Below are 226,148 nucleotides of genomic sequence, written 5' to 3' on the forward strand. Positions count from 1 at the left end.
GCGTCCGCGTGCCGGTCGCGACGATATGGCCGGCGTCGATGAAAACGGTAAGGCGATCGGGGTCGGTCGCCAGCGATGGAATAGCGGCGACGAGCGCCGCGCGCAAGCTGGCCGGTTTAATCATGGTCGGCCGCCGGCGCCGTATGGTTCGTGCTTTGGGCCTGGCAATCGAAAATCATATCGACCTTGGCCGCGCAAGCCGCCCACGCGGCTTTAACCATGTGTAGCGCGTCATCGAGCGCGCCGTTAGTCGTCGGTGCCATCGCCGGCAGCGTGCAGCGCGTCACCGCCTGACACTCTTGCAAGGTAATCGGCGGCGCCGGTGAGAGCGGGGCTTGTGTGCATGCGGACAACGTCAGCAGGCAAAGCACCAGCAGCCCACGCGCGGAATTCTGCGTTTTCATTGTTGTAGTTCCTGATTTCGTCACGAATGCCGGCGAGCTTGACCTCGATGCTGTTGCGATCGGCATCGAGCTTGCGCTGTTGTTTTGCCTTGTCGGTCGCATCGTCTTGCAGGCGTCTGATAGTTTCGTCACGGCCGGTCAGATCGTCCTTGGCGCGTTTGGCGGTGTCCTGTGCGCCGGCCAGCTCGGCGCGCAGCTCGCGCACGTACAGCACGCCGGCGACGATCACCAGTAACGCGACGACCCAGGCGATGCACTTCGCGGCGATCGCCTTCATGCGGCCGCCTTGTCGGCGCCCGCGTACTTGAGCCAGGCCTGTGCGAGCTTCGCGTCGTACAGGTTGCGGGCGTAATCCGGGCCGTTGTAACCCTTGGCGAACGCCGCCCACTTCCTACCCTTCAGAGCTGAAAGCAGGCCCGTATCGGCCGCCACATAGCGCACGAACGCGTCGAGCTGGTCGCCTTCGCTGTTTTCCATGCGGGCGACGAAATCGTCGATGCTCGAATAGCCGAGTCGTTTCCAGTGATAGCCCATCACCTGAAACGCGCCCCAGCTCGCCGACTCATACGCGGCGCCGGCGTCGATCAGCTCGGCGGACGCAAGGCGCGTGTACTCGGCCGCTTTGCCGAGGTAGCCGCCGGCGGTCTGCGAAAGGATGTTCGGATACTTCGCCGCGATCGGCGCCGGATCAATGCCGCGCGCCTGTAGCTGCTTCCAGAATTTGTGGCGCTCGAACAGGATCGCCGGCCGGCCGTCGAGCAGAAATCCAGATCCACTTGATTCCACCTCATTGACGGCGCGCACGCATGCGAGTGGAACGCCGAGCTTGTCGGCCGCTGCGACGAGGTCAGCCAGCGACAGGTGTTTAGGGTCCCGCCGGCCGGTCGCGAGCGCGGCCAGCGTTTTCGGGCCGGCGACGCCATCATCGACAAGGCCGGTTTTCTTCTGTAGCGCGATCACCGCGGATTCGGTGGCGGCGTCGTACAGGTGCGTGACGTCGAGCGGATAGCCCGCGCGGATAAGGCGGCGTTGCAACAGGCCTACATCGTCGCCGTGGTCGCCAAAACGGTACGTCATCATGGTTCATTGCTCCAGAGCAGGCGCGCGACGTTGCCGCGCACGCCAAACACAAACAGAGCCAGCAGTACCGCCGAGCCAGCTTCGAAAATGCCGACAGATTTCGCGTGGAGCGCCAGCTCGATCGCCGAGCCGCCCATGACGACGACAAGCGCCCAGGCGATCCAAGAGACATGGCGCCGGTGCCGCGCGCCCTGCCTGCGATACGTCAGCACGCGCATGATTGCGGCGATGTAGGCCGCCAGAGCGATCAAGGCGATAGGGGCGAATTGGGATAACACGACGGCTTACCCTCCCTTCTTAAACATCGCGAACAGGTCTAGCGTCTTGACCCGGTCGATGAGTTGTAGCGTCACGGTGATAACCAGCGCGGCCGCGAAAAACGCCGCCACGCCGGTTGACTTGATCGGTGTCGCGTTGACGATCTCGGACGCGGCCAGATAGCCCATCACCAGCGAAATCAGCATGTAGGCGACGCGCTTCAAGGTGCCGATATCTTTCGACGTAACGACGACGAGCGCGGCGCCCGTGAAGGCGCCAATCAGCGCGTTGCCATCGATACCCGGCGCAAGGCTCGCGAGGCCGATCGCGGCCGACAGTGCGAGAGTGGTGGTGCTCGGTTCGGCCATGTCGGCTCCTGAGTCCGTGTGGATCAATCAGTCAAATAGTTGCAGGAGGGGCGTCGATGTATCGACGCTCGCCAGCTCGGGAAGAAAAACAGGGGTGCCGATCGGCAGAAAGACGCCGTAGTCAGCGAGGCCGGCATTGGCTTCCAGAACCGCCTCAACGGTGCTATCGGTGCGGCCGTAGTGGCGCCAGCAAAGGGAATCGACCGTGTCGCCCTGTTGTGCAATCACGATCATCAGATCAGCTCAATCGTTGAGCGCGACAGGCCGCGCATGTCGCTCAGTGCCCAGCGAACGTTACGGCGCGCATCGCATATCGTCGTTTCGAGGTCTTCGGCCTTCTGCCCGCCTGATTTCGTCGAATCGAAATCGCGGTACCGCTCGGTTAGGTCCGCGTGTGCGTAGTTGAAAACGGCGCGGCGATAGCGCGCGAGCTGCACACTTTCACCACCGATGTTCGGCGCCGGTACGGTGGCCAGATCGGCATAGCCGGCCGCGACATGGCCGGCTTGCCATGTGCCCAGCTCCGCATTAACGCTGGCGATCGCATCGATCGTCGCGTCGCGCAAGCGCTCATGCGTCGCGGTGCCGTCGAGCCGCATCGAGGCGCGCAAGGCGTTCATGTCGATGTCGGGAAACCAGCCATCATTTGGGACGATCGCGGCATTGGCCGGCGAGCCAGGTGTCTGGGGCGTGGTCGGTTCGGCGGTCGCGAGGAAGCTACTCATGGGACATGGCTCAGAGAATGATGGCGGTGGGCCGGCGTCGGAAACGCGTTTCCGTCAGGTGTTGCGTTTCGTCAGCCGGCGCCGCCATGCCGGTGGGGGCTCTTTACTTGCGGCCAGCTTTGGTGCCGGCCGCATCGCTCAGCTCGGTTTCGAGCCGGGCAATGTCCTGTTTCACGCCGGCGCGTTCGTCGAGCTGCAACGCGCGGCGTAGGTGGTCGAGGGCAGCAGCCCTATCAGAATCCTGTAGAGCTTTACCAAGCGCCTTATGCAGCTTGGCGCGTACCTGGTCGTGCATGTCGGCCGACTCGGTCAGCTTCATTACTTCGGCGAGCTGGTCCGCGTCGAACGTTTCGCCGAGCTTGAACGCCGTCAGTGCCGTCTGCGCGAATTCTTCGGCGATCGCGGTCGCGAGCGGCCGGTCGTACTGGTCGGGCAGCGTCATGCGGTGCGCGAGTGCATACCGGGCGATATCGAGCGCGCCAGCGAAGTCTCCCGCGTCGACGCGCCAGATCATCACGGTCGTAAGAACATCGTCCTGAGCGCCCCGCCCGCCGCTCAATGCGCCCGCGACATAGTCGACGTACTCGGGCAGCAGCTCGGCGCGCTTCACGTCGATCTTGCGTTCGATCGAATGGATCGCTTTCAGGCGCCGGCGATCGGTCGCCAGCTTCGCAAGCATCAGCTCGTATGCGCTCGCGCCGGCGAGGGATTCGCCAGGCGCGGCCGAGGCCGCCGCCAGTTCGGCCGAGACGCGCTCGTAATGGCGTTGGGCGGGGCTTCTCATCATGCGGCCTTCGGCAAGAGTTCGATGTTTTCGGCCATAGCGCCGCAGCCGAAATCTTCGACGACATACGCATCGTTGCTCGATTCGTAGTTCTCGATTCGGTCGCGCTTCGAGTTATCGACGATGTTGCGCCGGCGGCCGCCGTCCTGCGTGTAGATCGACAGATTGTCGAAACGCGTAATCAGCAGCGCATGAGGCGGGAAGGACGGCACGCTAACCGCCGGCAGGCCGCCGATGCGCTTCTGGCTCACGATCACGTCAGCCGCGAGGGTTTCAGTCGGTGCCTGCGTCGTATTGATGATCGGGAAATACTTGTCATGCATGAGGCCACGCCCGCAGATAACAAAGAGCCCGGTGTCGTCCTGATGCCACGGATCGACCATGCTCGCGAGAATGTCGAAAACCAGCGCATCGAGGTTTTCGTAATCGCCGCCCTTGCCTACCTGCACCTTGCCAGCCGCTTTCGTACCTTCGTGCAACACGCGCGCCGCGGCTTCGTCACGATACTTCTGCAACCAGCCCTTATTGACGTCCTGCAGCAGCGGGTTCTTCGTGCGATCGGACGTTGCCGCGCGCGAGGTGCCATTGAAGCCGATCGCGATGCGGTCGAGCGCCTGACGCTTCACGATCGCGTCACGCAATTTCGCCTGAAAGTCGGGGAACTTGGCCCACGCGTCGAGCTTCGCATACGTGATATGCGAATCGAAATTCGTTTGCGTGCAGATGTACCCTTTCGCATCGAGGTCGCTAACGTCAGTCGTTTCGCGATCCTGTTTCGTGGTGTCGGTCGTGCCGGCGATCGGCGAGCCGATGCCGAGGCCGAGCTTTTCGCCTTGCTGTTCCGTCACGCCAATCATGTTGACGCGTTTCAGAAAGTCGCTCGACTCCTGAATGCGGGTCTCGAGCTTTTGCTGCACGCTGGGCGAGACTGCAAATTTCAGTGTGGCGTCTTGTACGCCGTTCAATTGTGCGATCGCTTCTACATACTTATTGAAAGCAATCCGTGTTTCATTGCGCATTTAAAGGTTCTCCGGGATCAGTGAGGGGGACGATTGCGGGTCAGCAGTCGGTGACAACAGCAGCGGGGGCGCCGGTTGCTGGCGGCCGTGTTGGCGTGTTGCGAGTTGTCGAAAGCTGCGTGTGCAGTTCGTCGAATGCCTTGCGGTCGGCTTCGCGCAGATCGGTCAGATCCGCGACTGTCTTCGTGAGCGTGGCGACGGCTTGAGCCTGTTCCTTGCTGTGCGTTGCGAGCGCTTCGACGGCCTGCCCTACGTCAGCGAATCGCGTTTCGTCGTTCGCGTCTTTCTTTTTCGACATGCCGAGCAGTTCGGCGACGCGGGAGAACAGCGCGCCGATGCCCGGCGTCGGGGCGGTTTCATCCAGCTCGATCGTTGCCAACTCGGCCGCCGTGAAAACGTTCGTCGGCGAAAGCTTGCGACTTGCGAACGGTGAGGCCGCCGGGTTTTGAGCTGCGAAAGAAAGAATCTGCGTGCCGAGGCTCGCGGGGCTATCGGTCACGGCGAGGCCGACCAGATACGCCTGATTCGTGTCTGCGAAAGACGGGTCGATTTCGCACGACGTGTAAATTTTCTGCTTTGCTTTCGTCAGTGCGACAAGGTCGGTCGTCGGGGCGATTTGTGCATACAGGCCGAGCTTTCCGGCGAGCGGGCCGGTTTCGTCGCGGGTTTCCAGTGCGATCACGTCGCCGTATGCCTTGAATGGGCTGTCAGGAATGATGCCGCGGTAGTGTTCGAGGTTCAGCCGTGCGCCGTACACATCGGGGTTGTAGTTCTTCGCCATCTGCACGATCGACGCGCGATCGATACTCCGGCCGTCACTCGTTGCACCTTCCACGGCAATGCGAAAAAACTTGGTTGCCGCATGCTTGACCGACTCAGCGGCGCCAGTTGCTGCGAGCGAGCCGATTGCAAGCGCGCTGGCGCCGAGGTGGCCGCCGATGAAATCGGAATGGTTCAGAACGCTACTCACGGCGAGCGTTGCCGCGTGTGCGTCCATCGTGAAAGCGAACGCGATCGCCGCAACGGCGAACGACATTAGCGACAACTTGCGAGATTGCATTTGTTAGGTCTCCAACAGGGTCGAAAAGGTTGGTTAAGCGTGAGTCCATATCTTGCGTTTGCGAACGACGCGACTCAACGTTTTGCGTTTGTTTTCGGTTTGGATACAAACACTTAAGCGTGCTTGCGCGCGCGCGTCGCGAGAAACTTGGGGCCATGCTAGAAACTGCCGAAATAGCCCCTGTCCTTGAATCGAATGCCGACCCCCGCCGTATAGCCCGCGCGCTTTACTGGCAGGGTTGGCGCGTCACGTCGATCGCACGCCACCTGGAAATCAAGCGCGCGACGGTCGAAGCGTGGAAACAGCGCGACGAATGGGATAAGGCGACGCCGATCGCGCGCATCGAGTCATCGTTAGAAACGCGGCTTGCGGTGTTGATTGCCAAGCCGGAGAAAGACGGCCGCGACTTCAAGGAAGTCGATTTGCTCATGCGTCAGGTCGAACGCATGGCACGTGTCTACAAGTACGGCGAGACAGGCAGGGAGAGCGATCTAAACCCAGCCATTGAGGTGCGCAACACGGCGCCGCGCAAGGCCAAGGCAGTACGTAACGAATTCAGCGACCAGCAGCGCGACAGGATTGTCGAGGCGTTCCGCGATTCGCTGTTCGATTATCAGAAGGTCTGGTATCGCCAGCGCGATCAGCGCACGCGAAACATCCTGAAATCGCGGCAGATTGGGGCGACGTGGTACTTCGCCCGCGAGGCGCTGATTGATGCGTTAGAGACCGGCCGGAATCAGATTTTTCTATCAGCCAGCAAAGCACAGGCGCACGTGTTCCGGCAGTACATGTGTCAATTTGCACGCGAGGCCGCGGACGTTGACCTGTCCGGTGAGCCGATCCTGTTGCCGAACGAGGCAATGCTCTACTTTCTCGGCACGAACGCCCGCACCGCGCAGAGCTATCACGGCAATTTCTATTTCGATGAGTATTTTTGGGTCGGCGGCTTTCGCAAGCTGAACAAGGTTGCATCGGGCATGGCGATGCATAGCAAGTGGAGAAAAACCTATTTCTCCACGCCGTCGAGCATGCAGCATGAAGCCTATTCCTTCTGGACCGGCGACCATTTCAACCGGGGCCGCGCCAAGGTCGACCATCTGCACCTTGACGTAACGCACAAGGCGCTCGCACGCGGCCGGCTTTGCGAGGACCGGCAGTGGCGCCAGATCGTGACGGTCGAAGACGCCGTGGCCGGCGGTTGCAATCTGTTCGACCTCGCCGAGCTGGGGCTTGAATACAGCCCCGAGGAGTATCTAAACCTGTTGATGTGTCACTTCATTGATGACACGGCATCGATTTTCCCGCTCGCTGACTTGCAACGCTGCATGGTGGATTCGTGGGAGCTATGGGAAGACTTCAAGCCACTGGCGCCCCGCCCTTTCGGTCACAGGCCCGTATGGGTCGGCTACGACCCTGCGTTATCCGGCGACTCAGCCGGCCTGGTCGTGGTGGCGCCGCCGGTCGTGCCGGGGGGCAAATTTCGCGTGTTGCACAAAGAGCAATGGCGCGGCATGGACTTCGAAGCCCAGGCGGATGCAATCAGGCGCATCACAAAGGATTTCAACGTTGAATACATGGCGATCGATACGACCGGCATCGGCCAGGGCGTGTACCAGCTCGTTCGCCAGTTCTACCCGAACGCCGTCGCGCTCAACTACTCGCCAGAGGTTAAGGGCCGGCTCGTTCTCAAAGGATTGTCGGTGATTGGTAAGGGCAGACTCGAATTTGATGCCGGGTGGACCGATCTCGCGCAATCGTTCATGGCTATCCGCAAGACCATGACCGCGAGCGGAAGACAAGTCACCTATGAGGCGAGCCGCAGCGAGGAAACCGGGCACGCCGATCTTGCATGGGCATGCCTGCATGCGCTCGGCAATGAGCCGCTAGAGGGCGTTACCGCCAACAACACTGGTTTTATGGAGTTTTCAAATTGAGCAAGCGCAAACACAATCGATACACCGCAGCGACGCCGGCGCCAGCCGCAACGCCACCACGCGCCGAGGCCTTCACGTTTGGCGACGCCATGCCCGTTATGGATCGTGCCGAGATTCTTGATTACGTCGAGAGCTGGTCGGCCGGTGACTGGTTCGAGCCGCCGGTGTCGTTTGCCGGTTTGGCGAAGTCGTTCCGCGCCGGCGTGCATCACAGCTCCGCGATTTACTTCAAGCGTAATGTGCTGTCGTCCACGTTCGTCCCGCACAAATTGCTCACGCGCGAGGAATTCGACAAGTGGGCGCTTGATTTCATGGTGTTCGGCAATGCCTACCTTGAAAAGCAAAAGAGCCGCCTCGGTGGGACGCTCGCGCTGAAACGCGCACCATCGAAATACATGCGCCGCGCGTCCGATTTGCAGCGTTTCTTTCAGGTCAACGGCATACAGGAAAAGCACGAATTTGCGGCCGATACCGTTCATCACCTGATGGAACCGGATATCAATCAGGAAGTGTATGGCCTGCCCGAATATCTCGGCGCTCTGCATGCGGCATGGTTGAACGAGTCGGCGACGCTGTTTCGCCGGCGCTACTATGAAAACGGATCGCATGCCGGGTTCATTCTGTACATGACAGACGCAGCTCAGAAACAGGAAGACGTCGACGCGTTGCGCGAAGCATTGAAAAACAGCAAAGGGCCGGGGAATTTCCGCAACCTGTTCATGTACGCGCCGGCCGGAAAAAAGGAAGGGATTCAGCTAATTCCGGTGTCCGAGGTCACGGCCAAAGACGAGTTTTTTAACATCAAGAATGTGACGCGCGACGACTTGCTCGCCGCGCATCGCGTACCGCCGCAGCTTATCGGCGTCGTGCCGAGCAATACGGGCGGGTTTGGGGCCGCAGACACGGCGGCCGAGGTATTCGGTGCGAACGAAATCGAACCACTACAGCGCCGCTTTACGCAGCTCAACGAGTGGATCGGAGATGAGGTCGTGCGCTTCAATCCCTACACCATCAAGCGCCCACTCTCCACGGCTTGATTAGCCCTTGTCCATACGCCCACTTGCTCTGCGTTTGGACATGTTACACGCCGACGAGCAGCTTATCGCGGCGTAGACTAATCCGAGTCACCCGCCTGCTCTGACGCGGTATTTTGTGTCTTGACTTTCACCCCAGCGGCCATCGCCCCGTACACGTTGCGCTCAGCGTAGATGCTGGCCAACTTTGGCTGGTCGAGCCCCGCAAGTTCCTGAATGTCAGAAGCGTTCGACAAGATCTCAATTAGCCGTTCCTTCGGGATATTTCGGTAACTCTCAAGGAAGAAGTCATAGAGTTCCAGGGGCGTTTCTGCCTTGGTGTGCCGCTGACCAACTTCGCCAAAGAAGGTGTCAGGATGCTGTCGCCACGCCGACATCTCATGATCCGAAAGTGGCAAAGTGCACAAAACGCTTTTGCCTGAATCCAGTTGGAGGCCGCACCAAGCCCATTTCTTCGCTTCTACTACGACCGCACAGGTCAGCTCTCCTGAGGCATCATTGCCTTCCTCGTCTTTGACGAGGTAGCGTCGGCCAATCATGAGGCGAGGCGCTGTCTCGCCGTATGCGAACTCAGGAATCTCCCCATCGAACGTGCTCGGTATTTTGCTGTGATCCTGGATCGACTTCATCAGCTCATGAAGCTCAATGTGCCGCTCTCTGGCATCTATTGCGTCGCGTAGACTTGGCGCCGGCACGTTGGCCTTGAAATCAGGAATCTGAAACCCGTCAACATCCAAGCAACAACGAAAGGATGTCGAGTCTAGGTGATGGTGCCAAGGTGTATTCGTAACGATCACATAGGCTGCTGGTAGCGGCTTACCATTGATCAAGTTTCCCTCAAGCCCCCTTAGTTTTCGAATCGCGACATTCATCATTGGCGGCCCGTTTTGCGTGCCGCCATCGTCTGGCATGTTTGCGTCAATGAAGACGATCCGGGGATGGTCAGCTTTCTTTTGCATAGCATTGATGAATAGCCGCCCCAACCGCGGCCTAGCGCCCGCGCGATGTTTTGCTTCCACCGAGAATTTCTTACCGCTCCTTTTGAACCTCGCCGTGAATTCGCAATGGGTGGTGGTCCGATCATCCTCATTCTCAAATTCAATCTCAAAACCAGCACGAATTAACGTGGCAGCAACGAAAACTTCATAACGTGCACCTTCGAAGTTATCGATATTTTTGAGGCGAGCGATCAGTTTCGCCTGAAGTTCTGCGTTGTGAGCCAAGGCGTAAAGATCGTAGGCGAGAAATAGATACGCAGCATCTGCCCCAGTCATCGGGCCAGAGCCCACCTTTCCGGGTTCCTTAACATAGCGCCTCTGATTTGCGCAGGCGAGCTGATACCAGTTGCTGACTGGATGGCGAATCATCGGGGACTTCGCCAACTCTGCTGCTCCCCAATCCGCGCCTAACACACTCGCAATGTACGCAACCAGAAAGTCATGAAATGTCTTCCATTTGTCCGAATACATTAGCTTGTCTTTTACGGCGACAAAGCGATACCCATTTTCAGTCTGCGCCGAGATGATTGGACGTCCCAGACCCTGCTGGCGCGCACGCTGTACTTCGACTGCTTGGGCCTGTTTGACGATTTTTTGTATCTGCGTTCGCTGACTTTCTTGATATGCCGGAGAACCGTGACAGTGCTTAAACTTCCTGCCGCCTCCACAGGGGCATGGATCATTCCGACCAATCTTGGCCATGGCGTTCGGTCACCCTTCTTTTCGATCGTCTTCAATCGGATCCGCCAGCCGTTTCAACGGGTGGCCGACTGTGTAATAGTCGTAGTAAAAGTCGCTTCCATTGCTTATTGCGAGCAACATCCGGTTCATCATGACCCGCAGGACTTTGTTCTCTCGGATCAAACGAATTCCTTGGTCGGCGTGCGTGCTACCGCCATGTGCAGCACGGTTCCGGTTCGCCCAAACAGATCGTTCAAGGGCGTCGAGCTTCAGCCCTAGCGTGTCAAAAAGTCGATCGGCAACAACTCCTTGAGGGGCAAAGTTCATATTTTGTGCCCGCTTGATAAGAAGCTCTTTCTGCATCGCAGTCGTATCAGACTTTGTGATGCAAGCGGCGACTTCTTTGTAAAGACGTTTCCACGCAATCTCATCCGCTACGATCCTGCGCTGCGCCTCAGAGCCTGTGGCATCAAAAACTGCCTTCTGTAAGGACTCGATAGCCGCGCCGAAATGTGCAGCTGCCATGTGCACCGGAGCAGCGAGAGCGTGCCAGTAGCTCCAAAACACGCTCTGCAGTCTATAGGCGTCGTAATGCCGATATAGCGACGAGACCATTCTCCCTAGCATGTCTGGCGATATCTCATGCAGATATCTCTGACCGAGTGGCGCCGGTTGAACGCCCGTCAGGCTCGCCGCCTCCTCAACCAGCGCGTGCCCGCTTCGCGCGGTGAACGTTACAGGCGTCCACTCGTCGTCAAAGGAAGTCTCGCCAAGGTAGACCAGGAAATTTCCGAGCGAAAACGACAAACAGTCTCTTATCTTTCTTCGTAGATCCTCGTCAGGTGCCCCTTTGTACAAAATAAAACCGGGCTTCGAAATGTGTTCCAGCTTTGCCTTTGAGACGCCGATGAATATCTCAAGCCCCTCAACAAATAGATGCACGCAGCTGCGGCTAAATTCATCCGAGTTGACGGGAACCGAAAAGACGACTTCGCCCATTGGGCTATGAAGTGTTCTGCGCTTCTCCCCCGATCGCGAAAGGCCATCAGAGTGCGGCCATACGAAAGGCCCAGACATGTTCTCGACCCATTCTATGGTGTAACGAACCTCGCCCAAATCTTTTCGCTGCCATTGCAACGACTGAATCGAAGATGTTTCGGTTGTGGCGCTCGCTTCGGAGGCCCTCCCTGTAAATTTGGTGTAGCTGAGTGGGATAACTCCGGTTGCGGTCGCTTGTGCCCCAAAACGGCCTGCTAGTTTCACCTCTTCCGTCGCGATATATACAACGCCAGCTTTCGTAGGCTTTGCACTGGACGTGCTGTCAGCGGCGGAGGTCGTTGCCAGCATCAAGTCAAGCGCCTTGTTCCGCGTCAAGGCGAATCCCGTCACGGGTCCGCGTAGAGGTCCATGATCAGTCACGGCGTAATGATCGGCCATGACCTCTGTAGCAAAAAACTCCCAATCCCAAGAATCCATATCGCCCCGCACCTCGTTTTATTGACTGTTGGTTCCGAGATTAATCGACGAAGATTGTATGCCCAACTATTCACTGTGGCATGTTTTGCGGCGCCATAGCGGGCCGGAGGGACGCGGCGAGGAGGCAGCCGCAACTCGGCTGTAAGGACCATGGGTGGCCTTGGGCATTTCGATATCGCAGTCCCCCTCCCCGCCTGCCCTCCGCTACAGTGGCTGGTTCTGATGCAGTAGGCCGCCGGTTGGTGCAGCACCTGTCTGTGCGGGGTTTAGGACGATTTCGGGGCCGGCCGAGTGATGCATTTTGATGCGTGCAGAGGGCGATTCTGTCGGTTGCAGGGCCGGCTTCGAATGCTTCTCACCGCCTCCAAAGGTTCTAGCGGCAAGTGCCGGTTCGGAGGCGCCCGGCCCCGCAACTCCTCTGCGACGGCTGCTGCCAAGGTTTTCTGTCAGTTCCTTGGATTCATAGACAACCGACGAACCATATACTCCGCAGCCTTGCGCGAAAGTTCGCCGAGCATTTCCTCCGTTATGATCTCTCCTGTATGCGGCAAAAGCACATCGTCAACTATCTTTGACAGATTCTGTTCATCTGCACGCCTGTAGTACCGTGCAAGAATGCGAGAAAATCTGGCGCTATAGCCTGGCCACACCGATTCGTCCGGGAGCTTACTGCCGGAATCAAATGCTGGAATGCTTTCTATTTCGAAATCTGGATTTCTAATCTCCGCCGGGTCGCCCTCCCGAAACGGGTCGACTACGTATCCATAGCAAAATTCAGGTCCAGTGTAATTTTCAGCCAAGCGAATCAGATATCCAATTTCTCCATAAAAATGAATATAACCATCAACGAAGCCATTTTTTGAATAAACCCCGACAAATTGATCAAAATCACCAATGCGAGGCAAGGCCACTTCGTCAGAAGTTTTCAGCCAGCGAATAAAATTGGTGCATTCACCTGTTCCGTTGAGGATGAACTCTCTCGCCCGATCAAAGATAGAGAGGAGCGCAGTATCAGCATCGCAAGCGCCGAGAAGGTTAAAGGTGGCTTTCATTGCCCCTCTAAAAAATTCATCCCCGCCCAGGCCGCTTCTTAGATTCAAGTGTTCATCTACATAACCGGTTTGGGCAACGGCGTGCTGCCTTAGCTGCTCGACGTCAATGCTTGCATCCGGGAACATTTCCTTGAGCTTGGCAACCGCCCACCCAAGCTGCTTCATATTACCGAGAACCACCTGGGCTTGATGAGTTCCGTCCGGAAGCGGAGTAGTTTTGATAACCGGCTCAGCAATACTTGGGGCGCCACCGGGGGCTACTGTGAATTTTGTCCCTGAGCTGCCCGAGACATTCTTCAGCGGTGGTCCCGCTTCTCCCCGTCCCCCGCGGGTTCCCAAGAGATTTCGAATCTCCTTCAAGCCATCCGCTAAAGCAACATCGATACTAGAGCCAAATTGATGTTGAGCCGCGTTGGATGAGATTTGCGAAGACGTCCATCGAGCGCTGAGGAAGTTCTGAAGAATATGTTCGCCGTCTGCTACTTCGAATTGTTGTTTTGTGTAAATGCATCGATTCATATTTTAATCTCAAGGCGTGGGTCGTCTATATGTCCCGTTTGTCTTAAAAACGAGCTCTGCAAAGCTGTCGAGCAATACAGCCACGGAGCCGGTCATCCGGGATTTACCCCGGGCGTTGTTCCCCGTGGAGGCCTAGACTTGATTCTCCTTGGCCTCCCTACCAATGGCAGATATAAAGCTGCTAGGCATCTCACATACCCGCAGCTTTGTCGTAACCACGTGAGAAGCGGCGCACGGCGTCAAGCCGCCCGGCTCTCGCGGCCGGCCTCTAGCAATTTATTCATCAATTTTTTCGAGCGTCGCGGCATCAAATACGTCTTCGACCTTTTTCTTGCCATCGAACCAAATGCACAGCACACCGTCTTGTGGTCCAGTTCCCATTCCCGAATAGTCGCCGACATTTGAAACGGTCATCGCCGGACCGCCACTCTTGACTTGCACCACGTCGCCTTTCGAAAAGCCTGCCATCTTGAATCCCCTTGGTCAAAAAGTAAGAATGGTTGCAAAAATTAAGTACGCAGTGTTTGAATTTATTACGGTCATTTCGCGTCGCTCTCTTCCTGCTTTTCCGAGTTGAATTGGTAAGCGATGCGTGGGGTAAGTTCAGTCATTGCATAATGGACAAACTGCGTTCCAAGTTCAGTGAGTTCATACAACTCATCCTCGTCAAATGCAGATTTGAGCACATTCGACGTGCTGCCGGACGTCCTTTTGCCTGTTTGTTTTGCGATAAAGTTTCCGTTGTAGTCAGTCTCTCGATGTTGACGTACCACGCTACCCATACTAAGGTCACGGAACAGAAGCTTATACAAGTCGGCATCCGCGGAATCTTCGCGGACTTTTCCTTTTCCAATCTTCCGCCATACAGCGCCGCGGCTGATTCCATTCGAATTGTAGATCGCGCCGATCACACGAAAATGGAGCTCAGAATATTGTCCAATCCAGTCAATAAACATGCGGACAACATCGTCGCTAGAAATCGCGGATGCGGCTGCGTTCGTTAGTACGTTCCGAATCAGAACGCGCTTATCTTCACTCTCCGCACCAGACCATTCCCGAAACGTCTTTTTCAGTAGTGATTGGTACTCGCGACTCTCTACCCGAGCGGCCACTTTCTCGTCTTGAAGATCAAGACGGGCCATTATTTCGATGACGGTCGCTTCTTTTTCGTGGATTTCCTCTTCGAGCATCTTCACCCATTGCTCGAAGAAACGATTGACTTTGGCCTGCTCATGTTCGGACCAAGCGCCAGCGATGGCTGAAAGGATGCCTCCCACAAAGGGAACAGCTCCGCTAGCGACTTGGAGAGCACCACGCACCGTTTTCCGCCCTGCTCCTTCACTCGGCACGCCGTTATCGCTAGGAGTCGATTCGTCTGTCATTGCTTGCTCTATGGACGAAATGCAAGGTCAATGCTATCGGCCGACGACGGCTATTTGACATCCGTCCGTTTGGGTAGCGTTTAGACAGCCACTACGTCGCCTTCGACTGACAGCGCTTACGTTCTTTAACGCGTATTGAAAGTCCAATAGCGAGTGGTGAATCTGTATCGCAGTTCTCGGAATCGCGCTCTTTTACGCGAAATCAGTCTATTGCTGAGCGTCGGTTGAGAATAACGCACTACGGCGCAAACGGCTAGCGAGATCAGCCATCAATGATCTTCGACAAATTGCGCTGCTCGGCCATTTCAACGACGCTTCACAATTGGGCGTTGGAAAATGCCAACCCGGCGGCCCCTAGGTATGAAGCCTATGCGTTAGCAGCGGCCTTCTGATTGCCTCCATGAATCGCGACATTACCGGTGCTGTCGCGACCGCGAGGCGACCGTCCCCTCTATTGCTAAAAGGCGAACTGGAGCGCAAGCGTTTCGGGTCGAGCCCGCTTCGGTATAGGAAACTGCGGCGGATACATTTCGAGACGCGTGCGATACGTGTGACCGCAAGTAACGTCGTCGCACTGAAAATCGATTGTCCAGAGCGTGTCCGACGTTTTTTCCATCGCGCGGGCTATGCCGCGCGCACCGCAATGCGGACAAGCGATGCTGAATCTCATGCTGCTGTCGTCCGCAGCACTGTCGTGCGCGCGTTGACTGCACCGCGCAGCATTGGCGACGGCCTAACTTCGAGGTATACGCCTTCTCGCGGGCGTGCCGACGCCGATAGCGAAAACAAAATCTCGAAGCCGGCCGGCGTCCTATATCCACAGTCGCCGCAGACGAAATACATGCGCCGCATCGTCTGCGACATGCTTTCCGTGTGCCGTGCGTCAATCTCGCCACTGCAGCACGGACAATCTATCTTCATTCGCATCATTTCGGCCTCCAATCGTGGCTCAAGGTGCCCCAGTCCAAACCCTTCGTACCCACACGCTCACTGCACGGCCGACGGTGGTCGCTCTTTCGCCCGCTTCATGGCGCCGCTGAGCATCGCTTTGATCGAACCGCCTGGTGGAAGCGATCGCGCAGATTCCGCGACCTGCGCGGAAAACGCCGCATCACGACGCACCATTTCTGCAAGCTGCTTCTTTCTGGCTTCACGTCCCGCGCACACGCGCCCTGCGTGTTCGGGCATGAAAACCCCGTTTTTTGCGTCACTGACCACGCTGGCGAAGAATTTTGCGGGATAGCGGATACCACCTGCCTGTATAGCGCCCTGCCATTCGTCTAGAACCTGCTGCTTAAGGGCGGGCGCTAGGCTAGCCATCAGGGTAACCATAGCGGCCCGTTTGGTGGCTTCGAGGTTTTCAGGCCAGATCAATTCATCGCCACCGCCACCGCCCTCCGTCGCTCCGTCTGCCCTACTAACGTGTGTAGTGGCGGAGGAGGTATTAGTAAGAGCTTCTCCGGATACCGGGTGTGTGTCGGCTTGTGCCGACTGCACCCTGTCGGCTTCGCGGCGTTGAGCTTTTACTGGCGCGGGTTTCCTGGTGTCGGCTTGACCTGTCGGCTTCCTGTCGGCTTTTTTCTGGACGCATGAATCCGTTTCAGCGAGAAGCGTTCGGAAAACAAGATTTTTTTCAGTCGATTCGCAGCGCAGTAACCCTGCTTTTTCAAGTTGGCGTGCAATGCGCCGTATCGCTTCAATTGACGGAACCGTTGCTTTGACGCCCTGCCGCGGTTCGACGTAGATCCACTCGCGCAGGGCTTGCCACGAGATGCGTGGCGCGATGCCGACCATGCCTGTCGCGAAATCCATGCGTGGTCGGATCGCCATTACATAGAGCGCGATCGCCTCGTATCCGAGGCCATAAAGTGCCTGCATTTCAGCTTCACAAAGCTTGATTGAGGCCATGTGTGGCGCCCTCCGTCAGGTCGCACAGCGTCACATGTTCAAAAGAAACGTATTCAGAATTTTCGGGAGTCATCGCGTCACCGTTCCGTCGTTGGTGATCTTGACGAGCGCGAGCGCCGTGACCATGAAGAAGCCCGCAGCAACAAAGCCGGATAGCATTCCGGCCCCGAACATGATCCAGTCAGAAGTCATCTGCCCCACTCTGTCAATTGACGAACAAGAAGCGCCAGCGCAATCGATACGACGATGAGAGCGGCCGCCAACAGGACCGCAGTCACCGCGATGGCGGTCATCCGCGGCGCCGGTTAGAAAACAGATCGAGCGCGAATGCGCCGACCGCGATACCCGCAAGAAACGCGATGAACAGGATCGTTCCCATTACGCGCCGAGCCAGTAAAAGAAAGAGTTGATTGCCAGAATCCGGCGCGCACGACGCTCTAATGGACTGACAACGGAAAATCCGCCATGTGAAGATCTGCGAATTTGTAACGAAATGCGTCCCATTCCACTCCTCAATAGCTCCATCCCGACCACTAGAAAAAGCCACCCCGGCCTTGTCAGATGGGGCTCACGCGTCGATTGGGAGGGTAGATTACCGACGGCTTACGGGGTGACTTTCCGCAAGGATAGTGTCATTTGGTGACACATGTCAATCGATGACATGTTGTCATTTGATGCCTACTGTCATACGCTGCCAGTAGGGTAGATTTCCACAAAGGGGTACGGGAATGAAAACGACTGTTGAATATCTGGACGCGCTGCGCGAAAAGCTTCACTTGCCGTCCGACTACGCCGCAGCAAAAGTGCTGGGCGTCACGCCATCGACGGTTAGCAAGTACCGGCTTGGACGTTCGGTTTTTGACGAGAAAGTTGCCATTCAGGCAGCGGAGTTGATCGGTATCGATCCGCTTGAAGTGATTTCCGCATGTAAGGCGGAAAGCGCATCGGACGACCACATTCGTGCGGTGTGGACCGGGGCTTGGGAAAAATTCTCCGTGGGTTTTCGGTCGCTGGTGCTACGCGCTAATGCTTGCGGGACTCTGGTTCCGCAGGTGTAACACCAGCTTTAATTAGTCACTTTACTGTCGATAAATTATCAACATATTGGCTGTTACGGCAAAGCTGTAATGTCGTACCTGGGCAAAGTTGAAACGTCGCATGTCATGCTGGCTGACCATTTGAATGGGAGGCTCGCATGACGACATCCGGGACAATCACCATGACGATGCGTGGGCTGGACAGATTCAAGGTCATCCAGGCGATGGCGGACGATCTGCTTAAACCGTGGCGCGCTGCGCAGCGGCTCGGCCTGACGGCGCGGCAGATACGGCGACTGCCAGAAAATTGAGGTGCGCAGCTTCACCAGCTTGCATCCGTTAGACATCAACCCACTTCGCCCGGCTCGCGTCACAATTGGAACCCGACGCTGTCGTCGCCCCCGAACAACGATGGATGACTAAGATCTTCATGCTAGCGTGCTGATCTTCTCGATCTGGAAACCTGGCAATTATGGAAACTGGTATCACCTCCGCGCATTCGACCAGGGTGGGCTCCCCCTTGGAGGTTCTCCAGGTTTTCCTCAAATTGGGGCTGACCTGCTTCGGCGGACCCATTGCCCATCTGGGATACTTTCGTCGGGAATTCGTCGAGCGGCGCCGCTGGCTTGATGACGAAACCTTCTCAGACCTGGTCGGGCTCTGTCAGTTTCTTCCGGGACCGGCCAGCAGCCAGGTGGGATTCTCGATCGGTCTTTTGCGAGCCGGCTGGCTCGGGGGACTTGCGGCCTGGTTCGCATTCACACTGCCTTCAGTCCTGCTGCTGCTCGGCTTTGCTGCCATCGCCCCGAGCCTCGGCGGGCAGATCGGTGGCGGCTTGATCCATGGCCTGAAGCTTGTCGCTGTGGCAGTCGTCGCTCAAGCAGTCTGGGATATGGCACGGCGCTTGTGTCCGGATCAACGCCGTGCAGCCATCGCGCTCATCGCCATCGCAGTGCTCAGCATTCTGACGACCGTCTATGCGCAGCTCATCGTTATCGCCATCGGCGCTGTGCTCGGACTCGCGTTGTGCCAGACGACGGGATCGTCAGACATCAGTCGCGTATCACAGAGCACTCACGAAACCCGCGTTTCCCGCACGGTAGGTGCCGCCGCGTTGATTCTCTTCTGTGTCTTGCTGTTCGGGCTCCCTGCATTGGTCGGACTCCACGCGGGTCAGGCGGTCAAGGTTTTCGAAGCGTTTTATCGCTCGGGTGCGCTGGTGTTTGGCGGCGGGCACGTCGTGCTCCCGCTTCTGCAACAGCAAACCGTCGCGACCGGCTGGATATCGTCGAACGATTTTCTCGCGGGTTACGGCGCCGCGCAGGCTGTCCCGGGCCCCTTGTTCACGTTCGCTGCATTTCTCGGATGGATGATGGTCGGAGCGCCGAATCACTGGATTGGCGCGTTGCTCGCCACAGTGGGCATTTTCTTGCCGGGCCTTTTACTCGTGCTTGCGGCGCTGCCTTACTGGCAAGCGCTGCGCGCTCGCCCGTCAATGGCTGCGCTGCTTGCAGGTGTGAATGCTGCAGTCGTTGGATTGCTGGCCACCGCACTGTACTCGCCTGTTTGGACCAGCGCGGTTCTCTCGGAGCTTGACTTTGCCATCGCAGCCATCGGCTTTTTTCTGCTGGTGCGCTGGAAGATTCCTCCGCTCGCTGTCGTTGTGCTTTGTGCTCTGGCCGGTATTGTCGAGGCGACCCTGCACTGACAGTCGGCACGGGCCTGTAACGATGACCGTTTTCTATGCTCTGCTGACGACTGAAAAATAACCTTGGCCGAAAGCTGGTCAATGACGGCGATCTCCGCAGCAGATGACGGACGAGCTCGCTCAATCGAATATCCGCATTGCCACGGACGGAGAGGTGAGCCTGATTCGAAAATGCTTCGATGTGAATCCGCGAGCTGGTTCTCAAATGACAGCATCCTCGGTGGTTTGTCGGACCCATAATTGGCCAGAGCGCTTGCCGATATGCATGCTGATATCAGTCGCAGTTGGACGGTCGCCGAATTAGCTGAACGCGAATTAGCTGAACAAGCGGGAATGTCGCGTTCGGTCTTCGCGCGCCGCTTTTGGTACCGGACCGGTCGAGTATCTCCTTCGCTGGCGAATGGCGTTCGCAAAGCAAGACCGGCGCGGGCGTCACCGTTTCGGACGATGGGCCGGGCATTGCGCCTGCCGAACAGCAAGCGGTGCTGCGGCGCTTTTATCGCGGTGAGGCGAGCCGGCACACACCCGGCAGCGGGCTTGGCCTGAGCCTTGTGCTGGCGGTGGCCGGCATGCACCGCATGTCCATCCGTTTCAAGGATGCGACACCCGGCTGCGAGGTCATGCTGGTCAAGCCGAACGAATAGCGCCGCGTGCATGGTGCGTGCGCGCGGCAACTGCTCACAAGGCCTTTTACTACACCGCCGCCCCCGAATACGCAGCCTTCAGCGTGGCGAAGTCGAACTTCGTCATTTTCATCATGGCATCGGCAACGCGCCCGGCCTTTACTGGATCGGGGTCAGCCATCATTGGGATGAGATCGTTTGGAACAATCTGCCACGAAACACCGAAGCGGTCCTTTACCCAGCCGCACTCCTCGGTCGAACCGCCGCCCTTGAGAAGAGCGTCCCAATAGCGGTCAAGTTCTGCCTGATCGCTACAGTTGACCATAAGGGATATCGCGTGATTGAACGGGTCGAGCCGGCCGGCGCTCATGGCGATGAAGGGCTGCCCAAAGAGAACAAACTCGACGACTTTCGTGGAACCGGCGCTCGGCACCGCCGTGACCCGAACGACGCGCGAGTCCGGGAAGATGCCCGCATAGAAAGCCGCGGCCTCCTCCGCTTCGTTCGAGTACCAGAGAAAAGGCGTGATCTTTTGAATCGTCATGATAGATCTCCTGTCAGTTTTGGCTGAATGCGCAGGCAAGCCGCATGCATGCCGACATTGATACGACGAAGGAAGACTATCAAAATCGACACGCCGGGAAGAAAAATCTCGCTTTACCGCCCTCACCGCTGTCCTGACGCGTCTGGCGACGGGTTGTCGAGAAGCTTGTGAATCGCCCCTATCAGTCGGCCTATCGGGGCCGGCTTCAACAAAAGTACGTCCCATAGCGGCTCGTCCGGATGAGGCGGCAGCGCGGCTGACAGCATGATTACCGGAATGCCCGCTGTCGCGCTGTCATCCTTCAATCGTCGACACAACTCAATGCCATCGACGTGCGGCATCATCCAATCCGTCACAATGAGACTGGGACTCTCGATGGCCGCGACGGCCTGCGCTGTCTCGCCGTTCTGCGCCGTCAGCACGCGGTATCCCTCGCGCTCTACAAGCAATTGAAGTGGGCGCAAAATATTCGGGTCGTCATCAACGAGAAGTACGGTTGCCAATTCGGGTGCCAGGCTTGGTTGGAAGGCAACACAATTAACGGCGCAATCTATGTACCTGGCGGGCATTCCGGACGTCCCGGACGACGCCTGGACAACCGTCAGGTGAAACGGGCACGGTGCTCACAGACGAAGCTCGTGGCATCGACGCATTACGCCCGGCAGGGCCGGATAACCGTGGCCGTCAACATATGTTGAAATTTCTACGAGCGGTTTGAAAACCGTTCACCCAGTCGAACAGTTCGCGTCATTCTTCAGGGCACGCGGCGCATGCGATTCCTGGTGCCACGTCGCGCGCGGGAATGGCTTATGTGCTCTTCCCTCCTCCGTCGATGCCGGCGCCTTTGCGCCACACTTCCTTTCCTTTTTCGGAAAGCTCGCCGCTGCTATGCGTGGCATCGGGCTCCGTTCCTTCGACGGCCATCGAACCGCCCGATTGTTCCTGCGCTTTCTGTTTCTGCTGCTTTCGTGCAGCACTCCGTTCATCGTGAGACCGCCCTGCGTAGTGATTCATTTCGCTCTCCGTGAGTTTCAACAGGTCACTTCAGCTCGCATGTTGTGCGCGCATAAGCTGTGCCTAAGTCCAATCGCGGGAACGCTCGATTCCGCAGCCTGTTCGAATGGGCATTTTCTTTGCTTCCATCGAAAGTTGGAATCACCGTTGAGTCGCCGAAGGTCTATAACAGTAGCGGTAGTCCGCGATAGCCGTCTGCGCAACCGCCGATGGCGCGGAAGCCCGCGAACTTTTGACTGGAGAAGGAGGTTTAGCGATTACGACCGGACGAATCCATGCTTTGTCTTTTCGAATCCCGAATAGTCTGAGTATCGGAGGCAATCATGCAATGCGGGTACCGTGGTTGGATCATCGACGCGACGCCGGATTTCTCCCTTGGGAAATTCTTCGCTCACGCGCGACTGGTCCGTGTTTCGCCTGACGATGACCTTGATGGTGAGATGCATATCGAGCGGGATCTTTCGTATTTCGACACGGAAGATGAAGCGATCGAAGTTGCCCAGGATTGGGCGTTTGCATGGATCTGCAAGCGCGACAGCATCGTCGATAGTACGCAGGACCAGACGCTAACATTCCGGCACAGCATTCCGGCCGATACGTCAGCCAGATGAACCGGGATGCGCCGCACCCCTGGCCGTGGCCGGACGTGACCTGGCAGCGCCCTCGCATCTCGCAGGTTGGATCATTCTGATAGGCGGCGTGGCGTGGGGACCGATGGCGCTGCATGTCACACAACATACGATCGCGATCGAGGCGGTCATCATGTTCGGCCTCGCGGTAATCACGGGCGCCACCCGGGCCCGTAACCGCGACCGGTCATAGCGCCTGGCTCGTTATCATTTTCATCTTACATTTTGACATGTTATTATGATAATAATTCTCATTTACAATGGCGTCGGATCCACCGATCTGGCGCACACGGTAGGCCATGGCGGCAAACGAATCGGCCCTGCATCGCGAAATGCACGTGCTCTACAGCAATCATCACGGTTGGCTCCAGGCATGGCTGCGTAAGAAGCTCGGCTGCGCGCATCGCGCTGCCGACCTCGCGCACGACACGTTCGTGCGTCTGCTCGCCCGCGATGAGCCGCTCGGGCTGGAGGAGCCACGTGCTTTCCTGACCACGGTCGCGCAACGCGTGATCGCCAACTACTGGCGGCGCGAGCAGATCGAGCGCGCTTACGTGGAAGCCTTGGCGCTCGTGCCCGAAAGTTTCGCGCCCTCGCCTGAAGAACGTGCGCTGCTACTGGAAGCGCTGTGTGAAATCGACAGTCTGCTGGAGCGGCTGCCGGTCGCCGTCAAACGTGCCTTTCTGCTGGCCCAGCTCGACGGCCTGAGCCATGCCGAGATTGCCGCCCAACTGAAGCTTTCCATCTCGACCGTAAAACGCCATCTGGTGCGTGCCGGCGCGCAGTGTTTCTTCGCGCTGAGCGCGGCCTGACGGATGACCGGATGACCGGATGAACGCGAGCGCGAGACCCGATATTCCGCAACACATCGCCCTGCGCGCCGTGGAGTGGTGGATGGAGCTGCAATCCGGCGAAAACACGCGCGCGCTGCAACTCGCGTTGACGCGCTGGCGCGCCGAGCATCCCGATCACGAACGCGCATGGCAACACATCTGCAGCGTCAGCAGCCGCTTCAGGGGCCTTGCTGTAGCAGGCACGGGAAGCGCAGGCGCAAGTAGCGCGTCGGCCGCACGCGCTGCGCTGACGCGCACAGGTACAACGAGGCGCCGCGCGAGCGCCAAAGTGCGCGCAACCCTGCTGTTCGCCGGCGGCGCGACATGGATCGCCAGTGAACACGTGCCGTGGCGCGCATGGAGCGCGGATGCGCGCACCGCGCTCGGCGAGCGCCGCACCCTGACGCTTGCCGACGGCACCCGCATGACGCTGAACACCGACAGCGCCGTCGATATCCGCTTCAGCGGCGCCGAGCGGCGCGTGCGTCTGATCAAAGGCGAAATCATGATCGCGACCGGTCGCAGCCGCGGCGAGCGGCGGCCCTTCATCGTCGAGACCGCGCAAGGCAGTTTGCAGCCGCTAGGCACACGCTTCGCCGTCAGACAGCAGAGCGCGCTCTGCCGTCTCGATGTGTTCGAGGGCGCCGTGCGGATCAGCCCCCTCGATGCGCCCGGCCTTGCGCCAGTCGTCCGAGCCGGCCAACGCGCCCGTTTTACGCGCGACGAGGTCAGCGCGATCGAGCCGATCAGCGAGAACGATGCGGCATGGACGGATGGCTTGATCGTCGCGAGTGGCATGCGGCTCGGCGATTTTGTGAGCGAGCTTGACCGCTATCGCGCGGGACATCTGAGCTGCGATCCCTCAGTGGCCGGCTTGCGGCTCTCGGGGACTTACCCACTCGCCGATACCGACCGCGTGCTGGACGCCGTGGTGACAACCTTGCCGGTCGAGGTCGTATTCATTACGCGCTACTGGGGCACCGTGCGCGCGGCACGCTCCTAAAACCAGACGCGCGCCACCGGCGCTGAAATTTTTTCGTTGTTTGTTGTGAGCTGTTTTCGAGTCTCGCGGGACAAGGGAGATGAGAGCAACACATCGTCTACCTTCCAGCGAGCCTTGAACATGGGACAGTATCGAAAGACCGGGGCCGGTAACGGCGATAGCGGCAGCCGTGGCAACCGTCGCACGCCAGGCGCTTTGCGCGCACGGCAGCCGGCACATTTCGCGCGGCATCTCGCAACGGCCGCGCTGATCTCGGCGGGATTGCCGTTCAACGTCGCGCTGGCAACCGATGCCCCTCCAACCGCAGAGGCGCCGGCGCGCAAGAGCTACGACATTCCGGCTGGCCCGCTCGAAGCGGCGCTCAATCGCTTCGGACGCGAGAGCGGGTTGCTGCTGTCGTTCCCGGCGGCACTGACGGCCGGACACATGAGCGAAGGCCTGCACGGCGACTACGACGTACGGCAAGGCTTCGAGCGAATCCTGCGCGGTACGGGGCTCGGCGCGGTGCAACAGTCCAATGGCAGCTATACGCTCGTGCAGCACGCTGAATCGGCAGCGGACAGCAGCAACACGCACGACGCCACCCTCCCCGCCGTGACCGTCAACTCGACAATGGTGAAAGCAGGCAGTTACCGGCCACCCGTCGACGCGGTGGTGACGCGTTCGGACACACCGCTGCTCGACACGGCCCAGGCGGTCAACGTGGTGCCGGCCCAGGTATTGCGCGACCAGCATCCGCGCAATCTGGACGATGCGCTCGCGAACGTGAGCGGCATCGTGCAAGGCAATACGCTGGCCGGCACGCAAGATACGCTGCTCAAGCGCGGCTTTGGCGGCAATCGCGACGGTTCGATCATGCACAACGGCATGCCGCTCGTGCAGGGGCGCGCGCTGAACGCGGCCGCCGACAGCGTCGAAGTGCTCAAGGGCCCGACTTCGCTGTTGTACGGGATCATGGACCCGGGTGGCGTCGTCAACGTGGTGAGCAAGCAGCCCTTGCTCAAACCCTACCACGCGATTTCCGTGCTCGGCTCGACCTACGGACACGGCCGCAACGGAGCCGGTGCGACGCTCGATACGACCGGGCCGATCGGTGACGCCGGCCTCGCCTACCGGCTGGTTGTCGATCAGACCGACGAACAATACTGGCGCAACTTCGGCGAACATCGCGAGACGCTCGTGGCGCCGTCGCTCGCATGGTATGGACGTGATACCCAGGTGGTGGTGTCGTACGAATATCGCAAGTTTCTCTATCCGTTCGACCGCGGCACGGCGCTCGACCCGAAGACCAACAAACCGCTCGCCATCTCGAGCCGCGAACGTCTCGACGAACCGTTCAACGAGATGGACGGCGAATCGAACCTGGCGCAGATCAGCGTCGATCATCAGATCAACGCCAACTGGAAGGCTCACTTCGGCTATAGCTACAACCGCGAGACGTACGACGCGGGCCAGTTGCGTGTGCAAGGCATCAACAGCACGACCGGCGCCGTGTCGCGCAGTAACGATGCAACGCATGGCGCGCTCAGTACGGACAGCTACGCGATTGCCTATGTGGATGGCCATTTCGATATCGCCGGCTTGCGTAACGATCTGCAGATCGGTGTCGACGACGAATATCGTCGCATCTATCGCAAAGACCTGCTGCGTCAGGCCACGAAATATTCGTTCAACTATTTCAACCCGGTCTACGGCCTGGAGAGTCCGGCGACTACGGTATCGGCAAGCGACAGCGATCAGACCGACACACTGCACGACCGCTCGCTCTTCTTTCAGGACAGTTTGCATCTCACTGACAAGTGGATTCTGATCGGCGGCGCGCGTTTTCTGAGCTACAACCAGATCGCCGGAAAGGGCCGGCCGTTCGTCGTCAACACGGACATCAACGGCACGAAATGGCTGCCGCGCGCCGGCGTAATTTATAAATGGACCGACACGGTGTCGCTGTACGGCAGCTATACGCAGTCGCTCAAACCGACTTCGACGATTGCGCCGCTTGCCTCTGGCGTGGTGATCGACTCGTCGGTACAGCCTGAGGAAGCGACCTCGTGGGAACTCGGCGCCAAGGTGGCGATGCCCAGCGGCCTGACCGGCACCCTGGCGCTGTTCAATATCGACAAGAAGAACGTGCTGGTGCAGCAGTACAACGACACAACCAAACAGACCGACTGGCGCACGGCCGGCAAGGCGCGTTCGCGCGGCGTCGAGCTTGACATCGCCGGTCAGATTGGCCAGCACTGGAGCGTGATCGCGAGCTACGCGTACATCGACGCGAAGACCACCGAGGATCCGCTCTACGCCGGCAAGCGCCTGTGGAACGCCCCGCAGAACACGGCATCGCTCGCCGCGGTGTACGACTTCGGCACGATTTTCGGCGGCGACCAGTTGCGCGTCGGCGCCGGCGCGCATTACGTCGGTGTACGTCCGGGCGATTCGGCCAATAGCTTCACGCTCCCGGCCTACACCGTCGCCGACGCCTTCGCCACTTACGACACCAAACTCGGCAGCCGACGTCTGTCGTTCCAGCTCAACGTGAAGAATCTGTTCAACAAGACCTATTACCCGTCGAGCGCGAACAGGTATTTCGTCGCGGTCGGCGACGCGCGTCAGGTCTCCTTGCTGTCGACACTCGAGTTCTAGGACATGCCGGCATTGAACGAGCTACACGCATTCAACTAATCAACACAGGACGGGAATCGTTATGAAGCGTCAAAATCACGGCCCAGAAAAGGGCTCAGCGCCTGCGCCCAAGCGCCGGACATTCCTGACTGCGGCGGCGGGCCTTGGTGCTTTGCTGGCTGTCACGACACCTGGCGCACGTGCGGCATCGAACGGACCACGCGCGGGCAAAAAAGTCGTCATGGTTGTGCAACTGAACGGGCCAAATCTGGCTGTCGACCAGAAGATCGCGGCACACCTGGACGCACGCGGTTACAGCGTGCGCATGCTGGATCAGGCGCAACCACCTGAGGCAAGCGGCGATGCGGATCTTGTCATCATTTCGTCGACGGTCTCATCCAAACAGGTGGCAGGCGGCTGGCGCTATCTGGCCAAACCGTTGCTGACATGGGAGAACGATTTACTCGACGACTTCGCGATGACGGGCAAGCGCCACGACGTCGATTTTGGCGAAGCGGAGAAAGAGCGTTACCTGTGGTTAGTGAACGCCCCCCACCCGATCGCGGCCGGCTTGCCGGCAGGCGTAACGAACGTATACGGCAAACAGGCCGCGATGAGCTGGGGCAAACCGGGCCTTGGCGCGACGACGATTGCGACGCTGTATGGCCAACCGGAAAAGGCCACGATCTTTGCGTACGAGAAAGGCGCGACGATGGACTACGAATCGCTGGCCCCGGCCCGGCGCGTGATGTTTTTCCTGAACAACGACACGTTCGGAAATCTCTCGCCGGCGGGAAACAACTTGTTCGACGCAGCCGTGGATTGGGCGGCAGGGATGAGTTGAGAGGCACAACCCAACGACCGAGACTGAGCACGGCAAAATACCCTTCGGCGCGCGCAGCGCCGCCGGAAGAATGACGCCCTTGTCACTCACGCGGAATGTGCGAGAACACAGATTCCAGATGCACCACTACCGCGACTGTGCGGGGGACCCGCTTAAGAATTAGCGGTGTGAGCCGCTTTCTTTGCTTATCTTTCTTTGCGGCGGCGTAACTATTCAGCGGCAGTCAGAGGCGAAACGACGAATCCGGCAAAGCTCAACGCCAGCGCATTGATCAGCGAACGGTTCTGTTTGCGCAGAGTGGCCAGGTAGGAGCGGATCGTACAGAACGCCTGCATGCCCGATTCCGAGCGGAAACAGCCGGAGATTTTCTGTTTGAGCTTGGGCATGCGGATATCGCGTTCGGCCTGGTTATTGTCGAACGGCACCCGGTGATCGGCAATGAAGCGCCACACCTCGGTCGCCTGCAGATGCAGCCGCCGGACCAGATTGCAGGTAAAGCTTTGTCTGATCCTGCCGCGCAACTCCACGCGTTCAGGCGCGCGAGCCTGTGTCGGATTAAGCTTGCGCGCCTGGGCGATCAGGGCCCGAGCGCGTCGCCTGTAATAGCGTTGCCGCGATGGATCCAGCGCCGTGTTGCCGCAGGCCGCGCTGCGGTCGACCTCGCGTTTGGCCTGGCAAAGCAGATTGATCATCTGCTGGGCCCAGGGTTGTTGCGTCGACTCCGCGACGAACACCAGTTCGCGCAGATGATGAGCGTTGCACAGCGCATGTTCGCACTCATAGGCAGCGTATGGCCTCCAGCCGTCGTGTACCGCGACGCCCTTAAAACCGGGAAGGATGCCGAAGCTGTCGAGCGCCTCGCGACCGCGCTTGCGATGGGCGCCATACCAACTCAACGTACGGGTCGAGGCAAGATGCAGCCAGTAGGGCATACGACTGACGCGCATGCAGCTCTCATCGAAATGCACCACGGGCTGCTCGCGTAACGCCTCGTTGATCTGCCTGACTGCCGGCGCCAGCAGGCGGGCAGCCTCATCGATGCTCTGCTGCACCGTGCCCGTACTCACGCGCAGACCGAACAGATCTCCCAGTGCCTGAACCGTACGCGCCACCGGCAACTGCTGGTACTGCGTCAGATAGACGGCCGCCGCCCGGATCTGGGGACCGTACTGCACCGCCTGGCTCACGCCCTCGGGAAACATCCCCGAATGGCGCTTGCCGCAGGCGCACTGCGCGACCTGGACGCGATGCTCGGTCACCTCGAAACGCGTGGGCGGCAGATCGATCACCTGACGGCCTTCGGGTAAGACGGTGATGCGGGCGGATTCGATCTGCTGGCCGCATGCATCGCACACCGGCGCCACCGGATGAATCTTGATGTGATCAGGCTGAGCCACGCGTTTGAGCGTCTTGCCCTTGTGCCCGGGTTGCGCGCCGGGCCTGGCGCCGCTCGTGCCACGCAATGACTTCGGTTTGCGCCGCGGCCCATCGCCTGACGGCGGCTTGCTGGAGTTATGGCTGTCCTTCTCAAGCTTTGCCTCAAGCTCGTTCAGACGCCTCACCAGATCAACGATGAGTGCGTCCTTCTGCTCCGGTGTCAGGTCCTTGATGTCAGGCATCTTCGTCATGTCCTTCACTATGCACAGCCTGGTAGCAGTTTACAAGCGCTGAATAGTTACGCGGCGGCAAAGAAAGTAAGTGCCGCCCCGCACAGGGGCAACACTAATAGACCACGAAGAAAGCAAGGAAAGGCCAACGCCGCAGGCGAAGAACACCACTAGCATCAATTAGACGAAGCCCCAGCATCAGCACCCGGCACCCCTGCCGTCTTCACAGCGCCAGCGCCATCCTTCCCATGCTGAATAGCATAGATCTCCCGATTCCGAGCAATCTCCCTGGCCGTGGGCGGATAGTCATTATTAGGCGTCGGCACAAGTCCTTCTTCCTGAGCCTGCTGCAACTGCGCCATAACATCGGCGCGCGTCAACCCTGACGGATTAGATTGAGCAAAGGCATTCGCCCCGAACGGCAGGCTAAGGGCAGCAACAGCAATAGCGGTAAGCAGTTTCATGATGTCTCTCCGATGAAGTGCAAGAAATGAGTGGCCTGAACCACGCTTCCCATTCTTGTCATTTCAGCTGTCGGAGCACTGACCTTCAGATTACCGTTTTGTTATCCAGGCACCACGCTTGAACCCAAACGCAAGATAACAGAACGGTAATCTACCGGACCACCCCCGGTAAGCGCCCGCCCTCCACACTCCTGACTTACAAAGAAGCCCGCGTCCCGCGCCGCCAGGCGCGTCAAAACCCGCGCGCCTCCCTCTGCCTCTTTTCAGGAAACCGTCATGTGGATCGTCAAGCTCGCGCTGCGCCGCCCATATACATTCGTGGTCCTCGCGGTGTTGATCTTTATCGTCGGCCCCCTCGCGATACTGCGCACGCCGACCGATATCTTTCCGAACATCGACATCCCGGTGGTCAGTATCGTCTGGACGTATAACGGCTTTTCCGCCCAGGACATGGCCAACCGCATCACCTCGAATTACGAGCGCGCCCTGACCTCGGACGTCGACGATATCGAACACATTGAGTCGCAATCGCTGAATGGCGTCTCGGTAGTGAAGATCTTTTTTCATCCGGGCGCGGATATCAATCGCGCGATTGCCGAGGCGGCCTCCAATTCCGCGTCCATTCTGCGTGTGCTGCCGCCTGGCACGCTGCCGCCGAACATCATTACGTATAACGCGTCGACGGTGCCGATCCTGCAACTCGGGCTCTCCAGCGACACGCTATCCGAACAGCAGCTCTACGACCTCGGCAACAGCCAGATCCGCACGCAACTGGCGACGGTGCAAGGCGCGTCGGTACCGTTGCCGTTCGGCGGCAAAGTCCGCCAGATCATGGTCGATATCGATCCGCGCGCGCTCCAGGCCAAAGGTCTTGCCCCGCTCGACGTAGTCAATGCCGTCAATGCGCAGAACCTGATTCTGCCGGGCGGCACCGCGAAAATCGGCACGAAGGAATACAACGTGCAGATGAACGGCAGTACCGACACGGTGGCCGCGCTGAACGATCTACCGATCAAGACAGTGGCCGGCGGCGTGGTGTATGTGCGGGACGTGGCCCATGTGCGCGACGGCTACGCGCCGCAAACCAATATCGTGCGCAGCGACGGCAAACGCGCCGCCTTGCTCACCATCGAGAAATCCGGCAGCACGTCCACGTTGACCATCATCCAGCAGGTCAAGGCGATGCTGCCGCATATCGCGGCCGGCTTGCCGAGCGCTTTACACATCACCGCGCTGTCCGACCAATCGGTGTTCGTCAAGTCGGCGGTCGTGGGTGTGGCGCGCGAGGCTGTGATCGCCGCGGCCCTGACGGCCGTGATGATCCTGCTGTTTCTCGGCAGCTGGCGCGCCACGCTGATCATTGCGGTGTCGATTCCGCTCGCGGTGCTGACTTCACTGATCGCGCTTTCCGCGCTGGGCCAGACCATCAACATCATGACGCTCGGCGGACTCGCGCTCGCAGTGGGTATTCTCGTGGACGATGCCACGGTCGCGATCGAAAACATCACGCATCATCTGGAAAACGGCGAACCGCTGCACGACGCAATTCTGAACGGTTCAGGTGAAATCGCCGTGCCGACCTTCGTCTCGACACTATCGATCTGCATCGTGTTCGTGCCGATGTTTCTGCTCTCCGGCGTCGCGCGCTATCTGTTCGTGCCGCTCGCCGAAGCGGTGGTATTCGCGATGATCGCGTCGTATTTCTTCTCGCGTACGCTGGTGCCGACGCTCGCGATGTATCTGATGCGCGCACGCAGCAATACGCCGGTGACGGGTAATGGGCCGATTGCGCGGTTGATCCGCTTCCAGGCCGGTTTCGAACATCGCTTCGAACGCCTGCGCGAAGGCTATCGTGGCGTGCTTGCGAGGGCAATTGCGCGCCCGCGCCGCTTCATTGTCGTCTTCCTCGTGCTGTGTATGGGCTCGCTCGCACTGGTGCCGTTTGCCGGCCGGGACTTCTTCCCGGCGGTCGATACCGGCGAAATCCGCCTGCATCTGCGTGCGCCGACCGGCACGCGTATTGAAGACACCGCGCGCATTACCGATGAAGTTGAAGCCCGGGTGCGCAGTGTGATTCCGAAGCAGGAACTGGCCGCCGTGCTCGACAATATCGGCGTGCCGGTGAGCGGCATCAATCTGACCTACGATTCGTCGGACCCGATCGGCCCGGAAGACGCCGACGTGATGATCACTCTCGCGGCCAAACACAAGCCCACCGCGGCTTATGTAGCGACGCTGCGCACAACCTTGTCCAGTGATTTTCCCGGCGTCACGTTTGCATTCCTGCCCGCCGACATCGTTAGCCAGATTCTCAATTTCGGCTTGCCGGCGCCCATCGATATCCAGATCGTCGGCAACAAGCTCGACGCTAACCGCGTGGTCGCGAACCGCTTGCTCGCGGAACTGCGCAGCGTGCGTGGTCTCGTCGACGCGCGGATCCAGCAGCCGGGCGATGCCCCCGCAATCAACGTGAATGTCGACCGCACACGGGCGATTCAGGCCGGCCTGCTGCAACGTGACGTGTCGCAGAACCTGCTGATCGCGCTCTCCGGCAGTTCGCAGACCTCGCCGAATTTCTGGCTCGATCCGCGCAACGGCGTCAGCTATCCGCTCATGGCGATGATGCCTCAGTACGACATCAATTCGCTGCAATCGCTCGCCAATATTCCGGTCGCGCAAATGGGTGGCACGGGTGCCGCCGTCATGAACGCGTCCGTTGCGGCAAACGGTAACGGCCCCGAGCCGCAAAACTTGCTCGGCGCGCTGAGCACGCTGACACGCGGCACCCAGCAGGCTGTCGTCTCGCACTACAACGTGCAGCCGGTGCTCGATATTTTTGCATCGACCCAAGGGCGTGATCTCGGTGGTGTGGCGGCCGATGTGACCCGGCTCGTCGATCAGATCCGGCCGCAATTGCCGCCGGGCGCGTCGATCGTGGTGCGCGGCCAGGTGCAGGCGATGCACGACTCGTTCAGCGGCCTCGCAAGCGGGCTCGTGTTCGCGATCGCCCTTGTCTATCTGCTGATGGTCGTCAATTTCCAGTCGTGGCTCGATCCGTTCATCATCATCAGCGGCCTGCCGGGTTCGCTCGCGGGCATCGCGTGGATGCTGTTCAGCACCGGCACACGTCTGAGCGTGCCGGCACTGACCGGCACGATTCTGTGCATCGGCATTGCCACGGCCAACAGCATTCTCGTAATCAACACCGCGCGTGAATTCCATCACGCTGGCAAGCCACCGTTGCAGGCTGCGCTCGAAGCCGGCTTCAGCCGCTTCCGTCCGGTGCTGATGACCGCGCTCGCCATGCTGATCGGCATGCTGCCGATGGCGCTCGGCCTTGGCGACGGCGGCGAACAGAACGCGCCGCTCGGTCGCGCGGTGATCGGCGGCCTCGCGCTTGGCACGGTGTCCACATTGCTGTTCGTCCCCGTCGTCTACGGGATGGTGCATGCATGGCTCGACAAACGCCGCGCGGCCCGCACCGACACACAAGAATCCGGCGTTTCCGCCCGCACACTTTGACTCCGACGAGAGCTCGCTCATGAACAATCCATCACTTCCGCCCGACCTCGGCGACAGGTCTCAACCGGACGTCGAGGCTGATCGAGCCGCTGAGGCCGTGAAAGCCGACGAAGCGGCCCGCTCCGCCAACGTGAGCGCAAGCCCGAAGCCGCGCCGCCGTCTCTGGCCGCTCGCATTGACCGGCCTCGCCGCGGCGCTGCTGATCGTCGGCATCGTGCCTCGTCTGCACGCAAGCGCTGCGTTGACGCAACAGACACAAGCGCAAAGCATCCTCAGCGTTTCCGTGGTCACACCACGCGCCGCGCCGGCCGTCCACGAGTTGCTCTTGCCCGGCGCGGTGACACCGTTCGCCGAAGCGTCGATCTATGCGCGTACGAGCGGCTATCTGGCGCACTGGAACACCGACATCGGTGCCCAGGTAAAAAACGGCCAGACGCTCGCCACGATCAGCGCGCCCGATCTGGATGCACAACTGCGCCAGGCCCGTGCCGACGAAGCCACCGCGCAAGCCAATTTCGACTTCGCGAAGACCACCGCGCAGCGCTGGCAGGAAATGCTGAAAACCCAATCGGTCGCGCAACAGGATGCGGATACGAAAGTCAGCGACATGGAAGCGCGCCGCGCGATGCTGGCGTCGGCGCAAGCCAATGTCGCGCATCTGGCCGAACTGGTGTCGTACGAAAAGATCACCGCACCGTTCGACGGCACGATCACCGCGCGCAATGTCGATGTCGGCGCACTCGTGACGGCGGGCGGTACGCCCGGTACCGCAGGTATGTCGGGTGAGCTGTTTCATATCCAGCAGACCGGCGTGTTGCGCGTGTTCGTCGACGTGCCGCAGAACGACGCGCCGTACGTCACGCCCGACACCGGGGTGTATCTGAGCGCCCAGCAGTATCCCGGGCGGCACATCGCCGCAAAGGTGGCGCGCACCACCGGCTCGATCGATCCGTCGAGCCGCACGCTGCGCGTCGAGGTCGACGTCGATAACAAGGACGGTGCGCTGATGCCGGGCGCCTACGCGCAGGTGCATCTGCAGTTGCAGTCGACCACGCCGGCGCTCGATCTGCCCGTCAGCGCCCTGCTCTTCCGTCCGGATGGCGTGACGGTCGCCGTGGTCGACGGCGACGGCCGTGCGGCGCTCAAGACGGTGCACATCGGCCGCGATTTCGGCACGCATGTGGAGATCACCACGGGCCTCGCGGCTACCGACCGTGTGATCGACAACCCCGGCGATTCGCTGAGTACCGGCCAACTCGTGCAGATCGCGCCAGCTGCGCATAGCTGAGCGCCAGTCATCGAAAGGATGAGTCGAATGTCTTCAATGTCTGTTTCACGGCGGCTTTTGTGCGATTCGCCTTTGAGCCGCCCGTCTTTGCATCGTCCGTTCCTGCGCCGGTCCGTTGCGGTCACGCTGATTGGCGCACTGCTGAGCGCCTGCTCGACGTTGCCGCCGTACCAGCGTCCCACCGCCGGGATCCCCGCGCAGTACGCAGGCGCGGCGCCTGGCTGGGCCCAGGCCGCCCCTGCCGACACGGCACCGCGCGGCCCCTGGTGGACGATCTTCAACGATCCGGTGCTGAATCAACTCGAAGCGCGCGTCGAGGTCTCGAATCAGACCGTACGCAAGGCGGTTGCACAAGTCCAGCAAGCGCGTTCGATGGTGGATTATCAGCGCGCCGGCTTTTTCCCGACGATCACCGCCGGTGCCGCCGAGAACCGCTCGAGGACCTCGCAGAACCTCGTAGACCGTTCGCTTGCAGGCAAGACCATCCCCGATTATTCGGCCGGCGTGTCCGCGAGCTGGGAGCTGGATCTGTTCGGCCGGGTGCGCGACACGGTGACCGGCGCGCGAGCCGATGCCGATGCGAGCGCGGCGGATCTCGAAGCCGTGCGTCTGTCAATGAGTGCCGATCTCGCCGTCGACTATTTCTCCCTGCGCTCGCTCGACACGCAAAAGAAGTTGCTCGACGACAGCGTAACCGCCTACGCCGCCGCTTTGAAACTCCTGCAGCAGCAACTGAAAGACGGCGCGATCGATGCCTCCGCTGTGGCTCAGGCCACTACCCAACTCGAAGCAACGCGCACGCAAGATACCGACATCGACGTGACGCGCGCGCAGATGCAGCATGCGATTGCCACGCTGATCGGCGAGCCGGCCTCGACCTTCACGCTACCGCCGAACGGCTCGGCTGCAACGCCGCCGGCGATTCCCGTTGGCTTGCCGTCGCAGTTGCTCGAACGACGCCCCGATATCGCCGCCGCCGAACGGCGCGTGGCGTCGGCGAATGCACAGATCGGCGTGGCGCACGCGGCGTTCTTCCCCGATCTGGTGTTGTCGGCAAGCGCGGGGCTGGAAAGCACCTTCTTCGCGCCCTGGCTCAGCGCGCCGAGTCTGTTCTGGTCGCTCGGCCCGCAACTGGTCGGCACGCTGTTCGACGGCGGCAAGCGCACGGCCAGTCTGCATGGCGCGAAGGCGCAGTACGACGGCGCGGTGGCGGATTACCGGCAATCGGTGCTGGCGGCCTTCCAGCAGGTCGAGGACAATCTGTCCGCCTTGCATTCGCTCACCGACGAAGCCGCCAGCCAGCAGCGTGCGACTACCGCCGCGGATCTATCGTTGCGGCTCACGACAAACCGCTTCAACGCGGGCGCGGTCAGCTATCTCGACGTGGTGACCGCACAGACGATCGCGCTGACGAACCAGCGCACGGCAGATCAGATCGCCGCGCGGCAGTTGGAGTCGAGCGTGTTGTTGTTGAAGGCGCTGGGTGGGACGTGGCGCAGGCAGGACGATGGTGTGGCGGCGCAGGATGGGGCGGACGCGGCGAGCGTCACCGGGTCTGTCGCCCCATCAGCGGCCCAACCCAGCACCACGCTTGCTACTGCGCCCACCGGACAGCACGCCCCTAAACCCGCCGGAACGTAAGAACGAAACGCGTACTCTGCGCGTCGCTCTCAGCGTGCACCGTGCCGCCGTGCAACTCCATGATCGTGCGGACGATGGCAAGGCCGAGCCCCGTCGAACCGGTGGACCCTTGCGACGAGCCGGACGAAGGCAAGGCGCTGCGCGACGGATCGATGCGATAGAAACGGTCGAAGATCCGTTCGAGATGCTCGGCGGCAATCGGCTGCCCCTGGTTCGACACGGTGACGCGCACCTCGTCAGCCGTTGTGCGAGCATCGAGCGTGATCTCGCCGCCGCGCGGCGTATAGCGGATCGCGTTGGCCAGCAGATTGCTGACGGCGCGGCGGAACAGTTCAGCATCTGCCGTCAGCATCGCCGCGCCGGTGACCTGCACCCGGACATTCGCATCGTCGGCAATACCTTCGAAATATTCGGCAATCCGCGTCAGTTCCTGCACGGCGTCGAACTCGCGCATATGTTTGACGAACTGCGGATGTTCAGCACGCGCGAGAAACAGCACGTTTTCGATCATTCGCGACAGACGATCGCACTCTTCCAGATTCGATGCGAGCACGGATTCATATTCGTCGGCGGAACGCGGCCGGGCGAGCGCGACTTCGGCGGCGCCGCGCATGTTGGCGAGCGGCGTGCGCATATCGTGCGCGAGGTCGGCGGTGAAACGCGACAGGCGCTGAAAGCCGAGATCGACGCGTTCGAGCATGGCATTCAGCGACGCCACCAGTGTTTCAAGTTCGCTCGGCACACGCGCCACCGTAATCCGCGTATTCAGACGATTGACCGTGACGAGCCCCGCGCTCGCCGCGATATCGCGCAGCGGCCGCATGGCCGCGCGAATCAGCAGATAGCTCAGCAACATCGCCAGAAGCACGCCGGCCGCGCCGGCGATGTTGAGCTTGTCGCGATAGCGGTCGAGCAGCCGCCAGCGGTCGCTCATATTGCGCGCGATCAGCACGGTCGCCGTGTCGCCGTCGTGCAGCCGCGCGTCCGCAAGAATGCCGCGGATCGGTGCGCCATTGCGGCCGGTCCAGGCGCCGATATCCACTTCAGTAATGCGCGCCGAAGCGGCAATACGCGTGAGCGGCGGCAACGCGGCGATCGTCTCGACGCCGCCGGCTTCAGCGGTTTCGCCGGCATCGCTGGGATCGCTCGTGTCGCCTGCCCCATTGAGTGCGACCGAAGCATCGGGCGCATTTGAGACTGTAGACGCAGCGCTGCCTGCCGTGCCGCCTGGCGCCGGGAAGGTCTCTCCGGCGTTGTGTTCGATCGCCATACGCCCATCGGGACCGAACACTTCCATCGACATCGCTTCATTCCCCAGCACGGTGCTGGCCAAGCGCTCGCCGTGCTCGCGAATGCCTTTCGATGCATCGAGTTCCTGCGCGAGCCGCCGTGCGTGGCGTGCGGCGAGCACGATGTCGAGATCGTCCTGCGCCTTGATCTGCTTTTCCAGCGCAAGATACAGAAAACTCCCGACCAGCACGAAAACCGCGAGCGTGGTGACGCCGAAGGCAAGCGCGAGCGTCGCGGCGAGCGAGCGGCCACGCATCAGGCGGCGTCCTTCAATTCGAGCACATAGCCGACGCCGCGCACCGTGTGAATCAGCTTGACGGGAAAGTTATCGTCGATCTTGGTGCGCAGCCGGCGGATCGCGACTTCGACGACATTGGTGTCGCTGTCGAAATTCATGTCCCACACATAGGACGCGATCTGCGTGCGGCTCAGCACTTCGCCCTGACGGCGCGCCAGCAACTGCAGCAGCGAAAACTCGCGCGGCGTGAGATCGATACGCGTGCCGCCGCGTTTCACGCGCCGCCGATTGACGTCCATTTCCAGATCGCCCACCTTGATCAGCTCGCTTTCGCGCGGCGGTCCACGGCGCGCCAGCGTACGTACCCGGGCCAGCAATTCGACGAAGGCGAAGGGTTTGACGAGGTAATCGTCCGCGCCGAGTTCAAGGCCGCGCACGCGGTCGTCGACGTCGTCGCGGGCCGTGAGGAACAGCACCGGCGTGGTACGCGTGCTGCGCAAGGTCTTGACGATGGTCCAGCCATCCATGCCGGGCAGCATCACGTCGAGCACGATCACGTCGTACTCTTCTTCCTGCGCGAGGATCAGCCCTTGTGGGCCGTCGTTCGCGACATCGACCGCGCAGCCGGATTCTTCGAGGCCTTTCTTCAGATAGGCCGCTGTCTTGAGCTCGTCCTCGATCACCAGGATTCGCATGGGGAGTGCTCCGCTGTGCTTGACTTGACCGTCAAATCATACCGGCAAGCGGCGTGCGTGATGATTACGATCCGGTAATGTTGGCTGCGCACAGTGCCAGGCCCTGCCCGCTCGCAGAAAGGCCACGTTTAACCGGCCGCCGTGCCGCTGAACATCGACATCCTTTCCAGCATCCAGCGCAGCAGTTCATCCGCGGCGGTGGCCAACGGGCGGCCCGCTCGAACCAGTATCCGGGCCTTCGCCGAGGCAAACAGCGGATGCTCGATCGGCAACGCAACGAGTTCGCCCGCCGCGATTTCGTGCATCGCGGCGAAGCTGCCGATCAGCGTCGCCCCCTCGCCCTTCTTGACGAAGCGTTTCAACACCGTCAGCGAGTTGGTGGTGAGCGTCGGCCGGATCTGCACGTTATCGGCGAAGGCCAGCATCTGCACGGCTTGCCCGAGACCGAACGCCGGCGGCATCAGCGCGAGCGGACACTGGAGCATTTCGTCGACGCTGACAGGCCCACCACGCACCGCCAGCGGATGTCCGGCGTGCACGAGCAGCACCACCGGCTGCAGTGAGGTGGCCCGGTACTCGATGTGCGGATCGCTCGGCGGGTTGTACGCCAGCCCGATATGGGCACGGCTTTCGACGACTTCGCTCACGATCTCGTTAACCGGCAGCATTTCCACCGTGACGTCGAGCTTCGGATAGCGGGCACAGAAGTCGGTCAGCACCTCGTCCATCAGGCCGTCGATATAGCCTTCGCTGATCACCAGCCTGATCTGCCCCTGCTGCAGCCCATGGAGCGCCTGCAAGCGCTGTTCGAACTGTTCCTGCTGCGCCTGGCAGCCGTGCCAGAATTCGATCAGATGCTGTGCCGCTTCGGTAGGCGCGACGCCGCGCGCGTGGCGCTCGAACAGCGGCGCGCCGATCTCCTCTTCAAGCAACCTGATTTGCCGCGTAATCACCGAAGCCGCCGTGTTCAGCTGGTCCGCCGCGCCGCGAATCGAGCCGTGGGCGAGCACTTCATGGAAATAGCGCAAGCGGCGCTGGTTGATTTCCCGCATCGTCTGGCTCCTGTGCCTGTGCCTGTGCCTGTGTTTGCGTTTGTGGCGTTGCTCAATTCCATGCGTCATCGAGCGTTGCCCAGCGAGCAACAATACTGCACTTTAGTTGCTCTTGCTATCCAGTTATTGGCTACCGACTATCGGCCCGGTACCCAATCAAGCGAAATCGCGAGCCACTCGTCACATCGTCGTTCCCCACCTGCCGTTCGCAACCGTTCCCCTGGAGGCTGTCCGTGTCCGCTATTCCATCGAATCCGAGTGCCGACGAGGCCACGGCGCTTTACAGCCGGCTCAACTGGCGTTTGTTGCCGTTCCTGCTCATCTGCTATCTGTTTGCGTGCCTCGACCGGCTCAACATCGGCTTCGCGAAACTGCAGATGCAAAGCGATCTGGGTTTTTCCGATGCGGTCTACGGCGTCGGCGCAGGCATCTTTTTTCTCGGCTATGTGCTGTTCGAAGTGCCGAGCAATCTGCTGCTGCCGAAAGTGGGTGCGCGCAAAACGATCAGCCGCATTCTGGTGCTGTGGGGCCTCACGTCCGCGTCGATGCTGTTCGTCCACAACGTGCCGATGTTCTACGGCCTGCGCTTTCTGCTCGGCGTATTCGAAGCCGGCTTCGCGCCGGGGATGATCTTTTACCTGACCTACTGGTACGGCGAAGCCCGCATGGCGCGCGCGATCGCGACCGTGATGATCGCCGGGCCGCTTAGCGGCGTGGTCGGCGGCCCGTTGTCGACGTGGGTCATGACGGCCTTTGCGGGCGCTTATGGACTCGCCGGCTGGCAATGGATGTTTCTGGTCGAAGGACTGCCGTGCATCGTGCTCGGTGTGATCGCGTGGTTCTTCCTGGTCGACCGCCCCGCCGATGCGAAGTGGCTCTCGGCCGACGACAAACGGGTGCTCGCCAGCGGGCTGGGCGCACCGCCCGCGGCGCATCACTCGTTCGGGCAGATCGCGCGCGATCCACGCGTGTACCTGATGGCGATCGCATATTTCTGCGTGATCTGCGGCATCTATACGGTCAACTTCTGGCTGCCGACCATTCTCAAGGCCGACGGCGTGACCGACACGATGCAGATCGGCCTGTATTCGACGATTCCCTACATTGCCGCGGTGATCGGCATGTATCTCGGCGGACGCAGTTCGGATCGCCACGGCGAACGACGTTGGCACAGTGCGGTGCCGGCACTCGTCGGCGCGGTGGCGCTGGCCGTCGCGACGCTGGCGAGCGGGCATCTTGTGATGTCGCTGCTTTTCATGACCGTCGCCACGGCGATGATGTGGGTCTCCTACACCGTCTTCTGGGCCATTCCGTCCGCTTATCTGAAGGGCGATTCGGCCGCCGGCGGCATCGCGCTGATCAACACCATCGGCCTGTTGGGCGGCTTTCTGAGCCCCACGATCATCGGTTGGGCCAAGACGGCGACGGGCAGCCTGCAGGCGGGGCTGTACGTGATGGTCGGGCTGCTGGCGCTCGGCGCGATTCTGCTGGTCGCGAATCGCGTGCCTTCGCCAGCCGCCGCGCAGGCTCGCCGGGCCTGACCCGCCGACTCGCGTGACTCAGTTCACTGACTCAATGAACTGACTCAGTGAACTGACGCAGCGACCAACCTCCGTCACCAACCTGACTGACCGAACTGACGGACCAGACTCAACGGACATGCCGGCGCGACCCTGCGTGCCGGCTTCTTCAACGGAGAGCATTAACTTGGCATTCAAGATCCTGATTGCTGGCTTCCAGCACGAGACCAATACCTTCGCGCCGTCGCCCGCGACCTACGACAGCTTCGTGCGCGGCGAGGGCCATCCGGCCATGACGCGCGGCGACGCTGTGCTCGCGCTGCGCGACGTCAACCTGCCGATCGGTGGTTTTATCCGTGCAAGCGAGCAGCACGGACATACGCTGATGCCGGTGATCTGGACCGCCGCCAGTCCATCCGCGCAAGTCACAGAAGACGCCTACGAGCGGATTGCCGGCGAGATCGTCGCGGCCGCCGGCGCCGGCGGTTTCGATGCCATCTATCTCGACTTGCACGGCGCGATGGTGGCGCAGCATGTGGACGACGGCGAAGGTGAACTGCTCGCGCGCCTGCGGGCGAAAGTCGGTGCGTCGGTGCCGATCGTCGCCTCGCTCGATCTTCACGCAAACGTGACCGAACGCATGCTCGCGAGCGCGGATGCGTTGGTCGCTTACCGCACCTATCCGCACGTCGACATGGCCGCTACGGGGGCGCGGGCGGAGCGCCTGCTTGCGCGTCTGCTGGACGAGCGCAAGCCGCTCGTGTGCGCCGCGCGCCGCTTGCCGTTTCTGATTCCGATCAATGGCATGTGCACCCTGCTCGAGCCGGCTCGCTCGATGTACGCGGCACTCGGCATGCTGGAAAAAGATCAGGTCGTCTCGCTCTCGTTTGCGCCAGGCTTTCCGGCTGCCGATTTCCCCGAATGCGGCCCGGTTATCTGGGGCTATGGCGACAACGCGGCGGCGGCGCGCGCGGCCGTCGATGCGCTCTACGACACCATGCTGCGCGACGAATCGTTATGGGCTGTGCCATTTTTGTCCCCCGAGGCTGCCGTCGCTGAAGCGATGCGCCTCTCCGCCACGGCGCAGAAACCCATTGTGATCGCGGACACGCAGGACAATCCGGGCGCGGGCGCCGATTCGAACACGACCGGCATGCTGCGCGCGTTGCTGGCCGAAGGCGCACAAGACGCCGCACTCGGCCTGATCTGGGATCCGGAAGCGGCCGCGCAAGCGCATGCGGCAGGCGTGGGCGCCACGCTCGAGCTGGCGCTGGGTGGCCGTTCGAACGTGCCGGGCGACACGCCGTTCGCGGGCCGCTTCGAGGTCGTGGCGCTGTCCGATGGCCGTTGCCGCTACGACGGGCCGATGATGCACGGCATGCAGGTGAATCTCGGCCCCGTCGCCTGCCTGAAAATCGGCGGCGTGCGGATTGCCGTGAGTTCGACCAAGGCGCAGATGCTCGACCGCAATCTGTACCGGGTCGCGGGCATCGAGCCGGAGCAGATGAAAATACTCGTGAACAAGAGCTCAGTGCATTTTCGGGCCGACTTCGAGCCGATTGCGCACGCCGTGCTGGTCGCCAAGGCTCCAGGTCCGATGACCGCGGATCCGGGCGACTTGCCGTGGACGCGGCTCACGCCCGGCATCCGCACGCGACCGATGGGCGCGCCGTTCGCCGGCTAGGTGCGCAGACTGAGCGCAATGGCCGTCTTCACTCGACGTTGTCGGCCACGTCCACCATCCGGATCATATGGGGTTTGACGGCGTCGTCTTCCTCGTCGGCGGCGGCTGTGGGCGGATGAATCAGCGTTTCGAGCCGCGCCCTGGTGGCAAGAAATTCCGCTGACGTGACCTGCGAATAGTCGCGCGGACGTGGCACCGGCACTTCGATCAATTCCTGCACCTCGCCGGGATTGGCCTTCAGCACCAGGATGCGGTCGGCAAGAAAAATCGCCTCATCGAGATCGTGCGTGATGAACAGCACGGTGACGTCGATGTTGCGCCAGATATCGAGCAAATGCGTCTGCATCTTCGCGCGCGTTTGCGCATCGAGCGCGCCGAACGGCTCGTCCATCAGCAAAATGCGCGGCCGGTTCGCGAGCGCGCGCGCAATCGCCACGCGCTGCTTCATCCCGCCGGACAATTGATGCGGATACGCGTTGGCGAACTTCGTCAGGCCGACCAGATCGAGCCATTGCAGCGCTTCGCGCTCGGCATGCATGCTGCTGTGGCCGTTCATCTTCAGGCCGAACATGACGTTTTTCTTGACCGTCAGCCACGGAAACAACGTGTAGCCCTGAAACACCATGCCGCGATCGGCACCGGGCCCTTCCACCGGCTTGCCGTCGAGCAGCACGCTGCCGCTCGTCTGCCGCTCGAGGCCCGCGAGAATGCGGATCAAGGTCGACTTGCCGCAGCCCGACGGTCCGATGACGCAGACGAACTCGCGCCGGTGCGTCTTGAAGCTGATGCCGTTCAACGCCGTGCACTCGCCCTGTGCGGACTGGAAACGCTTGTCGAGGTCGCGAACTTCCAGAATCACTTCGCGCGACTTCAGACGGTCGAAACGCTCGCGCACCGCCTCGGACTGGATCAGGTACGACGGAATCGGTTGCGGATTTAACATGATGGAATCCTTTGAATGCGGTGCAGCGGGCTGCAATGCGCAGTGGTATGAACCAGGCCGCTACGCTTTGAGCGTACGGTCCCACGGAAACAGCTTGCGGCCGAGATACGCCAGCACGAGGTCGGTGCCGAGCCCGATGATCCCGATCATCATGATCGCCGCGTAGACGTTGTCGAAATGCTCATAGCGCGCCTGCTGCGTGATGTACCACGTGATGCCGGAGCTGGTGCCGACCAGTTCCGCCACGATCAGGTAGGTCCATGCCCAGCCGAGCAGGATGCGCTGGTCGCGGTACAGGTCCGGCAGGATGCCGGGAATCACAACATGCGTCAGCAGCTTGAGTTTTTTCGTGCCGAGCGTCATCGCCGCTTCGAACAGGCCGTACTCCAGCTTGCGCGTGGTGTTCGCCACGATCAGCACCTGCTGGAACAGTGTGCCGATCACGATGATGGCGATCTTGGGGCCGTCGTAAATGCCGAGGATCGCCACCATCAGCGCGCCGAACGCGGGCGCCGGCAAGTAGCGGAAGAACTCGAAAAAAGGCTCCTGCAGCCGGGCGATCGCACTGTACGTGCCGCACACGATACCGATCGGCACGCCGATCAACGACGACAGCACAAAGCCCCAGAAGATCACCTGGATGCTGTGCCACAGGCTTTGATGCAACCACACGCCGTCGCGCGACGCGGGCGGCGTCGTGAACGCGGTGTAGAACGCACGCAGCACCTCGTGCGGCGCGGGCAGGTACACGGGGTTGACCAGCTCGCCCGTCGGCAAGGCGGTATGGCTCGCCTGCGCATGGCTCAGTTCGTCGGCGAACACGGCTTTGTCGACGCGCATGCCGGGCTGGAAATAGTCGACGCTGCCTGGGCTGTCGATCAGCACCTGCGGATGCCAGGCGAACGGCACGTAGCTGACGATGCACCACACGAGCAGCGGCAGCAGGAACGAGCCGGCGCCCAACAGCCACTTGCCGCGCGCCGAGAGTTCGCGGCGCACCGCGAACCAGTCGCTCCTGTTAATGACTGTCATGGGATTCTCCGAGGCAAAGTTCGGTTGCGTCGCTGTCGCGGCTCGTGTTCTCCGCACCGTTTGCGGACGTTGGCGCCGCCGGCACCAGGCTCTGCTGCTCGCATGCCGTTTCGCCGAGCCAGGCGCGCGCCAGATCGAGCAGCATCACATCCTGATGCGCGCGAGCGACGAAGGTTATGCCGAACGGCAATCCGGCATGCGCACCGCTCGTGCAGACACCCGCCGGCACGGCGAGCGCCGACAGGTCGAGCAGATTGACGAAGTTCGTGTAGTAGCCGAAGCGCGAGTTGACGCGAATCGGATCCGCCTCGAGTTGGTCGACGGTGGCGGTCGTGGCCGAGGTCGGCGTGACGATCGCATCGATCTGCTGCCACACCTGACTGGCCTCCATGCGCAGAACGGCAAGGCGATCGAAGGCGGCGAACACATCCGCCGCGCTCCAACGTGCCGCGCCGCCGATGATCTCGCGGATCACCGGATGCAACGCGTCCGGCTGCGTTTCGACGAACTCGCGGATCGCGGCGAGCCGCTCCGCGACCCACGGCCCCTCGTACAGCAGTCGTGCGGTGGCAAGGAACGGTTCGAAATCGATCTCGATCAACTCGGCGCCGGCTTCACGCACGCGTGTCAACGCGGTGTCGAAGGCCTGTGCGTACGAAGTGTCGCCGAAAAATTCGAGCTGGTCCGCACGCGGCACGCCAAAGCGCACGCCGCGCAAAGACGATTGCGAAGCAGGCGGCACTGATTCGCGCGTCACCGGATCAGGTGCGTGCTGCGGCGACGGCCGTAACGGGTGCGGTTGCATCAGCGGCTCAAACTCGCGTGCATACGGGTCCGCTTCCGCGACGCCGCGTGCCACCTCGAACACGCGCTGCGCATCGTTCGCCGAGCGCGCGAAGATCGACACGCAATCGAGCGACTTGCAGGCCGGCACCACCCCGAGCGTGCTCAGCACGCCCCTGGTCGGCTTGAGTCCGATCAGGCCGTGAAACGCAGCCGGTACGCGCCCCGAGCCGGCCGTGTCGGTGCCCAGCGAAAATGCCGCGAGGCCTAGCGCAACCGACACCGCCGACCCGGAACTGGAGCCCCCGGACGCATACCGCGGATCGAGCGCGTTGCGGCAGGCGCCGTGCGGCGAACGCTGCCCGGACAGGCCGGTGGCGAACTGATCGAGGTTGGTCTTGCCGATAGGAATCGCACCGGCCGCGATCAGACGTTGCACGACCGCCGCGCTTTTGTCGGGGGTGTAGGCATACGCCGGACACGCGGCCGTCGTCGGAATACCGGCCAGGTCGATGTTGTCCTTGATCGCGAACGGAATGCCGTAGAGCGGTAGTGCTTCGATATCGCGGCCGGCGAGTGCATCGACGTGGCGCATCATCTCGTCGCGGCTCAACGGACGAATCCACGCGCGATGAGGATCGTCCCCCGAGGTTCGCGCAGCGATCGCTTCGACCACCTGCGCCGGCGTGAGACTGCCATCGCGGTAGCGCGCCTGCAGCGCTGCAATCGACATCGATTCGAACAGATCGTCGTGTTGTTTCATTTGCACGTAGCCTCCTCTGTGGCGTCGGCTGCAACGCCGGCACGCAGCACCATCAAGCGCTGACCCGCAACAACCGCCGCGCCGGCCGCACAATCGATCGTTTCGATCACGCCGTCTTCCGAAACGGCAACGGACACTTCCATCTTCATCGATTCGACGATCGCCACCACCTGCCCTTCGCTGACGCGCTCGCCCTCGCTGACGAGCAGTTTCCAGACACTGCCCGATACATCGGCGACGATGCTCTGCTGACCCGCCGCGAGTGCGTCGGCCGCCCCGTTGCCGGACGCCGAACCCGCGTCGCTGCCCGGCTCGCCGACATACTCCGCGTGGCCGGCTGCAGCCCAGCGTTCGCGTTCTTCGTCGAAAGCCGCCTGCTGCGCGTTCTTGAATGTGGCGATCGATCCGGCTTCGTCCTGCAGGAAGCGGTTGTATGCACCGAGGTCGAACACCGACTCTTCGATCTTCAGACTTGCGCGGCCGGCGATGAAGTCGGCGCGTAAGCCGGCAAGCTCGGTTTCGCTCACTTCGTAGAAGCGGATCTCGTCGAAAAAGCGCAGCAGCCAGGGCTTGCCGGCTTCGAACTCGCGCGTGGTGCGATAGCGATTCCACATCTGCACGGTGCGGCCGACAAACTGATAGCCGCCCGGCCCTTCCATGCCATACACGCAGAGATAGGCGCCACCGATCCCCACCGCGTTCTCCGGCGTCCACGTGCGCGCCGGGTTGTATTTGGTGGTGACGAGCCGGTGACGCGGATCGAGTGGCGTCGCCACCGGCGCGCCGAGATAGACGTCGCCGAGACCCATCACCAGGTAGCGGGCATCGAACACGATGCGCTTCACGTCGTCGATGCTATCGAGGCCGTTGATGCGGCGAATGAACTCGATATTGCTCGGACACCACGGCGCGTCGGGCCGCACCGATTGCATATAGCGTTCGATTGCGATCCGCGTCGACGGGTCGTCCCAAGACAGCGGGAGATGCACGACGCGGTTCGGCACGCGCATCGCGTCGACGGCGGGCAATTCGCGCTCGGCGCGTTGAAGATGCGCCAGCAAGGTCTCGTGCGACAGCGCGCGCGGGTCGAAATGCACCTGCAGTGAACGGATGCCCGGCGTGAGATCGACAATGCCGGGCAGCCGGTGGGCATCGAGCCAGTTCATCAACGCATGCACGCGAAAGCGCAGGTTCAGGTCCAGCATGAGCGGACCATATTCGACCAGCACGTTCTGATCGCCGGAGCGACGGTACACCACGCCGGTGCCCTCGCCTGCAGATGGATCGCTGTAGAGAACGCAATCGTGGGCATTGAGGCTCGCGCCGGCCGCGGTGGTCGAGGATGCCGTCCCCGACGGTTGCTCGCGCACGGGCTCGAAGCTCACCGTATCTCCTGGCCGCAGTTGCCCAAGCTTCCATAACTCGTCGCCCACCACGGTCACCGGACAGACGAAACCGCCGAGGCTCGGACCGTCCGGACCAAGAATGACCGGCATATCACCGGTGAAATCGACCGCGCCGACCGCATACGCATTGTCGTGAATGTTCGACGGATGCAGCCCCGCCTCGCCGCCATCCGTGCGGGCCCACTGGGGCTTCGGGCCGATCAGGCGGACGCCTGTGCGGCTGGAGTTGTAGTGAACCGTCCAGCGCGTGCCGTACAGCATGGCGATGTCATCGGGTGTGAAAAAATCCGGCGCACCGTGCGGGCCGTCGAGCACGCCAAGGCGCCAGTCGTGCGTCAGCACCGGCACGCGTGCAGGATCGAGTTGCGCGCCCGCTTCGCCACGGCCAGCGTCGGCGGCGAGATGCAGCACGTCGCCTTTGCGCAAGGCGCGCCCCGCGTGGCCGCCGAACTGACCCAGCGTGAAAGTCGCCTTGCTGCCGAGGTAGTCCGGCACCTGCAAGCCGTCCTTGAGCGCGAGGCACGCACGCATGCCGGCGCCGGTCACGCCGCCGAGCTTAAGCACCGAACCTGCCGCCGCCCGCGTGACCTGCCAGAGCACGACCGGCTGGCCGTTGAGCTTGGCGGCGAGCGGTGCGCCGCCCAGCACGAACAGCGTTGCGGTGTTAAAGCGCAGCGTCGCGCCGACCATCGCGCATTCGAGCCCGGCCGCGTCGGCTGGATTGCCAAGCAGTTCGTTGGCGAGCCGGAACGACAGATCGTCCATCGGGCCGGACGGCGGTACGCCGATGTCCCAGTAACCGACGCGTCCAGGCGTCTGCTGCACGGTGGTCTGCACGCCGCCGTCGAGCACGTCGATGGTGTGCGGTGCGAACACGAAGCGCGTGAGGAAGGCGGTGGTTTGCTCGCCGCGCGCGAAGGTAGCCGAACCGGCGATGGCGCGCAGATAGTCGAGGTTCGTCTCGATGCCGTATAGCTGTGTCTGCTCCAGCGCAGCACGTAACGCGGCGAGCGCGGCATCGCGGCTTGCGCCTTTGACGATGATTTTCGCGAGTAGCGGATCGTAGAATGCACTGACTTCGGTGCCTGCATCGACCCATGTGTCCACGCGTGCGTCGGCGGCGAATGCAACGTGCGTCAGCACGCCTGCGCTCGGCTGAAACTGCTTGTGCGGATCTTCCGCGTACAGGCGGACCTGGATGCTCGCCCCGCTGGGCGTCGGAACGAGCGTGTCGAGCGGTGCAAGCTCGCCCTCGGCCTGACGAATCATCCACTCGACCAGATCGACGCCCGTCACCTCCTCCGTGACGCAATGCTCGACCTGCAACCGCGTGTTCACTTCGAGGAAATAGAAGCGGCGCGTGTCGGCGTCGAATACGAACTCGACAGTGCCGGCGGATGCGTAGTGCACTGCCTGAGCGAGGCGCACGGCGCTTGCGTGCAGTGCCGTGCGTTCCGCTTGCGTCAGACCCGGCGCGGGTGTCTCCTCGATCACTTTCTGATTGCGCCGCTGCACCGAGCAGTCGCGTTCGCCGAGCGCAATCACCCCACCGCGGCCGTCGCCGAAAATCTGCACTTCGATATGGCGCGCGTTCTCGACGAACTTCTCGATATAGACGCCCGCGTTCGCGAAGTTGGCCTCGCCTAGCCGCGCGACCGATGCGAACACGCTCTCCAGTTGCGCCGCATCGCGGCACAGCGACATGCCGATGCCGCCACCGCCCGCGGTGCTTTTCAGCATCACCGGATAGCCGATTGATCCGGCCTCGCTTAAGGCGGTTGAAACATCCGGTAGCAAGCCCGTACCCGGCAGCAACGTGACCTCATTGGCTTTCGCGAGATCGCGTGCCGTGTGCTTCAGGCCGAACTCGCGCATCTGCTCGGGGCGCGGCCCGATGAAGCGGATGCCCGCGTCTTCGCATGCCTGCGCGAAAGCGGCATTTTCCGAGAGAAAACCGTAACCGGGATGCACGGCGTTCGCGCCGGTCGCGTGCACCGCTTCGAGAATCGCCGCGCTATTCAGGTAGCTGCCGGCCGCCACCGCCGGGCCGATGCAGATCGCTTCGTCGGCGAGCATGACATGCATGGCGTGACGATCGGCTTCCGAATAGACCGCGACCGAGGCAATGCCAAGACGCTTGAGTGTGCGAATCACACGGCAGGCAATTTCCCCGCGATTGGCAATCAGGACTTTATCGAATCTCATTGGGCATCCCAGATGGTCAGCCGCACGGGCGTCGGGTTGTAGCCGTTGCAGGGATTGTTCAACTGCGGACAGTTCGAGATCAGTACCGTGACGTCCATTTCGGCGCGCATTTCGACGTATTTGCCCGGCGCCGAGATGCCGTCTTCGAAGGTCAGTTTGCCGAGCGGCGTTACCGGCACATTCATGAAGAAGTTGATATTGCTGACAATGTCGCGTTTGGTCAGTTGCGTGCCCACGCCGCACGTGCAATGCGTGATGGCGTGCAGGAAGCTGTCACGGCAGCTATGCATATGGCGCTTATCGAGCGCATAGCGGACCGTATTGCTCTCGGCCGCGCAGGCGCCGCCGAGCGTATCGTGGCGCCCGCACGTATCCGCCACGATGGTCAGCATCGGCTTGCCGAGGTTCGACATCAGTGTGCTGCCGGCAGACAGATAAAGATTGCGTTGCGCGCGGATCGTGTCCTGCGCGCTGTAGCGTTCGAGCGGATCGGCGCTGTTATAGAACAGCGTATCGACGGCCTGATTGCCTTCCAGATCGAGAATGCGGAACATCTGTCCGCGCTTCACTTCATGCAGCCATGGTTCGCCGGACGGCAGCGTGAGGTCGTAGACCGCATGGCGGATATCGAGTTTGCTTTCGATGATAGGCATCGCGGGTCTCCTTAGGCGAACAGACGATCGGTGTTGACGAAGCCGCGTTCATTCTCAGGACAGGCTGAGCGGCAAGGATCGTCGGCCGGTACGGAGGCATCGGCGGCATACGCGCGATACGCAATCAGCTTGACTGGCCTCGGTTCGTATTCGGATGATGGGTTCAGCGGATGCGGTGCGCTCGAAAACGCGGCGAGCGTGTCCATTTCGAAGCGCAGATCGAACGCCGCGCCGGCTTTCGAATGGCCCGTCACGAAGTCAAGCGAGCCGTCCTCATCGATATCGAGTTTGCTGAAGAAGTTGATGCTGGCAACGAGATCGCGCGCGCCCAGACCGTGTTTGGCCAGTTCAAGCAGCAGGCTGTCGCGGCCGTTGCGGATCATCGCATTGCGATGTTGTTGATAGCGGGCCTCGCCGTATTTGCTCGCAAACCGATCCGCGTCGCCGAGACCGCCGAGCGGATCGTGCCAGCCGAGTGTGTCGGCGGTGATCGATGCCATCACGCGGCCCATATCCGAATAGAGCACGTGGCCACGCGTCAGATGCGCGGTGTGCTGCGCCTTCAGCGTATCGGCCATGTTGTAGCGCTCGAGCGGCTCGTCGTGCCGGTAGAACACAGCGGCCAGATTGGCGCCGCCTTCGGGATCGGCGACGCGTAGCGCAATGCCACGGCGCAGCACGCCGGACCAGTGAGTGCCGGCGGGAATCACCGTTTCCCACAACACATGCGGGATCGGTGCGAGATCGACTGGGGATTGCGTCGACATGGAGGCTCCAGGTATCGGTTGGGAAAAAGCATGAGAGGGCGATTGACCGACATCGCGACCTCCCGGGCTTTTATCCCTCCGTGGAGCCTCGCCGGCGCCTTGAAAGAAGGTGAGCGGCAAGACCGGATTGCTCTCGGACCAGACATCGTGCGTGCTTTAAAGCGCTTTTAAAGCCTTTAAAGCGGTACGACCGGAACCCTAGCGATCCTGAAGATGATGCAAATTACTTCGCACCTCTCGCGGTGTAGCTAAGCGAGTTGTGTGCCAGCGTCAGGTAGCTGATGCCGGAAGTGCATCGTGGCAAGGGATTGAATGCGGGCGACGGGACAATGCGGCGGCTGGCGATTGATCGGGTTGATCGTGCACGCACCACGGCTGAGAGCGAATAGGCACCAGTTGAATGCGCAGAGCACCATGATTGGGCTGGGTGCCCGCGTGATTCACGTGCCGCAGGGGCTCTGCGCGATGGCACGATGTGTGCAAGTTATGGCGTTACACTTCTCACCGCCATCATCCGACCATGCTCACGCTTGCCACGCTTCGCCGCACGCTCTACTCGCTGATGTCGGCACGTTTCATCGAACTGCAAAAGCAACGGCGCCGCTCGTAAGCGAGGCGGCACCGTGGTCGAGAACCTGTTCCTTGCCGGTGCGTTCCGGTCAGCTAACCGGGACCGAACGGGCTCACCAGGCGCGTCAACAAACGCCATCCGCTAGGCAACATCCTCCTCAGCGCCCGCATAGCGCGCCTGTTGCCCAAAGCTCGCCAGCCCCTTCGACCCATCCGGCAACGCCAGCTCACCGCGCTCGAGACGCTGTTTCAGATAGGTAAAGCTCTGCGCTGTCTGTGCGAACAGATGATCGCCCGCCGAGACCGGCGGGTATTTCGCCACCGCCGCGGGTGTCGCGAATTGCGGCAGTGGCGCGACCACCGTGTGGTAGTCGCAGGCGAAGAAAAGCGGAAACGAATAGCGCTCTTCCCTCACCTTGCGCACGCGATGTGACGTGGCCACATAGGTGCCGCCTGTCCACACTTCCAACATGTCGCCGATGTTCACGACGAACGCGTTGTCGACCGGCGGCGCGTCGATCCACTCACCCTCGCCGTTCATCACTTCGAGGCCCGGGGCCGTGGGCAGCAGGATCGTGAAGCACTCATAGTCGGTATGCGCGCCGATGCCTGGCCGGTCTTCCGCGGATGGGTCGAGCGGATAGTGAATCAGGCGCAACTGGCTCGGCGGCTTCTGCAAATACCGCTCGAAATGCGTTTCCGGCAGGCCCAGTGCGAGCGAGAAGCCGCGAAACAACGCGCGGCCGAGCGCAAACGCCGCGTCGTAATAGCCGCCGATCGCTTCACGAAAACCCGGCTGCCCGGGCCACATATTCGGCCCGAGCATCGGCGTGCCGGCTTTGACGTCGGGGTCGTCGGGCGGCAGCTCCCGGCCCGTATCGAAGGCTTCTTTTCTGTCGCGCTTGCCGCCCGCGAAGACCTCTTCGCCTTCGGGCACATAGCCACGATGCGCGGTCGATTTGCCGATGTAGTAACGCATCTTCCAGTCATCGGGGGCGGCGAAGAACTGCTTGGCCTGTTCTATTAGCGCAGCTTGCTGTGCGCGCGAGATCTGATGGCCGGTAACGTAGAAAAAGCCCGCGTCACGCGCTGCGCGGTCGAGTTCGCGGGCGGTCACAAGACGCTGGTCCGGGTCATCGCTAAAGAGACCGCTGACGTCGACGACGGGCAGGCAGTCGAAACCTGTGTGGGTTTGGCTCATGAGATTTGCCTATACGTGCTGCGGTTCGACGGGCGATTGGGTCTGCGAAGGCGTTTGCTTTTGCGGTTCGCTTTGCTGGTCGTCACGCGCTTCACGTTCTGCAAGAAACGCCGCAAAATGACGCCGCTCTTCACGCCCCATCCAGGTGTTGATTTCCCACAGATCGGCTACCGGCGCATTCGTGAAAGGCAAGGTATGCAGATAGCCATCGGGGCCAAACTCGGGCGTCATCGTCGTGGTCGTGTAGCCCTTCCCGATTTGCGCGCGCCACAGCGCCTCCCAGATCCGTTGGTGGGAAGCGAGGCAATCCGCGTACTCGGGCGCAGCGGGATGCGGAACCTGCGGACCTTGCGGATAGCCTACGCGCCCATGCAGATGATGCGCATGCGGCGCCAGCTCGAGGATCGTGTCCCATTCGCCGTCGAGCAGCCGCTCGCATACCGATACCCAATGGCTGAAGTCGCATGTCAGCTTGAGCGATGGCACCGCACGCGCAACATCGCGGGTAATCCATGGGTTGTAAAACGAGCGGCCGCGGTGCGTCTCGAAGCTGCAGATCACCTCGTGCCTGGCGGCGATGTCCACCGCGCGGGCAAAGAAATCCACTTGTGTGGCGGCCGGCCACGCATCGCAGCCTGCCATCACGTTGAAGAAACGCGGCTTGAGCGGCTTGCCCCACACGATCTTTTCCTCGAAGTCTCGCAGATGGTCCGCCGGCGTAGCAGAGCGTTCCGGAACATAGCTGCCTGCCGTGGTGATCTCGGCGATGAATGCGAGACGTTCGTCGGCAATTGCCTGCGCAAAAGCTTCACGCTCAGCCCCACCCGCCGGAACCGGCGCTTCGATTCCGTCAAAGCCGGCGGTGCGCACCAGCGGTGCGGCATCACGCGGGCCACCGTTGAATCCCCAGAACGTCTTGAATAGTTCGAATTTCATCGCCTCTCCTAATTGCATGCAAATTTGCATGTAATAGTACACATGAAATTCGCTCGCCAATAAGATATCTTTGCGTTGCCGCGCATAATTCTGGCGCGCCCGATTTCCGGCTCAATTAGCACTTAAACTGTGCACCTGTCCTCCTCGTGGTGAATCGATGAAGAAAAAACTTGCGCGTCACAAGGGGCAATCCGTCGCGCGCGCCATTCTCGACATGGACTGGCAGTGGTCCTCGCATTTCGGCGATCTGGGGCTGAACGACCTCAACTACAGCGATCTGTTTTGCCGGATGTGGGTAGACCCGGAAAACAACTTCGCCAAGACGGCGCTCTACGATTTCATGCCTGGCGTGAGCCGCCGCACGGCGGTTCGCTACGTGCAGGAGTTGATCGACGCCGGCTGGCTGCTGGAGACGAGTTCCGAAGCGGACCGCCGCATCAAACAGATCAGCCTCGCGGCATCGATTGAGGAGCGCCTCGAGCAGTTTCTCGCTTACGTGCATCAACGTTTTGCCACGCTGGATTGAAGCTTTGACGCCATGTTTGCGTTGAAGCATAGGCATAACAGCGTCTCGCGGCATCACCCAATCCGGCTGGCATATTTCTCGCTAGATTAATCACTGAGAGGTGCGGCAGCGTCGCATCTTAGGGATGCTAGGGTTCCGGTTCGCAAGAATGTCTGGTCCGAGAGCAGCCCGGTGCACCGGTTCGTTCGATATGAGTTCAACTCGGATCTCAACTCGAAAGCGAGCGGCGGTTGCACTACACGGCGGGACAAAAGCCCGGGAGATTGGCGATAGCAATGCCTATCGTGCCTCTCCGTGGCCGGCGTTTGTCTCCCGCAGTTTTCGCGCAGTGTCCGCGCCGTTCGGATTCTCGCGGGAACCGGTCATGTTGTTTTATCGCGCCGTCGCCGCGCGATCCAACTCAACAATCGCAATTGACCGGTCTCCTGGAGAAAACGATGAAACGCTTCGAATCCGCCCGTACGTCCCTCACCCCATTGAACTGCATTGCCTCGTCGCGCCGCGTGCGTGGCGCGATTGCCGGCGTTGCCGCCGCGCTTGCGGTCGGCTTCGCGGCTGCACCCGCACAAGCGGCTGCGCCCCTCGCCATCGGCTACAGCGACTGGCCCGGCTTCGTCGCTTTTCAGATTGCCATCGACAAAGGCTGGTTCAAGGAGGCCGGCGTGGATGTCAATTTCCAGTGGTTCGACTACTCGGCCTCACTCGATGCATTCTCCGCCGGCAAGCTTGACGCGGTCGGCGCAACCAACGGCGACGCGCTGGTTACCGGCGCAAGCGGCGCCAAAAACGTCATGATTCTCCTGACCGACTACTCGAGCGGCAACGACATGATCGTGGCCAAGCCGCCCATTCGCACGGTGGATGGACTCAAGGGCAAAAAGGTCGGTGTCGAAATGGGGCTGGTCGATCACCTGCTGCTGGACACGGCGCTCGAAAAGCATGCGCTCAAGGAATCGGACATCACGCTCGTCAACGCGAAGACGAATGAGTTGCCGCAGGTGCTGGCGTCGTCCAACGACGTCGCCGCGGTCGGCGCCTGGCAACCGAACGCCGGCGAAGCGCTCAAGCGCGTGCCGGGCTCACGTCCGATCTTCACCTCGGCCGACGCACCGGGCCTGATCTACGACGCGATCACGGTCAATCCAGTCAGTCTGCAGTCGCGCAAGGCCGATTGGGCCAAGGTAATCAAGGTCTGGTATCGCTGCGTGGCCTACATCAACGATCCGAAGACGCAACCGGATGCCGTGAAGATCATGTCCGCGCGCGTTGGCCTGACGCCGGCCCAGTATCTGCCGTTGCTGAAAGGCACGCACCTGCTCGACGCGGCGGCGGCTCGAAAGGCTTTCGTAAAGGGTGACGGGCTGGACTCGGTGTACGGTTCGAGCCTGAACGCGGACAAATTCAACGTGCGCAACGCGGTCTACAAACAGGCGCAGAACGTGAACGCCTATCTCGACCCGGCGTTGACCAATGCGCCGTAAGGACAGCGCGGTGGCCTGACCGCGCCGGCCGGCTGAAGTGGCAACCGGGGCGCGCCAGCCCGGACACGGTAATATGGGCGCCAGCACGCGCTGCCGCTCAACTCACACGATTCGTTGCGGCGCAGACGCACGGCCACAAGGAGGCAATCGTGTATAACAACCGGTCTTGCTATCGCGCCCTGCGCGGGCTGGTGCCTTTGCTGGTATTGGTGCTGCTGGCCCAGCCACGGCTCGCGTCCGCCAGCGAGGACGGCGCCAACGCCAGCGCGGAAGCCGCAGGCCAGCGTGCCCGCTTTGACCAGGAGTTCTGTGGCGGAACCGCCCAGGACGTGGCAGCGTACAAGGAAAAGCTCCGAAAGGTTCTCACCGAAGCCAGCCAGTTCGATACACGCTGGCAGCGCGGGGATAGCGATGCGATCCAGATGCGTTCGCTGCAGCTCAGTTCCCCGGCGGAATTCGCCGTGCGGGTCAAAGGCAACTGCGAACGCATCAAATGGCAGGCCGACAACCTGCTTCGGGTCCGCCCACCTAAGTAGCCGTCCGCCCGAAGCTGTTATTCTTCCCTCTCTCCCGACCGTCAACTGGTCGCCTGCCGCCTCCGGGCGGCATTCCCAAGCGGCGCGCTCACGCGCCCGGCATCAGCGAGACAGGAATTTGCATGTTCGGTTTTCTGCGTGGCTATTTTTCCAACGACCTGGCAATCGACCTCGGCACGTCGAACACCCTCATCTACATGCGTGGCAAGGGTATCGTGCTGGACGAACCTTCAGTGGTCTCGATTCGTCAGGAAGGCGGCCCTAACGGCAAGAAGATCATTCTGGCCGTCGGCAAGGAAGCAAAACAGATGCTCGGCAAGGTGCCGGGCAATATCGAGGCGATCCGCCCGATGAAGGACGGCGTGATCGCCGACTTCAACATCACCCAGCAGATGATCAAGCGCTTCATCCAGATGGCGCACGAGTCGCGAATGTTCGCGCCGTCGCCGCGCATCATCATCTGCGTGCCGTGCGGGTCGACTCAGGTCGAACGGCGCGCGATCAAGGAAGCCGCGCACAGCGCGGGCGCCTCGCAGGTCTATCTGATCGAAGAGCCGATGGCTGCGGCCACCGGTGCGGGGTTGCCCGTATCCGAGGCGACCGGCTCGATGGTGGTCGATATCGGCGGCGGCACCACCGAAGTGGGCGTGATCTCGCTCGGCGGCGTCGTTTATAAAGGCTCGGTGCGCGTGGGCGGGGACAAGTTCGACGATGCGATCGTCAACTATATTCGCCGCAACTACGGCATGCTGATCGGCGAACAGACCGCCGAGGCGATCAAGAAGGAAATCGGTTCCGCGTTTCCGGGCTCCGAAGTCAAGGAGATGGAAGTCAAAGGCCGCAACATGTCGGAAGGGATTCCGCGCAGCTTCACCGTGTCCAGCAACGAGATTCTCGAAGCACTCACCGATCCGCTGAATCAGATCGTCTCTGCAGTGAAGATCGCGCTCGAACAGACGCCGCCGGAACTCGGCGCGGACATTGCCGAGCGCGGCATCATGCTGGCGGGTGGCGGCGCATTGCTGCGCGACCTGGACCGGCTGCTTGCCGAAGAAACCGGCTTGCCGGTGTTCGTCGCCGAGGCGCCGCTGACCTGTGTGGTGCGCGGCTCGGGCATGGCGCTGGAGCGGATGGATAAGTTCGGCGGGGCTTTCTCTTACGAATAACGCTTACGAATAACGCTTACGAATAACGCGTACGAGTGGCGGCGTGGCGGCTGTTTCGCCACGCATTGCGTCACCCCTCTCACGGCACAGTCAGTCCGTTCAGCAGCCTTGGGTCTCTCAGGCCCTTGCCCTTCAGGACACGAACGGCAACTTGCTATCGCGCGCTGCGGCTAGCATCGACAGCGTGATCTTGCGAACCTCGAGCTTGCTCTGCGTGATGTGCGCGCGCAGCAGGATGATCGCTTCAGTCAGCCGGTTGCGTTCGATCAGATTCAGCATGGTCGAATGCTCGTCGTAGGTCGCGCTCGTGCGGTGGGGTTTCAGAAAGTCCAGCCGTCGCACGATGCGGATGCGCTCGGTCACTTCGTTGTGCACGCGCAGCATCTCCGCATTGCCGGTCGCGGCGATCAGTTGACGGTGGAAGTTCTCGTCCATCCCGAACATCTTCGCGGGGTCGCTCTCGCGCAATTCCGGCTCGACGCACCAGATCGCCTTCAATGTTTCGACGGCCGCGTGCGCGGCGTCGCCGCCCGCCCCCAGCCGCTCCACGGCGGCCACTTCCAGCACGATGCGCAGATCGTAGAGCTGATCGAGCTGGTCGAAGTCGATCGGCGAAACTTTCCAGCCGCGCCGGAAGCCGACTTCCAGATACCCCTCGCGTTGCAAACGAAACAGGCCGTCACGCATCGGCGTGCGCGACACGCCGTAGTGCTGCGCGATGCCGTTCTCCGAAAAACGGTCGCCGGGAAACAGGCGGAAGCTGAAGATATCGCTCTTGAGTTGCTGGTACACCTGCTCGGCGAGCGGATTGGCCGCGGCCGGCACGGCAGGCACGCCCGGCACTCCTGGTGTTCCAGGCTCAGCAGGCGTCTCGAGCAGATTCGTCGGGTCGTGGTTCATTGATGCCAAATTCCCTTTTTACTTATTATCGGCGTTTCATGGCATGGCGATAAGACTGACGTGAGCGGCGACAATCTTCCAGCCGTCGGCGGGACTGAGCCTGGCCCACGTCTGCATCTGACGGCCGAGTAAAGGCGTCGTGTCGCTGCTGAATTCTGTGCTGACGGTGGCGAAGTCGGTGCCGAACGTTGTGACCACGGTTCGATGCAGCGTACGCGACTTTGGCACCGGCTCGCAGGTCTCGCGCCATGCGCGGATCGCTTCGCCGCCGTGCTGGATTTCGGCGATGCCGTAACGAACCGTCTCCGGCGTGTGCCAGAAAAACGCATTCATCGCCGCGATGTCGTTGTCGACCAACGCCCGCTCGTATTCGATAAACGCTGCTTCTACCTGGGCTACCACGTCGGGCTGATTTACTTCCATGGGAGCGTCTCGTCGAGTTTCGTCAATGAGGAAAGCGGCGCGGTCCAGCCGACAATGCCGCCTTGCGAGTGCACCATGTCGAGGGTGGCCTGTTTGAACGCGGGGAAATAACTGGCGGTGGCGTCTTCCACCAGCAGGCTGTCGTAACCGCGATCGTTGGCTTCGCGCATCGAGGTCTGCACGCACACTTCGGTTGTCACGCCTGCAAACACGAGATGGGTGATGCCGCGCATCGCGAGCTCTTCGCCGAGCCGGGTGGCGTAGAACGCGCCCTTGCCGGGTTTGTCGATCACGAGTTCGCCTGCAAGAGGCGTGAGCGGCTCGATGATCGCATTGCCCGGTTCGCCGCGAATCAGGATGCGGCCCATCGGTCCTGCATCGCCGATGCGGGCATTGGGTGCGCCTCTCAGGCGTTTTGCCGGTGGGCAGTCGGACAGATCCGCCGCATGCGATTCGCGGGTGTGCACGACCAGCCATCGGTGCCTGCGCGCGAAGGCCAGCAGCGCAGCCACGGTCGGCACGATCTCAGCCAGCAGCGATACGTCGTTGCCGAGCGATTCGCCGAAGCCGCCCGGCTCGATGAAATCGCGCTGCATGTCGATCACGATCAGCGCGGTTTTAGTGGGCTCGAAAATGAACGGACCGGGTTGGGCGTCGATAGTCAGCGAGGTTGGCTGGGTCATCCGATAGCTTCCTTCATTTTTTCAACGACCACGGCGTGATGCACCGGGGCCTCGCTGTGCCCTGCCATATGCTGGCCCAGCACGGTCCGATCGGCGCGTGCCGCCGGCGTTTCGAACACCAGCGCGCCCTCCGCGATCACCATGATGCGGTCCGCCAGTTCCAGCAACTCGTCGAGGTCCTCGCTGACCAGCAGCACCGCGGCGCCTGCGTCGCGGGCGGCCATCAGACGTGCATGGATATCGGCCACCGACGCGAAATCGAGGCCGAACACGGGGTTCGCGACAATCAGCACATCCACCGGCTGCCCGAGTTCGCGCGCCAGCACCGCACGCTGCACATTGCCGCCCGACAGCGTGCCGATCGCCCGGTCGGGCAGCGGCGGGCGCACGTTGAACTCACCGATCAGCTGCGCGGCGCGCTCGCGTACCGCGCGCCGGTCGAGCCACCAGCCGCCGCGCCGCAACGGCTCGCGATCGAAATCGCGCAGCGCAAGGTTCTGCGCCACGCTCATCGCCGCGACGCAGGCGTTCTTCAGCGGCTCTTCGGGAATCGCGAACACGCGCCTCTGGGTCATCTCCTCGCGGGTCGCATGGTAGGCATGGCCGGCCACCTGCATGTCGCCGGTTTTCACGCGACGTTGACCGACCAGCGCCTCCACCAGTTCCTTCTGCCCATTGCCGGAAACGCCCGCCAGTCCGAGGATTTCGCCCGCGCGCACGGACAGCGTCACGTGCTTGACCGCCATGTGGCCGCGATCGTCCTCCACCGATATGTCGCGCAGCGCGAGACGCACTTGCGCCGTTTCGTCGACCGGTTTGCGCGGCACGCGCTCTACTGTCACCGCGGCAATGGCCGGCGCTTCGTCCGTCAAGGCGACTTCCTTCGGGGCGTGCGTGGCGACGGTGCCCATCATCCAGGCGGCGAGTTCGTTACGGCTGGTGTTGGCAACCGCACTCGTGCCGACCTGCCTGCCCTTGCGCAACACGGTGACGTCGTCGGCATAGGCCATCACTTCGCGGAACTTATGCGTGATCATCAGCACGGTCAACTCACCGCTCGAGGTCAGCTCGCGCATCAGGCCGAGCACTTCATCGGCTTCCTGCGGCGTGAGTACCGAGGTCGGTTCGTCGAGAATCAGAAGGCGCTGCTGCAAATAAAGCTGCTTGAGGATCTCGAGTTTCTGCTTCTCACCGGCGGCGAGCGCGGCCACCGGCGCATCGAGCGGCAAGCGAAACGGCATACGCTGCATGAATGCGGCTAGTGCTGCACGCTCAGCCTTCCAGTCGATTTTCCATGGCAATTTTCCGCGCGCAAGCAACAGGTTATCTTCCACCGAAAGGCCTGAGGCCAGCGTGAAATGCTGATACACCATGCCGATTCCGAGCGCCTGCGCATCGCGCGGCGACGCGATGTGGACTTCGCGGTTGTCGGCCGTGATCTGCCCTTCGTCGAGCACGCCATAGCCGACCAGCCCCTTCACGAGCGTACTCTTGCCCGCGCCGTTCTCGCCGAGCAGCGCGTGAATCGTGCCGGCCTTGACCTTGATCGAGACGCCATCCAACGCGCGAAACGCGCCGAACGATTTGCTCGCGTTCAGCACTTCCACGCCCAATGCTTTCAGAGCGGTCGACATGGTTTATCTGCCTGACGTGGCCAGCGCCGCTGCCGGCGCCACCGTCGTAGCCAGTAGCGTAGCCAGCAGCGCGTGCGAGTCCGACACCGTGCCGAACACGCCGCCTTGCATGGTGATCATGTGCAACGCGGCGGCGTGGTTCCCCTTGTCGGTCGCGCCGCAGCAATCGGCCAGCACCGTGCATTCGAAGCCGCGGTCGTTGGCTTCGCGCATCGTCGTGTGGACGCAGACGTCGGTGGTGATGCCCGTCAGCACCAGATTGACGATGCCGCGCGTGCGCAGGATCAGGTCGAGATCCGTCGCGCAGAACGAGCCTTTGCCGGGTTTGTCGATGATGATTTCGCCGGGCAGCGGCTTTAGTTCGTCGATGATTTCCCAGCCCGGTTCGCCGCGCACGAGGATCTTGCCGCACGGGCCGTCGTCGCCGATGCCCACGCCGCCGGTGCCCGCGCGGCGGCTGCGCCAGCGTTTGTTGGCGGGCAGATCGGAGAGATCAGGACGATGGCCCTCACGCGTGTGGATGATCGTGAAGCCCAATTCGCGCATCGGCTTCAGCACGCTGTTGATCGGTTCGATCGGCGCGCGCGTCAGCGACAGGTCGTAGCCCATTTTGTCGACGTAGCCGCCGTAGCCGCAAAAGTCCGTCTGCATATCGATGATCACGAGCGCCGTGTTGTCCGGGCGCAGGTTGCCGTCGTAGGGCCACGGATAGGGCTTCGCTTCGATAAATCGGTTCATGGTGGTGAGATCCTTGTTGGGTCCGTGAAGGCACGCAGGGGCGAATTTAATGTGGCGAGCTCAAGCTATGTGAGTCAGGTTCAGCAGCTCGGCTCTGCGGATCAACTCAGCGGATCAGACTCAGCGAGTTCGCGTTCAGCGAGTCAGACTCAGTTCACCCGGCGCGCCAGCCAACGTACGATCAGGACGGCAATTGACGATCATGATCGCGAGCGTCAGCACATACGGCGCGGCGTTGTAGAGGTAATAGCCGCTCGTCACGCCGATCGCCTGCAGCGCGGGGCCGAGCGCGCCGGCCGCACCGAACAGCAAAGCGGCCCACAGACAGCGCAACGGCTGCCAGCGCGCGAAGATCACCAGCGCGACCGCCATCAGTCCTTGTCCGCTGGAGAGCCCTTCGTTCCAGCTCCCGGGATAGACCAGCGACAGATACGCGCCGCCGATGCCCGCGAACACACCGCCCACCGCAGTCGCGGCGATGCGCACCCGCGTCAGCGGATAGCCCATCGCGCGCGCCGTTTCAGCGTGATCGCCGACGAGCCGCAGCACCATCCCCCAGCGCGTATTGCGCAAGCCCCATTGCAGAACGAAGGCCAGCACCACGCCGATCACGAACAACAGGTTGATATGCAGCGCGTTATGCAATTGTGGCGACGAGGTCCACGTGCCGAGGTCGATGAACGGCAGCATCGGCGCTTGCGGTTCGATAAACGGTTTGCCGAGATAGAACGCGAGTCCGGTGCCGAGCAGCATCAGCGCGATGCCAAATGCGATGTCCGACACGCGCGGCAGCGAACACACGAGGCCATGCAGGCAGCCGAGCAGCAAGCCTACGAAGCCGGCCGCGCGCACGCCGGCCCATGGTGAGCCGGTCAGGAAAGCGCCGGCATAGCCGCTCATCGCGCCGGACACGAGGATGCCTTCGAGGCCGAGATTCACGCGGCCACCCTTCTCGGTCAGACATTCGCCGAGACTGACGAACAGATAAGGCGTGCTGACGCGGATCGCACCGGCGAACAGCGACAGCAACAGGATCACGATGGGCGAGTGCATATCAGGCATGGGTCTGCTCCAGTTGCACGGGAAGATCGGTCTGCGTCGCGGCCTGCAATTTGACGCGCCAGGCGGCGATGCGCCCACCGAGCGCTTCCCACGCCAGCAGATTGGCGAACAGCAGGCCTTGCAAAACGAGCGTGGTGGCATCGGGCAGATCGAGCCGCCGTTGCAGCAGCGAGCCGCTCGCTTCGATGCCGCCGATCATCAGCGCACACGCGATGATCGCGAGCGGATTCTGACGTGCGGCGAACGCGACCAGGATGCCCGCATAGCCGTAGCCCGCGAGCAGGGATGCATTTGCGCTGCCCTGCACGGCGGCCACTTCGAACATGCCGCCAAGTCCCGCTGCGGCGCCGCCTAATACGCACGCGGCAAGCGCAAGCTGATTGACGGGCAAGCCGACCAGACGCGCCGCGCGATTGCTGCCGCCCACCACGCGCATCGCGAAACCCCTGGTGCTGAACTTCACGAACACCCACGCCGCGAGGCAGGCCACGACGCCCCAGAACAGCCCCCAATGCGTATCGAGTCCGGGGATCGAACCGATCATCATCGCGTCGGGTACCGGATAGGTAGACGGCTTGTTCAGGCTCGCAGGATCGCGCAACGGCCCTTCCACCAGATGCTTGAAGAGCGCGATCGCGACATACGACATCAACAGGCTGCTGATCGTCTCGTTGACGCCGCGCCATTGCCGCAAGGCGCCGACCGCACCGATCCAGACGCCGCCGGCCAGCATGCCGGCCACCGCCATCAACGGCGTGGCAATGAGCCAAGGCGTGCCGTGCGGCAGCATCTGCGGGACGATCGCCGCGCACATGCCGCCCAGCGCGAGCGCGCCTTCGCCGCCGATCACAATCAGGCCGACCTGCGCGGGCAACGCGACACACAAAGCGGTCAACATCAGCGGCGATGCGCGCAGCAAGGTGCTTTGCCATGCGAACGAAGAACCGAATGCGCCTTCGAAGATCAGCCCGATTGCATCGGGCGCCGGCTGTCCCTGCGCCAGCAGGAACAGCGAGAACAGCAGCAAGGTGCCGAGCACCGCCAACGCGGTCGGCAGCACGGGCAAGAGCGACAACATCACTCTCGCGGTAGGGGCATTGGGACGCATCACGGCTCCTTCGCTCAGGCAAACTCAAGCAGACACGCACGCCGTCGTCAGATCTGACCGACGACGCCCGCCACCAGATAGTTCATGCTTTCGAGCGTGTAGTCGGACTGCACATGGCTCGCGCCCGAGGCGATCGCCATGCCGCCCTTGTTGTCCTTCATCGGGCCTTTGAAGATCACGAAATTGCCGGCCACCATGCTGCTTCTGATCGAGTCGGTGTTCTGCTTCGCTTGCGCGGTGACTTTCGCGCCGTACGGCGACATCTTCACGAAGCCCTCTTTCAAACCGCCGCGCAGCACATTGGGTTGCGGCGTGCCAGCCTGAGCGCCCGTGACCAGTTGTCTGTATGGCGTCGCCCAATCCCATTCCGCGCCGGTCAGATAGCCCTTCGGCGCGAGCGCCGCCTGGCTGGCGTGATAACCGCAACTCATCGCGCCACGCTTCTCCGCGGTTTCGACAACGACCTTCGGACCGTCGACGTGACAGGTCAGCACGTCGCAGCCCTGGTCGATCAGACTGTTGGTGGCTTCCGCTTCCTTGACGGGCATCGACCAGTCGCCGGTGAAAATTACCTGCGTCGTGATCGACGGATCGACGGACTGCGCGCCGAGCGTGAACGAATTGATGTTGCGCAGCACTTGCGGAATCGGTTTGGCGGCGACGAAGCCGAGCTTCCTGCTCTTCGTCATATGGCCCGCGACCACGCCGTTCAGATACTGGCACTCGTCGATATAGCCGAAGTAGCTGGTGATGTTCGAAGGGTTGCCCTGCTTCCACAAACCGCCGCAATGCGCGAAGCGCACCTTCGGATATCTGGCCGCCATCTTCAGTACGTGCGGATCGAAGTAACCGAACGAAGTCGCGAAGATCAAGGTGGCGCCGTCCTGTTCGATCATCGCTTCCATGGTCTTCTGCACGGCGATGGTTTCAGGCACGTTCTCCTCTTCCACCACCTTCACGTCAGGCATCTTCTTGATGACAGCCGCGGCCGTTGCCTGAGCCTGGTTGTAGCCGTAATCGCCGCGCGCGCCGACGTAGATCACACCGACGGTCGTCCTGGGCGCGGCGAACACCGATTGAATCGGCAGGATGTTGCCAAGCGTCAACAGGCTGGCGCTCTTGATGAAATTGCGGCGGCTGGTCATGGTGTCCAATTCCTGGTTAGAGTTAATGAGCGTTGGCCTTCAGTTGACATTCAGGCTGTCGAGATAGGTGATCCAGCCGCCAAACGCGGTGATTTCTGTCGCACCACTGTCGGCGCCGACCGCCGAGGGCTCGCAGATAAAGCCTTTCACGGTGAGGCCGTTGGCGAGTTGCAGCGTGCCGATGCCAAGCGGCGCGGGCACGTCGGCGACGAATTTGCCGAAGGTGCGCAGTGGGACTTCCCAGACTTCGACGGCGATGGGTTGGCCTGTCTGTTCGGCCGTGCGCACGAGGCCCGGTTTCGGTGGCTGCGTGTTGGCGAGTGCGTACAGCCTGTAACTGGGCGCGGTGTGGGTTGCTTCGATAAACCGCGCACCGGCTTCCTGCATTTGCCAGTTCAGTGGCTGTCCGCGCAGATGCGCGCCGACCACGGCTAGCGCGACTGTCGGCTCCTGAAACGGGAGTGGCTCGATCGTGTTCGCCGTGGTTCCGATTCTGGTTTTTGTTTCGACCACGGTAGAGGTCTCGCTCCGGGTCTCGGTCGCGCTCGTGAACAGCGCCTGAATCCGCTGGCCCAATTCGGCGAGACGCCGGTCCGCGCCGCTCGGTGCGATCAGCGTGACGCCGGCCGGCAAGCCGTCATGGCGACGCTGGCACGGCACAGCCAGCGCGCACAGATCGAGCAGATTGACGAAGTTCGTGTAATAGCCGAGCTGGCTGTTCAACTCGACGGGATTGGCCTGCACATCCGCGATCAACGGATGCGTCGGCGTGGTCGGAACGATCAGGATGTCGATCGCCTCGAAGAGATGTTCGGCGTGGCGCTTCAGGTCGGCGAGTGCGTACTGGCCGTTGAACGCGTCGACGGCACTGAAGCTATCCGCCTTGCCGATCACCGTTGCGACGACCGGATCGATCGCTTCGCGATGCGTCTCGAAGAATCCGCCGAGCGCGGCGCGCCGTTCGGCCACCCAGGGGCCGTCGTAGAGCAACGCTGAGGTCGCATTGAGCGGCTTGAAGTCGACCGGCAAGGGGCTGAGGTGCAGATGCGTCGAGAGCGCGTCGAGCGACGCGGAGAACGCCTGGTTTGCCGCTGCGTCGCCGTGGAACTCCAGGTGGTCCGGCACACCGATGCGTGGCGCGCCGCGCAGCAGACCGAGACTCGGTACCTTGCGTGAGTAGCCGTCGAGGGAATCGAAGCAGGCGATTTCGCTGAACACGCGCCACGCATCGTCAACGTCGTGCGCGAATACCGAGATCGTGTCGAGGCTGCGGCACGCCGGCACGACACCGCGTTTGCTAACCAGTCCCAGCGACGGCTTCAAGCCGACGAGCCCGTTGAATCCAGCCGGCACGCGACCCGATCCCGCCGTGTCGGTGCCGAGGGAAAAGGCCACGCAACCCGCGGCGACCGCAACCGCAGAGCCGGAACTCGACCCGCCCGACACGCGCTGCGCAAACTCGGGGTGACGCACCGCGCCATAAGGCGAGCGCGTGCCGACGAGGCCGGTCGCGAACTGATCGAGATTGGTCTTGCCGATCAGGATCGCGCCGGCGTCGATGAGGCGCTGCACGGCGAACGCAGACGTGTCCGGCGTATAGCTGAAGGGTTCGCAGGCGGCGGTGGTGGGCAAGCCGGCGACGTCGATATTGTCCTTGACGGCGAATGGCACGCCGAACAACGGCATCCGCTCGAACACGGCGGCGCCCTGCTCTTCGTAAAGCGCTTCGAGTACGTTGACGCGTGCCTGCACGTCCGCGGCGGGCACACGCAAGATCCAGACTTCCGGCCGGTCGCTTTGGTCGATGCGCGCAAACGTCGACGCCACCGTTTGGGTTGGCGTCAGACGTTTGCCGGCATAAGCCTGAAGAAGACCGCTGACCGTCAGTGGTGAAGAAATAGGCACCTGTTTTTCCTTGAGTTCAATCTTGAATACAAGTTTGAACTCAACTTAGCAGGAGCTATGCCAAGTGCATTCCGGGCTGGCTGGAACGGGTGGCCAGCCTTGTCAGGACTGGGTTTGCGATGATTCGACGGGAGCCTGGCCAGCGCCTTGCGCCGCAAGTTGCTCAACGCCTGATGGTGCAGCGCTCCCCAACTCGGGGCTCAGGCGCCCCGCATTCGCGCCTGCCCTCCTTCCGTCCTCCGTCTGTAGGCACATCAAACCCAAAGCGAAAAAACGTGCTAAAGCGCGTGCCCAAAGCATTCGATAATCGGCGCTCGCAACGCGCGTCGACCCTAAGCCTTAACGTTGGCGTCGCTTTGACGACCCGACACGCGGATCGGCAATGCCGGCTGCGGCGCACCGGCTACGACGAACGCGCGCACCATTTCATGTGCCTGGGCCTTGTGATCTTCCTGCCACTGTGTGGCGAGCATGTCGGTGTTGAAGATCCGCGATAACGTAAAAGCGTTCGACTTGTGAAAGGAACACAGACTCACGAGCGCGACATACAGATGAAGCGGGTCCATGCCCTTGCGCAGCGAGCCGTCGCTTTCACCACGCGCGATTACGGTACCCAGCAGACTCAACACCGGCGACGACATTTCCGGAATCGCGCTGGAACGCTTCATCACCCGGGCGCGGTTCAGATTCTCGAATGACAGCAGCTTCGACAGTTCGGGATGCGCCGCGAAATGCCCTTCGATGAAGTCGTAAAGCTGCACGATAGCCGTGACCGGATCGATCTGGTCGACATCGAGTTTGAGCCTGAGTTCGGCTTCCCGCAGGCGCGCCAGCACGAACTCGAGCACCTCCAGATAAAGCGCCTCCTTGCCGCCGAAGTAGTGGTAAATCATCCGGATGTTGACCTTCGAGCGGCTCGCGATCGTCTCCACCCGCGCGCCGCTCAGGCCCTTGTCGGAAAACTCGGCGATCGCAATTTTGAAGATGCGCTGGCGGGTCGCCGCAGCGAGCTTCTGACGCTGGGTCGTGGGCGTGGCGGATGCAGCGGGAGTCGATCGGGCAGAAGCACGTGTCATATCGATAGAAAGCCAGGCGGCGGCGTGATTGCGTCAAAAGGATGCGTCAGGGAGCGTCAATTCAGGGCATTGTAAGCGCGGCCTCAACGCCGGAACGGCTGGGTCAGCGCGAGCGGTGCGGTTTGCCGGCCGATCAGTCCCGCCACCGCAATCAAGGCGAGCAGATAAGGCAGCATCACCAGCAGCGCGGTCGGCACATGCACGCCGATCAGCGGTAACTGGAACTGCAACGCACTCGCGGCGCCGAACAGCAAACACGCGCCAACTGTGCGGCCGATCTTCCAGTTGCCAAAGATGATCGCCGCAATCGCGAGGTAGCCGGCGCCGCTGGTCATCCCTTCAGTGAAGGTGTGAATGTCGCCGATCGAAATGAAGCAGCCCGCCGCGCCGGACATGATGCCCGAAAACAGCACCGCGCCATACCGCAGCCGGGTCACCGACAGCCCCGACTGATCGACTGACTTCGGCGCCGCGCCCACCGCGTGCAGCGCCACACCGAGCGCGGTACGCCGCATCACGAGCGAGGTTGCCAGCAGAATCGCAAGGCCCAGATAGACGAGCCATACCTGATGAAACACCGGCTCGCCGATGACCGGAATCGCGCCGAGGCCCGGTGGCGACCAGCGCGCGAGGCCGGGAATCACTGCGCTCGAGCGTTCGCCGAACAGCTCGCGATACGCGAGCGTCGTCGCGCCGAGCGCGAGGATGTTGATGCCGATGCCCGTGACGATCTGATTGGCGCGCAACGTGACGCTCAGGAACGCCTGTAGCAAAGCGATCGGCAGCACGCCGAGCATGCCGATCGCGAGGCCCAGCGCCGCGTTGCCGGTCGCCCATGCACCGGCCGCGCCGAGAAACGCACCCGACAGCATCATGCCTTCCACGCTCATGTTGAGCACGCCGGCCCGTTCACTGATCAATTCGCCGGTCGAGGCCAGCATCAGCGGGGCGGCAAAACGGATCGACGAGCCGACGAAAACCGCCATGAATTCCGCGTTCATCAACGTGCTCCTTTCGGCTCGAGCCACCGCGAACCGCCGGCCAGCGCGACGATCACGATGCCCTGCACCACCAGCACCAGCGCCGACGGCACGGATGCGACCATTTCCATATTGATGCCGCCCGAGCGCATAAAGCCGAACAGCAACGCCGCCGTGCACACGCCGGTTATCGAGCCGCGCGCGAGCAAGCCGACCACGAGGCCGTCGAAGCCATAGCCCGACGAGAAGCCGGCTTTCAGCGAGTATTGATCGCCTTGCAGCATCAACGCGCCGGCGAGACCGCCGAGCGCGCCGGCCAGCGCCAGTGCACCGACGACGGTCGACGTGATCGGCATGCCGGCGCGGCGTGCAGCCAGCGCGTTCAGGCCGACCGCGCGCAGATGCATGCCGAAGCGGCTATACACCAGTACCAGGGCCACCGCGATGCACAACACGATCGTGATCGGCAAGCCGATATGCAGCCCGGTCGAACTCGTGCTCGATAGAAGCGGCAGCTTGGTGGAGTCAGGAATGTCGAGCGACTCGGGCAGCGTGACTGCATTGGTCATCGGCTGGCGCAGTAGCGCTTCCGATTGCACGCACCAGTAGAGAAACCACACGGCGATGAACGTCAGCAGCAAGGTGCTGATTACCTCGTTGGTGCCGGCGCGTGCTTTCAGCCAGCCGGGAAGCGCGCCCCATGCGGCGCCGGCCAGTGCGGCGGCCAGCATCGGCACGATGAACGACAGGCCGAGTGGCAAGTGCGCGACGTGGCCATAAAGGCTGACCGCGGTGGCGGCGATGCCGCCCATCGCGATCTGCCCTTCACCGCCGACGTTGGTCAGCTGCGCGCGGTTCGCCAGCACGAAGCCGCTGCCGACCAGCGCGAACACCAGGCTGCGATTGATCGATGCACCGATCGCGTAAGGCGAGCCCCACGCGCCGTCGGCGAAGGCGGCGAGCGCGTCGCCGAGTGACACATGAATGCTTGCAATCAGCGCCAGCGCCGCCGCAACCGCGATGAGCGCGGCGCCCCCTAGCACGGCAACGGTTCGCACGCGCCGCGAACCGCGCCATGGCGCGCGGGGAAAAGAAACCAATGAAGTCGTGGGAGTCATGCTGTCTGGCCTGCCATCCATGCGCCAATGCGCTCGCGTTGAAGAGTGAGTTGCGACGCATCCGGCACACAGGTGCCCATAATGCGACCGCGATACATGACGAGGACGCGGTCGGCCACCGCCATCAACTCGTCGAGTTCGGACGAGATCAGCAATACACCGACGCCCTCGTCGCGCGCGGCGCGTATGTGGTCATATACCGCCGCGACCGCGCCGACGTCGAGGCCTCGCGTGGGCTGTGCCGCAACCAGCACGGCGAGGCCCTGGAGCGTAAGTTCGCGCGCGAGCACCGCTTTTTGCTGATTGCCGCCCGACAGGCCGCGAAACGCGACATCGGGGCTCGCGGCGCGTACATCGAAACGCTGCATCAGCGCGCGGGCGTCGCGGCGCATTGCGCGACGGCGCATGAAGCCATGCCGCGCATAGTCGTCAAGGCGATTGAGAAAAAGGTTTTCGGTCACGCTCATGTCGGGCACACAGCCAACCGCGTGCCGGTCTTCCGGCACTACGCCGACACCCGCCATCGTCAAGGTCTGCGGCGCGGCCTGCGTGCAGTCCTTGCCCTGTACAAAAAAGCGCCCGGCACTCGCTCGCTGCATGCCGGCCAGCACCGCGCCGAGTTCGCTCTGACCGTTGCCCTCCACGCCCGCAATGCCCACGATCTCGCTGCGGTTGACCACCAGCGTGCAGTCTTCGAGACGCGTGACGCCGTCGGCATCGCGCACCGTGAGGCCGTCGATCTGCAAGGCTTCGTCGGCGAGCGGCCGCCCGTAGGGTGACGCGCTGCGGGGTTTTGGAGGCGATGCGGCGGTTGCATTCGAGCCGGTGGTTTCGCTATTCGCCGTGCCCGGGCGTTGAATCATCGCGCGCACGAGCGCATCGACATCGGCTGACGGCGTGTTCGAACGGGCGACCACACGGCCGCTTTGCAGCACCGTCGCGCGGCCTGCGATCCGGCGGATCTCCGCCAGCTTGTGCGTCACCAGTACGACCGCGCAACCGCGCGCGACAACCCGCGTACACGTGTCGAGCAGCGCATCGATTTCAGCCGGTAACAGCACGGCGGTCGGTTCGTCCAGCACGAGGAGCCGAGGTTCACGGATCAGACACTTGACGATCTCGACGCGCTGCTTTTCGCCGATCGACAGATCCGCGACCCGCGCGTCCGGATCGAGCGCAAGACCCAGTTCGGCCACCAGCGCGCGCACGCGCTGCGCCTCCCGCTTGCGATTGAGCCAGCCACGAACCTGCCCCAGCAGCAGATTGTCGAGCACGCTCACATCTTCGACCAGGCTGAAGTGCTGATGAACCATTGCAATACCGTGAGCAAGGGCATCGCGCGGACTGTGCGGCTGATACGGTGCGCCATCCAGCCACATCGCGCCCGCGTCGGGCTGATATACGCCGAACATCACGTTGCATAGCGTCGATTTGCCGGCGCCGTTCTCGCCAAGAAGACAATGCACTTCACCGGCGAAGAGTTCGAGCGACACGTCGCTCAACGCCTGAAACTGGCCGAAGCGTTTGCCGATACCGTCCATGCGCAGTACTGCGGCGCGCGGTGCGTGGTTATTTGCGGGCGTGGTGGCGCCTGCTTCGGCAGACGCCGTTGCGAAAGCGGCAGAAGCTCGAGTCGCGTCCATGTCAGCCTTCGGAGACCTTGATCTTGCCGCTCTCGATGTCCTGCTCGATCTGCCTGATTTTCGTCGACATCTCCGCCGTCGGTTTGCAGATGACCATGCCGGACGCCTTCGGCCCCATCGCCAGGCCGAACGCCTTATAACCCGGTTGCCACGTGCCGGCCGCCATCTGGTCGATCGCGTATTGCACCTGATAGCCGACGCCGGTAATCGAATACGCGATATACAGCGGGTCCGTGCCGCAGCGGTCCGTATAGCTGCCGATCACATGCGTGTGCTTTTCGTTGGCCGCCTGCTCCATGCCGCGCAGACCGAGATTCAGAATGTGATAGTGAACGTCCGCGCCTTGAGAGATGGCCGCCAGCGTGGCTTCCTTCGCCTTCGACACGTTGTCGAAATCGCCCGTGTAGCTCTCGAAATATTTGATCTTCGGATTGATCGAGCGCGCGCCGTTACCGAACTCCTTGCCGGCGTTGACGATAGACGGAATCTCCATGCCACCCACGTAGCTGACCGCGCCGTTCTTCGACAGCATGGCCGCGGCCGCGCCGGCAACGTAAGCGATTTCCGCCTGCTTGACGTCATAGCCCGCCACGTTCGGCGGCATGTCCTGCCCCTTGTTGCCGCCAACGATCGCGAACTTCACATTGGGAAAGCGTTTGGCGATCTTCAGCACGGATGCCTGCGTCTGGCCACCCACACCGATCACCAACTGGTTCTTCGACGCGAGGTTGGTCAGCGCCTGTTCCATGTCCGCGTAGTTGATGTTCTCGATCATCTGCGTCTTGAGCTTCGGACCCAGTTCTGTCTGCGCGGCGACGAGACCGTCGTAGCCGGATTCCATCCAGCCTTTGTCCGACTTCGAGCCGGGAATCAGCACGCCGACCCGCAACGGATCGGCCGCGACGGCATGCATCGCGCTGGTGGATGCGGCGAGCGCGACGACACAGGTGGCGAAGGTTTTGAACTTGGCGATCGACATTCTGGCATTCCTCTTGCGTTTGGTTTGGGTAAGTAGGTTATTCATGAACGAAACAAATGCAACTTCAATGCCAAGCCATGGTTTTTATGGGCGCCGGCGTTCGTTCCAATCTGCTCCAAACAACGGCCAGAACGCCGCGCCCGCAATGCGCGGCGGCATCCGGGCAGCCCATTCTTTATAGCGATTCAGACACGATGGAGAACTTCCGATGAAACAACACGACGCTTACGGCACAAGCGTTTCCGGCCAGTTGGGCCGCGACGGCCGCCATCGCTGGCACGCCAGCGAGAAGCTTGTCGACCTGTCGTTGCCCGCGCCGGAACCTGTCGTCGCGACACTGTCGTGCGAACCGCAAAACGTGCGCATCGACCTGCGCAGCACGGCGATCGTCGTGATCGACATGCAGAATGATTTCTGCACCAACGGAGGATGGGTTGCCCAGATTGGGGGCGATTTCGAGGCCGACCGCGTGCCGATTGCACCATTGCAGCGCCTGCTGCCGGTTCTGCGTCAATGCGGCGTGCCGGTCATCTGGGTCAACTGGGGAAATCGGCCCGACCTCGCCAACATGCCGCCGAATCAGTTGCATCTATATAAGCCGACCGGCACAGGCACGGGCCTTGGCGAACCGCTCGCGAGCAACGGCGCGCATGTGCTTGAAAAGGATTCGTGGGCCGCTGCGGTGGTCGATGAACTCAAGCCCCTGCCCGAGGACATCTGCGTGGACAAGTACCGCATCAGCGGCTTCTGGGACACGCCGCTCGACAGCATCCTGCGCAATCTCGGCATTCGCACGGTGATGTTCGCGGGCGTGAACACCGATCAGTGCGTGCTGCATTCGCTGACCGACGCCAACTTTCTCGGCTACGGCTGCGTGCTGGTGGAAGACTGCTGCGCGACGTCGTCGCCGGCGTTCTGCACGGAGGCGGCCGTCTGGAACGTGAAGAAGTGCTTTGGCTTCGTCACCGATTCGGCGCGTATCGTCGATGCTTTGGCGGACTGCGCATGAGTGCATTCATCTCGGGCCCGCGCGTGCAGGTGGGCGCGACGGCGAGCGGGCCGCTCGACGGCCTGCGCTTTGCGGTGAAGGATCTGATCGACGTCGCCGGCGTGACGACCGGCGGCGGCAATCCTGACTGGCGGGAGAGCCATGCGGCGGCACGCCGTCATGCGCCTTGCGTCGGCGCGCTGCTGGACGCCGGCGCTGCTCTCGACGGCAAGACGATCACCGACGAACTCGCCTATAGCCTCGAAGGCGCGAATCATCATGACGGTACGCCGCTCAATCCGCGCTGGCCGCATGCATTGCCGGGCGGATCGTCGAGCGGCTCGGCTTCGGCGGTGGCGGGCAGTGAGGTGGACTTTGCGTTGGGCACCGATACTGGCGGCTCGGTGCGTGTGCCCGCTGCGTTCTGCGGGTTGTGGGGCATGCGGCCGAGTCACGACGCGATTTCGCTCGAGGGTGTGCTGCCGTTCGCACCGTGCTTCGACACGGTCGGCTGGTTCGCGCGGTCGATCGATGTGCTTGCCGCGGTGGGCGATGTATTGCTGCCGGAAGCGGTCTCTCCGGCTACTGCGTCCGGGCAGCCGATACGCCTCGCGCGTGTCGTCGAAGCGTTCGCCGCGCGTGAGCGCAACGAGCCCGACGATGCTTTACGCCTCGATGCCTTAGCCAGATCGTTAGGCGCGGACACGTCGCTCGATCTGTTCGCCGGAGACGAGGCGCGCTGGCTTGCGTGCTATCAGATCGTGCAGGATCTTGAGATCGACGCCTCGCTCGGTGACTGGATCCGTGCCACGCAACCCCGTTTCGGCCCGTCCATTGCAGCGCGCTTTGCGCGGCTCGAAACGCTCGATCGAAAGCAGGCCGCGCAATGGCGCGCCACTCAGCGCGAATTGCGCAGCGCGCTCGATGCGATGCTCGGACTCGATACCGTGCTGCTTATGCCGACCACACCCGTTGCGCTGTTACCGAAAGATGCATCGGGCGCCGCAATCGGCCGCTTCTACGACGACGCGCTCACCATGAACGCGATTGCCGCGATCGGCGGCCTGCCGCAAATCACGCTCCCCTTCACCGACGAAATCGATCGCCCGCTCGCACTGTCGATCATCGGCGCGCGCGGCAGCGATCGCGCGTTGCTTGCCTTCGCGCGCGATCTATACTCGCGGCGCACTTCGGCGAACCTTCGGTAGTGGAGCATCGATGCACAATCTGAAACTCGCCAGCAGCACCGGCGGCATGGTTACCAGCCCGCACGCGATGGCCAGCGCCGCGGGCCTCGACGTATTGCGCGCGGGCGGCAACGCGATCGAAGCCGCGATCGCCATCGGTGCGGCGCTGTGCGTGACGTATCCGCATTTCACGGGACTCGGCGGTGACGCTTTCTGGGTGATTGGCGATCGGCAAGGAATGTTGCGCACGGTATCAGGCATCGGCCAGGCCGCGGCGCAACTGCCGGCGTTCAGCGGCGCGATTCCTTTGCGCGGGGCAGCGTCTGCGATCACCACGGCCGCGACCGTCGATACGTGGAATCAGGCTTATAAAATCAGCCAGACATCGTGGGGTGGCCGGCAATCATGGGCATCGCTGTTTGATCGCGCGCTTGAATATGCATCGGATGGATTTCCGGTCACGCCTTCGCAGCATTTCTGGCAATCGCTTCGCGCGAATGAATTGCGTTCGTTGCCCGGTTTTGCAGCGACTTTCGCGCCGCAGGGCCGTATTCCTGCTATCGCTGAACGCTTCGTGCAGCCCGCGCTGGCAAAGAGCATCGAGCGGATTGCCCGCTTCGGCGCGTACGAATTCTATGAAGGCGAGCTTGCAGAGCGAATTGCGCGCGGTTTGCACGAAGCCGGCTCGCCGCTGACGTCGAGCGATCTGGCGCGAACGCAAGCGCGCGATGAAATGCCGTTACGTGTTGCTTATCGTGGCGGCGAGCTGGTCAGTATGCGACCGCCGACGCAAGGGGTGACGACACTGCAGATCATGGGCATCCTCGATCGATTCGATGTTGCGCAGATTGCAGAAGGCAGCGCCGATTACTACCACTTGCTGGTGGAGGCCGTGAAATGCGCGTTCCTGGATCGCGACCGCTTCGTGTCCGATCCTGAGTTCAACAACGTGCCGGTCGACGACATGCTGTCGCCCGTTGCGCTCGATTCGCATGCACGCTCGATCAATCTGCGTGAAGCGCGTGCATGGCCCCACGTGTTCCGCCCGGGCGACACGGTGTTTATCGGCGCGACGGATAGCGAGGGCCGCAGCGCCAGTGTTCTGCAAACGGTTTACTTCGACTGGGGGAGCGGCGTGGTGGCGGGCGATACGGGCATTCTGTGGCACAACCGCGGCGCGTCGTTCAGCACGAATCCCATGCATCACAATGCGGTGCAGCCGGGTAAGCGGCCGTTCCATACGCTCAACCCCGGCATGTATCTGAAGGATGGCCGGCCACACCTGCTGTTCGGCACGCAAGGCGCGGACGGTCAGCCGCAAACGCTGGCCGCGATACTCACGCGCCTGATCGACTACGGGATGGACCCGCTCACTGCGCTCGCCCGTCCGCGCTTTCTGCTGGGCAAGACCTTCTCCGATACGCGCGATGCCTTGAAGCTCGAGCAAGACGTCGGCGCCGACGTGTTCACGGCACTTGCTGAGCGTGGGCATGAAGTGAGCGCCATCCCGGCGCAGAGTCCTCTAGCGGGGCATCCTGGGGTGATCCGCATCGAGGCGGATGGTTCGGCTTCAGGCGCTCACGATCCGCGCAGCGACGGCCGTGCGCTTGGGGTCTGACGGAGCCAAAGCATGTTAGCTATGCGACCCACGTCAGCCGAGCGTAAAGCGGTCGCGCGTCGTCACGTAATCGCTCGCACCGAAGCGGCCCACCGGAAAGTAATGCTGCAGCCGCACGCGCCAGGTCTCGGTGTCGATCAACTCGTCGCGAGCATGCAGCCGATGCACACGGCCGATGAAAATCTGCCGGCTGGTCGTCTCCAGCGTCTCCCACGTTGTGCATTCGAACGCCACCGGCGCTTCGGCGATACGCGGCGGCGCGACGTGCGTACTCGGCACCGGCGTCAAGCCGACCTCCACGAGTTCGCTCACATTCGGCGGCAAACGCTCACCGCAACGATGCATCTTCTCCGCGATCGCCTCGTCGGCGAGATGCACGACAAACTCACCCGTTCGCACGATGTTCACCGCCGTGTCCTTGAGCGTGCCGTCACCGACGCGATTGATACTGATCATCACGATCGGCGGTTCTTCTCCGAGCATGTTGAACATTGAAAACGGTGCGGCATTGATCGTGCCGTCCGCACCGAGTGTGGTCACGAGCGCGATCGGACGCGGCACGATCAGGCTCGCCATCAGTTTGTAGCGCTGGTACTCGGTGATCGCTTCGAAGTCGATTTCCATGTGTGGGGGCCTAGGTTTGAGTAGCGTAACCGGTGATGCCGAGCAACTGGCCGAGGCTTTTCTCGCCGCGCATCCGCGACGTTTCGATCCGCTCTTCGATATCGCGAAGATGCGCTTCCATGTGGGCCATTGCACCTGCGGCATCGCGCGCCTCGATGCAATCGACAATCGTCGCATGCTCCGCGTGCTCGCACGGCGCATGTCCTGGCGGTTCGTATACACCGACAATAAGCGAGCAGCGCGAAACCAGTTCCTTCAGATAGTTTTGCAGAATCGAGTTGCCGGCGAGCGCGGCGATGCGCATATGAAAACTGCTGGCGAGCGTGGCCCACGAAGGCTGGTCGAAGCGATGCATCGCCTCGTGCTCGTTCGCCAGCTGTTGGCGCAAGGCCTTGATGTCTTTTGCGCTCGCTCGCTGCACGGCAAGCTCGACCAGCATGCGCTCGACAGAGCGCCGCGCCTCGAAAATTTCGCGCGTCTCTTCCGGCGTTGGCTCCGCGATCACCGCGCCCTTGTTCGGCCGCAGCACGACAATGCCGTCGTAGGCGAGCTTTTCCAGCACCCGCCGCACGACCGCGCGGCCCACGCCGAACAGTTGACACAACTCGGGTTCCGGCAGCTTCGTGCCGGGCGTCAAACGATGATTCAACACACCGTCGAAGATCGACTGATAGAGGCGCGCGTCGACGTCCGCTTCTTCCTTCGGCGTTTTTCTGGTGTTGGCCGCACCGGTTTTCGGGCTCATGCTCATGCAACCTCAGGGCGCAGCATGCCGTCCCGCTCCAGTTCGTCCATATGACGTGCGATCGCGCCCGGTGTCGCCATCCACACATCGCCTTTCGCGCGTGCCGTGGCGATATGGTCGAGCGCACGGCGCAAATGCCGCAGTCTGTAGGGCTGCCCCACCAGATAAGGATGGAGCGCGATGCCCATCACGAGCGCCTGAGGCTGCGTGCCGCGATTGGCCTGTTCGAGCATCTCGTCGAACTGATCGACGATCATGTCGGCGAACGCGCGTCCGTCCATATGACGGCCCACCATCATCGGCAGATCGTTGAGTTCCTGCGGGTACGGAATCGACCATAGCGGGTCGCCCCGTGTGGCCATGCGTACCGGGCGATCGTCGTGACACCAGTTCAGCGTGTAGCGATAACCGGTCTCAGCCAGCAGATCGGGCGTCAGGTGCGATTCGGAAATCCAGGGCGAGAGCCAGCCCGCCGGCGCCGTGCCGGACGTTTCGGCGATACGGTCGCGACAATGCAGAAGCAGCTCGCGTTCGCCGGTTTCGTCCAGGTCGCTTTGCCGATGCGCATTCGTGTGCCCGTGGCCGATCAGTTCGTCGCCGCGCGCCACGCAGGCCGCGATCAGTTCCGGGCAATGGTCGTAGAGCGCGGTATTGATGAGCGTGCCCACAGGCATTTCCAGCTGATCGAACAGTTCGATGCAGCGCCACGCGCCCACGCGGTTACCGTATTCGCGCCAGCTATGGTTCAGCACGTCGGGTTGCGGTGAGGTCGGGCCGAGCGCGGCGCCGAGTCCCTCGCCGAAGGCGAAGTGCTCGATGTTGAAGCCGAGGTAGACCGCGAGCCCGCTATCGCCGGGCCAGCGGAAGGCGTCGCTGTCCGTGATCGGGCGATACGCGAAGCGGCCATGCGTGGTGATCGATTGACGGGCGCGATTCTCTGCTGCGGGCATGTTCCGTGTGTCGTTCATGTAAAGACGCCGTGAGTGACGAAAAGCGGTGCGTGGCGTTCCGGATGAACCGGGTTGGGCCGGATCATGCCCCGGGACGGACCGAAGACGCACCGCGATTGCGCAAAAAAATCTCTTTGATCGCTGACGATCGATGCTACGGATCGTTTGCAATATGTGAGCCAACTCGTCGACGTTAAGTACACCGGCGCGTTTGCGATCGGCGAGCGTCGCGATACGGCGGATGGCACATGTCTTGCATTTGCATGGTCTCGCACAAGGCAACGCGCGTGTTTTAGCGTGTGTCTGCTCTTCGCCCGTTCACGAGGACGTCCACTTCATGATTCAGTCTGCTTCAACGGTGCTCGAAACCAAAGCCGCCGATATCGAACTGGTGCACGTGTCCAAGCAATACGGCGACTCGCTTGCCGTCGACGCCATCGATCTGCGCATTGCCGGCGGTCAGTACTGCTGCCTGCTCGGGCCGTCGGGATGCGGCAAGACCTCGACTTTGCGCATGATTGCCGGGCATGAATCGGTCACCGAAGGTGACATTCTGATCGCGGGTCGCAACGTGACGCGCGCGGAACCCGCCGCTCGCGGCACGGCGATGGTGTTTCAGAACTACGCGCTGTTCCCGCATCTGAGCGCACTCGATAACGTCGCGTTCAGCCTGAAGATGCGCGGCATCGCGAAGGATGTGCGCCGCAAGCGCGCCGGCGAACTGCTGGAACTGGTCGCGATGTCCGCCTATGCCGAACGCAAACCCGCACAGTTGTCAGGTGGCCAGCAGCAACGTGTCGCGCTTGCTCGCGCGTTGCTGAATCAACCAGGCTGTCTATTGCTCGACGAACCGCTGTCCGCGCTCGACCCCTTCCTGCGCGTGCAGATGCGTGCGGAACTCAAGCGCTGGCAGAAAGAACTCGGCATTACGTTCGTGCATGTCACGCATTCGCAGGAAGAGGCGATGGCGCTAGCCGATCTGGTGGTCGTGATGAGTCATGGGCGGATCGAACAAAGCGGCACACCGCACGAAGTATTCAACCGTCCGCGCACCGAATTCGTCGCGCGTTTCCTCGGCGGTCACAACGTATTCAACGCGAACGGCCGATCGTTTACCGTGCGCGCCGATCATCTGCGGGTGGTGCCGCACGGCGTCACGCCCGTCCAGACGGCAACCGGCGAAAGCGGCCTGACCCGGATCGGCGGCGTCCCTTGCAAGGTGCGCGAAGCGGAATACCAGGGCACCCATTTGCGTATGACGCTCGATCCGCTCGACGGCTCGCCTGAACTGATCTCGCTGGTAAGCGACAGCGACTACGACCCGGCCCGGCTCGGCCCCGACGCGCGCGTGGTGGTCTGGTGGAACGAGCAGGACGCGCATCCGCTGGCGGCCTGAGCCTGTGCGCGGCATTACGTGACACGGCAGCGAAGAGAACGTCTGAACGAGAAAACCGAACGTCAACTGAGGAGAAAGCAATGAGTGAAGCGAACGAAAGCCCGGCAGCGGCCGCATCCGACCTGACGGAAAAAGGCCTGTCGCGCCGCACGTTCATCAAGGGCGCCGTGGCGGCGGCCGGTATTGCCGGTTTTCCGTACGTCCATGCGCAGGAGAAGATCACCTTGCGCTACCTCGGCACGGCGGTGAATCAGAGCGCCGACATCGCGAAGAAATTCAAGGAAGACACGGGCATCGATATCCAATACGTGCCCGTGACGACCGACGATGTGGCCAAGCGCATCATCACGCAGCCCAACTCGTTCGACATTGTCGACACCGAATACTTCGCGCTCAAGAAACTGATTCCAGCCGGCACGCTCGCGGGCATGGACGCGAAACGCATCAAGCTCGCCGACAAGATCACGCCGGTGCTGACGCGTGGCGAAGTGAACGGCAAGAAGATCGGCGATCAGGGCACCGCGCCGAAGAAAGTCATGTTCCTGACCGGCCCGCGCTCCACCGAATTCTCAGCGACACCGACCGAATGGATGACGCTGATTCCGACCACGTACAACGCGGACACGCTCGGCATTCGTCCGGACCTCATCAAACGCCCGATCGACAGTTGGGCCGAACTGCTCAATCCACAATTCAAGGGCAAGGCTGCACTGTTGAACATTCCCGCGATCGGCATCATGGATTCGGCAATGGCGATCGAGGCGATGGGTCACATGAAGTACGGCGACAAAGGCAACATGACCAAGGCCGAGATCGACCAGACCATCAAGATCCTGATCGAAGCCAAGCGTGCCGGCCAATTCCGTGCGTTCTGGAAGGACTTCAACGAAAGCGTGAACCTGATGGCTTCCGGCGAGGTGGTGATCCAGTCGATGTGGTCACCGGCCGTAACCAAAGTGCGCACCATGGGCATTGCGTGTAAATTCCAGCCGCTCAAGGAAGGCTATCGCTCGTGGGCGTCGGGTTTCGGCTTTCCGCGCTCGCTGCAGGGCAAGAAGCTCGACGCTGCGTACGAGTTCGTCAACTGGTTCCAGGACGGCTGGGCGGGCGCCTATCTGATGCGTCAGGGCTATTACCCGGGCGTGCTCGAGACCGCGAAAACGCACATGCAGCCTTACGAATGGGACTACTGGATCGAAGGCAAGGCTGCCGCGCAGGACATCAAGGCGCCCGACGGCCAGTTGCTCGAGAAAGCAGGCACCGTGCGCGATGGCGGCTCCTACACCCAGCGCATGAGTGCGATTGCCTGCTGGAATGCGGTGATGGACGAGAACATCTACATGGTTCAGAAGTGGAACGAGTTCATCGCGGCCTGATCCTGATCGATGCAGTTGCATGAGAGGCTGCCGGCGCACGACACGCCGGCGGCTTTTCGATGACGCGCTCCTTCCGTAGCGCTGTGTTTCCACAGATATCCGCCCATGGCAACGATCGAGCTTCCCTCTCACGCGCAGGACGAACCCGTCAAACACCGGCGCGTGCCGGCATGGCTGCAGGCCACGCCGCTTTCGCTGACGTTCCTGCTGTTTTTCATCGTGCCGCTGGTCATCACGTTGATTGTCAGTTTCTGGGACTTCAACGAATACCAGATCATCCCGGCCTTCACGCTGAAAAACTACGCGGCGATTTTTAATGGCTGTTCGTCGATGACGGACGTCTGCGTGACCTTCAAGACGTATTGGTCGACGCTCAAGTTCTGCGCCATCGTGTGGGCCGTAACCTTGCTGCTGGGTTTTTCGATCGCCTACTTCCTGTCTTTCCATGTGCGTACAACGAGCATGCAGACCATACTGTTCCTCGTCTGCACAATTCCCTTCTGGACCTCGAACGTTATCCGGATGATCTCGTGGATGCCGCTGCTCGGCCGTAACGGCCTCGTCAATCAGGCGCTGCTGGGCGTGCATCTCATCGATCAGCCGCTCGAGTGGTTGCTGTACTCGAACTTCTCGGTCGTACTGGCGTTTGTGCATCTCTACACGTTCTTCATGATCGTGCCGATTTTCAACGCGATGATGCGCATCGACCGCTCATTGCTCGAAGCGGCGCGCGATGCCGGCGCGAGTGGCTGGCAGGTGATTCGCGACGTGGTGTTGCCGCTGTCGAAGACCGGCATCGTAATCGGCTCGATCTTCGTCATCACGATCGTGATGGGCGATTTCCTGACCGTAGGCGTGATGGGCGGCCAGCAGATCGCATCGGTCGGCAAGATCATTCAGGTGCAGACCGGCTACCTGCAGTTTCCCGCCGCAGCCGCCAACGCGATCATTCTGCTGGCTGTGGTGTTGATGATCGTGTGGGGTTTGACACGGGTGGTCGACATCCGCAAGGAGCTGTGACGATGCAGACCATTCGTTTCAAATATCGGGAGCATCGGCCGGCCAGCTTTTACTGGCTTGCGCTGTTGTTCGGCCTGTTCGTCCTGTTTTTATACGGACCGGTGATTACGATTTTTATTCTTTCATTTCAGGGGCCCGAGGGCGGATTGACGTTTCCGATGCGCGGTGTGTCGCTGCATTGGTTTGCCGTGCTGCGAGACGGCGTGGGCGATGTCGATATCTGGGGCGCATTCGGCCGTTCCGTGCGGCTCGCGCTGGCGGTCACTGTTCTGACCGTTCTGTTCTCCGTGGCGGCGGGGTTGGCGTTTCGCCGGCGGTTTCGCGGGGATACGGCGGTGTTTTATGTGTCGGTTGCCAGTCTGATCATGCCGTCCATTATCGTTTCGCTTGGCATCGGGTTGACGTTCCGGTTGCTCGATAACGGGGTGAAGTATCTCGCTTCCGCGTGGGGGGATCCGTCTTTTGCCGATACTTATACGACGTCGATGGGCTTGTTCACGTCGGCGCTGGGCGCGCATTTGACGTGGACGTTGCCGTTTGGTTTGCTCGTGATGTTTGCGGTTTTCAATCGCTTCAATCCTGCTTATGAAGAGGCTTCGCGGGATCTGGGCGCCACGCCGTGGCAGAGTTTCCGGCATGTCGTTCTGCCTATTATTGGACCTTCCGTGGTCGGCGTCGCCATGTTCGGGTTCACGCTTTCATGGGACGAGATTGCTCGTACCTCGCAGGCGATCGGGGATCAGAATACTTTGCCGCTTGAGTTGCAGGGACTGACTACGTCAGTGACTACGCCGGTGATTTATGCGCTGGGGACGATGACTACGGTTTTGTCGCTTGCTGTTGTGGTTTTTTGTTTGTTCGCGGTGCGGGGGTTGGGGCGGAGGCGGGTTTCGGGAGGAAAGGGGTGAGGGGTTTTTTTGCCTTTGGCGGTGGGTTTTCGTTGGTCTGGGTTCTTTGGTCTTTCCTTGTTTTCTTGTTGGATTGTTGGCGTTCGCCCCTTTCGTTGATCTGACTGCTTTGGCCTTTCCTTGAATTCTTATTGGTTTATTAGCGTCGCCCCTGTGCGGGGCAGGCACCTACTTTTCTTTGCCTGCCGCAAAGAAAAGTAGGCAAAAGAAAGCGGCTCAAACCGCTAGATTATAAGCGGGTCCCCTGGCTCGGAGGGGATAGTGGTGCATCTGGAATCCGTGCCCCCGCACAATCCGCGTGAGTGACAAGGCCGTCATACTTCCCGTCTCGCCCTGCGTGCTCGCCGGATGAATTCATCATGCAAACCAATGGCTTCGTTCACGTGCAATGAGGACCGCCGGCTTCGCCCTCGGCGAACCGTCTCTGCAATCATACCCCCCACTTCGAACTAAATACCGGGGTGTCGCAATGGCTGTCGCTGTCGGTTAGGCAATGACAAACTGCAGTTCCGTGCAAAACGTGAGCGTCAAAACGCAGCGGGTGGTTTTATGAAGTACGCGTCGGCGCGCGCAGCGCCGCCGGAAGTATGACGGCTTTGTCACTGTGGTGGAGTGTGCGAGAGCACAGATTCCAGATGCACCACTACCGCGACTGTGCGAGGGCCCCGCTTAAAAATTAGCGGTTTGAGCCGCTTTCTTTTGCCTACTTTTCTTTGCGGCATGCAAAGAAAAGTAGGTGCCTGCCCCGCACAGGGGCGACGCTAATAATCCAATAAGAATTCAAGGAAAGGCCAAAGCAGCCATATCAACCACAGAGGCAAACGCTAAAAAACCACTACCAATTCAAGACAAGGCAGCGCCCAAAAAACCCAGGTCAACAAAAAACCACCCCCTCAGACACACAAACAACAAGCGCCGCGCAGGCAAAAAAGAACCATTTCACTACACCTTCTAAGAATCAACCAAATACTTGGTTGCTAGCCCCCCATCCCTCCCGTACCGTTCTCAGACTGCGCCCGGCGCGCCTCCCTGCTTTGGAGAACTCATGTCAGCATTCGAATCAAACCCGAATCACACAACCGCAGACGCCGCCCAGCCTTTCGGCGAAGACGCCCTCACCCGCCGTTTCGCGCCCGTATTCGCACGTATCGCCGAAGGTGCGGTAGAACGGGAACAAAATCGGGAGTTGGCCTACGCGCCCGTGGAATGGTTACGCGAAGCCGGCTACACCCGACTGCGCGTACCGAAGCGCTATGGCGGCGACGGCATTTCGCTCACGGAGTTCTTCGCCCTGGTCACGCGTCTTGGTGAAGCAGACTCGAACCTTCCGCAAATCCTGCGTGTGCACGGTGGCTTTATCGAATCGCTGCTGGAAAATGACGATGAACCGCTGCGCGACCGATGGCTCACGCGTATCGCCCAAGGCCAGATCATCGGCGGCGCCGTGTCCGAGCGTACCGGCATCACTCAAAACAGCGTGCGCCTCACGCAAACCAATGGCGCGTGGCATCTCGATGGCGAGAAGTACTACACCACGGGCACGCTCTACGCCGACTGGGTCGACGTCACCGCACACGACGGGCAAAGCGACGTGCGCGTGCTCGTCAGGAGCGATACACCAGGTCTCGCCCGGATCGACGATTGGGATGGCTTCGGGCAGCGTCTTACCGGCAGCGGCACGGCGCGCTTCGAGCATGTGCCGGTCTCGCCCGACAATCTGTACCGCCGCTATAACGCCACCGAACCACGCCGTAACAGTCTGCTCACTGCCTACTATCAGGCGCTGCACGTCGCGAACCTGGCCGGTATCAGCCGTGCGGCGCTGCGCGATGCGGTGGCGTTCACGCAAGCTAAAACCCGAACCTTCGGTATCCCAGGAGAATCGAGTCCGCGCGACAATCCGCTGGTGCATCGCGTAGTCGGCCGTCTCGCGAGCCTCGCTTACTCGACGCAGAGCATCAGCGCTTCGCTTGCCCGCGCGATCGATGACGTGTCAGTGGCCCGACAGGAAGGCCGGAGCGGCGAACAAACCTACATCCATCTGGATATCCAGACTTTCCAGGCGCAACAGATCGTCATCGAGCAAACGCTGCAAGCGGCCACGCTGCTGTTCGAAGTGGGGGGCGCATCGGCAACTAGCGAGACGCGCCGCTTCGATCGCTACTGGCGCAATGCGCGGGTACTGGCGTCGCACAATCCGGCAATCATCCGCGAAGCCGCTATCGGCGACTTCTATCTGAATGGGAACGCGCATAACGAAAGGTTCGGTGTGGCGCGGAATCTGGAAGCATCCACGGTACCTGCCCAGCTTTAAAAAACACGTCAAGCACGCGCTCAAACAATTAAGGCCGCGTGCGCGGCCTTAATTGTTTATTTGTCACCGGGCCCGGAACCGGACCGATGACAGAATCAACGGCTTCCCCGAATTACTTCGCGGATGGCGTCCAGATCCTGATGTCCGTCGCTTTCAAGGTGGCGGGAATAAGCCCGGCCGCACGATACGTGTCAGCGATGCGCTGCTGTTCGGCTAACTGATCGCGTTTCACGGGCACGATGTCGTAGCTGCGGCGGCTATTGGCCAACTCCACCGTCGGTCCAGGAATATTGCCCCACATCGGGCCGAGAATCTGCGCCGCTTCCTGTGGATGTGCCTTGACCCACTTGCCCGTCGTGTTCAATTCGTCGAATACGACGCGCAACACGTCCGGATGCTTGTCGGCAAAGGCTGTTGTCGCCGTGTAAAAACGGTTGTATTGAGCGACACCGCCGCTGCCGTCCGCAATCACGCGAACATGCGCCTCACGTTGCTGGGCAGCGAGGAACGGGTCCCAGATGGCCCATGCGTCGATGTTGCCGCCGCGAAAGGCAGCGAGCGCGTCGGGCGCCTCCAGATAACGCACCTGGATATCGTTGATCGTCAGTCCCGCTTTAGCCAAAGCGCTCAGCAACAGGAAGTTGCAACCTGAGCCTTTGGAAACCGCCACGCGTTTGCCCTTCAGGTCCGCCACCGAGTGAACCGGCGAATCCGGCGGCACGATGATCGCCTGAGCGGTGGGCGCAGCGGTTTCTTCGGCGTAGTACGTCAGCGGTGCATTGGCGGCCTGCGTAAAGAGCGCAAAGGCATCCGCCACATCCGCATGCAAATCGACGCTGCCCGCATTCAGCGACTGCAACAGGCCTGTCGAAAACTCATGCCAGCTCACGTCGTAGCCGAGCGCGTTGAGCTTCTTCTCCAGCGCGCCGGTTCGCTTCAGCAGAATGAAGAGCGTCGACGAACGCTGGTAGCTGATCGACACCGTTTCGTTAGCGCGTGCCGTGCCGAATGACAGCACACCGCCGATCAACATCAGGCACACGCAGAATTGCCGCAGGTTTCGGGAGCCGGAGAAAGCGAGGTGCATCGAATGAGATCCATGTGAGTATGCGGAATCGCTGAATATATAAAAGAACGGCGCACGGCTTAAGACCGATTTCATCGATCGATATGGGCAGAAATTGGAACGCGCGGCGGCGCTATCGCTCATCATTCGAGGTTTGATGCGAGTTGAAGAACACGCCTTTCCCGCGGAGATTTCAGCATGATGTCGACACTTCCTCCCCGCTTCGGCATCTGGGCGCTGGTTCACGGCAGCCGTGCCGCGCTGCAGGACCCCGATGAACCGTACGACGCGTCATGGGCGCGAAACAAGGCCCTCGTTCTCGAAGCCGAGCGGCTCGGTTATGACTCCGTGCTGGTCGCGCAACACACGATCAATCCGCACAATCCCGACTTCGATCAGCTCGAAGCGTGGACCGCATCGGCAGCGCTTGCGGCGCTGACCGAACGCATCGAGATCATCGCCGCAATCAAGCCGTATCTGTATCACCCGGTGGTGCTGGCAAAGATGGCGCAGCAGATCGAACACATCAGCGGCGGGCGTTTCGCGATCAATCTTGTCAACGCATGGAATCGTCCTGAGCTGGAGCGCGCCGGCATCGGCTTTGCGGAACACGACGCGCGTTACGCGTATGGGCGCGAGTGGATTACGGTGGTCGATTCTTTGCTGCGCGGCGAGCGCACGCGTTTTCGCGGCGAGCATTTTAATGTGGATGACTATTTATTGCGCCCGGCGGACCCGTTTCGCAGCCGTCCGCGCATCTACGTCGGCGGTGAATCGGAACCGGCGCGGGAACTGGTCGCCGACAAGGGCGACGTGTGGTTCGTCAACGGCCAGCCGCTGGACGACGTCAAGGCGTTGATCGCGGATGTATCGGTCCGCAAGCGCCCCGCCGCGCACGAGCCGTTGCGTTTCGGTTTGTCAGCATTCGTCATCGCTCGCGAGACGGATGAAGCCGCAGATCGGCACCTTGACCATCTCTTCGCGCTCGCCTCGAAAGATGCCCCATTACGTGAGCAACAGAAGTCGAACATCGACCCGAAGGCGGTAATGTTCCAGACCTTCGCGCGAACGCCGCGCGTGGGCTCGAACGGCGGCACGGCGGCTGGACTGGTCGGCAGCTATGACACGGTCGCAGAACGGATTGCCGGCTTTCACCGAGCCGGGATCGAGTTGTTCATGCTGCAATTCCAGCCGTTCGAGACCGACATGCGCATTTTTGCCGAAGAAGTGATTCCACGCGTACGCCGCCTGCTCGATTGAGCCGGGCAGGTTCCTCGGCGTTCAGTTCCGGGCCCTCGTGTGGCACAGTATCGTCAAGCGCATGCGCTACGCTTGCGAAACTGACTAGCCACGACGAGCGACATGAAGAACCTGACTGCGTACGAGCCCCCGGTCGACGAAGACCAGCTTCTGCTGAAGTGGATCCGGCGCGCGCGTGAATCCCAGATGAGCCACTACGACATGGCCGACCTCCTGTCGGCGCGTGACCGCGGCGTCGGCTGGCTGGTCACTGTATTGACCGCTTTTGTGGGCACGGCCGTGTTTGCGTCGCTGAGTTCGGCCACCGTCTCACCGGTACTCAGGATCGTCCTGGGCCTCGTGAGCGTGGCGGCCGCGGTCTCCGCCGCGCTGCAAACTTTCCTCCGATACGCGGAGCGTGCGGAAAAGCATCGCGCGGCGGGTGCGCGCTATGGCGCGGTACGGCGCAGGCTCGAAGCGATCTTCGCCGGTGACGCCGATGCCCGCGACGGCCACTATCTCACCGCGATCCGCGACGAGCTCGACCGGCTCGCTGAAGATTCCCCGAACGTGCCGCCGCGCGTCTTTTATCGCACCCAGCGAACCCTGTCCAACGAACCCCGACGAAGCCGCGATGCCTGAGCGACGCCCCGCTCATCTGAAAGCTACCGTGTAGCGGACACGAGCAGCATCATTGGCCGCTCGCGTTCTTCCGCCAGCTCAGGGCGTGCGGCAAGATCGGCATCGGTCGGCCCCCACTCGTCGACATGGGTAATGGTGAAGCCCGCGCCGATCAGGTGGTTGAGCAAGGTGCCGATGGTGCGGTGCTGCTTGATGACACCGTCGGCGAGCCAGTTCGTGACACGTGGCCCTTCCAGTTGGTAGCTGTCGAGCGGCCAGTGCTTGCGGCCGTCTGCGTCGACCGACCAGCAGGGTTGCTGCGGCGCCATGAAAACCGGATGCTCGATCGAGAACACGAGGTGCCCGCCCGGCACCAGCGCGCGGTGCACAACGTCGAGCAAGCCGCGCAAATTTTCGATGTAGTGAAACGCGAGCGAGCTATACACAAGGTCGAAGCCTGCCTGCGGCAAGTCGAGATGTTCGAGGTCGGCTCGGTCATAACGCATGGCCGGATCGTTCGACGGCGATCGTGCCCGCTCCAGCATTTTCTCCGAGACGTCGAGACCGAGCACCGTGGTGGCGCCCGCCTCGCGCGCCCATCGGCAGAACCATCCATAGCCGCAGCCAAGGTCGACCACGGCCAGGCCGCGCATCTCCGGCAGCATGGCCCGCAGCGCAGGCCATTCGGGGGCGCCTGCGAGGCCCTGTTTCGAACGACCCAATTGGCTGTAGTTGTTGAAAAATGCGGGGTCGTCGTAAATGTTCTGTGTCATTTGTAAATAGCATTAACTGTAATTGAGGCAACGCGGCGGCATGATGTATAAGCGAAGAATCTTTACGGCGTGCCATTTACTCCCTGCAATTTCGCTTGCCGGGCAGCTCGACCACGCCTCCTGGCAAGGCGGCTGAAAGCCTGCACAGGCCATCCTTCAGGTCGCTTAAGCGTCATTTAAGCTCGCTGCCCGCACAATACGCGCTGGTGAGAATACCCCTATTCCTGAACATGTTTTTCCGTCAGTCATTTGAAATGCGGTATCCCCACCCGGGCTCCCAGTATTCACATCTTTCCGGGTCTTTCCTTTTGCCCGACTATGGTATTGTCCGACCTGCGCTGTAAAGCGCATTGCCACACTCAATCGGGAAGCATAATCGCTCCCTAAAAAAAAGATTATGGAAGTCCAGAACGCCCGTCGTTGGGCACCAAGGGGAACACGCGTCTGGCTGGGCGCGGCCGCCGCATTGGCGATCGCCAGCGGAGTGCGCATGTTGCTCCATCCGCTTATCGGGCCGATCATGCCGGGCACCGCGTTCTGTATCGCGGCGTCGCTGGTCGAATATTTTTGCGGGCTGGCCCCGGCGCTCACAGTCATGCTGCTCGGCCTGGGTATCGCCGACTATCTGTTCGTCCCGCCCTACGCAGCCATCACGGTATTCAATAGCGCCGACCTGGTCCTGCTGGTTTCCTATCCGCTGGTGACGCTGTTCGTCATCATGCTGATCGAACGCCTGCGCCGCTCGCAGTTTCGTGCGGAACTGATCGCATCGGTTGCGCAGTCGCGCTATGAAATGCTGCTGCGTCACGACAACGAACGCATGCTCGCGCGCCGTGCCGTCGATGAAACGCATCGACTGCTGCGCCATCTTTCGCATCATCACAAGACCTTTATTTTCATTCAGGCGCTCGAGCGCAACGCGCTGCAACCGGCCGACGACCTCAAACCGCAAGGCGCGTTACCGCGTCTGCCTAACGAAATTGCGCCTGGCCCGCGCTTTGCCGATGTCGATCCCGAAGACATTCAACGGCTCAGCAAAGCACTGTGGCCCGGGAGCCACCGCGTGCGCCTGAAAAGCGGCGACGGTGTGTCGAAGTTGACCGAGTGCGTGTGCGAACGGTTCACCACTCATGCCGGCGAGTTTCTCGTGCTGCGGATCGGAGTCTGATCCATGAGCCAACCAACGAGTCTCTTCTTACCCGGCGACGACCATGCCGTACTGATGTTGCACGGCCTGTCGAGTTCGCCGCTCGAATTACGCTTTCTCGCCCGCTATCTGAACGCCGAGGGCTTCACCACCTGCGCGCCGGTCCTGCCGGGCTACAGCGCAGGCTCGAAAGAAGCGGCGATGGAGGCATGGCTCGAGGCCGCCGTGCGCGAGTACGACGCGCTGGCCGCGCGCTTTGCACGTGTCTCAATCTGTGGGCTATCGATCGGCGCGGCGCTAGCGCTGGCGCTGGCGCATCGCCGTCCCGGGGCGCAGTCGCTCGTGCTGTTGTCGCTGACACTCTCATACGACGGCTGGGCGATCCCCTGGTATCGCTTCCTGCTCAACTGGGCGTACTTCACGCCACTGCGCAAGCGCTGGCGCTACCGCGAGGAAGCGCCGTTCGGCCTGCGCAACGTAGCGCTCCGGGCGAAGATCGCCCGTGCGATGCAGCGCAGCGACTTCAGCGAAGTCGGGCCGTCCACGATCTCATTGCCCGCCTTGCACCAGGCGAGCCGCCTCGCCACGAGCGTGCGTACGCAGGTGCGCGACATCAAGACCGATTGTCTGATTGTCCACGCGATCGACGACGAGACATCGAGCCCCCGCAATGCCCGCTTTGTCGCCGCGAATATCGGCGCTGCCTTCTTACGCACAATCTGGCTGGATGATTCGTACCACATGATTACGTCGGACAACGAACGCGAAATCGTCGCGCGCGAAACCGCGCTATTTTTGCGCGAGAGCGAAGCCGCCCACAGCGGCGACGACAGCGGCAAGCAACAGGTCGTCTCGAAGGCTTTGGCGCGACGCCTCAGGCAGCTCGCGGCGCTTGGCAAGGAGCGCGCGTGACGGTGCATACCACGCCCAGATTCAGCAAACCGGCGAGCGTGCCGCTGCGCACCCCATTCAGATTCGGCAAATCCGCACACATGTCACTGCTGCTCGCCGCTGCGCTGGGCCTTTGCACAGCGCGTGCTGCGTATGCGGACGATGCAAGTTCGACCGCGACGACCGACGCAAGCGCGGACGCGGCCACCGACAGCAAGTGGAAAATTGGCGTAGGCCCAGGCGTGGTGATCACGCCCACGTACCCGGGATCGCGACAATTGAAGGTATTCCCGTTCCCTGCGCTGGACATCTCTTACGACGACCGGATTTTCTCGCAAGGCCCTGACGTGCTTGGCGTCAACGTGCTGCGCAGTCCCGCCTATCATGTGGGCGCTGCTCTCAGTTTCGATTTCCAGACTCGCAAGGAGTCTGACGATCCGCGGCTGCATGGGCTTGGCAACGTGTATGGCGGCCCCAAGCTGAAGCTGTTCGCGGACTACACGTGGTGGGCGTTTACCGGCTCGGTGGCGCTGTACCAGGATATCGCCGGGCATCACCAGGGGACCACGGTCAGCACGGATTTCGTGGCTTCTGCACCGGTTGGCGGCTGGTTGTTCTCGGTGGGCCCGGGGTTCACCTGGGCGAACGGGACTTACACGCGGACGTTTTTCGGCGTCTCAGATCAGCAGAGTTCGGCTTCGGGATTGCCCACGTATAGCACCAGTGCCGGTGTGCGGGACATCCATATGAACGCCATCGTGTCTTACGACTTTTCAAAGCACTGGAATGGCTCGGTTTCCGCTACTTTCGGACGACTGGAGCACGACGCGGCGAATAGCCCGATTACCGAAAAAAGGTTCGAGCTGAATACGCTCGCTTCGGTGAACTACAAGTTTTAGTTTTTGGCTTTTTGCGCGCCCTTAGCGCACAAAAAGCCAGTAGCGTTTCAGTCTCCGGCGCCCAGCTCTTCAACTTCGATTCCCAACTCCCCGGCCATGCGCCGCACCACCACCTGAAGCCGGCTCAGTTCATCGGCGAGCCGCTTCTGTTCGGCTTTCAACGCCTCGAACGCCGACAGCGGCACAACCTCATCTTCCCCGCCGGGCGGTGCCAGCTCACTCGCGCTGACTTCGCCGCATAGCAGATGCGTCCAGCGATTTTCGCGCTCGCCCGGTGTCCGGGCCAGCTTCACCACCCGCGAGGGATCCCCGTCGGCCAGTTCATCGAGAAACGCCTCCACCGACGAAATGTCAGCGAACCCATGCAAGCGCGCGCTGTTCAAGCGCAGCTCAGCCGCAGTTTGCGGGCCGCGCAGCAACAGAGTAGTCAGTAGCGCTGCCGACTGACTCGGCAATCCCAACACCCGGTTCATGTTGTGCTCGAAACGCGGCACACGGCTGCTGCTGCCCTCCATCACCAGGCTCAGGCGCTTCAATCCGTCGACGGCAGTCAGCACCTCCGCCTCGGTCGCATTTATCACCGGCGCACGGCCAGTTTTCTGGTTGCAGCCCAAGGTCAGCGCGTTCAGAGAAAGTGGATAACTGTCCGGCACCGTGTGCTGCTTTTCGACGAGCACGCCGAGTACGCGCCCTTCAAGCAAGGTCAAAGCGCGGATGGAGGGACGGGAAACAGCGTCGGGAGTGGAGTTCATAGAGGAAGTCGCGGCATGCGCCGCCAGGTCTCGTGGAGGGTGTGCCTTACCGTTGCACAGCCGGGCGGCAGGTTTTAGTTTGTGGGCCCTATGATAAACGCCCCAGCCGCTCGCGGTGTACGAATCTCCGCAATGACGAGGCGCATCCCAAACGCGCCCGCATCCGTCCCGGCGCATTTTTGTTTTGTTGACATGTTCCCATATTAGAGATAATTTCCCGGATATGGAAAATTCACTCCCAGACGACAACGCCATCGACCGCCGCATCGCCCAGCGCCTGCGAGGGCTGCGTGCCGAGCGCAACTGGTCGCTCGACGATCTGGCGAAGCTCAGCAACGTCAGCCGCGCCACCCTGTCGCGCCTCGAAAACGCTGCCGTGAGCCCAACGGCGAGCGTGCTGGGCAAACTTTGCGTCGCCTACGGTTTGCCGATGTCGCGCCTCATGCATATGGTCGAAGAAGACTTCGCGCCGCTGGTGCCGCGCGAGGCGCAGGCGGTCTGGACCGACGCGAGCGTCGGCTTCCGGCGCCGCTCGGTGTCGCCGCCGGCTCAAGCGCTGAGCGGCGAGGCGCTGGAGTGCGAACTCGATGCCGGCGCACGCATCACTTACGACGCGTCGCCGAGAGCGGGCCTCGAACATCATCTGATCCTGCTCGAAGGGCAATTGCAGATCACCGTCGACGGCCGAAGCCACGATCTGCGTCCCGGCGACTGCGTGCGCTATCAGTTGTTCGGCCCCAGCACGTTCGTCACGCCCGCGCACAGCGCGGCGCGCTACATCCTCTTCATCGTCTGAGTGCGAGCCAACATGAGCGCCACCGCCATCACAACCTTTTCCGCCGACGACCTCGTGCGTCATCTGCCCGAACTCGGCGCGCTGCTGCGTGCCTGCGTCCACGACGGCGCCAGTGTCGGATTTGTATTGCCCTATAGCGTTGAAGAGAGTGAGGCGTTCTGGCGCGACAAAGTGCTGCCGTCGCTGCGCGCGGGCGCGCTTGTGCTGTTCGTCGCTCGTCACGGCGAATCAATCGCCGGAACCGTGCAACTGGATTACGACACGATGCCGAATCAGCGTCATCGCGCGGAGGTGCGCAAGCTGCTGGTGCACCTCGCGTTTCGCCGCCAGGGCATCGCCAAAGCGCTGATGATGGAACTGGAACACCGTGCGCAGCAGTTGCAACGCAGCCTGCTGACGCTCGATACGCGTACGGGCGACAAGGCGGAGCCGCTCTATGCCGCGCTGGGTTATCAGACGGCCGGTGTGATCCCGCAGTTTTGCCGCGACACGCAGGAGGAGCGGCTTGATTCGACCACCATCATGTACAAGACGCTCAGCGCGTAACGCTGACTGGCCGCCCGTGACGCACGCTCAAGATGAGCGATACGCCACCAGGCAGCCCGTCGTGCAGACTCAGCCGAGTCTTCAAGCCGTGGTTTAACGGCGCGAATCGAACGCGATCCGCACAGCCAGACCGGCGAGCACGGTGCCCATCAGCCACCGTTGCACGAGCAGCCATACCGGCCGGCCGGCGAGAAATCCGGCGATCGAACCCGCCATGCTCGCAATCAGCGCGTTGATCGTGACGGCGATAACAATCTGCACGCAGCCGAGCGCGATCGACTGCCTGAGCACGCTGCCGTGCGCCGGTGAAATGAATTGCGGCAGCAACGACAGATACATCACCGCGATCTTCGGATTGGCGAGGTTGGTGACGAGGCCCATGGTGAACAGCTTGCGGCGGCTGTCGTGCGGCAGGTCGCGCACCTGGAACGGTGAGCGGCCACCCGGCTTGACCGCCTGCCATGCCAGATACAGCAGATAAAGCGCGCCGCCGAAACGCAACGCGTCGTACGCATAGGGCACCGTCAATAGAAGCGCGGTGATGCCGAACGCTGCGCAAAACATGTAGAACACGTAGCCGAGCGCGACGCCGCCGAGCGACACGAGCCCGGCCCGCCGCCCCTGGCAAAGCGATCGCGAGATCAGATAAATCATGTTCGGGCCGGGCGTGAGCACCATGCCGAGCGAGACCAGGGCGAAGGCGAGCATCGTTGTGACAGCGGGCACGGCGGTCTCCTGTGTGAGTTGAAAATCGAAGTCGGGCAGTGCCGCTAAATATAGCCGATGTCGCCGATTCAGGCCTTAAACCCACACACGAAAAGTCCCTATACGCAGTTGAACGGGGTTCATTGCACATCGCGATTGCGCTTACACGCGCGGCTCGCTGCGCCGCTTACGCGGTGTCGCGATTGGCGGGCGACGCGCGCCGTGCTCCGCATCACGGCGCGCGATTCACTGCGGTACGGCCAGGCGAGATCAGCTGAGATACGTCTCCACGAGTTTGACCCAGTAGCTCGCGCCGAGGCTGATGATGCGGTCGTTGAAATCGTACTTGGGGTTGTGCACCATGCAACCGCCCCACTCGCCCACGCCGTTGCCGATCACGACGTAGCAGCCCGGCACCGCATCGGACATCCATGCGAAGTCTTCGCTGCCCATCATGCCTTTGGTGTCGGTCAGCACGTTCTCGGCGCCGACCAGATCGGTGATCACATCACGCGCAAGCGCGGTTGGCGTCTCGGCATTGACGACCACCGGCACGAGGCGTTTGTAGTCGATCGAGGCTTCCACACCGAAGCTTTGCGCCTGCAGCGTGACGATTTCATGCACGCGTTTTTCGATCCGCTCGCGCATCTCGGGGTTGGTCGAACGCATGTTCAGCAGAAGCTTCACCGTTTCGGGGATCACGTTGTGGGTCGCGCCCGCATGAATTCCGCCGATGCTCACCACGCCCACTTCGGAGGCCGGCAGATTGCGCGAGACAATAGTCTGCAGCGCCATGATCAGCGAGCCGGCCGCGACGATCGGATCGCGTGCCTTGTCCGGCATTGCGCCGTGGCCGCCCACGCCTGTCAGCGTGACCGTGGCGACGTCCGAGGCGGCCGTCACGCCGCCCGTCTTCACGACGAACTGACCGACCGGAATGCCCGGGCCGTTGTGCAGCGCGTAGACCGAGTCGCACGGAAAGCGCTCGAACAGACCCTCTTCAATCATGCGGCGCGCGCCGCACAGGTTTTCTTCGTCGGGCTGGAAGATCAGGTTGAGCGTGCCGTCGAAGTCGCGGCTCGTCGCCAGATGCCTTGCGGCGGCCAGCAGGATCGCGGTGTGGCCGTCGTGGCCGCAGGCGTGCATCTTGCCAGGAATCCGGCTTGCGTAGGGCAGATGCGTCTGCTCGTGAATCGGCAAGGCATCCATGTCCGCGCGAATGCCGATCCTGCGCGTGCCGTTGCCCAGTTTCAGTTGCCCGACCACACCCGTGCCGCCGATGCCGGTATGCACGTCGTAGCCCCACTCTTTCAGCAAGCCGGCCACCAGTTCCGCTGTATTGACGACGTCGAAGCCTGTTTCCGGATGCGCGTGAATCTGGCGGCGCAGATCGACAAAGGTCTGTTCGTCGGCGACCACGTCCTTGATCAGTTTGGCCGATTGCAGTTCCGCTTCAACGATTTGTGCTTCAAGCATGCGATGTTCTCCTGTTAGTTCTGGTGGTCCTGCCAGCCGTCTCTGATGATGGGCTGCGCTGCATTTAATTGAAATCTCTGGCCGGTGCGCTCAGTCGGCGCGGCGCTCTTTCAACGCCGCCAGTGCGCCGAGCGACACCGCGCTGCACGCGACCATGTACCAGGCCGGCGACATGGGATTGCCGGTCGTGCTGATGAGCCACGTCACGATGAATTGCGCGAATCCGCCGAATACCGACACGCCGATGCTGTACACCATCGAAAAACCCGTGGCCCGCACATGTTTCGGAAAGCCTTCCATGAGAATGAGAAAAACCGAGCTGGAAGCGGCCGCGAGACAGCTAACCAGCGCGGCGATCACCGTCAGCGCGACGCCGAGTTGCGCGGTGTGGTTGAGCAGCCAGAACGCCGGATAGATCAACACGGCGCCGAGCAGTGTGGCGCCGACGACCAGCGGCTTGCGACGCGGCAGGCGATCCGACAGCAGACCTGCGAGCGGCGAACCAATCAGCAAGACCGCGCCCGCCACGCAACCCGATAGAAACGCGGTGCCCGGCGGCATATGCAGCACGCGGATCAGATAGGTCGGCATATAGAACACGACGATGTACATCGATGCCGTGCCGCCGACCATCATGAGAACACCGACGCACACTTGCCGCAGATGACGCGCCATCACCTCACGAAACGCGCTGCTTTCACGCGCCGTGGCATGGTGCGTTTCATCCAGCGCGCGGCGGATATACATCCCGACCGGGCCGATCAGCAAACCGCAAAGGAACGGAATGCGCCAGCCCCAGCTTTCCAGATCGGCAGGCGCGAGGAAATGCGACAGCAGAAAACCGCTCAGCGCGCCGACCAGCGCCGCCGCACCCTGGCTCGCCAGTTGCCAGCCAACCAGAAAACCGCGTGTGGACCGCACGCCCGACTCCATCAGCAACGTGGTCGACGCGCCGATCTCGCCGCCTGCCGAGAAGCCTTGCAGCAATCGGCCGAGCACGATCAGGAGCGGTGCGAACAGGCCGATCTGCGCATAAGTGGGCGCAAGGCCGATGATTGCCGTGCCGAGCGCCATCAGCGCGATGGTCAGCGTCATCGCCGCTTTACGACCGGCCCGGTCCGCGTAGTTACCGATCAGGATGCCGCCCAGCGGCCGCATCACGAAACCAATGCCGAAGGTGGCGACCGCCATCAGCAGCGAGCCGAAAGCCGTATGCGACGGAAAAAACAGCTTGCCGATCAGGACCGCGAAGAAGCTGTAGATCGTGAAGTCGAACATCTCCAGCCCGTTGCCCAGCGTGGTCGCGGCGATCAGCGCGAACTTCGAGGCGCGTGGCTGAGCGGACGACTGATCCGACAACGGAGCGAGCCCCTGAACCGGCCCCTGAGACACCGCGTCGACTGACGCGGGTTGCAGCGAGGTGTGCAGATTTGCCATGACGATTCCGATGACTCCGGTGGAAGGGGCTGCGTCGCCTTGCGGCCGACGTCAACCGAACAGTGCGGTCGTCAATTTCCGAGCGCAAATCGTTTGTTTTTATAGCTATCACTTTTATTTATCCCCACACTGGAGGCTGCGGCGGCATACAGCCGAGGCACCCTTCGAGTGGATTCGACGATGAAACTTCACCAATTGCGCTCATTGATCGCCGTCGCGGAGAACGGCAGCATCCACGAGGCGTCGCGTGCGCTGCACGTCACGCAGCCGGCCGTGAGCAAGGCGCTGTCCGATCTGGAGGCGGAACTCGGCGCGCCGATGTTCGTGCGCTCAGCCAAGGGCACGCAACTCACGCCGTACGGACAAAGCCTGATTCGCCACGCGCGCGCGATCGAACAGGAACTGCGCCATGCACACGAGGACATCTCCACGCTGCTCGGCATCGCGCGCGGCACCGTGACGGTGGGCGTCACGCCGGTGACGTCTGCCGGGCCGTTTGCTGAGGCGTTGCGGGAGTTTTCACGGGTTTATCCGCAGGTCACCATTAACGTGTTCGAATTGCGTCCGCCGCAGATCCAGGAAGGCCTCGCGGACGGCTCGATCGATTTCGGCCTGGTCTCGCGCATCGGTCAGCCGACCGACACGCGTTTCCACTGGGAGACGCTCTACACCATCGCCACGACGCTGGGCGTGCGCACCGGCCATCCGCTGCGCGGCACGCATTCTCTGCAGGGGCTCGCCCAGGCGGCATGGCTTAGCTGGGACGCGCTCGACGATTCAACGAGCCTGATCGGCACGCTGTTCGGCAGCCAGGACATCGCGCCGCCGAAAAACGTGCTGCGTTGCACGTCGACGTCGCTATACCTGGAGATGGCCAGCACCACCGACCGCATCAGCCTGTGGTCGGAACTGCCGTTCCATACGGCGCCGTACAAGGGACTGCTGCGCAAGATCGGTCTGACCGAACCGCTGCCGGACATGACGATCGGCTTGATCTGCCGGGATATCGATCTGACCACCACCGTCGCTGCAACGCTAATCGAGATGATTCGCACTGCCTGTACCGCGTTCTCGGGGGTGTACCAGCGCGCCGGTGCGACGCCGGGGCGGCGGGCGCAGGAGCCCAGGGTGCGTCCGTGAGCATGGCCTGGTGGCGGCTGCGGGAATTGAACGCCCCACGGTGAACATGCCGACGCCTCGGACCCAGGCGCCGTAGGCGCGACCGTGAGCCCAGCGTGGGCGCGCCTACGTGGATGGGCCTTTTCAGCGTGCCGTGCACAGCTCCCGGCAGGGCCGATCGGGCGTCGCATTGCAGGAAACACTTGCGGTGAAGTTTTTTGCCCGGTATTGTCGAGCCGTTCTGCAATGCAGCGCGGGAGAGATCGTCAGAGGATTGTGACGACGCCGACGGAGCAACCGCCCCGGAAACTCTCAGGCAAAAGGACCGCGCAGCTGGAACATCTGGAGAGCGGCGCCGTGCGCGCCCACCGAAGGGGATTCCCTGCATACCGCCTAAATTGCGCGCGTATGCTCACGGGAAGAAACTCTCAGGTACATGGACAGATGGGGCATCGACGCCGGTTTCGACACGAAATCGACACCGGTGATGCTCAACTACTCTGGATCATGTCATGTCACGAATCGCCATTATCGGCGCCGGCATTACCGGCGTCACGACTGCTCACGCCCTGGCGCAGCGCGGCCACCACGTTACGGTGTTCGAACGTCATCGCTATGCGGCGATGGAGACCTCGTTCGCCAACGGCGGCCAGTTGTCGGCCAGCAATGCCGAAGTCTGGAACAGCGCGGCCACCGTGCTGAAAGGCTTGCGCTGGATGCTCACGCGCGACGCCCCGCTACTGCTCAATCCGATGCCCACGTGGCACAAGTATTCGTGGATGGGTGAATTTCTACGGCAGATTCCGCACTACCGTGCGAACACCGTCGAAACGGTGCGGCTCGCGATTGCTGCGCGTGAGCATCTGTTTTCGATTGCCGAGCGCGAAGGGATCGATTTCGATCTGGAGCGGCGCGGTATTTTGCACATCTATAAGACGCGCAAGGAATTCGATTCGGCGAGCAAGGTGAATGCGTTGCTGCGCGAAGGTGGACTGGACCGGAATCCGGTAACGGCGAGTGAGTTGCATGCGATCGAGCCGACGATAAAGGGCGAGTTTTACGGCGGCTTTTTTACACCTTCCGATTCCACCGGCGATATTCACAAGTTCACCCGCGGCCTGGCGGACGCCTGCGTGCGACACGGTGTGGAGTTTCACTACGATGCCGAGATCGCGGCGATCGAGCAGCCGGCTGAAGGACAGTTTTCCCTGACGGTTAATCTCGAGGGCGAGTCACAGCGCTTTGCCTTTGAGCGGATCGTCGTGTGCGCCGGCGTGAAGAGCCGCGATTTTGCGGCGATGCTTGGCGATCATGTGAATATCTATCCGGTTAAGGGTTATTCGATCACCGTTTGTCTCGATGATGAAGTGAGTCAACAGAACGCGCCATGGGTCAGTTTGCTTGACGACAGTGCGAAGATCGTCACCAGCCGGCTTGGCGTGGATCGGTTCCGGGTTGCGGGGACCGCGGAGATCAATGGGTTCAATCGGGATATCCGGTCGGATCGCATTGCGCCTTTGGTCGACTGGACTCGACAGTATTTTCCTGAGGTGTCGACTTCGAAGGTGATTCCATGGGCTGGATTGAGGCCTATGCTGCCGAGTATGTTGCCGAAGGTGGGGCGCGGGAAACGGCGCGGCGTTTTTTATAACACCGGGCATGGGCATCTGGGGTGGACGTTGTCGGCGGCTACTGCGCAGGTTGTGGCGGGGGCTGTTCAATAAGGGTTGGTTGCCTGCGGGGCGCTTTGGTCGTCTGGTTGCCTGCTGCGTTGGCCTTTCCTTGAATTCTTATTGGTTTATTAGCGTCGCCCCTGTGCGGGGCAGGCACCTACTTTTCTTTGCCTGCTGCAAAGAAAAGTAGGCAAAAGAAAGCAGCTCACACCGCTAGCTTATAAGCGGGTCCCCCGCGCAGTCGCGGTAGTGGTCCATCTGGAATCTGTGTCTTCGCACACTCGGCGCTGGTGACAAAGGAGTCGTCAGCTCCCACTCCGCACTGCGTGCGTCGCGGACGGGTCCGCCTCGGAAACCATGGGGCTTCGGTTGCGCGTTTAGGGGGCCGTCAGCTTCGACTCGGTGAGGTGCTCGATGAAGCCTGATCGCAAAACATTGTTTAGAACTATCTGCAGCGCTTTCGCGATGGTCCAGGCAGGGCTGCCCTGCCTGGATGCTTATCCGGAGTGAAGCGCCGCCAGGGCAAAACCCGCTGCATCTGCTAGTGTTCTCTAATCGGTGTCCCTCTCGATGGAATCTTCATGACCAGATCCCGCCACACCACGCGCAGAAACGCAGGCACGCGCCTCTCCGATAAACAGATCGCCGTAGAAGCTGCACGGCGCCTGGCCTGGGATGCCGCCGTGCCCCCCAATACCCTGCAAGTCAAAGTCTCACACGGGCGCATCACCCTGCTCGGCATCCTTCCACATGAACAGCAACGAATTGCTGCACTCGAAGACGTCTCCCGTTTGTTCGGTGTCACCGGTGTTTCCGATCACTCCACGATCAAGGCAAATTAGCATCAACCCGCCTGCAATAGCCTCCTGCAATGCCTCGCAATCTGCTTTTCTTCCTCAGTGTGAATCGCCCTCACCTTGCTCGCCGGATCACCTTCCGCTAGCCCCAAAAACGCAAGCCCCTCGCACACGCGTCTGCGAATCTCCTCACTGTGTTCGCCAATGCCACCCGTGAACACCAGCAAATCGATCCCGCCCAGTAAAGCCGCGTAAGCACCAATCGTTTTGCGCACAGCAGTAGCAAACGCCTCCAGCGCCAGCGATGCATTCGCATCGCCTGCCGCGGCGCGCTTCTCCAGCGCCTGCATATCGCTCTCGCCATCGGCGTAACCGGCCAGGCCGCTCTGGCGATTCAACAGCGTCTCCAGCGCGTTGGCATCGAGCTTCTCCACGCGCATCAGATACAGCAGCACGCCCGGGTCAAGGTCGCCGCTGCGCGTGCCCATCGGCACGCCGCCGGTCGGCGTTAATCCCATCGATGTATCAACGGATTTGCCGTCCTGCAACGCACATAAACTCGAACCGTTACCCAGGTGAGCGAATACCGCACGCGGCGGCAATTCGGCGCCGAGCCGCTTCACCAGCGATTCATACGACAGCCCATGAAAGCCATAACGAATCACTCCCGCATCCACATAGCGGCGCGGCAACGCAAGCTGCGCCGCGCGCGGCGGTAGCGTCGCGTGAAAGGCGGTATCGAAGCAGGCGAATTGCTGCGCATCGCTGAAAATCTTCGTTGCCTCGTCGATCAGCGCCAGCGCCGGGGGAATATGCAAAGGCGCGAAGTGCACGGCGTCCTGCAAACGCTGCCGGACTTCAGGCGTCAATCGCAGATGCGTTCGCAAATGCGGGCCGCCATGCACCACGCGATGCCCCACCGCCGTAGGCCGCTCGTGCTTCTGTTGCGCCAGTACGCGCGAGAGCTTCTGCAACGCGTCGGTCTGCGACTGCATCACATGCTCCTGTTGCACCAGCACGCGGCCGTCGGGCGACTTGATGCGCAGGCTGCCGTCGTCCCGTCCAATACCTTCGGCGCTGCCCTCCAGCAGCAATGCTTCGTCACCGCCGGAGTGCGTAAACAGCCCGAATTTCAGCGACGACGACCCGCTGTTCAGCACCAGAATCGTCGGGGGCTGCGTCGGGTCGCCGGTCTTCTCATGAGTCTCCATGGCACGCTCCGCCTAACCCTTCCACGTCCAGTTGCGGATCTCTTCCTTATCGATGCCTTCGGCATGCGCATAAGCAAGATGCTCGATGATCTGCCCGCGCAGCCACTCTTTCACGTGATCGCCAACGCCGCGCAGCGCCGGCACGCGATCGATCACATCGATAGCCAGCGAGAAACGGTCGACCTGGTTGATGATCGCCAGTTCGAGCGGCGTGTTGATGTTGCCTTTCTCGTGGTAGCCGTGCACATGCAGATTGTCGTGATTGGTACGGTTGTACGTCAGCTTGTGCACCAGCGACGCGTACGAGTGGAAGTTGAAGATCACCGGCTTGCCGGTGGTGAACAGCGAATCGAAATCGCGGCTGGACAGGCCGTGCGGATGCGCATGCTCAGGCATCAGGCGGAACAGATCGACCACGTTGACGAAGCGGATTTTCAACTCAGGAAAGCGCTCCTTCAGAATCTGCACGGCGGCGAGCGCTTCCATTGTCGCGATGTCGCCCGCGCACGCCATCACCACGTCCGGTTCGACGCCCTGATCCGTCGACGCCCAATCCCAGATGCCAATGCCCTTGGTGCAATGCGTGACGGCCGATTCCATGTCGAGATACTGCAGATGCGGCTGCTTGTCGGCGACGATCACATTGACGTAGTCGCGCGAACGCAAGCAATGATCGGCGACGCTCAACAGACAATTCGCATCTGGAGGCAGGTAAATACGCACCACGTCGGGGCTCTTGTTGGTGACAACATCGAGAAAGCCCGGGTCCTGGTGCGTGAAGCCGTTGTGATCCTGGCGCCACACCAGCGACGTGATCAGCAGGTTGATCGACGGCACCGGTTGCCGCCAGCCGAGATCGCGCTTTGCTTTCTCCAGCCACTTGGCGTGCTGGTTGAACATCGAATCGATCACGTGGACGAACGCTTCATAGGTAGCGAAAAGTCCATGACGCCCGGTCAGCACGTACCCTTCGAACCAGCCTTCAAGCGTGTGTTCGCTCAGCATCTCCATCACGCGGCCGTCCACGGCGAGTTCGCCGCCGTCGGCGTCGCTTGCCATGGTTTCGGCCAGCCAGGTTTTCTCCGAGGCCTCGTAGATGGCCGTCAGCTTGTTGCTGGCGGTTTCGTCGGGGCCGAATACGCGGAAGTTCGTCATGTTCTTGCGCATCACGTCGCGCAGAAACGTGCCGAGCACCTCAGTGGGCGACGTGTAGGAGCCGCCGGGGTTTTTTACGGCCACCGCGTAGTCGCGAAACGCCGGCATGTCGAGCGTTTTACACAGCATGCCGCCATTCGCATGCGGATTGGCGCTGATGCGCCGCGTGCCGACGGGCGCCAGTTCGCGCAGCTCTTCGACCAGACGCCCTGCTTCATCGAATAGCGACTCCGGTTCATAACTGCGCAGCCAGCTCTCGACGAGCTTCAGACTCCTGCTATTGGTGACCGGATCGAGCACCGGGACCTGGTGCGCGCGCCACGAGCCTTCCACTTGATGGCCGTCGACTTCTTTCGGGCCGGTCCAGCCTTTCGGCGAACGCAGCACGATCATCGGCCAGCGCGGCCGCGTTGCGTCATTGGCCTCGCGTGCATGCTGCTGGATCGCGCGGATTTCGCCGATACATTGTTCAAGCGTCGCGGCCATCTGCTGGTGCATGGTGTCAGGATCGTCGCCTTCGACGAAATACGGCTTGTGGCCGTAGCCGGTCAGCAAGGCGTCGAGTTCCTCGCGGGGAATGCGCGCGAGGATCGTCGGGTTGGCGATCTTGTAGCCGTTCAGATGCAGAACCGGCAGCACCGCGCCATCGCGAATCGGGTTGAGGAATTTGTTCGAGTGCCATGACGTGGCGAGCGGGCCAGTTTCCGCCTCGCCGTCGCCGATCATTACCGCGACGATCAGATCGGGATTGTCGAACGCTGCGCCGTAGCCGTGCGACAGGCTATAGCCGAGTTCGCCGCCTTCGTGAATCGAGCCGGGCGTTTCAGGCGTGCAATGCGAACCGATGCCGCCGGGAAACGAGAACTGCCGGAAAAAGCGCCGCATGCCGGCTTCGTCTTCGCTGCGGTCGGGATAGATTTCCGAGTAGTGGCCTTCGAGGTAGCAGTGGGCCAGCGTAGCAGGCGCGCCATGGCCCGGGCCGGCGATATAGATCACGTCCAGATCGAGCTTTTTGATCAGCCGGTTCAGATGCACCAGCAGGAAACTTTGCCCTGGGTCCGAGCCCCAATGGCCCAGCAGGCGGTTCTTGATGTGTTCGGGTTTGAGCGCTTCGCGCAGCAGCGGATTGTCGCGCAGATAGATCATGCCGGCCGAAAGGTAGTTGCAGGCGCGCCAGTAGCGGTCCATTTTGCGCAACGTTTCGGGTTCTAGGGTTTTCGGCGGGGTCGGACGGGTGGTTGCTTCGGCCATGGCGTCACTCCTTGGAAAGGACTGTCAGGCAGGTTAGCGGGTGCTGCAGCGATTGTTCGTGACGTGGCTGGCGGAGAAGCCAGCCATGCCGGCCGTTATGTCATGCGCATGACATAACGCAACATGACGCAAGCATTCCGGCAAAGCTCCGTTGCTCAGGGCTTTCGGGAATCGGGCCGGGAATCGTCAGGGGTCTGACAGGAAGCATACGTCATGGTTCGACGGATCGTTCGAACCTTGATCTTGCGACGTACGTGCGTCGCTTTCGTGCACGCGTGGGAAGCGTGGATCGTGCATGGACAATGGAGTGGCCGATCCGATTGCCGGCCCGAACGTTGGCTAGCGCCCGTTCGTCTGTTCATTCGCTGGTGTTCAGTTGAAAGCGTTACTCCTGCTCTTTCTCCTCGCGCTGTGGCGGACGGTAGCGCCATTTGCTGGCATTGGGGTCGTTGCGCGCATCATCCTGTTCACGCTGCTCGGCGCGCGCTTCATCGGCGCGGCCAAGTTCAGCGCGGCGGTCACGCACGGCGCCTGGCGAATCGGCTGGGCGCAACGGCGATGGTGAGCGTTTTTGGGTAGGTACAGGTGACATAGGGCCTCCTTTTTTCGGGGATGTAGGACGAATCAACGTTTCTTGCCTGTCCAGCGGCGATCCGGGCGGTGTATGAGACGAAGCTGACGCAGGTACATCGAAGCGCCGAACATCAGCGCTATACCGGCCAGGGTGCCCCAGATTGCGGATGTCATGATTTTTCCTTTAGCCCGCCGGCCGCACAGCGTTTTATCGCCTGCGACGCGAAGGTGGGCAACCGATTGCGCGCATGGCTGACGTTGAATAGACCCGTTCTTGCCGTGCGCCAAGCAAGGATCATGCTCTCATTTGGTCGATAAGTCTGTACGCTGTTGGACAGTCGGCTCGCCGGAGGCTGCCGGTCTTGCGCTAGACTTTAAGCGAGCATTAAGTGAATGCGGCTAAGCTCGCCATGCTAAATGCGCGACGGCGGACCGCATCTGGCGCGTCCTGTCCCGCTCGCCCATCATCTGAACAGCCACCATGTCGACACCCAGCCGCCTCAAAGCGCCCCTGATTCTTGTTCTCTCGCTCGTGCTGTTGTGCGCGGGCGTCGCCGTTCTGGTGGGCGTGTTCGGATTGCTGGTAACGGTGCTCGGCAAGCTGTAGCCACCACTGGGTGGGCGTCAGCGGCGCAAAATGTGTATCCTGAACGATCTTCCCGTGCCGCCTGGCGGCCAGGACTATTGCAAGGAGATTGCATTGACGGACCACGCTGAACCTTCCCCGCCCGCCAAACCGGAGATCGATCCGGCCTTGATCGAACTGGCGCATGAAGTTTTCGATCTCGCACGGCGCGGCGATGCCGCCATGCTCGCCACAGTAATCGAAAAAGGCGTGCCGCCGAATTTGCGCAACGATAAGGGCGACAGTCTTGTCATGCTGGCGAGCTATCACGGTCATGTCGATGCGGTACGCGCGCTGCTCGAGCACGGGGCTGATCCGGATCTGCGTAACGACAACGGACAGACACCCATTGCGGGCGCTGCTTTCAAGGGGTTCAACGCTGTCATTGAAATCTTGCTCGCGCACGGCGCGGATGTCGAAGGCGCGTCGCCCGATGGCCGCACCGCGTTGATGATCGCGGCGATGTTCAACCGCACGGAGATCGTCGACCTACTGATCGGGCACGGTGCGAATCCGCAAGCGCGAGACGCGAGTGGATTCACCCCGCTGGATGCCGCCAACAAGATGGGGGCGACAGATACGCCCGCGCAACTAAAGAAAGCGGGTTCCTGAGCGCTAAACGTAGCTGTGTAGCGCGCTAGCGTCGCTACACAGCCACTCAGCTTCATCAATTCCGTTGCGAAGCCTGCGTTCTTTGCACTGACACGCACGCGCAACGCCGCCAGAAAGGCAGAAAGCCTAAGCCCCTCCCGCAGTGCCTCCACTCAGCAAACCATCCAGATCGATCCCGGCCAGCTCCCCAATCCTCTCAACCGTCACGTCCGCTGGCGGATTGCTTGCAATCTCCCTGGGATCAAAAGCGTAATGCCCCTGGCGAGGAAAAACCGTCGTCAGCCGTTCACCCCAACTCTTCTTCATGGCTGTCAAAATCCGCAATTTGTCATCCACCATCACGTAGTGCCGGGCCGGATAACATTCCATCACCTGATCGAGCATCTGCTCCTTATGGATGTAAATCAAAACCCGCCCTTCGACCTCGTCCCATAAGCCCGAGCGGGCAATCTTCCTTGGCTGGAACACCACATCTCCGTCGGACAGAATCACCGCAGGCCCTCGCTGCGACACATGCCGGATCGCATCCAATGCGCCCGGATAAAGCCGGTTCGCAAACGGATAATCAATCAGAAACGACGACATCAACAACAAGCCCGTGTCCCGCGGATGCTCCTGCCGATACCGCTGCAACGCGCCCAGATAATCGGCATAACCCAGCTCCGCGCGCAGGTCTTCAAAGATTTCCCAGTACCGTGTGCTGTTCTGCTCGCCGAACTGCCGCATCATGTGCGCGCGCAAATCCGCGAGCACATGATCGTTGTCCAGCAACGTGTTATCGCAATCGAACAGAAACACGACGTCGTGAGGCGTGGCGTTGGTGGCTTCCATCGCGGCTCCCGTGAATTAACGCTTCTGTCCATCGGCCGGCGCGGCCGCTTTCTCGACATGACCGCCGAAGTCGTGCCGCATGGCCGACAACACCCGGTTCGCAAAATCCGCATCGCCCCGCGAGCTGAACCGCGCGAACAGCGCCGCACTCAGCACCGGCGTCGGCACGCCTTCGTCGATCGCTGCCGCCACCGTCCAGCGCCCTTCGCCCGAATCCGATACGCGTCCGGCGTAGCTTTGCAGATCGGCGTCACTGACGAGCGATCCTGCGATCAGGTCCAGCAACCACGAACCGATCACGCTGCCGCGCCGCCATACCTCGGTGACCTCGGCGAGATTCAATTCATACTGGTAAAGCTCGGGACGGCGCAGCGGCGACGTTTCGGCATCGGCTTCGCGCGCGTGTTTGCCGGCGTCGGCGTGGCGCAGAATGTTCAGGCCTTCGGCATACGCGGCCATCATTCCGTATTCGATGCCGTTGTGGACCATCTTCACAAAGTGCCCCGCACCCTGCGGTCCGCAATGCAGGAAGCCTTGATCGGCCGTGCTGGCGCTGGCTGTGCGGCCCGGCGTGGCAGGCACCGAGCCCGTTCCCGGCGCTAGCGTCGAAAAAATCGGTTCGAGCCGCTTCACGACTTCCGCTTCGCCACCGATCATCAGACAGTAGCCACGCTCGCGTCCCGCGACGCCGCCGCTCGTGCCGACGTCAACATAGTGAAGCTGACGTTTGGCCAGATCGGCGCCGCGGCGAATGTCGTCGTGGTAGTAGGAGTTGCCACCGTCGATCACGATGTCGCCAGGCTCCAGCAAGGGCACCAGGTTCTCAAGCGTTTTGTCGACGACCGCCGCGGGCACCATCAGCCACACCGCGCGCGGTTTCTGCAACTGCGCGACCAGGTCCTCGAGCGAGGCTGCGCCTGCTACACCGTCCTGTTTCAGCTTGTCCACCGCTGCTGGTTGCACGTCGTAAGCGATACATTGCTGACCGCCCTTCGTCAGGCGTCGCACCATGTCCGCGCCCATGCGTCCCAATCCAATCATGCCTAGCTGCATATCTCGCTCCGGAAAGTGTCTCGTTGCGCTGCCCGATCTGATTCGACCTACTGCGGCCATGCCGCGCGCTTGACTTGCGGCGAGTGGCTTTCCTAACCGTAGTTGCCAGTTGCTGGCGTTGCGTTGCCGTGATCCGATGGACACACGGTAGCAGCCCTGAATCGCCCGTGCAGTGAATCGGGCATTCCCGCCTGCATCAAACGACGATACGCTTCTTTGCAGAGGTTTTGCGCAGCCTGAAGTTCCCGACGTGCATCGGAGTGAGCCGTAGTCAAGACGCCGGCTTCGATTTGGCTAACTACCTTCTTACACTTCGGGCAGGCGATCGGGTGGATGTTTTCGCGGCCGCCGCCTTTGGGCCGGGGGATGGGTGCGGGCGGCGCGAAGCGCGTGCAGCACAGGAATTGCAAACGGAATTGAAAACCCTAGCGCCGCCGTGCCTGAAACTTCCCGTATTGCGTGCGCGCAATACGCTGCACCGCGCGCCACATCTGCGGATAGCGATAACCCGGCACGGCGAACAGCACCAGTGCACAAAGTGCCAGCAAACCGCAGAACAGGAATGTGCCGCGAAAGCTGAATGCCTGCACCAGCAAACCCGATAACACGCCGGAGAGAATCGAGCCGACCCGCGCCGCATTGAAGAACAGCGCGGTCGCGCGGCCGGGCGATTGCGGCATCAGATCCTGCACGTAAGTCATGCCGAGGCACGAGGTCACCGCCACCACGAACGCGTTGAGCATCTGCATCGGAATCAGCACGTGGACAGACCCCGCGAGCGACATCGCGACGAAATACACGGCGTGGACCGCCGCGCAGGCCGCCAGCCAGCTAGGCTTGTGCAGCGTCGACGACTTCGCGCCGAGCGCGAGCATCATCGGAATCTCCATCAGGGCGCCGAGTCCGAGCATGACCGACACGTCGAGATGCGTGCCGTTCAGGCCGTGCACGATGTAAAGCGGGAGCACGATCATGGTGGCGTTTGCGGCCAGACCGAGCAGGGTGAGCGCGGCCACGGCACGGCGGATATCGTTCGGCGAGGCGACGCCCGGCAGGTCCTCATGCGCCTCGTCGCCGGGCGCGGTCAGCGGCGGCACGGTAATGGAGGCCGACGGCTCCGAGGCCGTGTCTTCCACGGTGTGATCGCCCAGATGGCCTTGCGGCTCCCGCATGCGCCAGACGATGGTCGCACAGGCCGCGAAACTGGCCGCCGCGAACAGGAAGAGCCCATAGAAACCGGCGCCGGCAAGCACCAGTGCGCCCACCGATGGACCGAACACCCACGCGGCCGAGAGGATCGTTCGCAACGTGGCGCTGGCGAACGCGCGCTCCGCGGGATCGGGCACCGGCAGCGCCGCACGGCTGAACGAGAACACCATCGAAATGGCCGAGCCGCCCGCGCCGATAAAGACAATGCCCACCACCAGCAACAGCCGGTAATCACGCACCACGCATAGACAGAGATAGCCGAGCGCGGCGGCCACCAGCGCCGCCAGCAATAGCGGCCGGTGCCGTCCGCTCGCATCGCTCCACCGGCCGGCGAAGGTGCTGGCGAGCACCCCGCTGGCGGCGATCAGCGTCATGAATATGCCGAGTTTGAGCGGCGTCATGCCGGCGCGCTCGACGCCGAACAGCGACAGATACGGAGCGGTGAACGACATCGCCACGCCGAGCATAAGGGTGGCGGCAGCCAGAGGCTTGAAGCCGGGGATGCGTAGCTGGTCGAAAAAGCGGGAGGTTTTCAACACGGGGGGGGCGGTGGGTCAGGGAGAGCGAGCCCGCGACGCGACGCGCACCGCGGACTTCGTGGCCGGAACAACCGGGGCATTATCGGCCTGACTTGCGGGCACGTAAACCCGTAGTCCCGCATCCCAAATCTATGTTGCGTGCCGTTGCAGACGAACTGACGGCATAGACGACGCTACTTGCCGTCCGTTGCGCGCATTTGCTGCGCTTGCGCTTTGTAATCGTAGGTCGGATAGAACTCGGTGCGATAACCGCCCCACGCTGTCGTCTCGATGGCCCGGTTGACTTCACGCAGACGGCTGGCCGGTACACGCAGCGTGACCACCTGGCCGATACCCATCATCACGTACCACGACACCACCTCGATGCCGGGCGGCGGAAAGGTCTTGAAGAATCCTTGCGCGCGCAACTGGTCGTTGATTTTCGGCAGCGGCTTCGATTCGTCGTGGCGCAGGAAGATGGTGAGCAGGAAGGTGTCGTCGGGCGCGGTAGCCGACGCTGCGACCGGCATGGCCGCTTGCGTGCCTGCCGCGACCGGTGCACCAGGCGCGGGCGCGGCAGCGGGATCGGCGCTATGTGCAAGCGGCGCGACGCAGAACGACGAGACGAGTGCCGCGCAAAGCAGGCTGCGACGGAGCATGGCGGCAGACCGGACGGACGTGCTTATGGCGATTGCAATTGGCATCGAATGCCTCCATGACGGCGGGGAAGACCCGGCGGCGTGCTTCAGGGGACTTGCTTTGGCGGACCTGCACGCGCGGCCTGAGGTTGAGCAATATCCGCTCCCGCAAGACGACCCTCGCCCGCCGGCTGCACGACCACATATCCGCGTTTTTCGAGCGTCCAGCGGTGCCACTGGTTGCCGTAGGCACCGCAGGCCACGCCGAACAGCACGGACAGCACCAGGCCGATCGTGCCGATCGTTTCACCCCACAAGCCCGAGAAAAACAGCAGTGTATTGACCGCCAGCATGATGAAAGTGGCAAACCACATTCTCTTCGACATTGCCCAGACGAAGCCCAACAGCAACGCGCCCCAGCTGAAACCGGTGGCGACCGCGACCGTTTCGTCCTTGCCGGGGTACTGAAGATAGATCCTTTCTGCCATTTCCTTCCTTAACACGATGACGCCGCTAGAACGAATCATGACGTTTAACATGTCACGCTTGCAAGAACATGCGTTTGTGTGAAATTTACGCGACGACACAACCATTGGCAGCGCCAATGCGATGCGATGCGCTGAATTTTAGTTGCCTTGCTAACCATCTTGCGTTTCAATAGCACCCATGTTCGATCATTGCCTTTACTTCAATTCATCCGCACTGGCGCGACTTGCCGAGCGCGAATGGGGTGCCGTGTACGCCGAATTCGGGCTCACGCCGCCGCAGGGGTTCGTGCTGCGCGTCGTGCTGGCCACGCCCGGTTGCCTGAGCAGCCAGGTGGCGGACCTGCTGGGCATTGCCCGCCCCACGGCAACGCGGCTGATCGATAACCTGAGCGACAAAGGACTCGTGGAGCGCCGCCAGGGCGAAACCGACGGCCGCGAATGGCGGGTGTATGCCACGCGGGCGGGCAAAGCGCTTGAGCGGCCCATCAACGAAGCTAGTGCGCAAATTGCGAGGAATCTGCGTGCCAGGATTGGGCCCGAGTTGTTCGAGGCGGCCGTTACGTCAATGCACGGCGTGCGGAAAGCGCTCGACTGAGGCGCTTTTTTTTAAGCAAATAGTTGTCTTGCTAACCATATAGGGAGAGTATCGAATGGACCATCTGGCGAGTCAGCGTAACGCGACAACCCGCAACGGCATGGGAAGTTTTTCAGGCGGCACGCGGATCTCGGCAAACCGGATTTTCGGCGCCGCGATCGGGTTGTCGCTTTGTATCTTGCTGGGCATCGCGATTGCTTGCGCGCCGGCTGCCGTGCGCAGCAATAACGAGCGCTGCCTGCAAGCCCTGGCGGATGAGCAGCACGTGAGTGTCGAAGATTTTTTCCAGAACCCAGCTGAGCAGGGTGTTTTAGCGCTTGCGGCTGAGCAGTGCACACGATGACTGGCCTGCGTTGCGCTTCGGACGCGGACGGTGGGGCCCATGGATCGATGCAAGCCCGCGCACGGCACGGGAAAGCACCCCTGCCCCCGTCACTGACGATCCCGGCCATAGCTGATACTCTTTTGCTAAATCCACACGCAGCAGAGCCCTGCGCAACAGGAAACCGCTGTCTGCGTAGGTAAAAGCACCGGAGCACCCATGGCAACCCCAAAACCCTATTCCTCCCACGCCCCTTCCCGAGCCGAGATCGACGCCCTGCCGGGCGCCATGGTCATAGAATTCGGCACGGACTGGTGCGGCTACTGCCAGGGGGCGCAAGCGTCGATTGCCAAAGCCTTCGAACCTCATGCCGGCATCAGGCATCTGAAAATCGAAGACGGCCCAGGCCGTCCGCTTGGCCGCTCCTTCAAGGTCAAACTCTGGCCCACTCTGATCTTCATGCGCGATGGCGCCGAAGTCGCCCGCATCGTACGCCCAGCCAACGCCGCGGACATCGTTGAGGCTTTCGCTTCGCTCTGACCGGCGCGGCGCGCAAACACCTGCAAGACTTCATCCGCAAACCGGATTAAAGGGAGCACACCTCATGGACACCCGTAGCGAGCTGCAAGCCACCGTCAATGCGATGGTCCAACCCGGCAAAGGTCTTCTCGCCGCCGACGAAAGCGGCCCGACCATCGCCAAACGCTTCAAGACGATCGGTCTCGAATCCAGCGAGGAAAACCGCCGCGCCTATCGCAACCTGCTGCTTACCACGCCGGGTCTTGGCGAATTCGTGAGCGGGGTGATCCTTTACGAAGAAACACTTGGGCAGAAAGCGGACGACGGTACGCCTTTTCCGCAACTTGCCGCCAGAAACGGCGTTGTGCCCGGCATCAAGGTGGACCTCGGCAAGATTCCGCTTGCGCTCGCCCCGGGAGACGAAATCACCGAAGGTCTCGACGGCCTCGCCAGGCGTTTCGCCGACTACAAGCGGCAAGGCGCGCGCTTCGCCAAATGGCGCGCGGTCTACAACATCACGGCGAGCTTGCCGAGCCGCCTCGCCATCGAAGCGAATGCCGACTCGCTGGCGCGCTATGCGGCGATCTCGCAGGAAGCGGGCATTGTGCCGATCGTCGAGCCGGAGGTGCTGATGGACGGCGATCACACCATCGGACGCTGCGCCGAAGTGACCGAGGCCGTGTTGCACGAAGTGTTTAGCGCGCTGCAGCGGCATCGCGTGGTGCTCGAACATATTCTGCTGAAGCCCAGCATGGTGCTGGCGGGCGCTGAACATGCGCAGCAGTCGTCTACTTCGGACATCGCGGCGCACACCGTGCGGGTGCTCAAACGCACGGTGCCGTCGGCGGTGCCGGGGATCGTGTTCCTGTCCGGCGGGCAAACGCCGGAAGAGGCAACGGCCAATCTCGATGCCATGAATCGCCTTGGGCCGCTGCCGTGGAATCTGAGCTTCTCGTATGGCCGCGCGTTGCAGGAACCGCCGCTACAAGCATGGAAGGGGCAGGCGAGCAATGTGAAAGGCGCACAGGATGCGCTGCTCAAACGTGCCCGTCTGAACAGCGCGGCGGCACTCGGCAAGTACGACGCAGCGCAGGAAAAAGGCTAGCCTCCACGACGGCGAGCGGTCCGCGTATGCCGGCGCTTTTTGATAAGCGCGATCCCTGTCGAACAGGCTTCAACCGAAGTCGTCGCGAGGGAAGATCACTCGCAACTCAACGATTCCTGGGGGTTGCGCGTGCAATCTTGTCGAGTAGCGCCTGCAGCGAAACCGGCTTGCCGATGTGACCGTCGTAGCCGGCGCGGATTGCACGCGTTGCATCCTGAGGCCGGCCGAAGCCCGTCAGCGCGAGCGCAGGCACGGAAGCGGTAGCCGGCAGCTTGCGCAGCGCCGCGATCAGTTCGTAGCCGTCCATGCCCGGCATGCCGATATCCGACAGGATCAGATCGAACGGTTGATGAGCTGCGATAGCAAGCGCGTCGGCGCCATTGGTCTGGGGCCACACTTGTGCGCCTTCGAGTTCGAGCAGGCTCTGGAACGCCTGCAAACTTTCGACCGCGTCGTCTATCAGCAAAATCCTCATGCCTTTGAGCAAGTCGGCGTCGCCTGGCGTGTCGTGGATTTCGTGCTGCGTCACCGTGCTGTCGGCCGGCAGCCAGACGCGAAAACGCGCGCCCTTCCCGACGCCCGCGGATTCCGCCTTCACATGGCCGCCATGCATTTCGGCGAGCTGTTTGACGAGCGCGAGCCCGATACCCAGCCCGCCGCTACGGCGCCGATGCGCCCCCTCGGCCTGACTGAACATGTCGAACACGTTCGGCAGAAAACCGGGCTCGATGCCGCGCCCCGTATCCTGCACCTCGACACAGGCATAGCTGTCTTCACGCGAGAGCGTCAGGCTCACCCGCCCGCCCTGCGGCGTGAACTTCACCGCGTTGCTAACGAGGTTCCACAGAATCTGCTCGAAGCGCACGGCATCGGCGTCGATAAAGAACGGCTCGGCCACGCCGTGCAAGGTCACGCTCACTTGATGCGCCAGCGCATCCGCCTCGATCGCGCTGCCCACCAGCGCCGTGATCGCCGCGATGTCCACGCGCGAGCGCTCCAGCGCCAGTTTGCCGGTGCGCACGCGCGACAGATCGAGCAGATCGTCGATGATCTTGGCGAGACTGACCACCGAACGGCGAATTGCGTCGGCTGCATCGCGCACCACCGGAAGACCTTGCGTGGATGGCGCGCGGTCCAGCATGTCCGCTTTCACGTGAATCAGGTTCAGCGGGTTCTTCAGTTCATGCGACAGCACCGCGAGGAATTCGTCCTTCAAACGGCTAGCCGCCTCCACCTTCTGGCGCACCGAGCGCTCAAGAGAAATCTTGCGCTGTTCGAGTGCCTCGGTGCCTTTGCGCTGTGTCAGATCGCGCACGATCTTGGCGAAACCACTGAACGTTTCCGACGACACCGGTGTGATCACGCCGCTGCAATAAAGCCGCGCGCCGCCTTTGCGGATGTACCAGCGCTCGTCTTCGACGCGGCCGTCGTTCAGCGCGCGCTGACGTTCTACCGATGGTTCGTTGGCCTCGCGCTCTTCCGGTAGATAGAGGTGGTCGAGCAACTGCCCTGTCATCTCGCTCTCGCTGTAGCCGAAGATCCGCTCCGCCCCCTTGTTCCACGTCACCACGCGGCCGTCCATATCCTGCACGATGATCGCGAAGTCGTTGGTGCTCTGCGCGGCGAGACGCAAACGCTCTTCACCCATGCGCACCAACTGCTCGGCACGCCGCAATGCCGTGATATCGACGATGGTCAGCACCGCGCCTTCGATATGATCGTCCGTCGTGCGGTACGGCGAGAGGCGCGTCAGAAAATAGCGGCCGTCAACGCCGCGAACCTCACGTTCGATCAGTTGCAGCGATTCGAAGACGGTGGTTGTGTCCTCGGCCAACTGCGGGTAATCGAGCCGGTGCGTGATGTCGTGCAGCGGGCGGCCCACGTCGGAGGGAATCACGTTGAACAGATCGGTCGCAGCCGGCGTATAGCGCTTGATGTGCATCGCAGGATCGACGAACACCGTCGCGATCCCTGTCGAGGCGATCACGTTCTGCAAATCGTCTTTGGCCTTGCTGGTTTCCTCGATCTTGGCCTGCAACTCGGCGTTGACGGTAAACAATTCCTCGTTCAACGATTGCAGTTCTTCCTTACTGGTCTCCAGTTCTTCGGTGGCCGCGCGCAGTTCCTCGTTAATCGCCTGCAACTCTTCGTTCGATGCTTTGAGCTCCTCAGTCGAAGCCTCCGACTGTTCGACCGTCGAGCGTAACTCCTGCTTCGTGCGATGCAGTTCGTCCTCGAGGTGCCCCAGCAGCGAATCCTGTGCAGCCGGACTGGCCGCCTGAACGGTTGCGACAGGCACACCGGCCGCGCTTTCGTCGAACAGCACCAGCGCGAATTCCGGTGAATCCTCGGTGCGCCGGTACGGGCGTACGATGATCCGCACGTGCGCTTCGGACGTGAACTCGATCGGCGCGGTCGCGACTTCGCTATTGCTGCGCATGGCCTGGAACAGTGCGCCGCGCAGTTGCAGGCGCAATGCCGGATTTACCAGCATGATCAGGTTGTACGACGGCTCACCGCGCGCGAAACGCAGGAAGCGGCCGGCGTGCTCGGACATATGCAGGATGTTCGCATCCGTATCGACTACGACGCTCGGCGGCGCGTACAGCTCGAGAATCCGTTGATGCAAGGCCGCGAAAGGCAGGATCTGCGGCAGCGGCGGCGCGGGTTCGGCGCTGGTGGTGGCGCTCACCCCGCCGTGCTGGACGACCGGCATGCTGATCGGCGGCCGCACGGCGCTGGTAACCACGTTCGCGCGGTAAATGCGATTCTTTTTATCGACCGGCGTAAACAGTTCTCCCGCAGCCTCCGCGGATTCCGAACTGCCGAGCAGCAGATAGCCGCCGGGCTGCAACGCAAAGTGAAACATTTGCAGTACCTGGCTCTGCACGCTGCGATCGAGATAGATCAGCAGATTGCGGCACGATACCAGGTCGACACGCGAAAACGGTGGATCGCGCAGCACGTTGTGCACCGCGAACAATACCTTTTCGCGGATGACTTTGGAGACGCGAAAGTGCGCGCGCTCCGGCGTGAAGAACTGGCGCAGGCGCTGTGTGGGGACATCCGCGGTGATCGACTCGGGATAGAGGCCCGCACGGGCGAAAGCAATCGCGCGCTCGTCGATATCGGTCGCGAACAACTGGACCGGTATCCCTTCGTGCCGCTCCGGATGATCGGCAAGCAACATGGCCAGCGAGTAGGCTTCTTCCCCGGTCGCGCAACCGGCAACCCAGGCGCGCACCGGGTCGTCCGCGGATTTCTTCTGGAACAGCTTCGGCACGATCTCGCGCGCGACCACCTCGAACGTTTCGCTGTCGCGGAAGAAGTTGGTCACGCCGATCAGCATGTCCTTGAGGAGCGCCGGTGTTTCGTCTGGATGCGTGAGAACATAGTCCTGGTACGCCTGCAGATCGGGAATGCCGTTGACCTGCAGACGGCGTTCGATCCGCCGCAGGATCGTGGCGCGCTTGTAGTGACGGAAATCGTGGCCGGTGCGCGCGCGCAAGGTGGCGAGTACGCCGAGCAAAGCCCGTTCGGCGGCCGAGGCCGGATTGGCTTGCGCGGCAGTGAGCGTTTCGGGTTCGTCGTCAGCGGACGGCAAACGGATCGCGCGAGCGTTGTCAGCGAGCTCGCGAAGTTTGCGCGGCATCTCCGCAACCGACAGCGTGAGGTCGATCATGCCCGTCGCCATCGCGTTCTGCGGCATTTCCGGGTATTCGGCATCCGCCGGGTCCTGCGCGATCGTCACGCCGCCCTGCTCCTTGATGCGGCCAATGCCGGTCGCGCCGTCCGCCCCCGTGCCCGAGAGCACGATCGCAATAGCCCGTTCGCGGTGCGCGTCGGCGAGGCTACGAAAAAACAGGTCGATGGCGATCGGGCGGCCGCGCGGCCGGTCGGTTTCGACGGACGTCAGATGGCCGTCCTCGAGTGACAGATCGCTCGACGGCGAAATCACGTAGACATGGTTTTTTTCGACCTGCGTGGCATGCTGCACCTGGCGCACCGGCATGCCAGTGGCGTGCTGCAGCACCTGGTCGGCGCTGCTGACATGGTCGGGAGAGAGATGCAGCACGACGACGAAGGCCATGCCTATATCGGACGGTGTGTTCTCGAAGAAGCGCAGCAGTGCCTGCACGCCGCCCGCGGAGGCACCGATGCCGACCACCGGGAAGTCCAGCGAACTGATACCAGGCGCGCGCGTGGCCGCCGCGTTGGCGTTCGCGCTATCGGTGCCCGGTTGTGCGTCCGTTGGGCTGCCCGCTTGCGCAGTCGACTGCGTTTTCGTCGGAGACGCCCCTGCTTCACTGCCCGCCATACTCATTCCTTGTGCGCTGCGTCCTGGGCCGCCTCATCCTTTTACGGCGATGGGCCCCTGCTGATTCCGCTCGCATTGTCGCGTGTGTTGCGCCGCATTGCAAAGGTCGGCATGCCTTTAAGCGCGCGACTTTGACCGCGTGATCCGGGCGCAAAAAAGGTCTGGGGGATCGGACCGTTCCGGGCATCCGTCGCTGCTTCACTGGAACCGCGGGAACCATCGGCCCAATACACGCCTTATCAGGCTTTCAGCAAGGGATGTGCCGCGAGGCCTGAAACGCTTCCAACGCAGCCGAACGCGCCGGACAGCGCGAACCTTACGGTTCGCAAACCACCAGTGCGTGCAACTCGTCGATATTGAAGGGTTTGGCGAGTATGGCTACGCCGAGCCGGCGCGCCCGTTCGAGTTCGTCGGCGTAGCCGGTCATCAGCACGATCTTCTGCCCAGGCCAGGCGCTGCGCACCTTCTCCGCGAGGTCGATGCCGTTGAGCCTGCCCGGCATCTGGATGTCGGACAGCACGAGTTCGAACTTCGCGCCGCCGGCCAGCACGTCGAGCGCCTGATCGGCGGTGGGTTCGTGCCGGACTTCGCAGCCAAAGGTTTCCAGCACGGCGGTTACGCCTGCCGCCACGTCTTCGTTGTCTTCCACCAGAAGCACAACGCCCTTTGCTGCCGGTGCCGGTTGGTGCGTCGTTTCCACCTCGGGCACCGACGCCCGCTGCCGCTCGCGATAGCGCGGCAAATAAAGTCTGACCGTCGTGCCGCTGCCCGGCACGCTGTCGATTCTGGCCGTGCCGCCCGCCTGTTCGCACATGGCGAGGACCTGGGCGAGACCGAGGCCGGTGCCCGAGCCGCGCAGCTTGGTGGTGAACAGCGGCTCGAACGCGCGACGGGCGACCGTTTCGGGCATGCCTTCGCCGTCGTCGGAGCAGGCGATCAGCACGTATTCGCCGTCGGGCAGCAAGGTGTCGCTGCCCACCAGACGGTTGTTCTGGCAACGGATCACGAAGCGGCCGCCGCGCGGCATCGCGTCACGCGCGTTGACCGCCAGATTCATGATCGCGAATTCAAGGTCGATTGGATCGGCCAGCACCTGCCAGACGTTGTCCACCATGTTCAAGGCCATTTCGACGTTGTCGCCGAGCGCCGCATCGATCAGCGGTGCGGAGCTCGGCAACCAGCTAGCCAGGTTGACCGGTTCCTGCTTGAGCGGCTGCTTTTTCGCCACGCTCAGAAGCTGACGCGTCAGCGATTCCGCCGTGGCGGTGGCACGCTCGACGGCCTGCACTTCCTTTTCAAGGTTGTTATAGCGCTTCAAACGTGCGAGTTCGGTGTTGGCCGACACCACCATCAGCAGATTGTTGAAGTCGTGTGCGACGTTGGCGACGAGATTGCCGAGCGCGCCCATGCGCTGTAATTGCCGGCTCGACGCCTCCGCGGAAAGACGCATGGCCACTTCGCCCTGCCAGCGTTCCCACGCGCGGCGTTCGCCGGCGAGCTGGCGCAATGAGAAGAACACCAGCAGCCAGATCGCCACGCAGGGCACGGCGGTGATCGCCACGATCATCATGAAGTGCTGACGCCAGGCCGCGCCGATCGCGGCGGTCTCGTACGCGCTCATCACATAGAGCGGATAGTCGCCGACGCGGCGAAACGCCAGCAACCGTTCGACGCCGTCGACCGTGGAAATCAGACGGATGTGACCAAATAGCTGTTTGTCGCGCAACGCCGCGGTGAACGCGCTCTCCTGGGTGGGTTTGGCGCCCGCGGGCCACGCCGGATAACGCACCAGCAGACTGCCATCCTGGCGGTAGAGCCCCAACGACACCGACGTATTGCCATTCGTCAGCTCACGATAGAAGCGCGAAAAGTACTCGGTGCGCAGCGCCACGGACACCACACCGAGAAATTGTCCGTTTTCGCCTGAGCGGCCGGTTGCGGTGTTGAACACATTGGTCTGCGACAGCGGCCCGAACATGGGCAAAGAAAAATACGGCTGCGGCCGCATCGCTTTGGCCGCGGTGAAGTCTTCACGTTGACCGGTCGACATGGGCGGCGCCGGATAAGCGCGGCTCGACACCAGCAAATCGCCGTTCACGCCAAGCACGTAAATCGACGCGACTTGCGGGAAGTCGCCGCCGATTTGCCGCAAACGGTCGTGCAATCCGCTTTCCTGCGCACGAATCTGTGCGTCGTCGTCGTTGCCGAGCAGATCGACGATGCGCGAGGCCACCTGCTGATTGAGGTCCTGTACCTTGACGGCTTGTTCCTCGATCACGCGCGCGAGCCGGTCGATCATGTCGTTCGAATCGGCAATCCGGCGCTGGTAATCGAAATAGCCATAACCCGTGAGGCAGGCCAGGGGAAACACAATCGAGACAGCGAGCACGATCAGAAGCACCCGCCGCGTTGCCGCGAAATTACGCGACGGCATGGGGAAATCGACTACGGCACGCTCCGCACGTTGCACTGTCACGATCTCCATGAAAGATAAATACGGTTCGGTGTGGCGGTGCACAATGTGCCCGCGTTGTTCGAGCGCTATTTCCTTTCCCGGAATTTACCGCACTTCCGCCGTTCTCCATAGGGCGGCGAGCGGTGAAAACATTTTCACTTCTTCGGCGATGCAGCCACCGGGCCGCTTTCAACTGGCGGCGCTTCCTTCTCGATCTCGTCGCGGGCCTGCTCCCAGTACTCGTCAGGCGTGCCCTTTGGATCGGTCGCCTGCTCCCACAGGTAATAGGCGCGCGTGCGAATCTGTTCTTCTCGAGACATGTATTCCTGTTCCATTTGTTTACCCTCGGTTGGATCTGACGAAGACCGATGCCGGCCGTGCTGCGGACCCGTCGAGGACGGGGGCGCAGCTATCCGGAATCGAGCAAGCGCTATACCTGGCAGCTAGCGCTCGCGCCGGCCCCCTAAGCTCGTCACGTTCCCGCAGGGCGCTCGCTTTCGTCCGTGGTAAGTTGTTCTTCCAGCCGATCGAACACGCGTTGTGTCGCGCGGCTCGGCGCGTCAAGTGCGAAGAGCAGCAATGAACGGCCGGTTACCTGATACGCGTCGCCGGCGCTGAATTGAGGCAATTCGGCACGCACCGGCATGTTCGTATCCAGCAGACAAGTCCACTGATCGCCCTCGGGAATGTCCGGGAGCGTGAAGTTGACCACGTCGTGATGTGCATTCAGCACCAGCAGCAAAGTCGCATCGGACGCGGGGCGTCGAATGCCGCTCGCCTGAGCGCGTCCGTCGATCACGAGCCCGAAGCAGCGCATCGACGGATCGTCCCACTGTTCCTGCGAAAGATCGGTACCGTCGGGCGAAAGCCAGCGCGCGTCGGTTACGTCGAGCGCCTCGTTGTATTCGCCCGTGAGAAAACGTCCGCGACGCAGTACCGGCAGACGATGGCGCAGCGTGGTCAGATTCTTGACGAATTCGATCAGCGCGCGCCCGTCGTCGTCGATGCGCTCCCAATCGACCCAGCTGATCTCGTTGTCCTGGCAATACGCATTGTTATTCCCCTTCTGTGTACGGCCGAATTCGTCGCCCGCGAGAATCATCGGCGTGCCTTGCGAGAGCAGCAAGGTAGCCAGCAGATTGCGTTTCTGGCGTTCGCGTTGCTGACGGATGTCCGGATCGTCAGTGGGGCCTTCGACGCCCATGTTCCATGATTTGTTGTCCGAATGACCGTCGTTGTTGTCTTCGCCGTTGGCCTCGTTGTGCTTCTCGTTGTACGAGACCAGATCGTTGAGCGTGAAGCCGTCGTGCGCCGCGATGAAGTTGACGCTCGCCCATGGACGCCGCCCGCGATGATTGAACTTGTCGCCCGAACCGGTGATACGGGTCCCGAGATCGGCCACCTTGCCTTCGTCGCCCTTCCAGTATTCGCGCACGGTATCGCGGAAGCGGTCATTCCACTCCGCCCAGCCGGGCGGAAAGCCGCCCACCTGATAGCCGCCGGGGCCGCAGTCCCAAGGCTCGGCAACCAGCCGCACGCTCGAGAGCACCGGGTCTTGCCGGCAGCTGTCGAGAAACCCGCCGCCTTCGTCGAACCCGTGTGTTTCACGGCCGAGAATCGTGGCGAGATCGAAGCGGAAACCGTCGACCTTCATCTCCGTTACCCAGTAGCGCAGGCTGTCGGTGACCATCTGCAGGACGCGCGGATGAGACAGATTAAGCGTGTTGCCTGTGCCCGTATCGTTGATGTAATAGCGTGGCTCGTCCGGCATCAGCCGGTAATAGGACGCGTTGTCGATGCCTTTGAAGGAAATCGTCGGACCACGCTCGTTGCCTTCGGCTGTGTGGTTGTAGACCACGTCGAGAATGACTTCGAGATTGGCACTATGAAAACGGTCCACCATTTCCTTGAATTCGCCGACCGGGTCAGTCGACGACGCGAAGAAGCGCGGATCGGCCGCGAAAAAACCGATCGTGTTGTAGCCCCAGTAGTTGGTGAGACCGTTGTCGAGCAGATAGCTGTCGTTGACGAAGGTCTGAATCGGCATCAATTCAACCGACGTGACGCCGAGGCCCTTAATGTAATCGAGCACGACCTGCTGGCCGAGCCCCGCGAAGGTGCCACGCAAATGCGCCGGTACTTCGGGATGACGTTTGGTAAAACCGCGCACATGAGTTTCGTAGAAGATCACGCGATCCCATGGCAGCGCATTGCGTTCCGGATGACTCCACGAAAAGTTCGCGTCGACTACCTTGCACTTCGGCACGAAAGGCGCGCTGTCGCGCTCATCGAATGAGAGGTCACCTTCTTCAGAATCGAGCGTATAGCCGAAGATTTCCGGCGCCCATTTGAGCTCACCGATATGGGCTTTGGCGTAGGGATCGAGCAGGAGCTTGTTCGGATTGAAACGATGCCCTTTTTCCGGTTCATAGGGACCATGGACCCGAAAGCCGTACACCGCACCCGGCTTGAGATTCGGCACGAACACGTGCCAGACCTCGTCGGTGTACTCCGGCAGCTCGATGCGTTCGATTTCCGTCTCGCCGGTTTCATCGAACAGACAGAGTTCGACCTTGGTCGCGTGTGCTGAGAACAGCGCGAAGTTGACGCCGCTTCCGTTCCACGTCGCGCCTAGCGGGAAAGGCGTGCCTTCCGCGATACGCGTCGAGTAGCTGGCCTGGGATGACATAGGAGTTCCTGTGGAAGCTGAGGGCATTGGCACACGTGTTTGAAATGGTCAAGCTTGCCTGCTCAGCAAATTCTGGACCCGTGTGTTGCGCGCGTGGCGCAAAGCACCTCTCATACCACCCATTACGTCGTTTTTACGGCGGCCCGATGGCATGCAACGCGGCGGCCGACTCGAGCACCCGCAAGAGGCGCTCCGGAGTCAAGGGTTTCGCACAATGCGCGTCGAACCCAGCGGCCTTGGCGCGCGCACGGTCCTCACGCGAAGCAAAAGCCGTACAGGCCACCAGCAGCATGTCTGAAGTCAACGGGTCGGCCCGCAGGCGGCGAGCCAGTTCAAGGCCATCCAGGCCGGGCATCTTGATGTCGAGCACAACGGCGAACGGCTGCCACTCACGGGCCAGGGCGCAAACGGCGAATGGATCTTCCAGCGCGCGGCACTCGAAGCCGTCGGCGTTCAGAAGCATCTGCAAGGCTTCGGCCGCTTCCAGATAGTCGTCGACCACGAGCACGCGACGGTGCGACACCATCGCATACCGGATAGCCCGCCAGACTACGACGTCATCGTTCTCGTCCATTCTGTCGTTGAACGTCACCCTATTCTCCCTGGCTTCTTGCCGGCGCCGTTTTTGGGCACCCGGGAGCATACGCGCAAGATTCGCTCCCATCGTGCAGCGAGCGTTCATCGCTCGCCAGGCGTTCGCTCCGGTTTTCGCTACGTTGCGTCCCGATGCGCCGCCCCACACGCGTTACCTCACCACCATAGCTCAGCGGATGAACTACCGCTTCCTGATTTATGCCGTCTTGACGCTTCGCGATAGATAGTCGCAAGAACGGGATGTTGCGTTGAAGGATGGATGAAACGCACTTCCGCCGTGCATACCGCCCTTGCTGCGTGCATTGCGCATAACTTTGTGCTCCCCCGACATCATCAGCCCGTTACATACGAACGAATATAGTCGCGGCGAGTTGGGGAAAACACGCAAACGTGCATCGGAAGCAAACGCGAGATTTGTCAAAAAATGCGGTATTACGTTGAAAAGTGCTGCTTGCGGGTTATCCCGCAGGTCATATTCGCCGGACGCACGAGACCGCTGCATCCCTCTGATGGAACGCCGCGGGGCCAGGGCCGCCGATGCGAAACAGGTATGCGAACGCTACAAATGACATCTCCGTGACACCGCACAGCCCAGGCCTGACAGCGAGACTGCGGTAACATTCTCCAAAGATGCCGGACCTGGCGTAATCACCGCTTATCCCGGCAGGCCAGAGGACTCGACGATGAGCATGAGCACGCGCAACAACGCAAGAATACCCAGTAGCGGCAAGTCGCCCATAGCGTTGGCGCACGGCTTCGGCGGCGATCGGCGCATGTGGCGCCGCCGCGCGCGGCAGTTCGCGCACGAATACATGCAACGGATGCTGCCCGCCGGCGCGCGACATCTCATTGAGAACGCCGGCCATTGTCCGCATCCGGGCTCGCCCGGGGCGAACGCCACGGCCATGTGCGCTTGTCTCGAGCGGATGAGCCAATAAAGCGATGCAAAGCACGCACCGTCCGTTACCGTCCTCCGATGCCTTGTTCGAGCATGCTGCCTGCGGTCTGCTCGTGACCGCCCCCGACGGCCGGATCCTGCGCGTGAACGCCACCTTCTGCGGCTGGCTCGGCTATAGCGCGGCAGAGCTCGCCGAGGCCAGACACATTCAGGATCTGCTGACCGCCGGTGGCAAAGTGTTCTATGACACGCACTGGGTACCACTGCTGCAAATGCAGGATTCGGTGGCCGAAATCAAACTGAACATGGTGCATCGGGACGGTCGCATGGTGCCGATGCTGCTCAATGCCGTGCGCCGCCATCACGGCGAAAGCAGCTACCTCGAGGTGGCGGTGCTGATCGTCGAAGATCGTCATAAGTACGAGCAGGAGTTGCTGCTTGCGCGTCGCAACGCGGAGGCATCGGTCGCCGCGCATCAACTCGCGCAGAGAGAATTGCGGGAAAGCCGCGACGTGCTGAGCCTCGCCATGCGCGGCGCGCGCATGGGTGCGTGGTCGCACGAGCCGAAGTCAGGCAAATTCTGGTGGAGCCGCGAACTGGAAGCGCTCGCGGGCTACGCGGAGGGACGGTTTGCAAAAATGCCCGGTGGCTTTTTCGAACTGATTCATCCCGGCGATCTGATTGCGCTCAACGAGGCGGTCGATCAAGCGGTAGCAAGCAGCGACGACTACGTCGCCGAATTCCGCTTCCTGCATGCAAGCGGCGACTGGTGCTGGATGGAAGGCCGCGGCCGTGCCACCTATGACCCCCACGGCGAGCCGCTAACGATCTATGGCCTCGGCACCGACATCACCGAGCGCAAGGACGCGCAAACGGTGCTGCTACGCCAGGCGGCGATTTTCGAGCACCTGAGCGACGCCATCGTCATCACCGACCTGAGGGGCAACATCACCGATTTCAACGCCGGTGGCGAGCGCATGCTGGGTTATCGCATGCGCGAAATTCTCGGCAAGCCGATCGCGATGTTCCATCCACCGGAAGACGCGTTGCGCGTGCGCCGCGAAGTGCTTGCCGCCCTCGCCGCCGAGGGTACGTGGCGCAGCGAACTGACTTTCGTACGGCGAGACGGCACACGCGGGGTCTGTGAAACGGTCGTCAAACCGTTGGCGAACGCGCGTGGAGACACCTACGGCGCGGTCTGCGTGAGCCGCGACATCACCGGGCGCAGACGTGCCGAACAGCAATTGCAGCGTCTGAATCTGGAGCTCTCCAAGGCCGATCGCCGCAAGGACGAATTTCTCGCCACGCTCGCACATGAGCTGCGCAATCCGCTCGCGCCAATGCGCAATGTGCTCGAAATCCTGCGCCTGAAAGAATTCGCCGACTCGCAACTGAGCTGGTCCCGCGACGTGTTCGACCGGCAGTTGCAACACATGACGCATCTGGTCGACGACCTGCTGGAAGTTTCGCGCATCACGCAGGGCAAGCTCGAATTGCGCAAGCAGCGGCTCGAACTCGCGCGCGCGATGCAGTCCGCCATGGAGGCGGCGCAACCCACCGTGCAGGCGTCGGCGCATCATCTGAGCGTGACGTTGTCGCGCGAGCCGCTCTACCTCGACGCGGATCCCACACGCCTGTCGCAGATGATCCTGAACCTGCTGAACAACGCCGCCAAGTACACGCCGCCCGGCGGCAGCATTTCGCTTGCGGCGGAGCGCGAAGGCGATGAAGCCGTGATCGTCGTGCACGATTCGGGCATCGGCATTCCGCGCGAGCATCTGGACAGCGTGTTCGAAATGTTCTCGCAACTCGCGCCGGCACTGGAGCGCTCGCAAGGCGGCCTCGGCATTGGTCTCGCGCTGGTGCGCGGCCTCGCCGAACTTCATGGCGGTACGGTCGCCGCGTTCAGCAGCGGTCCGGGCAGCGGCAGCGAATTCGTGATCCGCCTGCCGTTATCGAAGGCGCCCCCGGTGCCGTCGGATAGCGCACCGTCCGAGGTACTGCACACGGCGGGCTTGCGCGTCGTGATCGTCGACGACAATGCGGACGCAGCCGATAGCCTCGCCATGGTGCTCGAACTCGAAGGCCACGAGGTGCGCACGGCGGGCGACGGCATCGCCGGGCTGGAACTGATCGACGAATTCGCGCCGCAGGTGGTGATTCTCGACATCGGTTTGCCGCGCCTGAACGGCTACGAAGTGGCGCGCCGCATTCGCCAGGATCATCACGACGCCCATATTCTGCTGATCGCCGTCACCGGCTGGGGCCAACAGCAGGACAAGCAAACCGCTGAAGAGGCCGGCTTCGATCATCATTTCACCAAGCCGGTCGATCCGCGAGAATTGCAGCGTGTGTTGAGCGGGCAACGGGATTAAATACTCAGGGCCAACGTGCTTACCGATATTACATTGGCCTTCGCCGCCGTCCTGCACGAAATCCTCTCGCCACGGACGGAGACTTCATCCCATGTTCGATGAAGCTCAGGTAGTCAGTGCGCTCGCCGCGCGCGATATCGTTCCCGATGCAAGTCAGCGCGACGCGATTGCGGCGCTCGTGGCGTTAACGGGCTCTACCGCTAGCGGGCGACGCGCCAGGTCCGGCGATACGCCTGCGCATCAGGGCGTCTATTGCCACGGCCTACCCGGCCGCGGCAAAAGTCTGGTGGTCGACACGGTGTTCGAGTTGGCGAGCTGCCGGAAGCGGCGCCTGCATTTTCACGAATTTCTGCGCGAGATGAACCGGCGTCTGGTGAGCGAGCCACGGGGCGACGATCGGCTTGGGTCAGTCTCGAGACAGTGGCTCGACGGCGTGGAACTACTGTGCTTCGACGAATTTCATGTACACGATATCGCTGATGCGTTCCTGATGGGCCGCTTTCTCGACATTGCGATCAGCCAGGGCACGCGCGTCGTGCTGACCTCGAACTATGCACCGGACACCCTGCTGTCCGACCCGGAGTTTCACGAGCGTTTCCTGCCGACGATCGAACAGATCAAACGCTGCTTCACCGTGATTCACTTCGACGGCGCACGCGATTACCGCTTCGGCGGCGAAGAAGCGGCGCTCCCGCATTTTCTGGCGCCGCTTGACGCGGCAACGCGCGACGCACTCCTGCAAATTTTTGTGCGCTACGAGGGCGACGAGACGCTGGAGCCCGCCACGGTCAGCGCAGCAGGCCGGCCACTCGCTGCGCGCGCCGCGGGGGCGGCACTGCTATGGGCCGACTTCGAAAGCCTGTGCGTGGCGAGCCGCTCGCACCTTGATTATCTGGACCTGGCCGAGCAATGGCATGGTCTGATTCTCGATCAGGTGCACACCGGGTGGCTGGCGAAATCCCATACGCTGCAGCGATTCATATGGCTCGTCGATATTTTCTACGACCGAAAATGCGCACTGTTCATTGCGTCCGATCAGCCGATCGAGGCGGCGTTAAGCGGACTAGAGGGCGCGCACGATCTGTCGAGAACGCTCAGCAGGCTCGCCGAAATGCAATCACGGGCCTATCGCAGCACGCTCGACGGCACGGCAGACAGAATTGATAATACGGCAACGCAGACGGCCGCCCAGCCGTCATAGCGGCGCGCATGTCTGAACGGTGAACACCCAGGACCAACAAAAAAGCCGGCGAACTTCACGCTGCCGGCTTCTTCGCTACTGATGGCGCCTTAACCGCGAGTACGCCTTACTTCTGGCTGCGCTTCGCCTTCACCCGCGCAATCTGCTGCTTCGCCGCGTCATACACATATTCGGGCGTGAAGCCGAACTTCTTCTTCAGGTCGGCGAACGGCGCGGACGCGCCGAACGTATGCATCACCACCTGCGCACCAAGCCGCCCGACATAGCGATCCCAGCCCAGCGTCGACGCCTGTTCGACCGCGACGCGCGCATCCACGTCGGGCGGCAGCACCGAGTCCTGATACGCCTCGTCCTGACGCTCGAAGAGGTCCCACGACGGCATCGACACCACCCGCGCCGCGATCCCTTCGCTCCTGAGCTTCTCGTAGACGTCGACGCACAGCGACAGTTCGCTGCCCGTGGCGAGCAAAATCACTTCAGGCTTCTGCCCGTCTGGCGCATCGGCGAGCACATACGCGCCCTTCTGCACGCCCCTGGCCGACGCATAGCGTGTGCGGTCCAAAGTCGGCAACGCCTGACGCGACACGACGATGCACGACGGCCGCCGCGGATCCGACATCGCCACACGCCAGACCTCGGCAACTTCGTTCGCATCGCCCGGGCGCAGCACGGTCAACCCTGGCACACCGCGCAGCGAGGCCAGTTGCTCGACCGGCTGATGGGTCGGACCATCCTCGCCGACGCCAATAGAGTCGTGCGTGAACACGTAGATGGACGGCACTTCCATGATCGCCGAGAGCCGGATCGGCGGCTTCATGTAGTCGCTGAAAATCAGGAAGGTTGACCCGAACGGCCGTAAATTCGACAACGCGAGGCCGTTTACGGCGGCGCCCATTCCGTGCTCGCGAATCCCGAAGTGCAGGTTGCAGCCGCCATAGTTATCGTGTTCGAAGCTGCCCGCGCCTTCGAGTTTCAGATTGGTCTTGGTGGAGGGAGAAAGATCGGCCGCACCGCCGATCATCCAGGGCACGCGCGCGGCAATTGCGTTGAGCACCTTGCCCGACGATTCGCGCGAGGCGATGCCCTTCGGGTCGGCATCGAATGTCGGGATGCCGCTGTCCCAGCCCTCAGGCAATTCGTGCGCTTCCATCTGGGCGAACTCACGCGACAGTTCCGGGTGTTTCTTGTTGTACGCATTGTATCTGGCCTGCCACTCCTCGCGCGCCGCCTTGCCACGCGCGCCGATGCCCTGCGCGAAGCGTTCATGCACGCCGTCCGGGACATAGAAAAATTTGTCTTCGGGCCAGCCGTAGGCTTTCTTGGCGAGCGCCACTTCTTCGACGCCGAGCGGTTCACCATGCGCGGCGGAGGTGTCCTGCTTATGCGGCGCCCCCCAACCAATGATGCTGTGAACCACGATCAACGTCGGCCGGTCCGTGACGCTTTTCGCTTCGACAAATGCGGCTTCCAGCGCCGCGGCGTCGTTCGCGTCGTTCACATGCAGGGTGTGCCAGTTGTAACCGCGGAAGCGGGTCTCCACGTCGTCGCTATAGGCGAGGTCGGTGTGACCTTCGATCGTCACGCGGTTACTGTCGTAGATCCAGATCAGATTCGACAGTTGCAGATGCCCTGCGAGCGAAGCCGCTTCGTGCGAGATGCCTTCCATCATGTCGCCGTCGCCGCATAGCGCATAGACGCGGTAATCGAACAGCGGTGCATCGGGTTTGTTGAAGTGGCTTTCGTACCAGCGTGCCGCCATCGCCATGCCGACGCTATTGCCCAGCCCCTGGCCGAGCGGCCCAGTGGTGGTTTCCACACCGGTGGTCATGCGGTATTCGGGGTGGCCCGGCGTGTTGCTGCCGAGCTGACGGAAATGTTCGATATCTTCGAGCGAGACGGCGGGCGAACCGGTCGGCTTGCCGTCGTCATCCACAGCTTTGACGTTCGCCAGATGCAGCAGCGAATACAGCAGCATCGACGCATGGCCCACCGAGAGCACGAAGCGGTCGCGATTCGGCCACAGCGGCTCGTCCGGATCATAGCGAAGGTGGTTCTGCCACAAATGATAGGCGACCGGCGCCAATCCCATCGGCGTGCCGGGGTGACCGGAATTGGCCTTTTGCACAGCGTCCATCGATAGCGTGCGAATCGTGTTGATGCACAGCTGATCGCGGGCGGGATCGTTTTGCATGAGGACACTCCTTGTTCGGCGGTTGGAGACATCGCCAGGACACACGGTATCGGCGTGGCCGGCGATCGGTGTTCGTAGGGAAGCGCGTGGAACGACGCATGAGGAACCGCAGCCAGACTCAACGATGATGCGCCGATGCGCGCAAATCTGCACGGCGCGTTACATCCAGCGCCGTGTCGTACTGATGATCGGAGCGTGTTCTTTCAGGCGGCTTGCGGTTATGTGCCGGCACAGCGGGCCCCGTGCATGCAAAAGCGGGAGAAACAAGCTCGCCGCCATTGCGATCATGCCGCGTGCAGCCAGTGTTCGATCAGCGGGCCACGCTTGCCGTCGACCGGATCCATGGCGGGGAACGGCAAAGCCTCCATCGCCGCCTGCTCTTTCGGCGTCAGCGCTTCACGGCGGATATCCCATTGCTGGCCTGCCGGATAACCCGCCACCACCTGAAAGTGACGTGCGAACGATTGCAGGCAATGGCCGGTGCCCGCAGGCAGCAGCAAGGCGTCGCCCGCGGACAGGTTCACCACCCTGCCGCCCGGACCGCCGACGATCACCTCGGCGGAACCGTCGGTGACACCGAGCACTTCGTGCGCGGTCGCATGGAAATGGTGGTAATCGAAAATCCCGTCGCGCCATTGCGGAGGCCACGCGTTGCCTTCGAACAGGATCTCGAACGCGGCGGCAAGGTCACCGCTGTCCGAAGCGAGTGCTCCACGGTAAATGATCACCGGCAACTTTCGGCTGTTCGGCACCCATTCGTGCGGCTCCAGCATGAACGCTTCGTACCGGGTCTGAGCCGCGTCGAATCCGTGCTTCGAATCGTTGTACATGGTCTGCTCCTGTGCTTCACGCGCCAGACGCGGCAATCTGTGCAGCGACGCATAAAACGCGCCCGCCCGTGCGCGCGCTCTGCTGAAGCGCCCGTGCACAGCGCTACGGTTGCGAGCGCGTGTACAAACGTATGACGATATTGCGAGCCTTGCCGGTCGATCGCACGCGCAACATCACTTCTTGCCTTGCGACTCGCGTCCGCCACCGCCCGGTGGCTCGGCGTGCGTACCGGTGCCCAGCGGCACTTCGGCGGTTTGCTTCGGACGCTCGCTCGAACGCCGCGGGTTGGTCTGCGCGGCGACCTCAGTTTGCTCCACTGGCTCGATACCGAGCGGACTGGGCTCGACATAGTGGGCACCGCTCGATTTGCTGCGCGGTTTCGCATCCGGTGCTTCGTGCGCTGCGTTGCGGTCTTCGGTGGATTTACTGTCCTGCATGATGCGCTCCTTGAAGTCGGCGATAGCATCAATGCAGCAACAACCGGTCCCTCTCTGCGACAAGTGTGGCTAGCCCGCTCAGCAGCCGTGCGTGGGCATGGCCGTTGCGGTACCGATGCTGAAGGTCTGGACCATTTTTTGTAAAAAGGTGTCTGTGCATCCCACACTGCCGGACCTGCATCCGGACGATCCGGGCCGATGCTATTGCTCCGGTGCCGCGCGGTCGGCGGCGACGATCTCCCGGCCGTAGTCGATTGCGGCCCGGCGTGCCTCGTCGGCGGTCGCGTAGGGGCCGATCTCCGGTGCGCCGTCGAAGGGAAACAGAATCCTCCTGTCAGCTTTTCTGACGACCTTCAGTCCACCTACGTAACGGCCGTCGCCTGTTCCGTGATAGCTGGCGTAAATCTCGAAGTCGTCGTCAGTAACGTCGGCCTTATGTCGCGCCATGTGTTGTTCCCTTATCCCTGCACCTTGGGTGCGTCAATTCCGGTGTCGTATTGCGTCGTCAGATGCCGTAACGGCAGCGAGCGCGTGCCGACGTCGAGCAATACCTGTTCCACCCGGAGCGGGATGGGTTCAGCGCGACGATAAGCGGACGTACACGGTGCGGACTTAAAATCCGCTGCTTCGTGGTTCAGGGCGTTGTAAGCGCCAATCAAGATGCCAACCTGCAATGAAAAAGGCGCGCCGGCTTTAAACCGGTGCGCCTTTTTTCGTTGCTACCAACGTCCAGAAAGAATACCGCTTAAGGCGCGCTTAACGCAGCTTCGCGACGTCCTTGTCGCTCACCCGCGTGGCCGCCGGATTACCGAACTGCGTGGTCACGTAGTTGGTAAGCGCGGCAACCTGCGCATCGTTCAACTGCGTGGCGAATGCCGGCATGCCGACATCGTTGCCTGCGGTCTTGCGGTGTACGCCATGCAAGATCACCTGCACGAGGTTGCCCGGATTGGACGCGCCTACCGTCGAGTTATGCAGCAGCGGCGGATAGTACCCATCCGGCGTGCCCTTGCCTTGCGCCTGGTGGCAGGTCGCACAGTTGCCGAGGTATAGGCGCGCCGGATCGAGCGTACCGTCGCTCATTGCGATGCCGCGCAAACGCGTGACGTCGGTCGACGGCTTGCCCCATGCGTTGCGTGGCTGCGAACTGCTGTCGTTCACCGCCGGCACCGTGCGCACGTAAGTGGCGATCGCATCGATATCCGCGCCGGTCATCTTCGAGAAGCTGTGCTCGACGGCTTCGCCCATCGGACCGGCCGCTTGCGCGACACCCGGCACGCTGCCGGTTTGCAGATACTGCACGAGTTGCGCGTGACTCCAGCCGCCAATGCCGCTATTGGCCGACGAGGTGATGTTGTAGCCATCCCAACCCGCCAGCACCGAGCCGCCGAGGAAGCCGCTGCCGGTTTCGTCGAGCGCCTGCTCCTGCATCGCGAAGCCGCGCGGCGTGTGGCAGGTGCTGCAATGCGCGAGGCCTTGCACGAGATACGCACCGCGATTCCATTCGACGCTCTGGCCCGGCCTGGCCTGATAGGGGCCGTTCTTCAGGAACACCCAGTTCCATGCCGTCAGCGGCCAGCGCATGTTGAGCGGCCACGGAATGTCGCTCGCGCGCGCGGCCTGGTTCACCGGCGCAACGCCGTAGCGGAAGTAGGCGTACAAGGCCTTCACGTCATCGTCGCCAACCTTCGCGTAAGACACGTACGGCATTGCCGGATACAGGTTATGGCCGTCCTTTGAGACGCCCTTGCGCACCGCGCGATCGAAGTCCTCGAGCGACCACGTGCCGATACCCGTTTGCGCATCCGGCGTGATGTTGCTCGAATAGATCGTGCCGAGCATCGGCACTTTCAGCGGCAGGCCTCCGGCAAACGGCTTGCCCTTGACGGTGCTATGACAGGCCATGCAATCGCCCGCCGTCGCGAGGTATTCACCGCGTTTGATCAACGCGGTGTCGTTGCTGCTCACCGCACCGGCGGAATCGTCGGCCTGCGCTAATGCGGGCAGAACCAGCGCACCGGCCAGCAGCCAGAAAAAGGTCTTTTTCAGCACGTTCAAACTTCCTTCTTCAACTGGTCGGCCATGCGAAGTGCAAGCGCGGCAATGGACAGCGTCACGTTGACGGTGCCCACCGTCGGCATCGTCGCGCTGCTCGAGATGAACAGGTTCGGGTGATCGAAGGTCCGGCAATACTTGTCGACCACCGAATCGCGTGGGTCGCTGCCCATGATGGTCGCGCCCGTGATGTGATTGTTCGGTGCGAACTCGTCCTGATACTCGATCTCCGTTCCGCCCAGCACTTTCGCTGCGTTCGCGTAGACCTCTTTCGTATGGACAGCGCCGCGCTTCACGTAATCGTCGATCGCATAGGTAATTTCGGGGCGCGGAATGCCGATTGCATCGACTTCCGTCTTGCTCGGCACGATGCGGTTTTGCGGTTGCGGCAGGATTTCGTGGAAGCAGTCGAACTCGACAAAGCGCGCCGAACGGTCGCGAATCTGCGCGTCCAGTTCGGCCGGTTTGATCAGCTTGCCCTGCTTGAAAATCTTCGCCGTTTCCTGATCGATACGCGACAGGTTCGACAAGTGGATCTTCTTGGCGGCCTCATTCGCGCGGAATGCTCCGTCGCGAAAGCCGATCAGCGAAGTCATTTCCTGTGGACCGCGGCCCGGCCAGAGTTTTTCGTCCGCGTAGAACGTGACGCCCGTGCCCGGGTGGTCCATCAGATTGCGGCCCACCATGTCGGAGCTATTGCCCACGCCGTTCGGGAAATCGTGGCTGGTGGACATCAGCATGATCTTCGGCGTTTCGATGCCGTTCGCGGCGAGCACGAAATACTTGCCTTCCACACGATGCTCATTGCCCTGCGGATCTTTATACAGAGCGGCGGTGATGCGCTTGTTCGCACCGACTTCGAGCTTGTAGACGACCGCGTTATCAATCAGTTTCGCGCCGGCCTGCTCCGCTTTTTCAACGTGCACGATGCCGTTGTACATCGCGCCAATCGGGCAGATCGGCATGCAGTTGTTGTTGCCGCAACAGGTCGGGCGGCCATCGTACGGACGGCTGTTCCGCGCGACCGGTTCGGTCACGACGTGATAGCGCGAGTCGAACGCGTTGAGCTTGCCCTTGATGGTCTGCTCGTTATACGACAGCGGCAGCGGCGCCATTGGGTACGGCTGGCTGCGCGGCGAACCGAGTTCTTCGTCGGTTGGGCCCCACACGCCGAGTTCTTCTTCGGCGCGCTGGTAATACGGCTCCAGTTCCTCGTACTCCATCGGCCAGTCGCGGCCCACGCCATAGGTGGTCTTCATGCGGAAGTCGTTCGGCATGAAGCGCCACGCGGACGCGGCCCAGTGCCACGTCGTCCCGCCCACGGCACGGATGTACTGCGAGTTGAATTTGTGCTCACCCTTCAGGATCAGATAGTTGTTCGGCGGCCCATATTCCGGATGCGGCGCCCATGCGCTCGACGGATACGGCGCCGAGTTATCGGACTTGTCGAACTGATTGCGAAAACGCTCGACGATCTCCCAGCGTGGCATGCGCGGCCCTGCTTCGAGCAGGATCACAGACTTGCCCGCGAGAGCCATTTGATGCGCGACGATCGCGCCCGCGACGCCCGACCCAACGACGACGATATCGGCTTGTTGTGTGTCAGCCATTGCTTAAGCTTGCCTTTCGATGGGTTTGGCGGCCCAGAAACCGGGTTTGTTGGGGCAATACGAACGGATGATCAGCGTGTCGGAGACGACGTCGTACATCAGCGCCTGTTCATACGTGATCACCTGGTTGTCCACCGTACCGAGATACCAGGCTTCCATGATCTTCAGCGCGAGCGCCTGTTGCGCGGCATCGGCAGAACCGGCTGCGAGCGCGCCGGCCAGCTTCGGCAACTGCTGCGCGAGATCGGGCGCGGACTGCTGCAACGCGGCCAGCAAGCGCGCGCCGACGTTGCGATCGAGAGCGGATCTGGCGGTCAACGATTGCGACAGTGTCATGAAGGCGTCGATCGGCGCGACGGCCGATTCGTCGGCCAATGCCTTGAGCGCGAGCGAACCGGTCAGACCGGCTGCCGTCAACGCGAGCGCGCCTTGCAGCCAGCGACGGCGCGTCATGGTGGACGGCTCGCCGCTCGCGGCATGCGCGCCGAAGGTGGTCCCCTTGAGGGACTCGTCGTGAGAGTCTTGTGGAGTCAATTGTTGTTTTTCCCTTGTGAGGCGTTTTATACGTATTGCAGGTACTGCGGAGCGACAGACCACGCCAGCCGTGTTGCTCGTTGTGCTGCTTTCATGCTGCTTGCTGTCTTGCCGAAGAGGCTGCCGGATGTGCTGAATGTAGCGCTAAAGCGGCGTTAGAACTGATGCATCATCCCGACATACGCGCCGGTTTGCGATTCGCCCGCGAGCGGACTCGTGTTATTGACGGCGTCGCGCGGCGACGCTTCAAGCGAAAAATTCGCGTTGCTGCTGTTGCTGACATAGGCCACCGTGCCGTACAGGAAGGTGCGCTTCGACAGGTTATAAGTCGTGCCGAGCGCGTACATCATGGCATGGCCGGACGGATCGTGCGAGGCATCGCCGCCGCCGTCGCCGACCCTGATGTAGTAACCGCCCCCGGTCACGGCCCAGCGCGGCTGAACGTTGTACGTGACGCCGAGCCAATAGTGATCGGCGCTGTCGGCCACACCCACCGGAGAATCCGGCGCCGCGTAATGCGTATACGCGCCCTGGATCTTCACCGCGTCGAAATGCACATTCGCACCGACGAAGTATTCGCGCGAGCTCTGGAAGATGTTGCTCAAGCGGCCGTTGCTGTCGCGCAGCTCGTCATAAATACCGCGCACGTCGAAGAGTGACGAGTGATACGTGAGCATGATGCCGTCGGAGCGGCCAAACTCGCCCGTCGCACCACTGTTGAACGCGCCAGGCTGATTGCCGAAGGCGTATTGCGCCTGTACGTCGAACCCCCACAGCACCGGGCTGTGATACTCGACGTTATTGCTGGTCTGCTGCCAGTTGCGCCCACGTACGAGCGACGCCGAGGAAAATGCCTGCTGCACGAACGGGTCGAATTCCCACACGCCGTCGCTGTCGATGAACAGATTGCGCCCGGCTTGCAGCGTACCCCACTGGTCGCTCTTCAGCCCGACGAAGGCACGCCGCGACCATAGCCGTCCGCCGCTGCTCGTGCCGTTCATGATTTGCAGACCGGTTTCCAGGTTGAAGATCGCATTCAGCCCGCCGCCCAGATCTTCATTGCCTTTGAGGCCCAGCATACTGGTACCCCAATCGCCGCCTTCAGCACTCCATCGGCTCGAACTGCCGCCCGCGCCATTGTTGATGTGATTCAGGTATTCCACGCCGCCGTCGAGACGGCCATATAACTCCACACTGGTTTGACCGTATGCCAGTGGACTCGCGACTGCCAGGGCCGCCATTAATTTTGTATGTAGTCTCATTGTTTTGCCGTGAGTTTCTTCTGTCGAAATGATGGGCAAAGCCAACTGCCGATGAACCAAAACTACTCGCCGTGTCACACTGCGGCTCAACGTGCTGGCGGGTTGCGGACCAGCGGTACGTGCCGCGCCAGTGGGTCTCGCGCAGACAGTTGAACGGTATGGGCAATGACCTGTTGCACATACCGGGTTGTGCCAGCAGGGTTCTGACCGCATTACGCCGGATTGAACCAGTTTGCCAATGGGATGTTGTAAAACTACACGCTGCGCGCACGCACTATAGGTGATCGACGCTTCATAGCCTATCCGTTTGACGCAATAAACTTTTGCTATCAGCGCACTCGACACTCGACATTGAAATCCGCAATCGAATCGACGCGCGCCAAAAAAGATCCCTGCCGGGCAGATCGAAAGGTACTCACGATAAGATAGTCGGTCATTCGGCCTCAGCCAAATCGAAACGCATTATTTGTTATCTGACCATTCACCATTTGCCACTTGCCATGAACGCGCCTGAACTCACCGAAGACGAAAACCTTGGGCTTTACCAACGCGCGACCGAAACCGGCGCGGAATGGTGGCGCGTCAGCGTGGCGGACCGGCCGGAAAACTACCGGCTCGAGCATGGGGTGGATGAAGGCAACGGCACCGGGTCGGTCGATATCGATCTCGTGGTCGACGCTGAAAACCTGCGCGCGAAGCTGAAGAAGTGGCGCCGCGAAGGCTTTGCGATCGATACACCCGATGCCGCCGACGAAGCGGGTGCGGCACAACGGGTGGCCTTCATGCCGGAGTTGCAGCGCGTCGCGGCGCGGGCCTCGGCGGCGAGGCGTCACCTGCCGGTAGAGGGCGCGGGCGAAACCGTGCGCATCGGCCATGTCGACGTGCCGTGCGGCGTGGACAATCCGCTCGTGCCACGCCTCAATCCGGCCTATCTGTTTTCCGAGCGCTTTAACGACATTGTCGAAGATATCGTGGAGAACCGGCGCGTCATGCTGATCGGGCACACCGGCGCCGGCAAGACCAGTCTGATCGAACAGGTCGCCGCGCGCTCGCTTCACGGCGTGTTGCGCTCGAACATGAATGGGCAAACCACCGTCGGCGATTTTGTCGGTTTCTGGACGGTCAAGGGCGGCGAAACGATCTGGGTGGACGGCGTGCTGCCCACCGCGATGCGCGAAGGTTTGTGGCTGATCGTCGACGAAATCGACTTCGCCGAACCGTCGATTCTCGCCGCCCTCACCGCCGTGCTCGAACCGCACGGGCGCCTCGTGCTGAAAGAGAAAGGCAATGAGATCGTCGCGCCGCATCCCGTGTTCAGGCTGTTCGCCACGGCCAATGCGGTCGGTGCGATGAGCCAGTTCCGCCATCTGTATCAAGGCGCGAATCTGATGAACGAAGCGTTCCTCGATCGCTGGCGCGTCTACATGCTCGACTATCTGACGCCGGCTGAAGAAGCCGACGTGCTGACGCGCACGCTCGCCCCGCATATGACACGTGCGCTCGCGACCACTCTTGCCGCGATTGCCGCCGACTGCCGCGCGGCGTTCGCCCGCGAAGACCTGTCGAGCGCGTTCTCCACGCGGCGCCTCCTCGACTGGGCCGAGCTCATGCTGCGCACCGGCGACCCCGAACGCGCCGCCGGTCCTGCGATTTATGCAAAGGTCAGTCCTGAAGATGCCGCGCTGATTCGGGGCATTGTTCGCCATCACATCGCGCCGGCCGCCTGACGCGGCCAGTGAGCACATCGAACACATCGAGTCCAACCCGCACCATGAGCGCCATGCACGCAACGCGCGACACGCAAGGCTTCGCGTTCGAATCGACGCTCAGCAAAGTGGCGCGCGTGCTGACCGGGCAATACGGCGTGACTGTCGCATTCAGTCCGGACGGTCCGCGTGTCGAACCTGGCCGCATCGTGATTCCCGACTATGAACTGAGCGGCGGCGTTGAGCGTGACGTGCTGATCGGTTATCTGGATCTGCTGGTGGCGCGCGCCAAGCATTCGTCGCTCGCGCAGATGAACGCGCTGCCTGCCGGCGTTGCGGCGAATCTCGCGCAGGTTATCGAGGACCGCCGCGTCTGTGCGCAACTGCTCGACGAGTATCCGGGCGCGCGCTGGTTTATCGGCAAGCTGCGTGTGCATGCCGCCGAACAGGCGCGGCAGCGTTGGCCGAAGCTGCATTGGCGCGACCGGCTGGTCTGGCTGGTGGAGCGCGCGCTGTGGGACGAACAGCCGACACGGACCGAAGCCATTCATTCACTGCTGGCCGCGCTGCACGCCTCGCAGGATCTGCTCGACGAGGCGCGCAGAAGCCGCTCGACCGCGCATAGCATCGCGGCAGCACAGGCGTTGGTGGCACGCGTGCGGGCTTTGTCGGCGGGCGATGTCAACAGCATGGTGTTCACCGCGGATCCGGTTGAGGACATCGATACGGAAACCGCCGCTTCTTCCTCGGCGCCGCTCAATGATGACGACACGGCCCTGCCCGACCAGGACAACGCGGCCTCGCCGCCGTCCGATAAAAGTGGCGGCGCACAGGCGGAGAATGCGGTGGGCATGGGGCAATCGCTGGCCGATGCGCAGCAACCCTCGGCACGTTCCGAAGGCGAAGCCGCTGCAGCGTCAGAAATCGCCCGCTCGCGGCTATCGATTCCGCTTGCCACCGAATTCGACGAAATCACCGACATCACTGGCCAGGGCGACAGTGCGACATGGCGCGAGCTTCGCGCGCAGGCACGGGCGGATACCGCGCCGCTCAAGGAAAAGCTCGAGCGAGCGCTGAGCGCCGACGAACGCACCCGTTGGCGCCGCGAACAGGAACGCGGGGAGATCGACCGTACCGCACTGGCGAAGCTCGCCACCTCGCCTGGCTACCGTACGCCGTTTCGCACGCAGCGGGCGGCCAAAGGGCGCGACGTTGCCGTGACCTTGCTGATCGATCGCAGCGGCTCGATGGCCGGGCGCAAGATCGAACTCGCGCGTCTGTGCGCCACGGCATTGTGCGATGCGCTGACACAGTTGTCGTTCGACTGCGAAGTGCTCGGGTACTGCTCGCTCGAATCCGCGCCGATGAAGCAACTCCATGAACGGCAACTGGCGGCCGGTGCGGATTTGCGACGCTATAACCGCTTTGTCGAGCGGCTCGATCTGAAGGTCTACAAACGCTTTGGCGCCACGGATCTGAGCGGCATTGCCAGGATCGATTGCGGCCACGAGAATCCGGACGGCGAGGCGCTGGCCTGGGCAGCGACGCGGCTCGCCGATCATCAAGCCGAGCGGCGCATCCTGATCGTGTTCTCGGATGGCTATCCGTCAACCGGCGACGGCGATCCGCACGTGCTGCGCCACGATCTGCGCGAACGCGTCGCGGCGATCCAGAAACGCGGCATCGAACTGGTGGGGATCGGCGTGCTGACCGATGCGGTCGAGGACTTCTATCCTCACAACGTGGTGGTGAGCCGCCTTGCCGAATTGCCGTCGACGGTGTTCTCGGTGTTGAGTTCGATGCTGCTCACGCGCTAGCGCATCAAAACGCATTCAACGGAATCTTCAGATAGCGCACGCCATTCGCTTCCGGCTCAGGCGGCATGCCCGCGCGGATATTGAGCTGGATCGCCGGCAGGATCAGCGTCGGCATGCCGAGCGTGCGATCACGCGCGGTGCGCATGGCGACGAAGGCCTCCTGGCTCACATCGTCGTGCAGATGAATATTGCTGCGCCGCTGTTCGGCAACGCTGGTCTGCCAGTTCGGCCCGCGTGACGGCGGCGGGTAGTCGTGGCACATGCACAGCCGTGTTTCCGGTGGTAATGCGAGCAGCTTGCGTGCCGAGGCATACAAGGTATTCGCGTCGCCACCCGGAAAATCGCAGCGCGCCGAGCCGACGTCCGGCATAAACAACGTATCGCCGACAAACACAGCGTTGCCAATCCGATAAGCCATATCCGCTGGCGTATGACCGGGCACGTGCAGCGCTTCCCCACTCAGTTCACCGATGCTGAAATGCTCGCCGGACGCGAATAGATGATCGAACTGGCGGCCGTCGGTATGCATGTCTTCGCCAAGATTGAAGATGCGCCTGAATGCGGCCTGGACGATGCGGATGCTTTCGCCAATCGCAATCTTGCCGCCCAACGCCTCTTTCAGAAAAGGCGCCGCCGAAACGTGATCGGCATGGGCATGCGTCTCCAGCAACCATTCGACGCGCAACCCATGTTGCCTGACGAAAGCGACAACGCGTTCGGCTGAACCGGTTGACGTGTGCCCGGATTTCGGGTCGTAGTCGAGCACCGGATCGATCACGGCGCACGCCGAACCTTCTGACGTGTACACCACATAGGTGAACGTGCCGGTCACCGGATCGTAAAAGGCTTCTATCTGAGGTGTCATGGCGCGCTACACCAGTTTGGGCTTGAACGAATACTGTTCGATCCCGCCGCCGCGCGCGACCACGGCCGTGCTCTCCGGAATCTCTTCCCACCAGCCGGGTAAATCCGCAAGCGGCTCCGACAACACGAGAAACGCGTCCTCGCCAACCGCCGTGATGCGCGGGTCGTCCGGATACAGTTCGTGCAGATGCCGGAACGAGGTGCTGTGGAAGAGCGAGCGCGACTGCCCTTCGCTCGAATAGCGAACCGCGATCACCTGCTCGCCGTCGGTTGCGCAGACCGTCATGTTCAGCGGTTCATCGATACCATGTTTGCGCCCGATGTCCTCGACGAAACCCACCATCCGCTCGATCGCGGTAACCGGCGCCAGTTCGAGACCGAAGGTCAGCGCAAGAAAAAACAGCACCTCGGAATCCGTCGAGCCTTCCACCGATGGAAACAACTCCGGATTGATCGCCAGCATCAGATCGCGGCGTACCGCCGGATAGTTGCGCACCAGCCCGTTATGCATAAAGAGCCACCGGCCATAGCGGAATGGATGGCAGTTGGTTTCCTGCGACGGTGTGTCGGTGGCCGCGCGCACATGCGCGACGAACAGCGGCGCGCGAATGGCCCGCGCGGCCTCGCGCAGGTTGCGGTCGCTCCAGGCGGGCTGAATACTGCGGTAGCGAAACGGGATGTCGGTGGGATGGCCGTACCAGCCGATGCCGAACCCGTCGCCGTTCGTGGTGGTCTGGCCGAGCTGCGAATGCAGGCTCTGGTCGATCAAGGAGTGTTTGGCGTTGAACAACACCGTTTCGAGTTGAAGCGGGTTGCCGGTATAAGCGAGCCAGCGGCACATGCGTTTTCCTCCTGTCGCGACGAGATGTCTGACGAACCTCGCCCAGCCTCGAATAGGCCCGCGCGCCGCCGTTCGCTATTTGACCACGGGTTGCATCTGCGCGATCGGTATCAGGAACTCTGAAAAACCGGTCAGGATAATTTGTACGCCGATGCACAGCAGCAGAAACGACGAAACCCGCATCGCGACCTTGGTGCCGTCCACGCCGAGATATTTGGCGAAAACCACCGCCCGGCTGTAAATCAGGTAGACGGTGAACGCCACCAGAACCGAGATCACGACCGACGCAATGCTCGACAGCACGAACGCCGACAGCTTATGCGTGCGGTTCGCGGTCAGCGCGATTGCAGTAGCGATCGAACCGGGCCCGGTGGTGAGAGGAATAGTGAGAGGAAAGAACGCCTTCGACATGGCGTTATCCGAATCCACGCGTTTGACGGCCGGCTGCTCGGCCGGTTGCGTGTCGGGCGCGTTGAGCATCTGCCAGCCGCCAACGGCAACCGCCAGCCCCCCGCCGATACGCAGTGCCTCCATGGAGATGCCGAAGAAATGGAGAATCGGGGTGCCGACAAAGAAAGCGACGAGCATCACGCACATAACATTGAAGGCGATTTTCTTGGCGAGCGCGGTGCGGTCTTCTGTCGTGAGCGATGCTGTCCGGTCGAGAAAGACGAACGCCATGCCGATTGGGTTGATGATGCTGATCAGCCCGGTGAAGCCAAAGAGGATATCCGAGATCAGACTTTCGACCATATGCGATCCGTTTCGGGCAGCGGCTCGGTCGGGCGGGTTATTCGACTGACTGCCCACCGATGCGCCGCGCTGAGTTGAAGTGCTGGACGCCTTCGGCCTGTCCAGATTGATGCTCAAGTTGCGTGGGTCAGATGATATCGCGGCGCGGCACGCAAATTGGTAAAAAAGGGGGCGATGCAAGCAGCGCGCGGCATTGCACTGCAGCAGACCGGCAAAGAAAGATGTGCGCACAACTTTCAGAAAGCCTACACTTTTTTGACTTACTTTACGTAGTCAAAGCATCAGGCATAAAGTCCTCAGCGAAGCTGCACTTTCAACGAGACGTACTTACCGGTTCGAGGAGTTGCCCCCCATGTTGCTTCGTGTACTCGCTGCGCTGCCGTTCGTCGGCATTCTGCTTGGCGTCCCATTTGTGAATCGTGTCGAGCCGCTAGTGCTCGGCATGCCGTTCGTGCTGGCCTGGATCGTCATGTGGGTGGTGCTCAGTTCGATCATCATGGCGATCATTTACCGCCTGGACCCGACTAACCGTCAGCTTGCCGCGGACGGCGAGGAGGCCCGATCATGAGCGCACTCGTCATCATTGCGGCGATTACGCTGTTTGCGCTGTACCTGGGCGTGCGCGCGCGGCGCGGCCACGACATGAGCCTCGAACAGTGGACCGTGGGCGGCCGCAGTTTCGGCACCGCGTTCGTGTTCCTGCTCATGGCGGGCGAGATCTACACGACCTTCACCTTCCTCGGCGGCAGCGGCTTTGCTTATGGCAAGGGCGCGCCGGTCTACTACATTCTTGCCTACGGCACGCTCGCTTACATCCTCTCGTACTGGATGCTGCCGCCCATCTGGCGTTACGCGAAGAATCACCGCCTCGTCTCGCAGCCGCACTTCTTCGCGCGCAAGTACGACAGCCCGGCGCTTGGCACGCTCGTCGCGCTGGTCGGCGTGGCCGCGCTGATTCCCTACCTCGTGCTGCAACTCAAGGGCCTCGGCATCATCGTCGCAACGGCCTCGTATGGCGCGATTTCTTCGACGGCCGCCATCTGGATCGGCGCCGCGGTGGTGACGGCTTACGTGATCGTCTCCGGCGTGCGCGGTTCCGCGTGGAATTCGGTCGTGAAAGATCTGCTGATTCTGGCGATCGTGCTGTTCCTCGGCATCTATTTGCCGCTGCACTACTATGGCGGCTTCGGCGCGATGTTCCACGCAATCGATGCCGCGCGCCCGGGTTTCCTGACCTTCCCGGCCAAGGGTTCGAGCGTGACCTGGTTCCAGTCGACCGTGCTCCTGACCGCCTTGGGCTTCTTCATGTGGCCGCACACCTTCGGTTCGATTTACACCGCGAAGGACGAGCGTATTTTCCGGCGTAACGCGATGGTGCTGCCGCTGTACCAGCTCATTCTGCTGTTCGTGTTCTTCGTGGGCTTTGCGGCGACGCTGAAGGTCCCGGGCCTGAAGGGTGGCGACATCGACCTGTCGCTGTTCCGCCTGTCGTTGCAGACTTTCGACCCGTGGTTCGTCGGCGTGATCGGCGCGGCGGGGATTCTGACGGCGCTGGTGCCGGGTTCCATGATTCTGACGTCGGCGTCCACGCTGCTCGCCAACGACGTGTATCGCGGCATGGTGAACCGCAGTGCATCAGATGCGACGGTGACCAAGCTCGCGCGCTTCCTGGTGCCGGTGGTGGCACTCGTCGCCGTGGGTTTTACGCTGCACGGCGGCGAGACCATCGTGGCGTTGCTGCTGATGGGCTACAGCTTCGTGACCCAGCTGTTTCCGGCGGTGATCTGCAGCTTGCTGCGGCGTAACCGGGCGACCAAGTACGGCGCGTTTTGCGGGATTCTGGCGGGCGTCGCCGTCGTGACCCTGACGACCACCATGCACCTGAGTGTTGCGCAGTTGATGCCGTTTTTGCCTGACGCGTTAAAGGACATCAATATCGGCTTCCTGGCGCTCGCCGTGAACATCATTGTTTTTGCCGTGGTGAGCGCGGCGACGCAACCGCGGCCGGTCGAGCAGACTCACGCGCCGGTGCATTAAGGTTTTCTTCGGATCTTCCTGTATAGCGGTTGAAGGGGCTGGTCGCCTTGAGCGCCAGCCCCTTTTTCTGCTTTCGCGCTATGCTCTGCGGCACCTATATCATCCGCGGAGCCGTCGATGCAGTCACCCGTTCTCCGAGTCGCTCGTCCAACCAACGATCTGCGCAAGCTCGCCGATTTCTATACCAGGGGATTAGGCTTCGAGGTGCTCGCCCGCTTCGAAAACCACGAGGGTTTCGACGGTATCGTGCTTGGGCGGCGTGAGTGCCCCTGGCACATCGAGTTCACACACCAGCACGGCGTCATGGTCGAGCGAGCGCCTACCGCCGAGCATCTTCTGGTGCTCTATCTACCCGAGCACCACGAATGGCTTGCCGCGGTCGAGCGGATTCAGGCACTTGGTGTCCTTTCCTGTGCACCGGAAAATCCGTATTGGGATCGGCTAGGGAAAACATTCGAAGACCCCGACGGATACCGGATCGTTTTGCAGAACGCGGCGTGGGGACAAAAAAGCATGCGGAGCGAATGAATGAACTACCTTCTTTACTACTCGCCGGGCGCGGCAAGCATGGCCGTTCACTGGATGATGATAGAAATGGGCATCCCATTCGACGCCCATCTCGTCGACATCGACGCCGGCAATCAACGGAACCCCGAATACCTGCGGCTGAATCCCTCGGGCCGCGTTCCTACGCTCGTGGTCGACGGAACGCCGCGCCACGAGTCGGCCGCGCTGCTCATGCTGCTGGCCGAGCGGCATCCTGAAGCCGCCCTGGCGCCTGCGCCAGGCTCCGCCGATCGTGCGGCGTGGCTGGAGTTCATGGTCTATCTGGCCAATACGCTGCTGCCCGCCATGCGCGACTGGTTTTACGCGGATATCGACGGCGAGCCTGCGGGCGCCGAAGCAGTCCGGGCGCTCGCGCAGCGGCGCATCGACGAAGCCTGTGACCGGCTCAACGCAGATCTCGCCGACGGACGCGACTATCTGGTCGGCGGCGAGCTCAGCACCGCCGATTTCCTCGCGGTCGTGGTGATGCGCTGGACGCGCAATATGCCGCGCCCGGCACTCGGCTGGCCACATCTCGCGCGCTATATCCGCGGGCTGCGCGCCCTGCCCTCGTTCATCGAATTGAATGCGCGAGAAGGGCTCACCGAATGGCGCAACCAGGACGATTGATGCGCGCTCAACCAGTTGGCGGACCGGTGGGGGCGGTGGCCGGCGGGACCGAAGGGTCGTGGAAATGACCAGGAAGCCCCCTGGAAATCGCTAACCAGCTAGTTCGCTCGCGTGCCGACGATCACAATGCCGCGTGAAAGTCCGCTCACGTTATCAACCGCCTGGGCTCCTGCATACAGTTGCGTAACCGGGACCCATACCGCTGGATACTTGTAGCGCGCAACATCGAGCAGCAGCGCGCTATCGCTTGCGGCGTCGTATGCGGCAAGTGGCGACCAGTGGCCCCCACCTGCTTCGCCTATCTCCACCCGCCTGAAGTTCAGTAACGCAAAGCGGTCGCTGTGGCCCGTCGTGTCACGAATCAGATCGCGAAACTGACCGAGCGTCAGATCGCCGGCATGGAATTTCCTCACTTCGACAGGAAATGCGCCTAGCGCTGCGCTGAGCTGGTCGAGCGTCATGCCCTCCTTCGATACCCGCGCGGCGTTGGCGACCTGAGGATCGACGCTGCGGAAAAAATCCTGTTGCGAAAAATAGGGGAAATCCGGGTACTGCGTCGACTCGGGACGGCGGATGCCCAACGCATTGAGCGCCATCACCGAGCTCGCAACCGAACAGTAGGCTTCGTTGCGCTGCGTTTCGAAGTACTCCGACAGCGGCCAGTACGACTGGTTATGGGCGGTGGTCATCAACCGCTGCTGGCCGGCCGGTTGTGTCAACGCAATGAGGTTCGGAGGAACAGGCAGCGGTCCATCGGCCGGGCGTGCCGCGCCCGATGCAGTGGCTTGTTGCGAATCCTGATGCGAGCTTTGATTTGCGGCTGGATTTGCAACCGGTGGCAGCGGCGCGCAGGCCGCCAGTGTTGCCGTCAGCGCAACAACGATCCACTCAGGCCGGCTTACGCGCTGCATGGCGCGCATCAACGAATATCTGGACATTAACCCTTCCGCTGCGGATGACTTCGGAACGACTTCGCGCGTGCCAACGCATTTCATCCCCTATCGGCAAGCCTCGTTTTTTTAACACGAAATAAGTCGGCGCGTGAATCTTCAACCAAACGCCACGCGAGCCGAACCGCTGTCCATCCACTCGAATAATATATACTCCCCTAGGGTATATTGGAGAGTATTCATGGGTCACACGATTCGGGAAAAACAGAAGCTTCTCAACCGCGTTCGCCGCATCAAGGGGCAGATCGAGGCCGTAGAACGCGCGCTCGAAGACGAGCGAGGCTGCGCCGACGTACTTCAGCAGATCACCAGTTGCCGCGGCGCGATGAACGGTCTGCTGGCGGTCGTGCTCGAGGACCACATCAGAAATCACCTGGTGGATGCGCATACAGACGAAGAACCTGCGGGCAGTGCTACTGAACAACTCATCGAAGTTGTTCACAGCTATTTCAAATAGATGGGAGCAGCACATGAGTGACTTCAAAAACGCTGCCTTCGGCGCGGGACACGACCATATTTTTCTGGGTGCGGCTCATGAAAAAAACGAGCGCAGAACATGGGCGGTGATCGCTTTGTGTGCCGTGATGATGGTTGCTGAAATCGTCGGCGGCAGCCTGTTCGGTTCGCTGGCGCTCGTCGCCGACGGCCTGCACATGTCGACCCATGCAGGCGCGATGCTGATCGCGGCACTCGCTTATACGTATGCGCGCAAGCATGCGAGCGACGCGCGTTTCGTATTCGGCACAGGGAAACTGGGCGACCTCGCGGGATTCACGAGCGCCATTGCGTTAGCCATGATTGCCCTCCTGATCGGTTACGAAGCGGTGTCGCGCTTTCTCTCGCCGGTGCCCATTCACTTCAGCGAAGCGATTCCGATTGCTGTCGCCGGCCTGCTGGTGAATCTGGCGAGCGTGTGGCTGCTGCGTGGCGATCATCATGGGCACGGTCACGGGCATCGTCACACGCATAACGGTCATGAACACGACGAACACGCGCATGAAGTTCATGGTCACGGCGGTCACGATCACGAAGAAGGACATGCGCACGAAGCTCACGGCAATAACGCTCGCACAGCCCACCACGATGTTGAAGCCGCCACCCAGCAGGATCACAATATCCGCGCAGCCTACATTCACGTAATGGCGGATGCTGCGGTGTCGGTGCTGGCTATCATCGGCCTGGTTCTTGCACGCGAATTCGGCTGGCTCTGGATGGATCCGCTCGCCGGCATCATCGGCGCGCTGGTGATCGCAAACTGGTCATATGGGCTCATGCGCGACACAGGTGCAATCCTGCTTGATATGAGCCCCGACCAGCGCATGACGGAGAACGTGCGTCACGCTATCGAAGATAACGGCGACCAGGTGCTCGACTTGCACGTCTGGCGCGTGGGCCCCGGTCATATGAGTGCGGTAATATCCGTCGCGACCCAGGAAACGCGCCATGACTCGCGTTTCTATCATGCCTTGCTGAAACGCTTCAGCGGACTCTCGCACGTCACCGTCGAAGTCAACCCAACGGAACTGATGGCCTGAATATGGCAATTGAATCACCCTGCATCGACATCTGCAAAATTGACGGCAAAACGGGCTTCTGCATTGGATGCCTGCGCACCCGGGACGAGATTCGCGAATGGAAAAATATGACCGACCACCGGCGCCATCAGGTTATCCATGACGCCTCGCGCCGCAAGGCGAAGGTGAAACCCGCGACGCAAGAGACGCAAGAGACGCAAACCTCGTAAAGGCGCCCGTCAATTCGCCGGGTCAGCGAACGCATAACTGTTCTTGCCGCTGCGCTTGACCCGGTACATCGCTTCGTCGGCCGCGGCCACGAGGCGATGATAATCGTCGACGGAATCTGGAAAACTGGCGATGCCGATACTGGCGCGAACCAGTCCGACCCCCATCTCCTGGTCTGTTTGAACCACGCAGGCAATGAGCCGCCGGGCGATTTCGCCGAGCTCTGCATTTGTTGAAAATTCCCGGACCAGGACGGCGAATTCATCGCCGCCGATCCGGGCGACGACATCGCCTTTACGCACCGACTCGCGAAAGCGTTTCGAAACCGCGATCAGAAATTCATCCCCGACCCGGTGCCCGAGCGAGTCATTGACCTGCTTGAATCCATCCAGATCGACATACAGCACGGCAAATTTGCAAGACGCCGCGACCGCGGGCGATCTCGTCGCCGCCTCGTCGAGCGTGGCAAACAGCTTGCGCCGGTTCGGCAAGCCGGTCATCGCATCGTGCAGCGCCGCGTGCTCGAATTCGTGCGACTGCCCCGCCAGCTGAAGATTCCGTTTGGCGTACATTCCCAACGCGGTGATCAGCATGCAGAACAGCAGTGCCGCCGACGCGATGAGCGTGCGCGCGACGTGGGCAATCCGCACGCGTACGTCGGCACTGTCGATGTCACGCTGCGCTCGCCAATATGTCGACACGTCATTGAGCAGCGCATCCGTGCCGCGCAGATCGGCGTCGGGTGCAAGCGAAGACGCAAGCAGATGCGGCGCCGCCGACGGACTCGCATTCACCAGCGCCGCGAGCGAGGTGAGGCGATGGGTAAGTTCGGTTCGAGCGTGCAGATACCCGGTGGCTCTGCCCGCCGTGGCGTCGGGCAGTTGTGCCCAGAGGCCGGCCAGACTCCGGGCGCCTTCTGCACGTTCAACCGCTTCGAGAACCAGCCCCGTATATTCCTGCTTCAATTGATCGGAAAAAATCGTCCTGATCTGCAGCACAAGATACAGAAGGCCAATCAGGAGGCAAACCAGCGAGGCGGCGGCGATCGCAGCCGGGCCCGGCCTGAAGCGGATCGCGAAGGCGCGCCCACGAACAGCGCGCCGGATGCGAATCCGCTCAGGGATGGGAATAGCTGGTTTGCTGGCTTCCGGTGCCATGCTGGCGATAGCTTACGCGACGAAAAAACGAACTCATCCGGGCGAACAGACTTTCCTTGTGCCTGGAATTCGCAGTCGAAGATGATCGACGATCCTGCTGGGCGAGACGCGCGTCTCTGCCGGGGCGGCTGGACGCCAACTGTTGGGACGGGTGTGCCGCGCGCTGAGCGGCAGGGACAGAAGGCGCGGTTGCGGCGGGTGTTGCGTCGGCGATGCTGGTTTGACTGGCCGCCGGCGTCGGGAGCCGCGTGACCGGACCAGACCACGAGGCCTGTTTGCTTCCTTCTTCTCCGTCCGATGCTGCCGCTGTTGCCTGCATTTGCGCGGTTGCAGGTGTATCTCCCGTTGTCTGCGTTGCCTTTGTCACTGGCGCAGCGACATTGGCGTGCATGCCGGACGCTGTCCGCTCCGCTCCTGCTGTCGTCGTCACCGATTGCGGCGCTGCGGCGAAAATTGCCGCCTTTGGCGGTGCCATCGATTTCGCCGACGCCGGGCCTATAGCCGCCGACGCAGCGGTCCCGAGCGCCTGCCGGGCGCCCGCCATGGCGTCGGCATACGTTTGCTGATCACGGTTGAACCAGACGCCGTACGCCACCGTGCCCACCACGCCAAAAGCTAGCGCGCTTGCCGTCGCGACGCATAGTGCAAGACGTCCGAAGCGCACAGGCGGTGCCGCAGCCGACGGCTCAGCGCCGGCGTCGAAGCCAGTATCCGGATTCTCTACAGCAGATTTTGGCAAGTCGGTATCGTTGAACATCGCAATACTCTCCGGAATCCTTACGTCTGACATTTAGGCAGACATTGTTCGCACGATTCAGCGGTGGTCGAGCTGGAGTTGTTCGATGAATGGGTTCCGCTACGCCGGGTAGCGACCATACGGTGATGCTGCGCTTTAAACGCCGGTTTTGCGAGCCTGCTATGCACCGATAAGACAGGTAAAAGATTCAACGCCGCGTAGATCACGGGTCGTGCTGTGAGCTGATGCGGGCCATTCCTACGGTGGACTGGAGGCCGGCGATTCGACCATGCGCTGCGGCTCTCTGTCATGCAATAAACACGCCAATATGAAGCGCCGATTTGTGGTCATCGCTTAAAACGCTACGCGTGCTCAGTGAGGGCGCGTGGCGCCCCCACTGAATCCGGCACCTATTGCACGGTGATTGTTTCTTTCATATTCGGGTGGATGCCGCAAAACACCTTGTACACGCCCGGTTTGTCGAACTTGAACTGATACGTGTCGTTCTGGTCGAGCGCGGCGGAACGGAACATACCCGCGTCGTTCACGACCGTATGCGGCTCGCCGTCGAGATTTTTCCAGGTCACAGTGGAGCCGGCTTTGACCGTCAGCGCCATCGGCGAAAACATGAAGTTCTTGATGACCACGGCGTTGGGCGTCTCTGCCCGCGCAACGGAAAGTCCCGCCGACGCCGCGACGAGCGCCGAACTCCCGAGTAGCACAAAGAACGTGCGGCAAATAGTATTAATTTGCATAACTGATCTCCTGCGAGAGAAAAAAAACTGAAATCAAACGAGCGTCGTATCGGCAAGCGTCGCTTTGAGCGGATGACGCGCGATTTTTATGCTGGTCACGCCGAGCATCTTTGGGAGCTGGTCGCTTGCGACCGTAAGTGGCCCGGGGCCCGGGCCATTGCCGGCGGTCGGCTGTGGATAGGCTGTTGAGCGCGCGGTATGGAAGGTGATATTGCCTTCGACCTTCGACACGATCTGATGAATATGGCCGTTCAGCACGGTCACCGAGCCAAAGCGCTTCAGATAACTCATTGCCTGACCGGCATCGCCCGTGCCCCACCCCCACGGCTCGTAGATCGTCCACATCGGCATGTGTGCAAAGACGACGATCGGCGTGCTGGACGAGCGGCCCTTCAGATCATTTTCCAGCCAGGCGAGTTGATCGTCGCCGAGACCACCCAGGCCGTTAGGCTTGAAATGCATCACGTTGACGAGCGCGACGAAGTGCACACCGTTGTGGTCGAAGCTGTAATAACCTCTGTTGTCCGAAGCCTTGCCGAAGCGGCTGAAGTATTCGGTTCCGGGGCCGTCCGTCACGTCATGCTCGCCCGGCACAGTGTGGAGTTCCGTGATATTCAGGCCCGACATCAACTGCGCCGCCAGATCGAACTCCGCCGGCCTGGAAAGATGCGTGATATCGCCCGTGTGGATGGTCAGCGCAGGCTTGACCGGCATGGCGTTGACGTAGTCGATCGTCTGCTTGAGCGTGCCGGCAACGTCCGGGTTGGCTTCTTTATTGAAGCCGATATGCGAATCGCTGATCTGCAGGAAAAGCGGTACGCCCATGGACATCGAGGATGATTTCGCATCGGCTGCGAGGGCCAGCTCCACCGGCGTGAGAATGCCGCCGGCAAGAACGAAGACCGTGCCGACTCCACCGAAGGCGAGACATCTCAGCGCGCCGCGACGGGAGGGGTTGAATGCAGGGTCGAACGCAGGATCGGATGAATGGTGTGACGACATGTTGACCTCACGATAAAGATTCGCAGGCAAACCGCGGGATGATCCGGCGGCCCTCACGACTCGGTTCATCAGGAAGACTGCCGCACCGCCGGTTTTATTCCAGGAACAGCAAATTAGCGCACCGGTTGGCGAATCCAGCCGCGTGGGCCTATATGTCTGAGGCCGGAACAAATGGGAATAACCGCGCCGCGGCGGCGGTCTTGCAGATGAGAGAACCTGAAAGGAGTAGCCAACATGGATATCATCGGCATGGCCCGTGCCTCGGGCATGGCGGTCATCCTCGACGGCAGGATTGGCCGCGAGCAGTATCAGAGCGTGTGCGGCTCGCTGTCCGCGTTACAGCGATTTGCCGAAGCGGTACGCCTGGGTACGGTACAACAGGGCGGGCATCAGAAACGCACCACCCCGCCCGCTCGCAGAGCGTGAGGCAATGCCCGGGCCTGCGCGGCGGCATGCTTGCCGGCGGTCTCTCAAGCCGTCTTGCGGAGCATACGAATTGAAGGGAGGGTAATGTGCGACCGGATTTGCAGACCATTCTGCGCCGCCTGCAACTCGGATCGGGCGTGGTGCTGCTCGTTTATCTGTTTTTGCACCTGGTCAATCATGCGCTCGGTATCTGGTCGCTCGATCTTGCCGGACGCGGGCTCACGTTCGCTCTGTGGATCTGGCACAGCGCGCCGGGCACGATCCTGTTGTACGGTTCGGCCCTGCTCCATTTCGCGCTCGCTGTGCGCACGATTTACGGGCGTCGTCACTGGTCGCTCCCACCCGCCGAATGGATCCGGCTGTGGGCCGGCCTGAGCCTGCCCTTGCTGCTGATCCGGCATGCGGTCGCGACGCGCCTCGCGGCGTCGCTATATGGTTTCGAGCCGAACTACGAGCGGATCGTGATAGCGCTGATCGCGAGCGGCACGCAGGGTCTGCAGCTCGCACTGCTAGCGCCAGGCTGGATCCATGGTTGCCTCGGCGTGTGGTTTCGCTTGCGTCACTATCCGGCGATGCAACGCGCGAGGCCCGCACTGCTTGCCTTGCTCATTGTTTTGCCATTGCTTTCCGCAGTGGGTTTTCTGCGGATGAAGCAAGCGGTCGTGGCAATGCATGCTTTCCTGCCGGCGCCTGATTCGAAACTGCTGGCGCACCAGCTTACGCTCGATACATGGCGCCACAGTCTCGTCACGCTTTACCTTGTCGTGCTCGTTAGCGCGCTTCTGGCAGGTCTGTTGCGGAATTGGCTGGAGCGCCGACCGCGTTCGGCATGATCCGGCAGTTGCGTCAATCTCATCGTTTCAGCCGGGATTTTGTTGGGTGATCAGCGGAGGCACCGCGTGCAGACGGTCCATGTAGTCGTGCCGTGGCCCGCATCACGGAGGATGCGGGCCACGGCTCTGCCCTTTACGACGGCTCGGTACGGCTCGATGCCGTCGATCTGGCTTACCGGGCTTATTGCGCCTGCTGCGCTTGCGGCTTCAGCTTGAACTTGCCTTGATACCGGATCGTCGGACGCAGTGATTGTGTCGTCGGCGCGGTCATCAACATCTGACGTGCAAGCGGCGCGGCAGTTGGGCTCAGCGAACCGATACTGGTAGCACGCGACGGATCCGCCAGACCGTTCTTCACCAGAAGCTTGGCCTCGAGTTGCAGACTGGTCAGCAATACCGGATCCTTCAGCGCGTTACCCTGCGCCAGCAACTGACTCCACGCGTTGTTGCTGTAGTTCGTCACGTAGTAGTCGAGACCGCTCGGATCCGCAAGCACAGCGGAGCAACCGTTCAGGCGCACCTGCGTTTGCGCGTCTTTCATCGCAATCGTCTTGCGCGATGTCAGTCCGTCGCCGTAGGCGAGCGTCAACGGAATGGTCCATTGCGTGCCGGGATACTGGTTCTGGTTCGGAAATGGCGACTGCTTCAGCGTGACCACGGTCTGATTGGTCGTCAGATCGCACTGGGTGTCGAGCGAAAGCAAAGGTACGCCGGTTTGCCGCACGAAACTGTCGCCAATCGCGACCATCGGCTCACCGCTTGCCTTGGCCAGTTCGTCCCACAAACGCTTCGGCGTGCCGTTGCCGAGCGAATAGTCAGCCAGATACGACTGCAGCCCCTTGCGCAACACCTCCTCGCCGAGATAGTTCTCCAGCATCTTCAGCACATGGCCGCCCTTGTCATAGGTAAAGGCGCTTGCGCTCAGCACGAAGTCGTTCGACGCCCAGCCGTTGAAGTTCGGCTGCACCGGGAACGCAGTGGATTTCAGATCGGCGTTGATTACCGCGTACTTGTTCTTTACGTCGTCGACCCAGCTGAAGCGGTCCGGGAAGAAGCGCACCTTGGTCTTGTTTTCGAAGAACGTGGCGAACGATTCGTTCAGCCACACATCGTCCCACCAGTCGAGCGTGACCAGATCGCCGAACCATTGGTGCGCGGCTTCATGCGTCAGAACCGTCACGCCATAGTCGGACATGGTCGTGCCCGGCGCCGGCAGAATGTCGTCGGCGAATTCGAGAATCGCGCCCCAGTTCTCCATCCCGCCGAAGTTCAGGTCCTTTTGCTCCTTGAACGCGTCGTTCGCGGCGATCGTGTCGAACTTGGTGAGCGGCAATGGAATACCGGTGTAGCGATAGTAGTAATCGAGCGCCTGCTTGGTCTGCTGCATGGCCGGTTTCGCCCAGTCACGCATGCCGGGCGGCGTGAAAATGCGCAGATGCAGACCCTTGCCGTCGGGCAGCGGGCTCGAGAAGTCGTCTTCGAGAATGTCGAACTGGCCGCCGCCGAAGAAGAGCAGATACGAAGGCATCGGCGGCGTCTTTTCGAACGACACCAGCTTGTAGCCGCTATCCACGTTCACGGCGGGCTTCTCCGCGGCGTTCGACACGACGTTCCAGTTCTGCGGGACTTCCGCGCTCACCTCATAGGTGGGCCGGAAAGCCGGCTCGTCCCAGCCAGGGAACCATTGCCGCGCGAGGTTCGATTCACCTTGCGTGAGAATTGCGCCGCTCGTCGTGCCATCGGTCGACTTCAGATCGACGCGGAATACGCCCTCCGCCGCGGAGCAACCCGGATAGGGATCGTCGCCGCAACTGCCGCCGGTTTTGGCGACCGGATCGTCATAGGTCTTGAAGTTGATAATGCCGCTCCACTCCATGTGCAGCGAGTAGTTGCCGGCGGCGATCTGCCCGCTCACCGGCCGAAGCTGGTAGAAATCGCCGTCGTCTTGCGGCGTGGCGATCAACTGGATGTTGCCCGGCTGCAGCGTGATCGTGCCGTTCGTGAATTTGACGCGGTGCCCCGCGATCGTGATCGCATTGACAGCCTTCAGCACCTTGATCTGGACGTCCGCGCGGCCGTCGAATGAGGAGAGTGCCGGGTTCGGCCGGAACCACAGCTTGTAGTTGATCGGCGTGACCGTGTCGGGTAACTCGACCGGCGGCACGCTCTTGTTGATCGATGTGTCCGCAACGATCGGCGCCGTGGGTGGCGCGAGCGCCACTTCGGAGGCCGCCGCGGGCGTCTGGGCGGACTTGCTCGAGAGTGATGCCGAGCCGTCTGAACCGCCGCAGCCAGCCAGAACCATTATTCCGGCTAGCGCCAGGCACTGTATCTGTAATCGGAAATTTATACGCATTGTTAATCCTCGACTGACAAAATCGGCATAAAGAAAGTGCGTTGAGTACTTAGGCTGTGTTTCTCTTCTTTTCAGCGAAAAAGGTCTCCCGCACTAGCGCCGGACTGCTAGCGAGAATATATGGACGTGTTACTGCCTCAGCACTTGTGGCTGATTTTAGAATTACACAGATAAATCATTACAATTCTTTCATTTCGACGACGGCGATCAGCCATCGTCATTCGTTTCCACGCTATCGCCTGATCGATGGGCAAAGCAGCGGCTTACCTGCATCTCCATGCAGGTGGACAGGAATCAGATCAGTTTTTAGCGACAGTGCGTAGCCTAGATTGGCAAACGTTCTCGTGTCAACTTCCTTTCACAATCTTTCTTGCACTAGCAACCGTGTATGAAGATCGAATGCATCAAGTAATCGACAGAGTTAATACTCTAAAAGCGGAACGGGCGTACATCTCTACGAGAAACTTTATTTTATTGCAGTGCGGAATGTGATATGCGATGTGACGATAGTGAACGTGTTTATAAAATTAACTAGCCAGTGAGTTCGCCAAAGAAAATAAACACGCAATGACTCAGCCATTCACTGCAATGCCGCGCTGTGAGTCGCTATCGAATGAAATAACCCCAAATTGGCATCGCGCTGAGCCGCGTATAGAACGACCACGCCCTGAAATGCTCGCCGCGCCCGATCTGGAACCGGCGCAGTGTCCAGGCCACGCCTGCTGCGCCGGTAAGGCGTAGAGTGTGAAAGGGAGGCCGACATGTCATCGACTGATTCCACACTATCCAATCTCCAGGCCGAGCCGCTGCGCGCCCCGCTCACCGCCTTCGTGTTTTCAGCCGGAGGCAGTCTGGGTGCGATAGAAGTCGGCATGCTGCGGGAACTGGTCAATCGAGGCGAGCGTCCTGATTTCGTCGTCGGCGCATCCGCGGGCGCGATTAATGCCGCCTATTTCGCGGGAAATCCGACGCGTGACGGTGTGGCCATGCTCGAGGCGTTGTGGTGCCGGGTACGCCGTCAGGACATCATGCCGTTCTCGATGTTCGGGCTGCTCGACATGGTGCTGGGGCGCCGCACGCACCTCGTGGAGGCGACGGCGCTGCGTATTCTGCTCGAAAAGAACCTGTCATTTACACGCGTGGAGCAAGCGGCGTTGCCCTTGCACATTGTCGCCACCGATTTGCTTTCGGGTAACGAAGTCGTCATATCGTCCGGTCCGGTGGTCGATGCCGTATTGGCTAGCGCGGCGATTCCCGGGGTGTTTCCATCCGTACGAATCGACGGCAGGGACCTCGTCGATGGCGGCGTGGCCGATAACACGCCGATATCGGTTGCAATCGCGCTTGGCGCGACCCGAATTATCGTTCTGCCCGCGGTTTTCGCCTGCCCGCTCGATGTGCCGCCTACCAGCGCGATCGCTCAGGCCACGCACGCGCTCACGCTCGTCATTGCACGCCAGCTGGTTCGCGATCTGGAGTTCTACGCCACCCGCGCCGAACTCTTCGTGGCGCCCCCGGTTTGTCCGCTCAACATTTCACCTTACGACTACACGCAATGCGCTCGCCTGATCGCCCTTGCCGCAGAGACAACACGTGCGTGGCTCGATGACGGCGGTCTCGGACACGCTTTCATTGCAGGCGAATTGCGCGAGTATTCGCATACGGCACAATGAAGCCCGGCGCCCCACTTTTTTACGGATCCCTGTCAGAACTTCGGATCTGCTTCGACTAACAACAACGCTGACATTTTTGAATAGGAAATCAGGGTGGATGACATCGATTTCGGATGTACCGCATGCGGCAAATGCTGCCACGACTTGCGCCTGGCGTTGACGGTTGCCGAGGCGATCGCGTGGCTTGAGCGCGGCGGCCAAATGGAACTCATCTGCGAGGCCATACCGTGGCCGGTCGAACCCGAGCCCGGCAATGCTCAAGCTGAATACAAACGGGCTCGCTCGTCACCGGCAATGAGCGGAAGCCTGCCGGTCCGCGTCTCGGTCGTTCTCGCCGCGGCATTCGGTGGCGCATGTCCCAATCTGCACGCCGACATGCGCTGCGGCATCTATGAACAACGACCGCTGGTGTGCCGGATCTATCCCGCCGAAATCAATCCGTTCGTCGAGTTAGTGCCGGAAAACAAGGGATGTCCTTCAGATGCGTGGCAGGGCAAGCCGCTGCAGAGGCAGGGAATGCTGGTCGATGCGACGACCGTCGAACTGGTTGGGCAGTCGCGTCGCGCGAACCAGCTCGAGGCGCCGCTGCGTATGCAGGTATGCCTCAAGCTGGGATTGAACGATGCTGCGCTCGCGAACGAAGGCTTTGTCATGTATTCGCCGGATAGCGAAGCGCTGCTGACTGCGCTGCGCCAGATTCACGCGACCTCCGGATCGCAGGAGACTGCCCCACAGTGGACATTCGTTTCGAATCGCGCCGCCACAGTTGAAACGCTTCTGTCGGTGGGCGCAACCGGCCATCTCGCTGAGACTGGCGCAACCGGCAATTCCCGTTATCACGGGTTTTTCCCGCCTTCATCGACGTAAAACCCCCGGCGGCGGCTCGCAGAGAATCAGGCGCCGCTGCCGCCGACCGTCCTGATGCTCTTCGACTGGCCTTATTGGACCCGGAGCAGCGTGGACGGCCGCCCGCGCAAGCGCCTAACTCTTCACGCTGCGCACCGCGTAAGCAGACCACGTGGCGAGGCGTTCCACACTCAGCAACCGGGCGATGCGTTTCACCGCGTGACGCACACGGCCACGCAGATGCGCCACACGCATACGGCGCCAGAAACGATCCGGCGCAAATTCGGCAAAACGCGCCTCCTTTTCGAGCAACGCCTTGCCGCCCGGCAAATGAACGAACGAGCAGCAGCGAAACCAGCGCATGTCCCGATAATTATTGCCGGGCCAATGACGGCCAACGGCCTGATAAGCGCCGACCTCGATCAGCCCCTGCCCTTCATCGACCAGCGCATTGAGCGCCGCGGAAATAAACGCTTCGTCGCCGTGATGCTTCACGCGCCCGCTTTCGCTGATATAGCGCGCGTAACTGGCGCGTGCACGCGGCACCAGGCGGCGCAATGCGGCGGGCGTCGCCAGAAGAAACTCGCCGCCGTACCAGCGCGGATTTCTGAGCCGCTTGCCCGCCACGATTTCCAGATCCGCAACGACCTGTTCGCTGCCGTACGGCGGAAATACCTGATCCGAAATATCGAATGCACCAATCCCGGCTTCAGCACAGCGCTCGATCAGATTGCGCTCGAGCGGAAGCAACGCGACCATGTCGGCGTCGAGCAGCAACAGCATCGTGTCAGTGGGCAGCGAATCGGCCATCTGATCCATCAGATCCAGCTTGAAATGCGCGGCGTAGAACGGCGTGTTCTTCGGCAACTCGATCGTCGCATTCAATGTCACCAGCGCGGGCCGGTGCTTTGCCGCCATACTATCGAGCCGTTGCGCGACCAGCGCCGGCGCGTTGGTCATGATGGTCAGCGCCGGCATGCCGACCTGCCGCAAGCTGTTGTTCAGGCAGATCGCCTGACTCACATACGACAGCGGATCGCGATTCGTCGAGTTGGGACCCGGACTCGCATCGACATCCACATAAACTAGCGTGCAAGGAAAAAGATTCACGTTGCTCCTCACCTGGCGTGAGAGACGGTTCGCTTTTTCCAGCGCTGCCGTTATCGTTCGCGGATCGATCCACATGTCCTTTTGTGGGGCAAACCAGAAGCCCGCGCAAGGTGCGCAGCCGTCGTGCCGCGGCTCGCGCCTTCATGGCGTCACGCTCGAGCCGGGTGGGCTGATCTGCGGCGATGGAGTCGGATGAACCGGGGCGCAGGGATCAGGTATGACCTATCGTTTCACGTCCGTGCGTTGCCTTTCCGCCAAAAGCCAGCGAGACACAACGCGGGTGCCGTCAATCCGCTTTCGGCCGGTCGAAAGTACGCGACAACAACGGGCTTTTTGACAGTTGAGTGAATAAGTTACCTGAGTGCCGCACACGATCCTTGCGTCAACTTTCGGCCGCGTTGTCTTCCCCATATCGCATGCCGTGCGTGCTGAGCAAACGGTACAGCGTCGCGCGTGAAATGCTGAGTTCGCGCGCGGCGTCGCCGGGCCGCCCGCGATGGCGCAGCAGCGCGAGTTCGATCGCCTGCCGCTCCGCTGTCTCGCGTGCTTGCGCGAGCGTCACCGGCGTGATCGCGACGTAACCCGACAGTTCGAGATCGTCCGCGGTAATCGTGCGCCCCTCCGACATCACAATGGCGCGACGAACCCGATTGATCAGTTCCCGCACGTTGCCGGGCCAGTCGTACTGATGCAGCGCTGCGATCGCGTCGGGCGAAAAACCGTACAGCCGGCGGCTCGCGTCTTTCCTGTAGCGGTCCAGCGTGTACAGCGCGAGCAGTTCGATGTCCTTGCCGCGCGCGCGAAGCGGCGGCTCGTCGATTCGCAGTACGCACAAGCGGTGATACAGGTCAGCACGGAAGCGCCCGTCTTCAATTGCGGCCTCCATATCGACATGAGTGGCGGAGATGATGCGCACGTCGACGTCGATCGAACCGTTGCCGCCCAGCCGGTCGATGGTGTTCTCCTGCAGAAAACGCAACAGGCCCGACTGACTCTCGAACGGCAGATCGCCGATTTCATCGAGAAACACGGTGCCGCCGTGAGCGGCTTCGACGCGCCCTATTTTGCGTTGATTCGCGCCAGTGAAAGCGCCGCGCTCATAGCCGAACAGTTCTGACTGCAGCAGATGCGGCGGAATCGCACCACAGTTGATGGCGACGAACGGCTGGTTACGACGCGGCGAATGGGCGTGAATCGCCGCCGCTGTCAGTTCCTTGCCTGTGCCGGATTCACCGGAGACGAAGACAGGCGCGTCGTTTGCCGCGACTTTGCGGATCGAACGGAATAACGCGAGCATTGCATCGCACGTGCCGATCATCTCGCCTTCAGCCGTGGACGTATCGACGAATACGGGCTCGCCCAGCGAGATCATGCCGCATGCATGGCCTACCGTATCGACAATCCTGGCGTTCGCGGCGGGGAGCGTCACGTAATCGAAGCAATAGTCACGCACCAGCCTGCGCACAGCGGCGTCATCGAGTTCGGGCGCCGCCGTTATCGCCACCCACCCGATGTTCGGCATCGCAAGGCAGGCTTCCAGCGCGGCGATGTCGCGGGAGTCGAACACGCTCGACAAATCGACCAGCCCGGCCGCCAGCGAGCCGTCATGCACGGCTTGCCGCACGTCGTGAACCGAACCGATGACTTCAACTGCCCAGTCGCGCTCCTCAAAGCTCGCCAGTAGCGCTGGCGAAGGATCGCGCGTGAAGTAGATAACACGCCGCGTAATGGCCTTCATTTTTTGCATTGTTTTTTATTGTTCCGCAGAGCCTTCCCTGAGACGTATTGCACTCAGGGCCCTCGTTGCTGCGTTGTTCCTGTTGCCCGTGAACGCGGATGCCTGTCCTCGCGAATCAGGCGCGTACGGGGCGCTGCCATTTCATGGTACATCGGGTTCTGGCGAGTCGACAGCACAGCGACCGCCGGCATGCGGAAAAAACGGGTGCTGTAACGCTCCTCGATCATACGTGGCCGAAGGACCGCCGCGATCAGCCCTGACCAAATTTGATATTCGACTCAGGCATAGTCATTCGACATCTTGTCTAGCCAAATTGGCAAAATAAATCCGGTCGAATCAATTTGGCAAAAATCATCATGGAAATGGAAGATGCCCACAAATCGTAAGCTTGGGAAATGTTTTTGACCAAATATGAAACGACACGACATTTCGGGTAAACGATCAAAAAGTTAACTTGTCTAGACATTTTGAATCACATAAAGTCTCCCCTGGTCGTTAGCCGCCGTCCGGCGTCGGCGATCGGGAGACCCGGGAGACTTCGCCCGGTCGACTGTCCAGCGTTGGCGGCACGCGAACCATGCGTGCCACGGTAAGAGGATTTCCATGTCTGCATCCCAAGGCGGCACGCAAGCTCGCGTCATCGCCGAGCGTCGCACCATCGACTACATTCCCGACAACGAACGTCACGGTGGCCTCTTCAGCCAGTTCACACTGTGGCTCGCCGCCAATCTGCAAATTACCGCCATCGTCACCGGGGCGCTCGCCGTAGTACTGGGTGGCGACGTGTTCTGGTCGCTGATCGGTTTGCTGATCGGCCAGATCATCGGCGGCGGTGTGATGGCGCTGCATGGCGCGCAAGGCCCGCAACTCGGCCTGCCGCAAATGATCTCGAGCCGAGTGCAGTTCGGCGTATATGGCGCGGTGATTCCGATTGTGCTGGTATGCCTCATGTATGTGGGCTTCTCCGCAAGCGGTTCGGTACTGGCGGGTCAGGCCGTCGCGCAACTGCTGAACGTGAGCGACGCAGTCGGGATCGTCGTGTTCACCGCGGTCATCGTGATCTTCACGGTGATCGGCTATCGCGTGATTCACGTCGTGGGGCGGATCGCCAGCGTGGTCGGCGTGATTGCCTTCGTCTACATGTTCGCGCAACTGCTGATCGGCCACGATATCCCGGCGCTGCTCGCGAATCGTCATTTCACGCTCAGCAGCTTCCTGCTGTCCATGTCGCTGTCGGCTTCGTGGCAAATCGCATTCGGCCCCTACGTGGCCGACTATTCGCGCTATCTGCCGCGCTCCACGTCGCCGCGCAAAACGTTCTGGGCCATTGCGCTCGGCGCGGTAATCGGCGCGCAGGTCTCGATGGTGTTCGGCGTGTTCGCCGCGGCGCTCGCCGGCAAACAGTTCTCGGGCCACGAGGTGTCATTCGTGGTCGGCCTGGGCGCAACGGGCACGATTGCCGTACTGCTCTACATCGCGATCGCCTTCGGCAAGATCACCATCACCACGCTGAATGCGTACGGCAGCGTGATGTCGATCGCCACCGTGATCAGCGGCTTTCGCGGCGACCGGAGCCTCTCACAGCGCAGCAGACTCTTCTACATCCTCGGCATGGTCGGCCTCGCGATGTGGCTCGCGCTGGCCGGGCGCCATGCTTTCCTGAAGGAGTTCTCGTCGTTCATCCTGTTCCTGCTGGCCTTCTTTACGCCGTGGAGCGCGATCAATCTCGTCGACTACTACTTCATTACCCGTGACCGCTACGACGTCCCGGCGCTCTACGATCCGAACGGCCGTTACGGCCGCTGGAATGTGACCGGCATCCTTGTCTATGTGGTCGGGGTGCTTGTCCAGTTGCCGTTCATTTCCAGCGCGTTTTATACCGGCCCGCTCGTCGATAGGCTCGACGGCACCGACATATCCTGGATCGTCGGGCTGATCGTGCCTGCCGTACTGTATTTCATCGCGGCACGCCGCACCGCACACCACGCGCCCGCCCATCTGATCCTGCCTGCCGAGGCCGCACGCGCTGCCGAGCTAGTCTCGAAGTAAGCCGGCGCGGCGCATTCCGCGCCGCGCATCCCCTGAATTCACCGTTGCGCCGCCGCGCTCGCCTGTTGACGCACCTAGCGTCTCAACTTCCGGAAAAACTTGCGAATCTCGGCAGCCAGCAGATCCGGTTTTTCCATCGCAGCGAAATGGCCACCGCTCGGCATATCGGTCCACTGCATGACGTTGAAGGTCCGTTCGAGCCACGTGCGCGGCGGATGATTGATCTCCTTGGGAAAATGAGCGAACCCCACAGGCGGTACGACGCGCTGCCCCTCGGTGAAGCGGATCGGCTGCAGCCGGTTTTCCCAATACATCTGCATTGCCGGGCCGATACTCTGCGTATGCCAGTAGAGCGAAATGTTGGTGAGCAATTCGTCTTTCGAGAACACGCGCTCGATCTCGCCGTCGCAATCGCTCCATGCGCGAAACTTCTCGCCAATCCATGCAGCGAGCCCGACCGGTGAATCGTTTAGCGACGCCGCCACAGTCTGTGGTTTCGTGGTGTGCATATGGGCGTAGCCGCCTTCGAGCGCAGCCCATTCGATCTTCTCCCGCAGATAAGTCTCTTCAGCAGGCGTGAGCGGAGTCTGCGCGGCGCCGTTTGCGGGTTCGTACGAGCTCGGCAAGAAGTTGAGATGAATGCCGTCGACAACCTGGTGATGCCGCGACGCGAGCGCGATCGAGACGCCGGCACCGAGATCGCCGCCTTGGGCGCCGAAACGCTCGTAACCCAGGCCACGCATCAGCGAAGCCCACAAGTCCGCCACCTGAAACGACGAGGTTCCAGGTTCTATCGGCGCCTGGGAGAACGCGAAACCGGGCAGCGAGGGAACGACGACGTCGAACGCGTCGGCCGGATCGCAGCCGAACGCGGCCGGGTCGCATAAGCGGTCGAGCAGTGCGTGGAACTCAAAAAACGATCCCGGCCAGCCATGCGTAACCACGAGCGGATAACACGTCGGGCCGACACCGCGCCGATGCACGAAGTGCACGCGCTGCCCTTCGACCTCGGCAAGAAATTGCGGTTGCAGATTCAAGCGGCGCTCGGCTTCGCGCCAATCGAAATGCTCGGCCCAGTACTGTGCGAGTTCGCGCAGCCAGGCGGAATCCACGCCTTGCTGCCAGGCTGGCGAAGGTGTCGCCGGTGCCCAGCGTGTCGCGCGAATGCGGCGGCGAAGATCGTCTATGTCGGCGTCAGGCACGGCAATCTGAAACGACTCTATCTGCATGTCAGTTCATCCGGCACAAGGCGTGGGGATCACGGGTGCTTCGAATCCGACTGCGCTGATCACGGCAATTCAGCGCGTGCGAAGTCACGAAGCGGGCACCGAGCGCGTAAAGCAATCTGCATGGTACACAAAGAGCGCATTTCGCGTTTTGTGTCCCGAAGACCGTCAAAAAGAACGTCCCTGGATGTGTAACCCATGTCCCGATGCGTCTGTTACCTATGTCCCGAGTCCACTCACCGCACCGAACAAAAAAAGCCCGCTACATGCGGGCTTCTTCACACTTTTGGGTCTACGCCGGCCGCTTAGAAGCGGTGACGGATACCCACCGTGCCAACCACTTGCGAGTCGGTCGCCGAGGCGCTCACACCGACGATATCCGCCGTGATGCCCGAGTTGCCCACACTGCCGACATGCTGATATGCCGCTTCAACATACACGTCGGTACGCTTGGACAATGCGTAGTCGGTCTGTAGCGTGATCTGCTGGTACTTCGGGCTCGCGCCGTTCAGACTTGCATCGGTGAACGTGTACGCGCCCGACACCGTCCATGCCGGCGTAAATGCGTAACGTGCGTTCAGTTCATAGTTCGTGAAACGCGCACTGCCGCCCGTCAGTGCGAATCCACTCGTCGTGCCCGACGCCGATGATCCGATCAAACTTGCGTTGTTCAGTTGCGTCTGCGTGAACACGAGACCAACATTGGCCGCGCCGAACGCATAGTTCACACCCGCGCCGTAGGTGCGCTGACGGGCTGCGTTGAACGTGGAGTTGCCGGATGACACGGCGCCGCTCGTGTTGGTAGTCGAGCCGCCGCCGTTCAGTTGCAGGTAGCCTGCCGCGAACTTCAGGCCGCCGAATGCATACGATGCCCCGACGCTATAGGCGCGGCTATCTGCGAAGCTGCCCGCTGCGTTCGAGAAGCCGTACAGCGCGCCAAACTTGAAGCCGCCGTAGTCGACGCTCTGGAACTTGACGGAGTTGTTGATACGCATCGAGTTGTTCAGGTTGTCGTTGTCGTACGGGTGCGATGCGAGCGTGCCGCCATATTGCGTGCCGTTCAGCGCGAGCGGGGCGAGATAGTCGACCACGCTGTCGTACTGGCGACCCAGCGTGACCGAGCCGAACTGGTCGCTCGACAGACCCACGTAGGCCTGACGGCCGAACTCAAGGCCATTCTGACCCAGCTTGCCGTTCGAGAGATTGAAGCCGTTTTCCAACACGAAGACCGCCTTCAGGCCGTTGCCCAGGTCTTCCGAACCGCGCAGGCCCCAACGGTTGCCGTTCAGCATGCCGCTGGCTTGCTGGATGTTGCTGCTGCCACCCGAATTGCTGGTGTAAGTCAGACCTGTGTCGATCAGGCCGTACAGCGTGACCGAGTTTTGTGCGTGAGCGGCACCTGCGGCACCGATGAGCGCGAGCGAGAAGCCCGACAATACGAATTTATTCATTGATTTCTCTCCTGACTCAAATAGCGAATGCTATTGAGCGGCCGAGAATATCCCACCAAACGAAAGACTGTTTTTCAGTTAATTACTGACGTTGTGTTTATGCGACGTCATCAACTTTTAGATTTCCGATCATTTCGCAGAGCGGCTGGCTTGCCGCTGGAAATGAAATGGGGCGTACTCCTCTCGCGAGCACGCCCCAAGTGCCTGATTTAATAATGCTCTCGGAGAATCAAGCCTGCGCAGAATAGCATGGCGCCTCTGCCTCAACAACTCGCATTGGTCAATTTATTATTCCAATTAATTTCCGTTGAAATTAATTGGAATAAATTTCCAGATAAATTAACGCATTCAATTGATTATTGCGCCAATTGAAAATATTAATTGTCAATTTTAAAATCGGTTTATAAATCGTATTATTGGGCTGTTGCCTGGGTTGCCGTCGTTCGCGCTGAGTCAGACTTTCAGCAATCGCGAGAAGGTGCGTTGGGACACCGCACGTACGCTGGCTCCCGGCGTGATTCGCCAATTGCTCGCGATCGAGCACGGCGCCCCCACCTGCCTGAACATCAATTTCCCAGACGTCAACACGGCGGCCGCCGGTCCGCTCACGCCGAGCAAACAAGGTGTCGGATCTGCGCGGCTCGCTGCGTCGTTACGCCAAGCGGTGGCCTGCGCGTCTTCAAAGACGATGTGCGCCGGTCAGGCTCGGCGCGCCGCCGGGCCCGTCTGGATCCGGGTTACCGAATGCGGGAAGGCTGCCATCGGCACGGGCACGGGCGATTTCCGCGCGTACCTGTGCGCGTGTTTTCGGGCCGCCCTCCGATTTCAACACCGCGCCTGCGGGAGGCACGAGTTGAGGTGAGGATTGCACGGGTACAGCTTGCGCGGACAACTCGGCTTGCTGGGCTGGCGGCGGCGATGTCGGCTGCGTCGCTTGCGATTCAGCAGGCGCGCTGGCCGTATTCGAACCCACCATCACAGCAGCGGGCGCAGAAGATACGGCGTTAGTAGCAACACCAGGTGCGCCGTTGGCACGTGTTCTCCCGCTCGTGGTACTACCCGTGCCAACGGCGGTTACCACGGTTTCGGGTACATGCCGGGTCTTCATGTAACTGGAGAACGCACGGTTCGAGTGTTCGTGCATCGCAGCGGCTCTATCGTGAGAGCGACCGGATTTTCCTGAAGACGGCGAAGACAATCGCGCCGATTTCCACCCTTGCCGCACCAGCGCTTCCACATGCGTAGCGGCCGGCGCCTGCTCCGCGCGCGCCGCCACTTCCCTTTGCAGCGCGAGAACCTGATCGTCGTTCCGATGCGCCGGGCGCACCGCGTCCAGTTGGGCTTGCGCGGCGACCAGATCGTTGCGCTGCAGACTATTGCGCGCCGCCTGGAGGTCCCTTGCTATGGCCGTAGCTGAATCGCCGCGCGCGACGACCGGTCCGGAACTTACCGAGCCGCTCATCGTGTCGCCGCGTGTGGAGTAAGCCGATGCATTGTCGTGCTCCAGGCCGAATTCGTCCGCCGACAGCCAGCTTTTGTCCGACTGCGAAATATAAGCCGCGATTGCAACCGCGCAGACAAAAAGGCTCGTGAGAACTATCTTCCTGGGTTCGCTAACCATGACGTCTCCCTCTCAAATCGTGAACATGCGCGTTTTTGATATCGCAAACGTGCCCGAATTCATCAGAGGGTTCGCAGCGAATCAATAGATGCCGCCGCAACGACCGCGAGTTCGGGCCGGCACAGTCACGTACGAGGATGGGTGCAAGCTGGATGCGTGCTATCTGCTATTTATAGCCTCCAAACTTCGATTCGTCCGCTCGCGTGGCGAGTGTTGTCTGAAAAAGCCAGCTTGCTGGCCAGCCTTTCCTACGACGATGGTTGGAACTGCGAAGCAGTGCAAAGCGGGCTCACATCCGGTGAACCCACGCGCTTACACGAGCGGACCCTCAGTCTGCTTGCCGCGCACAGCAACCACAATCGAGCTTCCAACAATCAACGCAATCCCGAACAGCGACATGCTGCCGATGGTCTCGCCCCACACGATATAGCCGAATAACGCGGCCCACACGATGCTGGTGTAGTTATACGGCGCGAGCGCGCCGGCGTCGGCCTGTCGGAACGCCATCGTCATCAGCAACTGCCCTGCCGTGGCGAACCCGCCGAGCAACGCCATTACCGCGAGTGCTTCGATCGAAGGCGTACGCCACGCGAAAAATAGCGATGCGCCGGTGACGATCGTACCGACCACCGTGAAATACAGCACCGTGGTGCCCGAATCGTCCGTGGCGCGAATCCGCTTGATCTGAATGATCGATAACGCGCCGAAAACCGCGCTCGACATCAGCAGGACCGGACCGAGCCAACTTGAATGAGAACCATCCGGTCGCACCACGAAAAGGACGCCGATAAAACCGACCGCGGCGGCAAGCGCATCGCGTGGTTTGAGCGTTTCTTTCAGAAGCAGCGGTGCCAGAACGATGACCAGCAAGGTCTCCGAGTAAACGATCGCCACTGCTTCACTGAGCGGCACATAGGGCAGCCCCGCAAAGAACAGCCCCGAAGCGCCGAGCAAGGTCAGCGAGCGCACGGTCTGCCCACGCACATCCATATGTTTAAGACGCTCGATGAGCGGTTTGCCGCGCAGGCAAACGGCCACGGCAGGCAACAGGCCGAACACCATCCGGAAGAATGTCACTTCATTGGCCGGATAGGCGAGCGCGACAGATTTCGCCAGCGCATCGACGAGCGCGAAGCAGAACATCGAAACCAGAATCAGCGCGACGCTGCGTAGCGGCACGGCTCCATTCCGGACAGCGGTGATGGGCGGCATGAGTTTTCCTGAGAGCGCGCACAGCAACGCGTCGCTTTGGTTTCGCCGCCGATGAAAGGTAGGCGTAATCGGAAAACGGATTATGCCTGCTGCTCCTCGTGCTATCGACTGGAATAACCGCGGGCATCCATTGCGCATGGCGCCGGCGCGCGCGCCTGCTCCCGGCCTCGCTCCCTGCCCCTCTTTTGCACGCTATCGGGTAAGTACCGATACAGGTCTTGCCAACTAATAATATTATTCATATCGATTTCCGCATCCATGGGGCTTAGAGATACTGTCTAAGGCCTTATGCAGATTTAATAATAATTATGACCATCAATTAAGCGGGGACATCAGGAGATACAGGTGCGCAATTACTTTGTGCTGGCAGCGCTCGCCATGCTGGGCGCTTGCGGCGGCAATGACGGTTCGCCGGACGTGGCTGCGTCAGCGAACAAGCAGATCGCGGCAGTCGATTCCCCTGCGGCGGCATCAGCGGCCTCAGCAGCGGCGGCGGCCTCGGCGGCGGACACCGCCAACGTTGAAGCCGAGTTCAGGGCCGCGAAGACCACCCCGCTGGGGATGAAAACGACGACACCGCCGCTCGTGATCGCAGACCCCACCCTCAACCTTCCGCCCTACACGCCACCGCCCCCGCCCACTCCGGTTTCCACCACGACGCTCAACTTCGGCGACTTCACGAGTTACCTCGCGCCCGGATCGACACAAGGATGGCAGCCCGGCACAAGCAGTTCGACCATCACGATTCCCCCGCCGGCTACCAACGGCACGGGCGCCGGCGACAAAACAGTGGCGCTTGCAAGCACGTATGCCACGGCGTCGTACGAAGCGGACGTGACGGTGAGCGCACCCGTGGGCAACGGCGCCGCGAACGCCGGCTTTATCGTCCGTACGACGAACCCCACCGCAGGCGGCCCCGATAGCCTGACCGGCTATTACATCGGTCTCGATACCGGCTCGCACGTACTGCAGGTCGGCCGGGAAAACAACAACTGGACGAACTTCATCGCGTATCCGATGAGCACGATCGTGGGCGGCAGCACGCACCATCTGAAGGTCACGACGAGCGGCACGGCAATTACCGTCGACTTCGACGGTCAGCGCGTGATCAGCGTCAACGACGCCACCAATGCGCTCCCCGCCGCGTTCCAGTCGGGCAGTTTCGGGTTACGGCGATTCGGCGTCGGCGCCACCTTCAGCAACATCACGATCCACACGTATCCGACCGTCACGTCCCCCACCTTCGATTTTTCCAAGGTTGTCGGTGCGGTCTACACGCCATCAAACGCGGTGAACGCGATCGACTTCTGGGAGAACTACGATCCCGAGATCGTCAACCGTGAGCTGACCTACGCGCAAACGTACGGCATGAACACCATTGCCGTGTATCTGCATTACCTCGTATGGGCGAACGATCGCGTCGCATTCCTGAGCAAGTTCGAGAACCTGCTGAAAATCGCCGCGCGGCATGGCATCAAGGTCTCGCCGATCTTCTACGACGACTGCTGGAATCCAACGCCCGCCTATGGTCCGCAGCCGGCGCCGATCTGGGGGGTGCATAACAGCCAATGGGTGCAGTCGCCTGGGACGCCGGTCGAACAGGCGTATTTCCAATCGACGGCGGCCAATGCCAGCATCACCTACAAGCAGAGTCTCGCGAGCTACATCACCGACTTCGTCGCGCCACACCGCAACGACCCGCGCATCATCTTCTGGGAACCCATGAACGAACCGGGTTGTAGTGGCAACGGCTCATTGCAGCAAACACGCGCCGTGATGATGAACGATGCACGCATCGCGATTCTGAATGCGGGTGCGACGCAGCCGATCAATTCGCCGCAAGTGCAGGAGGACGAAGGCTCGTACTTCTCGGACTTCTATGCGTTCCACCCGTACGGCAACCCGTACACGGGTCCGGTGAACGGCAGCAATGTCAGCGCGCTGAATTCCGAAACGCTGCAACGCGGCTTCCCTGGCACGACAGGACAGACGATGCCGGGCATTGTGTCGAACTACGGCGGCACGACGGGTTTCCTTGTGTGGGAACTGATGATCGGCCGTACCAATACGCGCTTCCATTGGGGCCAGGTACCAAGCGCGCCCGCCACTGTCGAACCGGCAACGCCCTTCCAGGGAACGATCTATCCGGACGGCCACCCGTGGCAGACGTCGGAAACGCAGGCTTTGACGGGGGGATTCGATGTGAAGCTGCCGGTGCTGCAAGTCGGCTACTACAACGATCCGACCTTCAACAGTGCGCCGGTCAAGACGTCGGTCACGCCATTGATCGATTTCGACCTGAACACCGAGCGTGGCACCGATTCGCCTGATGCCTCCGCGGGCATTAACGCAACCGGCTATGGCGTGCGGTGGACCGGCGCGATCCAGGCCGCCAGAACAGGGCTCTACACGTTCTCGATCAATAGCGATAACGTTGCGCGACTCTGGATCAACGGGGTGCGGGTCGTCAACAAGAAGACCTCGACGCCAGGCACCGTGAGCGGCACGACCTGGCTCTCTGCGAAGCAGCGCGCCTCGATCAAGGTCGAGTATGTGCATGGCACGGGTCCGGCAAGCATGCACCTGTCGTGGTCGAGCCCGGCAGCGCAGAACCCTGGGGCACTGCGGATCGTGCCGTCGGATTCGCTCGTGACGTCGAACTGAACGAGACTTAAGGAAACTTAAGGAAACCTGATTAGCCAGTCGGCAGCGTGGACGCTGCCGACTGGCGGGTTAAGCGCATTCCATCGGCTTACGCCGAGGACCTCGGCGCATTCCCTGCGCATAATTTGAACCACCGTCCGTTTTATGCGATGCTACCTGCGCCCCAACAATCATGAGAAGAAAAAGGGCGTGAGGCAGACCAGTCCTGTTGTCCATTCCTCAGGAGGAGACATGATTGTGTCATCGCAATTGCGCAGCATCGGCCTTGCTCGTCGGCCGACATTTCCCCCGTTGGTGGGGGCTTCCAGTTTAAGAAAAGCAACCGCTGTTTCCAGCTTCGTCTTCCTCACCAGTCTCATCGGCGTGTGTCACGCCGACACTCAGGTCGGCGGCACACTTCCTCCCGCTCCCGACAAGCTTTACGGCGATCTATTCGTGGCCGTGCAAACCGCGCAGATCTATCCGGATCAAAAGACTTTCGTCGACGCAACACCGAACGCCGACCCTGCCGCGATCGTGCAACTGTACGAACAACAGAAGAACAATCCCGGCTTTTCGCTAGCGAACTTCGTCAACCAGTACTTCACTGCGCCGAGCGAGCCTGTCATCACACCGCCCGCGAATCAGACGCTGCGCGAGCACATTAACTGGCTGTGGCCTGCCCTCACCCGCACCACCACGAGCGCACCGGCGAACAGTTCGCTGATTCCGTTACCGAAGCCTTATGTCGTGCCGGGAGGCCGCTTCCGCGAAGGCTACTACTGGGACACGTACTTCACGATGCTGGGTTTGCAGGAATCGGGCCATGAGGATCTCGTCGACAACATGCTCGACAACTTCGCGTATGAAATCGATACGTTCGGTCACATTCCAAACGGCAATCGAACCTACTATCTGGACCGCTCCCAACCACCGTTTTTCTCGTACATGGTGGCGCTGGCGGCAAAGCTTGAGGGCCGTAGCGTCTATCAGAAGTATTTGCCGGCCTTGCGCAAGGAGTATGCGTACTGGATGCAAGGGGAAACCACGACGCAACCCGGCCAGGCGACGCGCAATGTGGTCGTGATGCCGGATCGTACGGTACTCAACCGTTACTGGGACGAACTCGATACGCCGCGTGACGAGTCGTATCTGGAGGACATTCAGACGGCCCAGCAAGCCAACGGCCGCAATCCGAACGAGGTCTACCGCGAATTGCGGGCGACCGCCGAGAGCGGCTGGGATTTCAGCTCCCGCTGGTTCGGCGACAACATGACACTCGCGACGGTGCGTACCACGTCGATCATCCCGGTCGATCTGAACAGCCTCATGTTCCACCTTGAAATCACCATCGCGAAAGGCTGCGGCGAGACGCGCGATTTCCGTTGTGTCGGCGAGTTCGCCGAACGCGCCGCGAAACGGGCGCTCGGTATTAACCGGTACTTGTGGAATGCCAACGGCTACTACGGCGATTACGACTGGACGCTCGGGAAACCGCGCGACAACAAGACCGCGGCGATGGTGTTTCCGTTGTGGGTCGGCGCCGCGTGGCCGGAACGTGCGCAAAAGACGGCCCAGCAGGTGCAGTCCATCCTGCTGCAACCGGGCGGCCTTGCGACCACCACCTATAACACCACGCAGCAATGGGATGCACCGAACGGCTGGGCGCCGTTGCACTGGGTCGCGATCGAAGGCCTGAAACGCTACGGCCAGGATGCGCTCGCGCAGCAGATCGGCACTCGCTTTCTGGCCGACGTGAAAGGCGTTTATGCGTCGGAGAAGAAGCTGGTCGAAAAGTACGTGGTTGAAGGCGCGGGCACCGGAGGTGGCGGCGGTGGCGAGTATCCGTTGCAGGACGGCTTTGGATGGACCAACGGGGTGACACTCAAGCTACTCGATCTGTATAGCCCGGGCGAATAGGCATGCTGTGAAGCACATCTGGATGAAGCGAGGCGCCCACGTCAGCATCAAATGACGTGGGCGCCTCGCTTTACCGCGTGCCTCAATACGTCAGGCCATATCCGAACGGATACAACGGATGCGCGGTATCGTGCGGCACGTCTTCCAGTTGCGCGGTGACCTCGGCCATCGACGAAGGCAACTCGAACGGCAGTTTCCCTTGCGGTTGGCCTTTGCCGGTCAACACGTCGAATAGCGCTGCATCGCTTGCGCCGAAATTAGCGAGGATGGCGGTCGCTTTATCCTGGACGTTGGTGAGAATCGCCGGGCGATCCATGTACACCGACACGATCGACTTCGGCGCGTTAGCGGCCTGCTTGATCGCCTCATAGTCCTTGTTGCCGTCGACGAACGCCAGGCTGCCTTCATGCTGCATCGAGCCGAACATATAGTTCGGATGCAGCGTCTCATACGGCGTGCTCACGCGCAGGATCGCCACGTCCGCGGTTTGCGGCGTATCGACAACCTGGTAGCCATATTTCTGCGCGACGGCCGGATCGATACCGTACAGCCAGACTTTCTTCCCCGCTGCCGTCATGGGCAGCAGTTTGCCGTTGTTTTGCAGCAGCACCATGGAACGGCGTTGCGCATCGAGCGCTTGCGCCTGGAAATCCGCATTGCCCACCACCGTGCTCGCCTGGTTCGCATCGACATAAGGATGATCGAACAAGCCTTGCTGGAATTTCTGCAAGAGGATCCGGTACGCCGAATCATTGAGGCGCGCTTCCGTCAATTGCCCCTGATTCACGGCCTGAATGAGGAAGCTCGGATCGTCTTCGCCGCCGAACTGGTCGACGCCGGCGTTGACGGCTCTCACAAAACGCTGCAGACGGGTAGCGGTTTCCATGCCCCACGGCATGCCGAGTCCGACAAACGAGGGCGTGCCGGAGGACGCGCCGTTCATGCAGTTGGCGTCGCAGTCCGAGGCAATCAGCCAGTCCGACACGATCACGCCTTTGAAGCCGTACTTGCCGCGCAGCAGATCGGTCAGCAGCGGTTTGTCATAGGCGGCGCCGACCTGTTCCAGCGCAATGCCGTCGATGCTCACGGGTCCGTCCGGCTCGGAATAAGTCGGCATCACCGAACCAACGTTAGCGGCGAAGGCACCTTCAAACGGCTTCAGGTGATAGGCGAAATTGTTGCCTGGATAGGTCGCATAGCGGCCATAGTAGTTATGGCTGTCGAAACCGGATTTCTGCGCGCCATAGCCGGCCCAATGCTTGACCACCGCAATCACGCTATTCGCCTGGATGCCGTTGCTGCCGCCCTGAAAGCCCTCGATATAGGCCTGCACCTGCGACTTCGTCAGATCCGCATCTTCGCCGAAGGTGCCGTTGATGCGAGCCCAACGCGGCTCAGTGGCCAGATCGGCCTGCGGCGAGAGCGCCACGGTAATGCCGACGGCGCGATACTCCTGGCGCGCGATGTCGCCGAACTTGCGCGTCAGGTTCGCGTCGCCAATCGCGGCGAAACCGAGCGTTTCGGGCCACTTCGAAAAGCCGCTGTCGCCGGCGCTCGCGCCCAGCACGTATTGAAAGTGATTACGCGGATCCGTGCTGATCGACACCGGAATACCGAGCCGCGATTGCTCCGCCAAGGTCTGAATCTGGTTGTACTGGCTGGCCATCGTGTTGGCATCACCGCTCATGCGCGTGATGTACGTGCTGATACTGCGGTCGTTGATCTGCGTCTTCAAAGCGGCCATATCGTAGGCCGTGCCAGTGCCTGAGCCCGTCGTATCGTTCAACACAGGCGCGGTGCCGTGCATCATGAGGCCGGCTTTTTCGGCGAGCGTCAGCCGGCTCACCAGATCGCGCGCGCGTGCGTCGGCGCTTAAACGCCAGTCTTCGTATGGCTCGAGCTGACCGCTCCTGTTCATGTCCTTGAACTTGAGGCCGTCTTTAGAAATGAGGTTGAGCGTCGTATAACCGAAGTCCTGCTGCGCGACGGGTGCATCGAGTTTGTCGCTGTTTCCGCAAGCGGCGAGGCCTAGCGCGAGCGCGGCACTGGACGCCGTCAATGCCGATCGGCGAAAAACAGGCCCTGAAAAAATGTGCATCGATGTCTCCTGGGATTTGATTCGTTTTGCTCGCTTTTGAACGGCCAGACAAACAGCCGTGCGTCACTCTACCGACCCAGTCCGGTACCCGTTTTACTGCCGGGTGCAGGTTTTATCCGCGTGGAGCACGACGCGTGATGCGACGCATCAAAGCCCTTCTAATTCCGCCTGGCGCATGCGCCCTGAATCACCTTGCGCCTTGGAAAGCTGCATGGCGCGACGCTCCGCGGGCAACTGGCAAGTAGTGGCAATTCCTGATGGTGCCGGCGAACATGTCTGCGCATCATTCTGTAAGGAATGTTTTCGTAAACTACATGTCATCCAGAATGCAGGTTCGCTTTAGCGGCAACAGCCGTACTGTCTCCAATCGCATTGCTGTTTTTGCCATGGATGCGGCCGAGCGTGCCGGTGTATCGCCGCAGCTTTTCACTGCCCGCACCGGCATCAGCACGCAGGATCTGATCGATCGAAACGGCCGCATCGATGGCGCGCGGCATCGGCGCGTCGTGGAGTTGATGGCGGCTGTGAGTTCGCCTTCCCGGGTGATCCCGGACGGCCCACAAACTTTTTTCCCGGATTTTCCGGTACTGGGCAACCTGTGCCTCAACGCACGCACGCTGCGTGAAGCTATCGAGTCATTTCACACGTATCGCCCGCTCATCGGTGAGTTCGATTTTCTCTGCTACAAAGAGACGTCTGAACTCGCCCGGTTCGACTACATTGCCGAATTCGCCCCAGCCGACGGCTTTCAGGCGCTCGCCAACTTTCAGGTGCTCGCCGGCCTGATCCGCGCTTATGACGTGGCGCGACGCACGGTATTTCAGGTTTCGTTAATGGGGCGCAGATTGCCCGGATCTCAGGATTCCAGTGAGTTCTTCGGCGCCGAAGTCCGGTATGGCGCCGATGCGAACCGGCTGCAGTTCGCCGCCGCGCAACTGGACGTGCCGTTCCCCCAGTACAACGGCACGCTGGCGCCGTTTCTGCAGCAGCAGGCTCAACAGGAACTGCTGCGAATCAAGCGAGGCCATCTGTTCTCGAACAGCGTCGAGAACCTGATTAGCGAAATCATCATCGACACCTCCGACGAGCGGCATACGTCGTCCTCGTTGCTCGCGCAAATATGCGAGCGGCTCAATACCTCACGGTGGACGCTGCGCCGCCAGTTGCAGGCGGAGGGCCTGCATTTCACCGAACTCGAATCCCGTGTCAGGTTCAAGGAAGCATGCCGATTGCTGAGCGAAACCCGCTTGAGTCTTGCGCACATCAGCGAACAACTCGGCTTCTCGTCGCAGAGCGCTTTCACGCGGTTCTTTCGTGCCCGCCATGAGATCCCGCCGCTGGCGTTTCGCCGTCGCGCGCAGTTGGGATAGCAAACGCCCAGCCAAAACACTGTATAAAAACACAGTATAATGACCTGCATGAACAGCCCTGCGCTCCTGCCGGGCTATCGCTACTCCACAGTTGGAATGTATGGCGCATCAGCAAGGCTTATTCGCACCCGAGCCTGTGTCCCTTATCCATGACGAGGAAGGCGGAATTCGTTACTTGCCCGAGTCGATCCCGGCCCAGGTCGCGCAACGGTGGTTCGAGCAGGCATTTGAAAATATCGGCTGGATGAGCCAGCAGCGCATGATGTATGAGCGGGAAGTGGCGGTGCCACGTCTGCTCGCCACCTTCTCACGTGAATCCGAGGATCTGCCCGCGCCGCTAGGCGAAGCATTTGAAGCCGTGCGCTCGCTGCTCGGCGTGCCGTTCAATCGCGTCGGCCTCAATCTCTATCGCGACGGCAATGACAGCGTCGCGCTCCACGGCGACAAGACGGAAAAACTGTTACCCGCTCTGCCGATTGCCATCGTCTCGCTGGGCGTGAGCCGCCGCATGTCGATCCGGCCGAAGGCGGCCTCTGGCCGGATCGTGCATGTGGAACTGGAGCCAGGCAGTTGCATCGTCATGAGCTATGCCTCGCAGTTCACGCATGAACACGGCATCCCTAAGGTGGCCGGTGGCACCGAGCCGCGTATCAGCCTCGCGTTTCGCTGCTTTGCCGGCTGAGGCTGCTTCTGAGTCCGCTTCTGTGTGTGCTTCCTGGTCGACACCATTCGCGCGCACGCTGCGGTGAGTGTGCAAGCACCGTGCTGATGACAAGAAAGCGGCCAGTATGTTTCGCATAGTCCGCGACCTTCAAGACCGCATTCCGGTCGATCTGCCGATCCCGCTCCGCCGCCTCACGTCACACCGAGTTTCGCGAGCAGCGCTTTGGCCGCGGCTTCCGACGACGCGGGATTCTGCCCCGTAATCAGATTGCCCGCGACCACCACATGCGACTGCCAATCCGGCCCCTTCGAATACCTGGCGCCGCTCTTCTTCAACATGTCTTCAACGAGGAAAGGCACGACGTCCGTGAGCCCGACTGCCGCTTCTTCGGAATTGGCAAAGCCAGTAACGGGTTTATCGCGCACGAGTGGCGTCTCGTCCGGCCCCTTTGCATGACGTAGCACACCGGGCGCATGGCATACCGCGCCGACGGGTTTTCCACCGGCATAGAGCGCTTCGATCAGGGCAATGGAATGGGGGTCCTCGGCGAGATCCCACAGTGGTCCGTGACCGCCGGGATAGAACACTGCGTCATAGTCCGCAGCCGACACGGTGGAAAGCTTCGCGGTATTCGCCAACGCGGCTTGCGCCTGCGGATCCTTTCTGAATCGCCGGGTTGCGTCGGTCTGCGCGTCGGGGTCGTCGCTCTTCGGGTCGAGCGGCGGCTGGCCGCCTTTAGGAGAAGCGAGTGTCATCTCGACGCCGGCATCCTTGAACACGTAATACGGCGCGGCAAACTCTTCGAGCCAGAAGCCGGTTTTCCGGCCTGTATTGCCGAGCTGGTCATGTGAAGTCAGTACCACCAGAATCTTCATGGAAACCTCGCGAGCGGATTCAATGCGCGTTGCACCAGGCTATCGAGCGGAGTCGTCGGCGCGTATGGCAACATGCCGTGGAGCGATGTCGTCGGCTTCAGGCGCTCTGGCAGTATAGGTGGCTATCCGGAACGCCGAAGAGGTTTTCCGGTTTTACCGCGCGCGCTTTTCACGTCCGCCCGTGCGCGGCTACACAACACAGATTTCAGGGTTGTCCGCCAATAGCAAAAACTGTCCTGTGCGCCCATCGAGTGCGAGCATCGTGCCGCTTTCGATATTGAAAATCCAGCCGTGCAGTCGAAGTGTTTTGTTCGCCAGACCCACGGCCACTGATGGATGAGTGCGGATGTTGGCGAGCTGAGCAATCACATTGTCTTTGACCAATGCGTCGAGGCGTTCCGCGTCTGACGCGTAAGTTCGCGACGCGTTGATCGCTTTCGCCGCGTCGGCGTGACGCAGCCAACCCGCCACGGCCGGCAGATGGTCGAGGTTCTTGCACGTGCAAATCGCTGTCATTGCACCGCAATTGGAGTGGCCGCAAATCACGATATCGCGCACGCCGAGTACCGCCACGGCGTACTCGACGGTGGCCGACACCCCACCCGGCTCCGGGCCGTAAGACGGCACGATGTTGCCCGCGTTGCGGATCACGAACAGCGCGCCGGGCTCCACTTGTGTCAGCAACTCGGGAACGACACGGCTATCCGAGCAGGTCACGAACAGCGTGTTCGGACTTTGCGAAATCGACAAACGTTTGAACAATGCGCTCTGCTGCGGGAAGACTTCGCGTTGAAAGCGGATGAATCCTTCTATGATTTCCTGCACGACGTTCTCCGGATAATCAAAGCCTCAGCCTGCGGCAAGCTGAGGCGTGTCTGCGATCGGTTCGCGCGACTATACCGTAGCTGAAGTCGCTTCATGGTCCGGCAGGTCGGCGCTTCTTCCAGATAGGGCGATCGATCGGATCTTCTTCGATTGATGAAGGCCATGAAGACGATGAAGGCGCTGTCGCCTGGCCGCTCACGTGCTGATACATCGCCTCGGCGGACACGCCCATGCGCAGCGAAAAGCTATCGGAGCAGGCCCGGCGCTCAGCAGCCGGCCTTGCCCCTATGTCAGGAATTGGGCCGCTAGTGCCTCAATTGAAATCCCCGGTTTCGAGTTCGACGGACTGTCCCCCGTTTTTCTCGAGAACCCGCCGCGTTGCATTTTCAATTCGCGCGCGATTTGCCTCGAAAGTACCGACCAGAGTGTGGGCCGATGGCCCCCCGTTGCCGAAATGGTCGTTCAGCGCGTCCAGCGACACGCTGCACCAGACGTCAGCCCCATCGACATTAGCTTCGAAGGCTACGCGCGCCGCTGCCACCACTTCACGGCGTCCGGTGAATTCGATCCTCATAATGACCCTCCATTTGTCGAAAGTAACATCGAGCGCGCAAAGGCTGTGCCAAGCTGCTTTTACGCCGCTTCAGCCCTGCTTCAGCTTCGCCATATCGGCTCGCGCCCAGCGCACATTCTCCACAAGGTGCATACTTGAGATCGGCCGCCTTCGGGCGGCCGCGCTTATGCGTCGCGGCGTGCATGTCATGTGTCACACCGTCAAACGCCTCCAACATACTAATACTACCCGCCCCATGTCCCGCAGCCCGCAATCGTCGCGTCCTTTAGTCATTGCCGCAGTCATGGCTTCGATGGCGATGGTCGCCATCGAAGCCACCATCGTTTCCACCGCCATGCCACAGATCGTCGCGCAACTCGGCGATCTGCATCTGTATAGCTGGGTCTTTTCGTCGTTCCTGCTCACGCAAACCGCGATGACCGTGGTCTTCGGCAAGCTCACCGATCTGTATGGACGCAAGCCGGTCATGCTCGCCGGTATCGCGATCTTTCTGCTCGGCTCGGTGCTGGCCGGCTTCGCCTGGTCGATGCCCGCGATGATCGCGTTCCGACTGATTCAGGGCATCGGCGCGGGCGCGATCCAGCCGGCCACGCTGACCATCGTCGCCGATCTCTATCCGGCGCGCGAACGCGGCAAGGTGCAAGGCTATCTTGCCAGCGTATGGGCCATTTCCGCGGTGGTCGGGCCGATGGTGGGCGGCTTCATCATTCACAATCTGTCGTGGGCGTGGATCTTCTGGATGAACGTGCCAATCGGCCTTGCGTCCGCGGCCGGCTTCATCGCTTTCCTGCGCGAATCGGAGCGGCATGCGCGTCCGTCGATCGACTTCGCGGGCGCGGCGCTGTTCATGGCGGCGATCGCGGCACTCATGATGGCGCTGACCTACGCGGGCGACGAGGACATCGTCAAGGCATTGCTCGCGGGCGGTGCGTTCATGGTGTGCCTGGTGTTGTTCGTGTTTCAGGAGCGCCGCGCGGCTGAGCCGATGATCTCGTTCGCGCTCTGGAGCCGCCGGCCGATCGCCGCGTGCAATGCCGCGACCGTGCTGTCCGGCATGATCCTGATGGGCGCCACGACCTTCCTGCCGATGTATGTTCAGGGCGTGCTGCATCGCTCGCCTGTGGTCGCCGGTCTTGCGCTCACCATGATGATGGTGGGCTGGCCGGCGGGCGCGACGCTCGCGGCGAAAACATTTCACCGCCTTGGCTTGCGGCGCATTCTGATCGGCGGCAGCGCGTTCGTGCCGATCGGCGCGGTGCTGCTGCTGTTCCTGCAACCCGGCGGCTCGCCGCTCGTCGCGGCGTTCGGTTCGCTGATCATGGGTTTCGGCATGGGCACGTCGAGCGTCAGTTCGCTGGTGCTGATCCAGGAAATCGTCAAGATGGACGAACGCGGCAGCGCCACCGCCTCGAATCTCTTTTCGCGCAATCTCGGCAGCACGCTTGGCGCGACGCTGTTCGGCGCGGTGCTCAACTTCGGGCTCAGTCACTCGAAAGGTGTCGCCGCGGTCACCTCGGATCAGCTCAAAGCGCTGCTGCAGAATCAGGCGGCGAGTCTCGCTAACAGCGACATGGTCCGCATGGTGTTGCACCAATCGCTTCATCTGACCTTCATCTCGATCTTTGCGATTGCGATCTTTGTGGTCGTACTGCTGGGCTTCGTGCCGCCGATCAATATCGGACCGGCGAAGACGGTACCACTTGAAGCGTTTTCACCGCTTGAGGACTAAGCTTCGCGACGAGCCACCCGCAGGCAATACCTCGAGCGCCCGTTGAGCGGTCTGTGCATGAATCGCGTCGCGATGCATGCACACTCAACGCACGCTCGGCGTTCAATACTACAATCAGAATAACGCGACGCCGGAAAGGCGCACACCAAAAAAACATAGAGAGAATGGGGATCGTATGGATCGTGTGGAACCCATCCTGACAGCACCAGGCCACGCTTCGGGAGCCGCCCTTTTTGCCGATTGGGACGACACGCAAACGTTCGGCGTGCGCTACTCAATCAAACCTCCCGGTAGGCAAGGTATTTTTTCCGCAATCCGCTATGCAGCCGGCATCAACGGTGAACTGTCGTTTTCAAAAGATGACATCACACTGCACGGCTCGACCAGCGCCGAGCAACGATACCTTCAGCGGGCGGAAATCTTCGACATCAAACTCGCCGGCCGTCGCATTTCGTTCGATCTGCATGGAGCGCAAGGCGGCATTGAGCACGTCGTCTTGAAGACACGCAGTGAGGAAGACGTTCGACGCATCCCGCACCGCGCTAAGGCAAGCGATGCTGCGCTACATCGACGACAACCGCCGGTTCGCCCACGCCGCGGCCCTCATGCTCACGCATACTCAGGATGTCGATTCGGTGGCGATGGCGCCACTCCATGCGCTCAGCCAGGATGCGATAAAACAGGCCGCGCTGATCAGGAAGCTGGCCGCGGCGACCAACGGGCCGCCACGCTGATGCAGACGTATGCCATCCCGACGCGCAACTGAATCCGCCGCGTATCAATCGCCCTCCCGGCAGAGCCTCATCATCCACGCATAAACCGCATCCACCGCCGCGGAGCGCGCCGGCTGTGCCGAGCGCATCAACCAGAGCGGCGCGAGCGCGAATCCCGGCACCTGCGGTAAAACCTCGACACGCCCGCTTGTCAATGCATCGCCGGCGGTGAGCCGGGACACCATCGCGATGCCCGCTTCCTGCTCGGCGGCCGCAACGAGGAAGCGTGAATCGCTGACGGTCATCGCACGCCGCGTACGCAAGCCGCCCCGCCTTAACTCAGGCAACCATGGCGCCCACTCCGCACGCGCCTCGTGAACCAGCAAGGGCGCCTGCGTCAGGACCTCTGGAAATGATGCCGAGCGCAGCCGCCGTGCAGTGATGGGGCCGCAGATGGCGACCGCCTCTTCTTCGAGCAGCAGTTCGCACACCACTTCCGGCGTGCGAATTTCCTTTGCCGACACCACCAGATCGACGTCCACGCGATCGATCTCGTTGACCTCCTCACCGGTTACGAGCCAGATCTCGAGATTCGGCAGCGCCTCGGAAAACGCCCGCATGCGCGGCATCAGCCAGCCGGAGGCAAACTGCGGCGCACACACGAGGATCACCGAATCGGGATTGCCGTATGGTTCGATGCGATCACGCCCGTCGGCAAGCGTGGAGAGCGCGGTTGTCACGGTCTGCGCGTACAGCGCGCCCGCGGCCGTCAACGCGACGCCGCGGCCAATCCGCCGGAACAGCGGCTGGCCGGTCCATTCCTCGAGTTGCTGAATCTGATGGCTGATCGCCGATTGGGTCAGCGCAAGTTCCTGCGCGGCCCGCGTGAAGCTGCCGAGGCGCGCGGCGGCGTCGAAAGCGAGCAAAGCCTGCAGTGGGGGAAGTCTACGCATCGGATCGTTAGGGCCAGAGTCGCGGTCAGATATTAGAAATATCGATACTTCCAGCAAGATTCTTCGCTTTTCGCCGGAATATTGCCCCGCAATGATAGCGCCAGTTGCACTTCACACGCCGCAGCTGCTTCGGCAGACATGAGGAAAATTTGTGTGACGGTACTCATTGAAACTGACCGGATCGACCTGTATGACCCAGAACCTGAACGCTTTGCACCGCACCGCCACCACGCCTGCCCCCGGCGCTGACGCAGCCGGGCAACCCGCTGCGCCTACTTACGCCGGCGTGCTGTCCTTCATGCGCCGGCCCTACACGCGCGATCTCACCGGCGTCGACGTCGCCGTATCGGGCATTCCGCTCGACCTTGCGACCACCTTCCGCCCCGGCACGCGTTTCGGCCCGGCGGGCATGCGCGCGGCCTCAGTACAACTGGCCGACCTGGGCGCGTTTCCGTGGGGCATCGATCCATTCGATCATCTCAACGTGGTTGACTACGGCGACTGCTGGTTCGACGCCCACAACCCGCTCGGCATTCGCGCCGCGATCATCGCTCACGCCCGCGAGATTCTCGCCACCGGCACCCGCATGCTGACGTTCGGCGGTGATCACTACATTACCTATCCGCTGCTGGTCGCGCATGCTGAAAAGTACGGCAAGCCGCTGAGCCTGATTCATTTCGACGCGCATTGCGACACCTGGCCGGACGACAACCCCGATTCGCTGAACCACGGCACGATGTTCTACAAGGCGATCCGTGAAGGACTGATCGATCCCGCCCGCTCGGTGCAAGTCGGCATTCGCACCTGGAACGACGACTTCATGGGCGTACGCATTCTCGACGCACCATGGGTCCATCGCAACGGCACGCAGGCGACCATCGACGAAGTGCTGTCGATCGTCGGCGATGCGCCCACCTACCTCACCTTCGACATCGACTGTCTCGATCCGGCCTTCGCACCCGGCACGGGCACGCCGGTGGCGGGCGGTCTGAGTTCGGCGCAGGCGCTGGAAATCGTTCGCGCGCTGGGCCCCGTGAATCTGGTGGGCGCGGACGTGGTGGAAGTGTCGCCCCCCTACGACCACAGCGACGTGACCGCGCTCGCCGCGGCCCACCTTGCCGCCGACATGCTGTGCCTGATGCGCAATCAGAAGCTGCAACGCCATCAGCGCATGTAAAGCCACCACTCCTTTGTTGAAACCTCTCTGGATGACCACCATGCCCGATACCGTCATAAAGCGGACGCCCGCTGCGCCTATGCTTGCCGCGCTGCTGTTCTGCGCGTTCGGCGCCACCGCGCACGCCGACCAGAAGCAGCTCAATCTGTACAACTGGGCCGACTACATCGCGAAAGACACGGTGCCGAACTTCGAAAAAGAGTCCGGCATTCACGTGCAATACGACGTCTACGACGGCGACGAAACCTTGCAGGCGAAACTGCTGACCGGTTCGACCGGCTACGACGTCGTGGTACCGACCTCGAACTTTCTCGCCAAGCAGATCGAAGCCGGCATCTACCAGAAGCTCGACAAATCGAAACTGCCGAACCTGGTGAATCTCGACCGCACGCTCCTGAAGCTGGTCGCCGATGCGGACCCCGGCAATCAGTACGCGGTGCCGTGGGCGTGGGGCACCACGGGGCTCGGCTACAACGTCACGCGGGTCAAGAAGATTCTCGGCAACGATGCGCCGCTCGATAGCTGGGACATCCTGTTCAAGCCCGAGTATCTGAGCAAGCTGAAGAGTTGCGGCGTCTCCGTGCTCGACGCGCCGACCGATGTGTTCGCAGTCACGCTGCACTACCTTGGCCGCGACCCGAACAGCACGAACCCAGCCGACTATCAGGCCGCGTACGACGCGCTGAAGAAAATCCGCCCGTATATCACACAGTTCAACGCGACAAGTTACATCAACGACCTCGCGGGCGACGACATCTGTTTCGCGCTGAGCTGGTCGGGCGACGTCTCGATGGCGAGCCATCGCGCGCGCGAGGCCAACAAGAGCTACGAGGTTAAATACTTCATTCCTCAAGGCGGCGCGCCGGTCTGGTTCGACATGATGGCGATCCCGAAAGATGCGCCGCATCCGGAAGCCGCGCTCGACTGGATCAACTACATCGAGCGTCCCGAGGTTCATGCCGGAATCACCAATGCGGTGTTCTATCCGAATGCGGACGCGGCCGCACGCAAATTCGTGCGGCCGGAAATTCTCAACGACCCGACCGTGTACCCGCCTGAGTCCGTACTGAAAACGCTGTTTCTGCTCAAGCCGCTGCCCGCCCCGATCAAGCGCCTGGAAGGCAGGTTGTGGGCGCAGTTGAAGACCGGGGGATAGAAAGTTCTCTGAGCCTGGGCGCGCAACTGGACCGCCCAGGTCCTGGCGTGGCCCTAAGCCGCGAGCAGTTCGATTCCATCTAACTGCGCCGCGCATGTATCGCGCACGATCCTGACGAAATCGTCGAAGTAAGGGCGGCTCGCGAAGCCTTTGCCGGCCACCGCATAAAGCTCGCTCCACAAGCCCTGCGTGCCGACGCGTTTGGCCAGCACGTAGTCGTGGTCGACATAGTTTTTCACGCCCCAGTTCGGCAGCGCCGCGATCCCGCGGCGGCTCGCCACCAGTTGCATGATCGCGATGGTCAACTCCGCCGTGCGCCGTTCGAGTTTGATGCCGGCCGGCTCCAGCACTTCGCGAATCAGATCGATACGCGCTTCGGGCACAGGATAGGTAATCAGCGTCTCGTCGTGAAGATCGTCCGACACCACGCGCCGTTTATTGCGCAACCGGTGCTCGTTGGCCATCACCACCAGAATTTCGAAGCGAAATAGCGGCGCGATATGCAGGCTGCGCCTGGTGGCCGGCTTCGAACCGATCACCACGTCCGCCTTGCCGTCGCTCAACAGGCGCAGCGGGTCCGCATGAAAACCCGCGACCAGATCGACTTCGACTTCCGGCCAGCGCCGGCGGAACTCATCCATCACCGGCATCAGCCAGTCGAAACACGTATGGCATTCCAGCACGATGCGCAATTCGCCGCGCGTGTCGCCTTTCAGACGCACGAGATCGCGCTCCGCTGCGCTCACCGCGGCAATCGTCTCGCGCCCGAGCGCCAACAGCCGCTCGCCCGCCGCCGTGAAACGCAAACCCTGCCTGGTGCGCTCGAATAGCGAGACCTCGTAATGCGCCTCGATATCGCGAATCTGATGCGACAGGGCGGACTGGCTCAGATGAACGCGTTCGGCAGCCGCCACCAGCTTGCCGGAATCGGCGATGGCGATCAGCGAACGCAAGTGGCGAAGCTCAAGCATTTCGCGGCCCCGCTCTGGAAGATTCTATTTGGATATGAATTTGGCTCATACATTGGTGAAAACATGTCGCTTGATGAATCATAGCGCGACTTTCACACTGAGCGCCAATTCATACAACGCACGAAAGGAATTCGCATGGCCCGCACGCATATCCCCGGCTTTCCGCGCATTGGCGCGCAACGCGAACTGAAATTCGCGCAGGAATCGTTCTGGCGCGGCGAATCGGACGAAATCTGTCTGCGTGGCGTCGCAAAGGCGTTACGCGCCCGTCACTGGCAGTTGCAGCAGGACGCCAGGCTGGATTTCGTCGCCGTCGGCGATTTCGCCTACTACGATCAGATGCTCAGTCTGAGCGCGCTGCTCGGCGCGTTGCCGGAGCGCTTCGGCTTCGATCCGAAAACGCTGTCGCTCGGCCAGTACTATGAACTCGCGCGCGGCAACCACGCACAACCGGCGATGGAAATGACCAAGTGGTTCGATACGAACTACCACTACCTCGTGCCGGAGCTGGGTCCGGATACGACCTTTAACGGCGGCGTCGAATGGCTGTTCGACGAGATCGACGAAGCACTCGCGCTGAATCTGCCGGTCAAGCCGGTGCTGATCGGGCCGATTACCTACCTGTGGCTGTCGAAGAGTCACGTGGCCGGCTTCGACCGGTTGTCGTTGCTGCCGAAGCTTGTGATCCGCTACAGCCGCATTCTGGAGACGCTCAAGCAACGTGGCATCGAGTGGGTGCAACTGGATGAACCGGCGCTGTGTCTCGATCTGCCGACGGAATGGCTCGACGCGTTGTCCGCTGCGTATGACGTGCTCGGCACATCGGGCGTCAAGGTGCTGCTGGCGACGTACTTCGAAACCGCCGCAGATCACGCGCAGCGCGTCGCCAGCCTGCCGGTTGCCGGCGTGCATATCGATCTGGTGCGTGCACCGCAACAGCTCGATGCATGGCGTGCCGCGTTGCCCGCACACGCCGTGTTGTCGGCGGGGGTGATCGACGGCCGCAATATCTGGCGCGCGGATCTCGGCAACATCGTCGAGTCGTTGCAGGCGCTGCATGCGGAGCGTGGCGAACGTTTGTGGATCGCATCGTCCTGCTCGTTGCTGCATGTACCGGTTTCGCTCGACGCGGAGAAAAAGCTCGATGCCGATCTGAAATCCTGGCTCGCCTTCGCCACTGAAAAACTCGACGAAGTCGGCACGATCGCCCTCGCCCTGCGCAACCCGGCCGCCGCTGAACCGAAGCTTGCCGCTGCTGATCGCGCACTGGAAGCGCGCCGCCACTCGGGCGCGGTCGTGAATGCATTGGTGCAAAAACGCGTGGCCGCCGTGAACGCTGCGATGGCGGAACGTAAAAGCCCGTTCGCCGAACGCAATCGTGTGCAGCGCGAAGCGCTCGACCTGCCGCTCCTGCCCACCACCACGATCGGTTCGTTCCCGCAAACACCGGCCATCCGTCAGGCGCGCGCCGCCTACAAACGCGGCGAACTGCGCGCGCTGGACTATCTGCAGCGGATGCGCGCCGAAATCGAAATCGCTGTGCGCAAACAGGAAGAACTGGGGCTCGACATCCTGGTGCACGGCGAAGCCGAACGCAACGACATGGTCGAGTATTTCGGCGAACAATTGTGGGGCTATGCGTTCACGGAGAACGGCTGGGTGCAGAGTTACGGCTCGCGCTGCGTGAAACCGCCGATCATCTACGGTGACGTCTATCGCCCCGAGCCGATGACGGTCGAGACGACCCGCTACGCGCAATCGCTCACCCATCGGTTAATGAAAGGCATGTTGACCGGGCCGGTGACGATGCTGCAATGGTCTTTCGTGCGCGACGACCAGCCGCGCTCGACCACCGCGCTGCAACTTGCGCTCGCAATTCGCGATGAGGTAGTAGACCTCGAAAAGGCCGGCATCCGCATCATTCAGATCGACGAACCGGCTTTCCGCGAAGGCTTGCCGTTGCGTAAAGCCGATTGGTCCACCTATCTGGAATGGGCGACGCGTGTGTTCCGCATCTCGGCGGCGGGCGTCGCCGATCAGACGCAGATTCACACGCATATGTGCTATTCGGAATTCAACGACATCTTGCCGTCGATCGCCGCGATGGACGCCGACGTGATCACGATCGAGACCTCGCGCTCAGCGATGGAACTGCTCGACGGCTTCGGCGCCTTCGCGTATCCGAACGAGATCGGACCGGGTGTCTACGATATCCACTCGCCACGCGTGCCGAGCACGGAAGCCATGCAGCGGCTGCTGGAGCGCGCATGCGAAGTGATTCCGGCTGCGCGCCTGTGGGTCAATCCGGATTGCGGACTGAAGACGCGCGGCTGGCCGGAGACGGAAGCAGCGTTGACGAATATGGTGCGCGCCGCGAAGGCGTTGCGGGTGAAGCTGGCGGCGAAGCAGCTTGAATTGACTGACTAAACGTTTGAACAGACGCCGCCTGCAACGCTCATCCGTAACCCACTCCTTACGGATGAGCTTGCAGGTGTCTATTACTCAATCTCCTTTCGCGTACAACGTCGACTCAGCAAATCCTTTGGCAGCCAGCACCTGTCCCACCAGTATCAGCGCCGTCCGCTCGATATGGGTGGACTGCACTTTGCCGACGATATCGTCGAGCGTTCCCGTGATTTTTTCTTCGTCCGGCCAGCTTGCACGATAGATCACTGCGATCGGGCAATCACCACCGTAGTGCGGCCGCAATTCATCGACGATGCGAGCCAGGTGGCGCACGCCGAGGTGAATTGCCATCGTCGCGCGATGTCTCGCGAGGTCGCCGAGTTGTTCGCCTTCCGGCATGGTGGTTTTGCTTGCAAAGCGCGTAAGGATCAGCGTCTGCGAAATATCGGGCAACGTGAGTTCGCAGCCGAGCGTCGCCGCGCATGCGGCGGTCGCCGTCACGCCGGGCACGATCTCGTAGGGAATATCGAGTTCGCGAAGTCTGCGAATCTGCTCGCCGATCGCGCCATACAACGACGGGTCGCCGGAATGCACGCGCGCCACGTCCTGGCTTTTGTCGTGCGCTGCTTTGAGTAACGCGACGATCTGATCGAGATCGAGGTCGGCGGTATTCACGACCTGCTCCGCGCGATGCCCTTCCAGCACAGCGGCCGGCACCAGCGAACCGGCATACAGGATCACCGGGCAACTTCGCACGAGGCGCTGCCCTTTCACCGTGATCAGTTCCGGGTCACCGGGGCCCGCGCCGATAAAAAACACCGTCATTCAATACTCCATGATTCGTTTGGCCGGCATGTCATGCATGCGCCATTTAACCTAAGACTTGCAATGCTTCCAGCAGGTCGGCCACGTTAACAAACTCGCGATCGACCGCGGGTAATTCAGGGCGCCGCAGCATGACGACCGGCAAACCACGTTCGCGCGCGACTTGGAGTTTCGCTTCCGTGGCGCTACCGCCGCTGTTCTTGCTGACGACGGCATCGAACGCTTCCGCGCTGAACAGCGCTCGCTCGCCTTCGAGCGTAAACGGGCCGCGTGCCGCCAGAATCCGTGCACGTGGATTGGCCTCGTTTGCGTCAAGGCAACGTACCGTCCAGAACTGCTGCGGCGGGATTTCGTCGAGATGCGCGAGCGGTTCGCGACCGAGCGTGAACAGTGGCCGTTTGAACGAAGCGAGTGCGGCTGTCAGTTCGGCCCAATCGTCGACCATGCGCCAGTCGTCGCCGGTTTGCGGCTGCCATCCCTCGCGACGCAGTGCCCAGCACGGCACGTGCGCGGCGCTACTCGCTCTCGCGGCGTTTGCGCTGATCTGCGCGGCGTACGGATGCGTCGCGTCGATCACGAGGCCAATGCGTTCGTCCTCGATATAGCGCGCCATGCCTTCGCTGCCGCCGAAGCCGCCCACCCGCACCCCGCACGACAGATCGTCCGGCACCTTGCCGAGGCCCGCGAGACTGTACACGTGCCCAGGGCCGAGCTGTCTTGCGATCCGCAAAGCATCGCCGGTGCCGCCAAGCAGCAGAGTCCGCGTCATTGCGCGACTCCGATCAGCTTGCCCTGGCGGTCGATGGCGAACATTTCGACGGCGACCTGCGGCGGCACGATATCGCGCGCTACGGCGAGCGCGTGACGGCAGACGATATCGCCGAGCGGCACGTTTTGCGCGTGCGCCAATGCGACGGCCTGCTGGCTCGTGTTGGCGGCGAGGATCGCCGCCTGCAAGGCATCATCCGCACCATGTTCAGAGGCCCATGTTGCAAGCCGTTCCAGATCGATGCTCGAATTCCGGCTATGCAGATCGAGGTGCCCGGCGGCCAGCTTGCTGAGTTTGCCGAAGCCGCCGCACACACTCAGGCGCTCGACCGGCGCGCGCTTCATATGCTTGAGCACCGCGCCGACGAAGTCGCCCATTTCGATCAGCGCGATATCCGGCAGACCGTAGTGCGCGCGCATTGCGTCCTCGCTTGCGTTGCCGGTACAGGCCGCGAGATGCACGTAACCGTTGGCACGCGCGACGTCGATACCCTGATGAATCGATGCAATATAGGCCGAGCACGAGAACGGCCGCACGATGCCGGTGGTGCCGAGAATCGACAGACCGCCGAGAATGCCGAGCCGCGGGTTCATCGTTTTCAGTGCGAGTTCCGCGCCGCCTTCGACGCCGATCGTCACGTCGAAACCGCCGGTGTATCCCTGTTCGGCCGCTAGATCGCTCAGATGCTCGGTCATCATCTTGCGCGGCACGGGATTGATCGCCGGTTCGCCGACCGGCAGCGTGAGGCCGGCGCGCGTCACCGTGCCAACGCCAGGCCCTGCCCGGAATATGACGCCTGGTTCGGCCCGCAGCCGCACACGGGCGAATACGATCGCGCCGTGCGTGACGTCCGGGTCGTCGCCGGCGTCCTTGATGGTGCCCGCTTCCGCGCCATCATCGGTCTGGCGGCAGAACACCAGTGGCATCGGCACATGCTGGCCCTTCGGCAACACAATCTCCGCGACCTCGCTGACGATACCCGCTAGCAACAGACGCGCAGCCGCCAGCGACGTCGCGGTGGCGCAACTGCCGGTCGTGTAGCCGCTACGCAGCGGCGCGGATTGTTCGGGCGTTTCTTCGCGCATTACGGTTGGGGTGGGGAGTTGGCCGGCTTGGTGACATCCAGCAACGTGATCGGCAACGCCTGGCGCCACGTATCGAAGCCGCCGAGCGGCTGTGCGTCGGCAAGCGCGATGCGGGTCAGCGTGCCGCCATGGTGCTCACGCCACGCCGCCAGCGCCGCCTCGCCTTGCAAAGTGACCGCATTGGCGACCAGTCGCCCGCCATCGCGCAGACGCGCCCAACAGGCGTCGAGCACGCCCGGCACCGTCACGCCGCCGCCGATGAACACGGCATCCGGCACAGCCAGTCCTTCCAGCGCATCGGGCGCGCGACCGGCCACCAGTTGCAAACCCGGCACGCCCAATGCATCGCGATTGTGTTCGATGAACCGCTGCCGTTCCGCATGCCCTTCGATTGCGATCGCGCGGCAAGTCGGGTGCGCGCGCATCCATTCGATGCCGATCGAGCCGCTGCCCGCGCCCACATCCCATAGCAATTCACCGGGTGTCGGCGCGAGGCGCGCCAGCGTGATCGCGCGGACGTCGCGTTTGGTCAACTGACCGTCGTGGCGAAAGGCGTCGTCGGGCAAGCCTGAGGTCAGCGGCAAACGCGGGGCGCCTTCCGTTGCACGGCATTCGAGCGCAATCAGGTTCAGCGCCGCCACTTCCTGTGCCGACCATTGGTCCGCGCGTCCGTCGATGCGCCGTTCCAGATCACCGCCCAAATGCTCCAGCACGGTCATCCGGGTCGCGCCGAAACCACGCGCATTCAGCAATTCGGCCAGTGCTGCGGGTGTACGCCCATCGGCGCTCAGCACGAAAACGCGCGCGCCGTCGTGCAAATGAGCATTCAGTGTCGGCAATGGCCGTCCCACCAGCGAAACCGTCGCGACATCCTGCAATGGCCAGCCCAGCCGCGCGGCCGCCAGCGACAACGATGAAGGCGCGGGCAGCACCCGCAACTCACCTGGCGTCAACTGCCGCGCCAGCGTCGCGCCGACGCCGAACAGCATCGGATCGCCGCTCGCCAGCACACACACGGACCTTGTACGCTCCGCCAGCAACGGCGCGAGATCGAACGGCCGCGGCCATGTCTCGCGCCGCGCGGCGAGGCGCGCGGGCAGCATCGCCAGATGCCGTTCGCCGCCGTAGACCACCGACGCCTCCAGCAAAGCACGCCGCGCAGGCCTCCCCAAGCCGGCGAAGCCGTCATCGCCTATGCCCACTACGGTCAGCCATGCCGGCATGAATCCATCCTCAATCTGTATCTTCAAATATTGCGCTGTGCCACGCCGATCAAAGCGTCCAGCCTCGTTGTGCTGTTCGAAAAAAGGCATAATACAGCCGCCGGTGCCCTTCGGGGCCGAAGAGGGAACACAGTGCCACTGTGGCTGCCCCCGCAACTGTATGCAGCGAGTCCGCCTGCGCTCCGCGCCACTGGTTCGACCGGGAAGGCAGCGGCGGACCACGACCTGCCAGCCAGGAGACCTGCCGGCGAGACTGTTCGTGCCAGCCTACATCGGGCGGGGTGTACCGATGCCGCAGCAATGCCGCCTTGCGGCTTGCTCGGGCCGTCGCGCGACGCTAAACCCGGTGTCCGTCTTGAATCAAGCTTCGCCCTCCACTGCTTCGTCCGACGCGGCCCAGACGCTGCGGCCCTCGGCATGTCCCGGGCTGCTGCGCATCGTCGCCGCACGCGATGGGGGGATTTGCCGGATCAAATTGCCCGACGGCGAGCTGAGCGCGGCGCAAGCCGTGGTGATTGCCGACGTGAGTGAGCAGCATGCGGCCGGCGTGGTCGAGTTGACCAATCGCGCGAATCTGCAGGTGCGTGGCGTGCTAAGCGGGCATGAAGCGGCGTTGATCGCGGCGCTAGTCGATGCGGGGTTAGGTCCGATTGGGGCGGCCGGCGCGGTGGATGCTTCCCGCTTGCTGCTCGCGACCTCAGCGGATGCTTCAGACACATCTCGATTCGGCGCTGCGGACGATGTGCGCAATGTGATGGTGAGCCCGACTGCCGGGCGCGATCCATTTGCGCTGTTCGACACGCGGCCGCTTAGCCTCGAACTGCTCACCTTGCTGCAAACCGAAGCGCGTTTTGCGGCGCTATCGCCCAAATTCGCGCTACTGCTCGATGGCGGTGAGCGCCTTGCGCGGCTCGATCATCCGCATGATGTCTGGCTGGCGGCAACGCAGGCGGAAGACGGCGTGCGGTTTGCTGTTGGTTTGGGGGGGTGTCCGCCGGTAGTGGCGAACGCGAACATTGCCGTTGAAGCCGATGCGGCCACGGATACATTCCAGCATGCCGGATACGCTAACTCGCGTGACGCCACGGAACGCCCCCGCACGGATAGCACAGGCGCCCTCGCCGCCGTGCTCCCTGCGCAAGTCACTGGTCTTGTTCGTGCACTGCTGCACACGTTCCTCGATCTGGCCGCCGCCGATGCCACGCGCATGCGTCATCTGCTTGCCACGCATTCCGCCGATGCGCTATTGCAGCACGCTCAAGCGTATGTCGATTTCCCGCTATCACGCGACACATCGCTCGCAAACTGGCAACGCGGCACGCCTGCCGATGCCACGCTACGACTCGGCGCGCACGCGCAGCGCGTGGTGGGGATGCAGCACGTAGGCGGCCAACCGCCGCTTGGACGACTCGACGCCATCACCTTGCGCGGCCTCGCCACGCTCTCGCAACAGCAAGGCAACGGCACGCTGCGCATGACGCCCTGGCAAAGCGTGTTGCTGCCCGATGTCGCTGCAAATGCAGCACCCACCGTGCTCGCTGAAATGGACACGCTAGGCCTCGCCTGCGATCCCACGCAGCCTCTTACACGCTTGATCGCCTGCGCCGGTTCCACAGGCTGCGCAAAAAGCCTCGCCGACACCAAAGCCGACGCACTGCTTTTAGCGAATCGCTTGCCCGAGGGCATCGACGTCCATCTGAGCGGCTGCCCGCGCTCATGCGCCGCCGCGCATTGCGCGCCGTACACGCTGCTGGCCGTGGCGCCCGGCATCTACGACCTTTATCGACGCGACGGCCAGCCGGATTTCGGCTCGTGTGTCGCGCACCAACTCACGATCGAACAGGCCGCCGACATGCTCGACCCATTGGCACACCTGGCCCGGAGCCCTTTTGATGCTTGATTACATTCGCGACGGTCAGGAGATCTATCGCCAATCCTTCGCGACGATACGTGCGGAGGCCGATCTCTCGCGCATCCCCGCCGACCTCGAAAAGCTCGCGGTGCGCGTGATCCACGCGTGCGGGATGGTCGACGTCATTAAAGATCTCCAGTTTTCTGCAGGCGCAGGCGTCGCGGGCCGCACGGCGCTGGCACAAGGCGCGCCGATTCTGTGCGACGCCGGCATGGTGGCGCAAGGCATCACGCGCGCGCGACTGCCCGCGAACAACGAAGTAATCTGCACGCTCACGCACGAAGACGTGCCCGGATTGGCGCGCGAACTCCGCAATACACGCTCGGCCGCCGCGCTCGAATTGTGGCGGCCGCATCTGGCCGGCAGTGTCGTCGTGATCGGCAACGCGCCGACCGCGCTCTTTCATCTGCTCGACATGCTCGATGCCGGTGCGCCGAAGCCCGCGTTGATCCTCGGTTTTCCGGTGGGTTTTGTCGGCGCGGCCGAATCGAAAGCGATGCTTGCCGAAGACAGCCGCGGCGTGCCCTATGTCGTGGTTCACGGCAGACGTGGCGGCAGCGCGATGGCCGCCGCCGCGGTGAATGCGCTGGCGACGGAGGTCGAATAAATGACCGTGCAAGGACGTTTATTCGGACTCGGCGTCGGCCCCGGCGACCCGGAACTCATCACGCTGAAAGCGCTGCGTTTGCTGAAGGCGGCACCCGTGGTCGCGTATTTCGTCGCGAAGGGTAAGAAAGGCAACGCCTTCAGCATCATCGAGGCGCATTTGCATGACGCCCAGCAGCATCTGCCGCTCGTCTATCCCGTCACCACTGAAGCGCTCGAGCCTCCGCTTTCGTATGAAGCGATCATCGCCGACTTCTACGACACCGCAGCGCAGATCGTCGCCGGCCACCTCGATGCAGGTCGCGACGTCGCGGTAATTTGCGAAGGCGATCCGTTTTTCTATGGCTCGTACATGTATTTGCACGACCGCCTCGCGGCGCGCTTCGAAGCCGAAGTCGTTCCCGGCGTGTGCTCGATGCTCGGCGGCGCAGCGGTGCTCGGTTCGCCGCTGGTGTATCGCAATCAGAGTTTGTCGGTGCTGTCCGGCGTGTTGCCCGAAGACGAATTGCGCCGGCGCCTCGCCGATGCGGACGCTGCCGTCATCATGAAACTCGGCCGCAATTTCGATAAGGTGCGGCGCGTGCTCGGCGAGCTGGGGCTCGCGCATCGTGCGCTTTACGTCGAACGCGCGACGATGGGCAATCAGCGCATCGTGCCGCTCGCCGAAGTCGATCCGATGGCGTCGCCGTATTTTTCGCTGCTCGTCGTGCCGGGGGAAAAATGGCAAGCATGACGCCACCCGCGATTGTGATTCTCGGTTCGGGCGCGCTGGCGACTGCGCGGCGTATCCAGGCGTTGTATGCGGGTTGTCAGGTGCACGCCTTCCAGGGACGAGTCGAGGCTGATGTTTCTTATACGGAGCTCGGCGCTCATTTGCGTGATCTATATGCGCGAGGCACGCCGATTGTCGCGTTGTGCGCCGCCGGGATCGTAATTCGTTGCGTTGCGCCGTTGTTATCGAACAAGGGCGCGGAGCCGCCCGTGCTGGCGGTTGCGGAGGATGGCAGCGCGGTCGTGCCGTTGCTGGGCGGACTTGCAGGCGTCAACGTGATGGCGCGTGAGATTGCGGCCGCGTTGGCGGTGTCGCCTGCGATTACGACGAGTGGCGAACTTCGCTTCGGCACGTGTGTGCTCAATCCGCCCGAGGGCTATGCGCTCGCCGATATCGCGCAAGGGAAACGCTTTGTTTCGGATCTGCTGGCGGGCGAAAGCACGCGGATCGAAGGCGAAGCGCCATGGCTGGAGGATGCGCAACTGCCGCGCTCTGAATCGGCACGTTTGGCAATTCGCGTGACGCCGCGTGCGTGGGATGGGCGTGATGATGAACTGGTCATTCATCCGCGGAGCGTGGTGGCGGCGGTGACTGTTCAGGGTGCTGGTGCGTATTCCAATACGGAGGCGGGCCTTGGCGTAAATCTCAGTTCAGACGCGCAGACGGGTTCCGGCGCGCGAATCACTGCGCTCGTGCGCGAGGCCTTGGACGCGCATGGGCTTGCGACGCTTTCGCTCGCGGCATTGCTCGCGCCTTCTGAACACATGGCAGACCCGGCGCTCGCCGATGCCGCGGCGAGCCTGAACGTGCCATTGCGTTTTGCTCAGCCGCTCCCGGAAGATGGCGAGGCGCCCAGCAATTTGCTGCATGCCGCGCTGCGCTTCCCTTATGAAACGCTGCACGACGACGCGGACGCAGGGGTTGCGCTCGCGTTGGCACCGTTGGCAATCGACCCGGACACGATCGGCCGCGCACGCGGCCGCTTGACGGTGATCGGCCTCGGTCCCGGCAGCGCCGACCTGATGGTGCCTGCCGCTCGAACAGCGCTGAACGAAGCCACCGATATCCTCGGCTACGAAACCTACGTGAAAATGGCCGGGCCGTTGCGTGCCAATCAACGCGTACATGGCACGGACAATCGCGAAGAGATGCAGCGTGCGCGTCATGCGTTCGACCTCGCCAGCGCAGGACGGTCAGTAGTGATGGTGTCGTCGGGCGACCCTGGCGTGTTTGCGATGGCGGCCGCAGTGCTTGAGGCGCTGGAAGAAGGAGGTTCGACGAACGCTGACTGGCGCACGGTCAAACTCGCTATCGTGCCGGGGGTGTCGGCGGCCATGGCGACCGCGGCGCAAGCCGGTGCGCCGTTGGGTCACGACTTCTGCATGCTGTCGTTATCCGACAATCTGAAACCGTGGAGCATCATCGAAAAGCGCCTCCGGCATGCGGCCGAAGCGGATCTGGTGATGGCGTTCTACAACCCGATCTCTCGCGCACGGCCGTGGCAGTTGGATAAAGCTTTGGACATCGTGCGGGAATATCGCGCTGCGGAGACAAAGGTGGTGCTCGGACGCGACATCGGCAGGCCGGGCAGCACACTGCGCACGATCACGCTCGGCGAGCTGCGTTCAAACGATGTGGATATGCGGACAATGGTGATCGTGGGCTCGTCGACGACGCGGGCGTTTGCCAATGGCATCGATGGAGGCGAGTGGGTTTATACGCCGCGGTGGTATGAGTGAGCATTGTGCTCGCTCCGCTCATTTTTACTTGCGCCCCATCCCCCTCACCACCGCCTTCATCTGCACGCCATCCGCTCGCGCGAGGTCCTCAAGAATCGTAAAGTGATTGCACCCGGCGAGCGGCACAAACTCCGCCTGCTCACCCGCCTCCCGGCACGCCGCCGCGTATTCCTCCGAATGACGAACCAGTTCTGGCAACTCGGCCGTGCCGACGGTGACCGTCATCGGTACACCTTTACCGATATGCCGCATCGGGCTATAAGCATCGATCTCGGCCTGCGTTAGCTGCAGCTTCTCGTTGAGCCATGACATCGCAATCGGCTCCAGATCCACCAATGCACTGATCGGCATGGCGTGCACGACCGACTCATGCGCGCGATAAACGGCACTCAACTGCCCACCCGCGGAATGCCCCGCAAGGCAGACGGGACCGCGTGTTCCGAGTCCATCACGATCGGCCGCCAGCGCCGCCAGCAGCGCATCGATTTCACCGACGATCTGCGTCATCGACGCTTGCGGTGCCAACGTGTACTCAGCGAGCACAACGTTGAAGCCGCACCCTAACGGCCCACTGGCGACGAACGCGAAATCCTCCTTGCTGCGCGCCTGCCAGTAGCCGCCGTGTATGAACACGAAAATTGGCGCGTCAGGCTTCCCGCACGGAAACCAGTCGAAACGTTGCCGGGGGCTCGGCCCGTATGCCACATCGCGCCGGCACGGCGCCGCGGCATACAACGCCGCGCTGCGCGTCTGAAAGCCGAACATGCGCTCGGCGACATCGGCCACCGCCGCCACGTTGTCGTAGGCCGCGCGTAGCGCCGCCTGATCCATGCCGCGATAGAGCTGAGTCATGATGTCCCCGAGTCATTAATCGAAATCAAAGCGTCGCAAGCGCGCTAGGCCGCAACCTTCAGATCTTCAATCGCCCGCTGCCGCACACCCAGATCGTCCCACAGCTCCGGATGGCACGTGAACACCAGAATCTGGTGCCGCGTGGCCGCATCGATCAATGCGCGCTTGATCGCATCGCGCCGCGTCGCATCGGTGTGCACCGCGGCATCGTCGAGCATCAGCAAGGTCGGCCGACCCGACGCTTTCAAAAGATCCGCATACGCCAGCCGCGTCAGAATGCCCAACTGCTCCCGCGTGCCGAAGCTCAACGCGTCGAGCGTATCCGCACGCCCATATCGATCCAGCGTCGCGGGACTCAGATCGTCGCCGAGTGCAATCGTTGACTGCGGGAAAATCCGCTTCAGATAGTGCCCTAGCCGCTCAGTCAACGGCGCACGCAGTTGCGCGACGGCCGCATCGCGTTCGCTGACAAGCACTTCGTCGAGCAGACTCAACGCGCTCGCCCGCAAGCTGAGTTCGTCCTTGCGACGCATGGCCTGTTCGACTGACGCCTTCACCGCCGCAAGACGTTCCCCGAGCCCGGACGCGCCCACTGTCTCCAGTTGACTGCGCAATTGCGCGATCCGTAATTGCCGCTCGTGCTGCTCGTTGCGCGCAAGCTCCGCCGACGCGCGATAGCGTTTCGCTTCAGCCACCGGATCGTCGAGACGCGCAGCCCCCAGTTCGCGCTCCCTTCCTTCGCGCTGCTTCTTCAGCGCCTCGACCTGCACACGCTGTTCGACGATTTTCGTTTGCCACTGCGCACGGTTGCGGCCAAACGTTTCGTCGGCCAGTTGCGCTTCCTTGCGTTGCAACTGGGCAATGAGCGATTCTGTGGTCGCCATAGCGGTGGATTTTTTTTCAGCCGCCTGCGCCAGTACTTTTCTGGCGGCTTCAAGCGCGTCACGCGCAATCTCGGCATTGCGGCGAGCCTCATCGAGCGGTGGCGCGGCGGACACATCCGGCAAGATCGCCAGCCGCGCGTTCGACGCTTGCAACCGTGCAGCGGCCGAAGCCAGCGCAGCTCGCAGCGCATCGATACCCTGCGGCGCGTGCACATCAAGAATCTTCGCCTGGCTTTTCTGTTGCGCAACAAGTGCTTTCCACTGCTCGTGCCGGCCCTCTGCCTCGCTCAGCGACGCCACGCCCAGCGCCTGCAACAACTGCGCATGCCGGCCTTCCAGCGACGCAAGCTCGGACAACTGCGCAGACAGATCGGAAACACCCGGAATCACACGCAGTTCGCCAAGCTCGCCAAGACCGATCCGCTTCTCCTCGTCGAGCCGCAGCACGCCCTCGCCGCTTACCTTCGTATCTCCGACGGTGATCGCGCCATTCAACCGGTATTCGATACGGGTCATCGCGGCTTCGGTGCGCGCGCGCAGTACGGTCAGATCGGCATCGAGCGATTGGAGCCGCTTCAATTGCGCCCCGTCGATTTCGACCGCCGCTGCTGCACGCGTCGCTTCCAGCACGGCCTCGTTGGCGTTGCCGGCGGCGGCGATAACCGCTTCAAGCCGCTCGCTCTCGGTGCTGTGCAGTGCCATCTGGCTGCGCAAATCGCCTGCAGTCACCGCAGCGTTCGCCAGTTCGTGCGCACGGCTCGCATCGGCGTACGCCTGCTCGAATTGCGCCACGCTCGCCTGAGCCTGTGCATGTTCGTTCTGAACCGCCGACACGTTGGCTCGCGCGGCGTCGAGTTGCTGCCGCTCGCGTGCAACGGCCGCCTCCAGTTCGTTCGCAGCCTGTTCCTGCTGCAAGGACAGCGCCAGTTCGGCCTCGCTCAATTGCAGCGACTGCGAGAGCCCCTGGAGACTGCGCTCGAGTTCCGCCGCGGCATCGGCGCGCTGTTGTGCCTGCACCGCCTTCTGCTCATGAAGCTCCCAGGGGCGCTTGTGTTGCGCGTCGTCGAAGGCTTCCTGCTGACTGGCGAGTCGCACAATGTTCTCGTCGAATTGCTGGCGCTGCTGTTCGAGATCGTCGCGTTGTTCGATGAGCGCCGCCAACGCCTGTTCAGCCTCGGCCAGCGGTCCGGTGGATTTCTGCGTGCGCGCCGTGAGCAGTTGCCGGAGCTCGCGCTGCACCGCGGCGATCAGCGCATCCTCACCGGCGGATTCATTGCCGCCCGAGAGTTGCGAAAGCGCATCACGCAGATACTGCGCCGCGTGCCCGGTGGAATCGCGCACCTCCTGCGTGCCGCCTTGTTGCACCCACAACAAACCGGGGACGCCGGCGTTTTCCGCCTTCAGCGGCCCACGCGCGGCACGCGAAAATCCGAGCAAGGCGGCGAGCTTGTCTTCCGCTTCGTCCTCGCCGAACACCGCCTGGCCTATCTTCAGTTCGCAGCGCTGCCGCGTGACGAACTGCTTTGAGAGCCTGCACGCTGTGCCGTCCATATCGAACGTCACTTCAACCGATGGCTGCCCGCTCGCCTTGCCCCACGGCAACAAATCTTTCAGATGCGAAGCCTTGTAGCGTTCGAGGAACACCGCTCGCACAGCTTCGGCGATCGTGCTCTTGCCAGCCTCGTTCGGGCCGGTGAAGAGATTGAGTCCCGGTTGCAGATCGTCGATCACGAGCCGTCCGGTGAACTGCTTGAACTCCTGAATCGCGATACTTTCCAGCTTCATGCGGACCTCGCTTCGCGCGGCAGTTCACGTTGAAAACGCGCCAGAAGCAATAACGCCTCGGCCGCGCGCTTGACCTGCTGCGGGTCGGACTGCGGGTCCTCCTGCAGGCCGCGCAATCGCGCCACCACCTTCGCCAGGTAGCCGCTCTGCGCGCCGAGCTCCGCGAGGTCGTCGGCGGTGGGCAACACCTGCAGGCCGCTCAGATCGACACGTAGCGCACGCACCCGCGCGCGGGTCTCTTCCACCGCGACGTGAATCGCTTCGGCCTCGGCCAGCGCGGTCGTGCCGCTTACGGTGACCCGCAGCACATCGTGGCTGCCTAACGCGCCGAGGCGCATCTTGAGGGAATCCACATCGGTCGGCACCGAGATGGTCTCTTCCCAGCGATGCCATTGATATTTACCGACCCGCACCGCTTCAACTGCCGGCACGACGCCAGGCCCGGTCAGCGTGACGTCGAGCATGAAGCCTGGATCGTTGGCGCGGAAGCGGTCCTGCTCATGCGTGCCGGCATACCAGGTGCGCTCGTCGACGCGCAAATGGCCATGCCAGTCGCCGAGCGCGAGATAGTCCAGACGCGCACTCGCGGCACGCGTCGGGGCGATCGGGTTCGACGAGTCGATGCCCTCCTGCAGAATCCCGCTTACGCTGCCATGCGCGAGCCCAATGCGGTGATAGCCGCCCGGCGTCTCCGTTGTGTCGAAGAAGCCCGTTGTGTCGTCGTAAGTGATGCGTTGCGTGAGCGGCGCGCAGAGCAAAGCGCACTTGCAGGCATCGAGCGTCACCACGCCGGGTTCGAGCACCACCCGCACGTTCGGCGCAACGCAGTTCAGGCGCTGCGCACGGGTCCACACGCTCTCGACCAGGGCGGCATCGTGATTGCCCGGCAGCATGATCCACGGTCCGGAAAACGCTTGCAGCGCGCCGAACAGGCGGCGGATCACCGTATCCGATACAGTCTGCAGATCGAATACGTCACCGGCGACCAGCACGGCGTCGACCTTGCGTGCCGCCGCTTCCTCGGCGATCCGGCGCACGGTTTCGAAGCGCGCTTCCGCGAGATGCGCCGCTTCGTCCGGTTCGAACTGGCCGAATTGCGTGCCTATCTGCCAGTCCGCGGTATGCAGAAACCTGATCACTGTGCCTCCATTCCGTTCAATTGCATCGTCATTCAACGCGCATTCAGCGCTCGCCCGGGCCATTCTCCCGGGCATCGCCCCGCAGTCTAACCGTAGATGTTACCGCGTCAGCGGATCAAAGAATGTCCCAAGCCGGTGCCGCACGGCCGGAACAGCGGCGCTACACTCCCGTTTCTGGACGAGCGCCCCAATCGCACCGCAACATTTCAATCAAATCGAACCCCGCTGCCCCGCTGCCGATGAACAAAGAAACCGAACTGAAACAGGCCAAGCGCACGCCGTTGCTGCTGCTGGCGGCCGCCGCCTGGGTTTTCCTCGTGACCGCTTTCATGCCGCGCGGCCTCTGGGTGGACGGCATCAAGGCAGTGGCCGAAGCCGCGATGGTCGGCGCGCTGGCCGACTGGTTCGCCGTGGTCGCGCTGTTTCGCCGTGTGCCGATTCCAATCGTCTCCGCGCACACCGCGATCATTCCGAAGAACAAGCACAAGATCGCCGACAACCTCGCGGTGTTCGTGCAGGACAAGTTTCTGGACGTACAGTCGCTGGTTGGCCTGATCCAGAAACACGACCCGGCGCAAAGCATCACCGGCTGGCTGACGAAGCCCGCGAATACCGCGCGTCTGGGCGACTACGTGGTCAAACTGACGGGCGGCATTCTCGAATTGACCGACGACGTGCGCATTCAGGTCTTCATCAAGGACGCATTGCGCGACGTGCTCGCCAAAGTCGATCTATCGCAATCAATGGGCGCAATTCTCGACACGCTCACCAAAGACGGCCGTCACCAGGAACTGCTCGACGCCGGCATCGAACAGGTCGTGGCGCTGCTGCGCGAACCGCAGGCGCGCGAGTTTATCGCTGAGCGCATCGTCGAGTGGGTGAAGAGCGAATACCCCAAGATGGAGATGATTCTGCCGTCGGCGTGGCTCGGTGAAAAAGGCGCGGACGCGATCGCCAACGCGGTGAACCGGATGCTCGAGCAGATCAGCGAGAACCCCACCCATCAGCTTCGGCAGAAATTCGACGACGCGGCGCAGAAGCTGATCGTCAAACTCAGGAGCGATCCGGCGTTCCTGCAAAAAGGCGAAGAACTGAAGCGTTATCTGGTGGAAGGCGAAGCGCTCAGCACCTATGTGAAGGACATGTGGGGCGAATTGCGCGCATGGCTCAAGCGCGATCTGCAAAACAGCGATTCGGCCCTGCATGCCAGGGTGATGGCGATGGGCCAATGGGTAGGCCGCGAACTGGCGCACGACCCCGCGCTGCGTCAGTCGCTGAACGATCACCTGGAAGAAGCGGCGCGCGCCATGGCGCCGGATTTCGCACAATTCCTCACGCGCCATATCAGCGATACCGTGAAGAACTGGGACGCACGCGAAATGTCACGGCAAATCGAGCTGAACATCGGTAAGGATTTGCAATACATCCGCATCAACGGAACGATTGTGGGCGGCTTTATCGGCTTGCTGCTCTATGCAAGCTCACAGTTGTTCGCGCTGTTGCGTTTGCACATGGGCTAGGGGATACGTCCTCCGCGAGTCAAAGCGCCTACAATCCAGGCATATGAATTGCGCAGGCGCTTTAGCTGACTGCTGCCGTCCCCTACGCGCGCCCTCAATAAAAGCGACTGCGCCACAACATCGAAAAGTGTGCTCATGAAAATATCGTTACCGCCGCACGGGACGCCGAACCGCGTGTACCCGCCCGGCACCCCCACTTTGCATGGTTTGGCTTCGATCATCACCGGCGTCGTGGTGGTGTGCGCACTTTACTTCGGCCGCGAGGTGTTGATTCCCATCACGCTCTCCGTGCTGCTCAGCTTTCTGCTCGCACCACTCGTGCAGGCGTTGCGGCGGTTGCACATGGGCCAACTGCCCTCGATCTTTATCGCCGTGCTGTTCGCCCTCGCCGCTTTGCTGGCCGTCGGCGCGCTGATCGGTGCGCAACTGGTGCAACTGGCGGGCGATCTTCCGCAGTACCAGGTTGCGATCGAGCAAAAGATCGAAACGGTGCAGGAGAAAACCGTCGGCCGGGCCGATTCGCTGATGAGCCGCGCCGCTGCCACGCTCCAGCGCGTTGCACCGAGCAAGCCAAGTCCACCGCGCCTCACCGGACGCGCGGCACGCAATGCGCCCGCTGTGCCGACACCGGTCGAAGTGCACGAGCCGTCGCCCACGCCGATGCAACTCGCTCAACGCGCACTGTCGCCGGCGATCGCGCCGATTGAGACCACCTTCATCGTGCTGGTCGTCACGATCTTCATCTTGCTGCAGCGCGAGGACCTGCGCGACCGTTTGATCAGTCTTTTCGGTTCGCGCGATCTGCACCGCACCACCACCGCGCTCAACGACGCCGCCGTGCGTCTGAGCCGCTACTTTGTCGCGCAACTGGGCGTGAACCTGAGCGCGGGAGGGGTCATCGCTATCGGTCTGGCGATCATCGGCGTGCCCGGGGCGCTTCTGTTCGGCGTGATTGCTGCCTTGCTGCGCTTCGTGCCGTACATCGGCATCTGGATCGCCGCGATTCTTGCCGTGTTTCTCGCCGCCGCCATCCAGCCTCAATGGACGATGGCGGTCTATACGCTGATCCTGTTTATCGTCGTCGACGTGGTGGCCGGGCAGATTGCCGAGCCGCTGCTGTACGGCCATCGCTCCGGGCTGTCGCCGCTGGCGGTGGTGGTAGCGGCGATTTTCTGGAGCTGGCTGTGGGGGCCGATCGGCCTTGTACTATCCACCCCGCTCACGCTGTGCGTTGTCACGCTGGGCCGCTACGCCGATCGTCTGAACTTCCTCACGGTGCTGCTGGGCGACCAGCCGGCACTAACGCCCGCGCAGAATTTCTATCAGCGGCTTCTGGCGAACGATCCGCACGAAGCCATCGTGCAGGCCGAGCGCCTGCTGCGCGAGATGTCGCTAATCGATTACTACGACAAAGTCGCGCTGGAGGGCCTCAAGCTCGCGCGCAACGATGCGATGCGCGGCGTGTTGATGCCCGAGCAGTTGGCACGCGTCAATGACGCGCTGGTCGATATCGTCGAAAACCTGGAAATCGCCGATGGACTGCCGGACCGCCTGTCGCGCACGGATCCGGCCGACTCCGCCGACGCGCACCTGGCTTCGGCGTCCGCCGATCTTTCGGAGCGGCACGACAGCCCCATTTCGGCCCGCCCACCGTTGCGCCATGAAACCGAAAAGACCTCGGTGCTGTGCGTGCCTGGGCGCGGCGCATTCGATGAGGTCACCGCCGCGATCGCCGTGCAATTGCTTGGACGCCAGGGGCTTGCGCCGATGATCGCCACGCACTCGGGCTATCGCAGCGCGCATGCCGACGAACCGAGCTTCAAGGACGCGCCGATCATCTGCATCATCTCGCTCGACGCGCCGGAGTCGCCGCCGTATCTGCGCAATATGCTGCGGCGTACGCGGGAATGGCGGCCCAAGGCGACAGTCGTGGTCGGCGTCGGCGGGGCGCCGGAAGGCGGCCCGGAGATGGGTGCGACCGGCGCTTCGCACGCGGCGCCGACGTTCCGGGCGATGATCGAGGAATGTCAGGTGAGTGCGAGCCTGCGGCACGCGCGCCAGCCTTCGCATGCGGCTGGGGCGGACTAGGCCGTACCCAAAATGAGGACGGCCACGCGCCACCCCTCCTTCATACTTCATGTGTCGATTCGCACCGCCTCCGAGGAGCGTCCAGGCCCTGGCGGGCAATCCATCTGCATCGAAGATCCAGGAGACACGCATGAGCCGCAGCTTCAAACCCTATCCGTTCACGCCTCGCCACTACGCGGGCGTGGTGCCGCCGCTGATTGACGGGCGCGACCCCGTGCGGCGCGCCGTAGCGATCGTCGGAGGCGGTCCGGTCGGCATGACGCTGGCGCTCGCGCTGGCTCGCCAGGGTGTGCGCTCAGTGCTGATCGAAGCCGACGACGGCGTCTGCACCGGCAGCCGCGCGATCTGCATTTCACGGCGCAGTCTGGAGATATTCAAACGCCTGGGTGCGGTACACGGTTTCCTGCAAAAAGGCCTGCCATGGACGGGCGGCCGCAGCTTCTACCGCGACGCCGAAGTGTTCCGCTTCGCCATGCATCAGGACGACGAGCAATCACTGCCGCCGATGATCAACATCGCGCAATACCAGATCGAACAATTGCTGCTCGACGAAGTGGAACAGCACGCCGATCTGATCGATATTCGCTGGCAAACCCGCGTGACCGGCATCGAACAACATGCTGATAACAGCGCGGCTGGCGCTACGCTCGACCTGCGCACCGGCGACGCTGCATGGACAATGCGCGCGGATTGGGTCGTCGCGTGCGACGGCGGCCGCAGCACGATTCGCGAAGCACTCGGCCTCAAGCTCACGGGTACGACGTACGAGGGCCGCTACGTCATCGTCGATATCGAACTGAAGAGCGCGCGCGCCACCGAGCGCCTCGCCTATTTCGATCCGCCCTCCAATCCCGGTTCGACGGTGCTGGTGCACAAGCAGCCCGACAACGTCTGGCGCATCGACTATCAGCTTCGCGACGATGAAGATCCCGACGCCGCGGTCAAGCCAGAGAACGTCATGCCACGTGTGCAGAGCGTGCTCGACTCAATGGGCGAAACGGGCGAATGGTCGCCGATCTGGATCACCGTCTACAAGGCCAACGCATTGACACTCGAACGCTACCGCCACGGCTCGGTGCTGTTCGCGGGCGATGCCGCGCATCTCGTGCCGATTTTTGGCGTACGCGGTGCGAATTCCGGCATCGACGACGCCGACAATCTCGGCTGGAAACTCGGTTGCGTGGTCAACGGCATTGCATCGGACCGTTTGCTCGACAGCTACAGCGACGAGCGCGTTTTCGCCGCGCGTGAAAACCTGAGCTATGGAATGAAGAGCACGGAGTTCATGGCGCCGCCCTCGTTCGCATTCGATCTGATGCGCAACGCAGTGCTAGGACTTGCCGAGCGCCATCCGGCGGTGCGGCCATTGATCAATCCACGGCAAACGCATGCAATTGCGTATGCTCAGTCGCCGCTCAATCCGGTTGCGGCTACGGCTACGGGCTCGTTCGCCAAAGGGCCGGTGCCAGGCACGGTGCTGGCGGAGTGCCGCCTTCAGCGCATGTGCGACGGTATAACAGTGGATATTCATCTCACCGATCTGCTGGGGCCTTGCTTCACCGCGTTGCGCTTCGGCACAGACGTGGCGCAAGACGAAGCATGGCAGCAATTGCACTATGCGCTCGGCGAACACAGCATTCCGTTCAAAGCGGTCACGCTGGTGACGGGCGACGCGCCGCGTGCCGCCAGCCCGCATGTGGTCGATCCGGCGGGACGGCTGCACGAGATGCTCGACGCGACGCCGGGTACCGTCTATCTGATCAGGCCGGACGGCCATGTGCTCGCCCGCTGGCGCAACGGCAGCGCGGCGAACGTGCAAAGCGCCGCGACGGCCTGTTTGACGAACTGATGCAAGAGGAAACCCAACCATGACCGATAGCGAACTCGACCTCGTCTACACCACACTCTGCAAGACGCTGACCGCTGAAGGCGAAGCGCAAGCATCCTTGTATCTGGCCCGCCTCGCGCTGCTCTCCGTGACGGAACTCGGCGACACGCAACGGGCGTTGTCGTTGATCGAGGCGGCGAAGCTGCTGCCATCTTCGGCCGTGGTTGCGTAATGCGGCGGGAGTACGGCGCAACGCCAAAGAACTAACACGTAGGACGAAAAAAAACCGCACCGCTGCTAATGCGGGGCGGTTTTTTTTCATGGCAACGTTCACTGTCGCGGATACAAGCCCAACGTGCTCGCATGCAGGCGCGCGAGCCCAAGCAATGCGTCCGTGTACGGCGTAGGCACATTGGTAAGCTGCCCCAGTTCACGCACTGCGGCCACCAGCGCGTCGAGTTCGATCGCCTTGCCCGCCTGCACGTCCTGCAGCATCGAGGTTTTCATCGCGCCGAGTTTGAGCGTGACCTCGTGGCGATCCGCTGGCGCCTGCTCGATCGGAATGCCGAAGCGTGCGCCGATCTCCTTCGCTTCCAGCATGATGCTCGTGACGAAGTCGCGCACCAGTTCGTCGCTGAGAATCCGGTCGGTGGTCGCGCCAGTGATGGCGCTGATCGGATTCATCGTCATATTGCCCCATAGCTTGTACCAGACGTCGCGCTGAATCTGCTCCGACATCGAAGCATTGAAGCCCGCTGCGGCCAGCGTGGCGGTAAGCGCGTTGACGCGTTCGCCCGGTTGCCCTGACGCCTCGCCGACGATCAGCCCATTGCCCTGATGATGCCTGATAACGCCCGGCGATTCGATCAGACAGCTGGCATGCACCACGCAGCCCACCGTCTGTGCAGTCGGAATCGCGGCAGCGATCGCACCGTCAGGATCGATCGACTTCAAGCGCTTGCCGGCGAAATCGCGGCCGAGTCCGTCGCAGAACCACCATGGCACGCCGTTCATCGCCGTCAGCACAGTCGTCTGCGGGTTCAGCAGCGGCGCGATATGCGCGGCCACCGACGCCATTGCCGGGCCCTTGACCGCCACTACGACGAGGTCCTGCACACCGAGCTCCGCCGGTGATTCGCTCGCATTCACCTTCACGGTATGCGTCACGCCGCCTTCGATCAGACGTAAGCCGTGTTGTTGCAACGCACTGAGCGTCGCGCCGCGCGCCACCACGCTCACGTCGTGGCCGGCCTGCGCGAGCTTCACCCCCATCCAGCCACCGATTGCGCCTGCACCGTAGATTCCTACTTTCATCGCCTCAATCCTTGTTAATCCTCGGGTCAATCTTTGCTTCAATTTTCGCGTTAGTCCTCGCGTCAATCCTTGTAGCTTGCGTCGATGCGATCCACGCGCCGCACCAACGCGTCGAACACATCCTGTCCCGCACCGTGACGCGGATCGAATTGCAGCGAGTCGCGCGAGCAGCGGATCGCCACCGCTTCCGGCACCGGCCGCGCGCGGCCCATGGAGAACGTGGCCATCTGGATTTCGCACGCGCGGTTGAGCGTCCACAGAATAGCGAAAGTCTGCGGCAACGTATGGCCCCATGCAAGCAGGCCATGGTTGCGCAAGATCACCGCCTGCCGGTTGCCGATATGTTCGAGCAGACGCGGGCCCTCTTCCGCATGCACGGTGATGCCTTCAAAGTCGTGATACGCAATGCGGTCGTGCAACTGTGCGCTATAGAAGTTGGTTTGCTCCAGGCCGTCTTCCAGGCAGGCCACCGCGACGCCCGCCGTAGTGTGCGTGTGCATCACGCAGTGCGCATCGGCCAGGCCTTCATGAATCGCGGCATGCACGACGAAACCCGCGGGATTCACCGGATACGGCGAGTTATCGAGCACGCGCCCTTGCGCGTCGATTTTCACGAGGTTGCTCGCTGTCACTTCGCTGTAGTGCAGACCGAATGGATTGATCAGGAAGTGGCGCTCGTCGCCGCTCACGCTCGCCGGCACGCGCAACGTGATGTGGTTGTAGATCATCTCGGTCCAGCCGAGCATATCGAAGATGCGGTAGCACGCGGCCAGTTGCACGCGTGCCTGCCATTCGTCGGGATGCATTGCGGCGAGCTTCGGCGGGGTCGCCGCCTGCATTTCAAGAGTCGTCATCAGGGTCTCCGTTGTTATCGTTTGCGATGCTTATGTTCAGTCGTTGCGGGTAACAGCCGTTATGCGCTCGCCACTACCGCTGCGATCGACGACGCCACATAGCCGGCGTTGCGTGCATTCAATCCGGCGACGCACATGCGTCCCGAGCGCAGCACGTACACCGCGTATTCACTGCGCAAACGCTCGACCTGGGCTTCGCTCAGGCCCGTGTACGTGAACATGCCGCGTTGCGCGACGTAGCGCGCTCGCATCACTTCATCGACGCGGCCGGCGAGCCCTTCGTGGATCGTGCCGCGCATGGCCAGAATCCTTTCGCGCATGGCGGCGAGCTCCGCTTCCCACGAAGCGCGCAAGGACGTGTCCGACAGTACGTTGGCCACGAGGCGCGCGCCGTGCGTCGGCGGATTGCTGTAGTTGGCGCGCACCGTCGACATCAATTGACCGAGCACGCGCGTGGCCTCTTCTTTACTCTTGCACACGACGCTCAACGCGCCGCAGCGCTCGCCGTATAGCGAGAAATTCTTCGAAAACGAATTGGCGGCGATCAACGGCACACCGGCGTCGGCCAGCTGGCGCACGCAAGCGGCGTCCTCCTCGAGACCTGCGCCAAAACCTTGATACGCCATGTCGACAAACGCAATCAGTTTGCGGCGCTGCAATACCGGCACCAGTTCCGCCCATTGCGCCGGGCTCAGATCGACGCCAGTCGGGTTGTGACAGCACGCGTGCAGCAGCACGATGCTCTGTTCCGGCAAGCGGCCGATCGTGTCGATCATGTCGGTGAAACGCAAGCCGCCGGTGTGTTCGTCGTAATACGGATACGTGTTGACCGTGAGGCCCGCTCCTTCGAACACTACGCGATGGTTTTCCCAGCTCGGATCGCTGATCCAGATCTGCGAGGCCGGGAAATAGCGCTTCAGAAAATCCGCACCGACTTTCAGCGCGCCTGAGCCGCCGATGGTCTGCAAAGTTGCGATCCGGCCCGCGGCGCGCGCTTCGTTGTCCGCGCCGAACACCAGCGCCTGTGCTGCGTCGCGGTAAAGCGGCAGGCCCGCCATCGGCAGGTAGGAGCGCGGGCCGATCGAATCGAGCAGCGCGGTTTCGGCGCGCCGTACGGCGTCCATCACCGGCAGTTTGCCGGCGTCGTCGAAGTAGATGCCGATGCTCAGGTTGACCTTGTTGGGCCGCGGATCGAGTTGAAAATCCTCGTTCAGGCTCAGAATCGGGTCGCCCGGATAGGCGGGAATGTGGTCGAACATGGCAATTCCTTGAGTGGAGCCCCGCATGTGGCTTGATTGCGGCCTGCGTATACCCTGGCGGTGGGCTGTTGCAACCTGATCGTAGCCGCGTGAGCGAGACGGAAGTCTAAGCGGGTTTCCGGCTTCGCGTCGATCAGCACGAGTGTCGGCCAATGGCTCGCTACATACAATCAATCGATTTTTCACGATTCGTAAGTTTTTCTTTAGAATCGCCTGATGCCACTTACACGCGTCACCATTCGTCAGTTCGAAGCGTTTCTCGCCATCGTCGATTTGCACAGTATCGGCGCGGCGGCGGAACGGCTCGGGCTGACCTCGTCGGCGGTCAGCCAGTTGCTGGCCGAACTGGAAACGGAACTGGGCTTTCGCCTCTTCGACCGGACGACGCGGCGCGTCAATCTGTCGAGCGCGGGGCAGGACTTCCTGTCGTCCGCCGAATCGGTGTTGCGCTATGTGCGTGCGGCGGCCCAATCTGCCGACGACATCCGCAATCGCGCCGCCGGTATCGTGCGAGTCGGCGCGCCGCTGGTGCTCGCGGCGACCGCGCTCCCGGCGGCCATCGCCGAATACGCACGCGGCAAACCCAAGGTGGTCGTACGCATTTGCGACACCGTGGTCGAACAATTGGTAGAGCGCGTGGAAAGCGGCGACGTGGATCTCGCGATCGGCCCGGATCGGCAGAGCGGCACGCGGGTGCGTTGCGATCCTGCCTTCGCGAGCCCGTGGGTGATGTGGTGTGCGCCAGCGCATCCGTTGAGCGCGCGGCGCCGGGTGCAGTGGCAGCATTTGCGCGACGTGCCGATTGTCGCCACCGGCCGCGATCATGAGCGCGCAGTCGAACAGATGCTGGCGAATCTGCCGGTGGAGGCGCGCATCATTCCCGTGGACGTGGTGGACAACGTCACCACGGCGTTCGGTCTGGCTTCACAGGGGCTTGCCGTGACGCTCGCGCCCGCCTATGTCGCGCCGCTCGCGCGAACCTTCGGGCTGGTGATGAAGCGGATCGTCGATCCGGAAACCATCCGCGAGGTGTGCGTGTATCGCTCGACCGAACGTGCACTGTCACCACCCGCGGACGGATTCGCGGAGTTCATCATGCCGTGGTTAAAGCGCTGGGATCGTGAGACACAGGCCGATGCACGGGCGAAGCGCGGGTGATTGCCGGTGCGAGCTCAGTTGCGCTTTGACCGTGTTTCGGCCATGTTTCGGCCGTTCTTCGACGGTGCTTCGGATCATCATCGGCTGCGTCGCGGTTAATATTCGACCGCCACTTCGGCGCGTCGGATCGGGACCGCTCAGGACCGCTCAGGCAGCAGACACAGCGCAAACAACTGGCGCTGGCTGGAGATACCTAGCCGCGCGTAAGCGCGTTTCTGATACGTAATGACACTCGTTGCCTTGACGCCCATTTGTTCGGCGATCTCGGTGGCGCTTGCGCCTTCGAGCACGCCGCGCAGCACGTCGATCTCGCGCGGCGTAAGCGCCGGGCAGGCGCGTCTGACGCGTGCCAGCATCACGGCTGCCGCGCCTTGCTGATGCTGCCCGTTGAGTGCGTAATGGCTTTTCGCAGCGTGCGCGAACAGATGCGCCACGCTTTCCACGTGCTCAAGTTCGCCTGGCTGGAACATGCCGTAGGCGCTGTCGCGATACAGATTGATAGACAGCCAGACTTTTTCCATAGGTTGCAGCAGCAACGACAGACGGTCGGACACGTTGGGCTGCGCATAACAGGCGGCGCGATAGGCTTCGTTTTCGATTTCTTCGCTTTGCTGCTGGTGCAGCACTAATGCTTCGCGCACTTGTTTCGCTGGCGGGCCGCCGACGATGGCGCGGTTGCCGTCGAGCGCATAAAAGTGCGTGGCGTAGCGGTCGGCGACATCACGGAGGAAGCGGCCGCCGCGATGGTCGGCGGCGGAGACGGTGCGCGGCCTCGCGTCGAATTCGTAAGCGAAGATCGTGCACTGCGAAACCGGAAGCGTGTCGCCAATGGTTTTCAGAATGCTTGCGGCGAGCGCGTCCGGGTCGGCATGCGAGATCGACATGACGAGGTCGGTAACACGCGACGTGTTGATGTGCCCACTGCGGGGCGGTGTGGATATGCGCCAGGAACGCATGATGATGGCGAGGTCACGGTACGTGGTTTTCGGTCTGGCAAGCGTAGCACAATGAAGCATTACACCTGCTGTTGCGCTGCTTTCACTGCGAAGCCCGCTCACGCCCTCAGGGCCCAGGCAACCCTTGCGGTGGACGGGAAATTACAGCGTCCCCAGTTTGACAGCAAGGAAATCGACCAGTAGCCGTGTTCTCTGCGGCAAACGCCGTGTCTTCGCCCACATCGCATGTAACGGCAAGGGCGTAAGCTGAAAATCCGCCAACAAGACCTCTACCTTTCCTGCCTCGACCCATTCCTGAATCTGCCAGAAGGCAGCGATCCCTACCCCCATCCCACCCAGCACGCCTGCATTCACCGCCGCCACCTGATTGCTGTCAAAGCGGCCTGCCACGTTCACCGCGATCTCGTTTCCATCGGAAGACGTAAACGCCCACCGCCCAGGATACGGCACGCCGGTTCGAACGACACAATCATGTCTCCCCAGATCCCGCGGATGCGACGGCCTGCCGTGTTCGGCAAGATAAGCAGGCGCGGCGAACACCACCCGCCGAAGCGTACCGATCCGCCGCGCCACGAGCCGTGAATCAGGCGTTTCGCCGATACGGATCGTCACATCCGCGCCGGTCTCGACCGGATCGCGATACGTGTCGCTCAACTCGAGCGACAACTCCAGTTGCGGATGACGCTGCAAAAACTCCGCGGCGAGCGGCGCAACGAATTGCGGTCCGAACAGTGTGGGCGCATTGATCAGCAAGCGGCCGGTGAGCCGGTGCGCTTCTTCGGCCAGTTCGGTGCGTGCCAGTTCGAGTTCGCTCAGCGCGCCTTTGACGCGTTCGTAAAAACGCATGCCGGCTGCGCTCGGCTGCGAAGTACGCGTGGTTCGCACGATCAAGGTCGATCCGTGCGCCCGCTCGAGCACCTGCAGCGACCGGCTGACGGCCTGCAACGACCGGCCAAGCCGGCGCGCGGCGCTCGTCAGACTGCCCTCCTCGACAATCGCCACCAAGGTTTCAAGATCGCGCAACGCATCCATTGCCGATTCTCCCGTTTTTCGTGAGGATGTATCCAATTCAGTGCGAATTGTGTTTATCCGACGTGAGAGTAGCATCGATTCAACCTCACTTAACGGCTAGCCCGACGATGGACTCTCCCACGATTCAATGCGCGATTGCAGCCCAAACGGCTACGCCGCCGGCCCAGAGCGTTCCGACCGCCCGGTTCGCCGCGATGGTCGCGGTCGCCGTGTTGCCCCTGTATGCGTCACAAACGTTGATCGGCCCGCTCAACGTCTCGCTGCGTCTCGGCGCATGGACCACGCTCGTCACCGCCTTGACGTTGCTCGGCTATGCGGTCGGCCTCGTCGGACTTGTGCCGCTGATCGACCGCTTGCCCAACCGGCCCTTGATTGCCGCGACCTTGCTCGCGCAGATCGCGTGTCTCACATTGGCCGCTATCGCGCCGCTAGCACCCGTGTTTCTGGCGGCATCGTTCGCCGTGGGCGTGACGTCGAGCGTCGTGCAGATGCTGGTGCCCGCGGCGGCATCGCTCGCGCCGCCGGCTTCGCGCGGCAAAGTCGTCGGCAACGTGATGAGCGGTTTGATGCTCGGCATTCTGCTGTCGCGCCCGCTTGCCAGTGTGATTGGCGGCGCATTCGGCTGGCGTGCGTTTTACGCTGCCGATGCCCTGTTGCTCACGGCTGTCACGCTTGCCGTGGTGCCGCGTTTGCCGGATGTTCGCCCAGCCGGCGCTCCGCCCTATGCCGCGTTATTGACGTCGATGGCGCGATTGCTCGCGCATGAGCCCGTGCTGCGCCGCCGGGCGCTGTATCAAGCCCTGCTCATGGCCGGGTTCAACGCGTTCTGGAGCAGCATCGCTATTGTCCTGACGCGCGCGCCACTCGGTCTGAACAGCACCTCCGTCGCGCTATTCGCGCTGGCCGGCGGCGGCAGCGTTTTCATCGCACCGTTGGCGGGCCGCGCCGGCGACCGGGGCTGGTCGAAGCCCGCCAGCATGCTCGCCCATGCGGTCGCCCTCGCGGCCGCCTTGATGGCAGCATTCGCGTTGACGTCGGGGGTATCGCGCGCCGCCTCGATCGCCATGCTCGCCGTGGCAGCATTTTTTATCGACGGTGGCGTGATTGCCGATCAGGCGCTCGGCCGGCGTGCCATCAATCTGCTTGCGCCCGAATCGCGCGGCCGGGTGAATGGACTCTATACGGGGCTCTTTTTCATCGGCAGCGCGCTGGGCGCCACTATCGCCGGCCCGGCGCTCGCGCATTGGGGCTGGCCGGGTGTATGCGTCGCGGCATTGGGTTTTTTCGCCGCGGCAGCGGTTCTGCATCTGCGCGACAGTTTGCGCGCCGCATGAGCGATCTTACGAAAGATTGAAGGAGCATGGTCATGACATCCACACGCACCGGAATGCGCTATCGCAGCATCGAGCTCGACGGCCTCGACATTTTCTATCGCGAGGCAGGACCACGCGACGCGCCTGTGGTTCTGTTGCTGCACGGTTTCCCGTCGTCGTCGCGAATGTACGCGACGCTGATGCCGCTGCTCGCGCAAGATTACCGGGTGATCGCACCGGACTATCCCGGTTTCGGCCACAGCAGCGCACCCGCGCCCGACGCATTCAAGTACACGTTTGACCACCTCGCCGAAGTGATGGCCCGTTTCACCGATGCACTGGAACTGAAGCGCTACACGCTGGTGATGCAGGACTACGGCGGTCCGGTGGGGTTTCGGCTTGCGCTTTCAAACCCCGAGCGGATTGAGGCGTTGGTGGTGCAAAACGCCGTTGCCCACGAAGCAGGCCTCGGTCCGTTATGGCAAACACGTAAGGCCTTCTGGAACGATCGCGCAACGCATGAAGCGGCACTACGGGCAAATTTGCTCTCGTTTGAGGCGACGCGGTTACGGCATGTCGGGCGTAGTCCGAGTGTCGATCGCTACGATCCGGATACGTGGACTGATGAATTTGCGTTTCTATCGCGGGCTGGCCAGATCGATATCCAGACTGAACTCTTCTACGACTATCGGACGAATATCGAGCGGTATCCGCAGTGGCAGCGGTATCTGGAAGAACGTCAGCCCCCCATGCTGGTGCTGTGGGGGAAGTACGATCCCTCATTCGAAGTGGAAGGTGCGTACGCGTATCGCAGCAATCTGCCCGGCGCAGAAGTGCATCTGCTCGAAGGTGGACACTTCGTGCTGGATGAAGCAGTCGATCAGGTTGCGGCGCTGATGGTTCAGTTTCTGGGTGTGCGGCTGGCACGATAGTGTGCTTCAAACGGCGTGCCGTAATGGCACGCCGTTGTCCCTGGCCAAAACGCGAAAACCGTTGCATCAGAAACGGTAGTTGATGGAGATATCGGCCACACCGGTGGCCCTGCTGTGCGTAATCGGACTGTTCCCCGCACTGCCGACCAATTGTTCGAATGCGCCGTCCGCAGTTGCAAACCAGTGCTTGTCGAACAGCCACACCATGCTTATGCCGAAGCCCACCGACTTGAAGCCCGCGCTCGCGTGATACTGCGAGTATTGCGAGTGCGCCGCCTGATTCTGATTCACACCGTACCAGCTGTTCATGTAGGTAGAGTCCGCGAGTGTCACGTTCGGACCGGCGAACCAGAAGAATTTTTTGGTGCTGCCCGGCATCGGTAGATAAGCGCCCAGATCGCCGGTCCAGCCGTTCGAACCGCCGAAATAGCGTCGCACGTCGGCGCGCAGCACGAGTGGGAAATCCTTCGACACGACGTATTCGCCGGAGAGTTTCAGGCCCGGCGCCGGATTGATGTTGCCGAGACCGTTCAACTCCTCCGGATCGTCATGACCGCGACGCCCGAGATCGTAGACGGCGGCGAGGCTAGCGCGCCAGTTCTGCCCTTGCGCGAAGTTGACCCCAAGGCCTTCGCCGCTCGAAAAGAAGAACAGGTCCTTGTAGCGCACGTCGACACTCGGACCGGCCATCACGTGATACCGGTCGGAGCCTTCATAACGTGGCTGGAACGACGTCGCCGCGCCAATGCGCACCTGCCAGTCCGGAATATCCGGCTGCCACATTTTCTGCAGCGGAATGCCCACGGAGTACTGCCATTCGCCCAACGGCGAAGGTGTTTGGGCCACGGCCGAAGCCGGCAAAATGCCGATACCGCCGATGGTCACGGCGACCAGCGATGATGCCGCGATGCCTGTTTGTTTATTGCGAATCTTGCCGATCCGCTTTCTACGGCTATTCAACACCAGAAACCTCCGTTTCTCGCGTATCGCGAAGGGGTTCATGTTCTTGCCGGATGTCCACAACGGATTAGAAAACATCCGGGTGACCGCCGCATTGCAACACACGGCAAGTAATTTTTTCAGCAGACGACACGCATTTTCCCGGCAAAACGCACAGTTCGAACCTGATGCCGCCCCGTAAATTGGGCATTCGTACGAACCGACACGTGCGAACGATTTGCCGACGCCTGCTTCTGTGCAAAATGCGGGCCTGGTCGCTGGAGGGTCGGCTCGGCCCGGATTGGTTCGGATTGGCTCGGGAAAAACGGAAGGACAGACCGACGGACGCCCGCAAGCGCGCCGCGGCGATGGTGACAGGCAGAATACAGCCACAAAATATCGGCTGGCGCCGCACGAAGCGACGCCGCAAAGGGAGGATCGCCGCCCTCGCGGCGCTCGCCGTTTTACTGTGCCGCTTCGACCAGCACAGCCTTCTCGCGATAGAGATTTGGAAACAGACGCTTCAGGTTTGCGACCTTCGGCATATCGTTGATCGCGATATATGCGGAGTTCGGATGCAGCGTCAGGTAGTTCTGATGGTAGGACTCGGCGGGATAGAAGCCCTTGAACGGCTCTGTCTTCGTGACGATCGGCGCCGGGAAGGCATGGGCCTTCTCGAGTTGGGCGATGTAACTTTGCGCGACGTGCCGCTGCGTGTCGTTCAGCGGAAATACCGCCGAACGGTATTGCGTGCCGCTGTCCGGCCCCTGACGGTTCAACTCGGTCGGGTCCTGAATCACCGAGAAGTAGACCTGCAACAACTGCCCGTAAGTGACTTTGGTCGGGTCGAACGTGACCTGCACGGATTCCGCATGGCCTGTTTCGCCGCCACTGACAGTCTCATACTGCGCGGTGTCGCGCTGGCCGCCCGAATAACCGGACACCGCCTTCGTGACGCCCCGTACGTGCTGGAACACGCCTTGCACCCCCCAGAAACAGCCGCCCGCGAACACAGCGGTTTCTTCGTGCGCGGTCGTGGCTGAGATCGGCTCGTCGAGCGCAGGCGGCGCAATGACAACCGCAGCTTCCGACGAGAATGCGACGCGCTGTGCCAGCAGCAGCGCCAATGCACCTAGCCCGAGCAAAAGCGCGGCCGCCGCCCGGCGTAAGCGGGCCGGTTTGCCGATAATGCGTTTCTCGATGTTCATGATGTCCGTCCTGATTCGATCAACTCGTGCCGCGCGCGGCGGGTGCGAAAGTTAGAGCGAGGCCGTTCATGCAATAGCGCAGGCCGGTCGGCTTGGGGCCGTCGTCGAATACATGACCCAGATGGCTGCCGCAGCGCCGGCACAATACTTCGTCGCGCGTCATGCCGAACGACTTGTCGGTATGCGTGATGACCGCGTGGTCCAGTGGCTGCCAGAAACTTGGCCAGCCTGTGCCGCTATCGAATTTCGTTTTCGACGAAAACAGCGGCAGTGCGCAACCGGCGCACGCGAATGTGCCTGCGTGGTGCTCGTCGTTCAGCGGGCTGCTGAACGGCCGCTCCGTGCCGGCTTCGCGCAGCACGCGGTACTGTGCGTCCGTGAGCAGCTTGTGCCATTCAGCGTCGCTATGCGCGACCTCGTAGGCCGCCGCGGTGCTCAACTCCGCCGCGCCTGCCGTACGCCATGCCGCGGTTCCGCCGGCGAGCGACGCCGCGCCGATTAACCTGAAGAAACTCCGTCTGCTGCAAGCCATGATGATCGTCCCGGGAAGTCCGTACCGTTCACCCGTTGAGGCGCTGACCGCGCCGCCCGCGAGTGGTCCTGCCACTTAGTCGGCCAACAAGGAGATTTATGACAGCATGCGCGTCTTTTTGCGTGACGGCGGCGCTTACAGCGGAAATTTCGTGGTGGACAGGATTTCTTTGAGCACCATGAACGAGCGGATTTGCCTGACGCCTGGCAGATAGAGCAACTGCTCCGCGTGCAGACGATTGAAGCTCTCGCTATCGCGCGTGCGGATCATCATGAAGTAGTCGAACTCACCGGTCACGACGTGGCATTCCATGCACCCCGCCACCTTCTGCGCCGCTTTCTCGAACTCGGCAAAAGACTCAGGCGTAGACCGATCCAGCACGACGCCGATGATGACCACCATACCCGCCCCGACCGCCTTTGGATCGATCAGCGCGACGACACCCCGGATCAGCCCTGATTCCTTTAGCCGCTCCACGCGCCGCAAACACGCCGGCGCACTCAATTTAACTTTGGCCGCGAGCGCGACATTCGAAATCGACGCATCGGTTTGCAGTTGACGCAGGATCGCGCGATCGATCCGATCGAGCGCATGAAGAGACTCGGCTTCCGCGGATGAGAGTGTGACACCCGCAACGGCCTCAGCGACCGGGGCGCGACGACCTTTTGTTGCGCTCATAGCTATTTATTGGACTCTTTATTAGGTCGCAGACTACCGACGATTTATAAAAGTATGCCCAACGAAATTTCTTTGCAAGCTAATTTCCAGCTAAGCACGCGACTGGTGGGCGTACCGACGGTGTGCGTGCGAGGACAAATCGATGCACGACATAACCGACATGGTGCACAACGGCGAGCGGAACCGACGAAACCAACGACTAAAGCGCGCGAGTGTTAACAGGTACCCTTCGGCGCGCGAAGCGCCGCCGGAAGAATGACGGCCTTGTCACCGCGGCTGAATGTGCGAGAACACAGATTCCAGATGCACCGCTACCGCAACTGTGCGGGGGACCCGCTTAAGAATTAGCGGTGTGAGCCGCTTTCTTTGCTTATCTTTCTTTGCGGCGGTGTGTGTCAAGGTAGTTGTCGCATGAACCGTTACGCTGCGTGCTTATACATTTTGGCCGACGCGTGAGTTCGCTCCGGGTTCAGATAGACCGAGTCTGCCAGGTGCCAGTTGCGGATGGCACCTGACCAGCGTGCGGGGTTCTGCCTGCGCGCGTCTTCGTACAGCGCACACCGGCGGGCCAGCAGATCGTTGGCTTCGCCGCGATGCCGTTGCCCCGGACTGACATACTTCAGGCCGCTGTGACAGTGCTCTTCGTTGTACCACTGCACGAAGCGCTGCACCCATTCCCGGGCCGCCTCCAGCGTGTCGAACGGCTGCTCGGGCCATAACGGACAGTACTTCGCCGTGCGGAACAGCGACTCGGCAAAGGCATTGTCGTTGCTCACGCGCGGCCGGCTGAACGAAGGCTGCACACCCAGATCGATCATGGCCGCGCGCATCGTGGCGCCTTTCATTGCACTGCCGTTATCCGAGTGCAGCACCAGCGGACGCCCGGCGATACCTTCACGCAAACATCCCTTGTTCAGCAACTCGCTCGCGTGCTCAGCCGACTCCTGCTCCCACACCTCGTTCATCACCAGTTTGCGGCTGTAGATGTCTTTCATCATGTACCAGTAGAAGTACCGGCCCCTGACCGTGCCCGGCATCCACGTGATATCCCAGCACCACACCTGGTTCGGACCATCGGCACAGTGCGTCGTGAGCGTGCGTCGTTGCGGGGCTCGCGCGCGGCCCCGGCGCTGGCCCTGTCCTGCTGCTTTCAGTATCCGGTAGAACGTCGATTCGCAAGCCAGATAAATCCCTTCATCCGCCAGCTTCGGCACGATCTGGTGCGGCGTCAGGCTCGCGTAGCCCGGACGGTTGGCCGCATCGAGCACGGCCTGACGTTCTGCCTCACTCAGCCTGTTGGGCGGCGCTGCACGCTTCACCTGAGCGCGCCCGTCCTGCGGCGACAGGCGCCAGCGCTGGACACTGCGCACGCTGAGCCCCAACTGCTCGCACGCACGCGAGCGGCGCGCTCCCTGCTGTACAGCTTCATCGATCAACTGCATGGCTTCATCGCGATCCGGGCGGCTGATCAGTCTTCCTCTTCCTTGCCCCAGATCGCTTCGGCTTTTTTTCGCAGATTCAGCAAGGCCGCCGCCTCCGCGCGGGCCGCGTCAGCGCGTTTGAGCTGGCGCTCGAGTTCACGGATGCGCTTTTGCGCAGCCTTCGCCTCGTTGCGCTGGGCCGCCGTGGGCTTCGTTTCAGGCACCGCGTTGGCCTGCTCGCACGCCTCGCGCCACTGCCGGATCTGCTCCGGATAAATGCCTTTACTGCGGCAGTATTGTGAGGTCTCGATCTCGTTGAGCGACGCCGTCTCCAGCACCGCCCTGAACTTCCCGGCGCTTGACCACTGATCGCCCGTTTTGCCATTGCCCGGCATGAATTTCCCTGTATCTCTTGCATGCTGCCGCCAGGTCCGCAGCGTCACCGTGGTGATGCCCGTCGCCCCCGCCAGCTCGATGACCGCACGATTGAACGGCGGCATCATCTGCTGGATTACCCATTCCCGGGTTTCCGCTGAATAGCGTTTCATCTTCCATTCGCTGTCCGCCCCCCATCTTTACACCAATCGGTTCGGGTGAGGCGACAACTAGCCTGACATGGAGGGGCGGCGGCAAAGAAAGTAAGTGCCGCCCCGCACAGGGGCAACGCTAATAGACCACTAAGAAAGCAAGAAAAGGCCAAAACCATAAAAACACAGACAGGCGCCGCGCAGGCAAAAAAAAATCAACCCACCAACCCCTTCCCCAAATGCTCCCGCAAAAATTCAACAAAAAACCGAATCGTGACAGACCTCTGCCGATGCTGCGGATAAACAGCATAAACACTAGCCACCGAAGGTAAAAACCCATCCAGAACGCTCACCAACCTCCCACCCCGAACAGCATCAGCAACAATAAAATCAGGAAGCCGAACAATCCCCAGCCCAGCCACCGCCGCATCGCGAATCAACTCCCCATTATTAGCCCGCAGCGGCCCATGCACTTCAAACCCTTTCGAAACACCATCAACAACAAAATCCCAACTCACCGCCCCGCCATGCCCATACAGCAAACACGAATGCCGCGCCAGATCGGCAGGATGAAGCGGCGCCCCACGCCGCCGCACATACCCCGGGCTACAACATGCCACCATCCTGACATCGATGAGTTTCTGCGCAATGAGCGACGAATCCGGCAACGTGCCGATCCGGATCGCCATATCGAACCCCTCACCCACCACGTCGACAGTGCGATCGCTCAACTCCATATCGAAACGCACATCCTCATGCTCGCGCAGGAAGTTCGCCACCAACGGCGACAGATGTGTCATCCCGAACGACATCGGCGCACTGACCCGCAACAGCCCACGCGGCCCGGCGCGGCGCAGCGACATTGCCTGCTCGGCGTCTTCCACCTCGCCGAGAATGCGCCGCGCACGCTCATAGAACTCCTGGCCCAGTTCAGTTACGGCCAGCTTGCGCGTATTGCGGATCAACAGTTGCACGCCGAGTGCCTCTTCCAGCGCCATCACGCGCCGGCTGACGAACTGCTTCGACAGCGCCAGCCGCTTTGCCGCCGCGGTGAAGTTATGGGAGTCGACCGTGGCGACGAAGATCCGCATGTCATCGAGTTGCATTTTATTGTCCACTTTATCGTGACAGTGTTTCCTATTTCAATCCGATTATAACCATCCTGATTGACCTACACTGTCATTCATGGATCGCGGCCAAACAGCTGGCCGGATCGCACAACCAGAACCAGGGAGAAATACGATGCTTGAAATCAGACACGCCAATCAACGCGGCCGCGCGGAGCACGGCTGGCTTAGCTCGCGTCATACGTTTTCCTTCGCGAACTATCACGATCCGAAGCAGAACGGCTTTTCCGACCTGCTCGTGATCAACGACGACCGTGTCGCACCGGCGCAAGGTTTCGGCAAGCACCCGCACCGGGACATGGAAATTTTTTCGTACGTGCTGGAAGGCGCGCTGGAACATAAAGACACAATGGGCACCGGCTCGGTGATCGTACCTGGCGACATCCAGTTGATGAGCGCGGGAACCGGCGTCGCGCATAGTGAATACAACCATTCGAAGAGCGAGCCCGTGCACTTCATGCAAATCTGGATTGCACCGGCGCAGAAAGGCACCGCGCCGCGCTATCAGCAACGTCACTTTGGCGCGGACCAGAAGCGCGGTATGTTGCGTCTGGTGATGTCGCCGGACGGTGCGCAAGACTCGCTAGTGCTGCAACAGGATGCACGGGTCTATGCCGGTCTTTTCGACGGCGACGAAACCGCGCGTCTCGAACTGGCCGACAATCGCTATGCTTATATTCACGTGGCGCGCGGCAGCGTCACGGTGAACGGCGTCGAACTCGGCGAAGGCGACGGCGCACGGGTGCGCGGCGAAGAAGCCCTCACCTTGACGCAAGGTCACGACGCGGAAGTGTTGGTGTTCGATCTGCGTAACATCGAGATGTCAGAATTGTGGGCTTAAGCGGCCTGGTCCTGTCGATAGACCTGGCCGGCTTGAGCGCGGCTCGCGGCGAACTTTGCGGCGAGCCGCTCCCGTCCTTACCTACAGAGAAAAATCATGCGCTATACGTTATTTGAAAACCAGAAAGACGCAGTCATTCTCGTCGCCCGCATCCTGTTGATGGTGCTATTCGTGATGTTCGGCTGGTCAAAGCTGACCGGGTTTTCCGGCACCGTCGCTTACATGACGTCGACCGGCGCGCCGGCGCCTGAGTTGTCGGCGATCATAGCCGTGGTGATGGAGTTTGTTGTGGGCATTGCGCTGCTGGTGGGCTTCTACACGCGGCCGCTTGCTTTGCTGCTGGCGCTCTATACGCTGGGTACGGCGATCATCGGCCACCACTACTGGAACATGACGGGTGCGATGCAGTACGAAAACATGATCAACTTCTACAAGAACATCAGCATCATGGGTGGACTGTTGCTGTTGTGCGTGACCGGCGCCGGCAAGTATTCGATCGACCGGCGTTAAGGCTGCGCTGCCGCTATTCGATCAGCTCCACAAGAAAGCCGCCCGGCATTGGCCAGGCGGCTTTTCTTTGTATCAAGTAATCCACGCTAGCCGGCAAACTGCGCCAACACGCGCTCACGAATTGCCGGCCGGATATTCGACTGCGCCATATTGCCTTGATAATGCGCGACCACACGTGGGTTCATCACGTGAAACCACAGTGGCGGCACATACGCGAACATGATCATCGTCGCGTAGCCCGAGGGCAACTGC

General features: G+C 61.7%; 205 protein-coding genes, 1 pseudogene and 4 riboswitches (2 of these 210 only partly in view). Of the genes and pseudogenes, 86 read left to right on the forward strand and 120 right to left on the reverse strand.

Features of this window, described 5'->3' with window-relative positions:
- The 11 genes from ACUN0E_RS13690 to ACUN0E_RS13740 all read right to left on the reverse strand — a co-directional run.
- A protein-coding gene (locus tag ACUN0E_RS13690) for a phage tail protein (protein ID WP_445566924.1) crosses the window boundary here: on the reverse strand, positions 1 to 124 show its 5' portion. It extends 293 nt beyond the left edge of the window; the window shows 124 of its 417 coding nt (coding positions 1-124); the start codon lies at positions 122 to 124; the stop codon falls past the left edge of the window.
- Positions 117 to 353, reverse strand: a complete 237-nt coding sequence (lysC, locus tag ACUN0E_RS13695; RefSeq protein ID WP_445566925.1) for an Rz1-like lysis system protein LysC — start codon at positions 351 to 353, stop codon at positions 117 to 119. The genes ACUN0E_RS13690 and lysC overlap by 8 nt, the downstream gene beginning before the upstream one ends.
- On the reverse strand, positions 247 to 681 hold the full coding sequence (lysB, locus tag ACUN0E_RS13700) for an Rz-like lysis system protein LysB (protein ID WP_445566926.1): 435 nt from the start codon (positions 679 to 681) through the stop codon (positions 247 to 249). Before lysB ends, lysC begins: the two co-directional genes overlap by 107 nt.
- A complete protein-coding gene (locus tag ACUN0E_RS13705; protein WP_445566927.1) occupies positions 678 to 1,484 on the reverse strand; it encodes an N-acetylmuramidase domain-containing protein in 807 nt (268 codons plus the stop codon). Before ACUN0E_RS13705 ends, lysB begins: the two co-directional genes overlap by 4 nt.
- Positions 1,481 to 1,762, reverse strand: a complete 282-nt coding sequence (locus tag ACUN0E_RS13710; RefSeq protein ID WP_445566928.1) for a phage holin family protein — start codon at positions 1,760 to 1,762, stop codon at positions 1,481 to 1,483. The genes ACUN0E_RS13705 and ACUN0E_RS13710 overlap by 4 nt, the downstream gene beginning before the upstream one ends.
- Before the next feature lie 6 nt (positions 1,763 to 1,768).
- Positions 1,769 to 2,110 carry a putative holin gene (locus tag ACUN0E_RS13715; protein ID WP_445566929.1) on the reverse strand — a complete coding sequence of 114 codons (342 nt, stop codon included), beginning with the start codon at positions 2,108 to 2,110 and terminating at the stop codon, positions 1,769 to 1,771.
- 27 nt (positions 2,111 to 2,137) lie between these two features.
- Positions 2,138 to 2,344, reverse strand: a complete 207-nt coding sequence (locus ACUN0E_RS13720) for a tail protein X (RefSeq protein WP_408267442.1) — start codon at positions 2,342 to 2,344, stop codon at positions 2,138 to 2,140.
- Positions 2,344 to 2,835 carry a head completion/stabilization protein gene (locus ACUN0E_RS13725; protein WP_445566930.1) on the reverse strand — a complete coding sequence of 164 codons (492 nt, stop codon included), beginning with the start codon at positions 2,833 to 2,835 and terminating at the stop codon, positions 2,344 to 2,346. The genes ACUN0E_RS13720 and ACUN0E_RS13725 overlap by 1 nt, the downstream gene beginning before the upstream one ends.
- Positions 2,836 to 2,938: 103 nt before the next feature.
- Positions 2,939 to 3,619: a phage terminase small subunit gene (gene gpM / locus ACUN0E_RS13730; RefSeq protein WP_445570434.1), complete on the reverse strand. Its 681-nt coding sequence runs from the start codon at positions 3,617 to 3,619 to the stop codon at positions 2,939 to 2,941.
- A complete protein-coding gene (locus tag ACUN0E_RS13735; protein ID WP_445566931.1) occupies positions 3,619 to 4,638 on the reverse strand; it encodes a phage major capsid protein, P2 family in 1,020 nt (339 codons plus the stop codon). Before ACUN0E_RS13735 ends, gpM begins: the two co-directional genes overlap by 1 nt.
- A gap of 40 nt (positions 4,639 to 4,678) precedes the next feature.
- Complete coding sequence (locus ACUN0E_RS13740) at positions 4,679 to 5,698, reverse strand: GPO family capsid scaffolding protein (RefSeq protein WP_445566932.1); 1,020 nt, start codon at positions 5,696 to 5,698, stop codon at positions 4,679 to 4,681.
- Between the two features lie 155 nt (positions 5,699 to 5,853).
- Between ACUN0E_RS13740 and ACUN0E_RS13745 the strand changes: the two genes are divergently transcribed.
- Entirely contained in the window at positions 5,854 to 7,632 is a 1,779-nt protein-coding gene (locus ACUN0E_RS13745) for a terminase ATPase subunit family protein (protein WP_445566933.1), read from the forward strand.
- The gene (locus ACUN0E_RS13750; protein WP_445566934.1) at positions 7,629 to 8,669 is read left to right on the forward strand and encodes a phage portal protein; all 1,041 of its coding nucleotides are present in this window, start codon (positions 7,629 to 7,631) and stop codon (positions 8,667 to 8,669) included. Before ACUN0E_RS13745 ends, ACUN0E_RS13750 begins: the two co-directional genes overlap by 4 nt.
- A gap of 77 nt (positions 8,670 to 8,746) precedes the next feature.
- Here the strand turns inward: ACUN0E_RS13750 and ACUN0E_RS13755 are convergent, their stop codons facing one another.
- The 9 genes from ACUN0E_RS13755 to ACUN0E_RS13795 form a co-directional block, all read right to left on the reverse strand.
- Positions 8,747 to 10,366, reverse strand: a complete 1,620-nt coding sequence (locus ACUN0E_RS13755) for a YecA family protein (protein WP_445566935.1) — start codon at positions 10,364 to 10,366, stop codon at positions 8,747 to 8,749.
- Between the two features lie 9 nt (positions 10,367 to 10,375).
- Entirely contained in the window at positions 10,376 to 11,821 is a 1,446-nt protein-coding gene (locus ACUN0E_RS13760) for a hypothetical protein (RefSeq protein ID WP_445566936.1), read from the reverse strand.
- Positions 11,822 to 12,267: 446 nt separating this feature from the next.
- Positions 12,268 to 13,392, reverse strand: coding sequence for a hypothetical protein (locus ACUN0E_RS13765; RefSeq protein WP_445566937.1), 1,125 nt, complete (start codon positions 13,390 to 13,392; stop codon positions 12,268 to 12,270).
- Between the two features lie 276 nt (positions 13,393 to 13,668).
- The gene (locus ACUN0E_RS13770) at positions 13,669 to 13,860 is read right to left on the reverse strand and encodes a YodC family protein (protein ID WP_445566938.1); all 192 of its coding nucleotides are present in this window, start codon (positions 13,858 to 13,860) and stop codon (positions 13,669 to 13,671) included.
- 71 nt (positions 13,861 to 13,931) lie between these two features.
- Entirely contained in the window at positions 13,932 to 14,774 is an 843-nt protein-coding gene (locus ACUN0E_RS13775; RefSeq protein ID WP_445566939.1) for a hypothetical protein, read from the reverse strand.
- 457 nt (positions 14,775 to 15,231) lie between these two features.
- Positions 15,232 to 15,444, reverse strand: coding sequence for an ogr/Delta-like zinc finger family protein (locus tag ACUN0E_RS13780; protein ID WP_445566940.1), 213 nt, complete (start codon positions 15,442 to 15,444; stop codon positions 15,232 to 15,234).
- Complete coding sequence (locus ACUN0E_RS13785; RefSeq protein WP_445570435.1) at positions 15,441 to 15,704, reverse strand: ogr/Delta-like zinc finger family protein; 264 nt, start codon at positions 15,702 to 15,704, stop codon at positions 15,441 to 15,443. The genes ACUN0E_RS13780 and ACUN0E_RS13785 overlap by 4 nt, the downstream gene beginning before the upstream one ends.
- Before the next feature lie 57 nt (positions 15,705 to 15,761).
- Complete coding sequence (locus ACUN0E_RS13790; RefSeq protein ID WP_445566941.1) at positions 15,762 to 16,682, reverse strand: hypothetical protein; 921 nt, start codon at positions 16,680 to 16,682, stop codon at positions 15,762 to 15,764.
- A gap of 69 nt (positions 16,683 to 16,751) precedes the next feature.
- Positions 16,752 to 16,874, reverse strand: a complete 123-nt coding sequence (locus ACUN0E_RS13795; RefSeq protein WP_259461602.1) for a hypothetical protein — start codon at positions 16,872 to 16,874, stop codon at positions 16,752 to 16,754.
- A 536-nt stretch (positions 16,875 to 17,410) separates the two neighbouring features.
- On the opposite strand from ACUN0E_RS13795, the gene ACUN0E_RS13800 reads away from it, so the two are divergent.
- From ACUN0E_RS13800 to ACUN0E_RS13815, 4 genes are all read left to right on the forward strand, one after another.
- Positions 17,411 to 17,740: a helix-turn-helix domain-containing protein gene (locus ACUN0E_RS13800; RefSeq protein WP_445566942.1), complete on the forward strand. Its 330-nt coding sequence runs from the start codon at positions 17,411 to 17,413 to the stop codon at positions 17,738 to 17,740.
- Between the two features lie 137 nt (positions 17,741 to 17,877).
- Positions 17,878 to 18,030, forward strand: coding sequence for a hypothetical protein (locus ACUN0E_RS13805; RefSeq protein WP_445570614.1), 153 nt, complete (start codon positions 17,878 to 17,880; stop codon positions 18,028 to 18,030).
- Between the two features lie 161 nt (positions 18,031 to 18,191).
- Positions 18,192 to 19,427, forward strand: a complete 1,236-nt coding sequence (chrA, locus tag ACUN0E_RS13810; RefSeq protein ID WP_445566943.1) for a chromate efflux transporter — start codon at positions 18,192 to 18,194, stop codon at positions 19,425 to 19,427.
- Between the two features lie 362 nt (positions 19,428 to 19,789).
- On the forward strand, positions 19,790 to 20,071 hold the full coding sequence (locus tag ACUN0E_RS13815) for an ATP-binding protein (protein WP_445566944.1): 282 nt from the start codon (positions 19,790 to 19,792) through the stop codon (positions 20,069 to 20,071).
- A 49-nt stretch (positions 20,072 to 20,120) separates the two neighbouring features.
- Here ACUN0E_RS13815 and ACUN0E_RS13820 read toward each other — a convergent pair whose 3' ends face one another.
- The 3 genes from ACUN0E_RS13820 to ACUN0E_RS13830 all read right to left on the reverse strand — a co-directional run bounded on the left by ACUN0E_RS13820 (position 20,121) and on the right by ACUN0E_RS13830 (position 21,608).
- Positions 20,121 to 20,594: a VOC family protein gene (locus ACUN0E_RS13820; protein WP_408224966.1), complete on the reverse strand. Its 474-nt coding sequence runs from the start codon at positions 20,592 to 20,594 to the stop codon at positions 20,121 to 20,123.
- Between the two features lie 122 nt (positions 20,595 to 20,716).
- Positions 20,717 to 21,097: a response regulator gene (locus ACUN0E_RS13825; protein ID WP_408520969.1), complete on the reverse strand. Its 381-nt coding sequence runs from the start codon at positions 21,095 to 21,097 to the stop codon at positions 20,717 to 20,719.
- A gap of 304 nt (positions 21,098 to 21,401) precedes the next feature.
- Positions 21,402 to 21,608, reverse strand: coding sequence for a hypothetical protein (locus tag ACUN0E_RS13830; protein WP_408224960.1), 207 nt, complete (start codon positions 21,606 to 21,608; stop codon positions 21,402 to 21,404).
- A gap of 323 nt (positions 21,609 to 21,931) precedes the next feature.
- On the opposite strand from ACUN0E_RS13830, the gene ACUN0E_RS13835 reads away from it, so the two are divergent.
- The 6 genes from ACUN0E_RS13835 to ACUN0E_RS13860 all read left to right on the forward strand — a co-directional run bounded on the left by ACUN0E_RS13835 (position 21,932) and on the right by ACUN0E_RS13860 (position 27,536).
- Entirely contained in the window at positions 21,932 to 22,219 is a 288-nt protein-coding gene (locus ACUN0E_RS13835; protein ID WP_408340030.1) for a hypothetical protein, read from the forward strand.
- Between the two features lie 25 nt (positions 22,220 to 22,244).
- Positions 22,245 to 22,430 (forward strand): hypothetical protein, encoded by a 186-nt coding sequence (locus tag ACUN0E_RS13840; protein WP_445566945.1) that lies wholly within the window; start codon positions 22,245 to 22,247, stop codon positions 22,428 to 22,430.
- A 106-nt stretch (positions 22,431 to 22,536) separates the two neighbouring features.
- Positions 22,537 to 23,049: a sigma-70 family RNA polymerase sigma factor gene (locus tag ACUN0E_RS13845; protein WP_445566946.1), complete on the forward strand. Its 513-nt coding sequence runs from the start codon at positions 22,537 to 22,539 to the stop codon at positions 23,047 to 23,049.
- Positions 23,050 to 23,068: 19 nt separating this feature from the next.
- Positions 23,069 to 24,073, forward strand: a complete 1,005-nt coding sequence (locus ACUN0E_RS13850; RefSeq protein ID WP_445566947.1) for a FecR domain-containing protein — start codon at positions 23,069 to 23,071, stop codon at positions 24,071 to 24,073.
- Between the two features lie 120 nt (positions 24,074 to 24,193).
- Positions 24,194 to 26,713, forward strand: coding sequence for a TonB-dependent siderophore receptor (locus tag ACUN0E_RS13855; RefSeq protein WP_445566948.1), 2,520 nt, complete (start codon positions 24,194 to 24,196; stop codon positions 26,711 to 26,713).
- A gap of 61 nt (positions 26,714 to 26,774) precedes the next feature.
- A complete protein-coding gene (locus tag ACUN0E_RS13860) occupies positions 26,775 to 27,536 on the forward strand; it encodes a hypothetical protein (RefSeq protein ID WP_445566949.1) in 762 nt (253 codons plus the stop codon).
- A 209-nt stretch (positions 27,537 to 27,745) separates the two neighbouring features.
- On the opposite strand, the gene tnpC is transcribed toward ACUN0E_RS13860, so the two are convergent.
- Complete coding sequence (gene tnpC, locus ACUN0E_RS13865; RefSeq protein WP_408341283.1) at positions 27,746 to 29,164, reverse strand: IS66 family transposase; 1,419 nt, start codon at positions 29,162 to 29,164, stop codon at positions 27,746 to 27,748.
- Positions 29,165 to 29,319: 155 nt separating this feature from the next.
- Positions 29,320 to 29,607: a DUF4148 domain-containing protein gene (locus tag ACUN0E_RS13870; RefSeq protein WP_445566950.1), complete on the reverse strand. Its 288-nt coding sequence runs from the start codon at positions 29,605 to 29,607 to the stop codon at positions 29,320 to 29,322.
- 276 nt (positions 29,608 to 29,883) lie between these two features.
- Here ACUN0E_RS13870 and ACUN0E_RS13875 point away from each other — a divergent pair, with 276 nt between their 5' ends.
- The 3 genes from ACUN0E_RS13875 to ACUN0E_RS13885 are packed head-to-tail and all read left to right on the forward strand — an operon-like array spanning position 29,884 to position 36,058.
- Entirely contained in the window at positions 29,884 to 33,129 is a 3,246-nt protein-coding gene (locus tag ACUN0E_RS13875; protein WP_445566951.1) for an efflux RND transporter permease subunit, read from the forward strand.
- Positions 33,130 to 33,148: 19 nt separating this feature from the next.
- Complete coding sequence (locus tag ACUN0E_RS13880; protein WP_445566952.1) at positions 33,149 to 34,417, forward strand: efflux RND transporter periplasmic adaptor subunit; 1,269 nt, start codon at positions 33,149 to 33,151, stop codon at positions 34,415 to 34,417.
- Positions 34,418 to 34,453: 36 nt separating this feature from the next.
- Positions 34,454 to 36,058: an efflux transporter outer membrane subunit gene (locus ACUN0E_RS13885; protein WP_445570436.1), complete on the forward strand. Its 1,605-nt coding sequence runs from the start codon at positions 34,454 to 34,456 to the stop codon at positions 36,056 to 36,058.
- Here ACUN0E_RS13885 and ACUN0E_RS13890 read toward each other — a convergent pair.
- The 3 genes from ACUN0E_RS13890 to ACUN0E_RS13900 form a co-directional block, all read right to left on the reverse strand.
- Positions 36,039 to 37,604: a heavy metal sensor histidine kinase gene (locus ACUN0E_RS13890; protein ID WP_445566953.1), complete on the reverse strand. Its 1,566-nt coding sequence runs from the start codon at positions 37,602 to 37,604 to the stop codon at positions 36,039 to 36,041. The two genes, ACUN0E_RS13885 and ACUN0E_RS13890, sit on opposite strands and share 20 nt — an antisense overlap.
- Positions 37,604 to 38,281: a heavy metal response regulator transcription factor gene (locus tag ACUN0E_RS13895; RefSeq protein ID WP_408224927.1), complete on the reverse strand. Its 678-nt coding sequence runs from the start codon at positions 38,279 to 38,281 to the stop codon at positions 37,604 to 37,606. The genes ACUN0E_RS13890 and ACUN0E_RS13895 overlap by 1 nt, the downstream gene beginning before the upstream one ends.
- Positions 38,282 to 38,409: 128 nt before the next feature.
- Positions 38,410 to 39,333, reverse strand: coding sequence for a LysR family transcriptional regulator (locus tag ACUN0E_RS13900; RefSeq protein ID WP_445566954.1), 924 nt, complete (start codon positions 39,331 to 39,333; stop codon positions 38,410 to 38,412).
- Between the two features lie 233 nt (positions 39,334 to 39,566).
- Here ACUN0E_RS13900 and ACUN0E_RS13905 point away from each other — a divergent pair, with 233 nt between their 5' ends.
- Together ACUN0E_RS13905 and ACUN0E_RS13910 are read left to right on the forward strand one after the other, a co-directional pair.
- Entirely contained in the window at positions 39,567 to 40,874 is a 1,308-nt protein-coding gene (locus ACUN0E_RS13905; RefSeq protein WP_445566955.1) for an MFS transporter, read from the forward strand.
- A gap of 166 nt (positions 40,875 to 41,040) precedes the next feature.
- Entirely contained in the window at positions 41,041 to 42,537 is a 1,497-nt protein-coding gene (locus ACUN0E_RS13910; RefSeq protein ID WP_445566956.1) for a M81 family metallopeptidase, read from the forward strand.
- Between the two features lie 28 nt (positions 42,538 to 42,565).
- On the opposite strand, the gene ACUN0E_RS13915 is transcribed toward ACUN0E_RS13910, so the two are convergent.
- The 8 genes from ACUN0E_RS13915 to ACUN0E_RS13950 form a co-directional block, all read right to left on the reverse strand.
- Positions 42,566 to 43,480 (reverse strand): ABC transporter ATP-binding protein, encoded by a 915-nt coding sequence (locus ACUN0E_RS13915; RefSeq protein WP_445566957.1) that lies wholly within the window; start codon positions 43,478 to 43,480, stop codon positions 42,566 to 42,568.
- Between the two features lie 60 nt (positions 43,481 to 43,540).
- A complete protein-coding gene (locus ACUN0E_RS13920) occupies positions 43,541 to 44,512 on the reverse strand; it encodes an ABC transporter permease (protein ID WP_445566958.1) in 972 nt (323 codons plus the stop codon).
- The gene (atzF, locus tag ACUN0E_RS13925; RefSeq protein WP_445566959.1) at positions 44,499 to 46,058 is read right to left on the reverse strand and encodes an allophanate hydrolase; all 1,560 of its coding nucleotides are present in this window, start codon (positions 46,056 to 46,058) and stop codon (positions 44,499 to 44,501) included. Before atzF (ACUN0E_RS13925) ends, ACUN0E_RS13920 begins: the two co-directional genes overlap by 14 nt.
- On the reverse strand, positions 46,055 to 49,669 hold the full coding sequence (uca, locus tag ACUN0E_RS13930) for an urea carboxylase (RefSeq protein WP_445566960.1): 3,615 nt from the start codon (positions 49,667 to 49,669) through the stop codon (positions 46,055 to 46,057). The genes atzF (ACUN0E_RS13925) and uca overlap by 4 nt, the downstream gene beginning before the upstream one ends.
- Positions 49,666 to 50,322: an urea amidolyase associated protein UAAP2 gene (locus ACUN0E_RS13935; protein ID WP_408339998.1), complete on the reverse strand. Its 657-nt coding sequence runs from the start codon at positions 50,320 to 50,322 to the stop codon at positions 49,666 to 49,668. Before ACUN0E_RS13935 ends, uca begins: the two co-directional genes overlap by 4 nt.
- Before the next feature lie 11 nt (positions 50,323 to 50,333).
- Positions 50,334 to 51,089, reverse strand: a complete 756-nt coding sequence (locus ACUN0E_RS13940) for an urea amidolyase associated protein UAAP1 (RefSeq protein WP_445566961.1) — start codon at positions 51,087 to 51,089, stop codon at positions 50,334 to 50,336.
- 57 nt (positions 51,090 to 51,146) lie between these two features.
- A riboswitch (guanidine-I (ykkC/yxkD leader) is annotated at positions 51,147 to 51,302 on the reverse strand.
- A 499-nt stretch (positions 51,303 to 51,801) separates the two neighbouring features.
- Positions 51,802 to 52,860 carry an isopenicillin N synthase family dioxygenase gene (locus ACUN0E_RS13945; protein ID WP_408339995.1) on the reverse strand — a complete coding sequence of 353 codons (1,059 nt, stop codon included), beginning with the start codon at positions 52,858 to 52,860 and terminating at the stop codon, positions 51,802 to 51,804.
- A gap of 9 nt (positions 52,861 to 52,869) precedes the next feature.
- On the reverse strand, positions 52,870 to 53,796 hold the full coding sequence (locus tag ACUN0E_RS13950; RefSeq protein WP_445566962.1) for a sugar phosphate isomerase/epimerase family protein: 927 nt from the start codon (positions 53,794 to 53,796) through the stop codon (positions 52,870 to 52,872).
- 157 nt (positions 53,797 to 53,953) lie between these two features.
- On the opposite strand from ACUN0E_RS13950, the gene ACUN0E_RS13955 reads away from it, so the two are divergent.
- The 4 genes from ACUN0E_RS13955 to ACUN0E_RS13970 all read left to right on the forward strand — a co-directional run bounded on the left by ACUN0E_RS13955 (position 53,954) and on the right by ACUN0E_RS13970 (position 57,505).
- On the forward strand, positions 53,954 to 54,322 hold the full coding sequence (locus tag ACUN0E_RS13955; RefSeq protein WP_445566963.1) for a MarR family transcriptional regulator: 369 nt from the start codon (positions 53,954 to 53,956) through the stop codon (positions 54,320 to 54,322).
- Positions 54,323 to 54,438: 116 nt separating this feature from the next.
- A riboswitch (guanidine-I (ykkC/yxkD leader) is annotated at positions 54,439 to 54,586 on the forward strand.
- Positions 54,587 to 54,759: 173 nt separating this feature from the next.
- Entirely contained in the window at positions 54,760 to 55,803 is a 1,044-nt protein-coding gene (locus ACUN0E_RS13960; RefSeq protein ID WP_445566964.1) for an ABC transporter substrate-binding protein, read from the forward strand.
- A 149-nt stretch (positions 55,804 to 55,952) separates the two neighbouring features.
- Complete coding sequence (locus ACUN0E_RS13965) at positions 55,953 to 56,339, forward strand: hypothetical protein (RefSeq protein ID WP_445566965.1); 387 nt, start codon at positions 55,953 to 55,955, stop codon at positions 56,337 to 56,339.
- 122 nt (positions 56,340 to 56,461) lie between these two features.
- Positions 56,462 to 57,505, forward strand: coding sequence for a rod shape-determining protein (locus ACUN0E_RS13970; protein ID WP_028194510.1), 1,044 nt, complete (start codon positions 56,462 to 56,464; stop codon positions 57,503 to 57,505).
- Between the two features lie 132 nt (positions 57,506 to 57,637).
- Here the strand turns inward: ACUN0E_RS13970 and ACUN0E_RS13975 are convergent, their stop codons facing one another.
- From ACUN0E_RS13975 to ACUN0E_RS14040, 14 genes are all read right to left on the reverse strand, one after another.
- The gene (locus ACUN0E_RS13975) at positions 57,638 to 58,405 is read right to left on the reverse strand and encodes a GntR family transcriptional regulator (protein ID WP_408224882.1); all 768 of its coding nucleotides are present in this window, start codon (positions 58,403 to 58,405) and stop codon (positions 57,638 to 57,640) included.
- A 36-nt stretch (positions 58,406 to 58,441) separates the two neighbouring features.
- Positions 58,442 to 58,828, reverse strand: coding sequence for an oxalurate catabolism protein HpxZ (hpxZ, locus tag ACUN0E_RS13980; protein ID WP_445566966.1), 387 nt, complete (start codon positions 58,826 to 58,828; stop codon positions 58,442 to 58,444).
- Complete coding sequence (locus ACUN0E_RS13985; protein WP_445566967.1) at positions 58,819 to 59,511, reverse strand: cysteine hydrolase family protein; 693 nt, start codon at positions 59,509 to 59,511, stop codon at positions 58,819 to 58,821. The genes hpxZ and ACUN0E_RS13985 overlap by 10 nt, the downstream gene beginning before the upstream one ends.
- Positions 59,508 to 61,145 (reverse strand): ABC transporter ATP-binding protein, encoded by a 1,638-nt coding sequence (locus ACUN0E_RS13990; protein WP_445566968.1) that lies wholly within the window; start codon positions 61,143 to 61,145, stop codon positions 59,508 to 59,510. Before ACUN0E_RS13990 ends, ACUN0E_RS13985 begins: the two co-directional genes overlap by 4 nt.
- A 3-nt stretch (positions 61,146 to 61,148) precedes the next feature.
- Positions 61,149 to 61,883 (reverse strand): biuret amidohydrolase, encoded by a 735-nt coding sequence (gene biuH, locus ACUN0E_RS13995; RefSeq protein WP_445566969.1) that lies wholly within the window; start codon positions 61,881 to 61,883, stop codon positions 61,149 to 61,151.
- A 135-nt stretch (positions 61,884 to 62,018) separates the two neighbouring features.
- Positions 62,019 to 62,945 (reverse strand): ABC transporter permease, encoded by a 927-nt coding sequence (locus ACUN0E_RS14000; RefSeq protein WP_445566970.1) that lies wholly within the window; start codon positions 62,943 to 62,945, stop codon positions 62,019 to 62,021.
- A complete protein-coding gene (locus ACUN0E_RS14005) occupies positions 62,938 to 64,053 on the reverse strand; it encodes an ABC transporter permease (RefSeq protein WP_445566971.1) in 1,116 nt (371 codons plus the stop codon). The genes ACUN0E_RS14000 and ACUN0E_RS14005 overlap by 8 nt, the downstream gene beginning before the upstream one ends.
- Positions 64,054 to 64,100: 47 nt before the next feature.
- Positions 64,101 to 65,198 (reverse strand): BMP family ABC transporter substrate-binding protein, encoded by a 1,098-nt coding sequence (locus tag ACUN0E_RS14010; protein ID WP_408339987.1) that lies wholly within the window; start codon positions 65,196 to 65,198, stop codon positions 64,101 to 64,103.
- A gap of 39 nt (positions 65,199 to 65,237) precedes the next feature.
- Positions 65,238 to 67,103 carry an allophanate hydrolase gene (atzF, locus tag ACUN0E_RS14015; protein ID WP_445566972.1) on the reverse strand — a complete coding sequence of 622 codons (1,866 nt, stop codon included), beginning with the start codon at positions 67,101 to 67,103 and terminating at the stop codon, positions 65,238 to 65,240.
- 332 nt (positions 67,104 to 67,435) lie between these two features.
- Entirely contained in the window at positions 67,436 to 68,179 is a 744-nt protein-coding gene (locus tag ACUN0E_RS14020) for a TetR family transcriptional regulator (protein WP_445566973.1), read from the reverse strand.
- Between the two features lie 83 nt (positions 68,180 to 68,262).
- Entirely contained in the window at positions 68,263 to 69,180 is a 918-nt protein-coding gene (locus ACUN0E_RS14025) for an ABC transporter permease (RefSeq protein WP_445566974.1), read from the reverse strand.
- Entirely contained in the window at positions 69,180 to 70,277 is a 1,098-nt protein-coding gene (locus ACUN0E_RS14030) for an ABC transporter permease (RefSeq protein ID WP_445566975.1), read from the reverse strand. Before ACUN0E_RS14030 ends, ACUN0E_RS14025 begins: the two co-directional genes overlap by 1 nt.
- The gene (locus ACUN0E_RS14035) at positions 70,274 to 71,920 is read right to left on the reverse strand and encodes an ABC transporter ATP-binding protein (protein WP_445566976.1); all 1,647 of its coding nucleotides are present in this window, start codon (positions 71,918 to 71,920) and stop codon (positions 70,274 to 70,276) included. The genes ACUN0E_RS14030 and ACUN0E_RS14035 overlap by 4 nt, the downstream gene beginning before the upstream one ends.
- Position 71,921: 1 nt before the next feature.
- Positions 71,922 to 72,899: a BMP family protein gene (locus tag ACUN0E_RS14040; protein WP_445566977.1), complete on the reverse strand. Its 978-nt coding sequence runs from the start codon at positions 72,897 to 72,899 to the stop codon at positions 71,922 to 71,924.
- A gap of 208 nt (positions 72,900 to 73,107) precedes the next feature.
- Between ACUN0E_RS14040 and ACUN0E_RS14045 the strand changes: the two genes are divergently transcribed.
- Genes ACUN0E_RS14045 through ggt form a run of 3 tightly spaced genes read left to right on the forward strand, consistent with a single transcriptional unit; the run spans position 73,108 to position 76,692 of the window.
- Positions 73,108 to 73,908 carry a cysteine hydrolase gene (locus ACUN0E_RS14045; RefSeq protein WP_445566978.1) on the forward strand — a complete coding sequence of 267 codons (801 nt, stop codon included), beginning with the start codon at positions 73,108 to 73,110 and terminating at the stop codon, positions 73,906 to 73,908.
- Complete coding sequence (locus ACUN0E_RS14050; protein WP_445566979.1) at positions 73,905 to 75,095, forward strand: amidase; 1,191 nt, start codon at positions 73,905 to 73,907, stop codon at positions 75,093 to 75,095. The genes ACUN0E_RS14045 and ACUN0E_RS14050 overlap by 4 nt, the downstream gene beginning before the upstream one ends.
- A 10-nt stretch (positions 75,096 to 75,105) precedes the next feature.
- Entirely contained in the window at positions 75,106 to 76,692 is a 1,587-nt protein-coding gene (gene ggt, locus ACUN0E_RS14055; protein ID WP_445566980.1) for a gamma-glutamyltransferase, read from the forward strand.
- Positions 76,693 to 76,725: 33 nt separating this feature from the next.
- On the opposite strand, the gene ACUN0E_RS14060 is transcribed toward ggt, so the two are convergent.
- The 3 genes from ACUN0E_RS14060 to ACUN0E_RS14070 are packed head-to-tail and all read right to left on the reverse strand — an operon-like array spanning position 76,726 to position 79,029.
- On the reverse strand, positions 76,726 to 77,316 hold the full coding sequence (locus ACUN0E_RS14060; RefSeq protein ID WP_445566981.1) for a flavin reductase family protein: 591 nt from the start codon (positions 77,314 to 77,316) through the stop codon (positions 76,726 to 76,728).
- A gap of 10 nt (positions 77,317 to 77,326) precedes the next feature.
- The gene (locus tag ACUN0E_RS14065) at positions 77,327 to 78,061 is read right to left on the reverse strand and encodes a GntR family transcriptional regulator (protein WP_445566982.1); all 735 of its coding nucleotides are present in this window, start codon (positions 78,059 to 78,061) and stop codon (positions 77,327 to 77,329) included.
- 2 nt (positions 78,062 to 78,063) lie between these two features.
- Positions 78,064 to 79,029, reverse strand: a complete 966-nt coding sequence (locus tag ACUN0E_RS14070) for a polysaccharide deacetylase family protein (protein WP_445566983.1) — start codon at positions 79,027 to 79,029, stop codon at positions 78,064 to 78,066.
- 319 nt (positions 79,030 to 79,348) lie between these two features.
- Between ACUN0E_RS14070 and ACUN0E_RS14075 the strand changes: the two genes are divergently transcribed.
- The 5 genes from ACUN0E_RS14075 to ACUN0E_RS14095 all read left to right on the forward strand — a co-directional run bounded on the left by ACUN0E_RS14075 (position 79,349) and on the right by ACUN0E_RS14095 (position 86,025).
- Positions 79,349 to 80,407, forward strand: coding sequence for an ABC transporter ATP-binding protein (locus ACUN0E_RS14075; RefSeq protein ID WP_445566984.1), 1,059 nt, complete (start codon positions 79,349 to 79,351; stop codon positions 80,405 to 80,407).
- Positions 80,408 to 80,487: 80 nt separating this feature from the next.
- Positions 80,488 to 81,783, forward strand: coding sequence for an ABC transporter substrate-binding protein (locus ACUN0E_RS14080; protein WP_445566985.1), 1,296 nt, complete (start codon positions 80,488 to 80,490; stop codon positions 81,781 to 81,783).
- A gap of 105 nt (positions 81,784 to 81,888) precedes the next feature.
- Positions 81,889 to 82,803, forward strand: coding sequence for an ABC transporter permease (locus tag ACUN0E_RS14085; protein ID WP_408224822.1), 915 nt, complete (start codon positions 81,889 to 81,891; stop codon positions 82,801 to 82,803).
- A gap of 2 nt (positions 82,804 to 82,805) precedes the next feature.
- Complete coding sequence (locus ACUN0E_RS14090) at positions 82,806 to 83,711, forward strand: ABC transporter permease (RefSeq protein ID WP_445566986.1); 906 nt, start codon at positions 82,806 to 82,808, stop codon at positions 83,709 to 83,711.
- A gap of 970 nt (positions 83,712 to 84,681) precedes the next feature.
- Positions 84,682 to 86,025 (forward strand): acyl-CoA dehydrogenase family protein, encoded by a 1,344-nt coding sequence (locus tag ACUN0E_RS14095; RefSeq protein WP_408224816.1) that lies wholly within the window; start codon positions 84,682 to 84,684, stop codon positions 86,023 to 86,025.
- 112 nt (positions 86,026 to 86,137) lie between these two features.
- Here ACUN0E_RS14095 and ACUN0E_RS14100 read toward each other — a convergent pair whose 3' ends face one another.
- A complete protein-coding gene (locus ACUN0E_RS14100; protein ID WP_408224813.1) occupies positions 86,138 to 87,112 on the reverse strand; it encodes an aliphatic sulfonate ABC transporter substrate-binding protein in 975 nt (324 codons plus the stop codon).
- 180 nt (positions 87,113 to 87,292) lie between these two features.
- Here ACUN0E_RS14100 and ACUN0E_RS14105 point away from each other — a divergent pair, with 180 nt between their 5' ends.
- A complete protein-coding gene (locus ACUN0E_RS14105) occupies positions 87,293 to 88,351 on the forward strand; it encodes an LLM class flavin-dependent oxidoreductase (RefSeq protein ID WP_408225276.1) in 1,059 nt (352 codons plus the stop codon).
- A 102-nt stretch (positions 88,352 to 88,453) separates the two neighbouring features.
- Positions 88,454 to 88,972 (forward strand): SLATT domain-containing protein, encoded by a 519-nt coding sequence (locus ACUN0E_RS14110; RefSeq protein WP_408224810.1) that lies wholly within the window; start codon positions 88,454 to 88,456, stop codon positions 88,970 to 88,972.
- A 23-nt stretch (positions 88,973 to 88,995) separates the two neighbouring features.
- Here ACUN0E_RS14110 and ACUN0E_RS14115 read toward each other — a convergent pair whose 3' ends face one another.
- Complete coding sequence (locus ACUN0E_RS14115; protein WP_408484453.1) at positions 88,996 to 89,724, reverse strand: class I SAM-dependent methyltransferase; 729 nt, start codon at positions 89,722 to 89,724, stop codon at positions 88,996 to 88,998.
- A 397-nt stretch (positions 89,725 to 90,121) separates the two neighbouring features.
- Here ACUN0E_RS14115 and ACUN0E_RS14120 point away from each other — a divergent pair, with 397 nt between their 5' ends.
- The 3 genes from ACUN0E_RS14120 (at position 90,122) to ACUN0E_RS14130 (ending at position 92,661) form a co-directional block, all read left to right on the forward strand.
- On the forward strand, positions 90,122 to 90,892 hold the full coding sequence (locus ACUN0E_RS14120) for a DUF4118 domain-containing protein (RefSeq protein ID WP_408224804.1): 771 nt from the start codon (positions 90,122 to 90,124) through the stop codon (positions 90,890 to 90,892).
- Between the two features lie 3 nt (positions 90,893 to 90,895).
- A complete protein-coding gene (locus ACUN0E_RS14125; RefSeq protein ID WP_408393802.1) occupies positions 90,896 to 91,783 on the forward strand; it encodes an alpha/beta hydrolase in 888 nt (295 codons plus the stop codon).
- An 80-nt stretch (positions 91,784 to 91,863) separates the two neighbouring features.
- Positions 91,864 to 92,661, forward strand: a complete 798-nt coding sequence (locus ACUN0E_RS14130) for a MipA/OmpV family protein (RefSeq protein WP_445570437.1) — start codon at positions 91,864 to 91,866, stop codon at positions 92,659 to 92,661.
- A 47-nt stretch (positions 92,662 to 92,708) separates the two neighbouring features.
- On the opposite strand, the gene ACUN0E_RS14135 is transcribed toward ACUN0E_RS14130, so the two are convergent.
- Entirely contained in the window at positions 92,709 to 93,413 is a 705-nt protein-coding gene (locus ACUN0E_RS14135) for a YceH family protein (RefSeq protein ID WP_408336703.1), read from the reverse strand.
- Positions 93,414 to 93,636: 223 nt separating this feature from the next.
- Between ACUN0E_RS14135 and ACUN0E_RS14140 the strand changes: the two genes are divergently transcribed.
- Both ACUN0E_RS14140 and ACUN0E_RS14145 read left to right on the forward strand, forming a co-directional pair.
- Positions 93,637 to 94,209, forward strand: a complete 573-nt coding sequence (locus ACUN0E_RS14140; RefSeq protein WP_445566987.1) for a helix-turn-helix domain-containing protein — start codon at positions 93,637 to 93,639, stop codon at positions 94,207 to 94,209.
- 12 nt (positions 94,210 to 94,221) lie between these two features.
- Positions 94,222 to 94,755: a GNAT family N-acetyltransferase gene (locus ACUN0E_RS14145; protein WP_445566988.1), complete on the forward strand. Its 534-nt coding sequence runs from the start codon at positions 94,222 to 94,224 to the stop codon at positions 94,753 to 94,755.
- 93 nt (positions 94,756 to 94,848) lie between these two features.
- On the opposite strand, the gene ACUN0E_RS14150 is transcribed toward ACUN0E_RS14145, so the two are convergent.
- The 3 genes from ACUN0E_RS14150 to ACUN0E_RS14160 all read right to left on the reverse strand — a co-directional run bounded on the left by ACUN0E_RS14150 (position 94,849) and on the right by ACUN0E_RS14160 (position 98,373).
- The gene (locus ACUN0E_RS14150; protein WP_445566989.1) at positions 94,849 to 95,481 is read right to left on the reverse strand and encodes a LysE family translocator; all 633 of its coding nucleotides are present in this window, start codon (positions 95,479 to 95,481) and stop codon (positions 94,849 to 94,851) included.
- A gap of 249 nt (positions 95,482 to 95,730) precedes the next feature.
- Positions 95,731 to 96,936 (reverse strand): M20 aminoacylase family protein, encoded by a 1,206-nt coding sequence (locus ACUN0E_RS14155; protein ID WP_445566990.1) that lies wholly within the window; start codon positions 96,934 to 96,936, stop codon positions 95,731 to 95,733.
- Positions 96,937 to 97,026: 90 nt separating this feature from the next.
- A complete protein-coding gene (locus tag ACUN0E_RS14160) occupies positions 97,027 to 98,373 on the reverse strand; it encodes an MFS transporter (RefSeq protein WP_408224785.1) in 1,347 nt (448 codons plus the stop codon).
- 180 nt (positions 98,374 to 98,553) lie between these two features.
- On the opposite strand from ACUN0E_RS14160, the gene ACUN0E_RS14165 reads away from it, so the two are divergent.
- The 3 genes from ACUN0E_RS14165 (at position 98,554) to ACUN0E_RS14175 (ending at position 102,007) form a co-directional block, all read left to right on the forward strand.
- A complete protein-coding gene (locus tag ACUN0E_RS14165) occupies positions 98,554 to 99,513 on the forward strand; it encodes a LysR family transcriptional regulator (protein ID WP_408224782.1) in 960 nt (319 codons plus the stop codon).
- A gap of 223 nt (positions 99,514 to 99,736) precedes the next feature.
- Positions 99,737 to 99,830, forward strand: a riboswitch (glycine riboswitch).
- A gap of 174 nt (positions 99,831 to 100,004) precedes the next feature.
- The gene (locus ACUN0E_RS14170; RefSeq protein ID WP_408224779.1) at positions 100,005 to 101,216 is read left to right on the forward strand and encodes a D-amino acid dehydrogenase; all 1,212 of its coding nucleotides are present in this window, start codon (positions 100,005 to 100,007) and stop codon (positions 101,214 to 101,216) included.
- A gap of 530 nt (positions 101,217 to 101,746) precedes the next feature.
- Positions 101,747 to 102,007 carry a BON domain-containing protein gene (locus ACUN0E_RS14175; RefSeq protein WP_408224776.1) on the forward strand — a complete coding sequence of 87 codons (261 nt, stop codon included), beginning with the start codon at positions 101,747 to 101,749 and terminating at the stop codon, positions 102,005 to 102,007.
- Between the two features lie 2 nt (positions 102,008 to 102,009).
- Here ACUN0E_RS14175 and ACUN0E_RS14180 read toward each other — a convergent pair whose 3' ends face one another.
- Both ACUN0E_RS14180 and ACUN0E_RS14185 read right to left on the reverse strand, forming a co-directional pair.
- Entirely contained in the window at positions 102,010 to 103,173 is a 1,164-nt protein-coding gene (locus ACUN0E_RS14180; RefSeq protein ID WP_445566991.1) for an acetate/propionate family kinase, read from the reverse strand.
- A gap of 12 nt (positions 103,174 to 103,185) precedes the next feature.
- Positions 103,186 to 105,579 (reverse strand): phosphoketolase family protein, encoded by a 2,394-nt coding sequence (locus tag ACUN0E_RS14185; protein WP_445566992.1) that lies wholly within the window; start codon positions 105,577 to 105,579, stop codon positions 103,186 to 103,188.
- A 376-nt stretch (positions 105,580 to 105,955) separates the two neighbouring features.
- On the opposite strand from ACUN0E_RS14185, the gene ACUN0E_RS14190 reads away from it, so the two are divergent.
- Entirely contained in the window at positions 105,956 to 106,144 is a 189-nt protein-coding gene (locus ACUN0E_RS14190) for a hypothetical protein (RefSeq protein WP_445566993.1), read from the forward strand.
- A 59-nt stretch (positions 106,145 to 106,203) separates the two neighbouring features.
- Here ACUN0E_RS14190 and ACUN0E_RS14195 read toward each other — a convergent pair whose 3' ends face one another.
- A complete protein-coding gene (locus tag ACUN0E_RS14195) occupies positions 106,204 to 106,326 on the reverse strand; it encodes a hypothetical protein (RefSeq protein ID WP_408224767.1) in 123 nt (40 codons plus the stop codon).
- A 307-nt stretch (positions 106,327 to 106,633) separates the two neighbouring features.
- Between ACUN0E_RS14195 and ACUN0E_RS14200 the strand changes: the two genes are divergently transcribed.
- Together ACUN0E_RS14200 and ACUN0E_RS14205 are read left to right on the forward strand one after the other, a co-directional pair.
- Positions 106,634 to 106,759: a hypothetical protein gene (locus tag ACUN0E_RS14200; RefSeq protein WP_325047661.1), complete on the forward strand. Its 126-nt coding sequence runs from the start codon at positions 106,634 to 106,636 to the stop codon at positions 106,757 to 106,759.
- Positions 106,760 to 106,852: 93 nt separating this feature from the next.
- Positions 106,853 to 107,389, forward strand: coding sequence for an ankyrin repeat domain-containing protein (locus ACUN0E_RS14205; protein WP_445570438.1), 537 nt, complete (start codon positions 106,853 to 106,855; stop codon positions 107,387 to 107,389).
- Positions 107,390 to 107,515: 126 nt separating this feature from the next.
- Here the strand turns inward: ACUN0E_RS14205 and ACUN0E_RS14210 are convergent, their stop codons facing one another.
- The 5 genes from ACUN0E_RS14210 to ACUN0E_RS14230 form a co-directional block, all read right to left on the reverse strand.
- Positions 107,516 to 108,220: an HAD family hydrolase gene (locus ACUN0E_RS14210; protein WP_445566994.1), complete on the reverse strand. Its 705-nt coding sequence runs from the start codon at positions 108,218 to 108,220 to the stop codon at positions 107,516 to 107,518.
- Between the two features lie 15 nt (positions 108,221 to 108,235).
- Positions 108,236 to 109,273 carry a phosphogluconate dehydrogenase (NAD(+)-dependent, decarboxylating) gene (gnd, locus tag ACUN0E_RS14215; protein WP_445566995.1) on the reverse strand — a complete coding sequence of 346 codons (1,038 nt, stop codon included), beginning with the start codon at positions 109,271 to 109,273 and terminating at the stop codon, positions 108,236 to 108,238.
- 425 nt (positions 109,274 to 109,698) lie between these two features.
- Entirely contained in the window at positions 109,699 to 111,021 is a 1,323-nt protein-coding gene (locus tag ACUN0E_RS14220) for a sugar efflux transporter (protein WP_445566996.1), read from the reverse strand.
- Positions 111,022 to 111,194: 173 nt separating this feature from the next.
- The gene (locus ACUN0E_RS14225; RefSeq protein WP_408225267.1) at positions 111,195 to 111,659 is read right to left on the reverse strand and encodes a hypothetical protein; all 465 of its coding nucleotides are present in this window, start codon (positions 111,657 to 111,659) and stop codon (positions 111,195 to 111,197) included.
- Between the two features lie 86 nt (positions 111,660 to 111,745).
- Positions 111,746 to 112,177 (reverse strand): DUF2628 domain-containing protein, encoded by a 432-nt coding sequence (locus ACUN0E_RS14230; protein ID WP_445566997.1) that lies wholly within the window; start codon positions 112,175 to 112,177, stop codon positions 111,746 to 111,748.
- A gap of 127 nt (positions 112,178 to 112,304) precedes the next feature.
- Between ACUN0E_RS14230 and ACUN0E_RS14235 the strand changes: the two genes are divergently transcribed.
- The 4 genes from ACUN0E_RS14235 (at position 112,305) to ACUN0E_RS14250 (ending at position 114,667) form a co-directional block, all read left to right on the forward strand.
- Positions 112,305 to 112,721, forward strand: a complete 417-nt coding sequence (locus ACUN0E_RS14235) for a MarR family winged helix-turn-helix transcriptional regulator (protein ID WP_445566998.1) — start codon at positions 112,305 to 112,307, stop codon at positions 112,719 to 112,721.
- A gap of 55 nt (positions 112,722 to 112,776) precedes the next feature.
- Positions 112,777 to 113,064, forward strand: a complete 288-nt coding sequence (locus tag ACUN0E_RS14240; protein WP_445566999.1) for a hypothetical protein — start codon at positions 112,777 to 112,779, stop codon at positions 113,062 to 113,064.
- Positions 113,065 to 113,262: 198 nt separating this feature from the next.
- Positions 113,263 to 113,583, forward strand: coding sequence for a thioredoxin family protein (locus tag ACUN0E_RS14245; RefSeq protein ID WP_408224746.1), 321 nt, complete (start codon positions 113,263 to 113,265; stop codon positions 113,581 to 113,583).
- A 64-nt stretch (positions 113,584 to 113,647) separates the two neighbouring features.
- Positions 113,648 to 114,667 (forward strand): class I fructose-bisphosphate aldolase, encoded by a 1,020-nt coding sequence (locus ACUN0E_RS14250; protein ID WP_445567000.1) that lies wholly within the window; start codon positions 113,648 to 113,650, stop codon positions 114,665 to 114,667.
- A 106-nt stretch (positions 114,668 to 114,773) separates the two neighbouring features.
- Here ACUN0E_RS14250 and ACUN0E_RS14255 read toward each other — a convergent pair whose 3' ends face one another.
- The 5 genes from ACUN0E_RS14255 to ACUN0E_RS14275 form a co-directional block, all read right to left on the reverse strand.
- Positions 114,774 to 118,985 (reverse strand): CheR family methyltransferase, encoded by a 4,212-nt coding sequence (locus ACUN0E_RS14255; protein ID WP_445567001.1) that lies wholly within the window; start codon positions 118,983 to 118,985, stop codon positions 114,774 to 114,776.
- Positions 118,986 to 119,301: 316 nt separating this feature from the next.
- On the reverse strand, positions 119,302 to 121,455 hold the full coding sequence (locus tag ACUN0E_RS14260; protein ID WP_445570439.1) for an ATP-binding protein: 2,154 nt from the start codon (positions 121,453 to 121,455) through the stop codon (positions 119,302 to 119,304).
- 140 nt (positions 121,456 to 121,595) lie between these two features.
- On the reverse strand, positions 121,596 to 121,775 hold the full coding sequence (locus ACUN0E_RS14265; protein WP_445567002.1) for a DUF2934 domain-containing protein: 180 nt from the start codon (positions 121,773 to 121,775) through the stop codon (positions 121,596 to 121,598).
- Between the two features lie 137 nt (positions 121,776 to 121,912).
- Entirely contained in the window at positions 121,913 to 124,129 is a 2,217-nt protein-coding gene (gene glgX / locus ACUN0E_RS14270; protein ID WP_408392381.1) for a glycogen debranching protein GlgX, read from the reverse strand.
- Between the two features lie 133 nt (positions 124,130 to 124,262).
- Positions 124,263 to 124,703: a response regulator gene (locus ACUN0E_RS14275; protein WP_445570440.1), complete on the reverse strand. Its 441-nt coding sequence runs from the start codon at positions 124,701 to 124,703 to the stop codon at positions 124,263 to 124,265.
- A gap of 703 nt (positions 124,704 to 125,406) precedes the next feature.
- On the opposite strand from ACUN0E_RS14275, the gene ACUN0E_RS14280 reads away from it, so the two are divergent.
- The 3 genes from ACUN0E_RS14280 (at position 125,407) to zapE (ending at position 129,197) form a co-directional block, all read left to right on the forward strand.
- Complete coding sequence (locus tag ACUN0E_RS14280) at positions 125,407 to 125,661, forward strand: hypothetical protein (RefSeq protein WP_445567003.1); 255 nt, start codon at positions 125,407 to 125,409, stop codon at positions 125,659 to 125,661.
- Between the two features lie 4 nt (positions 125,662 to 125,665).
- Complete coding sequence (locus ACUN0E_RS14285; protein WP_445567004.1) at positions 125,666 to 127,996, forward strand: PAS domain S-box protein; 2,331 nt, start codon at positions 125,666 to 125,668, stop codon at positions 127,994 to 127,996.
- A gap of 91 nt (positions 127,997 to 128,087) precedes the next feature.
- Complete coding sequence (gene zapE, locus ACUN0E_RS14290; RefSeq protein ID WP_445567005.1) at positions 128,088 to 129,197, forward strand: cell division protein ZapE; 1,110 nt, start codon at positions 128,088 to 128,090, stop codon at positions 129,195 to 129,197.
- A gap of 106 nt (positions 129,198 to 129,303) precedes the next feature.
- On the opposite strand, the gene tkt is transcribed toward zapE, so the two are convergent.
- The 8 genes from tkt to ACUN0E_RS14330 all read right to left on the reverse strand — a co-directional run bounded on the left by tkt (position 129,304) and on the right by ACUN0E_RS14330 (position 138,096).
- Positions 129,304 to 131,388: a transketolase gene (gene tkt, locus ACUN0E_RS14295; RefSeq protein ID WP_445567006.1), complete on the reverse strand. Its 2,085-nt coding sequence runs from the start codon at positions 131,386 to 131,388 to the stop codon at positions 129,304 to 129,306.
- 284 nt (positions 131,389 to 131,672) lie between these two features.
- Positions 131,673 to 132,218 carry a cupin domain-containing protein gene (locus ACUN0E_RS14300; RefSeq protein WP_408484493.1) on the reverse strand — a complete coding sequence of 182 codons (546 nt, stop codon included), beginning with the start codon at positions 132,216 to 132,218 and terminating at the stop codon, positions 131,673 to 131,675.
- A gap of 174 nt (positions 132,219 to 132,392) precedes the next feature.
- Positions 132,393 to 132,656, reverse strand: coding sequence for a hypothetical protein (locus ACUN0E_RS14305; protein ID WP_408336628.1), 264 nt, complete (start codon positions 132,654 to 132,656; stop codon positions 132,393 to 132,395).
- A 201-nt stretch (positions 132,657 to 132,857) separates the two neighbouring features.
- On the reverse strand, positions 132,858 to 133,103 hold the full coding sequence (locus tag ACUN0E_RS14310; RefSeq protein WP_408224716.1) for a DUF6723 family protein: 246 nt from the start codon (positions 133,101 to 133,103) through the stop codon (positions 132,858 to 132,860).
- Between the two features lie 309 nt (positions 133,104 to 133,412).
- Positions 133,413 to 134,708, reverse strand: a complete 1,296-nt coding sequence (locus ACUN0E_RS14315) for a c-type cytochrome (protein ID WP_445567007.1) — start codon at positions 134,706 to 134,708, stop codon at positions 133,413 to 133,415.
- Between the two features lie 2 nt (positions 134,709 to 134,710).
- The gene (locus ACUN0E_RS14320; RefSeq protein ID WP_408336619.1) at positions 134,711 to 136,321 is read right to left on the reverse strand and encodes a GMC family oxidoreductase; all 1,611 of its coding nucleotides are present in this window, start codon (positions 136,319 to 136,321) and stop codon (positions 134,711 to 134,713) included.
- 3 nt (positions 136,322 to 136,324) lie between these two features.
- On the reverse strand, positions 136,325 to 136,774 hold the full coding sequence (locus tag ACUN0E_RS14325) for a sugar dehydrogenase complex small subunit (protein ID WP_445570441.1): 450 nt from the start codon (positions 136,772 to 136,774) through the stop codon (positions 136,325 to 136,327).
- Between the two features lie 236 nt (positions 136,775 to 137,010).
- Positions 137,011 to 138,096 (reverse strand): porin, encoded by a 1,086-nt coding sequence (locus ACUN0E_RS14330; RefSeq protein ID WP_408225252.1) that lies wholly within the window; start codon positions 138,094 to 138,096, stop codon positions 137,011 to 137,013.
- Positions 138,097 to 138,617: 521 nt separating this feature from the next.
- Between ACUN0E_RS14330 and ACUN0E_RS14335 the strand changes: the two genes are divergently transcribed.
- A complete protein-coding gene (locus ACUN0E_RS14335) occupies positions 138,618 to 139,844 on the forward strand; it encodes an AAA family ATPase (protein WP_445567008.1) in 1,227 nt (408 codons plus the stop codon).
- 53 nt (positions 139,845 to 139,897) lie between these two features.
- Positions 139,898 to 141,640: a cobaltochelatase CobT-related protein gene (locus ACUN0E_RS14340; protein ID WP_445570442.1), complete on the forward strand. Its 1,743-nt coding sequence runs from the start codon at positions 139,898 to 139,900 to the stop codon at positions 141,638 to 141,640.
- 4 nt (positions 141,641 to 141,644) lie between these two features.
- Here ACUN0E_RS14340 and ACUN0E_RS14345 read toward each other — a convergent pair whose 3' ends face one another.
- The 3 genes from ACUN0E_RS14345 to ACUN0E_RS14355 all read right to left on the reverse strand — a co-directional run bounded on the left by ACUN0E_RS14345 (position 141,645) and on the right by ACUN0E_RS14355 (position 144,098).
- Positions 141,645 to 142,505 carry an MBL fold metallo-hydrolase gene (locus ACUN0E_RS14345; RefSeq protein ID WP_445567009.1) on the reverse strand — a complete coding sequence of 287 codons (861 nt, stop codon included), beginning with the start codon at positions 142,503 to 142,505 and terminating at the stop codon, positions 141,645 to 141,647.
- 6 nt (positions 142,506 to 142,511) lie between these two features.
- Positions 142,512 to 143,345, reverse strand: a complete 834-nt coding sequence (locus ACUN0E_RS14350; protein ID WP_445567010.1) for a class II glutamine amidotransferase — start codon at positions 143,343 to 143,345, stop codon at positions 142,512 to 142,514.
- Positions 143,346 to 143,420: 75 nt separating this feature from the next.
- Entirely contained in the window at positions 143,421 to 144,098 is a 678-nt protein-coding gene (locus ACUN0E_RS14355; protein WP_445570443.1) for a MarC family protein, read from the reverse strand.
- 352 nt (positions 144,099 to 144,450) lie between these two features.
- Between ACUN0E_RS14355 and ACUN0E_RS14360 the strand changes: the two genes are divergently transcribed.
- The 4 genes from ACUN0E_RS14360 (at position 144,451) to ACUN0E_RS14375 (ending at position 147,311) form a co-directional block, all read left to right on the forward strand.
- A complete protein-coding gene (locus tag ACUN0E_RS14360) occupies positions 144,451 to 144,666 on the forward strand; it encodes a DUF3311 domain-containing protein (protein ID WP_408224698.1) in 216 nt (71 codons plus the stop codon).
- The gene (locus tag ACUN0E_RS14365) at positions 144,663 to 146,135 is read left to right on the forward strand and encodes a sodium:solute symporter family protein (protein WP_445567011.1); all 1,473 of its coding nucleotides are present in this window, start codon (positions 144,663 to 144,665) and stop codon (positions 146,133 to 146,135) included. The genes ACUN0E_RS14360 and ACUN0E_RS14365 overlap by 4 nt, the downstream gene beginning before the upstream one ends.
- 117 nt (positions 146,136 to 146,252) lie before the next feature.
- On the forward strand, positions 146,253 to 146,663 hold the full coding sequence (locus ACUN0E_RS14370) for a VOC family protein (protein ID WP_445567012.1): 411 nt from the start codon (positions 146,253 to 146,255) through the stop codon (positions 146,661 to 146,663).
- Positions 146,664 to 147,311: a glutathione S-transferase family protein gene (locus ACUN0E_RS14375; protein WP_445567013.1), complete on the forward strand. Its 648-nt coding sequence runs from the start codon at positions 146,664 to 146,666 to the stop codon at positions 147,309 to 147,311.
- A 98-nt stretch (positions 147,312 to 147,409) separates the two neighbouring features.
- Here the strand turns inward: ACUN0E_RS14375 and ACUN0E_RS14380 are convergent, their stop codons facing one another.
- Positions 147,410 to 148,249: a phytochelatin synthase family protein gene (locus ACUN0E_RS14380; RefSeq protein ID WP_445567014.1), complete on the reverse strand. Its 840-nt coding sequence runs from the start codon at positions 148,247 to 148,249 to the stop codon at positions 147,410 to 147,412.
- Positions 148,250 to 148,442: 193 nt separating this feature from the next.
- On the opposite strand from ACUN0E_RS14380, the gene ACUN0E_RS14385 reads away from it, so the two are divergent.
- The 3 genes from ACUN0E_RS14385 to ACUN0E_RS14395 are packed head-to-tail and all read left to right on the forward strand — an operon-like array spanning position 148,443 to position 150,005.
- Positions 148,443 to 148,718, forward strand: coding sequence for a metal/formaldehyde-sensitive transcriptional repressor (locus ACUN0E_RS14385; protein ID WP_408224684.1), 276 nt, complete (start codon positions 148,443 to 148,445; stop codon positions 148,716 to 148,718).
- Positions 148,719 to 148,731: 13 nt separating this feature from the next.
- A complete protein-coding gene (gene dmeF, locus ACUN0E_RS14390; RefSeq protein WP_445567015.1) occupies positions 148,732 to 149,796 on the forward strand; it encodes a CDF family Co(II)/Ni(II) efflux transporter DmeF in 1,065 nt (354 codons plus the stop codon).
- A gap of 2 nt (positions 149,797 to 149,798) precedes the next feature.
- Positions 149,799 to 150,005 carry a DUF1289 domain-containing protein gene (locus ACUN0E_RS14395; RefSeq protein WP_445567016.1) on the forward strand — a complete coding sequence of 69 codons (207 nt, stop codon included), beginning with the start codon at positions 149,799 to 149,801 and terminating at the stop codon, positions 150,003 to 150,005.
- Between the two features lie 9 nt (positions 150,006 to 150,014).
- Here ACUN0E_RS14395 and ACUN0E_RS14400 read toward each other — a convergent pair whose 3' ends face one another.
- The 4 genes from ACUN0E_RS14400 to ACUN0E_RS14415 all read right to left on the reverse strand — a co-directional run bounded on the left by ACUN0E_RS14400 (position 150,015) and on the right by ACUN0E_RS14415 (position 153,653).
- The gene (locus ACUN0E_RS14400) at positions 150,015 to 151,160 is read right to left on the reverse strand and encodes a diguanylate cyclase domain-containing protein (RefSeq protein WP_445567017.1); all 1,146 of its coding nucleotides are present in this window, start codon (positions 151,158 to 151,160) and stop codon (positions 150,015 to 150,017) included.
- On the reverse strand, positions 151,120 to 151,917 hold the full coding sequence (locus ACUN0E_RS14405; protein WP_445567018.1) for a hypothetical protein: 798 nt from the start codon (positions 151,915 to 151,917) through the stop codon (positions 151,120 to 151,122). Before ACUN0E_RS14405 ends, ACUN0E_RS14400 begins: the two co-directional genes overlap by 41 nt.
- 389 nt (positions 151,918 to 152,306) lie before the next feature.
- On the reverse strand, positions 152,307 to 152,651 hold the full coding sequence (locus ACUN0E_RS14410) for a cupredoxin domain-containing protein (protein ID WP_408224674.1): 345 nt from the start codon (positions 152,649 to 152,651) through the stop codon (positions 152,307 to 152,309).
- Between the two features lie 33 nt (positions 152,652 to 152,684).
- On the reverse strand, positions 152,685 to 153,653 hold the full coding sequence (locus tag ACUN0E_RS14415; RefSeq protein WP_408224671.1) for a metallophosphoesterase family protein: 969 nt from the start codon (positions 153,651 to 153,653) through the stop codon (positions 152,685 to 152,687).
- Between the two features lie 234 nt (positions 153,654 to 153,887).
- Here ACUN0E_RS14415 and ACUN0E_RS14420 point away from each other — a divergent pair, with 234 nt between their 5' ends.
- Together ACUN0E_RS14420 and ACUN0E_RS14425 are read left to right on the forward strand one after the other, a co-directional pair.
- The gene (locus ACUN0E_RS14420; protein WP_408224668.1) at positions 153,888 to 154,079 is read left to right on the forward strand and encodes a hypothetical protein; all 192 of its coding nucleotides are present in this window, start codon (positions 153,888 to 153,890) and stop codon (positions 154,077 to 154,079) included.
- Positions 154,080 to 154,177: 98 nt separating this feature from the next.
- Positions 154,178 to 154,912: a hypothetical protein gene (locus ACUN0E_RS14425; RefSeq protein ID WP_445570444.1), complete on the forward strand. Its 735-nt coding sequence runs from the start codon at positions 154,178 to 154,180 to the stop codon at positions 154,910 to 154,912.
- Between the two features lie 181 nt (positions 154,913 to 155,093).
- Here ACUN0E_RS14425 and ACUN0E_RS14430 read toward each other — a convergent pair whose 3' ends face one another.
- Positions 155,094 to 157,268, reverse strand: a complete 2,175-nt coding sequence (locus ACUN0E_RS14430) for a M1 family metallopeptidase (protein WP_408336582.1) — start codon at positions 157,266 to 157,268, stop codon at positions 155,094 to 155,096.
- Positions 157,269 to 158,029: 761 nt separating this feature from the next.
- Between ACUN0E_RS14430 and ACUN0E_RS14435 the strand changes: the two genes are divergently transcribed.
- Both ACUN0E_RS14435 and ACUN0E_RS14440 read left to right on the forward strand, forming a co-directional pair.
- Complete coding sequence (locus ACUN0E_RS14435) at positions 158,030 to 158,941, forward strand: patatin-like phospholipase family protein (RefSeq protein WP_445567019.1); 912 nt, start codon at positions 158,030 to 158,032, stop codon at positions 158,939 to 158,941.
- Positions 158,942 to 159,034: 93 nt separating this feature from the next.
- Positions 159,035 to 159,808: a YkgJ family cysteine cluster protein gene (locus ACUN0E_RS14440; RefSeq protein ID WP_445567020.1), complete on the forward strand. Its 774-nt coding sequence runs from the start codon at positions 159,035 to 159,037 to the stop codon at positions 159,806 to 159,808.
- 114 nt (positions 159,809 to 159,922) lie between these two features.
- Here ACUN0E_RS14440 and ACUN0E_RS14445 read toward each other — a convergent pair whose 3' ends face one another.
- Together ACUN0E_RS14445 and ACUN0E_RS14450 are read right to left on the reverse strand one after the other, a co-directional pair.
- Entirely contained in the window at positions 159,923 to 160,897 is a 975-nt protein-coding gene (locus ACUN0E_RS14445; RefSeq protein ID WP_445567021.1) for a hypothetical protein, read from the reverse strand.
- Between the two features lie 382 nt (positions 160,898 to 161,279).
- Entirely contained in the window at positions 161,280 to 162,635 is a 1,356-nt protein-coding gene (locus tag ACUN0E_RS14450; protein ID WP_408239608.1) for a sigma-54 dependent transcriptional regulator, read from the reverse strand.
- Between the two features lie 603 nt (positions 162,636 to 163,238).
- Here ACUN0E_RS14450 and ACUN0E_RS14455 point away from each other — a divergent pair.
- Positions 163,239 to 164,684 (forward strand): purine-cytosine permease family protein, encoded by a 1,446-nt coding sequence (locus tag ACUN0E_RS14455; protein WP_445567022.1) that lies wholly within the window; start codon positions 163,239 to 163,241, stop codon positions 164,682 to 164,684.
- A gap of 74 nt (positions 164,685 to 164,758) precedes the next feature.
- On the opposite strand, the gene ACUN0E_RS14460 is transcribed toward ACUN0E_RS14455, so the two are convergent.
- Positions 164,759 to 165,913, reverse strand: a complete 1,155-nt coding sequence (locus ACUN0E_RS14460) for an epoxide hydrolase family protein (protein ID WP_445567023.1) — start codon at positions 165,911 to 165,913, stop codon at positions 164,759 to 164,761.
- 302 nt (positions 165,914 to 166,215) lie between these two features.
- Entirely contained in the window at positions 166,216 to 167,361 is a 1,146-nt protein-coding gene (locus ACUN0E_RS14465; protein ID WP_408392334.1) for a porin, read from the reverse strand.
- A gap of 418 nt (positions 167,362 to 167,779) precedes the next feature.
- On the opposite strand from ACUN0E_RS14465, the pseudogene ACUN0E_RS14470 reads away from it, so the two are divergent.
- Positions 167,780 to 167,992 (forward strand): annotated as a pseudogene (locus tag ACUN0E_RS14470) (5'/3'-nucleotidase SurE); the annotation flags it as partial.
- Positions 167,993 to 168,040: 48 nt separating this feature from the next.
- Here ACUN0E_RS14470 and ACUN0E_RS14475 read toward each other — a convergent pair.
- Both ACUN0E_RS14475 and ACUN0E_RS14480 read right to left on the reverse strand, forming a co-directional pair.
- Positions 168,041 to 168,982, reverse strand: coding sequence for a hypothetical protein (locus ACUN0E_RS14475; protein ID WP_445567024.1), 942 nt, complete (start codon positions 168,980 to 168,982; stop codon positions 168,041 to 168,043).
- Positions 168,983 to 169,294: 312 nt separating this feature from the next.
- On the reverse strand, positions 169,295 to 170,194 hold the full coding sequence (locus tag ACUN0E_RS14480; RefSeq protein ID WP_408239571.1) for a DMT family transporter: 900 nt from the start codon (positions 170,192 to 170,194) through the stop codon (positions 169,295 to 169,297).
- A 345-nt stretch (positions 170,195 to 170,539) separates the two neighbouring features.
- Between ACUN0E_RS14480 and ACUN0E_RS14485 the strand changes: the two genes are divergently transcribed.
- Both ACUN0E_RS14485 and treA read left to right on the forward strand, forming a co-directional pair.
- Positions 170,540 to 172,858 carry a PA14 domain-containing protein gene (locus tag ACUN0E_RS14485; RefSeq protein ID WP_445567025.1) on the forward strand — a complete coding sequence of 773 codons (2,319 nt, stop codon included), beginning with the start codon at positions 170,540 to 170,542 and terminating at the stop codon, positions 172,856 to 172,858.
- A gap of 231 nt (positions 172,859 to 173,089) precedes the next feature.
- Positions 173,090 to 174,757: an alpha,alpha-trehalase TreA gene (gene treA / locus ACUN0E_RS14490; protein ID WP_445567026.1), complete on the forward strand. Its 1,668-nt coding sequence runs from the start codon at positions 173,090 to 173,092 to the stop codon at positions 174,755 to 174,757.
- An 82-nt stretch (positions 174,758 to 174,839) separates the two neighbouring features.
- Here treA and ACUN0E_RS14495 read toward each other — a convergent pair whose 3' ends face one another.
- On the reverse strand, positions 174,840 to 176,855 hold the full coding sequence (locus ACUN0E_RS14495) for a glycoside hydrolase family 3 N-terminal domain-containing protein (RefSeq protein ID WP_445567027.1): 2,016 nt from the start codon (positions 176,853 to 176,855) through the stop codon (positions 174,840 to 174,842).
- 314 nt (positions 176,856 to 177,169) lie between these two features.
- Here ACUN0E_RS14495 and ACUN0E_RS14500 point away from each other — a divergent pair, with 314 nt between their 5' ends.
- Positions 177,170 to 178,225: a helix-turn-helix transcriptional regulator gene (locus tag ACUN0E_RS14500; RefSeq protein WP_408392327.1), complete on the forward strand. Its 1,056-nt coding sequence runs from the start codon at positions 177,170 to 177,172 to the stop codon at positions 178,223 to 178,225.
- 100 nt (positions 178,226 to 178,325) lie between these two features.
- Entirely contained in the window at positions 178,326 to 178,907 is a 582-nt protein-coding gene (locus tag ACUN0E_RS14505) for an alpha-ketoglutarate-dependent dioxygenase AlkB (RefSeq protein ID WP_445567028.1), read from the forward strand.
- 173 nt (positions 178,908 to 179,080) lie between these two features.
- Here ACUN0E_RS14505 and ACUN0E_RS14510 read toward each other — a convergent pair whose 3' ends face one another.
- The 3 genes from ACUN0E_RS14510 to ACUN0E_RS14520 all read right to left on the reverse strand — a co-directional run bounded on the left by ACUN0E_RS14510 (position 179,081) and on the right by ACUN0E_RS14520 (position 181,163).
- Positions 179,081 to 179,764: a type 1 glutamine amidotransferase domain-containing protein gene (locus ACUN0E_RS14510; RefSeq protein ID WP_445567029.1), complete on the reverse strand. Its 684-nt coding sequence runs from the start codon at positions 179,762 to 179,764 to the stop codon at positions 179,081 to 179,083.
- Positions 179,765 to 179,953: 189 nt separating this feature from the next.
- The gene (locus tag ACUN0E_RS14515; protein WP_445567030.1) at positions 179,954 to 180,589 is read right to left on the reverse strand and encodes a carbonic anhydrase; all 636 of its coding nucleotides are present in this window, start codon (positions 180,587 to 180,589) and stop codon (positions 179,954 to 179,956) included.
- Between the two features lie 313 nt (positions 180,590 to 180,902).
- Positions 180,903 to 181,163, reverse strand: a complete 261-nt coding sequence (locus ACUN0E_RS14520; protein WP_408239547.1) for a DUF1488 family protein — start codon at positions 181,161 to 181,163, stop codon at positions 180,903 to 180,905.
- 235 nt (positions 181,164 to 181,398) lie between these two features.
- Here ACUN0E_RS14520 and ACUN0E_RS14525 point away from each other — a divergent pair, with 235 nt between their 5' ends.
- Together ACUN0E_RS14525 and ACUN0E_RS14530 are read left to right on the forward strand one after the other, a co-directional pair.
- On the forward strand, positions 181,399 to 182,892 hold the full coding sequence (locus ACUN0E_RS14525; RefSeq protein WP_408239544.1) for an MDR family MFS transporter: 1,494 nt from the start codon (positions 181,399 to 181,401) through the stop codon (positions 182,890 to 182,892).
- A gap of 76 nt (positions 182,893 to 182,968) precedes the next feature.
- Positions 182,969 to 183,658, forward strand: coding sequence for a hypothetical protein (locus tag ACUN0E_RS14530; protein WP_445567031.1), 690 nt, complete (start codon positions 182,969 to 182,971; stop codon positions 183,656 to 183,658).
- A gap of 12 nt (positions 183,659 to 183,670) precedes the next feature.
- Here the strand turns inward: ACUN0E_RS14530 and ACUN0E_RS14535 are convergent, their stop codons facing one another.
- Positions 183,671 to 184,558, reverse strand: coding sequence for a LysR substrate-binding domain-containing protein (locus tag ACUN0E_RS14535; protein WP_445567032.1), 888 nt, complete (start codon positions 184,556 to 184,558; stop codon positions 183,671 to 183,673).
- A 190-nt stretch (positions 184,559 to 184,748) separates the two neighbouring features.
- Here ACUN0E_RS14535 and speB point away from each other — a divergent pair, with 190 nt between their 5' ends.
- Together speB and ACUN0E_RS14545 are read left to right on the forward strand one after the other, a co-directional pair.
- Positions 184,749 to 185,735: an agmatinase gene (gene speB, locus ACUN0E_RS14540; RefSeq protein WP_445567033.1), complete on the forward strand. Its 987-nt coding sequence runs from the start codon at positions 184,749 to 184,751 to the stop codon at positions 185,733 to 185,735.
- Positions 185,736 to 185,775: 40 nt separating this feature from the next.
- Positions 185,776 to 186,891 carry a polyamine ABC transporter substrate-binding protein gene (locus ACUN0E_RS14545; RefSeq protein ID WP_408336540.1) on the forward strand — a complete coding sequence of 372 codons (1,116 nt, stop codon included), beginning with the start codon at positions 185,776 to 185,778 and terminating at the stop codon, positions 186,889 to 186,891.
- 53 nt (positions 186,892 to 186,944) lie between these two features.
- On the opposite strand, the gene ACUN0E_RS14550 is transcribed toward ACUN0E_RS14545, so the two are convergent.
- Positions 186,945 to 187,862, reverse strand: coding sequence for a LysR family transcriptional regulator (locus ACUN0E_RS14550; protein WP_408239526.1), 918 nt, complete (start codon positions 187,860 to 187,862; stop codon positions 186,945 to 186,947).
- A 135-nt stretch (positions 187,863 to 187,997) separates the two neighbouring features.
- Here ACUN0E_RS14550 and metE point away from each other — a divergent pair, with 135 nt between their 5' ends.
- Complete coding sequence (gene metE / locus ACUN0E_RS14555) at positions 187,998 to 190,289, forward strand: 5-methyltetrahydropteroyltriglutamate--homocysteine S-methyltransferase (RefSeq protein ID WP_445567034.1); 2,292 nt, start codon at positions 187,998 to 188,000, stop codon at positions 190,287 to 190,289.
- A gap of 75 nt (positions 190,290 to 190,364) precedes the next feature.
- Here the strand turns inward: metE and cobM are convergent, their stop codons facing one another.
- The 4 genes from cobM to cbiE are packed head-to-tail and all read right to left on the reverse strand — an operon-like array spanning position 190,365 to position 194,170.
- Entirely contained in the window at positions 190,365 to 191,093 is a 729-nt protein-coding gene (gene cobM / locus ACUN0E_RS14560; RefSeq protein ID WP_408239520.1) for a precorrin-4 C(11)-methyltransferase, read from the reverse strand.
- 46 nt (positions 191,094 to 191,139) lie between these two features.
- The gene (locus tag ACUN0E_RS14565) at positions 191,140 to 191,862 is read right to left on the reverse strand and encodes a cobalt-precorrin-6A reductase (protein WP_445567035.1); all 723 of its coding nucleotides are present in this window, start codon (positions 191,860 to 191,862) and stop codon (positions 191,140 to 191,142) included.
- Complete coding sequence (locus ACUN0E_RS14570) at positions 191,859 to 192,947, reverse strand: cobalt-precorrin-5B (C(1))-methyltransferase (protein WP_445567036.1); 1,089 nt, start codon at positions 192,945 to 192,947, stop codon at positions 191,859 to 191,861. Before ACUN0E_RS14570 ends, ACUN0E_RS14565 begins: the two co-directional genes overlap by 4 nt.
- On the reverse strand, positions 192,947 to 194,170 hold the full coding sequence (gene cbiE / locus ACUN0E_RS14575) for a precorrin-6y C5,15-methyltransferase (decarboxylating) subunit CbiE (protein ID WP_445567037.1): 1,224 nt from the start codon (positions 194,168 to 194,170) through the stop codon (positions 192,947 to 192,949). Before cbiE ends, ACUN0E_RS14570 begins: the two co-directional genes overlap by 1 nt.
- Before the next feature lie 84 nt (positions 194,171 to 194,254).
- A riboswitch (cobalamin riboswitch) is annotated at positions 194,255 to 194,433 on the forward strand.
- Between the two features lie 83 nt (positions 194,434 to 194,516).
- On the opposite strand from cbiE, the gene ACUN0E_RS14580 reads away from it, so the two are divergent.
- The 4 genes from ACUN0E_RS14580 to cobJ are packed head-to-tail and all read left to right on the forward strand — an operon-like array spanning position 194,517 to position 199,199.
- Positions 194,517 to 196,070 carry a precorrin-3B synthase gene (locus tag ACUN0E_RS14580; RefSeq protein ID WP_445567038.1) on the forward strand — a complete coding sequence of 518 codons (1,554 nt, stop codon included), beginning with the start codon at positions 194,517 to 194,519 and terminating at the stop codon, positions 196,068 to 196,070.
- The gene (locus tag ACUN0E_RS14585) at positions 196,063 to 196,689 is read left to right on the forward strand and encodes a precorrin-8X methylmutase (protein WP_445567039.1); all 627 of its coding nucleotides are present in this window, start codon (positions 196,063 to 196,065) and stop codon (positions 196,687 to 196,689) included. The genes ACUN0E_RS14580 and ACUN0E_RS14585 overlap by 8 nt, the downstream gene beginning before the upstream one ends.
- Positions 196,690 to 197,421: a precorrin-2 C(20)-methyltransferase gene (locus tag ACUN0E_RS14590; RefSeq protein WP_325044175.1), complete on the forward strand. Its 732-nt coding sequence runs from the start codon at positions 196,690 to 196,692 to the stop codon at positions 197,419 to 197,421.
- Positions 197,418 to 199,199, forward strand: a complete 1,782-nt coding sequence (gene cobJ, locus ACUN0E_RS14595; protein WP_445567040.1) for a precorrin-3B C(17)-methyltransferase — start codon at positions 197,418 to 197,420, stop codon at positions 199,197 to 199,199. Before ACUN0E_RS14590 ends, cobJ begins: the two co-directional genes overlap by 4 nt.
- A gap of 24 nt (positions 199,200 to 199,223) precedes the next feature.
- Here the strand turns inward: cobJ and ACUN0E_RS14600 are convergent, their stop codons facing one another.
- The 3 genes from ACUN0E_RS14600 to ACUN0E_RS14610 are packed head-to-tail and all read right to left on the reverse strand — an operon-like array spanning position 199,224 to position 203,859.
- Entirely contained in the window at positions 199,224 to 200,051 is an 828-nt protein-coding gene (locus ACUN0E_RS14600; protein WP_445567041.1) for an alpha/beta hydrolase, read from the reverse strand.
- A 44-nt stretch (positions 200,052 to 200,095) separates the two neighbouring features.
- Positions 200,096 to 202,720 carry an AAA family ATPase gene (locus tag ACUN0E_RS14605; RefSeq protein ID WP_445567042.1) on the reverse strand — a complete coding sequence of 875 codons (2,625 nt, stop codon included), beginning with the start codon at positions 202,718 to 202,720 and terminating at the stop codon, positions 200,096 to 200,098.
- Entirely contained in the window at positions 202,717 to 203,859 is a 1,143-nt protein-coding gene (locus ACUN0E_RS14610; protein ID WP_445567043.1) for a metallophosphoesterase family protein, read from the reverse strand. The genes ACUN0E_RS14605 and ACUN0E_RS14610 overlap by 4 nt, the downstream gene beginning before the upstream one ends.
- A gap of 239 nt (positions 203,860 to 204,098) precedes the next feature.
- On the opposite strand from ACUN0E_RS14610, the gene ACUN0E_RS14615 reads away from it, so the two are divergent.
- The 4 genes from ACUN0E_RS14615 to ACUN0E_RS14630 all read left to right on the forward strand — a co-directional run bounded on the left by ACUN0E_RS14615 (position 204,099) and on the right by ACUN0E_RS14630 (position 209,527).
- Complete coding sequence (locus tag ACUN0E_RS14615) at positions 204,099 to 205,379, forward strand: DUF445 domain-containing protein (RefSeq protein ID WP_445567044.1); 1,281 nt, start codon at positions 204,099 to 204,101, stop codon at positions 205,377 to 205,379.
- 135 nt (positions 205,380 to 205,514) lie between these two features.
- Positions 205,515 to 207,467 carry an AI-2E family transporter gene (locus ACUN0E_RS14620; protein WP_445567045.1) on the forward strand — a complete coding sequence of 651 codons (1,953 nt, stop codon included), beginning with the start codon at positions 205,515 to 205,517 and terminating at the stop codon, positions 207,465 to 207,467.
- A 130-nt stretch (positions 207,468 to 207,597) separates the two neighbouring features.
- Positions 207,598 to 209,316, forward strand: coding sequence for an FAD-dependent oxidoreductase (locus tag ACUN0E_RS14625; RefSeq protein WP_445567046.1), 1,719 nt, complete (start codon positions 207,598 to 207,600; stop codon positions 209,314 to 209,316).
- Positions 209,317 to 209,335: 19 nt separating this feature from the next.
- The gene (locus ACUN0E_RS14630; RefSeq protein ID WP_445567047.1) at positions 209,336 to 209,527 is read left to right on the forward strand and encodes a hypothetical protein; all 192 of its coding nucleotides are present in this window, start codon (positions 209,336 to 209,338) and stop codon (positions 209,525 to 209,527) included.
- A gap of 98 nt (positions 209,528 to 209,625) precedes the next feature.
- On the opposite strand, the gene ACUN0E_RS14635 is transcribed toward ACUN0E_RS14630, so the two are convergent.
- The 3 genes from ACUN0E_RS14635 to ACUN0E_RS14645 form a co-directional block, all read right to left on the reverse strand.
- Positions 209,626 to 210,609, reverse strand: coding sequence for a 2-dehydropantoate 2-reductase (locus ACUN0E_RS14635; protein ID WP_445567048.1), 984 nt, complete (start codon positions 210,607 to 210,609; stop codon positions 209,626 to 209,628).
- A gap of 62 nt (positions 210,610 to 210,671) precedes the next feature.
- Entirely contained in the window at positions 210,672 to 211,463 is a 792-nt protein-coding gene (locus ACUN0E_RS14640; RefSeq protein ID WP_445567049.1) for a class II aldolase/adducin family protein, read from the reverse strand.
- Positions 211,464 to 211,522: 59 nt separating this feature from the next.
- Positions 211,523 to 212,722, reverse strand: a complete 1,200-nt coding sequence (locus ACUN0E_RS14645) for an amino acid aminotransferase (protein WP_445567050.1) — start codon at positions 212,720 to 212,722, stop codon at positions 211,523 to 211,525.
- A gap of 216 nt (positions 212,723 to 212,938) precedes the next feature.
- Between ACUN0E_RS14645 and ACUN0E_RS14650 the strand changes: the two genes are divergently transcribed.
- Complete coding sequence (locus ACUN0E_RS14650) at positions 212,939 to 213,880, forward strand: LysR family transcriptional regulator (RefSeq protein ID WP_408239473.1); 942 nt, start codon at positions 212,939 to 212,941, stop codon at positions 213,878 to 213,880.
- A gap of 137 nt (positions 213,881 to 214,017) precedes the next feature.
- Here the strand turns inward: ACUN0E_RS14650 and ACUN0E_RS14655 are convergent, their stop codons facing one another.
- Both ACUN0E_RS14655 and ACUN0E_RS14660 read right to left on the reverse strand, forming a co-directional pair.
- Positions 214,018 to 214,836, reverse strand: coding sequence for a helix-turn-helix transcriptional regulator (locus tag ACUN0E_RS14655; protein WP_445570445.1), 819 nt, complete (start codon positions 214,834 to 214,836; stop codon positions 214,018 to 214,020).
- A gap of 141 nt (positions 214,837 to 214,977) precedes the next feature.
- Positions 214,978 to 215,868 (reverse strand): LysR family transcriptional regulator, encoded by an 891-nt coding sequence (locus ACUN0E_RS14660; protein WP_408239467.1) that lies wholly within the window; start codon positions 215,866 to 215,868, stop codon positions 214,978 to 214,980.
- 107 nt (positions 215,869 to 215,975) lie between these two features.
- Here ACUN0E_RS14660 and ACUN0E_RS14665 point away from each other — a divergent pair, with 107 nt between their 5' ends.
- Together ACUN0E_RS14665 and ACUN0E_RS14670 are read left to right on the forward strand one after the other, a co-directional pair.
- Complete coding sequence (locus ACUN0E_RS14665; protein WP_445567051.1) at positions 215,976 to 217,202, forward strand: MFS transporter; 1,227 nt, start codon at positions 215,976 to 215,978, stop codon at positions 217,200 to 217,202.
- 32 nt (positions 217,203 to 217,234) lie between these two features.
- The gene (locus ACUN0E_RS14670) at positions 217,235 to 218,113 is read left to right on the forward strand and encodes an alpha/beta fold hydrolase (protein WP_408336504.1); all 879 of its coding nucleotides are present in this window, start codon (positions 217,235 to 217,237) and stop codon (positions 218,111 to 218,113) included.
- Positions 218,114 to 218,179: 66 nt separating this feature from the next.
- Here ACUN0E_RS14670 and ACUN0E_RS14675 read toward each other — a convergent pair whose 3' ends face one another.
- From ACUN0E_RS14675 to ACUN0E_RS14700, 6 genes are all read right to left on the reverse strand, one after another.
- Positions 218,180 to 219,076, reverse strand: coding sequence for a MipA/OmpV family protein (locus tag ACUN0E_RS14675; RefSeq protein ID WP_408239603.1), 897 nt, complete (start codon positions 219,074 to 219,076; stop codon positions 218,180 to 218,182).
- 440 nt (positions 219,077 to 219,516) lie between these two features.
- Entirely contained in the window at positions 219,517 to 220,260 is a 744-nt protein-coding gene (gene msrA / locus ACUN0E_RS14680) for a peptide-methionine (S)-S-oxide reductase MsrA (protein ID WP_408336501.1), read from the reverse strand.
- Between the two features lie 19 nt (positions 220,261 to 220,279).
- A complete protein-coding gene (msrB, locus tag ACUN0E_RS14685) occupies positions 220,280 to 220,792 on the reverse strand; it encodes a peptide-methionine (R)-S-oxide reductase MsrB (protein ID WP_408239600.1) in 513 nt (170 codons plus the stop codon).
- A 135-nt stretch (positions 220,793 to 220,927) separates the two neighbouring features.
- A complete protein-coding gene (locus tag ACUN0E_RS14690; protein ID WP_408336498.1) occupies positions 220,928 to 221,470 on the reverse strand; it encodes an Lrp/AsnC family transcriptional regulator in 543 nt (180 codons plus the stop codon).
- A 419-nt stretch (positions 221,471 to 221,889) separates the two neighbouring features.
- Positions 221,890 to 223,439 (reverse strand): IS3 family transposase gene (locus ACUN0E_RS14695; protein ID WP_445566636.1). Its coding sequence is split into 2 segments (ribosomal slippage): positions 221,890 to 222,965 and positions 222,965 to 223,439, totalling 1,551 coding nucleotides; the frame shifts between segments, so codons are not numbered across the junction.
- A gap of 194 nt (positions 223,440 to 223,633) precedes the next feature.
- On the reverse strand, positions 223,634 to 224,524 hold the full coding sequence (locus tag ACUN0E_RS14700) for a LysR family transcriptional regulator (protein ID WP_445567052.1): 891 nt from the start codon (positions 224,522 to 224,524) through the stop codon (positions 223,634 to 223,636).
- Positions 224,525 to 224,660: 136 nt separating this feature from the next.
- On the opposite strand from ACUN0E_RS14700, the gene ACUN0E_RS14705 reads away from it, so the two are divergent.
- Both ACUN0E_RS14705 and ACUN0E_RS14710 read left to right on the forward strand, forming a co-directional pair.
- Positions 224,661 to 225,386, forward strand: a complete 726-nt coding sequence (locus ACUN0E_RS14705) for a pirin family protein (RefSeq protein ID WP_445567053.1) — start codon at positions 224,661 to 224,663, stop codon at positions 225,384 to 225,386.
- Between the two features lie 96 nt (positions 225,387 to 225,482).
- Complete coding sequence (locus ACUN0E_RS14710; protein ID WP_408336489.1) at positions 225,483 to 225,896, forward strand: DoxX family protein; 414 nt, start codon at positions 225,483 to 225,485, stop codon at positions 225,894 to 225,896.
- 86 nt (positions 225,897 to 225,982) lie between these two features.
- Here ACUN0E_RS14710 and ACUN0E_RS14715 read toward each other — a convergent pair whose 3' ends face one another.
- Positions 225,983 to 226,148 carry the end of an alkane 1-monooxygenase gene (locus tag ACUN0E_RS14715; protein WP_445567054.1) on the reverse strand. It continues 989 nt past the right edge of the window, so only the last 166 of its 1,155 coding nucleotides appear in the window; its start codon lies off the right edge, out of view; it ends in the stop codon at positions 225,983 to 225,985.

It is taken from the genome of Paraburkholderia sp. D1E (assembly GCF_052682275.1).

What these genes read in the sequence shown, in the direction of transcription:
- ACUN0E_RS14060 (WP_445566981.1), bottom strand. Translation starts at nt 77,316, where the DNA reads ATGGAAATCGACTTCGAAGCGATCACCGAGTACCAGCGCTACAAACTG.
- cobM (WP_408239520.1), bottom strand. Translation starts at nt 191,093, where the DNA reads ATGACGGTGTTTTTTATCGGCGCGGGCCCCGGTGACCCGGAACTGATC.
- ACUN0E_RS14265 (WP_445567002.1), bottom strand. Translation starts at nt 121,775, where the DNA reads ATGGAACAGGAATACATGTCTCGAGAAGAACAGATTCGCACGCGCGCC.
- ACUN0E_RS14065 (WP_445566982.1), bottom strand. Translation starts at nt 78,061, where the DNA reads ATGAGCCCGAAAACCGGTGCGGCCAACACCAGAAAAACGCCGAAGGAA.
- biuH (WP_445566969.1), bottom strand. Translation starts at nt 61,883, where the DNA reads ATGAACCGATTTATCGAAGCGAAGCCCTATCCGTGGCCCTACGACGGC.
- chrA (WP_445566943.1), top strand. Translation starts at nt 18,192, where the DNA reads ATGGAAACTGGTATCACCTCCGCGCATTCGACCAGGGTGGGCTCCCCC.
- ACUN0E_RS13800 (WP_445566942.1), top strand. Translation starts at nt 17,411, where the DNA reads ATGAAAACGACTGTTGAATATCTGGACGCGCTGCGCGAAAAGCTTCAC.
- dmeF (WP_445567015.1), top strand. Translation starts at nt 148,732, where the DNA reads ATGAGTGACTTCAAAAACGCTGCCTTCGGCGCGGGACACGACCATATT.
- ACUN0E_RS14005 (WP_445566971.1), bottom strand. Translation starts at nt 64,053, where the DNA reads ATGCGTCCCAATGCCCCTACCGCGAGAGTGATGTTGTCGCTCTTGCCC.
- ACUN0E_RS14130 (WP_445570437.1), top strand. Translation starts at nt 91,864, where the DNA reads ATGTCACTGCTGCTCGCCGCTGCGCTGGGCCTTTGCACAGCGCGTGCT.
- ACUN0E_RS14075 (WP_445566984.1), top strand. Translation starts at nt 79,349, where the DNA reads ATGATTCAGTCTGCTTCAACGGTGCTCGAAACCAAAGCCGCCGATATC.
- metE (WP_445567034.1), top strand. Translation starts at nt 187,998, where the DNA reads ATGGCCCGCACGCATATCCCCGGCTTTCCGCGCATTGGCGCGCAACGC.
- ACUN0E_RS14045 (WP_445566978.1), top strand. Translation starts at nt 73,108, where the DNA reads ATGAAACAACACGACGCTTACGGCACAAGCGTTTCCGGCCAGTTGGGC.
- ACUN0E_RS14570 (WP_445567036.1), bottom strand. Translation starts at nt 192,947, where the DNA reads ATGCGCGAAGAAACGCCCGAACAATCCGCGCCGCTGCGTAGCGGCTAC.
- ACUN0E_RS13870 (WP_445566950.1), bottom strand. Translation starts at nt 29,607, where the DNA reads ATGAAACTGCTTACCGCTATTGCTGTTGCTGCCCTTAGCCTGCCGTTC.
- ACUN0E_RS14495 (WP_445567027.1), bottom strand. Translation starts at nt 176,855, where the DNA reads ATGCACATTTTTTCAGGGCCTGTTTTTCGCCGATCGGCATTGACGGCG.
- ACUN0E_RS14180 (WP_445566991.1), bottom strand. Translation starts at nt 103,173, where the DNA reads ATGGAGACTCATGAGAAGACCGGCGACCCGACGCAGCCCCCGACGATT.
- ACUN0E_RS13760 (WP_445566936.1), bottom strand. Translation starts at nt 11,821, where the DNA reads ATGGATTCTTGGGATTGGGAGTTTTTTGCTACAGAGGTCATGGCCGAT.
- ACUN0E_RS14400 (WP_445567017.1), bottom strand. Translation starts at nt 151,160, where the DNA reads ATGGCACCGGAAGCCAGCAAACCAGCTATTCCCATCCCTGAGCGGATT.
- ACUN0E_RS14655 (WP_445570445.1), bottom strand. Translation starts at nt 214,836, where the DNA reads ATGCGTTCCTGGCGCATATCCACACCGCCCCGCAGTGGGCACATCAAC.
- ACUN0E_RS14625 (WP_445567046.1), top strand. Translation starts at nt 207,598, where the DNA reads ATGAGCCGCAGCTTCAAACCCTATCCGTTCACGCCTCGCCACTACGCG.
- ACUN0E_RS14250 (WP_445567000.1), top strand. Translation starts at nt 113,648, where the DNA reads ATGGACACCCGTAGCGAGCTGCAAGCCACCGTCAATGCGATGGTCCAA.
- ACUN0E_RS13755 (WP_445566935.1), bottom strand. Translation starts at nt 10,366, where the DNA reads ATGGCCAAGATTGGTCGGAATGATCCATGCCCCTGTGGAGGCGGCAGG.
- ACUN0E_RS14080 (WP_445566985.1), top strand. Translation starts at nt 80,488, where the DNA reads ATGAGTGAAGCGAACGAAAGCCCGGCAGCGGCCGCATCCGACCTGACG.
- ACUN0E_RS14090 (WP_445566986.1), top strand. Translation starts at nt 82,806, where the DNA reads ATGCAGACCATTCGTTTCAAATATCGGGAGCATCGGCCGGCCAGCTTT.
- ACUN0E_RS14310 (WP_408224716.1), bottom strand. Translation starts at nt 133,103, where the DNA reads ATGGCGCGACATAAGGCCGACGTTACTGACGACGACTTCGAGATTTAC.
- zapE (WP_445567005.1), top strand. Translation starts at nt 128,088, where the DNA reads ATGTTCGATGAAGCTCAGGTAGTCAGTGCGCTCGCCGCGCGCGATATC.
- ACUN0E_RS14210 (WP_445566994.1), bottom strand. Translation starts at nt 108,220, where the DNA reads ATGGAAGCCACCAACGCCACGCCTCACGACGTCGTGTTTCTGTTCGAT.
- speB (WP_445567033.1), top strand. Translation starts at nt 184,749, where the DNA reads ATGACCCAGAACCTGAACGCTTTGCACCGCACCGCCACCACGCCTGCC.
- ACUN0E_RS13985 (WP_445566967.1), bottom strand. Translation starts at nt 59,511, where the DNA reads ATGACCCAGCCAACCTCGCTGACTATCGACGCCCAACCCGGTCCGTTC.
- ACUN0E_RS14235 (WP_445566998.1), top strand. Translation starts at nt 112,305, where the DNA reads ATGTTCGATCATTGCCTTTACTTCAATTCATCCGCACTGGCGCGACTT.
- ACUN0E_RS14330 (WP_408225252.1), bottom strand. Translation starts at nt 138,096, where the DNA reads ATGGCGGCCCTGGCAGTCGCGAGTCCACTGGCATACGGTCAAACCAGT.
- ACUN0E_RS14690 (WP_408336498.1), bottom strand. Translation starts at nt 221,470, where the DNA reads ATGAGCGCAACAAAAGGTCGTCGCGCCCCGGTCGCTGAGGCCGTTGCG.
- ACUN0E_RS14630 (WP_445567047.1), top strand. Translation starts at nt 209,336, where the DNA reads ATGACCGATAGCGAACTCGACCTCGTCTACACCACACTCTGCAAGACG.
- ACUN0E_RS14025 (WP_445566974.1), bottom strand. Translation starts at nt 69,180, where the DNA reads ATGAACGCGGAATTCATGGCGGTTTTCGTCGGCTCGTCGATCCGTTTT.
- ACUN0E_RS14500 (WP_408392327.1), top strand. Translation starts at nt 177,170, where the DNA reads ATGTCATCCAGAATGCAGGTTCGCTTTAGCGGCAACAGCCGTACTGTC.
- ACUN0E_RS13880 (WP_445566952.1), top strand. Translation starts at nt 33,149, where the DNA reads ATGAACAATCCATCACTTCCGCCCGACCTCGGCGACAGGTCTCAACCG.
- ACUN0E_RS14100 (WP_408224813.1), bottom strand. Translation starts at nt 87,112, where the DNA reads ATGCACCTCGCTTTCTCCGGCTCCCGAAACCTGCGGCAATTCTGCGTG.
- ACUN0E_RS14115 (WP_408484453.1), bottom strand. Translation starts at nt 89,724, where the DNA reads ATGACACAGAACATTTACGACGACCCCGCATTTTTCAACAACTACAGC.
- ACUN0E_RS14140 (WP_445566987.1), top strand. Translation starts at nt 93,637, where the DNA reads ATGGAAAATTCACTCCCAGACGACAACGCCATCGACCGCCGCATCGCC.
- ACUN0E_RS14545 (WP_408336540.1), top strand. Translation starts at nt 185,776, where the DNA reads ATGCCCGATACCGTCATAAAGCGGACGCCCGCTGCGCCTATGCTTGCC.
- ACUN0E_RS14385 (WP_408224684.1), top strand. Translation starts at nt 148,443, where the DNA reads ATGGGTCACACGATTCGGGAAAAACAGAAGCTTCTCAACCGCGTTCGC.
- ACUN0E_RS14550 (WP_408239526.1), bottom strand. Translation starts at nt 187,862, where the DNA reads ATGCTTGAGCTTCGCCACTTGCGTTCGCTGATCGCCATCGCCGATTCC.
- ACUN0E_RS13715 (WP_445566929.1), bottom strand. Translation starts at nt 2,110, where the DNA reads ATGGCCGAACCGAGCACCACCACTCTCGCACTGTCGGCCGCGATCGGC.
- ggt (WP_445566980.1), top strand. Translation starts at nt 75,106, where the DNA reads ATGCACAATCTGAAACTCGCCAGCAGCACCGGCGGCATGGTTACCAGC.
- ACUN0E_RS13725 (WP_445566930.1), bottom strand. Translation starts at nt 2,835, where the DNA reads ATGAGTAGCTTCCTCGCGACCGCCGAACCGACCACGCCCCAGACACCT.
- ACUN0E_RS13765 (WP_445566937.1), bottom strand. Translation starts at nt 13,392, where the DNA reads ATGAATCGATGCATTTACACAAAACAACAATTCGAAGTAGCAGACGGC.
- gpM (WP_445570434.1), bottom strand. Translation starts at nt 3,619, where the DNA reads ATGAGAAGCCCCGCCCAACGCCATTACGAGCGCGTCTCGGCCGAACTG.
- ACUN0E_RS13875 (WP_445566951.1), top strand. Translation starts at nt 29,884, where the DNA reads ATGTGGATCGTCAAGCTCGCGCTGCGCCGCCCATATACATTCGTGGTC.
- ACUN0E_RS14010 (WP_408339987.1), bottom strand. Translation starts at nt 65,198, where the DNA reads ATGACCAGCCGCCGCAATTTCATCAAGAGCGCCAGCCTGTTGACGCTT.
- ACUN0E_RS14590 (WP_325044175.1), top strand. Translation starts at nt 196,690, where the DNA reads ATGACCGTGCAAGGACGTTTATTCGGACTCGGCGTCGGCCCCGGCGAC.
- ACUN0E_RS14435 (WP_445567019.1), top strand. Translation starts at nt 158,030, where the DNA reads ATGTCATCGACTGATTCCACACTATCCAATCTCCAGGCCGAGCCGCTG.
- ACUN0E_RS13955 (WP_445566963.1), top strand. Translation starts at nt 53,954, where the DNA reads ATGAAGAAAAAACTTGCGCGTCACAAGGGGCAATCCGTCGCGCGCGCC.
- ACUN0E_RS13820 (WP_408224966.1), bottom strand. Translation starts at nt 20,594, where the DNA reads ATGACGATTCAAAAGATCACGCCTTTTCTCTGGTACTCGAACGAAGCG.
- hpxZ (WP_445566966.1), bottom strand. Translation starts at nt 58,828, where the DNA reads ATGGAAGTAAATCAGCCCGACGTGGTAGCCCAGGTAGAAGCAGCGTTT.
- ACUN0E_RS14345 (WP_445567009.1), bottom strand. Translation starts at nt 142,505, where the DNA reads ATGACACCTCAGATAGAAGCCTTTTACGATCCGGTGACCGGCACGTTC.
- ACUN0E_RS13835 (WP_408340030.1), top strand. Translation starts at nt 21,932, where the DNA reads ATGCAATGCGGGTACCGTGGTTGGATCATCGACGCGACGCCGGATTTC.
- ACUN0E_RS14510 (WP_445567029.1), bottom strand. Translation starts at nt 179,764, where the DNA reads ATGAAGATTCTGGTGGTACTGACTTCACATGACCAGCTCGGCAATACA.
- ACUN0E_RS13855 (WP_445566948.1), top strand. Translation starts at nt 24,194, where the DNA reads ATGGGACAGTATCGAAAGACCGGGGCCGGTAACGGCGATAGCGGCAGC.
- ACUN0E_RS13795 (WP_259461602.1), bottom strand. Translation starts at nt 16,874, where the DNA reads ATGACTTCTGACTGGATCATGTTCGGGGCCGGAATGCTATCCGGCTTT.
- ACUN0E_RS14275 (WP_445570440.1), bottom strand. Translation starts at nt 124,703, where the DNA reads ATGGACGAGAACGATGACGTCGTAGTCTGGCGGGCTATCCGGTATGCG.
- ACUN0E_RS14105 (WP_408225276.1), top strand. Translation starts at nt 87,293, where the DNA reads ATGTCGACACTTCCTCCCCGCTTCGGCATCTGGGCGCTGGTTCACGGC.
- ACUN0E_RS14225 (WP_408225267.1), bottom strand. Translation starts at nt 111,659, where the DNA reads ATGCTCCGTCGCAGCCTGCTTTGCGCGGCACTCGTCTCGTCGTTCTGC.
- ACUN0E_RS13960 (WP_445566964.1), top strand. Translation starts at nt 54,760, where the DNA reads ATGAAACGCTTCGAATCCGCCCGTACGTCCCTCACCCCATTGAACTGC.
- ACUN0E_RS13935 (WP_408339998.1), bottom strand. Translation starts at nt 50,322, where the DNA reads ATGCCTATCATCGAAAGCAAACTCGATATCCGCCATGCGGTCTACGAC.
- treA (WP_445567026.1), top strand. Translation starts at nt 173,090, where the DNA reads ATGATTGTGTCATCGCAATTGCGCAGCATCGGCCTTGCTCGTCGGCCG.
- ACUN0E_RS14155 (WP_445566990.1), bottom strand. Translation starts at nt 96,936, where the DNA reads ATGCTTGAAGCACAAATCGTTGAAGCGGAACTGCAATCGGCCAAACTG.
- msrB (WP_408239600.1), bottom strand. Translation starts at nt 220,792, where the DNA reads ATGGCTTGCAGCAGACGGAGTTTCTTCAGGTTAATCGGCGCGGCGTCG.
- ACUN0E_RS13990 (WP_445566968.1), bottom strand. Translation starts at nt 61,145, where the DNA reads ATGTCGACCGCTCTGAAAGCATTGGGCGTGGAAGTGCTGAACGCGAGC.
- ACUN0E_RS14460 (WP_445567023.1), bottom strand. Translation starts at nt 165,913, where the DNA reads ATGCAGATAGAGTCGTTTCAGATTGCCGTGCCTGACGCCGACATAGAC.
- ACUN0E_RS14335 (WP_445567008.1), top strand. Translation starts at nt 138,618, where the DNA reads ATGAACGCGCCTGAACTCACCGAAGACGAAAACCTTGGGCTTTACCAA.
- ACUN0E_RS14415 (WP_408224671.1), bottom strand. Translation starts at nt 153,653, where the DNA reads ATGTCGTCACACCATTCATCCGATCCTGCGTTCGACCCTGCATTCAAC.
- ACUN0E_RS14040 (WP_445566977.1), bottom strand. Translation starts at nt 72,899, where the DNA reads ATGTCGATCGCCAAGTTCAAAACCTTCGCCACCTGTGTCGTCGCGCTC.
- ACUN0E_RS13970 (WP_028194510.1), top strand. Translation starts at nt 56,462, where the DNA reads ATGTTCGGTTTTCTGCGTGGCTATTTTTCCAACGACCTGGCAATCGAC.
- ACUN0E_RS14305 (WP_408336628.1), bottom strand. Translation starts at nt 132,656, where the DNA reads ATGCAGGACAGTAAATCCACCGAAGACCGCAACGCAGCGCACGAAGCA.
- ACUN0E_RS14420 (WP_408224668.1), top strand. Translation starts at nt 153,888, where the DNA reads ATGGATATCATCGGCATGGCCCGTGCCTCGGGCATGGCGGTCATCCTC.
- ACUN0E_RS14450 (WP_408239608.1), bottom strand. Translation starts at nt 162,635, where the DNA reads ATGAAGGCCATTACGCGGCGTGTTATCTACTTCACGCGCGATCCTTCG.
- ACUN0E_RS14230 (WP_445566997.1), bottom strand. Translation starts at nt 112,177, where the DNA reads ATGTTAAACGTCATGATTCGTTCTAGCGGCGTCATCGTGTTAAGGAAG.
- ACUN0E_RS14585 (WP_445567039.1), top strand. Translation starts at nt 196,063, where the DNA reads ATGCTTGATTACATTCGCGACGGTCAGGAGATCTATCGCCAATCCTTC.
- ACUN0E_RS14255 (WP_445567001.1), bottom strand. Translation starts at nt 118,985, where the DNA reads ATGGCGGGCAGTGAAGCAGGGGCGTCTCCGACGAAAACGCAGTCGACT.
- ACUN0E_RS14650 (WP_408239473.1), top strand. Translation starts at nt 212,939, where the DNA reads ATGCCACTTACACGCGTCACCATTCGTCAGTTCGAAGCGTTTCTCGCC.
- tkt (WP_445567006.1), bottom strand. Translation starts at nt 131,388, where the DNA reads ATGCAAAACGATCCCGCCCGCGATCAGCTGTGCATCAACACGATTCGC.
- ACUN0E_RS14525 (WP_408239544.1), top strand. Translation starts at nt 181,399, where the DNA reads ATGTCCCGCAGCCCGCAATCGTCGCGTCCTTTAGTCATTGCCGCAGTC.
- uca (WP_445566960.1), bottom strand. Translation starts at nt 49,669, where the DNA reads ATGAGATTCGATAAAGTCCTGATTGCCAATCGCGGGGAAATTGCCTGC.
- ACUN0E_RS13975 (WP_408224882.1), bottom strand. Translation starts at nt 58,405, where the DNA reads ATGAACCACGACCCGACGAATCTGCTCGAGACGCCTGCTGAGCCTGGA.
- ACUN0E_RS14245 (WP_408224746.1), top strand. Translation starts at nt 113,263, where the DNA reads ATGGCAACCCCAAAACCCTATTCCTCCCACGCCCCTTCCCGAGCCGAG.
- ACUN0E_RS14565 (WP_445567035.1), bottom strand. Translation starts at nt 191,862, where the DNA reads ATGACGCGGACTCTGCTGCTTGGCGGCACCGGCGATGCTTTGCGGATC.
- ACUN0E_RS13735 (WP_445566931.1), bottom strand. Translation starts at nt 4,638, where the DNA reads ATGCGCAATGAAACACGGATTGCTTTCAATAAGTATGTAGAAGCGATC.
- ACUN0E_RS13845 (WP_445566946.1), top strand. Translation starts at nt 22,537, where the DNA reads ATGGCGGCAAACGAATCGGCCCTGCATCGCGAAATGCACGTGCTCTAC.
- ACUN0E_RS13780 (WP_445566940.1), bottom strand. Translation starts at nt 15,444, where the DNA reads ATGAGATTCAGCATCGCTTGTCCGCATTGCGGTGCGCGCGGCATAGCC.
- ACUN0E_RS14505 (WP_445567028.1), top strand. Translation starts at nt 178,326, where the DNA reads ATGGCGCATCAGCAAGGCTTATTCGCACCCGAGCCTGTGTCCCTTATC.
- ACUN0E_RS14475 (WP_445567024.1), bottom strand. Translation starts at nt 168,982, where the DNA reads ATGGTTAGCGAACCCAGGAAGATAGTTCTCACGAGCCTTTTTGTCTGC.
- ACUN0E_RS14110 (WP_408224810.1), top strand. Translation starts at nt 88,454, where the DNA reads ATGAAGAACCTGACTGCGTACGAGCCCCCGGTCGACGAAGACCAGCTT.
- ACUN0E_RS14085 (WP_408224822.1), top strand. Translation starts at nt 81,889, where the DNA reads ATGGCAACGATCGAGCTTCCCTCTCACGCGCAGGACGAACCCGTCAAA.
- ACUN0E_RS14700 (WP_445567052.1), bottom strand. Translation starts at nt 224,524, where the DNA reads ATGCAACTCGATGACATGCGGATCTTCGTCGCCACGGTCGACTCCCAT.
- ACUN0E_RS13720 (WP_408267442.1), bottom strand. Translation starts at nt 2,344, where the DNA reads ATGATCGTGATTGCACAACAGGGCGACACGGTCGATTCCCTTTGCTGG.
- ACUN0E_RS14600 (WP_445567041.1), bottom strand. Translation starts at nt 200,051, where the DNA reads ATGACTCAGCTCTATCGCGGCATGGATCAGGCGGCGCTACGCGCGGCC.
- ACUN0E_RS14660 (WP_408239467.1), bottom strand. Translation starts at nt 215,868, where the DNA reads ATGGATGCGTTGCGCGATCTTGAAACCTTGGTGGCGATTGTCGAGGAG.
- ACUN0E_RS14405 (WP_445567018.1), bottom strand. Translation starts at nt 151,917, where the DNA reads ATGTTCAACGATACCGACTTGCCAAAATCTGCTGTAGAGAATCCGGAT.
- tnpC (WP_408341283.1), bottom strand. Translation starts at nt 29,164, where the DNA reads ATGACGAAGATGCCTGACATCAAGGACCTGACACCGGAGCAGAAGGAC.
- ACUN0E_RS13770 (WP_445566938.1), bottom strand. Translation starts at nt 13,860, where the DNA reads ATGGCAGGCTTTTCGAAAGGCGACGTGGTGCAAGTCAAGAGTGGCGGT.
- ACUN0E_RS14070 (WP_445566983.1), bottom strand. Translation starts at nt 79,029, where the DNA reads ATGAACGACACACGGAACATGCCCGCAGCAGAGAATCGCGCCCGTCAA.
- ACUN0E_RS14360 (WP_408224698.1), top strand. Translation starts at nt 144,451, where the DNA reads ATGTTGCTTCGTGTACTCGCTGCGCTGCCGTTCGTCGGCATTCTGCTT.
- ACUN0E_RS14705 (WP_445567053.1), top strand. Translation starts at nt 224,661, where the DNA reads ATGCTTGAAATCAGACACGCCAATCAACGCGGCCGCGCGGAGCACGGC.
- ACUN0E_RS14605 (WP_445567042.1), bottom strand. Translation starts at nt 202,720, where the DNA reads ATGAAGCTGGAAAGTATCGCGATTCAGGAGTTCAAGCAGTTCACCGGA.
- ACUN0E_RS14160 (WP_408224785.1), bottom strand. Translation starts at nt 98,373, where the DNA reads ATGGCAAATCTGCACACCTCGCTGCAACCCGCGTCAGTCGACGCGGTG.
- ACUN0E_RS14375 (WP_445567013.1), top strand. Translation starts at nt 146,664, where the DNA reads ATGAACTACCTTCTTTACTACTCGCCGGGCGCGGCAAGCATGGCCGTT.
- ACUN0E_RS13895 (WP_408224927.1), bottom strand. Translation starts at nt 38,281, where the DNA reads ATGCGAATCCTGGTGATCGAGGACGAGCTCAAGACAGCGGCCTATCTG.
- ACUN0E_RS13745 (WP_445566933.1), top strand. Translation starts at nt 5,854, where the DNA reads ATGCTAGAAACTGCCGAAATAGCCCCTGTCCTTGAATCGAATGCCGAC.
- ACUN0E_RS14165 (WP_408224782.1), top strand. Translation starts at nt 98,554, where the DNA reads ATGAAACTTCACCAATTGCGCTCATTGATCGCCGTCGCGGAGAACGGC.
- ACUN0E_RS14120 (WP_408224804.1), top strand. Translation starts at nt 90,122, where the DNA reads ATGGAAGTCCAGAACGCCCGTCGTTGGGCACCAAGGGGAACACGCGTC.
- ACUN0E_RS14520 (WP_408239547.1), bottom strand. Translation starts at nt 181,163, where the DNA reads ATGAGGATCGAATTCACCGGACGCCGTGAAGTGGTGGCAGCGGCGCGC.
- gnd (WP_445566995.1), bottom strand. Translation starts at nt 109,273, where the DNA reads ATGCAGCTAGGCATGATTGGATTGGGACGCATGGGCGCGGACATGGTG.
- ACUN0E_RS14645 (WP_445567050.1), bottom strand. Translation starts at nt 212,722, where the DNA reads ATGTTCGACCACATTCCCGCCTATCCGGGCGACCCGATTCTGAGCCTG.
- ACUN0E_RS14320 (WP_408336619.1), bottom strand. Translation starts at nt 136,321, where the DNA reads ATGGCTGACACACAACAAGCCGATATCGTCGTCGTTGGGTCGGGCGTC.
- ACUN0E_RS13915 (WP_445566957.1), bottom strand. Translation starts at nt 43,480, where the DNA reads ATGTTAAATCCGCAACCGATTCCGTCGTACCTGATCCAGTCCGAGGCG.
- ACUN0E_RS13830 (WP_408224960.1), bottom strand. Translation starts at nt 21,608, where the DNA reads ATGAATCACTACGCAGGGCGGTCTCACGATGAACGGAGTGCTGCACGA.
- ACUN0E_RS14030 (WP_445566975.1), bottom strand. Translation starts at nt 70,277, where the DNA reads ATGACTCCCACGACTTCATTGGTTTCTTTTCCCCGCGCGCCATGGCGC.
- lysB (WP_445566926.1), bottom strand. Translation starts at nt 681, where the DNA reads ATGAAGGCGATCGCCGCGAAGTGCATCGCCTGGGTCGTCGCGTTACTG.
- ACUN0E_RS14240 (WP_445566999.1), top strand. Translation starts at nt 112,777, where the DNA reads ATGGACCATCTGGCGAGTCAGCGTAACGCGACAACCCGCAACGGCATG.
- ACUN0E_RS13790 (WP_445566941.1), bottom strand. Translation starts at nt 16,682, where the DNA reads ATGGCCTCAATCAAGCTTTGTGAAGCTGAAATGCAGGCACTTTATGGC.
- ACUN0E_RS13950 (WP_445566962.1), bottom strand. Translation starts at nt 53,796, where the DNA reads ATGAAATTCGAACTATTCAAGACGTTCTGGGGATTCAACGGTGGCCCG.
- ACUN0E_RS14665 (WP_445567051.1), top strand. Translation starts at nt 215,976, where the DNA reads ATGGACTCTCCCACGATTCAATGCGCGATTGCAGCCCAAACGGCTACG.
- ACUN0E_RS14480 (WP_408239571.1), bottom strand. Translation starts at nt 170,194, where the DNA reads ATGCCGCCCATCACCGCTGTCCGGAATGGAGCCGTGCCGCTACGCAGC.
- ACUN0E_RS14355 (WP_445570443.1), bottom strand. Translation starts at nt 144,098, where the DNA reads ATGGTCGAAAGTCTGATCTCGGATATCCTCTTTGGCTTCACCGGGCTG.
- ACUN0E_RS14175 (WP_408224776.1), top strand. Translation starts at nt 101,747, where the DNA reads ATGACCAGATCCCGCCACACCACGCGCAGAAACGCAGGCACGCGCCTC.
- atzF (WP_445566959.1), bottom strand. Translation starts at nt 46,058, where the DNA reads ATGAAACAACACGACGATCTGTTCGAATCGATGTCGATTGCAGCGCTG.
- ACUN0E_RS13945 (WP_408339995.1), bottom strand. Translation starts at nt 52,860, where the DNA reads ATGAGCCAAACCCACACAGGTTTCGACTGCCTGCCCGTCGTCGACGTC.
- ACUN0E_RS14200 (WP_325047661.1), top strand. Translation starts at nt 106,634, where the DNA reads ATGTCGACACCCAGCCGCCTCAAAGCGCCCCTGATTCTTGTTCTCTCG.
- ACUN0E_RS14185 (WP_445566992.1), bottom strand. Translation starts at nt 105,579, where the DNA reads ATGGCCGAAGCAACCACCCGTCCGACCCCGCCGAAAACCCTAGAACCC.
- ACUN0E_RS13785 (WP_445570435.1), bottom strand. Translation starts at nt 15,704, where the DNA reads ATGATGCGAATGAAGATAGATTGTCCGTGCTGCAGTGGCGAGATTGAC.
- ACUN0E_RS14380 (WP_445567014.1), bottom strand. Translation starts at nt 148,249, where the DNA reads ATGTCCAGATATTCGTTGATGCGCGCCATGCAGCGCGTAAGCCGGCCT.
- ACUN0E_RS13900 (WP_445566954.1), bottom strand. Translation starts at nt 39,333, where the DNA reads ATGCGGGAAATCAACCAGCGCCGCTTGCGCTATTTCCATGAAGTGCTC.
- ACUN0E_RS14410 (WP_408224674.1), bottom strand. Translation starts at nt 152,651, where the DNA reads ATGCAAATTAATACTATTTGCCGCACGTTCTTTGTGCTACTCGGGAGT.
- ACUN0E_RS13920 (WP_445566958.1), bottom strand. Translation starts at nt 44,512, where the DNA reads ATGACAGTCATTAACAGGAGCGACTGGTTCGCGGTGCGCCGCGAACTC.
- ACUN0E_RS14135 (WP_408336703.1), bottom strand. Translation starts at nt 93,413, where the DNA reads ATGAACTCCACTCCCGACGCTGTTTCCCGTCCCTCCATCCGCGCTTTG.
- ACUN0E_RS14170 (WP_408224779.1), top strand. Translation starts at nt 100,005, where the DNA reads ATGTCACGAATCGCCATTATCGGCGCCGGCATTACCGGCGTCACGACT.
- ACUN0E_RS14535 (WP_445567032.1), bottom strand. Translation starts at nt 184,558, where the DNA reads ATGCGTAGACTTCCCCCACTGCAGGCTTTGCTCGCTTTCGACGCCGCC.
- ACUN0E_RS14455 (WP_445567022.1), top strand. Translation starts at nt 163,239, where the DNA reads ATGTCTGCATCCCAAGGCGGCACGCAAGCTCGCGTCATCGCCGAGCGT.
- ACUN0E_RS14430 (WP_408336582.1), bottom strand. Translation starts at nt 157,268, where the DNA reads ATGCGTATAAATTTCCGATTACAGATACAGTGCCTGGCGCTAGCCGGA.
- ACUN0E_RS13850 (WP_445566947.1), top strand. Translation starts at nt 23,069, where the DNA reads ATGAACGCGAGCGCGAGACCCGATATTCCGCAACACATCGCCCTGCGC.
- ACUN0E_RS14125 (WP_408393802.1), top strand. Translation starts at nt 90,896, where the DNA reads ATGAGCCAACCAACGAGTCTCTTCTTACCCGGCGACGACCATGCCGTA.
- ACUN0E_RS14280 (WP_445567003.1), top strand. Translation starts at nt 125,407, where the DNA reads ATGAGCATGAGCACGCGCAACAACGCAAGAATACCCAGTAGCGGCAAG.
- ACUN0E_RS14530 (WP_445567031.1), top strand. Translation starts at nt 182,969, where the DNA reads ATGCACACTCAACGCACGCTCGGCGTTCAATACTACAATCAGAATAAC.
- ACUN0E_RS14340 (WP_445570442.1), top strand. Translation starts at nt 139,898, where the DNA reads ATGCACGCAACGCGCGACACGCAAGGCTTCGCGTTCGAATCGACGCTC.
- ACUN0E_RS14350 (WP_445567010.1), bottom strand. Translation starts at nt 143,345, where the DNA reads ATGTGCCGCTGGCTCGCTTATACCGGCAACCCGCTTCAACTCGAAACG.
- cbiE (WP_445567037.1), bottom strand. Translation starts at nt 194,170, where the DNA reads ATGCCGGCATGGCTGACCGTAGTGGGCATAGGCGATGACGGCTTCGCC.
- ACUN0E_RS13805 (WP_445570614.1), top strand. Translation starts at nt 17,878, where the DNA reads ATGACGACATCCGGGACAATCACCATGACGATGCGTGGGCTGGACAGA.
- ACUN0E_RS14395 (WP_445567016.1), top strand. Translation starts at nt 149,799, where the DNA reads ATGGCAATTGAATCACCCTGCATCGACATCTGCAAAATTGACGGCAAA.
- ACUN0E_RS14145 (WP_445566988.1), top strand. Translation starts at nt 94,222, where the DNA reads ATGAGCGCCACCGCCATCACAACCTTTTCCGCCGACGACCTCGTGCGT.
- ACUN0E_RS13705 (WP_445566927.1), bottom strand. Translation starts at nt 1,484, where the DNA reads ATGATGACGTACCGTTTTGGCGACCACGGCGACGATGTAGGCCTGTTG.
- ACUN0E_RS13885 (WP_445570436.1), top strand. Translation starts at nt 34,454, where the DNA reads ATGTCTGTTTCACGGCGGCTTTTGTGCGATTCGCCTTTGAGCCGCCCG.
- ACUN0E_RS14300 (WP_408484493.1), bottom strand. Translation starts at nt 132,218, where the DNA reads ATGTACAACGATTCGAAGCACGGATTCGACGCGGCTCAGACCCGGTAC.
- ACUN0E_RS14035 (WP_445566976.1), bottom strand. Translation starts at nt 71,920, where the DNA reads ATGGACGCGACTCGAGCTTCTGCCGCTTTCGCAACGGCGTCTGCCGAA.
- ACUN0E_RS14325 (WP_445570441.1), bottom strand. Translation starts at nt 136,774, where the DNA reads ATGACGCGCCGTCGCTGGCTGCAAGGCGCGCTCGCGTTGACGGCAGCC.
- ACUN0E_RS14195 (WP_408224767.1), bottom strand. Translation starts at nt 106,326, where the DNA reads ATGACATCCGCAATCTGGGGCACCCTGGCCGGTATAGCGCTGATGTTC.
- ACUN0E_RS14020 (WP_445566973.1), bottom strand. Translation starts at nt 68,179, where the DNA reads ATGACACGTGCTTCTGCCCGATCGACTCCCGCTGCATCCGCCACGCCC.
- ACUN0E_RS14640 (WP_445567049.1), bottom strand. Translation starts at nt 211,463, where the DNA reads ATGACGACTCTTGAAATGCAGGCGGCGACCCCGCCGAAGCTCGCCGCA.
- ACUN0E_RS14710 (WP_408336489.1), top strand. Translation starts at nt 225,483, where the DNA reads ATGCGCTATACGTTATTTGAAAACCAGAAAGACGCAGTCATTCTCGTC.
- ACUN0E_RS13740 (WP_445566932.1), bottom strand. Translation starts at nt 5,698, where the DNA reads ATGCAATCTCGCAAGTTGTCGCTAATGTCGTTCGCCGTTGCGGCGATC.
- ACUN0E_RS13890 (WP_445566953.1), bottom strand. Translation starts at nt 37,604, where the DNA reads ATGCGTGGCCGCTCGCTCGCCGCGACGCTCGCGCTTGCCTTCGGCGTC.
- ACUN0E_RS14050 (WP_445566979.1), top strand. Translation starts at nt 73,905, where the DNA reads ATGAGTGCATTCATCTCGGGCCCGCGCGTGCAGGTGGGCGCGACGGCG.
- ACUN0E_RS14365 (WP_445567011.1), top strand. Translation starts at nt 144,663, where the DNA reads ATGAGCGCACTCGTCATCATTGCGGCGATTACGCTGTTTGCGCTGTAC.
- ACUN0E_RS14285 (WP_445567004.1), top strand. Translation starts at nt 125,666, where the DNA reads ATGCAAAGCACGCACCGTCCGTTACCGTCCTCCGATGCCTTGTTCGAG.
- ACUN0E_RS14465 (WP_408392334.1), bottom strand. Translation starts at nt 167,361, where the DNA reads ATGAATAAATTCGTATTGTCGGGCTTCTCGCTCGCGCTCATCGGTGCC.
- ACUN0E_RS13860 (WP_445566949.1), top strand. Translation starts at nt 26,775, where the DNA reads ATGAAGCGTCAAAATCACGGCCCAGAAAAGGGCTCAGCGCCTGCGCCC.
- ACUN0E_RS14370 (WP_445567012.1), top strand. Translation starts at nt 146,253, where the DNA reads ATGCAGTCACCCGTTCTCCGAGTCGCTCGTCCAACCAACGATCTGCGC.
- cobJ (WP_445567040.1), top strand. Translation starts at nt 197,418, where the DNA reads ATGACGCCACCCGCGATTGTGATTCTCGGTTCGGGCGCGCTGGCGACT.
- ACUN0E_RS14620 (WP_445567045.1), top strand. Translation starts at nt 205,515, where the DNA reads ATGAAAATATCGTTACCGCCGCACGGGACGCCGAACCGCGTGTACCCG.
- ACUN0E_RS14615 (WP_445567044.1), top strand. Translation starts at nt 204,099, where the DNA reads ATGAACAAAGAAACCGAACTGAAACAGGCCAAGCGCACGCCGTTGCTG.
- ACUN0E_RS13775 (WP_445566939.1), bottom strand. Translation starts at nt 14,774, where the DNA reads ATGACAGACGAATCGACTCCTAGCGATAACGGCGTGCCGAGTGAAGGA.
- ACUN0E_RS13940 (WP_445566961.1), bottom strand. Translation starts at nt 51,089, where the DNA reads ATGTCGACGCAATCCCCAGTCGATCTCGCACCGATCCCGCATGTGTTG.
- ACUN0E_RS14000 (WP_445566970.1), bottom strand. Translation starts at nt 62,945, where the DNA reads ATGCCTGATATGCACTCGCCCATCGTGATCCTGTTGCTGTCGCTGTTC.
- glgX (WP_408392381.1), bottom strand. Translation starts at nt 124,129, where the DNA reads ATGTCATCCCAGGCCAGCTACTCGACGCGTATCGCGGAAGGCACGCCT.
- ACUN0E_RS14670 (WP_408336504.1), top strand. Translation starts at nt 217,235, where the DNA reads ATGACATCCACACGCACCGGAATGCGCTATCGCAGCATCGAGCTCGAC.
- ACUN0E_RS14635 (WP_445567048.1), bottom strand. Translation starts at nt 210,609, where the DNA reads ATGAAAGTAGGAATCTACGGTGCAGGCGCAATCGGTGGCTGGATGGGG.
- msrA (WP_408336501.1), bottom strand. Translation starts at nt 220,260, where the DNA reads ATGAACATCGAGAAACGCATTATCGGCAAACCGGCCCGCTTACGCCGG.